This is a genomic window from Geminocystis sp. NIES-3708, assembly GCF_001548095.1.
Taxonomy (GTDB): domain Bacteria; phylum Cyanobacteriota; class Cyanobacteriia; order Cyanobacteriales; family Cyanobacteriaceae; genus Geminocystis.
In genome coordinates this window covers 634,386-865,071 of sequence record NZ_AP014815.1, presented here as the reverse complement: position 1 = coordinate 865,071, position 230,686 = coordinate 634,386, and the positions used below count along the sequence as shown (strand labels likewise).

Genomic DNA, 230,686 nt, shown 5'->3' with positions numbered 1-230,686 from the left:
CGTTGGCAATGGGAAAATCAAAGAGACGAATGTTTTGCAGATATGTATGTGCATCCTCAAGAGGTTGACTATAATATCAATACTTTGTTTAAATTCATCGCTGTTTCTGGTTTAGAATTTATTGGTTTTTCTAACCCTGAGTCATGGCAATTAGAGAGGTTAATTGGCAAAAATCAAGACTTAATTAATCGAGCAAAAAATTTAACAGATCAACAACGTTACCGTTTGATAGAATTACTTGATCCTGATAATACCACTCATTATGAATTTTTCTTGGGAAAACCGCCTTTAGTAAGACAAAATTGGGAAGATAATAATTTATTAAAAAAAGCAAAACCAGAATTAAATCCTTGTATGCTAGGTTGGGAGAGCAAAAGTTTATTTAACTATCAATTTCAACCTATAACTATCGATGATGATGAATTTTCTTTTATGCAATATTGTGCTAAAAATCCTTCAGAAAATTTAACGGTAGGAGATATTTTCTCTCAAACTAATTTTACTTTAGATCAAGTTCGATTACTTATCAAAAAACAATTAATAATGTTAGTTATTAATTAATAATTAATCATTAACAATTAACAACTATAGACAAATTATCTAATTTTTAGTTAGTCATTACTTACGGTTTTAGCGAGGCTAAAATTACGAAATTGAAGTGCTTGTTTTTCAATCTTATCTGCTAAACGATTACAGACAAGATGAGATAACTCAAAAATAAGAGAGTCTTCTACATAATAATAAGCAGAGGTGCCTTCGGCACGACGATTAATAATTCCTGCCTGTAACATTATTTTGAGATGTTTAGAAACATTTGCCTGACTGGTTTTGGTATTTTCCACTAATTCTTGTACACACTTTTCTCCATCTCCTAATAAATTTAAAATTTGCAAACGCATGGGATTGCTTAATATATTAAAATATTCCGCTACTTGTTCGAGAATTTCAGGTGGTACAGATTGAACTACAGTCATAGAACTAGAGATAATTAACATCTATATTTTACTTAGTTCTTGTACTTTTTCCCAATCTCTTTAAGTATGAAGTTAAAATTTGTTCTTCTATTGTAGTTTTGAAAAAAATTTTTCCTCTCATTACTTATTACTTATTAATTTATTAACGTACAACTCCTCTTAATTCTTCTGTTTCAATAGGTTTAATCAAATATAGACATAATAAATTCCAAAAAATCGCAATTTGTAAAGGTAATTTACGGAAAAATTTAACCAATTTATTATTAATATTTTGATCGATATTTGACATTTGTAAATTATAGTCAGAACATTTTTCTAAACGAGGAAAAAATTTAGGGTGATTGGTATCTAAAATGACAGGAAAGGCTTTAGCGGCTGTGTTATTAGTGTTGATAGTAACTTCACGATCATATTGTTGAGTATCTAATCCTACGGAAGTATAAAAATCGGCTCTTTCATGGACTGTTAAGGTATGAGTCGCAAAAACTGATAGCAAGAAAAATCTTGACCATAATTTAGCTTTCCATCCCTTCCACATAGAAGTCTGCGATCGCAATAAAGCATTAAAAATATCCCCATGACGACTTTCATCTTGACACCAATGCTCAAACTTTTTGAAAATAGGATAAAATTGATATTCAGGATTACGCTCTAAATGACGATACATCAATATATAACGCCAGTAACCTATTTTCTCTGATAAATACACCGCATAAATTACCCATTCGGGCTTAAAAAAAGTATAAACCCGATGTTTGGTTAAATAACCTAAATCCAAAGAAATATTAAAATCACTCATCGCTTTATTAATAAAACCTGCATGACGTGCTTCATCCCTTGCCATTAAATGAAAAATCTCCGCCAAAATGGGGTTACTCTCTTTTAAACGACGAGATAATTCTTTAAAAAGGATAAATCCTGAAAATTCAGAAGTACAAGAGCGTTCAAGAAAATCTATAAAAGCCTCACGATTTTTTCCATCAATACCATCCCAGTTTTTTTCAAAATCTTCATCTCTAACAAAGTGGTTACGATTATAATCAGTTTTCATTTCCGCAATCATCGCTTTTAATTCTTCTTCTTGAAGGGATAAATCCATTTTGGCGATGGCATCAAAATCCGTGGTATAAAATCTAGGGGTAAGGAGAGTTTCTTTAACAGAGGTTTTTTTGATACTGGGTTTAATTGCTGTAGCAGTCATTGTTTTATCACTTAATAGCTATATTCCTTTTTATTATTTTATTTACTATAGCGATAGTTAGCAACAATCGTTACATTACTTAACTGAGGTGAGTAGTAATGGCTTTAGCCTTTACAAAAAACCCTTTAGGGTTTACTACAAACTATTAATTAATTCTCGCAAAGAAATAAATCTGTAGCAATTATTTTTTTATTTAGTTTAGATAACAGAATTGGGAGAGGCATTTTTATATTAAATAATTAACTAACTTCTGCAAATAATTTTTGAGCAACTTCTGGTAATTCTAGTACAACAAAATAACTAGCAGGATATAAATAATCTTCCTCCGATTCATCAATTATTCTCAGCATATTTAATTGTTGTGCTTTTTCATCAGGTAAAACTTGATATATTTTTCTAATTTCCAAACTAGCTAAATAATCATCATTTTTTATACAAATTGCGATTTTTTTTTGATTATTATTTAACATATCTTTACTCCAAAATAGTTTTAATTTTAATCTCTTTTTTGCCAATTCCATGAGCTTCATACCAATGTAACTCAGCTTGATAAATATTACCGTTTTTTAAGACTATAGTACCTATTCCTTTTAATTTTCACCATCTTTGTCCTCCATAAAACTTTTTTAATCTCTTTAAATCTCGAATGGAGTTATTAACCGCAATAATTTCTATATTTTTTATCGTACCAATAATCTCAAAATTCACTATATTTTACTCCCATTTTCTCTAACTCCTTATTAATCCATTTTATTGCTGTTTCTTCCTCACTTTCTATGGCTTTTTCAACTCCTTTTTTTGCTATCTCTAATAACTCTTTTGATTGTTGAATAGCTAATCCCATTCCTTCAATTTTCTTTTTAATTTGTATTTGTATTCTTTGAGCAATTAAAGGTAAAATATTAGAATTAAAAGCATTTTTATTTATAGCCGTTAAAATTGTACCTGAGCAACCTTGTTTTAATTGTAACTGCATTAAATTTGAACGAAATAAAACTAATAAAGTCTCACTATTAATTATTGGTGAATCAATAACATAAAAACCAGTTGAACAAATAGATTCATGAAATCTATCACTAACAATAGCACATTTATCTAATGAACCTTCTATAGATGAAATAATTACTTGATTTGCTTTTATTAATCTTCTGGCTCTTGTTGGTAAATTTAAGCCGTAATCAATGGTAGAATCACTAATTTGTCCATTATTATCAATATTTGATAATTCTATATATTTATACTCTTTATCTTCTGTAGGTGTAAAATTTTGATCATATAATTTACAGATTTTTGACAGTAAATCAAAGCCTTGTTTATAGTCTTTAATTTGACTAATAACTTGATCATATTTAGGTTGATAATATTCCGCATCTAAACGCCCTGAATTGACAAAGGATAATGAAAAACTTTTTACTGTGATATTATGTTCCGTTGGTTGCCAATCTTTTAACCCTAATTCTGTTAATAATAACTCCTCTGCTTCTTGATAAAGTTGTTTTGAATTATTCATAATTTTTTGAGATTTAACAACTATTTGCTCAACCAAATCATAAAAAGCATTTGAAAAAATAGGAATAATTAATTTGTCTATTTGCCATAAAAGAATATGTTGTTGAACACTACCAACTAATTGTCTTTGAATTTGATTTAATCCGTATTTTGTGATAAAAAAACTATATAAATAATAAGGATTTACTTGATCAGAACAATCTATTTTTGCTATGTCTTGATTGGAATTAATAGGATAAGTCCATGTTTCTTCAGCTATTGCTACATTACCAGCACTACCAGACATGGTTAATAATACCATTTTAGGTTTTATTTCTGATTTCCATAAAAGCTGATGAGACTCTTGATCAATATATAATACATCAGAAAAATTTACCTGATTATTTTTAACATTTACACAACGCAAAAAAGGTATTCCTTTAGCACAATAATCAATACTATTATATAGTGAATATGCACCGAAACTTTTAACACTTTTTATTATTTTACCTAAAAAATGCCAGTTTCTATTTTTAATCAAAACTTCACTAAATAAATAATCTTTTTTAAAATATTCCGAATCTAATCTCACAACTTGATTATTATTTAAAACCTCACTTAATTTTAATTCAACTGCTTCTAGCCTATCCATTAATTGCTGATATTTAACCGCATCAAAACTGTTAATAGATAGGCTTAAATCAAAAAAACTTAAACCCTCCTTTTTCGCAAATTCCATAAACGCTTCTGCTATTCCATTTTCTGTTAATCCATCATGGTTAAATAAATCATGTTCAACAATTAAGTGATTATGACTATCTAAAATAAATTCACCATTGCTATTTTTACTATAGATTTTTTCTCCCGAATTATCCTTACCAGATTTGCGCATAGTAGCGAAAAAGATATTATAATCCTCCACTTTTGGGCATAAAATATCATCCCATTTTTGCACCAATAAAACGGAAGTTTTCGTGCCAGTATGGGGTTTAAAAGTGTTGCCATGTAAACCAATTACCGCTAAAATTCGACATCTTTGCGCTAAGTAATCACGGATATATTTATCAGAAGAATTATTAAACCTACCTTGAGGTAGTACGATCGCCATTCTTCCCCCCGGTTTAAGGAAGTCTAAATTGCGCTCAATAAAGAGAATATCCCGCCCCATTTTAGTTTGTCTTTTACCGTTATCTTTTACCGATAAATCATACTTTTGGATAAGACGACTTTCCTTAATATCACCAGCAAAAGGAGGGTTAGCCATTAACACATCAAAATTGAATTGTTGATAACTATTTTTCTCTTTTTGCAATTTCTTTAAACGCTTAAAACCTTGATTATAAATATCAATCCAATCCTCTTGTTTTATCCAGTCATCCCACCTATCAAAATCGAGGGTATTAAGATGTAAAACGTTCGTTTCTCCATCCCCTGCAATTAGGTTTAAAGTACGGGCAACTCGCACCGCTTTTTCGTCAAAATCAATAGCGAAAACCTTTTCTTCAACGTATTTTGTGCATCGATAAGGCTTATCTTCTAAAGAGAATAAATGACTCGCAGAAATACCCACATCTTCTAAAATTTGTTTCCACACATGGAAGATACTATGTACAGGAAAACCCGATGAACCTGCGGCGGTGTCAATCATAAATTCGTCTTCTTTTGGGTTAAGCATTTTCACACACATATCGATAACATATCGAGGAGTAAAAAACTGCCCTTTTTCTCCCTTACTACTCTTATTAATTAGATACTCAAAAGCCTCATCAACTACATCTAAATTAGAGTTAAACAACTTGACATTTTCGAGGGAGGAAACACAGACAGATAAGTGAGAAGGAGTAAGGGTAATTTTGCTCTCTTCACTAAATACCCCTTCCCATTTTTTCTTGGCATCATCAAAGAGTTTTTGAATCTTATTTTTGAGGGCGGTTTCGGTTTGCCCAGTGTTTCTAAATTCTAAACAACGGGTATTTTTATTGTTACCTTTTCCTGATAACCATTCATCATAAAGTTTAGTAAAAATGAGTTTAAATACTTCTTCAAATACATCAACACCTGCGTTTGCTAAAACTTCGTCTTCTAATTCTTCAATTAAGTTTTTTAAGGATTTTTTTTCAGTGACTAATTTATCTTTTTTAACTAAATCTTCGAGGGTAAATTTTTCATTTAATATATCCGCTAAGGTTTGATTAACATTAGGAATATCGGTTATATCTTCAAAATAATTAGGATCTTTTCTCTGATAAAATGAAATTTGATCTCCATTTGTCCACACGGCTATCGGCGCACCTGTAGCGTTACAATAGGATTTGAGTTGATCTTTTCCGTCTTTTAATTTCGGTGCTTTTAATTCGATAATTATATAGGGAATGGTGGGCTTATCTTGATCGAATATGACTATATCAGCTTTCTTTTTTTCTCTACCAAAAGAAACGGAATATTCTACTTCCATACGAGAAAAAGGATAACTATAACGCTGATATAAAACCCTTAAATATAACTGTCTAATAACTTCTTCTGGTTTAAGTTGAATGTCTTTTTTTCTGACTAAACAATTAATATAATAATTACTACTTTTTGCCGTTTGTTTAAGAAAAATAGAGCTTTCTAAATCTGCTATTTCATCGGTGGTAAATTGAGATAATTTATAATTAGAATCTTTCAAAATAAAGGAGATAGTCATAAATAAAAGGTAATTATTTTTCTTTTATTTTAAGACAAAATGTCACCAAAAATATCTTTATTGGCTAATAGTAAAAGATTTATCCTTTAGTAAGTATGTAAACAAAATTTTTTGTATATTTTTCTCAAAGCTATGATAACAATCGGTTTAAACCCATTACCTTTATACAATGAAATTTGCATGATTACTTATACAGCTACTTAGAATAACATTTCTTTAAATATATATGAAATATTAAGTTTTAATAAGTTATCTTGGCAATAATTATTTAATCACTATATAGTTATTAATATGTAAAAAAGAACAAAAAAACATCAAAAAACTATGACCAGTGTAATAATTCAACAAAAAGGAGTCGTTAATAATAGTTTGCCTCCTAACAATGCCAGAGAAAAAGCGAGAGAATTTGTTAAAACATTACAGGATAACATTTGTCAAGGTTTAGAAGCAATAGATGGTAAGGCTAAATTTCAAGAAGATAATTGGCAAAGAGAAGAAGGCGGCGGTGGACGCACAAGAGTAATCTGTGACGGTGGCGTATTTGAGCAAGGTGGCGTTAACTTTTCCGAAGTTTGGGGCGATACTTTACCCCCTTCTATTTTAATCCAACGCCCTGAAGCCGCTGGTCATAGTTTTTATGCTACAGGCACTTCTATGGTATTGCACCCTAAAAATCCTTATGTACCAACAGTACACCTCAATTATCGCTATTTTGAAGCTGGTCCTGTCTGGTGGTTTGGCGGTGGTGCTGATTTAACTCCTTACTATGGTTTCGAGGAAGATGCTATTCATTTTCATACTACATTAAAACAAGCGTGTGATCGCCATAATCCCGAATATTATCCTACATTTAAACGCTGGTGTGATGAATATTTTTACTTAAAACATCGTCAGGAAGCCAGAGGCATTGGTGGAATTTTCTTTGACTATCAAGACAATCGTGGTATTCTTTATGGTGGCTCAGATCAAAATGGATTAGCTAATCAATATAGTGAAAAAGTGGGTAAAATGTCTCATAATTGGGAAGATTTGTTCAATTTTGCCCAAAGTTGCGGTAATGCTTTCTTAGCTTCTTATATTCCCATTGTTGAGCGTCGTAATAAGATGGAATATGGGGAAAAAGAACGCAATTTTCAATTATATCGTCGGGGGCGCTATGTAGAGTTTAACTTAGTCTATGATCGAGGAACAATTTTTGGTTTACAAACTAACGGGCGCACAGAATCAATTTTAATGTCATTACCACCTTTAACCCGTTGGGAATATGGCTATAAACCAGAGGCTGGAAGCAAAGAAGCCAGATTAACTGAATATTTTTTACAGCCTCAAGATTGGACAAATTTGAACTTAAAATAACTAAAGTAAAAAAATTTTAGGAGTTGGGTGAATGGTATTCACCCCTACTTAATTTCCCCAAATTTCTTTTAATCGTTGATCTCTGCCACAACGGTAACGATAATATTTGTATAAAAGAGGATTTTTTTTGTAATAATCTTGGTGATAGTCTTCTGCGACATAAAAATTACTCGCAGGTTTTATTTCCGTGAAAATCTTTTTTTTAAGTTGTTTTTCGACTTTTTGCTTAGTTTCTTGAGCTAATTTTTTTTGTGTTTCGTTGTGATAAAAAATGCCACTACGATATTGATTCCCTACATCACAAAATTGTCTATTTTGAACGGTAGGATCTATATTTTTCCAAAAAACCGTCAATAATTGACTATAATTAACCAGTTTACTGTCATATTTTATTTCTACCGCTTCTGTATGACCAGTTTTACCGTTACTCACTTGTTTATAGGTAGGATTTTTGACGTTTCCTCCTGTATAGCCAGATGTTGTAGATAAAACTCCTTTCATTTCGTCAAAAGGTGATTCCATACACCAAAAACAACCTCCTGCAAAAGTTGCTTTTTCAATTTTGTCAGTATTGGCATGAGCAAAGGGTGTTACGATAATAAAAATTATGATGAAGAATACTGTGCTAAATTTACTTAAACTTTGTAAATTAATAGCAATTTTTTTGGATAAATAAATAAAAGAAAACAATGAAAAAAAGATAATAAATAATAAAAACATAATGATTTAATGAATTCTTAAAAAGAATTTAATATTTTTTAGTTAAGTATTTTTAGGAATAAATTTTAAAGCGATCCCATTATTGCAATAACGTTTTCCTGTGGGTTTTGGACCATCATTAAATACATGACCTTGATGACCACCACATCTAGCACAATGATATTCAGTGCGTGGAATTACTAATTTAAAATCTCTTTTGGTTTCAATGGCATCGGTAATCGTATCAAAAAAACTTGGCCAACCAGTGCCACTATTATATTTAGTATTAGAATTAAATAAAGGAAGTTCACAACCAGCACAAACATAGATACCTTGTCTTTTTTCTTCGTTTAAAGCACTAGAAAAAGGTTTTTCCGTGGCTTCTTTTCTTAAAACTTGATATTGTTGAGGAGTTAATTTTTTTTGCCATTGGGTATTAGATAAAGATATTTTTTTGGGTTTATTTTCTGCCGATTTAACTTCTTTTATTCCGAAAAAAAAAGAAATAGTTGAGATAGTTATAGATAAAAAAGTACGTCTTTTCATAAATATTATTGATGATAAAGTTTGAAAATAATTTGAATAATGATTATATTTTAACCAAGTAATTGAACTTAAAAATTAATTTTTCATTAATAATTGCTGATTACCGTATAAGAAAAGTAGATAAAACTTGAAATCAAATTTTAAATGAGATTGTTATAGTTAGAAATATCATCTAATTAGAGGTAAAAAAAATGATTACTGTTCGTCCATCAGCAGAAAGAGGAAATATAAATTTTGGTTGGCTAGATACAAAGCATACTTTTTCTTTTGGTAATTATTATGATCCCAAATATATGGGCTTTGGTAATTTATTAGTGATTAATGAAGATATTATCGCACCGGGTCAGGGTTTTGGTACTCATGGTCATAAAGATATGGAAATTGTTACCTATGTGATAGAAGGAGAATTAGAACATAAAGACAGTATTGGTAATACAGAAACAATTCCTGCGGGAGAAGTGCAAAGAATGACGGCAGGAACAGGTATTCGCCATAGTGAGTATAATCATTCTAATGAGGAATCAGTACATTTATTACAAATTTGGATTACTCCTGATCATAAAAATTTAACTCCCGGTTATGAACAAAAATCATTTTCTCAACAAGATAAAAAAGGTAAACTTTGTTTATTAGCTTCTAATGATGGTAAAGAAAACTCATTAATAATTCATCAAAATATGGATTTATTTGGGTGTATTCTGAATAATGAAGAAATAATTAACTATGAATTAAAATCGAGAGATTATGGTTGGATTCAAATAGTTAAAGGAGAATTAAATATTAACGGAAACAACATAAAAACTGGTGATGGAGTGGCAATCAATGAAGAAGATAAACTGAATTTAATATCACTTGAAAACGACACAGAATTTTTGTTATTTCACTTTAAATCTTAAGCTATAGTAAACCTAAATCATTTGTGAATAATTAAAGATTAAAAAATGATTCTATAGTAGTACTAAATCATTTGTGAGAAATTTAGGTTAGTATTCCCCCTTTTTTTAGGGGGTTTAGGAGAGTCTAATTCTGACAAGTCCCATAGTAGGATTGATATAGTTTGATTTCTTTATTTAATCTTGATAGTATAATCAGGAGTAATATTATCTGCTACTGTGGCAACTTTTTCGATGACATTAGGAGGCAAAGAAATAAAACCAAGAGATGGAGCGATTTTTTGACCTTCGGTTAAAGCATATTGAATCATCGCTTCCATGGCGATCGCCTTATTAGGATCATCATATTTTTGATAAGCTAAAATCCAATTATAAGCAACAATAGGATAAGAGTTTTCTCCTTCAGGATCTGTAATAAAAGTGCGTAAATCTCCGGCTAACGGAGTATTCTCTAATGTTTTAAAACCAGTTTCTTGACTGGGTACAATAAATTTACCAGTTTTATTCTCAATGGCAACCATGGGAAGTTGATCTTTTTGAGCATAACTAAATTCTACATACCCAATAGAACCTTCATTATTTTTAATATTTTCAATAACCCCTTCATTACCTTGAGCGGCTAATAGTTTACCGCCATTAACACCCCATTTAACAATCTTCCCTTCTCCAACTTTCGTTTTCCATTGTTCATTAATAGAAGATAAATGTTTAGTAAAAAATTCAGTAGTACCACTTCCATCAGCACGATGAACAAAAATAATTGGTTTATCAGGCAAAGTTACATTTGGATTGTCAGCTACAATTTTGGGATCATTCCAGTTAGTAATATTTCCTAAAGCAATATCAACATAAGTTTCCCTACTTAATTGTAAACTTTCGACTCCGGGTAAATTATAAGTAAAAACAATTGCCCCAGCCGTTACAGGTAAAAGAAGAACTCCCTTATTTACCCTTGCCATTTCTTCATCAGTCATAGCTACGTAACTAGCACCAAAATCAACACTATCAGCAATAAATTTTTCTACTCCAATAACATTACCAACAGATTCATAATTAACTTCTAATTTCGGCACTTTTTGATTTAAGCCTTGAAACCAGTTTTCATATAAGGGAGCGGTAATCGTTGCACCAGCACCATTTAAAATTACTGTATTTTCAAAAGGTAAAGTAATAGATGTCCCTTCTCCTTGAGTTTGACTTCCCTGTGTAGGTTCAGTGCTATTAGGTGTTTTAGTTTCACCACAAGCAGTTAAGTTTAACATCAAGGCTAAGGCTGATAAAATTTGAATAAATTTAATATTATTGTTTGTCATAAAAATATTTCTAGTTTGTGTTTAAAATTATAGTATTCAGGTTTAAATAATAATATAGTCATGACTTTTTTAGTCAATAACTCTTAAACACAAATCAAATTCAATATTTTAATTTAAAACAGGGCAACAAACTTTTGTGCCACCTAAACCACAATAACCATTAGGATTTTTTCCTAGGTATTGTTGATGATAACCTTCCGCAAAATAAAATTCAGGGGCGGGGATAATTTCCGTAGTAATTTCACCATAACCAGCTTTCTTTAATTCCGATTGAAATAAAATTCTTGATTTTTCCGCTAGAATTTGTTGCTCTTCAGAATAAGTATAAATACCTGAACGATACTGAGTCCCTTTATCATTTCCTTGACGCATACCTTGAGTTGGATCGTGATTTTCCCAGAATACTTTTAAAAGAGTTTCATAGGAGATAATAGTGGGGTCAAAAACTACTAAAACCACTTCATTATGACCTGTTCTACCACTACAAACTTCTTCATAGGTAGGATTTGGGGTAAAACCAGCCCCATAACCTACAGCAGTGATATAAATACCTTTTTCTAGTAACCAAAATTTTTTTTCCGCACCCCAAAAACAACCCATCCCAAACATAGCCATTTCCATTTTTTCAGGATAGGGGGGAGTCATGGGATTACCGTTAATATAATGCTGTTTGGGAATTGGCATTTTATTGCTTCTTCCGGGTAAGGCTTCGGTTGGAGTTGGTAAGGTTAATTTTTTGTCTCCGAGTCCAAATAAAAACATAATAAGTAATTAGTAATAATTTTATACTGTGCTACAAAAATTTTGCTTGTTAATTGTTAATTATTAATTATTTACTCCCATTCAATAGTACCTGGGGGTTTCGAGGTGATGTCATAAACCACACGATTAACCCCTTTCACCTCATTAACCATACGATTAGAAATCGCTTCTAATAAATCATAAGGTGGTTTTGCCCAATCTGCAGTCATACCATCTTCACTAGTAATTAAACGCAAGACTATAGGAAAAGCATAGGTTCGTTGATCACCCATTACACCAACGCTTCTAACGGGTAGTAATACTGCAAATGCTTGCCAAAAATCATGGTACATATCCCATTTTTTGATTTCATCTCTAACAACAAAATCAGCATCTCGAAGAATATTTAATTTTTCAGAAGTAACCTCCCCTAATATACGAATAGCTAAACCAGGTCCAGGAAAGGGATGACGAGATACAATTTCTTCTGGTAAGCCGATTGATCTACCTACTTTACGTACTTCATCTTTAAATAATTTCCGCAAAGGCTCGACTAATTTGAAGCGCAGGTTTTTAGGTAAACCTCCAACGTTGTGATGACTTTTGATTTTGACGGCAACTCTTTCTCCTGTTTTCGGATCAACATTGGTATCAGCAGATTCGATCACATCGGGGTATAATGTACCTTGGGCTAAAAAGTCAAATGGTCCTAAACGATTAGATTCTTCCTCAAATACTTGGATAAATTCGTGTCCAATTAAACGACGTTTTTCTTCAGGATCTGTAATGTTTTTTAATTTTTCTAAGAATCTTTCCCTAGCATTAACATATTCGACATTAATATGAAACTGTTGATCAAAAAGCTCTACAAGTCTTTCTGGTTCACCTTTACGCATGAAACCTTGATCTATGAACATACAAGTAAGTTGATCTCCTATGGCTTCATGGAGTAAAAAGGCAAGGGTAGAAGAATCAACACCACCAGACAATGCTAATAATACTCTTTTATCACCCACTCTAGCACGAATTTCTTTAATGGACTCTTCTACAAAAGTTTTTGTTGTCCACGTAGGTTCGCAAACGCAAATATGATAGACAAAATTTCGGATTAGAGCCGTACCATATTCCGAATGAATTACTTCAGGATGGAACTGCACACCGAAAAGTTTTTGTTTATGTTCTGCGATCGCCGCACAAGAGGTATTATCAGTATGGGCTAGAATTTTGAAACCATCAGGTAACTGCGTACAAGAATCTCCGTGACTCATCCACATAGTTGATCCCTGTTCTACATTGGTAAGTAAATCTGTGGGATCGTCAATGTGTAAAGAAGCCTTACCATATTCACCTCTTTTTGCCCTTTCGACCTTACCACCTAACTGTTTGACCATCAACTGCATTCCATAACAGACTCCTAACACGGGAATGCCTAACTGCCAAATTTCAGGATCACAAACAGGAGCATGATCGTCATAAACTGAACTAGGACCACCTGAAAGAATAATGCCTTTAGGATTAATTTCTCTTAATTTTTCTGCAGTAGTACGATAAGAAATAACCTCAGAATAAACCTCTGTTTCTCGGATGCGACGGGCGATTAATTCGGAATATTGAGAACCGAAATCGAGAATGACGATCATTTGACGTTGAATATGAATGCTAGAATCAATGTCAGTATCTATATCTTGTGCTTTGGTGGGGATAGTATCTGCTATAGTCACGGGTACTTACTTTAATGTATTGATGACGATATTTTAACATCTTCTGACCTACAAAAAATCTTATCAGTTTAAGAAAACTAGGTCTGATTTTATTATATGCTAAATATTGTACTCTTATACAAAGAATAAAGAGTATTGAATCAAATTAACTCTTCTTCATAGGCTAACTTTAAGATGATTTTTTAGTCATAATAAATAACTATGATAAGATGAATATCAGATTTTAAAATATCTCTAATTACTCAAATTGGTTAATAGTAAATGTCACTAAAATTTATTGATTTATTTGCAGGAATAGGAGGGTTTAGATTAGCTTTTCAATCATTAGGTTGTGAATGTATTTTTGCTTCGGAATGGGATAAATTTTCTCAGCAAACTTATTATGATAATTTTGGACACATTCCTGCTGGTGATATACAAAAAATTCTTTCAAAAGATATTCCTGACCATGATATTTTAACAGGTGGTTTTCCTTGTCAACCTTTCAGTATTGCTGGAGTTTCTAAACATAATTCTCTAGGTAATCCCCATGGTTTTAATCATTCAACTCAAGGTACTTTATTTTTTGAAATTGTTAGAATTTTAAGAGATAAATCGCCTCAAGCTTTTTTGTTGGAAAATGTTAAAAATCTTCTCAGTCATGATAAAGGTAAAACTTTTAGGACGATAGAAAAAACTTTAACCCAAGAATTGGGATACTACCTTTATTATCAGGTTATAGATTCTAGTTTACTTCTTCCTCAACATCGTAAAAGAATTTTTTTAGTTGGTTTTAAACAACCAATAAAGTTTACATTTCCTCAAATAAATCCTGTGGAGATAAATATAGAAGACATCTTAGAGTCAAATATTGATAACAAATATACTTTAAGTGATCATCTTTGGCAATATTTACAAAATTATGCACAAAAACATAAAGAAAAGGGTAACGGTTTTGGTTTTGGTTTAGTTGATTTAAAAGGGAAAACACGCACCCTAAGTGCTAGGTATTATAAAGATGGTTCAGAAATTTTAATACCTCAAATAAACAAAAATCCAAGGCGATTAACTCCTAGAGAATGTGCAAGATTACAAGGTTTTCCTGATGATTTTAAAATAAATGTTAGTGACACTAGAGCTTATAAACAATTTGGAAATTCTGTGGCTGTACCTATTGTAAAAGAAATTGCTAAAGAGATGATTAAATCTTTAAATTATCCTGAGTTTATAACTCAAAATTATTCAAAAGTTCAACAATTAGAATTATCCTTTACTTTTTAATATAATGTATCAATTAAATAGCCAAGAAACTAAAGAATTAAAGAAAATTAAAAATACTTATTATATGCAGCCTACTTTATCAAGAATTGATGATTTTATTGTTAATTTTAAAGATAAAAAAGAAGGGTTTAAGTTAGTTTTTAATGAGTTATATACAATCATTACTGAAGCCCATAATGAAGTTGATTTAATGTTAGAAAATAGACTAAAAGAAGGTGTTATAAAAGATAAAAAACAGGCTAGTAAAAGTGTGGTGGGGAATACTTTTCCTTTTGCAGTAATTTATATATTTTTACAGAATAAAATAATAGACAATATTAAGAAAAATATTTTTATTACTAGTCAACTTTCTTTGATTGAAGGATTTAAAGATATTGCTACTATTTATATTGGTGATGAAACCCAAAAACCAGATTGTGATTTAGTTATTTATTCTCTTAATGCTAATAATATACTGGATCAATGTTTAATTTTATCCTTAAAAACTTCCTTAAGAGAAAGAGCCTCACAAACTTATAAATGGAAATTATTAATGGAAATAGCGATGTCTAATGATTGCTCAGTTAAAGATAAATATGATATTTCTTATAATGCCAAAACATTGCCTAAAATATGCTTTGCTACGATTAATTTTTATGATGAAATTAATAACCCTCAACAAAGAGGAATGTTAAAATTTTTTGATAAGTCTTTTATTGCTAAAAATATAACAGAAAAATTACCTTCTTTTATTACTACGATGTCAACTTTAATTGATTTCGTTAATGATATATTTTAGTCAAATTATTATCTAATTAATGATCTAAAATTTATCTGAAATTCTTTTTAAAATTTAATTTTAAAAAAATGTTATTATAAACTTACTCATTATCATAAAATTACTATATAAAAATGCAGATAAATGTCAAAGAAAATGATTGGGGATTACTGTTAAAAATTGCCCCTTATGCTAAACGAAATTCCTCTATTTTATTAATTTCTTTAATTTTATTAATTCCTTTATCTTTAGCAGGTGCAGTTCAACCTCTTCTTGTAGGACAAGCAATCTCACTGTTAAGAAATGAACCTACATGGTCATTTTTAAAATCTTATTCTGTCTCTAATGGATTAAATGTATTAGCTTTTATTTTACTTTTAACTATTATTATTAGAACTATTTTTCAAGCGTGGCAAGGATTTTTAGTACAAAAAGTCGGACAAGAAATAACAGCATTTATTCGAGAAGATTTATTTAATCATGTTACTTCTTTAGGGTCTAATTTTTTTAATAAAACTCCCGTCGGAAAATTGGTAACAAGAATTACTAATGATGTGGAAGCATTAGGAGACGTTTTTGCTACAGGTGCAATTGGTATTCTTAGTGATTTAGTTTCTATTTTAGTTATTATTTTGACAATGTTTTCTCTTCAATGGCAGTTGGCTTCTATGTTGGTATTAATGTTGATTCCTGTCACAGCTTTAATTATCTATTTTCAAAAACAATATCGTATTGCAAATTATGCGGCAAGGGAAGAATTGTCTTTACTTAACTCTATGTTGCAGGAAAATGTTGTGGGTATTAATATCGTGCAATTATTTCGACGAGAAAAATATAATAGTGAAATGTTCCGTAATGTTAATTATAGATACTTAAAAGCCATTGATAAAACCATTTTTCATGACTCCGCAGTATCTGCTACTTTAGAATGGATTTCTTTAGTGGCGATCGCAGGAGTATTATGGGTAGGAGGATTATTTATTTTAGAGGATAAACTAACATTTGGGATATTGTCAGCTTTTATTCTTTATTCTCAAAGATTATTCGATCCTTTGCGTCAATTTGCGGATAAATTTACCATGTTTCAATCGGGATTTACTGCTATTGAAAGAATTACTGAATTGATGAGTATTCCTTTAGAAATTAAAGATCGTGAAGATAATATTAGCTTTAATATCGATCAAGAAAATCAACAAATTGGCGAAATAAAATTTGAAAATGTTTGGTTTGCTTATAAACCTGATGAATATGTCTTAAAAAATCTTGACTTTACCATTAAACCAGGAGAAAAAGTTGCTTTAGTAGGTCCTACAGGTGCGGGAAAAAGTTCTATAATTCGTTTATTATGTCGTTTATATGAACCAACAAAAGGGAGAATTTTAGTTGACGGTATTGACATCAAAGACATTAATCAAAAAGAATTAAGAAGTCATATTGGTGTAATTTTACAAGAAAGTTTTATCTTTGCTGGTGACGTGAAACGTAATATCACTCTAGGAGAAGAATATTCCTTTGAAAAAATAAAACAAGCCGCCGAAATTACCAATATTGATAAATTTATCAATCAATTACCCCAAGGATATGATACTCAATTAAGAGAAAGAGGAGCAAATCTTTCTGGTGGGCAAAAACAACTTTTAGCCTTTGCTAGAGTCGCCATTCGTAATCCTAATATACTTGTGTTGGATGAAGCCACTTCAAGTTTAGATGTTGCTACTGAAGCAGATACTCAACAAGCCTTAGATAAACTTTTAGTTAATAAGACTGCTATTATTATCGCTCATCGTCTTTCAACCATTCGCAATGTGGATAAAATTTTGGTATTAAAACATGGAGAATTAATCGAATCGGGCAGTCATGATCAATTACTTATACAAAATGGATTATACTCTAGTTTATATAAGTTACAAATGTTGGCTACTACGGAAAGCTAATTACAAAAAACTTATTAAGACAGTAATCTAACTATATGAGATTTTTAATGGTCTGTTCAACATCGGCGACCGCTTCTTCTAAGGTATCATTAATAATCTGATAATCAAACTCATGACTAACAGCTAATTCTTCTTTAGCTTTAATCAAACGTTTTGTAACTATTTCATCAACATCTGTACCTCTACCTCTCAATCGTTTTTCTAATTCATTCACAGAAGGAGGTAATATAAAAATTCTGGTGGCGGTAGGAAAACTTTCTTTAACTTGATTTGCCCCAACAACCTCAATTTCTAAAACAACAATTTTACCCTCTGTGATTTGTGTTAGGACAGGTTTTTTTGGTGTGCCATAGTAATTTCCTGCATACTCAGCCCATTCTAATAATTCAGAATTATTTATCATCTCCTCAAATTGAACATGAGACAAAAAATAATAGTCTTTACCATCAACTTCTCCCTGACGAGGAGAGCGAGTTGTCGCCGAAATTGACAAGAAAATTTCTGGATTTTTTGCCAATAATGATTTAACAATCGTACCTTTTCCGACTCCGCTAGGTCCGGTAATTACGACTAATTTACCTTCTTGACTCATGACGGTGATTTTAATAGACCTCTTGCAAAATAAAAAATACAATAAATATAGAAGCAGAAATAATCAATTCTTATTATCATTACCTATTAGCTGTTACCGAACTTCAGTTAGAAGTCTATTTTTCTACATGGGTAACAAATCGATTAGCTACGGTTTCTGGTTGAATAGCAGACAAAACAACATGACTCGAATCGGTTATGATAACTGCTCTAGTTCTTCTGCCATAAGTAGCATCAATTAAAAGACCCTTTTCTCTAGCATCGCTAATAATACGTTTAATGGGGGCTGATTCTGGACTTACAATAGCAATAACTCGGTTAGCTGTAACAATATTACCAAAACCGATGTTAATTAATTTAATATCCATAAATTCCGATGATAGTTAAGATTTTCTACTTATTTATCATCATATCGCTAAATATAGAGATTTACAATGATTTATGGCTATTTTTTGCTAGTAATCTTATTTATTCTGAAATATCACGTACAATAAATACAGATAAAATATTTTATGTTCATAGTCTGCTGAATAAATTTTTAGTTATCAATTTTTCGCATTACAGACAAAAGAGTAATATCATCAAATTGCGGAGCATCACCAATATAAGCTAACAAATTATCCTTGATCGTATTAAGTAAATCTGTAGCAGAATTAAATGGTTGTCCTTGAATTAATTCTATTAATTTTTTCTTCCCAAATAATTTACCTTCGGGATTTTTTCCATCTGTTACACCATCGGTATAACCTAGAAGAATATCCCCCGGTTCAAGAGTGGTTTGTTCAATGGTAAACTTCATATTAGTCATCATTCCTACCGCCGCACCTGTTGAATCAAGCTCTTTTTTTATACCAAACTGATCTAAAATTAAAATCGGCTCATGACCACCATTAATATAAGTCAATACTCCGTTATTAGGATTAAGAATACCGAAAAAGATAGTAGCAAACATATTTGTATTGCCATGATTATCAGCTACATAATTGTTAGTGAATTTAATGGCTTCTAAAGGTGCAATTTGAGCTAAATCAATTTCTTGACCTGCAATAGATATAAAATCAGTTTGTGCAGAATAATCACTTCCAAATTGACGGGTTTGAATTTTACGAGCAAAAATACGCAATAAGCTACGCATTAACGCCATAAACATTGCACTACCGACTCCTTTGTCACAAACATCAGCAATGACTAAGCCAACATAATTACCAATAGGGAAAACATCATAAAAATCTCCAGAAAGTTGTTTAGCGGGATTTAAAAATGCTTCAATTTCCCAATTTTCAGGTTGAACTATTGTTGTTGGTAAGAAATCTCTTTGCATTTCTCGACCTTTTTGTAATTCTTCATCTAAAGTACTAGCATATTGTTGAACTTCGTAGTATAAATAAGCATTTTCAATTACTAATGCCATTTGATCTGCGGTTACTTGCATTAAACTAACGGTTTCACCACTAAAATGATTGACTTCAGGATGTTCGAGAATAATTACCCCTAAAATATAATTACCTCTTTTAATAGGTACACCAATGGCAGATCTTGTGTTGGTATTATCGTTAGCTAATTTTGTCCAACGATTATCATTTTCAATATCAACAATTAAACCAGCTTCTTTATTTCGGATAATCCAACCAGCAAAACCATCTTTAAATACCATGCCGATTAATTTTGCCCTCACATCAGCAGGTAATTCTCGACGAGATAAAATTGCGTCAACTACTTTTTCTCCTCCTCTTTCTAACAAAAACATACTACCTTTTTGTGCATGGGTAATATCTACGGCTAAATCAAGAATTTGACTGATAGTTTGTTTTAGTAAATCTTTTTTAATTGGCGATCGCGCTACTTCCACTAAATTTTCAAGAAGTTTTTTCTGAATTTCCGAAGTTGCTTTTTCAATTTTTATCGCCGCAATTTCAATAATAAAAGTAATAGTTTGAGCAGTTAATTCAATGAGTTGCACCATTTCTGGCTGAAAATAATCTACATCAGAATGATTGAGGGTAATAATCGCAAATAATTGTTCTTCTGCTAGTAGAGGAAGACTTAATACTGAGCGAATGCCAGAAGATTGAGGTGATTTATGATACCAACGAGGGTCATTTTCTATATCTTTGATTAAACATATCTTTCGATTTTTTCTCACCCAATCCAGTAAACCTTCATCTAAATCGATAGTTTCTGGATTTTGAGTTGCTGTCAATTGACAATTACTAGTCATGTTGACACTATAACAAATTTCTTGTTCATGATTGAAGATGAATAAACTACTACTATCAGCTTTGACTGCTTCCGTGGCAATTTTCATTGTCTGATGTAGTGTTAACTGTAAAATTTTTCCATTTTCAGCAGATTCCGCAATAGCAATCCAATTATCTAATAATTTACCCATGGCTGGAAAACCGCTAGTTTGTAAAGAGGGAAGCATTCCCATTAAACTATTGAATAAGTCTTTCTCGGCTTCAAAAACCGTTTGATAATCACGAGCTATTTTTAGTTGAGCTTCTAAATCGTTAACTTTTGTTACTAAGTTTTTTTGATATTGCTCATTATCTATGAACATAAATTTCTGAGGTGATTATTAATTAGAGATTTTTTACCATATCATTTTTTCTAAGTAAAATCACTGAATTTGAGATAAATGTTTATCAACTCCAGTTGATCTTATCTTAACAACTTCTACACTCAAGAATAACTTTTGTTTTGAGCTTTTAAATTATCCACTCAGAAGTACGCTCTCCTAAATCTAAGGAAATACTAACAGCTTTACCTAAACGAGGGCGATTTTTAGCTTCTAAAATACCCTTTTGCACTTGCTCAATAACTCCCCAAATCCTTAGATAGTTAGCAACTTCTTCTAAATGCTCAAGATATTCGGTTTCAGTAAAATGAAAGGAGGCTTGTTCTAAATATTTCCACATTACTTGAAAATAAATCTTATCTTTAATGCGTAATACTTGTGCATCATAAGAGCATCCCCATTTATGGAAAATCAATTCTTGTAACTCTTTTCCCGTCATAATCAATTTGAATTAAACGATACAATAGCTATATGGTTATAAAATGATAAATATTGGTTTTTTGATAAAAGTTCTCCCCACTTTCTTAAATTGATGGAATGATTCTGCAAAAGGTTCATTTTTTGTAATAATTAGATAATGACTTTTATTAACCTTGTTTAGCATAAAGGTTCTTGAGTTTATTGTAAAACCATAACCAAAATATTCAATTACATAATTTAATTTAGTTATGACACAAATTTCTGGAAACGCTGATGTTCCTGATATGGGGCGTCGTCAGTTCATGAACTTACTGACATTTGGTACTATTACGGGAGTTGCCGCTGGAGCGTTATATCCTGTGGTTAGCTACTTTATTCCTAAATCCTCTGGTGGTGCTGGTGGTGGCTTAACCGCTAAAGATAAACTTGGTAATGATATTGTTGCTAGTGAATTTTTAGCTAATCATCAAGCAGGCGATCGCACTTTGGCTCAAGGCTTAAAAGGTGATCCTACTTATATAGTTGTCACCGAAGATAAAAGTATTGCTTCTTATGGTATAAATGCTGTTTGTACTCACTTAGGTTGTGTTGTACCTTGGAATGCCTCCGAAGATAAATTTATTTGTCCTTGTCATGGTTCTCAATATAATAACGAAGGGAAAGTAGTACGTGGTCCTGCACCATTATCTTTAGCATTAGTTCATGCTGATGTTACTGACGATAAAGTAATTTTAACCAACTGGGAAGAAACTGATTTCCGTGACGGTTCAAATCCTTGGTGGGCTTAAATAATGAATAATTGATAATGAACTTTAATCATTAATTGTGTTCCAATTGTACATTATTTTTTATTTTCTATTTCCGTTGTAATTAAAAATTCAATAACTGTAAAAAATATCAATGAGAGATCATTCTTTTTTAACAAATATGGCGCAAAAAATAAATAAAATTATCTTCGTTGCCATTGCTAGTATTTGTTTATTCCTTGCTAGTGACATCGTATTACCTCAAAGTGCTAATGCTTACCCTTTTTGGGCGCAAGAAACCGCACCAGCAACCCCTCGTGAAGCCACTGGACGCATTGTTTGTGCCAACTGTCATTTAGCATCTAAACCCGCTGAAGTAGAAATTCCTCAATCCGTATTACCTGATACCGTTTTTGAAGCAGTTGTCAAAATTCCTTATGATCATAGTGCTCAACAAGTTTTAGGTGACGGCAGTAAAGGTGGTTTAAACGTTGGTGCAGTATTAATGTTACCCGATGGCTTTAAAATTGCTCCTGATGATCGTATTTCCGAAGAATTAAGAGAAAAAGTTAACGGAGCTTATTTCCAAAGTTACAATCAAGAACATGATAATTGGGTGATTGTTGGTCCTTTACCCGGTGATAGTTATGAAGAAATCATTTTCCCCGTATTATCTCCTGATCCTGCTACTAACCCCAATATTCACTATGGAAAATACTCCGTACATCTAGGGGCTAACAGAGGACGTGGACAAATATATCCTACTGGAGTACTAAGCAACAACAATTTATTCAAATCCCCTGTTGCTGGTATTGTTACTGCTGTTACTGAAGTTGAAGGCGGTGCTTATACCGTAACTATTACTGCTGAAGATGGCAATGTTAGTACTGTTGAAATTCCCGCTGGTCCTCAATTAATTGTTACCGAAGGGCAACAACTAGCTAATGGTGAGGCTTTAACCAACGATCCAAATGTGGGTGGTTTTGGACAAAAAGATACTGAAGTAGTTTTACAAAGTCCTGCTCGTATTCAATGGTTATTAGTGTTCATCGCTGGTATTATGTTATCTCAGATTCTCTTAGTACTTAAGAAAAAACAAATCGAAAAAGTACAAGAGGCTGGAATGTATTTCTAACATTCTTTCCTACTTATTTTGGGATTTAGGGGGCTATTTAGCCTCCTTTTTTTTCGAGATATTAAAAAGCTAGAAATCATTTTATTTACAAGAAGAAATACTGTAAATAACTTTGTTTATCTACTTAGTTATAGTTATAACATTCTCAAAGAATGAAAATAATGAAAATAAATCCTCGTACTTTCAAGTTTATAATTTATATAGTTAGCGTTGCTTTATTTATTATCTTTATTCAATTAGGTATTCCTAAATCTACAAATAATTATCAAAAATCAATACCTTTAAAAGAAATTCCATCTCAAGCTCAACAAGTAGAAACGGGAATTTATATTATAAATTTATATGATCTCAATGCTTCTAGTAATACTTACTATGCTGATTTTTACGTTTGGTTTAAATGGAAAGGAAAAATTAATCCCATCGAAAATTTAGAACTTAGTAACGGAGTCGAAGATTGGGGAACAACATTAGTCCCTGTTTATGAACAAATACAGAAATTACCAGATGGCAGTTTTTATCAAGCATTAAGAATAGAAGGTAGATTCACTCAACCGTTATCTTTTGAAAATTATCCCTTAGATCGAGAAAAATTAGATATTTTATTAGAAAATTCAGTTTATACTCTAGAGCAATTAGTTTATGTTGCTGATCAAAAACAATCTGGATATTCTGATAGCCTAAACCTTCCAGGATGGAAAATTGAAGATTTTGAATTATTGAGTTTGGTTCGTCAATATCAAACTAATTTTGGCGATACACGCTTCACCGATTCTACTAAAAATTCTATTTTGCAATATTCATTAAATATATCTCGCCCCGTCAGCTTTTTTCTTTGGAAACTATTCTTACCCCTTGTTATTGTGATTGCCACAGGTTGGGGAGCTTTATTACTAAATCCCGAAAATATAGACTCTCGAATTACTTTACCCGTAACAGCTTTATTAACTGCTGTTTTTCTTCAACAAAGCTATTCTGCTTCTTTGCCTGAGGTTGGTTATCTCGTTCTTCTTGATAAGATTTATGTTATCACTTATATTCTAATTTTTATATCTATCATAGAAGCGATTATAACTGCGGAATGGGTTAAAGAAGACAATCCTGAAAATTATTCCCGAATTACTCAACTTGATCATCTGCTTTTAGGGTTTCAAATTTTTACTTTTGGTTTAACAATATTAGTATTAATCTGGATCAGTTATGTATCTTAATCTTATCTTTATAAAATACAAAATTATTGGTTAAAGTCGCTATTAGCCATCAGCATTAATCCTCACCAAAAGAACTAATTGTTTTATAATTTCGCTGAAAATGCACAATATAAATCTTTTCAATGTATTTTTTGCAAATTTAAGAATTTTTGTGACGAAACATACAAATCGAACCATAGTAAACGTTTTAAATATGTACATCAAACTTAACAAATATTCAAAAACATTAAAAAACCAATTAATCTATGTCCCAATTATCCAGACGTAAATTTATATTCACCGCCGGAGTAACTGCTGTCGGCACTGCAATTTTACATGGTTGTGCTAATGGAGGTAATCAACAAGCCACCACAGAAACTAGCCCTACAACTCCTACAAATACTGCACCTACCTCTGGAGATGCCCCCGAAGTAACAACTGCTAAACTTGGTTTTATCGCCTTAACAGACTCTGCACCTTTAATTATTGCTAAAGAGAAAGGCTTTTTTGATAAATATGGAATGACGGGAGTAGAAGTATTAAAACAAGCATCATGGCCTGTAACTAGAGATAATATTGAATTGGGATCAGCTGGTGGTGGTATTGATGGTGCACACATCCTTTCTCCTATGCCTTATTTGATGACATTAGGTACAATCACAAAAACAAAACAACCTTTACCGATGTATCTCTTGGCACGGTTAAATACTAACGGACAGGCAATTTCTATCAGCAATGCCTATAAAGATGCCAAGGTAGGACTAGATAGTTCAGTTATAAAAGCAAAAGTTAATAAGGAATCCAAATTTGCCATAACTTTTCCCGGTGGTACTCACGATTTATGGATGCGTTACTGGTTAGCCGCAGGAGGAATTAACCCTGATACAGATGTTTCAGTCGTTCCTGTGCCTCCACCTCAAATGGTAGCGAATATGAAAGTAGGTAACATGGAGGCTTTCTGTGTAGGGGAACCTTGGAATGCCCAATTAATTAATCAAGGAATCGGTTATAGTGCCTTAGTTACTGGTGAATTATGGAAAGATCATCCAGAAAAAGCCTTCAGTTTACGCAAAGATTGGGTTGACGCTAATCCAAAAGCGGCGAAAGCATTATTAATGGCAGTGTTAGAAGCTCAACAATGGTGTGATAAGCCTGAGAATATTGAAGAAATGTGTAAAATTGTTTCTCAAGATAAATGGTTTAAAGTACCTTTTGAAGATATTGTAGAACGTTCTAAGGGTAATATTGATTTTGGTAATGGTAGGGTAGAAAATAACTTCCCTCAAGCAATGAAATTCTGGAGAGATAACGCTTCTTATCCTTTCAAAAGTCATGATTTGTGGTTTTTAACTGAAGATATTCGTTGGGGTTATATTCCTGCTGATACTGATACTAAATCACTGGTTGACCAAGTTAATCGTGAAGATTTATGGAAAGAAGCCGCAAAAGCTTTAAAAGTAAGTGATGCTGAAATTCCAACGAGTACTTCTCGTGGAGTTGAAACTTTTTTTGATGGCACAAAATTTGATCCTGAAAATCCTCAAGCCTATTTAGACGGATTAAAAATTAAAAAAACCTAACACAATTAATAATGAACAATTAACAATCAACAATAACAATTCAATTTTGATGCTAAATTAACGAATTTCTCACAAATTATTTTCACTTATCAATTATTAACGATCAACTATTGATTATCAATTAAAACTATGATCTCAAGAACTCAAAAAACATCAACAAGTAGTAATTTTTTTAACTCTATTTTTTATTCTCAAAATACGAGAAAAATAATTGCTCCTCTCATTGCTTTGTTCGTATTATTAGCAATTTGGCAAATTTTATCTTCAGGAGAAAATCCTAACTTACCTTCTCCGACAACTGTAATTAAAGAAACATGGGATCCTTACATCATCAATCCTTTTTTTCATAATGGTGGTACGGATGTTGGTTTATTTTGGCAACTTTTAGCTAGTTTAAAAAGAGTTGCCATTGGATTTTCCTTAGCGACGGTAGTTGGTATTGCATTAGGAATTTTAATTGGTGCAAATCGTGTTATTTATTCTGCTCTAGATCCGATTTTTCAGGTACTAAGAACTATTCCACCTTTAGCATGGTTACCTATTTCTCTAGCGGCTTTAAGACAGGCTGATCCTTCCGCAATTTTCGTTATTTTTATTACAGCTATTTGGCCTATTATCATTAATACCACTGTAGGTGTACAACAAATACCACAAGACTATAATAACGTTTCTAGAGTACTTAAATTATCAAAAATTGAATACTTTTTTAATATCTTATTCCCTTCCACTGTTCCTTATATTTTCACAGGTTTAAAAATAGGTATTGGTTTATCTTGGTTAGCAATTATTGCCGCTGAAATGTTAGTAGGTGGTGTTGGTATTGGTTTCTTTATTTGGGATGCTTATAACAGCTCAGAAATGAGCCAAATTATTATTGCTTTATTCTATGTGGGTATCATCGGTTTATTACTAGATAGAGTAGTTGGTTTTATTGGTACTTTAGTCGTTCCACAAGAGCCAAAATAAGTTCATTGATAGTTGCTAAAGGCGTAGTATCTTACGCCTGTATAGTTTTGATACATAGGCAATATGCCATATTTGTAAAGCTGACAAAGTTATTTATTCCTCATTATTTATTATGCAAAGTTTTATTGAAATTGATCACGTTGATAAGATTTTTCCCCTCCCTAATGGGGGTGAATATATCGCCTTAAGAAATATTAATTTGACTATTGAAAAAGGTGAATTTATTTCCTTAATTGGGCATTCTGGTTGTGGTAAGTCCACACTTCTAAATATGGTTGCTGGTTTATCTAATGCGACTCATGGCGGTGTTATTCTTGAGGGACGAGAAATTACTGAACCTGGGCCTGATCGCATGGTAGTATTTCAAAACTATTCTTTATTACCTTGGTTGACAGTACGACAAAATATAGCGCTTGCCGTTAACCGTGTGATGCGTCATTTTCCTGAAGCAGAAAGAAAGGCTATTGTTGAAGAAAATATTCATATGGTGGGCTTAAAACACGCTGCTCATAAGCGTCCGGGAGAACTTTCTGGAGGCATGAAACAAAGGGTAGCCATCGCTCGTGCTTTATCAACTAAGCCGAAAGTCTTACTATTAGATGAACCTTTTGGAGCGTTGGATGCTCTAACTAGAGGTAATTTACAGGAAAGTTTGATGCGCATTGTTCAAGAAAATAATGTTACTTGTATAATGGTCACTCATGATGTAGATGAAGCTTTACTTTTGTCTGATCGCATCGTCATGTTAACCACAGGTCCAGAGGCTCATATTGGGCAAATATTAGAAGTACCTATCCCCCGCCCAAGACAACGGTTAGAAGTGGTAAATCACCCTAGTTATTATACTCTCCGTAACGAAATGGTTTACTTTCTCAATCAACAGAAGCGATCAAAAAAAGTTGGTGTGGTTATCCCCAACAAAGAAGTTATTGCAGGGAATGGTTTAGAAAAAATCAACCTCGATATTGGTTTTATCCCCTTAACTGATTGTGCGCCCTTAATCGTTGCTAAAGAAAAAGGATTTTTTGCCAATCATGGACTAGAACAGGTAAACTTAATTCGTGAACCTTCATGGCAAGAATTAGCAAGAGGTATTGCTGAAGGACGCTTAGATGCCGCACAAATGGTGGCAGGAATGCCTTTAAGCATGACTTTGGGAGCAGGAGGTAAGCCTTCTATTCCGATGATTACTTCAATGGTTCTTAGTCGTAATGGCAACGCTATTACTTTGGCAAAAGAATTTCAAGAAATGGGGGTTACAAATCTTCAGGAATTAAAAGAAGCGATCGCCCAAACTCCTGATAAAGTTCATACCTTTGGCATTGTACACCCTTCATCAATGCACAATTTATTGTTACGCTACTGGTTAGCATCAGGAGGTATTGATCCTGATCAAGACGTTAGTTTAACCGTAATTCCGCCCCCGCAAATGATAGCCAATCTGAAGGCAAATAATATTGATGGTTACTGTGTCGGTGAACCGTGGAATTCCCGTGCCGTAAAAGAGGATATTGGTTTTGTTATTGCTACAGACTTAGATATTTGGTCTGGACATCCTGAAAAAGTTTTAGGAGTAAGAGAAGACTGGGTAGAAAAACATCCTGAAAGTCATCTTGCACTTGTGAAAGCATTGATTGAGGCTTGTGAATATTGTGATGATCGTCGTAACCGAGAAGAAATAGTAGAATTACTTACTCGTTCAGAATATCTCAATATGCCAGCTGAATATATTCGTCCCGGTTTTGTCGATCCTTATAACTATGGCACAAAAACCGAATCTTTATTGAGGTTTAATCAATTTTATGTAGATCAAGCCAATTCTCCTGGCAGAGTAGAAGGATTATGGATTTTAACTCAATTAGCACGATGGGGTTATACTCCTTTTCCTCGTAATTGGGTGGAAATTTTAGAAAGAGTGCGCCGTCCTGATTTATTCGGTGAAGCTTGTCGGCAGTTAGGTTTTTCTGATGTTGAACCTGATCGTCATAGTTTTCAACTATTTGACAAAATGGTTTTTAATCCTGATGATCCTATTGGTTACTTAGAAAGATTCACTATCCGTCGTGATTATAAAGTATCAGAAATATTAATTGATCATTTAACCACAAAGTAAATAGATTAATACACAACAAAACTCGAAAATTTATCTTTTTCCATTCTCAATTCCTTCGGTGAATATCATTCATCCCTAAAAATTCCTCATTGATTATTATGCAAAGTTTAATGAATACTGAAAATAATATTTCTACCCTCGAAAAAACCGCTTTTTTAACGGTTGATCAAGTCTCTAAAGTCTATGCCACAGCTAATGGTGATTATACTGTTTTAGACGATGTTAATTTAACTGTTAAAGAAGGCGAATTTGTTTGTATTATCGGTCATTCTGGTTGTGGTAAATCTACTCTTTTAAACATGATTTCAGGGTTTAATCAGCCTACCACAGGTACAGTCAAACTTAAAAACAAAATTATCGCAGAACCAGGTCCTGATCGCATGATGGTTTTTCAAAATTACTGTTTATTGCCATGGAAAACTGCTTTTGATAACGTTTATCTTGCTGTTAATGCTGTTTTTCCTCACAAAAATCAACAAGAAAAACTAGCTCTTGTCGAAGAACATTTAGCCATGGTTGGTTTAACAGAAGCCGCCAAAAAGAAACCTAATCAACTTTCTGGGGGTATGAAACAAAGAGTTGCGATCGCTCGTGCTTTAGCCATACGTCCCGAAGTACTAATTTTAGATGAACCTTTTGGAGCTTTAGATGCCATTACAAAAGAAGAATTACAAGAAGAATTATTAGAAATTTGGCGTAATCATAAATTAACAGTAATGATGATCACCCACGATATTGATGAAGCCTTATTTTTAGCAGATCGCCTCGTTATGATGACTAATGGACCTTCAGCAAAAATCGGCGAAATTCTTGATATTCCCTTTTCTCGTCCTCGTAATCGTGCTCAAATCACGGAAGATCCTCGTTACTATGAATTACGCAACCATGCTTTAGATTTCTTATTTCATCGTCACGCTCATTCTGAAGATACTAATGATGAAGAATTTATCCCTAAAACTAATAATAAATTAAAAATAGCTGGTATTGTTAGTAGTTTACTGGTGGTTTCGATCGCAGGATTTGCTTTATTTCAATCTTTGACGGGTAGTAGTAATAACGGAGAATCTACAAATAAAACAGAACAAATAAGCAATTAATAGACTACTTTAGGGATGGAGTTAGGAAGGATTGTAAAAGTTATAAAAACTAGCGTTACCTAAGTTCGAGATAAAAGTATATCATGAATGACTCTCGTTGATAGGAAGACAGAAATATTATAGTTTTTTTGTGAATTAATAAAGTTATTTTAAAAATGCACAAATATTAAAAATTATTCTACGATTCTTCTAGTCTCCTACCCTCAGTAAAAACACTAGATTTTCAGCAACCCCTATTTAAGCAATAAATAATATAAATCCCCTGTCCAATCTACCAAACCAGCCTTCGCTTTAGCAATATCACCCGTCCCAAAAAATATATCAACTCTACCTGCACCTTTAATTGCACTACCTGTATCTTGATCCAACACATAACGACTAACAGTAGAGGTAACAAGTCGTTTTTTATCATCTATTTGAGGAATACGAGTATATATTAAAGCTAAAGCTCCCGGAGGCATAATAGATTTATCCGTAGCAATAGATCTTTCATCAGTAACAGGAACATTTAAACTACCAGTCGCAGGTTTACCACCTGTTTCTTTAAAAAAAATAAAACGCTCATTTCGAGGTAAATATATATCTAATTCATCAGGATTATTTTGTAAATAAGTCATTAAGCGTGGAAGGCTCATCTCGTTGGAAGGAATTTTTTGATCTTTGATTAATTCTTTTCCCAGACTACTATAAGGATAATCAGTTGCTCCATCATAACCAATAGTCATAATTTTACCATCAGTAAGTTTTAATTGGGCTGAACCTTGAACCTGTACTAAATATGCTTGTAACCTATCATTTAACCAGACTAACTCATAACCTTTTAAAATACTATTATTACCTAATCCATCTTGACCTTCTAAATCTGTGCGAGTAGGATGAGGAATTTCCCAAGAATTAAAGTTATTCGGTTTACGATAAAGAGGGTAACGATAAACAGATGTTTTTTGACGACTAGCATTATAAACAGGTTGAAAATAACCTGTAAAAGAAACTGTACCTTGATTATCATGTCCTACAGATTTATAAAACTGAAATTCTCTTTCCACAAAATTTTGTAATTGTTGAGGGCTAGTGGAAATAATTAATAATTGACGAAAACGTTTTAAAGAAGCTATTACCCTTTCACGACTGAACTCAGGTATTTTATAATTGGTATAAACAGTTTTAGCTTTATCGGTATTAAGATAACTTAAACTATAATCAATTGCTTTTATTAATGCTTGTTTATCATGAGTAAATAATTGCTCATCAACTATCTTTGTGGGCATATCCACGGGTTGCAAGGGTATCGATTGAGCAAATGAATAACCATAAGATATAATACTAGAACTAAGACAAAACAAAGATAAACCGATAAATTTATTGAACATTACGAATAGATATATTGAGAAACTTCCTTTTATTATAGTTGACGGACTTAATATAAATTAGTTATAATATTTAGTCATTATAACTTGCGGATGTGGCGGAATTGGTATACGCGCACGCTTGAGGGGCGTGTGGTCTTGACCTTGCGAGTTCGAGTCTCGCCATCCGCACTTAAAAATATAGTTAACAAATCATTACCTAATTTTTTGTCTATCCTATATGTGAAGTATTAAGTTGTTTTTCATTACTAGCAAATTAATACCGAGTTAATAAATATAACTATTTTATATGCTGAAGTTCTGCTCGAATCTCAGTAATATTAGTTTCGTATCGTCAAAAAAACCTTTCTTTAAATACCAGAATTAATTATTAATTGCCTATTGCGTTATTATCCTGCTATCGTATATAATGATTATTTGTGACTATAAGTACAAAAATAGCCTCTCAAAGATACTGAGATAGCTAGACTACCAGTCAATATCTTAAGTCTATTGAGGTAATTGAGGCTCTTGCTAATCTTTAAGTTTAGATTAGTAGTTATCAAAAGTGTCTGTTTATTAAGAAATTAATAATAGTGGAGTTAACGAATTAAGAATAGCTTAAATAACTTAACTTCTAACCATTATTTTACAGACAAATCTCAGTCAGAAAGAGTAATCTTTCCCTGAATCAAATCGTGTTGTTTAGCAATTTAGAGGGACAGATCCCGTGAGCTTAGGCGTACTTGGTACAAAACTAGGCATGACCACTATTTTTGACCCCGAAACAGGTAATGCAATTCCTGTCACTGTGGTTCAAGCAGGTCCATGTTTAGTAACTCAAATCAAAACCAAAGAAACTGACGGTTATTCAGCCGTCCAACTCGGATACAGTGAGCTACCTGATCGTAAACGTACCTTAAACACTAAAGAGCCTAAAGAAGTTAATAAATACTTATCTAGTCCTGAATATGGACACTTAAGTAATAAAGGGCTTCCTGCTTTGCGTCATCTCAAAGAATATCGTCTTGATGATGTTAGTTCCTTTGAAATCGGACAAACTATAGGAGCAGACTTATTTGAAGAAGGTGCATTAGTGGATGTAGGTGGTAAAACCATCGGACGAGGCTTTGCTGGTTATCAAAAACGTCATAACTTCAAAAGAGGTAATATGACTCACGGTTCTAAAAACCATCGCTTACCCGGTTCGACAGGCGCAGGTACAACTCCCGGTCGTGTTTACCCAGGCAAAAGAATGGCAGGACGTTATGGTAACACTAACGTAAAAATCCGTAAATTAACCATCGCTAAAATTGACTCTGAGCGTAATTTATTACTCATCAAAGGGGCAATACCGGGTAAAACAGGTAATTTAGTGAGCATTACTCCCGCTTTAATCGTGGGTCAAAAGTAACATAACTCACCGTTAAGATAAACGAAATTTCATTTTAAAAAATTATGGTTAATTGTGTAGTCAAAAATTGGCAAGGAGAACAAAGTGGTGAAACTACTTTAGAGATGCCCATCGCTAAAGAAGAAAACGCCGAACATATTGTTCATCGAGCCTTAGTTCGTCAACTACATAATCAGCGTCAGGGTACAGCATCCACAAAAACTAGAGCCGAAGTGCGTGGTGGTGGTCGTAAACCTTGGCGGCAGAAAGGTACAGGTAGAGCAAGGGCTGGTTCTATTCGTTCTCCTTTATGGCGTGGCGGTGGTGTCATTTTTGGACCAAAACCCAAAGATTACAACCTCAAAATGAACCGTAAGGAAAGAAGATTAGCTTTAAGAACTGCTTTTATCAGTCGAGTGGAAGATTTGATCGTTGTAGAAAACTTCACAGATCAATTAACTGCTCCTAAAACAAAAGAAGTAGTAGCCGCTCTAAGTCGTTGGGGTGTATCCGCCGATCAAAAAGTATTATTAATTGCTACAGATCTTTCCTCTGACAATTTTTACCTATCTGTTCGTAACTTACCTAATGTCAAACTTCTCAGACATGATTGTTTGAATATTTATGACATTTTGTACGCTGATAAAATTGTAGCTACCTCTGAAGCTATTACTAAAATACAGGAGGTTTATTGTGGCGAATAGTAGATACGGAAAAACAACTAAAGTCAGAAAGAATACCGCAGAATTAGCAGATCTTGTTATTCGCCCCATCGTTACCGAAAAGGCAACTTATATGATGGAAGAAAATAAGTATGTTTTTGAAGTAGTTAAACCTGCGACTAAACCTGAAATTCGTGCGGCGATAGAAAGTTTATTTGAAGTAAAAGTGGTCAAAGTCAATACCATGAATCAACCCCGTAAAAAACGTCGTGTTGGTCAAAGTATTGGTTATAAAGCCCAATACAAAAAAGCGATCGTAACCCTAGCACAAGGAGATTCTCTCCAAAGTACATTTTTCCCAGACTTATAATCTCTCTAGATTAATGGGAAATTACTCACAGAAAACTGATAGTTATAACTAAATTATGGGTGTTCGTACATATAGACCATATACACCAGGTCGAAGACAAGCGGTAAGCTCGGATTTCGCAGAAATCACAAAAAGCACTCCGGAAAAGTCTCTGACAAAATATGTCCACCGTAAAAAGGGACGTAATAACAGAGGTGTAATTACCAGTCGTCACCGTGGTGGTGGACATAAAAAACTTTATCGGATTATTGATTTCAAAAGAGATAAAAGAGATATTAATGCTCAAGTAATTGCTATCGAATACGATCCTAACCGTAACGCTCGTATTGCTCTTGTTCAGTATGAAGACGGCGAAAAAAGATATATTCTTGCCCCAGCAAATATCCAAGTAGGTGCTACTATTATTGCTAGTGCTGATGCTCCTTATGAAATTGGTAATGCTTTACCTTTAGAAAAAATTCCCCTTGGTACTGAGATTCATAATGTTGAACTCACTAGAGGAAAAGGCGGTCAAATAGTTCGTGCCGCAGGTGGTTTTGCACAATTAATGGCAAAAGACGGTGATTATGTCACTCTGAAGTTACCTTCTAAAGAGGTGCGGATGATTCGTAAAGAATGTTATGCCACTATCGGACGAGTAGGAAATATCGAAGCCAGAAACCTCAAACTCGGAAAAGCTGGTAAGACTCGTCATTTAGGTATCAGACCTCATGTTCGTGGTAGTGCCATGAACCCCGTAGATCACCCCCATGGTGGTGGTGAAGGTCGTGCTCCAATTGGTCGTTCTGGACCTGTTTCTCCTTGGGGACAACCAGCTCTAGGTAAGAAAACTCGTAAGAAGAAAAAACTTAGTAGCAAATACATCGTTCGTCGTCGTAACGCCAATAAAGGTAAATAAGACAACTTTCGAGATTTTAACCGCATTAATAAGGAAAATTCATGAGTCGTTCACTAAAAAAAGGACCATTTATAGCGGATAGCCTTCTCACCAAAATTGAGAAATTGAACAATAAAGGTGAGAAACAAGTAGTAAAAACTTGGTCACGTGCTTCCACTATCATCCCCCAAATGATCGGTCACACTATTGCTGTTCATAATGGTCGTCAACACGTTCCTATCTTTGTCACCGAGCAAATGGTAGGTCATAAATTAGGAGAATTTGCTCCTACTCGTACCTTTCGAGGTCATGCTAAAAGTGACAAAAAAGCAAGACGCTAATAGAAGATTAGGAACTAGGAAATTAGGAGACTAGGAGACTAGAAGACTAGGAGACTAGAGAGTAAAAATATTACTAAATGCCTAATACCTAATACCTAATACCTAACTATCAACTAATAATTATGGCTAAAACACAGGAAAAACCAGAGGTTGATACCTCCCAAGAAGTAAAAGCGATCGCTCGTTATATCAGAATGTCACCCTCAAAAGTGAGACGGGTTTTAGATCAAATTCGGGGACGTAGTTACAGAGAAGCATTAATTATTCTGGAATTTATGCCTTACCGAGCTTGTGAACCAATTATTAAGGTTCTTCGTTCTGCTGTAGCTAATGCTGAACACAATCAAGGTTTAGAACCTTCTAACCTCGTGATCAGTACAGCCTTTGCTGACGGTGGACCTACTTTAAAACGTTTCCGTCCTAGAGCGCAAGGTCGTGCTTATCAAATCCGTAAACGTACTTGTCATATTACTGTGGCAGTCGCTCCTACGGTATAGTTAACCATGAAAAAGGAACAAAAAATATAACATGGGACAAAAAGTACATCCAATTGGTTTTCGCCTCGGCTATACTAAGGAACACTCTTCCTGTTGGTATGCCGAACCGAAATTTTATCCTCAACTTCTTCAAGAAGATTACAAAATCCGTCAGTACATTGACAAAAATCTCAGTAATGCTAGTATTGCTGATATAAAAATTGATCGTAAAGCAGATCAAATTGACCTTTCTATTCATACCGCTAGACCCGGTGTTGTTGTGGGTAAAGGTGGTCAGGGCATTGAAAAATTGCGTACTGATTTACAAGCATTGCTCAAAAATCAACGTCAATTCCGAGTCAATGTTATTGAAGTTGCTAATGTTGATGCGAATGCCGCTTTGATGGCTGAATTTATCACTTCTCAATTAGAAAGAAGGGTTTCTTTCCGTCGAGTAGTTAGACAAGCTATTCAAAGAGCTCAAAAAGCAGAAGTATTAGGTATAAAAATCCAAGTCAGTGGTCGTCTAAACGGTGCAGAAATTGCGCGTACTGAGTGGATTCGTGAAGGTCGTGTACCTCTTCATACCCTCAGAGCTGATATTGATTATTCCTATAAAACTGCAAGTACAATCTACGGTATTTTAGGGATTAAAGTTTGGATCTTCAAAGGTGAAATTATCCCCGGTGAAGAAGATTTGAGAGCTAATAACACGAAGACGAAACAAGGACGTAAAAAGCCTCGTCGTCAGAAATTTGAGGATCGCTCTGAGTAGTGAAAAGGGACTAGGGGACTAGAAGATTAGGGACTGGGAGACTAGATGTCAAAAAAGCCTAAAACCTAACACCTAAAGCCTAATACCTAATACCTAATACAACCATTAACTAGAAACTATGTTAAGTCCAAGAAGAACGAAATTCCGTAAACAACATCGGGGCAGAATGACGGGAAATGCTTATCGTGGCAATTCCATTAACTTTGGAGATTTCGCCCTTCAAGCTATTGAACCTTGCTGGATTACTTCTCGTCAAATTGAAGCGGCAAGACGGGCAATCACTCGTTATGTTCGCAGAGGCGGTAAAATCTGGATTCGTATTTTTCCGGATAAACCAGTTACTCAACGTCCTGCTGAGACCCGTATGGGATCTGGTAAAGGTAATCCTGAGTTTTGGGTAGCAGTAGTAAAACCCGGTAGAATCATGTTTGAAATTGCTGGTATCCCCGAAGCTACCGCCAGAGAAGCAATGCGTTTAGCGGCTCAAAAACTTCCTATTAAAACTAAATTTATTACTAGATCGGAGGAATATTAAGTCCCTATGGCACTTCCTAAAGTTGCAGACGCAAGAAAGTTAAATGATGAAGAATTAGCTGCAGAAATCGTAACTGCGAAAAAAAAGCTATTTCAACTTAGATTGCTACAAACTACTGGACGTTTAGAAAAACCCCATGAGTTTAAGCATACCAAACACTGGATTTCTCAATTGTTTACCGTACAAGGTGAACGTGAAAGAGCAGAATCCGTTACCACTACTCAAGCATAAGGAGTAACTATTTCATGGCAGTTAAAGAAAGAGTAGGCGTGGTCGTTAGTAACAAAATGGATAAAACCGCCGTTGTTGCTATTGAAAATCGCTCTCCTCACCCTAAATACGGCAAAATTGTCGTTAAAACCAAAAAATATAAGGCACACGATCCTGAAAACTTATGTAAGGAAGGTGATCGCGTCCGAATCAGAGAAACTCGTCCTTTGAGTAAAACAAAACGCTGGGAATTAGCAGAAATTCTGATTACCAAAGCCGTTGCTATTTAGGATCGATATTCCCATAATCAATCAAATAATTAAGTAGAATGATTCAACAACAAAGTTACCTAAATGTAGCAGATAACAGTGGAGCACGTAAAATTATGTGCTTACGAGTGTTATCTACTGGTAATTGTACTTATGGTGGTATTGGAGACGTAATTATTGCCGTAGTGAAAGACGCAATTCCTAACATGGCAGTTAAAAAATCCGACATCGTAAGGGCAGTAATTGTACGTACAAAACAATCTTTACGTCGTGATAGTGGCATGAGTATTCGTTTTGACGATAACGCTGCCGTAATTATCAACAAAGATAACAATCCCAGAGGTACTCGTGTTTTTGGTCCTGTGGCTCGTGAATTACGGGATAAAAACTTTACTAAAATTATCTCTCTCGCTCCGGAGGTACTCTAAAAAATGAGATCAGCAAACAAGAAAAAACAGGGTCCTGCTAGATATAAAATGCACGTCAAAAAAGGTGACACAGTGCAAATTATTTCAGGCAAAGATAAAGGTAAAGTAGGAGAAATCCTCAAAGCGATTCCTAAAGATAGCCAAGTAATCGTTAAAGGTGTAAACATCAGAACTAAACACATTAAACCTAAACAAGAAGGTGAAAGTGGCCAAATTAGTACCTATGAAGCTCCTATCCATAGCTGTAAAGTAATGCTTTATTCGGAAAAAGAAAAAGTAGCTAGTCGTATTAGCTATGTCTTAACTGAAGAAGGCAAAAAAGTCAGAAAACTGAAAAAAACAGGCGAAATTATTGATTAATTTTCCTTAAAATTTTTCACTCATCAACGGTTAATTTCATATTTATCAGTAAACACCGTAATGTCAAGATTAAAAACTTATTACCAAGAAACGATTACTGCTAAACTCAAAGAGCAATTTGGTTACACAAATATTCATCAAATACCAAAAGTAACTAAAATTGTTATCAATAGAGGTTTAGGAGAAGCATCACAGAATGCTAAAGCACTGGAGTCATCTCTGAGTGAACTAGCTGTGATTACCGGACAAAAACCTGTTGTTACCCGTGCTAAAAAAGCCATCGCTGGTTTCAAAATTCGTCAAGGAATGCCCGTCGGTGCTATGGTGACACTAAGATCAGACAAGATGTATTCCTTCTTGGAGCGTCTTATCAGTCTTGCACTACCTCGTATTCGTGACTTTCGTGGAGTTAGCCCTAAAAGTTTTGACGGCAGAGGAAACTATAGTTTAGGAGTAAAAGAACAATTAATTTTCCCCGAAATTAGCTATGATTCCATAGATCAACTCCGTGGCTTTGATATTTCTATCATCACCACCGCTAACACCGATGAAGAAGGACGCGCATTGTTAAAAGAGATGGGAATGCCCTTCCGTGACAAATAAATTAAGGTAACAGAGGAAAAGAAGAAAGAATGCCAGCACACGACACTATTTCAGATATGCTGACTCGTATTCGCAACGCCTGTGCAGTACGCCATTCCACCGTGAATATTCCTAGCACTCGAATGACTCGCAGTATTGCGGAAGTACTCAAGAGTGAAGGTTTTATCACCAGTTATGAGGAAGTTGGTGAAGGAGTCAAAAAAAATATTGTGGTTTCTCTTAAATATAAAGGAAGAAACCGTCAACCTATTATCCAAAATATCCGCAGGGTAAGCACTCCCGGTTTAAGGGTATATAGCAAGAAAAAAGATTTACCCAGAGTATTAGGCGGTATTGGGGTTGCTATTGTTTCTACTTCCTACGGAATTATGACTGATCGTGAAGCGAGAAAACAAGGCATCGGTGGCGAAGTACTTTGCTATATCTGGTAATACTTCTTGCGATTATCTATTGTCAATTGTTCGTTGTCAATTGTCAATTCTCCTAACCATTAAACAATTGGAAATTATAAATAAATCATGTCTCGTATTGGAAAACGTCCTATAACGATACCTGCCAAGGTAGAAATAAAAATTGATGGACAACAAGTAAATGTTACTGGTCCTAAAGGGAACTTATCCCGAGACTTGCCTTCTTTGATTACCATAGTACAAGAAGGACAAGAACTTCTCGTTACCCGTGATAATGACTCCCGTAAAGCTAGAGAAAGACACGGCTTATGTCGTACTTTAGTGGCTAATATGGTTGATGGTGTTAGTCAAGGTTTCGAGAAAAAATTAGAAATTCAAGGGGTGGGTTATCGTGCCGCCGCTCAAGGTTCAAAACTTACTTTAAATGTGGGTTATAGTAAACCTGTCGAGATGGAAATGCCCCAAGGAATTAACGTTGCAGTTAATACAAACACAGAAGTAGTTATTACTGGTATAGACAAAGAATTAGTAGGTAACGTCGCTGCTAAAATCCGTGCCGTTCGTCCTCCTGAAGTCTATAAAGGAAAAGGTATTCGCTACGCTGGGGAATATGTCAGACGTAAAGTAGGTAAAGCAGGTAAGAAATAATTATGACTATTAATCGTAAAGATCTGGTCCAACGTCGTCATTTACGCATTCGGAAAAAAGTTGCTGGTACTGCTGAGCGTCCTCGGTTAGCAGTATTTCGTTCTAATTTTCATATTTATGCTCAAGTGATTGATGATGTAGCTCAACATACTTTAGTTTCTGCGTCAACGGTAGATAAAGAACTAAAAGAAAAATTAGCTAATACTTCTAATTGTGAAGCTTCCGCCGAAGTTGGCAAATTAGTGGCTCAAAGAGCATTATCTAAAGGCATCGAGCAAGTGGTATTTGATCGTGGTGGTAATCTTTATCATGGACGTGTCAAAGCTCTAGCTGATGCCGCTCGTGAATCTGGTCTTAACTTCTAAGAGGAATTTATTATGGCAAAAGAACGGGAACAAGAACAACGTAAAGGCGGAAAGCAAAGAAAGCAACGTAAAGAGAAAAAAGATAATACTTGGCAAGAAAGAGTTGTCCAAATCCGTCGAGTTAGCAAGGTAGTCAAGGGTGGTAAAAAACTCAGCTTCCGTGCCATCGTTGTTGTGGGAAATGAAAAAGGACAAGTTGGTGTGGGAGTAGGTAAAGCAGGGGATGTTATCAATGCTGTACGTAAAGCCGTCACTGACGGTAAAAAACACCTCATTTCCATCAACATCAATAAAGCTAGTTCCATTACTCATGTAAGTAGCGGTAATGCAGGAGGGGCTCAAGTATTTATGCGTCCAGCAGCTCCCGGTACTGGGGTAATTGCAGGGGGTGCGGTGCGTACCGTCTTGGAATTAGCAGGAATCAAGAATATATTAGCGAAACAACAAGGTTCTAATAATCCTTTAAATAATGCCAGAGCTGCTGTCAATGCTCTTGAGCAAATTCGCAGTTTCTCTCAAGTTGCAAATGAAAGAGATATTCCTTTACAACAGATTTATTCATAAAGCGCTCAAATTAATTCCATAATCATTATGAGACTTCATCAACTATCCCCCAAACCTACATCAAAAAAACGTCGTCGCCGCATCGGTAGAGGTATTTCTGCTGGTCAAGGAGCTAGTGGCGGTTTTGGGATGAGAGGACAAAAATCTCGCTCTGGGACGGGTACTAAGCCCGGTTTTGAAGGTGGACAAATGCCCCTTTACAGACGAGTACCAAAGTTAAAACATTTCAAACTCATCAATCATAAAGAGTTTACTATCATCAACGTTGAAAAACTAGCTACTTTAGCCCCCAACACGGAGGTAACTTTAGAATCCTTAATGGAAGTAGGTATTGTTACAGCTAATGATGGTCCTTTAAAAATTCTTGGAAACGGTGAATTAGGAATTGCCCTTAACATCAAAGCGGCTGGTTGGAGTAAGTCAGCTCAAGCCAAAATTGAAGCTGTAGGCGGTACGATTGTCAGTACTGAACGACAAAATGATCAAGACAATAACGGTTAATTAGTGTCAAGATATTAAGAATGCAGAATTAAGAATGTAGAATTTAAAAACCTTTAATTTTTGGTATTAGTGAACTTTAAACTTTGATTTTATTTATCACTTTACCATTGAGTTAAAGAAACTAAAAAACATATTTCAATTCCTAATTTTTCATTCCTAATCCCTTATTATTTATCCACCATTCATATAAATAAATTAGATCATGGTTGTTAGTAAAGAAAAAACTCCAACCGCTCAAGAAACCTTTTTGCAAATGGCAAGTGCCGCAGGGCTTCGTGGTCGTTTGCTTATAACTTTAGGATTATTAATCTTGATTCGTTTGGGAATTTACATCCCCGTACCCGGAATTGATCGCCAAGCCTTTGAAGCCGCAGTCCAAAATCTTCCCTTTTTAGGATTTTTAAATATTTTTACAGGGGGTGGTTTAGCCACTGTTGGTATTTTTGCTTTAGGAATTTTACCCTACATTAATGCTTCTATTATCATGCAGTTATTAGCTTCGGCTATTCCTGCTTTAGAAGATTTACAGAAAAATGAAGGAGAAATTGGAAGACGGAAAATAGCACAAATCACTCGATATGTTGCTCTCGGCTGGGCAATTATTCAAAGTACTGGTATTACTATAGGCTTACTAAGACCTTATGCTATTGATAATACCCCTTGGTTTGTTATTCAAACTGTATTAGCTATTACAGCAGGATCGATGTTTGTCATGTGGGTTTCGGAATTGATAACCGAAAGAGGTTTAGGTAATGGTGCTTCTTTATTGATTTTTGTGAATATTGTCGCTGTTTTACCCCAAACTTTAGCTAATACTATTGATTATGCCCAAACTGGTGGAAGACAAGCTATTGCTCAAGTGGCAATTTTAGTTATTGTTTTCTTAGTAATGATTGTCGGTATCGTATTTGTTCAAGAAGGTACTCGTCGAATTCCTATTATTTCTGCTCGTCGTCAAGTCGGTAGAAGATTATACAGAGAAAGAACCAGTTACTTACCATTGCGACTTAATCAAGGTGGTGTAATGCCCATCATTTTTGCTTCCGCTGTATTAGTTTTGCCCTCCTCTGTAGCAGGTTTTGCTGAAAAAAGTCCTTTTAATGCGGTATTAAATCAAATTGCTTTAGCATTACGTCCAGGAACAATATGGTACGTAGTAACCTATTCTGTACTGATCATTTTCTTTAGTTATTTCTATGCTTCCTTAGTATCAAATCCCGATGATATAGCTCAAAATTTAAAGAAAATGGGTACAAGCATTCCTGGTATTCGTCCGGGTAAAGCAACTATTGCTTACTTAGAAGGAGTGTTAAATCGTTTAACACTTTTAGGTGCAATTTTCTTAACTATTGTTGCGACTGTGCCAACTTTCGTCGAGAGTGCTACGGGGGTAACAACTTTTCAAGGTTTTGGTGCAACATCCTTATTAATTTTGGTTGGGGTTGCCATTGATACTGCGAAGCAAGTTCAAACCTATGTTATTTCTCAACGTTATGAAGGTATGGTGAAACAATAACCCAGAAGACAGAAGGCAGAAGGCGAAAGACAGAAGTACAAATAATTAATAATTAACTGTCAAATGTTAGATGTCAACTGTCAACTGTTTATCCTCAATAAAAAAATGACCAAACTTATCTTTTTAGGAGCCCCCGGTGCTGGTAAAGGTACTCAAGCTCAAATTCTTTCCCAACATTTGGGAATTCCTCATATTTCCACGGGGGAAATTCTCCGAGAAGCAATCACAACTCAAACTCCTTTAGGGATTAAAGCTAAAGGCTTCGTTGATAACGGTGATTTAGTACCTGATGAGCTAATTTTAGACTTAATCCAAGAAAGATTAGGAGAAAAAGATGCTCAAAAAGGTTGGATTCTCGATGGTTTTCCCCGTAATGTTTCTCAAGCAGATTTTTTAGTAAATCTTCTTCAGGAATTAAATCAAGTCTGTAACGGTGTTATTAATTTTGATGTACCTGATTCCGTGTTATTAGAACGTCTTTTAAGTAGAGGCAGAAAAGATGATAATGAAGCAACGATTAGTAATCGCTTATTTGTTTATCATCAACAAACTGCTCCTTTAATTGAATATTATAAACAACATCAGTTACTAATCAATGTTAATGGTGATCGGGAACTTTCCCAAATCAGTGAAGAATTAGAAACAATAGTTAAATCCTAAAATGATCTACTTTGATTTTGAAGGGAAAATAGATTTGATAAAATCAACAAAGATTACATCAAACCAGTAAAAGGATTATTACTATGTCGAAAAAAGACCTCATTGAAATGGAAGGAACTGTAACTGAATCATTACCAAACGCAATGTTTCGAGTAGATTTAGATAACGGTTTTAATGTATTAGCTCACATCGCTGGAAAAATTAGACGTAACTACATCAAAATTTTACCCGGTGACAGAGTAAAAGTCGAGTTAACTCCCTATGATTTAAGCAAAGGAAGAATTACTTATCGACTCAAAGGCGGTAGTGGTAAAAAATAAAATCAATTGTATTTATTGAAAATTATTAACTATTGCCTAAAGTGAAAATTTGCGTAAATAATCATCAAGAGATAAAAAATCTCTAACAGTGAAAAATTAAACAAAAAATCACTTGACTTATATAACCAACCTATGTTTGACACAGGTATCAAATCCTGTTATAATTAAAAGCTTGCAGTGTAAACTACTACTATGAAAGTAAGAGCATCAGTCAAAAAAATTTGCGACAAATGTCGTGTTATCCGTCGGAAAGGGCGGGTGATGGTGATCTGTTCCAACCCCAAACATAAACAACGTCAGGGATAAATTATTAACAACCAGTGTAACTCATTAACACTGAAAATTGACCAAATTTATTGGAAATAATAGCGAGACTAACAAAGGAAACGAAAACATGGCAAGGATATCTGGTATTGACTTACCTCGTGATAAACGAGTAGAAATAGGACTTACCTACTTGTATGGCATTGGTTTAACTTCTTCTCAAAAAATTCTGGCGGCTACCGGGGTAAACCCAGATACAAGAGTCAGAGATTTAAGTGATGAGGATGTAAGTAAACTAAGACTATACATTCAGGAAAACTTCGAGATTGAAGGTGATTTACGTCGTTTAGAAGCGATGAACATCAAGCGATTAGGAGATATTGGCACTTATAGAGGTCGTCGTCATCGTCAGGGATTACCCTTAAGAGGACAAAGAACTAGAACTAATGCCAGAACTCGCAGAGGACGTAAAGCTACTATCGCTGGGAAGAAAAAAGCTCCTAAAAAATAAATAGAGGGACTGTATTTTAGTACAAGTCATCCTGAATACCGTTCAGTTCGGGTTGCCCAAAACCTAAGATCACCTTTTATATAAAATAGTTCGGTGATAACCCATCACCACTAAAAAAACTAACTAATTCAATTAATCAAAAACTCCATAAACAAAATCAGTTAAAGAGGTAAATTCGGCATGGCAAGACCCACAAAAAGGGGAGGACCAAAAAAACAAAAGAAAAACATTCCCAGTGGAGTAGCTTATATTAAATCTACTTTTAACAACACCATTGTTACTATTACTGATGCTACTGGCAATGTAATCTCATGGGCAACAGCAGGTTCAAGTGGTTTTAAGGGTGCGAAAAAAGGAACTCCTTTTGCGGCTCAAACTGCTGCGGATAGTGCTGCTCGTACAGCAATGGACAATGGAATGAAACAGGTGGACGTGATGGTTAGCGGTCCTGGTGCTGGTAGAGAAACTGCTATCAGAGCTTTACAAGGAGCAGGGTTAGAAATAACATTGATTCGGGATATTACTCCAATTCCTCATAACGGCTGTCGCCCCCCAAAAAGACGCAGAGTCTAAAATTGTTCCATAGTCATCAACTCGACTTATTACTAGAGTTATTGATTATTAAAACCTTTGTATCTAAAACTGACATCATAAATCGAGGAAATAACCACTGTGGCTGTGTTTAAAATAGACTGCTTAGTAAATAAAACTCAAAAAAATCAAGGGCAATATGGAAAGTTTGTACTAGATCCCCTAGAAAGAGGACAAGGTATAACTCTTGGTAATTCCTTGAGAAGAGTTCTTTTATCTAACTTAGAAGGTGCAGCAGTAACTGCCGTCAGAATTGCGGGTGTAAACCACGAGTTTGCGGTTGTGGAAGGGGTGAGAGAAGACGTGTTAGAAATAATGCTCAACATGAAAGGAATTGTTTTTAAAAGCTATACCCATACGGCTCAAATTGGTCGTTTGGTAGCTACAGGTCCTTGTACTGTTACAGCCGCACAGTTTGATCTACCTTCAGAAATAGAAGTAGTCGAACCTAGTCAGTATATTTGTACCTTGGGGAAAGGGGCAAAGTTAGAAATGGAATTTCGAGTCGAGAAGGGTAAAGGTTATCGTGCCATTCAAAAAGGTAAGGATGAAAGTAGTTCTCTCGACTTTTTGCAGATCGATTCTGTGTTTATGCCTGTAAATAAAGTTAACTTCACGGTAGAAGAAATCCGTTTTGAAGGAGATTTAGCTGATCGCCTAATTTTAGAGATTTGGACAAATGGCAGTATTAAACCAGAAGAAGCTCTTTCTGATGCGTCGAAAATTTTAGTGGAGTTATTTTCACCTTTAACCGATGCAACAGGTATCACAGGTAAACCTGAAGAACCCGAAGAGCCTGAAGATCCAGCAAGTCAAATTCCTATTGAAGAACTAAATCTGTCGGTTCGTGCTTATAACTGTCTCAAACGAGCTCAAATTAACACTGTAGCTGATTTGTTAGAGTATTCTCAGGATGATCTCTTAGAAATTAAGAATTTCGGTCAAAAATCGGCAGAAGAGGTAATAGAAGCTCTCCAACAGCGTCTAGGCATCACTTTAGCGGAAGGCAAGATTAAAGAACCACCTTCTGGAGATTTAATCGAAAGTGCTGAACCTGTTGCAACACCTTAGTTTTAACAGACTAGAAGACTAAAAAATTCGTGAATTAATTAATAATTTAAGGAGGAAATTAATGCGTCACCGTTGTAAAGTGCCTTTATTAGGCTTACCAGCAGACCAAAGAAAAGCCCTTCTCCGTGGATTAACAACCCATTTATTACGAGAAGGCGAAATTACTACTACTAAAGCTCGTGCTAAAGCTGTTCGTAGTACTGCAGATAAAATTATTACTTTAGCAAAAGATGGTTCTTTATCTGCTAGACGTAAAGCCTTAGCTTATGTTTATGATAAAGATCTTGTTAATGATGTTTTTGCTAAAGCTCAAGAACGTTATGGCAGTCGTAACGGTGGTTATACCCGTTTAATCCGCACGAAAAGTCGTCGTGGAGATAACTCAGAAATGGCAATCTTACAGTTAATCTAGTTCCTTTTGAGTCTAACCTTCATGGAGAATAGCACCCTAGAAAAAAAAAGAGTTGCAATTGTAATTCAATATTTAGGAGCTAACTATCACGGTTGGCAAAGACAGCCTAACTATAATAGTGTTCAAGAAGAAATAGAAAAAGCGATCGCCTCTGTTGTGGGTAATCCTGTCACCATTCACGGTGCTGGTAGAACTGACAGTGGAGTTCATGCAGCCGCACAAGTAGCTCATTTTGAAGTTAACTTTCCGATACCTGCTGATCGTTGGTCAAAAGTTCTTAATAGTTGTTTACCTGATGATATTGTCATTAGAGCTTCGGCACAGGTAGCTAATGATTGGCACGCTTGTTTTGGCGCTTCTTTTCGACGTTATCGTTATACTATATATACTGGTAAAGTTCCTAACCTATTTTTACAACCTTTTAGTTGGCATTACTATCATCAGCCTTTAGATGAATCATTGATTCAAAAAGCGCTTAATCCCTTACTCGGAGTTCATGATTTGAGTGCTTTTCGTCGGGCGGGTTCTAAACGTTTACACTCTATTTTAGAAGTGCAAGAAGTTATTTGTCAGCGAAAAGAAGACTTGATACATATTGAGATACAGGCTAGTGGTTTTTTATATGGCATGGTAAGGCTATTGGTGGGGATGTTAGTAGAAGTGGGATCAGGAACAAGATCTCTGTCAGAGTTCCAAGACATTTGGGTAAATCGTCGTCGAGATTTAGTGAAATATTCTGCCCCAGCAAAAGGATTATGTTTGTTAAGAGTAGGTTATCCGAATTTTCCGATACCTGAACCAATTTGGTTTAATACTCAACCTATTTTTACTTTTAGTTAAAAAGTCTCAATTAAAATGAATAAAACACCAGTTCCTAAATTAGAAGATTTAGAAAAAAAATGGTTTATTGTTGATGCTCAAGATCAACGTCTCGGAAGATTAGCCACCGAAATTGCTAATGTTTTGAGAGGAAAAAATAAACCAACTTTTACCCCTCACTTAGATACAGGGGATTTTGTCATAGTAGTCAATGCTGAAAAAGTTGTGGTTACAGGCAAAAAAGGTGAACAAAAGCTTTATCGTCGTCACTCAGGGCGCCCCGGTGGGATGAAAATCGAAACCTTTGATAAATTACAAAAACGTATCCCTGAAAGAATTATCGAAACTGCTGTTAAAGGTATGTTACCTAAAAATAGCTTAGGCAGAACTTTGTTCACCAAACTTAAAGTTTATAGTGGTTCTGCTCATCCTCATGAAGCACAACAACCAGCAGTTTTAACCATTAATACCATCCCCGGAGGTAATAAATAATGTCAGACAAAGTAGTTTATCTCGGTACAGGTCGTCGTAAATCTTCTGTTGCCAGAGTTCGCCTTGTACCCGGTACAGGTGCTGTTAAAGTTAATAAAAGAGAAGGTTCTGAGTACTTCCAACAAATTCAAGATTATATTCAAGCCTTAAAAGCACCTTTAGAAACTTTAGGTTTAGAAAATGAATATGATATTATCGTAAATTCTCATGGTGGCGGTTTAACAGGTCAATCCGATGCAGTTAAATTAGGGGTAGCAAGAGCATTATGTCAACTTGATCCTGAAAATCGTCAACCCTTGAAAGCTGAAGGTTATTTAACTCGTGATCCCCGTGCTAAAGAGCGTAAAAAATATGGTTTACATAAAGCTCGTAAAGCTCCTCAGTTCTCTAAACGTTAATTTTAACTTTAGTAACTCCTTTAGGAACGTTGCGTAGTCTGCAACGTCTCTAGTAATCAATAAAAATTCATAACTTGTATTAAAAAAGGAAATTAAAATAATGCCAAAAGAAGGAATACACCCCCAGTGGTATCCCGATGCAAAAGTTATTTGTAACGGTGAAGAAATTATGCGTGTTGGTTCAACTCAACCAGAAATTAATGTAGAAGTTTGGTCTGGTAATCATCCTTTTTATACTGGTACTCAAAAAATTATTGACACTGAAGGTAGGGTTGATCGTTTCTTACGTAAATACGGTATGCTCAGTGGTAAACAAGAAAATTCTGAAGCTGAAACAAAATAAAAATAAATCTTGTTCAAAGAATATCAAAACCCTAGCAGATAAGTTATTTGTTGGGGTTTTTTTGTAGAAAAAAGTTGATTTAATAATTCTTATGAAATTATTTTAATTGAATCATAAAAAAATTTTACCGTTGTTTATATTCTCACAAATCAAATTATTAGATTAATTAGTGCAAGAAATGAAACTGTAAAAAATATTTTTTGTTATTATTTAACTTAAGATAAAGAATTTAAAAACTGGTTATGAATTTATTAGAAAAAATGAAATTATAGTTAGTAAATATACTTTACATGATCAAAGAAAAATATTTAGAAAAGAATGAATTATTACCCTCAGATATTAACTTAATTATTGCCATACCATCTAAAGCAAAAGACAGAAAAAAGTAGCTAAAAAATTAGATTTTAAAAAAGTCATGGGCGATGGTAATATTTATAGAAAAGAAAAATAATTATTCCTATTCATGAGAATGCGGACATTGGAAAATGATTATTTCAAGAAATTCTCAAACAATTAGGCATAACTAAAAATGATTTTAATAGCCTAAAATAAACTTAATTGCCCTTCACCTTTCAAGCGCCAAGAATCTTCTCCTATTCTCTCAGTGATGTCTTCTAAGACTGTTAAAATAGTTTGATTTTCTGGGGTAGTACCATTTTTTAGTAAAGGTAAAATATACAAGACAATCTCATCAAATGTCGTAGTTTTATTTTTTCTTTCCATTCTTGTTAAATAACTGATTAAATAATATTTAATTCTTAGTTTTATATCTATATGAGATTTGAATTTAGTATCTTTTTAAATTAATTAAATAACTCTTTTTTTCTTAATACTTAATAAGTATATTCTTTCTATGGTAATCAAGGTAATCACAGTCTATTTGATACTTTATAGGATATTTTGCTTGTGTATTTTGTACTAAAATTAGTATATCTTGTAATGGCAAACTAAAATATTTATATTCTGGTGTAATTATAACTTGTAAAGAATTAGTAAAACTAATGTATCCTTGATCAAATAAATGATCGTATGTAACAAAAAGGCATAAACCATTAGAAGGATTTAATCTACTATCTATTTTATGTGACCATGGAATAATATGACTTGCTCTAAGCATATTTGATTCAGAAATAGAAGTTATACAGCATTTATTTTGAAAATTATCTAAAACTTTTTTTCTAAAGAAAGATTGTTTTTGCTGAGGGGGCGACAGAACATTCAGAATGCAGATTGGATAAGGGAAATAGCCCTCATACCTTGACGATAATAGGACTGTTTCTGAGGAAATAAAGAGGTTAACTTATCTAATTGTTCTTGAAAAAAGCAGATTTCACTTAGCCATTTTATCCCATTTAAACCAATAGAAAAATCACTATATCTTTTATATCTTCTTCTTTTTTCTGTGGGTCTAACTAGATATTCACTTATTCCTTTTCTTTTAATTTCTTCTCCTATAAATGTTGAATAACTATAGGATAATGTTATCAGTATAATTAAAGAAATTAGTCGTTCATTTTCAAGTTTTGTACTTTCTAAGTTATAACCTCCTAATTTAAAATCTCTAAACATTTCTTCAATACCCATTCTTTTGGAATAAGCAGAGATTGTTTCCGACATACTTTCTAAATTTGTGAGAATAAACCATGGCTGTTTACTCGATTTATGTCTATAGTTTTTCTTCCATTTTGCTGCTAAATTAATTCCTGAGAATCCCTTGGTTTTTGTAACTTTTATTCCTCGATAATATACGGAGAATCCTGGAGATAAACCTAATTCACTCAATCGAAACCATATATCAGTTTCTAACTCCACATATTCACTCTTTTTTAAACGTAGAGATAAATAAACCTGTTTCTCTACTGATAACCATTTTGCTAAATCCACAGAGCAAAATTCTCTATCTCCTAAAACGATTATTTTATATTCAATTAATAAATTAATACTTGCTTCTAATACTTGTTTTTGTTCTGATAAATTACTACTTCCTTTTTTATTTAATCAGATAAAATATACAGGGATAGCTCCTTGATGATGAACTAAACTTACCATCAATATATTAATGTTTTGCCACTGTGTTCTATCAATGACTAAATAAATTACTTTGTTTGATTCCCATTGGTTCATAATCCATGATTTTAAAATCGGAAACCATATGGTTTCAACTTTCCAATTTTTCAGACTTAAAAATCTTTGTAACTTTTTAATTCTACTTCTTAATTTAATCGGATAAGGAAAAAGTTTTGCCATTTCTTCTAACCTAACAGTTTTAAGATTTTGAAGTAAATTAACTAAAAGACAAAGAGTTAAATATTGAGGTAAATTAAACTGTTTTTTAAATACTCCTGATAAAATTGGGGAAGTTGAAACATCTTTTTCTATAGTAATTAATATAAAAACTAAAAACATCTTATTTTTATCCAGATTACCAGCTTCAATCTCTTATGCCATCGTCTGTTTACCTTCATTGTCGCCCCCTCAGTTGTTTTTGTCTTGCATTTATTTCAATTTTTCGATTTTCAATAGAATAATCATTTAATTCTTCTTCTGAAAGAGTATATTCAGTATTTAAAAAATTTTCTTGATTATTTAAAAAACTCGAATTCCCGTAAAATAAACTAATATCTTTAGATAAATTGCAAGTTCTTAAAGAAAATAAATGTCCTTTTATACTTCCCACCCATCTTACTTTTTCTCTTTTATCATTAGACAAATATTCTTGGATAAATATATGTTTTACCAGAAGAAAAGGAATAGCATAAAAATCTCCTTCTTTTTTTTCAGAACCTATAATTATCAAACAAAAATTATCTCCAAATTGATCTTGATATTTATATAATTTACTTGAGAAAAAATCAAACCAATAATTAACATTTGGATCAGCTTTACGAACATAATGTTTTTTTTCTATTAATTGACGGTTTTTTAATAAAAAATTTATCATAAATTGCTATAAAAAGATAAGATATAAATTTTTAAAAATGGAGATATTTTTTATGATTTTTTATATTTTCTGGGCTAGTAGGTTCATTTTTTTGATAAGCAGATTTTACCCTTTCAAATGCTTGATTTAATTCATCGAAATTTACAGGAGAAATGAGGGAATTAACGAGAAAAATAGCGAGGGGATTAATGTCAATACTAATGGCTTTTCTATTATTCATTAACGCCTCAATGGCGGTGACACCACTACCACCAAAAGGATCGAGAATAGTATCATGAGGTTGGCTAAAATTTTTGATATATTCTGCCACCACATTCCAGACTTGTTTAGTGAAATAACCATGCACCCCAAAATGTCTTTTAGCCGCTTGTTTTTTCGGAATAATTTCCGCTAATAAAGGGCGATGAAGATAATCAAATTGACTCAGAGAAAAACCCTTAGCGTCTTCCTTTGCATCTTTGCGCCTTTGCATGAGAAAAACACCCTCATTATAAGAAAACGCCTTCCCAACCTGAAAACTATTTAAAGACAAAAATTGACTTAATTGCTCATAATAAAAATCAAATTCATCCAAAGAAAAATATAAAACAGGAGTATCATAACCAGAAGTTTTAAATAAACTAAATTCAACGCCATTACAGAGGGCAAAATAAAGACTTCTCACTTCAGGATGACTAGCATAACAATAAACTTGCTCAATATGATCACCTTCTTTTATATTCTCATTCGGTGCTTTAGCATCTAATACCCAAGCATAATTATTCTCAATTTTTAAGAGGTAATCAGGTATTAAGTTAATTTTACGTTTCTTACTGCCAATTTTAAGAAAAGGATGTTGTAAGGTTTTACTGCGAATAATATTGTTTTCTGTGTAACCAAGACTTTTCAACAGAGGTAAAATAATAACTTCTCTGACGCTATCTTCTTTAAAATCAGGATTATTTTTAAGACTTTGAAAGTCTAAATCTACAAAAAATTGAATCATGTTTATTTTTTTATTTACATTTTCTCATCTTTATCTGATACATAGACTTTCATTAAATTTTCCTTTAATTAATATTATTTAGCTCCGATGAGAGCCTCTTTTTATTGTTAATTATTATGCAGGATATATACGCAGACGACGATTCGGCTCATCACCAAAGCTATCTGAACGTAATCGGTAATGTTCGATTAGTTCATGTTGCATTTTTCTTACTTTAGAATTTCTTGGTAACAATTCTACTGGTTGCCCTTGAGGTATGACAATTTGCTCAACTGCTAATCTGGCTTCTTCTAAGGCTTCAATTTCGTCATCATTACCAGCTTTGGTAAATAACCTTAAATCTGCGGCTTCGTTAGTTTCGGGGTTATCCATATTCACTAATTGCCTTAAAGTGCGGGTAATTTGTGGAATACTGTTGGATTTGATACTATGGATAGGTACTTGACGATCTTTTGCTAATTGCATTAATTTTGAGTGATTTTTAACTTGCGATCGCAAAGCTAATACCGCATCAGCATCATCTAAATCTTTAGTTAAAACAATAGGCATTTTTAAAACTCCAATAACTTGTTCTAACTGGGATCTACCAATACCATAAGGATAAACATAAATGGGAAAATCCTCACCATTAGGTCCTGGAATACGTACTTTTTCTGTGGCTTCTTCTGCCTGATACCAAGAATTGGCTAACATTTTCTCAAAATCGAGATTCGGTTGTTGATGAGTCAAAGAAATGGGAATCATTTTACCTGAAGCCCTTAAGCCAGTGGGTTTTAGGGGAATTTCTACCACATTTTGCACCGTTGTTAATTCCGTTTGTGGTGCTAAAGAAGGATCTCTAGTTATGGTAACTTGCCCTTCATCATTAACTTGTCTTAGTTGTGGAATCGGCTGTTTACCTCGTAATAAATGATCTACTGTTTGTGCTACTTCTTCATGAACAACCCATTTTTGACGCTCCCACATTTCCACAGCAATTTGAAAGGTAGGAGGTGCTTTTCTTTCTAAAACAGTCTTTTGAGAGCCACGACGACGAGCTTCTTCATCACCGAGAGTAACGGATTGAATACCTCCAATTAAGTCGGAAAGAGTAGGGTTTTTAATTAAGTTTTCTAAATAATTACCATGAGCAGTACCAACTAATTGTACACCTCTTTCGGCAATGGTTCTAGCCGCTTGAGCTTCTAATTCCGTACCAATTTCATCAATGATAATCACTTCAGGCATATGATTTTCTACTGCCTCAATCATTACTTGATGTTGTAATTCGGGATGAGCCACTTGCATTCTTCTTGCTCTACCGATTGCAGGATGAGGCACATCACCATCTCCTGCAATTTCATTGGAAGTATCGATAATGACAACTCTTTTGTCTAACTCATCAGCTAAAACTCTAGCAATTTCCCGTAAGGCGGTGGTTTTTCCTACACCGGGGCGACCTAATAGTAAAATAGATTGACCACTTTCGACTAATTCTCGAATCATCAAAATAGTGCCAAAAACGGCTCTACCAATACGGCAAGTCAAACCAATAATATTTCCTTGACGATTACGAATGGCACTAATGCGATGTAAAGTACATTCAATTCCTGCTCGATTATCAGCACTAAAATGACCAACTCTCGCCACACAATATTCTAAATCTTCTCGACCAACTAAATTATCACTTAAGTAACAACTGTGTCCAGAAAATCTAGCTTCTGGTTTTCTTCCCAAGTCTAAAACGATCTCAATTAAAGAACTTTTCTGAGGATGTTGTTCTACAGATTGTCGAATTGTCAGAGGTAGAATTTGTAATAATTTATCGAGATCGTCAGTAATCTGCATTCTATGTTGGGGCAGTTTTTCTTCCATTCTTTAATTATATAAACTTAAGTTTAAGTATTGTTTAAGTCGAGAGCATTTTTGGAGCAAATTTTAAGTAAAAAATGCCTTTTAATTTATCATACCCGAATTACTTAGAAACTTGAAACAAAACTTAATTTTTTTGCTTTTACAAATAGAAGTTTATCTGACTCCATTATTTATATCAATTGTCAATTCTCAATTGCTATAAAGTGTTAAGATACTTTAAAATTTAAAAAGTTTATTTACTAAGGTCATAATTTCTCTATGTTATCCTTGTCCTCAAAAAATTGGTTAAATCATTCTTTAGGTGTTATTTTGTCCTTGGGAATTTTATCTGTAGCGACTGCTACTTTAGCACAATCAACCACCAATACTGAACCTTTAGAAGAAAATACCGTTACCCCTGTTAATCAAACTGAAAGTCTTTTAAGTCTTCAAGGGGGAGAAAAACTAATGAAAGAAGCGGAAGTCGCAATTAATGCTGGAAATTATGATTTAGCCGCAACAAAATTACAACAAGCAAGACGTATTTTTAATCAACTTTCTAACTTTTATTTACAACTAGGAGAAAGTTTTTCTGGTATTGATAATCGTCTTGCCGAAGGACAACGGGCTGGTGCATTAAAAACTGCTACTTTAAGAGATGAATCTACCTATCAATTAGCTTTAGTTCATCGTGCACAAAATAAACCTGAATTGGCTGTACCTCTTTTAATTCAGATTATTCGCTCTCAAAATCCTACCAGTGAATTGGGTAGAAAATCTTATCAACAATTATATGAAATTGGTTTTGTAGAAACACCTTTTCAAACTTCTAATAATTAGCTTAAATAATTAAAATTATTCATTTTAATTAGTTTAGTAATTATCAATAAAAACTATTTTTATTATCAAATAATTTAGTTCTTAAATATATAGTAAAAAATTATATATTATAATTTAATTATAAAAATCATCATACCTATTAATTGATTATGGTAAGTTTAGAACAAGTAAAAAAAACTATTGAACAAGAAATTTCTGGTGCAGAGGTATTTGTCAAAGATTTGACTGGGGGGGGTGATCATCTTGAGGCAATCGTTATTTCTTCTGAATTTGAAGGAAAAACAATGGTAAAACAACATCAATTAGTTTATAGTGCATTGCAAAGCGAACTAAAATCTGAAGCTATTCACGCTTTAGCCTTAAAAACCTATACTCCTTCTACATGGTTAAGCCAACAAAACTAATCTGAAAATAAAAAAACCTCTATCAAGGTTAAACTAGAAATTGACTTATTCTTTTCCGTAATCTTATTATCATATTTATTAATTACTATGACACCAGAATTAAAGCAACGTCTTGATGACATCGTAAATAACAACCAAGTAGTAGTTTTCATGAAAGGCTCAAAATTAATGCCCCAGTGTGGATTTTCTAATAATGTTGTCCAGATTTTAAATACTCTTGGTGTGCCTTTTGAAACCGTTGATGTATTATCTGATTATGATATTCGTCAAGGTATCAAAGAATATTCTAATTGGCCTACTATTCCTCAAGTTTATGTAAATGGTGAGTTTATTGGCGGTAGTGATATTCTTATCGAATTATATCAAACTGGTGAACTGCAACAAATGATTGAGGTTGCTCTAGCCTCTTAAATAATTAATAATTAACAATTAACAATTAATAATTAATAATTAAAGTTAGTAAATATTTGCCAAAAATCAATTTTAATAATGTTTAAGTGAATTCCCTCTTAGTCGTTTGATTATCTAGTCATCTAGCTTCATCTTGACTGATAATTTTGTATTTAACTCAACTTGAGGCTAATTTCTTTTTCGCTTCTTGCCATAAAGATTCTAATTCTAAGATTGTATATTCTTCTAAAGGAAGATCAGCAAATTTTTCCATCATAGAAATGCGCTTAATAAATCGTTGATTTGTGCCTTGTAAAGCTAAAGTTGGATCTAATTTATACCATCTGGCAAGATTAATTACTGTAAATAATAAATCTCCTAATTCTTCTGTTGCGTGTTGTTTATCTCCTATTTCAATGGCCTCTTGAAACTCAGCTAATTCTTCTTTAAATTTGTCCCAAACTCCATCGGCATTTTCCCACTCAAAGCCAATTTTTGCCGCTTGTTTAGAAATTTTTAAACTTGCCATCATCGTCGGCAAACTACGAGCATAGATTTTAAGTTTATCACTTAAAGTATTAGATTCTTGTTTTTCCTCTTTTTCTTCTCTTTTAATTTTCTCCCAATTATGATGAACTTCAGCTTCATTGGCTACAATTACATCACCGAAAACATGAGGATGACGGCGAATTAATTTAGCAGTAATAATATTTGCTATATCTTCTAAGGAAAAATCATCATTTTCTTGGGCAATTTGTGCCTGTAAAACCACTTGTAATAGTAAATCTCCTAATTCTTCGACAATGGCTTCTTGATTTTTTGATTGCAAAGCATCCGCCACTTCATAGGCTTCCTCAATAATATAGGGTATTAAAGATTGTTGAGTTTGAGCTAAATCCCATGGACAACCATCAGTAGGCGATCGCAATTGAGTCACAATTTGAATTAAATTATCTAAAGCCTTGAGAATTTTTGTGTTAGTTTGTTGAATCATAGGTGAGAAAAAGGGATAATAATTGGTTTAATTCTTGCTTCTCCTTTTATTATTAGTCTTTTTGAGATTTTTATTAACAGTTTTTTGAGGACGAGAAATAAAAGATTTTGACTTATCAAACTTTTTTTTCCTCTTTTTTAATAAACTACTGATATAATCTGCTACGTAATGACTCATTGCTCCTAATTCTAAACCAATAAATAAAAATAATAGTTCTTGCCAATATTTATTTTTGACAATACTATACGTATTAATCATATATTTTTGCCAATGCCATTCCCCAAAAACAAATAAATTTGCGATCGCCAAGAACAGAAAAAAGAAAATCAATAAAATAAAACTAAGATAGCAAATACGAATAATTGTTCCAATAATAAAACCATGAGAAAAAAAAGAACGATGTTTGAGAGTTTTTTGATAGGGAAGCCAAATAAACTTTAAAAATCCCCAACGTTGATATTGTATAGAATAAATATCTAAATCAGGACCAAACATCAATCCACTAAAAAGAAAACCTAAACTAGCTAAAAAAGAAAAATCGAAGCGTTTAGTAAAAACTAAAAAAATCGTCAAAATTAAAGGCAAACAAATCCAAGTAATTCGATCATGATTTTTTCCCGAAGACATCTTGCATTTTTTAAAAGTAGTTGTTATAATGGTAAATGTTGTCGAGGGCGATTAGCTCAGTGGTAGAGCGCCTGCCTTACAAGCAGGACGTCACTGGTTCAAATCCAGTATCGCCCATATTTAAAACATTAATGAATGTTGTTGATAACGATTATCATTGAAAACTTGATATTCAGGTCTGAAATTATTTATACCTAAATTTTGAGCAATTTTTTCATGAGCATTACTAATTCTTTGTGTTAAATTTTTGACTTGTAATAATTGCCACGAAATCAGAGATTTATCCTCTGTGTATTCTAATTGCTGATAACTTTTATCAATTTTTTTTATTCCCTCAGCGAATTGTAAAAAAGGAGATTGAGGAGAATTCTTTTCCAGCCATAGTATAAGTTGATGAGCAAAATCAAAATCGGTACTATTGTTATTTAAAAAAGTTTTACGATAGTTAAGACAATGTAATAATAATTTTTCTACTTTTGAAATATTTTGATTTTCAAAAGTATATTTTATCCCCCCAACACTTCGATAAAGATACCATGCTTTTATATCTTCAATTTCAGCTAATGGGCTTTGGGTAGTGCGATTATCAGGATAATTCCAAAAAATTCCCAAGACATTCTCGACTAATTCACAATTAATATGGGGTAAGACTCTATTTTTAAATTCCGTATCTCCCGCACCTCGAAAAGTTTCATCATAAAAACCGAAACGATAATGCAAGTCACGACGATACAACCCCCCAACGTAGGTTAAATAACAAGTATCAAGATAAACTAAATCTTGACTAAAATTGCGGCGATTATATGTCATCACATCCCGAAGCCAGTTACCCTTATTATCAACTTCCGTTACTAAACTATGACCGACAACCCAATCTAAGTTATTATTTTGATCAAGTTTATCCGCTAATATTTCTAAACCATCCATGGTTATCATTTCGTCAACACCAAGAAAAGTTAGGTAAGAAGATTGAGAAAGCAAAATTCCTCGATTCCATGCACTTTGAATAGTCTCCCTTTTTTTGCTTCTAGCGTAAACAATGGGTAAATCCAAAATTGACACAAGTTGTTGAAAAACTCGATATTCTTCTTGGGTTGAACCGCTATCGATTAAAATGATTTCAGCTTCTTGTTTTTGGAAAATTGTTTGTTGGGCTAAAATTGACAAAAAACGGTTTAGTTTACTTTCTGCATTATATAACGACACGATCACTGAGACTCGATAATTTTTTTTCTCACGATAATCTTTGATAAATTCGTAAGATTTTTCCTGATACTTAAGCAAACTTTGATAATTATTTGACAAATATTCGTAAGCTAATTCATAAGAATTTTTATCGGAAGGATAAAGTAATTTTAATAGAGAAGATTCTTTAAGAAAATTATGATTAATTAAAGTGTGACTAATATTTTGTAATTGATTAAATTTATCTCGATTAAGAAGACGAATAATTCTTATCTCATAAGTAGCTGATAATAAATCGTTGCCTTTTATTTTTTCTAGTCTTGCTATTTCTTGCCAAATTTTAAGACGATTAACATAATAACCATTTTTTAGTTTATTAATTTTTTCACCAAGAGGTAAGTTAAGAGGATGACTTAAATTTTTAAGTTGATTAATTTTAATATCTATTTCTTTTGCCGATGTTTCTTGTAAGTTAAAAACTCTCTCATACTCAGAGGAAAAAAAGATGCTTTTAACTAATTGATTGGTAACAATATTTTTTTTCTTACTAACTTTACTTTTAACATCTTCTAGTTGATTTTTTCCTTGGTTAACTATCGGAGTAACTATTTTTTTAGTTATATTGATAAGGTGTTGTTTTCCCCAATACTGTCTTTTTTGACAATAATAAATTAACTCTTGATACCATTGATCAATTTTTTGCCTTGCTTCTTCCTCATAATTATTTTTTTGATTATAAACATCTATGAGACTAAATTCTTTTTGATTCATTTGAGGAGAAATTGAAGTAATTTTTTCCTGTAAATTAATTCGGTATCCTTCATAATTATTTAAAAGTTTTATAATTTCAGGTAAAGATGAGTACAAGTTATTCACATCTAATTGAATAAAAGGTATTTCAGGAAAATTATCAGCTAAAAAACGACAAATCCCAGCATTTTTGCTAATTATAGTTGGGCAACCAGCAAATAATGATTCTAAAGCTACTAAATTTAAAGTATCAAATCGAGAAGGTAAAATTGTCACAGAATTAGAATTAAATTTTCCTTGTAATGCGTAGCGAGTCACAGATGGTAATATATTTATGGGCGTAAAAGCTAAGGCTAACATTTGTTTTAAATAAAATTCTCCTGTTTTCCTATCTAAGGTTTGAGGATTCGTGCCAATAATATTTCCTTGACTATATAGTTTTTTCGGTAAAAAACTGACTAAATTAACAAAAATATCAACTCCTTTTCCTTTTTCCTTTCTACCAATAAAATTTAAACTTGGTTTTGCTTTTAATGGTTGATAATTGATTTTTGGAGTTAAGTCAAAAAAATGTAAAGGATGATAATAATAGTTAAGAAAATTATCTTTTTTTTGCCACCATTCTAAGTAGTTTTTACTGATGCCGTAACGAATATCAGCAATTTTATACTGTAAGTTTTCGGCAAATTCTAAATTATGAATATAGTCTTTATTTATCACCCAATCATGATGTAAACTTTGAGAAACAATACCGTGTAGAGACAGGATTATTTTCTTGAATTTTACTTGATGGTAACTTAATGCTGATGCTAAAAAAAGTCCATATTGCTCATAATCAGGATAATCGATTACATCAAAATCAAAACCCATTACTGAATAACTAATATTACTAGCTATTAAAAAAGGGCGATAAAGTTTTTCTAATGGTAAAGTAGTAGATAAACCTTTTAAATCTGACTTAATATATTGTTGCTTATAGATTAAACATTGAGCATTTTTAGGGCGAAAACTGCTGATTTTTTCTTCCATAATAAGATAATAAAATTCTATATCAGGATTTGTCTCTATCAAACGGCGATAAAAAGTTTGCCCTCCCCCAATTTTAGAGAATAAGTCAAATTCAGCAATTAAAACTTTCATGATTAATTTATAAAAAACAAGGAATAGTTAAGATGAGTAAAAACTATAAAATTAGACTTTTTTATCAGAAAATAATCAATAATAAATAGTTATTTAGGCAATTATATAAGATAATTTTAAATCATTTATATAAAATATTTTTTAAAAATTATAGATTTTATATAACTCTCATTATTGTTTAAATTTAATTAATTCACAATTACTCAATAAATTGTTATACATTTTTTAAATGTTCATCTTTATTATTAATTATCCATTAATTCATATTACTGTTAATAATTATGGAAAAAAAAGATAATAAATTAATTATTGGTTTAACAGGAGGAATTGCTACGGGAAAATCAACTGTATCAAATTATTTAACTGAAAAATATTTAATTCCTGTATTAGATGCAGATTTAATAGCACGAGAAGCCGTAACAATTAATTCTCCTATTTTTTACAATATTATTAATCGCTATGGAGAAAAAATATTATTAAGTAATGGTAACTTAAATCGAGAAAAATTAGGTAAAATTATATTTAATAATAAACAAGAAAAGACTTGGCTAGAAAACCAAATTCATCCTTTTGTTTTTGATAGCTTACAGTCGCAAATAAAAATCTTATCTAATTCCCTGATTATTTTATCAATCCCTCTACTGTTTGAAGCAAAAATGACTAATTTAGTGAATCAAATTTGGGTTGTTAGTTGTGATTTTTCTACTCAATTAAATCGATTAAAAATTAGAAATAATTTAACAGAAAATGAAGCTATATCTCGAATTAATAGTCAAATGCCTTTAACTCAAAAGCTTGAACTAGCTGACATTATCATTGATAATAATAAAAACTTAGCTGATTTACACAGGCAAATAGATCTGATTATGTCAAGTAAATTTTATAAAAATTAACTAATAATTAGCTACTAAATATTCAAAATATTTGCTCTCTTAATTTTTTTATTCCTAATTATCCTATACCATTTTTCTGGTAAGCTAGATCGAGTTCTAAGAATTTCTATAAAAACTATTTATATGACCGCAACTATTGATAATGAACGTACTATAGTAATAGGATCTCGTAAAAGTCAACTAGCATTAGTGCAAACTTACTGGGTAAAAAAAGAATTAGAAACTAATTTTCCCGATGTAGAATTTGAAGTCGAAAAAATGAGTACTCAAGGAGATAAAATTCTTGATGTGGCTTTAGCAAAAATTGGTGATAAAGGTTTATTTACCAAAGAGTTAGAAGTTGGCATGATCAATAATGAAGTAGATTTTGCGGTACACTCTCTCAAAGATTTACCGACTAATCTTCCTGAAGGTTTAATGTTAGGTTGTGTTACCGAGAGGGTTAACCCTGCTGATGCCTTAGTTGTCAATGAAAAGCATAAAGATAAGCAATTAGATACCCTCCCTGAAGGTGCTGTAATCGGTACATCTTCTCTTCGTCGTCTCGCTCAGTTACGTCATCATTATCCCCATTTGACTTTCAAAGATGTGCGTGGTAATGTTAACACTCGTTTGGGTAAGTTAGACGCTGGAGAATATGACGCTATTATTCTTGCTGTAGCTGGTTTAGAAAGATTAGGAATGAGCGATCGCATACATCAAGTAATACCCGCTGATATTTCTCTCCATGCCGTAGGGCAAGGTGCTTTGGGTATTGAATGCCGTATTGGCGATGATTCTGTACTACAAATAATTAAGGCTATCGAACATCCTGATACTAGAGATTGTACCTTAGCAGAACGATCTTTTTTACGAGTTTTAGAAGGTGGATGTCAAGTGCCTATCGGGGTCAACAGTATTATTGAAGGTGATAATCTTACTTTGACTGGAATGGTAGCAAGTCTCGATGGTAAACAACTTCTTAAAGATAGTGTAACAGGTGATCGTACTAATCCCGAAGAAATTGGTTCACAATTAGCCGAAAAACTTAAACAACAAGGTGCGGGAGAAATTTTAGCGGCTATCTTAGCAGAAATAGAACGATAATTAATAATTAACAATTAACAATTAACAATCTCATCTTTGATTTAGTTATTTCTGACTCTAATTCTTCTTTTCTAATTCCTAATTAATTATGGAATCAATTATATCCGTATCTTTACCCGATAATTCCTACTCAATTTATGTCACCGATGAAGGCTTATCAAGTATCGGTGCAAAAGCCAAAAACCTTAATATTGGCAAAAAAATCTTAGTAGTTTCTAACCCTGAAATTTTTAACTATTACGGTGATATAACTATTAAATCTTTAGAAGATGCTGGTTTTACTGTCAATTATCATCTCATTCCCGCAGGAGAAAATCATAAAACCCTTGAATCTATTTCCCATATTTATGATAGTGCTCTTAAGTATCGCCTCGAACGCAATTCAACCATGATAGCATTGGGGGGTGGAGTTGTTGGTGATATGACGGGATTTGCGGCAGCCACTTGGTTAAGAGGGATTAATTTTATTCAAATTCCTACTTCTTTACTAGCGATGGTTGATGCCTCTGTGGGGGGCAAAACTGGGGTTAATCATCCTCAAGGTAAAAATTTGATTGGTGCTTTTTATCAACCAAAATTAGTTTTAATTGATTCTAATGTTTTAAAAACATTGCCGGAGCGAGAGTTTAGAGCTGGTATGGCAGAGGTAATTAAATATGGAGTAATTTGGGATAAAACTCTTTTTGAACGCCTAGAAGAGGAAAATAGTCTTGATAGCTTGAATAATTTATCAAAGGTGCTATTGAACGACATCTTGACTCGTTCTTGTCAAGCTAAAGCTGATGTTGTCTCTAAAGATGAAAAAGAATCAGGATTAAGAGCTATTCTTAATTATGGTCATACCATCGGTCATGTTATTGAAAGTTTAACTCATTATGAAACTTTTGTGCATGGGGAAGGGGTCGCAATAGGCATGATAGCTGCAGGAAAAATTGCCGTAAAAACTAATCTTTGGAAAGAAGAAGAAGCAATTAGACAGAAAAAATTGATTGAAAAAACAGGTTTACCAACTGAAATTCCTGATTATCTTGATTTAGAGGAAATTATTGCTAATTTACAAACTGATAAAAAGGTTAAGGCTGGAAAAGTTCGTTTTATTTTACCTGAAACCATTGGCAAAGTGATGATTACAGATCAAATTAGTAGTGATTTATTGCGACAAATTTTTTCTTAATGTCTAGTACCATAATAAATTCTTTCTGCTTGTTCTCTGGATAATCTGTTAGATCGAGGTAAGCTATCATTAATATTATTTTCTACTGTATTTTTTTGTACTAAAGGAGGATTCTTTTCTTCATTCATGGGATAAACTTTACAACCAATAGATTTCGATACCGAACAACTAGGATGTAAATTATAAACATATTCAGGATCACTTTTGCGACTTTCCACATCGACAAAATCATGTAATACAGGATCATAAGCTAATATCTCACCTGATTCAATACTGTAAATCCAACCGTGAAGAGAAAGTTTACCTTGATGTAAACGACTACGGATAATAGGATAAGTATTCAAATTTTCTAACTGAGTTAAGACGTTTTCAGCGACAGTAATTTGTAATAAATCTTCTTCTGGCACATGGGAATAATTATCTATCATTAACCTACGAGTTGCTTCGGCTTGTTTTAGCCATTCATAAACTAAAGGCATTTTATCAGCCAACTTGGACATTTTTAATAAACCCTTCATTGCACCACAATGAGAATGTCCGCATACTATAACTTGTTCAATATCTAAAGCTGCTATGGCATATTCAATGGAAGCACCTTCACCACCATTAGTAGCTCCAAAGGGAGGAATAATATTACCAGCGTTACGAATTACAAATAAGTCACCAACTTTCGCTTGAGTGATAAGATTGGGATCAATTCGAGAATCCGAACAAGTTACAAATAAAACACGGGGATGTTGCCCTTGAGATAATTCTTCAAATAAATCTCGATTACTTTCAAAATAACCAGCTTGAAAACGATGTAAACCTTCGATTAGTTTTTTCATAAATTAGAAATTAATTGAGACTCAAATTATTATATCTGAACACCATAGTTAAAAATAAATAAAATCAATTAAATTAGATTATCTACCCTATTCAAAATCTGTATAATAGTGAAGAAAAAATCGGATTTTGACAACATTTATTACTGGTAAAACCATCTCAAAAAATAAAAATGAGAAAATTTAGACAATCTTGGGCTCATTTAATTATTGCTGTTACAAGTAGCTTAACCGTTGTTAGTTGCAATTCTCTTTCATCATCTACCGAGACAAATAATCTTAACACGTCTAATAGTACCAATAATAAAATCTTAAAAATGATTTATTGGCAAGCACCAACAATCTTAAATCCTCATCTCTCTACTGGATTTAAAGACTCGGAAGCTAGTAGAATAACTCTTGAACCTTTAGCTACTTTTGATCCTAAGAGTAAATTAATTGCTGTATTAGCTCAAGAAATACCTAGTGTTGAAAATGGAGGAGTTGCTAAAGACGGTTTGTCAGTAATCTGGAAGTTACGTAAAGATGTCAAATGGTCGGATGGAGAAAAATTCACCGCCGATGATGTGGTTTTTACTTATAAATTTATTAGTAATCCCAAGGTTGGTAGTGTTAACAGTGGTGATTATGCCGTTGTTAACAATGTCCAAGCATTGGATGAATATACTGTAAAAGTAACTTTTAAACAAATTACCCCAGCATGGTATTCCATTTTTGTTGGTGGTGCGGGGATGATTTTACCTGAACATTTATATACTCAATATAACGGCGAAAATGCAAGAGAAGCACCTTTTAATTTAATTCCTGTAGGTACTGGAGCTTATTCTGTAGTACAATTTAAGCCCGGTGATTCGGTAATTTATCAAAAAAATACTCATTATCGGCAACCAGAAACCCAAAATTTTGACAAAATTGAGATAAAAGGAGGAGGAGACGCTACTTCTGCGGCAAGGGCTGTTTTACAAACAGGAGATGCCGATTTTGCTTATAATTTACAAGTAGAATCAAATATTTTAGAGGAATTAAGTAAGGCAAATAAAGGTAAAATAATTACTAACTTTGGCTCTAATAGTGAGCGAATTTTGTTAAATTATACAGATCCGAATAAAGAAACTTCCGAAGGTGAAAGATCTAGTATAAAATTTCCTCATCCTTTTTTTAGTGACGAAAAAGTTAGACAGGCTTTTGCTTTAGCTATCAATAAAGAAATGATCGCCGAACAATTGTATGGTATAACAGGAAAACCAACTTCAAATTTTTTATTAGCACCACCCGAATTAGTTTCCACTAATACCACTTCAGAATTTAACCCTGAAAAAGCCGCAAAATTGTTAGATGAAGCAGGATGGAAAGACACTAATGGTAATGGTATTCGAGATAAAAACGGTGTGGAAATGAAAGTTTTATTTCAAACAACAGTTAACCCTTTACGACAAAAAACTCAAGCTATCATTAAACAAAGTTGGCAATCTTTAGGCATCGAAGTAGAATTAAAAACCATTGACGCTAGTGTCATGTTTTCAAGTGATCCTAGCAATAATGATACAGTAGAGAGATTTCAAGCTGATGCTCAAATGTTCACTACTGGTAATAACAACCCAGATCCTATCCCTTATTTTAAAGTATATACTTGCGATAACATACCCCAAAAAATTAATAATTGGTCAGGAGATAATTATTCTCGTTATTGTAATCCTGAATATGATGCACTTTTACAAACAGTAATTACTGAATTAAATCCTGAAAAAAGAGCTATAATTTTTAAACAATTAAATGATATGTTAATCAATCAGGTAACTGTTATACCTATTATTCATCGTGCCGATGTTGTTGGTATTGCTAATAATTTACAAGGCGTAGAATTAACCCCTTGGGATTCAAGAACATGGAATATTGCAACATGGAAGAAAATAGATTGAAATAATAATAGCACAATTTCTCCATGACCAATTTTTAAAAGAATATATACCAGAATTAATCAGCAAATATGGATTAACAAATGGGTGAGAAACTCTCAATAGTGAAGTGAGAAAAATAGACGTTTTTTTGACACCACAAAAACCCGTATTAACCACTCCTAATACTTTAGGATTATTAAGTAAATTAGCCCAAACTAGCTGTTTATTTGAGTTTTTACGCAACCCAGTCGAAACTTATCAAATTCAAGAATATATCAGTAAATTATTCGGTTTATAAGGATTACAAAGAAAAGAAAAACATAAAAATAAAGAGAAAATATCAGAGGAAAAAATACCTTTTTTATAGATTTTAACTCCAACTTTAGCTAGTAATAAATTAGAAAGTTTTTCTGCTCAATTAAACTTAAATATTTATGGGAATGAAGTTTATTTATTACTATTGTTTTTCCATACAGGAATAGTCGTAATTCATCAATTACCCGTTAATCAAGAAACATTATGGTTAAGAATCTTAGGTAAAGGAAATGTACAACAAAAAGCCATTGAGCAGTTAAAAAAATTGCCGCTACATTATCCCCATAGAGATAATATCATTGACCTTGTGTTAAATTTATTAGCAATGTTAGAATTGAACCAAAAAAAAGGAAATATTTTACAACCAGAGAATAGAGAATTAGTTATGAAATTATCACCTATTTATTAAAAAAAACTAAGGGAAAATGGACAACAGGGAATTGAACAAAGATTACAAAAGTTATAGGCAAGTATTGAAAAAGATTTAATTATTCGTCAATTAACTCGTAAATGGGGAATAATTAATTCTGATTTACAAATGCAAATAAAAGGCTTAAATATTGACTATTTAGAAACATTGGCAGAAGATTTATTTGAGATGAATTCCATCGAGGATTTACAGCAATGGTTAAATAATTTTTAATGTTTAGATTTGAATTATATAGAAAATGCTTTAAAAGTAGCTTGAAATATAGCTACTTTTTTTTTTGGCGATCGCCTATCATCTTAAGTTTAGTTGATTTTTTCTAAATACAAATATGTATCTAACTTCTGAGAAAGTTTATTAACCAAATCATAATGTGATTGCAGATCTTATCAAGATAAGATGATCAAGTAGAGTTAACAATATCCACAATAATCATTAAATTGTTAATTAATTTGAAATAAATATTTTTATGAAAGACCAAACTATTAATCTTAACGAACCTCAGTATTATTTTAATCGAGAATTAAGTTGGTTAGAGTTCAATTATCGAGTTTTACAAGAAGCTTTGAATGAAAAAACATTATTATTAGAAAGACTCAAATTTACCGCTATTTTTAGCTCAAATTTAGATGAATTTTTTATGGTAAGAGTCGCCGCTTTAAAACGTCAGATTGAAGCAGAAGTAACAAAACTAACTCCTGATGGTAGAACTCCCATACAACAAATTCAGGAAATCAATAATCGTTTGCGTCCTCTCATCAAACAACAAGTAGAAAATTTTGAATACAACCTCAAAAAAGAATTAGTTACTCATGGAATACATTTAATTAATTTTTTTGATTTAAACCAGGAGCAAAGAAATTATTTACATGAATATTTTGAAAAGAATATATTTCCTGTACTAACACCTTTAGCAGTTGATCCTAGTCATCCTTTCCCTCATATGTCTAATTTAAGTCTAAATTTGGCAGTATTAGTTAAAAATCCCGACACAGGTGCTGAATTGTTCGCTAGGGTAAAAGTACCGAAAACTCTTCCCCGTTTTGTTACTTTCCCTGCTGAATTACGTCAAGTCAGTGAGCAATCCGAAAATCCTCTATGGGTTGGTGTACCTCTCGAACAAGTCATGGCTCACCACTTATCTTTATTGTTTCCGGGCATGAACGTTCAAGAATGTCATAATTTTCGTTTAACTCGTGATGCTGATTTAGGAGTACAAGAAGACGAAGCTGATGATTTGTTATTGGCAATACAACAAGAATTACGTAAACGCCGTTTTGCTGGTTCTGCCGTGCGTTTAGAAATTCATGCTTCCATGCCAGATAATGTTAAACAAATGTTAATGCAGGGTTTGAATTTAGAGGAAAAAGATATTTATGAAATTGATGGTTTATTGGGCTTAAATGATTTATTTGCTTTAGCTAGTTTGCCCTTACCCTTTTTGAAAGATAAACCATGGAATGGGGTAACGCCTCCACCTTTCAATCAGTTTCAAGTATTGGCAATGGCTAAAGAAAATGAAGATGATAATACCATAAGTGAAGAATTTTTTGCTATGATTCGTAGATCGGATGTTATGTTACATCATCCTTATCACTCTTTTACTGCTACTGTACAACAATTTATCACCCAAGCCGCCCATGATCCTAATGTCATGGCTATTAAAATGACTCTTTATCGAACTTCTGGTGATTCTCCTATTATCAAAGCTTTGATTGAAGCCGCCGAAAATGGAAAGCAAGTTGTGGCTTTAGTCGAATTAAAAGCTCGTTTTGATGAAGAAAATAATATTCTTTGGGCTAGAAAATTAGAAAAAGTTGGAGTTCATGTAGTTTATGGTATTGTTGGTTTAAAAACTCATACTAAAATTATCTTAGTCGTCAGAAAAGATAAAGATAAAATTCGTCGTTATGTTCATATTGGCACGGGAAACTATAACCCTAAAACCGCTAAACTTTATACTGATATTGGTTTAATCAGTTGTCGTGAAGATTTGGGTGCAGATTTAACAGACTTATTCAATTTTCTCACAGGTTACTCTAAACAAAAGGCTTTCCGTAAATTATTAGTCGCCCCTGTCACTATGCGCGATCGCATGATTGAGATGATTGAGAGGGAAGGAGAAAATGCTAAAAATGGAGGCACAGGAAGAATTGTTGCTAAAATGAACTCCGTTGTAGATTTACCTGTTATTCAAGCGTTATATCGTGCATCTCAAGCAGGAGTCAAAATTGATTTAATTGTAAGAGGTACTTGTAGTTTACGTCCTCAAGTTGAAGGAATTAGCAATAATATTAATGTTATCAGCATTATTGGTCGTTTTCTTGAACATTCTCGCATTTTTTACTTCCATAACAATGGAGAGGAAGAAATTTATATCGGTAGTGCTGACTGGATGGGGCGTAATTTGTCTCGTCGAGTAGAAGCGATTACCCCTATAGAAGATCCTAAATTAGTTAAACAACTACAAGAAATTTTAGGAATAATGCTCTCTGATAATCAACAAACATGGGAATTACAAGCCGATGGTACTTATATCCGCCGTACTCGTCAAAAAGGAGAAAAAGAATTAAATGCCCATAAAATTTTAATGAATATGGTAGAGCAGTAATTATATCTTTGGGCGAATATATATTCGCCCCTACCCACACTAATTAATTATTGGGGTTTAATAAACACCAGCATTATAACGCTCGTCACCTTCATTAAACACCTCACTTTGAGGAGTAGCGGTGAAATTATCAAGATTAGCCTGTAATCTTTCTTTTTGAGTGTCACTTAATCCGGGAATAAGTAAAACATCTTCTACTTGCTCATAGGGAGCATTCTGAATAATAATACTAGCTAAGGTCGGATAAAACCCTCTTAAATCACGAAAATCACGAATATCACTGTTATTTACATCAATTTTTTGACCAAATTCAGTAGTTAACAAGTCATCCGCTACATTTCGGCGAGTATTTTCTGTGGCTATTAAACGGGGATTTCCCTGTAAAATAGTATTAAAATCTAATGCTTGGGCTGGTTGGGAAAAAGCCAAAGAACAACAGAATACAATGAAACTAAATACGGTTACAACCCTATGCCATAACTTCATGAAAATTCAACCTCCAAAAATTTAAGATAACTTTTAAGAATTATTTTATTTATATATGCTAATTTTTCTCGAATATCATTTGATAATGTTTTTTATTCCTGAAATAAAGTCTATTAGCCAAGACTATCCTTTTAAACACACAACAATTTTAAAAGTATATTAATTGAAACATACTCAACTATCATCGGGCTAGAGTATTCTAAGCACAAGGTTAGTTGTTATCTGATTTTATCAGTGAAACTGCTTTTTTCCTTAAGCAAAACGTAAAGATTTGTAAAGAAAATTAAATTTATTTCTCTTAAGCTGATTCTTTATTCTTCGCTAGGATATTCTCCACCAACGGCAATACCTGTTTCCATAATCATGGCATTTTGAATATTCATATTATTCATAGAAGCACCTGTAACTTGAGCATCAAAAATAGTTGCATAGCTCATGTCCACACTATTAAGATTAGCATTATTCATGGTCGCATTAGTCAAGAAAGCCCTACTTAAATCTGCACCTTGTAAATTTGCACCGTCTAAATCCGCACCTTCTAAATTCGCACCTTCTAAATTGGCGTTACGTAAATCAGCATTACGTAAATCAGCTCCTATTAAATGTTCTCCTTGTAAATCAACACCATTGAGATCACATCCCATACATTCATTAGTATCTAATAATTGTTGTCGAGAAGTAGGATTTTCAGCCGTAACGGGAATAACCATTGAAAATGTGGTCAAAACAGCGATACTTGTAGCTAATAATTTATTCATAGGTGATTTATCCTCTCACGATCTACTTTTATTTTAACGGATTCTTCGATGATTTTTTCATTTACTTAAGAATGATTTACATAAAATTTTATTAATTTTTTATAAGAACTAAATTTTTATCAAATTCAAAGTAATGAATATCTTTAATAATAAAAAAAATTAATTATAAACAGGGAGGGTAAACCGAAAACAACTACCTTGATTGCCGTTATTGTCAACCCAAATTTGTCCATAATGAGCAGTAACTACTTGGCGACAAAGACTTAAACCAATTCCATAACCATCTTCTTTTTCATCTCTTTTTAAACGAAAATGACCGTCAAAAATACGTTGTTTTTTATTATCAGGAATTCCAGCACCAATATCAATAATACTCACTTCAACTTTTTGGGTTGTTTTATGGATAATGGATAAAATAATAGGAGCGTCATAAGGGCTATATTTAATTGCATTTTCTAGTAAATTAATAATTACTTGACTAATTAATTTTTCATCGGCATAAACAAATGGTAAATCTTGGGGAATTTCTTTAATAATTTTCTGATTTTTTTCCATCAATTTAGGACTTAAATTATTGATAATACTTTCAGATATTTTAGCTAAATTAACTTTAATAGCCACTATATTTAATTGACCATTAATATGTTTAGATGATTGTAATAAATCAGTTATCATCTTATTCATGGTAGAAAATTGAGCTTTAGTATGTTGAAATAATCGATTAAATAATTGTCTATTATTATCATGACCTGGTTTATTTTTAATTAGCTCTAAAGTCTCTACAGCAATCGATGCTGCCGTTAAAGGACTTCTTAAATCATGGGCTAACATTGCTAACATTTGATCTTTAAATTGTATTTGTTGTTTTAAATTTTCTATCTCTTGTTTTAACTGAAAAATATCGTCTCTTAAATGAATTAATTCAGCGGAAGGTAAACAAGTTTGTAATAAAGTCTCATTATCAGAATATTCTCTAAAAATACCTTCATTTTCTTGTAAAGAAGTTTGCCATTTATACCAACATTTTTGTAATTGTGCTGTTAAATTACTCCCTGCTAAAGTTTGTTGTGGCAGAGGATTTACCTTAACTAATGCTGGAGTTGCTACTAATTTAAAATATTCAACCAAATGGGGATGTTTACTAATTTCTAATACTTCTAATTGAAAATGATAATCTTGGGTTAAACTATGTAAATAGGCTTTAATGTCTTCAATATTTTTTTGCGAACTATGACGATTGTCAATAAATAATAACAACTGAAGTGCTTTATTTTTGATGACATTATCTACATGAGATAAAAATTCAGATTCATTTTCTGATGGACACATGATTAACCCTCAAAGTCAGGGAATAATATAGAGTATCTGTTATCTTACATTAATTTTGCACTCTTCACTTGCATTTTTTTATGAAAATTAGTGATAAACGTAATAGATAGGAAATCATAAAAACAATCTATTTTAACACTATAGTAATTAATTTTTCTTATTTAATTTATACAGTTTTGTTAAACACTATGAAATTTACTGTTTATCGGTATTAATAATTAGTCTATCAATTAACTCATTAATATCTTTAACAGGATGAATAATCACTCCTAATTTTTCGGCAACTTCAATCACAGTAATATCATCCAAAAATTTTTGTTCATCATGTTTTAACATAACAGAAGGTAATAGAATTTCTGGAGCTAAATCGTTTTTATCGGATAAATGGTAAAGTAAATCTTCTCCTGTTAATAAGCCTGTTACTGTAATTTCTTGCCCCCAATATTGACTATTTAAAGCGACTAAATTTACCTCTAAATTTTTTACTAAATTAAGTTGATTAACTAAAGGTTTAAAAGCTGTTTTTACTGCATTACCGACAATCCATGTAAATCTTTTTTTTGATGCTATTTCTAAAGGTAATTTATTATCAGCAATGGTGTGAAATTCTTTTATGAATTGACGAATTGAGCCTACACCATTCCCAATTTGAGGATAATCTTCATAGTGTGATTCTGGTGGCAATTCTAATTGTGCTATTAAAAACCACTCATCCGCTAACCATGCAAAAGTTGAACCTGATTTTTCTCTAAATTTTACTTGTAATTCCTGCACTTGGGCAATAACTTCTAAAGCTTTTTCACGGTTAATAGGTATTAATTCATCTTTGTCAGGGCGAAATTTTGTTAATCCGACAGGCACAATAGCCGCACTAATAACTGCGGGAATATCACCTTTATGGAAAGAGAATAAATCTAATAACGTTTTTTCGAGATGTTTCCCATCATTAATATTTGGACAAACCACCACTTGAGCATGAATTTGTAAACGTTTTTCTTCAAACCATGCTAAATGTTTTGTGATTTCTCCAGCACGATGATTTTTGAGCAAATGACTTCTAATTTCTGGCTCAGTAGCATGAACAGATACATATAAAGGAGATAAACGCATTTGTTCAATTCTAGTCCATTCTTTGATTGTTAAATTTGTTAAGGTTAAATAGCTACCATAGAGAAAACTAAGACGATAATCATCATCTTTAAGATAAAGTGTATCTCTTTTACCTTCAGGTTGTTGATCAATAAAACAAAAAGGACATTTATTATTACACTGAATTAAACCATCAAAAAGTGCTGTTTCAAACTCTAAACCTAAGTCTTCATCATATTCTTTTTCTATTTCTAAAAAATATTGTTTTCCCCATTTATCAACGATTTCTAATTCTAAAAATTCATCGGCACATAAAAATTGATAATCAATTAAATCTCTTGGTGGCATTCCATTGATAGTGATGATAGAATCTCCTATCTCAAAACCCATTTCAGCACCGATAGAATCGGGAATAATTCGACTAATTTTGGCAGATTTCATAACTTATTTAATATTTTTAGATGATTTCATTAAAATTGTGATAAATTTTTAAGTCAATATTTTTCTTAAAACAAACAATTATTATTATCATTTGTTAATTATCTTGCTCAATAAATTTAAAATTGAATTAGAGATTTATATTTCTTATGATAATTATTTAGTTGTTTTTGATATTGCCAATAAGGATTAATGAGTATTAATATTAAAGGTAAACCTGCTCCTAACATTAATAATAATAAAAAGTAATTACCATTGGGAAAATTAAAATTAATACCAAAGCTAAAAGCTAAAATAATTGTTAATAAAGCTAATGTTATAGTTATTATTTTAGGAAAATTCTTTTCAAGATAAAATTTAATCATTACTCCTGCCATACAACTTATCACTAAACCAGCGATAAAACCAATAATTAAATCTAAATCTGTGCCTAATCCAATAAAGCTAACAATTATGATAAGTGATGTCATACTCCCTACTGCTTTCACAAACCAATCTATTTTAGAAAAACTAGCACCATATCCACCAATATTACCAATTAAGAAGCCTAAGATAAAAGTTAACCAATTAATTAAATTAGGGGTAAAACCTACAATAATTCCACTTAACCAGCCAGAAATTGATGCTATTATAAATAGAATAATTAAAGAGGTATAGATTAAATTTTTACTATGAATAGAAGCCGTTTCAACTATCAATGGTAAAATATGGTTTTGTGTTGATGAATTAGCTTTTAAAATTAACTTTCTTTTATATATTTTCTTCATCTTTAATTTATTAGTATCGATGATTATTTCGCAATCAATTTTATTACTGTTAAATTCAGACGGATTAAAAGTAATCCAAGGATGATGATCATTTACAGGTAAATCATATTTTGATAACAATACTTCCCACATTCCATGTAAATTAGTATCTATAATAGGATTAGTTATAGTAACATATTGAATAATTTTTTCTCCATAATTATTACTTTTTAACTCGATTACATTCGGATTAAATTGAACATCAGGATAACGAATAATATCAATATTTTCAATTACATTTAAAGCAGTAATAGCATCAGGATAACGATGTTGAGGATTAATTGCCATAATATTTTCTAGCCAGTTAATCCATGTTAAACTCATTTTATTAGAAATTAATCCTAATAAATTAAATCCTCTATCTTTAGCAATTAAATTATTAACTTTATTACTTTTTGTTCCTGTAATTAAACAAAATAAAGTTACACCTAAACTATAAAGATCACTATTTTTAGTTAGTATTTTTCCTCGCTTCTCTTCTGGTGGAATAAAACCTTTACTTCTATTCATTATTGAAAAACAAGGACAATTTATGTTTGGTAATTGAGCAAAACCAAAGTTAATTAAATAAACTTGTAAATTACTATCAATTAATAAATTTTCTGGACGAATTTGGTGATGAAAAATAGGAAAATCTTGTTTTTGCAAATAGACTAAAATATTTAAGATAGAAATTGTAATTTTTTTTATTTCTTCTAATGTATATTCATTGGTTAAGATAAGAGGTTTAGTAATGGGATATTTCTGTACTAAACAAAAGCCATTTTCAGTTTCAAAGCAATCTAAATGATCAGGAATACTATTATTATTGACAGATTGTAATAGTTTTAATATTGTTTGATAGTCATAATTTTTATTGTAAGTTATTAACAAGGGGGGAAAAATTAAATCTGTTAAAATAACTATTGTATTATTGAGATTATTTTTCGCAAGATAGTTAATATATATATCTTCCTCATGTCTGCTTAATTCACGGATAATTTGATACTTTTCCACTTAAACCTCTAGGGGGGGATTGAAACATTTTAAGGTTTATTCGATTATAAGTTAGTTAGTATCGCAAAATTAAAGGTATTTTTATAGTCATCCTTAGTAAGTGAAAGTATTTTTGAATTTTTCTAAAATCCGTTATGAAAATAACAACATATATTAACTTATCATGTCAAGTTTTTTCATATGCCATCTATGACCATTAAAAATCAGGATAGAAATCGATGTTTAAAAAATTATCAGAAGTTAGTTTTGGTTTTATTATTTTTTTCTCTATGACTATTTCTAAGGTGTCAGCTCATGGTAGTGTTATTAATTATCAGAGTAAAGAAGTCATTGAAATTGATGCTAAATTTGATAACGGAAAACCGATGGCAAATGCACAGGTAGTTATTTATTCTCCCACTAATCCAACTCAGTCTTGGTTAACAGGAATAACAGATGATAAAGGAAAATTTATTTTTACTCCCGACTTTTCTCAGGAAGGAGATTGGACTATAAAAATTAGATCAGCAGGACATGGTAATGTAGTTAATATACCGATCAAGTCAACACCTACTCAAAAAACCGATGAGATAAATTCTTCCTCTTCTTCAGTATCTCAAGAAAATCATAAAATCATCCAATCTCAATCACCTAATATAACCTCATCTCCAACGATGATGCAAAAATTAATGATGGCGGCAACTGGAGTATGGGGTTTTGTTGGTACGGCTTTCTTTTTTTCACGTAAAAAGGTTTAATTGAATTAATATATGCACATCCCTGATGGATTATTACCACCTTCTGTGGCTATTTCTAGTTATGCCATCACTGGAGGAATTACTTGGTTTTCTCTACGGCAAATTCGTAAACAAGACAATTATCAACAACAAATTCCTAAAGCCTCTTTATTAACCGCTGCTTTTTTTGTCTCTTCTCTAATTCATATTCCTATTCCTCCTTTTAGTATTCATCTCATTTTAAATGGTGTAATGGGGTTGATTCTAGGTTACTATGCTTTTCCCGCTATTTTGATTGGTTTATTTTTTCAAGCCGTCTTTTTTCAACATGGTGGTTTATCGACTTTAGGTATCAATGCCATTATTATGGGTGTGCCTTCTCTATTAGCTTATAATATTTGGTTGTGTAGAAAATTACCTCTTTTCAATAATTTTTTAGCTAGTAATATTCTCAATTTTTTCATTGGGTTTATAGGAATTTTTCTCTCGGCTTTACTTTTCGTTTTTATAACTATTAATAATATTTCTCCTGACTTAAACATTAATATGGAAAAAAAAGTAATTTTAGCTTCTTTAATTGGTTATGCAATTCAAGGTATAATCGAAGGAACTTTGACAGTAATGTTAGTTAATTTTTTCTATAAAGTCAAACCAGAAATAATAAATAATCAATGATAAATTTAGTGATTGACTATCAGATTTACAAAAGAAGTAAGAAAATATAGTATAGAGAATAGTAATTAAAATTGATAACTTATTAATTTTATTTTTTAATCTTAATTGTTGAATGTAACTAATTGACTATTAAATGAAACTATTATTAGATAAATACGCATACTTAAATTCTTATATTCACCTCTGGCAACCACAACCAAAATTTATTGCCTTAATCAGTTTAATTTTTGCCTTTACTTTTGTTCAAAATATAGTTTTATTACCGTTAATTATTTCACTCACTCTCATTTTATATTTATCATCTAATCTACCTTTAAATTTTTTATTATCTCATCTTCGCTATCCGGGTATTTTTATTATTGCTGTTGTTATTTTATTACCTTTTTTAGTTGGTAAAACTGTTATTTTTTCTTTTTATATTCTTACTATTAAACGTGAAGGTTGTCTTTTAGTTATTTTAATCGCAACTCGTTTTATTTGTGTTTTAACTACAAGTTTGGTGTTATTTGCTACATCTCCCTTTCTAACCACTCTCAACACTCTTAAATCTTTGGGTTTATCTCCTATTATTAGTGATATGATGTTGTTGACTTATCGTTACTTAGAAGAATTTGGCGATCGCTTAATAACAATGGAAAGAGGATTAAGGTTGAAAGGTTTTCATGCCCATAGATTAAATCGACGAAATTTAAAGATAATTGCCAATTTAATGGGAAGTTTGTTGGTGAGAAGTTATGATCAGTCAAAATTAGTATATCAAGCCATGATCTTAAGAGGTTATGGTCATAATAGTCAATTAGTCAAAAAAAAGCCTAAACCAACTACTAATCTTAAACATTGGTTAGCTTGTTTTGTTGTGGTTTTCATAAGTTTAATGATAGTAGTTTTAAACCAATTATAAAAATCTAATTTGATTATTAACTTCCTGCATTTTTAATGAAGAATATACTTTTTGTCTTTAATAAATTATTTAATTGATAATTTGATTTTTTAATAAGTTTTCTGTCATAGTTGCTAATTGTTCTAGTTGTTTTTCTAAAAATTTAGCCTTTTGCTCATATTCTTTTTTTCTTTTTATCGCTTCTTTTGCTAAGTCATCTCTATTATTTTGTATAGCTTTTATTGCTACTTTTTCCCATATATTAATTTCATCTAAATTTTGACGATATTGAGGTTGAATTTGATCCCAAACAGTCCTAATTTGATCTAATGCGGTATTAATAATACCATTCATATTATTATTTTCAACTCCCTGAAAAGCCTGTTTAAGAGGATCTAATAATCTAAAAGTATCTAGCTTATTAATAGCAGGAATAAAATCTTTTATTTGCTGACTTTCACTAACACCTATCTTACACCAAGTAGCAAAATGTTCACAATTATTAAACAATAAATTGTATTTATTTTCTCCTAAACGACTTAAAGCACGTTTCACCGTAACTTCTGGGATAAAAGAAAAACCTGTGGGATATTGACGACAATAAACCTCATTATTCTTACTAAAAGTTTCAAAAGAAGTTTGCTCAATAATTTCGCTAGGTTTACGATAATGAATTACACTGCCATCCCCAATATCAATACCATGATGTTGATAAATACCGTCTAAGTTAGCTAACTCACGCCATACATAAATTTGATCTCCAAATCCCATATTAATAACTAAGAATAAATATTCTAATTTTTTTTATATTTTTAGTAATGATAGCCTAACATAAAATTAGATATGCTATTGATAATTATCAATTCATCAACTAGAATACTAAAAAAAGTAGATTTTTGTTAAAGAAAAATTAAATAAAAAAATCAGGTAATTAATAATTATTAATAATTAATAAAAATTTTCTTTAATTAATTATTTATTAATTGACATAATAGAATTATATGCTTGTTGGGCTGCGGCTTGTTGGGATGCTTTTTTTGTTGCACCTTTTCCTTCACCTAATAATTTATCTTGTAACCAAACTTCAGCAATAAAACGTTCATTGTCATTATCTAAAATGTCATTATATTTAACTTTATAGATGGGTAAAAGTTTATATTTTCCTTGACTCCATTCTTGTAACGCATCTTTATAATTTTCTCTAGCAGGATCAGCGTTAACTTGAGCGGCTTTTTCTATTAAAATGGGATCAAGCCATGGTCGAATCAACGTCATATTCTTCGTACTTTCATATAATGCCCCTAATACAGCCTCAAAAGCATCTGCTAAACGAGATATTTTGCCTAACTTATCATTCCTAACGCTTGGTATCATCAAAAGATATAAATCAAAACCGTATTCTTCTGCTATTTCCCCCAAAAAGCGATCACTAACTATAATAGATCTTATAGCGGCAAAATCTCCCACTGGTAAATCAGAATAATTTTCTAATAATACTTCCGCTGATACTAAACGAATAACTGCATCTCCTACAAATTCTAAATGTTCATAATTATGAGTTAAAGAAATACTGGGATGAGTTAATGCTAAGTCTAATAATGACCAATTTACCGCTGCAAAATTTTTAACACCTAATTTTTCTAATAATTTTAATAATTCTCGTTTTCTTCTTTGATCTTGAATCGCCATATCAAGGATTAAGTAATAAGTAATAATGGGCAATTAATAATTAACAATAAGCAAAGGTGAATTCTTAATGATGAATTTCTAATTGCTTAAGTGCTTGACGAACAATATCAGAACCACCCTGAAATGTGTTACCATTTTCGGAAAGGTATCTTTTCCATTGTTTTGTACCGGGTTGTTTTGCAAAAATTTGCAAAGTATGGCGCATTATAGTATTTAATTTTAGTTTGTTGGATGTCCAAAAGTCAATATAAGGATAAAGAGATTGGATTATTTCTTCTCGACTTAAAATAGGATAATCTTTCTTATAAATTTCTTGGTCAATAGTGGCAAAAAGATAAGGATTATCATAAGCGGCTCTACCAATCATCACTCCATCTATAAACTTAAGATGATGTTTTGTCTGTTCAATAGTCGTTATGCCACCATTAATTTCGATGGCAAGGTGAGGAAAATCTTGCTTAAGTTGATAGACATCTTCATAACGCAAAGGGGGAATATTACGATTTTCTTTAGGACTTAAACCTTGTAACCATGCTTTTCTGGCGTGTATTATAAATCTTTGACAACCACTATCACTGATAATTTTGACAAAGTTTTTCATATCTTCATAACTATCCTGATGATCAATACCAATACGATGTTTAACAGTGACAGGAATTTTGACACTCTTTTGCATTTTTTCTAAACATTGGGTAACTATTGTTGGTTTTGCCATTAAACAAGCTCCAAAATTACCATTTTGCACTCTCGAACTTGGGCAACCTACATTAAAATTAATTTCGTTATACCCCCAATCTTCAACGATTTTGGCGCATTCTGCTAATTCTTGAGGGTTATCTCCTCCTAGTTGTAAACTAACTGGTTTTTCTTCTTCACTAAAATCTAATAATTTATGCCGATCGCCATGTATGATAGCCTGAGTAGTAATCATCTCAGTGTAAAGTAAAGTGTGTTTCGTCATTTTGCGCATCACATAACGAAAATGTCTATCAGTATAATCCATCATTGGTGCAATGCTAATAATAGGCAATTGAGTCATAGGTAATTAGTAATTAGTAATGAAAATAAAAGATGACAAATTTTCAATTGTTCCAGAATCACCTGAGTTCAATATCAAATTATCGGTGATCACTGACTCTCATTGACGGTGCTGACAGGGAGACAGTATTTGTTATGAATGAATAAAATTATCCCAAAAATGTACAAATATTGAGAATTTTTCTTCCATTCTACTTGTCCGCCTGTCTCGTCTTCACCATTTTTCTTCTGTCGAACTGAGGTAGAATCTCATTGAATTTAGAACAAATTAAGAGTTAAAATTGACAATATATGACTTAAATTGTGCCAAAACAGGGAAAAAAAATGTCTAGTATTGAAAAAATTCCAGCCGCCAGTAAAGCCGATACTCTCATGTATAACCCTTACTATGGAAAAGAGTTACATGAAACATTACCCTATGCTTTAAGTTTATATCAACAAGGATACCTTGAAGGAGAAAGAGTGATTGAAGGTCAAACAAATATTCCTTTTGTCGCTACTTGGTATGTCTCTCGATTACCTGACGAAAAAACTCGCTGTCGCATTCAGTTTCAAGGTAGTGCTGATTTAAGTTATGAAATTAATTTAGAAAATTCTGAATTTGTTGAATATCTTATTTTGTTGATTAAAAATTCTAAAAAAACTCGTCAAGTAGATTTTTCTCAAAAATTTTATCGCAAACTGTTACGTCTTGATGAATGACTTAATATCTCAGAATGTGGTCATATCTTGATGAATCATTTACACTGAAGAAAGAAATTAACAAAACTTAACTATTTATTGGGGCTGTAGTTCAATGGATAGAACAAGAACCTCCTAAGTTCTAAATAACGGTTCAACTCCGTTCAGTCCTGCTGTGTATTATTCTGATTACGATGAATTTTATAGCTACCTTATTTATTCTGCAAACTTTATTGATCGATGCTTAAATTTTATGTTTATCAGGAAAAAGGGTGAATAATAATTTATTAATATAAACTTTACCTACTACAGTATTCCCTTGGGGAGAATTTTCTTCTTGTACATTATCATTATTCAAAATTTGTGCTTCGGCTTCTTGGTTTTCTGTTACAGTTGAAGGGGTAGATTTTTTGTTAGTATCGGTATTATTTTTTTCTGGCTCTTCTAGGATTTCTTCAATTTCCGTCTCAGATAAATTTTGATTATCTTTTTCGGCTACAAAAGATTGATCTTGCTCTAAATTATTTCCAAAACCGTTTTTAATGCCGTCAATAATGCTTTGAGTAGGAGAATTGATTGTATCAGGTGTGAAATTAATTACTTCTTTTTTTTGTAAACTCACTTGACGGGAGCGATCGCCAATTATTGAACCCGCCGGAATGACGCTCATCGCCTCAATATTTTCATTATAAACTGTCACTGAAGCTCCTAAAGACACTTGAGAACCAATGGTACAATTACCTAAAATTAAACTACCTGAACCTAGAATTGTATTTTCTTGAATTTCAATATCTCCTTGATAGGCTGTAATAATTGTACCCATTCCGACACAAACTCCTTGACGAATCACAATCTTGTTACCACTAGTAGCACTTAAAATTACGCCACTAGCAATAACAACACTTTGATCAATAGTGACATCGCCTCTTATTTGGGTTGTATCAATAGTACTAGGTTGAAGAATGGGTAGTGACATTTAATTCCATAAACAATGAACAATGAAAAATAAGCGATTAAACAGGCAAAAGGTAATAAGCAAAAGATTTGTTTTGTCCGACTTCTTTTGTTTACCTATCCACCTGTTCAACTGTCTTTGATAAAATATTACGGTCTTTGAATGATGGTTTCTAAAACACGACGTTTAGCTTTGGTATCAATGCCGATTAAACGGACATATTCACCGCTATGATCTTTCACACAAGCCTCTAAAGCCGAAATTACCTGACTTTCGTTGTTAGCCTCGATAGGAGAACAACTTTGCCAAGATTTGCTTTTAAAACGACGTACATCAGCGTGTTCAGTACCAATACGATACCCTTGAGATAAGAGAGAACGCACTTGAGCTAAAGTGTTAGCATCGAGAGAACTACTACCATTTTGAGTCTGGGTATAGGCACTTGCACCATTACCGTTGCTACCTTTACTGGTTACAGGTTGAGCTTGATTAGTTTGCCCTGGACGTTGAATAATCATTTCTAATACTCGACGTTTTGCTTGAGTATCAATACCGATTAAACGAACATATTCTCCAGTATGATCTTGTACACAAGCCTCTAAAGCGGAGATAACTTGACTTTCTGTTGTGCCTTGAATGGGGGAACAACTTTGCCAAGATTTACTTTTGAAACGGCGAATATCAGCGTGTTCAGTACTTATTTGATACCCTTGAGATAATAAAGAACGAACTTGGGCGATGGCTTCAGCACTCAAAGTACTATTACCAAAACTTGCACCGTTACCATTATTTCTAGGAGTTTTATAAGTAGAACTTGCACCGTTACCATTGCTGGATATAGTAGCAGTTTCTCCCGGACGTTGAATAATCACTTGAGATACACGACGTTTGGCTTGAGGATCAACTCCCACAAGTTGGACATAGTTTCCACTCAACTCTGTTAAATAACCTTGAATAATGTTAATAGCTTCGTTAACAGATCTGGTATTAACACTAGGGGCCGTTAACCAAGACTTGGTTTTAAAACGACGAGTATCAGCATATTCCACACCGATATTATAACCACCTTGAATTAATGATTTAATTTCGCTGGCTAAGTCACCATTGCCTTTACTCAGAGGTGCATGACCATTACCATTACTGTTTACTTTAGCCGTGTTACCATTACTAGCTTGTACTGGTGCAGGAACATCTCCTGGACGTTGAATAATGGTTTCAGCAATTCTACGTTTAGCCTGAGGATCAACCCCAATTAAACGTACATATTCCCCTTTATGTTCATTTAGTATATTGCCTAATTCTGCTAAAATTCCGCTTTCATTAGTCGCATTTAAAGAAGCACTTAACCAAGATTTGCTTTTAAAACGACGGGTGTTAGCATGTTCCACTCCAATAGTAGAACCCTGTCTTAACAGAGACTTGACTTGATTGATAATATCTGTATTTAAACTCATATTAGTTACTGGTTGAGAACCATTAGTTTTATTATGGGTTGAGGTTTTGACTTCCCCGTTATTACTTTGTTTAATAGGATTAATACAAGCATGATTATCAGCACAATGATAACCGGCGGCTAATGCTTCATTAATATGGACTACATGGGCAGCAAATTCCTTATCTTCTGGTTGCACATCAGGAAGGCGATCAGCTTGTTGTTGATTAGTAATCACTGAACCAGAAGGCACATATTTCCCCGCAGGTATTTCTACATCCTGAATCAGAACGTGCATCATTACGATACAACCATCCCCAACTCTGGCATTAAATACCGTTGAGCGAAAACCGATAAAACAGTGATTACCCACATAAGCAGGACCATGAATTAAGGCCAAGTGGGTAATACAAGAATCCTCACCAATCCAAACGGAATAGTCTTGACCATCATCACCTTGAACTCTACCTTGCTCTAGTCCATGAATTACAACTCCATCCTGAATATTGCTACCATCACCAATGTGAAAAGGAGTACCTTCATCCGCACGAATGGAAGTACCGGGGGCAATTAACACATTTGCTCCGACTTTCACATCTCCAATCAAATTAGAGAAAGAATGAATATAAGCACTATTATCTACTTTTGGTTCCGCTAAATTTTTTGACCAAGGAGTAGGAGGAGCTGCCATTGTCGGGACGCTCACTATAAACCTCCACAATAATTATCTTATTTAATCTTTTAAGGACATTGATTAGGATGCTAAGAATATCGATTAAAGATAAGACTTTTATCCTAAGTTGTCCTCACAGATTGATTTTCTACTATTTGTTACAGATTAAAATAAAAATACTAAATAGAGTATTTAATACATTCTTTCTGCATCTTTTTTGCTATAAAGCAGATCTGATGTAGTTGTTACTGTATCTATAATGCCCACCACCATTGCGTCCACAGGACGTTCTTCATGACCGGTTTCTTTACGGGCTGCACTGCCACGAGTGACAAGTACCCATTCATTGATACCAGCCCCTACGGTGTCTCCAGCTACTTCATAATTCGGTAACACATTACCATCAGCATCCAAAAACTGCACTAATAATAATTTGACGCCCGTTAAAGTCCGTGATTTATGAGTACTAACTACAGTACCGCAGACTTTGGCAATTTGCATTATTTTAATTCCTGATTAAGATCTGCTCAAAGGACGAGGATTGATACTTTCTCTGAATTGTTCTACTTCTTCGGTATAACGAATGGGCAATACATATTCGAGGTTTTCGTGAGGACGAGCGATGATGTGGTGGGATAAAACTTGACCACCTTTTACTCGTTTAACATTCTCAATACCAGCGGCTACGGATGCTTGTACTTCAGATACGTCTCCACGAACGATGACAGTTACACGACCACTACCGATTTTTTCGTAACCTACAAGAGTTACACGAGCGGCTTTAACCATGGCATCGGCTGCTTCTACTACGGCGGGAAACCCTAATGTTTCTACCATTCCTACTGCAATTGACATATTTTTTTTTGATATTTTATGTTAGAAACTTATAAATCAATAACTGAGAAATTTTGTTCTCTGATTTTGATTGAAGATGGAATCAACTATCAGTTAATTAATTACTAATAGCTACGGAATTGTTCTACTTCTTCGGTGTAACGAATAGGCAATACATATTCAAGGTTTTCGTGAGGACGAGCAATAATGTGAGTTGAAAGAACTTCTCCTCCACTGACTCTGTTAGCTGATTCAATACCAGCAGATATTGACGCTTGTACTTCAGATACATCACCACGAATAATAACGGTTACACGACCGCTACCAATTTTTTCGTAACCTACAAGAGTTACACGAGCGGCTTTAACCATAGCATCGGCTGCTTCTACTACGGCGGGAAACCCTAAGGTTTCAATCATTCCTACTGCAATTGACATTTTGTTTTTTCCTTGATACACTAAACCTACTTAAAATTGAACCTTAAGCCACAATTAAAAAGTTTTTATCTACTCAAAATATAAACAGACCAACGAATATATAAAATTTAGTTGGTTTATAAATAATTAAGTATTTTTACTTGATTTATTTGCTAGTTGACTTTGATTCAAGATATTTTTTAATCTATCTAAAATAAGCATAGACAAGCATGGTACGTTTGACAAGATAAATCATCATGATATTTATTAATCTATTCCTTAACCATTCTTAATAAGTAGATTTAAAGTTGTTTTTTACAAAAGATAAATAGATAAAAATCAATGATTTCTTGATTATCAATTCTAAAATATCAATTGTTAATTTCAATCCATAATTTAATATAATTAGCAAGTTTTATTTACAAAATTTTAAAATATTTGATTATGACTATTTTAGTTACTGGTGGTGCTGGTTATATTGGTTCTCATACTGTTAAACTCTTAAAAAGTAAGGGTTATGATCTCCTTGTTTTTGATAATTTGGTTTATGGTCATCAGTATATTATTGATAAATTGGATGTAAATTTTATTTATGGTGATTTGAGCGATCGCCCATTACTAGATAAGATTTTTCAAGAGTATAAGATTGAAGCTGTGATTCATTTTGCCGCTTATGCTTATGTAGGTGAGTCCATGGAAAATCCAGCTAAATATTACCGAAATAATGTTGTTTCTACTCTCAATTTATTAGAAGCGATGGAATCAGCAGGGGTAAAAAATATTGTCTTTTCTTCCACCTGTGCAACTTATGGCATTCCAGAAGAAATTCCTATCACCGAAAGTCATCCTCAAAATCCCATCAATACCTATGGTTATACTAAATTAGTAGTAGAAAAAATGTTAGCTGATTTTCAACGAGCTTATGATTGGGAATATGTAGCTTTCCGTTATTTTAATGCCGCTGGTGCTTCCGTGGATGGTTTAATTGGAGAAGATCATAATCCTGAACCTCATTTAATTCCTTTAGTATTATATACAGCTTTAGGAAAAAGGGATTCTGTCTCTATTTTAGGGGAAGATTATCCAACCCCTGATGGCACTTGTATTCGTGATTACATCCATGTGGAAGACTTAGCTCAAGCTCATTTATTGGGAGTAGAATATCTTTTAAAAGGTGGTAAGAGTGATGTTTTCAACCTCGGCAATGGGAACGGTTTTTCCGTGAAAGAAGTCATTGAAGCCGCAAAAAAGGTTACTCAAAAAGATTTCACTGTTAAAATTGGCGATCGTAGAGCAGGAGATCCACCAATGTTAGTGGGTAGTGCGGAAAAAGCACGTAAAATTTTGGGTTGGAATCCTCAATATGCAGATATTGAAACAATTATTCGTCATGCTTGGCAGTGGCACAAATTAACCTGAATTCACCTCAGTTTGAAAGAAGAAAAATGATGAAGACAAGGCAGGTGGATAAATACAATGGTGGATAAGTAGAAAAATTATCAATATTTATGTCTGTTTAAAATAAATTTTATTGATTCACAAAAAATGTAATTTTTCTGTCTCCTAGTCCCCTCGTATCATCCTCGCCAACAAATTTATATTAAACTTAGGTGAATTCAGATAAAAATGTACTTAGTTAAATAGTTTTAAATCCGTTACCGCACCTAAACTACTAGAAGAGACTAGCTTAGCATATTTACCTAAAACTCCCCGACGATAACGAGGCTGAGGTTGTTGCCATTGTTGACGGCGTTGAGCTAATTCTTCATCTGAAATATTAATTTGTAAGAGTTTTTCGTGGGCATCGATGGTTATACTGTCGCCTTCTTTGACTAAAGCAATATTTCCTCCTACGGCTGCTTCTGGTGCAACATGACCAACAACTAAGCCATATGTACCACCTGAAAAACGTCCATCGGTGATTAAGCCAACTTTATCCCCTAAACCAGCACCAATAATCGCTGAGGTGGGAGCCAACATTTCACGCATACCCGGACCTCCCACAGGACCTTCATAACGTACAATAACAACATCTCCTCCTTGAATTTTACCTGCTAAAATAGCATCTAAACATTCTTCCTCAGATTCAAAAACCCTTGCAGGACCAGTTATTTTAGGATTTTTAACTCCGCTAATTTTTGCAACTGAGCCTTCAAGGGCTAGGTTACCTTTAAGAATAGCTAAATGTCCTTCCCTATATAAAGGATTATCCCATTGACGAATTACATCTTGATTAACTGGGGGATTTTCAGGTATATTAGCTAATACTTCACCTATAGTTTGTCCAGAAATAGTTAACGCATCACCATGTAATAAGCCGTTAACAAGCAACATTTTCATCACTTGAGGAATCCCCCCTGCTTTATGTAAATCAACCGTTACATAACGTCCAGAAGGCTTTAAATCGCATATGACAGGAACTCTTTGACGGATGTTTTCAAAATCATCTAAAGTTAATTCTACCCCCATAGTGTTGGAGATCGCTAATAAGTGCAATACTGAATTAGTTGAGCCACCGACAGCCATAATAACGGCGATGGCATTTTCAAAGGCTTTGCGAGTAAGAATATGACTAGGTAAAATTTGTTTACGAATAGCCTCTACTAAAACTTCAGCAGATTTTGCAGTACTTTCTGCTTTTTCGGCATCTTCTGCCGCCATTGTTGAAGAGTAAGGCAGACTCATACCCATAGCTTCAAAAGCTGATGACATAGTATTTGCTGTAAACATCCCGCCACATGAACCTGCACCCGGACAGGCTTTTTTTTCGATAGCTGTTAATTCTGCTTCGTCTATTTTCCCCGCACTATACTGTCCTACAGCTTCAAAGGAGCTTACTACTGTTAAATCTTTACCGTTATGATGACCTGGTTTAATTGTACCACCATAAACAAAAATACCGGGTATATTCATTCTAGCAATAGCAATCATCGCACCGGGCATATTTTTGTCACAACCACCAATAGCGATGACACCATCCATACTTTGACCAGTACAAGCGGTCTCTATAGAATCAGCGATGACATCTCTGGAGACTAAAGAGTATTTCATCCCTTCTGTCCCCATAGAAATACCGTCACTTATGGTAATAGTACCAAACATTTGAGGCATTGCTCCAGCTTCTTTGAGGCTAGTTTGTGCTTTTAATGCTAATTCATTTAATCCCATGTTACAAGGGGTTATAGTGCTATAACCATTAGCAACGCCAACTATTGGTTTCGTGAAATCATCATCACCAAAACCGACGGCTCTAAGCATGGCACGGTTAGGTGATCTTTGTACTCCGTAGGTGATAGCTTTACTTTTTAAATTTTCTGTCATGTGATTTACAATACTAAAATTATTTCTATTTTCTCATGATCTGCTATGAACTTATCAACTAACATGAATAAATGTAATAGTTTGATTTTGTAATAAAAATTAGATCTATAATTTTTGATGAAAGTTTATTAACTAATTTTGAAAGAAAAACGTGAAAAAATATAGCTTAATCAATCTAATTATCAGCAGTTTGATTACCAGTCAAATTGTTATCGTCGCTAATGCTGTTAAAGCAGAGCCTATTAATAGCTTAAAACCTATTTTAACGGCTCAGAAAACCCAAGAATTAACTGAAGAATTAATAACGACAGTGATGACATCTATAGAAAATGCTGAAAAAGAAGAAAATTTGGCACAAATTCTTAACTTTTTATGCCCTTATATTATTTCTTCCATTACTGTAGAGTCCGAGGAAACTACAACAACAAAAGTAATTGAAGGAAAACAAAGTCATGAAAATTTTTTAAAAAACAATTTTAATAGAATTAAACAAAGAGAATACATTAATTCTTATCGTACAACTAAAATTGCTGAAGATGGACAAATGGCAACGGTAACTAGAATTAGAGCAACTAATATAATTTCAGAAAATGGGGAAAAATATCTATCTGTTAGCACTGATAAAATTCATTTTGCACTAATAGATAATGAACCAAAAATTATCAATTTAGAAGTTAAAGGTTGGCTAGAAGAACGTCCTTAATTTTAATTGAAAATTTAACATTTTAATTCTTTTATGAAAAACTTAAATAAATCGATGAAATCAACAACTATAACTTTGACTGTTATTGCAACAACTTTAACGACTATAGTTACAACTTCTGTAAAACCTGCTCAAGCCAGTTTCGGTGATTTTATGTTAGGAGTAGGTGCAGGAGTGGGAACAAGTGCTATTATTCGTAATAATCAACGGGCAAGAGAAGAAAGATACCGCCCAGTAAGCCCAGATCAAGAATTTTTCCGAGGTCGTCAAGATGGTATTAATGGTTTAAGATACGATAATCCTCGTAATTCTATTGACTATGATCGTGGATTTCAAGAGGGTTTAAGAATTAGACAAGGTAGATAAAGTTATATTTTTTGTTAATTATATATTAATTTGTTGATTAAAAAAGTAATAAGTAATAAGCAATAATTTATAGGTTGATTTATGTTAGAAAAACTATCAAAAATTCCTCGCTGGTTACGTTTAAGTTTAATTTTTCCTTTACTTTGTTTTAATGGATTTTTATTAACTTTATTAATTAACTATCTCGAACCTTTAATCAGTTTTTTAATTATTGCTAGTATTATCGCTTTTTTATTAGAACTATTAATTGAGTTGTTAACCAAAAAAGGTTTAAAAAGACCTTTAGCAATTACTCTAGTTTTGTTATCAGCGTTAATTATTTTAATTATTACTAGCTTTATTTTAATCCCAATCCTGATTCAACAATTGGATGAACTTCTAATTAATGTACCAAAATGGATTGATCAAGCTAATCAATATATCTCCAGTAATATTTCAATTTTTGATAAATTTTCTATTAATATTGACTCTATTTTTGAACAGATAAATAGTAAAATTTCTACTATTATTAAAACTATTGGTACTCAAACTTTTAGCATTTTATTTACTACTATTAATAGTGTTTTTAATGTTTTATTTATTCTCATCTTAACCATCTTTTTATTAATCGGTGGTGAAAAATTTTGGCAAGGAATTTTTAGCTGGTTTCCTCAGCCTTGGGATGACAAAATACCTAATTATTTAAGTGATACATTTAAAGACTATTTTTTCAGTCGTTTAATTTTAGTTGGATTTGCAAGTATTGCTAGAGGGATTATTTTTGTTATATTAGGAGTACCTTCAGCAATTTTATTCGCTTTCGGCATTGGCATTGCTAGTTTAGTACCTTTTATTGGGGGAATAGTTACTCTTTTAGTTACCTTATTATTAATTTTTAAAAGTGGTCAATTAGCATTGTTATTTTTTATTTTTGCTACTATTATTGATCAAATCACTGATAATGTTGTCGCTCCTCGTTTTATGGGAGAATTAATTGGCTTGAATCCTATTTGGTTAATTATTTCTCTATTTATTGGTGCAAAATTAGGTGGCTTATTAGGGATATTTTTGGCTGTACCTTTAGCCAGTGTTATTAAAAAAATTATTGATGATTTTCGACCACTAATAGACTCTTCTCGTGGTATTATTTCTGAAAATAAAGATTCATAATTATTCATTATTAATTGTAAATATGTTATGTTACCTAGAGAAGAATTATTAAAAAAAGTAGAAAATAAAGAAGAAATTGCTCGCATAATTGATAAAGCACAACAGGCAATTAAAACATGGGAATTAGTCGTGAGTGATTTTCTTTCTCCCCCAGTGTTAACAGAAATTAATCAAATTTTTTCTCAATTAACAGAAGTAAAAATTATTCCATGGGGAGGTTATCCTCAAGCCGAAAGACAACGAGTCGGTATCCATCGAGAAGAAGTCTTTGCCGATGAAAGTCAAATTCCTGTTGCTGCTTTAGATATAGCAGGAAATTTTTTATTCGATACCGCAACTCATCGAGACTTTTTAGGCTCAATTTTAGGCACTGGAATTGTTCGAGAAAAAATTGGTGATATTATTGTCTTAGGAGAAAGAGGAGCACAAGTTATTGTGGTAGAAGAAATGGTAAATTTTCTTGAAACTTCTTTAGTTCAAGTGCGTTCTGTTCCCGTCAAAACTACTCGTATTGAGTTATCTGATTTAAAAATTCGCCCTCCAAAAATAAAAGGAATGACTACTGTAGAAGCTTCTTTACGTTTAGATGCGGTAGCTTCTTTTGGTTTTGGTTTATCTCGTAGTAAAATGGCAGAGGCAATTAGTAACGGGGATGTGAGAATTAATTGGAAGGAAATTACACAACCTAGTTATAATATTAAACAAGGTGATTTAGTTTCTTTCCGAGGTAAAGGTAGATTAGAAATTGGCGAAATTCAAGTTACCAAAAAAGAGCGTTATCGCATTAGTTTAACAAAATTTGTCTGAACAAAAAACTATTAAAATTTTTATGAATTTAATTACTATTTTTTTAACATCCGTGGGTTTAGCAATGGATGCTTTTGCCGTGTCTATTGGCGGTGGAATTAGTATCAAAAAACTTACTTTAAAAGATTATTTTATTATTGCTACTTTTTTTGGTGGATTTCAATTTATAATGCCAATATTAGGATGGGTTGGTGGGTTATTTTTTAGGGAATTTATTATTAGTTTTGATCATTGGATTGCCTTCGGTTTATTATCTCTTATTGGTGGAAAAATGCTAATGGAATCTTTTCAAGAAGAGGAGGAAGAAGAGGGGACAGATTTTCGTAATTTATACGTTTTATTAACTTTAGCAATTGCTACAAGTATTGATGCTTTAGCAGTAGGTTTAACTTTTTCAGTTATCAAAACTCCTATTGTGGAAGCTTCTACTATTATTGGCATTATTACTTTTTTTATCTGTTTTTTCGGCGTATTTATTGGCAATAAATTTGGACATCTTTTTGAAAAACAAGCGGAAATGATGGGAGGAATTATTTTAATAGGAATCGGAGTTAAAATTTTAATTGAACATCTTTAAAGTCTTACTTCAACCTTCAACATAAAATTTTCGATGAAGGTAGAGACAGGAGTCAGAAGATAATAATAACAATTTTCTCCTTTGTACATCGTGTCTCACTAACATCGGCTTGTAAAAAAAACCAATCCATTTAAAGAACTTTCTAGTTATTAAGCAACCCTTAATATTTGTATTACTAATTACTCAAAAAATGCAATAGCATTGTCTAAAATATCAATTGCTTGATCAATTTCTGTAGCAGAAACAATCAAAGGCGGTACAAATCTTAACACTTTTGGTCCAGCTGGTGCTAATAATAAACCTTTTTCCATAGCTTTTTTGACTATATCAAGAGAGGTTAAATCAATGTCAGCTTTAATTTCCATACCATTGATTAAACCCCAACCCCGTACTTCAGTAAATAACTGAGGATACTTTGCCGTAATACTTCTGAGTCTTGCTCGTAATTGTTCTCCTCTAGCTTGAACATTTTGTATGATATTTTCTTTTTCTATAGTTTGCAATACAGCTAAAGAAACTCCACAAGCAAAAGGATTTCCTCCAAAAGTACTAGCATGATTTCCGGGTTCAAACACATCACATTTAGCTTTACACATCATCGCACCAATGGGAATTCCACCTGCTAAACCCTTAGCACTGGTAAAAATATCGGGCTCAATTCCTAGGTTTTCATAACCCCACATTTTACCAGTTCTACCAACTCCTGTTTGTACTTCATCAAACACTAATAAAATACCTGTCTCATCACAAATTTTTCTTAACCGCAAAAAGTAGTCTAAATCCCCTGGGCGCACTCCCCCTTCTCCTTGTAACGGTTCTATCATTATAGCGGCTACACGGCGATCGCCTTCATCAATATTGGTAATAGCCTCTTCAATAGCAATAATATCATTATAAGGAACATACTCGAATCCCGGAACTAAGGGTTGAAAATGTTTTTGGTATTTTGGTTGTCCTGTAGCAGTTACAGTAGCTAGAGTTCGTCCATGAAAGCTAGATTTAGCCGTAAGAATAACGGGTTGCTCTAAAAATTCTAAAACAGTATGAGCATATTTGCGCACTAATTTAATCGCCGCTTCATTTGCTTCTGCACCAGAATTGCAGAAAAAAACTTTGTCAGCACAGGAATGATCAACAATCCATTTTGCTAACTCTCCTTGTTCAGGAATATAATACAAATTAGATATATGATGTAGCTTTTGTATCTGTTTAGTAACGGCTTCAATCATAGCAGGGTGAGCGTGTCCGAGAGTACAAGTAGCAATACCAGCTACAAAATCAAGATATTCTTTTCCATTATTATCCCAAAGTCGGCAACCTGAACCTTTCTCGATGGTGACAGGAAAACGTCCATAGGTATTCATTACATAAGTATTGAAAGTATCTTGATTAAAATCATTATTAGTGTTAGGTTCAAGTGTTGCTATAGTCACAAATTTACTCCTGATTTTAGATCTTAAGGATATGATAAATTCCTTTTGATTGACAATTTTATTTATTATTCTGTCATATTCAATCCTCAGAGATTATTAATATAAGGAAATGAAGACAAATGAGGAGGAAGAGTTATGAGAATTTTCCTTTGATAATTTTGAGGATAAGGTAAAGTTTAAATGGGATGAGTATTATTTACCTCTAATATAATTTTCTGATTTTTAATTATTTCGGGTTTGATCACAAACTAATAAAGTACCCCCTGAAACGCAAATGGGAATGATAATTAAGTTCAGTAAAGGTACGCTAATTAAAATTAAACAGATTAAACCAAAACCAGCAGTAGTAGGAAATCCTTGTCTTACAAAATTTAGTTTTTGTCGAAAGTGTAAACGTTTTCTTTCTAAAATTGCATCAAAAAAATCTAAACAAATAATAGTTATGGTTAATGTTATACCACCTATTAAAGAAATTATATTTCCAATGCTAGGAATAAAGTTAAGTAAAAATAATGGTAAACTTATTATAATAATTAACACTATCTTTTTTAGTTCAAATAAAATTGCTCTGAATATATCGTAAAAAATATTTATTTCTATTATTTCTAACTTTCCTGTATTTAAAATTTCTAATTGTTCTGATAATTTGCCATACCAAGGTGAACCTAAAATTGACCCAAATTGAGTAATAATAAAGCCGATTATAAATAACAATAGAATAAATAAACTTATCTTTAATAATAAGCTAACAAAAACTATTATATAAATTAATAAATTAGACCATTCTGGTAATTTATCAATTACTTTATCTATCCAAATAATAATATCATTTGTCACAGAATCAAATAATTTTAAGCTAGGTTTTAAGAGTAAAATATATGTAGTAATTCCTACGGCGAAATTGATAATAATAGGAATTATTAAATATTTCCATAATTTTTTATTGACCGCTAAAAATTTTACTGCTAAAAAAGGATAACTGATACCTGAAAAAAAACCAAATCCCGTTAGAATCTGTCTAGTCATAAATTGCAATAAGTTTTTAAGAATGAATTAAATACTTTAGTAAAATAAATTCTATTTTTTACGATTAAACTTTTCGATAATGTGGATCAAGTATCAAACAATAAACAAATAACTAATTTTCTCAATTTATTTATTGTGTGGTTATCACTAATCATTAATCAAATTTCATAAAAGTTAGATTATAGTAAAGTCAAATATCTTTTTTCAAGATGGAGTGTATTAATCACAATGGAAAGCAATACTATATTTAATCTCATTCAACAAAGTTTTAGGACTGTTATTGGTGCTACAGCTACGATAGTGGAGACTTTACAAGATAATCAAAAACGTAGTCAGGTATTATCTGATTTGAATGCCCAGTGGCAAGAAAAATCTCAAGAATGGGTGCAAAAAGGTACTATAACAGAACAAGAAGCTAGACAAATTATTGAAGAATTTTTTAAAGGTTATACCAGCAAAAATAGTAATTTTTATGAAGATGTAGAAGTTAAGTCTGTAGATAACCAAAGTAATGGTATCCAAGAACTTACCAGAGAAATTATCGCTTTAAGAGAAGAATTACAAAAACTTAACTTATCGTCATAAACAATTAATTAGTTTGTATGAAATATTAGGGGCAAAGTTTTCCCCTATTTTTCTTGTGCTACAGCTAATCATTATCCCAATTTTCAGCTCCCAATAAATCACCGATGCGATCGCGCAATAAAAAATCTTTTTCTTCCAATTGTTTTTCTACGGATAACCATTCTCTAGGAGGAATGTAATTAGCTAAACTATAAATTGGTTGATGACGGCTAATAGTACCCCTTTCTAAAAGAGCTCTAATTTCGTCACGAATAAAATCAAGGGTATAACCGTAAGAATAAGTGGGCGGTAAAGTGTAAGTAGTCATAAGTAATCAATCATCAATAAAATTGCTTTAAACGAAAAAAATAAATCTTTCAGTTAAATTCTATACCGTTTCTTTAAGAAGTCGCAACAAATTCTTGACAAATACTCTCTAATAGTATCCCTCGACACTGAAGACAGGTTAAATCTTTAAGTAAACATTTAAGATTGTCCTTGGTAAGACTATAACTAGCACCGATAAAATTATCATTGAGATTAGTTTCATTTTTTATTTGTGCATAAAACCCCCATAATTTTTGATTATTAAAAGCACTATTAATTTCCCATCCTTGATGATTAAGTAAGATTAAATATTGTAGATCCTTTTCCTCTATATTTAATTCTTTTTTTAAGATAAATAAAGCATTATTTTCTAAACTTTTGTGAGAATCAACTCTACCTCCAGCAAAGTCTAAACTAACTTTAGATATACCTACACGATAATTTAATTTAGGAAATATTAATTGATTTTTATATTGAGTAATAATAATTAAAGAATCGAGTTTTTCTACTCGCCAATAATCTAAGATTTTACCTTGATTATCTTTAATTTTTTCTCCTATTAAAGTTACCCATGGAGATTTTATTTCTACTATTTTATTAATAACTTGCCATTGATTATTCATCGTTTTATTTTTTATGATCTTTTTTTTTACTCCTTATCATTTAGATTCCTTTCTTTTTCGACAAGGTAAGTTAAAATTTAATATTAGTTAATATTTCTTTACCTAACTCTATGATGATTTCTTCGGCTGAATATCAACAACGTCGTCAAAAATTTATGAATGCTATCGGTAAAGGTGTCGCTATTTTTCGTAGTGCACCTCAAGCAGTAATGCACAATGATGTTGAATATGTTTATCGTCAGGATAGTGATTTTTATTATTTAACAGGGTTTAATGAATCTGAAGCAGTAGCAGTTTTTGCTCCAAATCATAAAGAACATCAATTCATACTTTTTGTAGAGCCAAAAGATTTAGCAAAGGAAATATGGACGGGTTATCGTGTAGGGGTAGAAGGAGCAAAAGAGGCTTATAATGCCGATATAGTTTATCCTATCAATGAATTAGACCAGAAGTTACCCGAATATTTAGTAACAGGTGATCGCATTTACTATCATTTAGGTAGAGATGCTCACTTTAACGAAAAAATTATTTATAATTGGCAAAGATTAGTCGCCAGTTATCCAAAACGAGGTAGTGGTCCTGTAGCTTTAGAAGATTCTAACTTTGTTTTACATCCTTTGCGATTAGTCAAAAGTGAGGCGGAAATTGTGATGTTAAAAAAAGCAGCAGAAATTTCTGTGAAAGCACATCAACGAGCAAGGGAATTTGCACAACCGGGGCGTTATGAATACGAAATACAAGCCGAAATTGAGCATACCTTTAGACTTTTAGGTGGTGATGGCATGGCTTATCCCTCTATCGTGGCATCAGGAGAAAATGCTTGTATTCTGCACTATATTGAGAATAACCGCAAAATGGAGGCTGGAGATTTATTATTAATTGATGCTGGTTGTTGCTATGGCTACTATAACGGTGATATTACTCGCACTTTTCCTGTAGATGGTGAATTTACCTCTCAACAAAAAGACATCTATCAATTAGTATTATCTGCGCAATTACAAGCCATTGATCAAGTCAAACCAGGTAATACCTATAATCAATACCATGATAAGGCTGTAGAAGTATTAGTAGAAGGCTTAAAAGAATTAAAATTATTGAATGGTGATAGTAAAGAGATTATTGACGGTAAAAAATATGAGCCTTTTTATATGCACAGAACAGGACATTGGTTAGGTTTAGATGTTCATGATGCTGGTAATTATAAACAAGATAGCGAAAAATGGACAACTTTTCAAGCAGGTCATGTCGTAACAGTTGAACCCGGAATTTATATTTCACCTTATATTAAACCAGTAGAGGGACAACCAGAAATCCCTGATTATTGGAAAGGAATTGGGGTAAGAATAGAAGATGATGTCTTAGTTACTGAATCAGGTAATGAAGTTTTAACCATTGCTGTCGAAAAATAATTAATAGTTGCGAATGGTATTTACTCAGTTTTTTTCTCAGGTTATCTACAAAAAACATTTATAATAATCTAGTCAATTAGATAACCGTAAAAGATTATGCCGTCACAACTAAGAATTTATGTACCTCCTCATCCTTTAATTAAACATTGGTTGGGAGTGGCAAGGGATAAAAATAATCCTTCTACTCTTTTTAAGACGGCAATGGTAGAATTAGGACGTTGGTTAACTTATGAAGCAATTAGGGAATGGTTGCCGACTATGGATGTTGAAATACAGACACCTTTAACTAATTCTCCTGCTACTTTTATCGATCCTAACACAGCGATCGCTACAATTCCTATTTTAAGGGCAGGTTTAACCTTATGGGAAGGATGTCAAACTTTGTTACCCCTTGCGGCTACTTATCATTTCGGAGTCGTAAGAAACGAAGAAACCCTTGAGGCTAGTTGCTATTTGAATAAATTACCGACTAAGTTTGAAGATAATACCCGTATTTTAATATTAGATCCCATGTTAGCCACTGGTGGATCTATTACATTAGCGATGAATGAAATTGTCAAACGAGGGGGTAATCCTAATTTTATTCGTATCATATCTGTTGTAGCCGCACCTCCAGCTTTACAAAAATTAAGTATTAACTATCCCAGTTTAAATATTTATACTGCTATGATTGATGAGCAAGTGAATGATAATGGTTATATTGTACCCGGATTAGGTGATGCTGGTGATCGTGCTTTTGGTACTAATAATAATTGACAATAAACGGTTAATAGTTCACAATCAATAATAATTTTAATATTTTCTTATAAGTATAGAAAAATAAATAAAATTTTATAAATAATTAAATCAAAATATATGAGTGAAAAAGACAACTTTGGTGGTGGATTTCTTTTAGGCACTATTGTTGGTGGAGTTGTTGGTGGCATCATTGGCACAGTAATAGCTAACAAAAATAATGATAATAAAACTATTTCAGATAATGAGCCATCTATCAAATCTCGTAGATATTCCATGATAGATGATGAGGAAGAAATTGAAAATGAAAGATTAAGTTTAGAAGAAAAAATTAATCAATTAAATCATGCTATTGATGACGTGAGAGTAACTTTACTGAAAAATACTGAAAATGTAGATAATAATTAATAATTGATCATTAATTATTGACTTAGATATTCTATCGCAACCCTAAAATCTTACTATACTGACAAAGCTTACAACTCATATAGTAAGATTATTGTATTTAGTGTCAACATATTTTAATTATCAACAATAAATCTAAAAGTTAAATTAATTCTTGGGGCAACAGGTTTACTGGTTTTTGGAATTTGATGTAACCAATATTCTTGAGTCTCCCCTGCCATAATTAATAAACTACCATGACTTAAAATAATTTCCTCTCGTAGATTATTTTTTTTATCCCTAGGTTTTAATAAAAATCGTCTTTGAGCACCTAAACTTACGGAAGCAATAACAGGTTTTTTCCCTAATTCTTTTTCATTATCACTATGCCATCCCATGCCGTCTTTTCCGTCACGATAGAGATTCAATAGAACACTATTGAATTTTGTATTAATTATTGGTTCAATTTTTTCTTTTACTATTATTAATGGCTTAATCCACCCATGAGGATATAGAGTCATGCCAGAATAAGTATATATTTTACCTTGATCACCGTACCATGCTGTCAAGCGGGGTTGAGGATGATTTTTACCAAATAAAGTTATATAATATTGTTGCCATTTTATCCTACTTTTTAGCTCTTTAAACAAAAAATTAGCTTCATCTAATGACCATAAATTAGGATAATAAATAATTTTACTATTAGGTAAACTAAACTCGAACATTTTACTAACAATTTCAATATTTTAAGACTTAACACTATAGTAGGTTAAGTGCAATTTTTACAAATAAACCTACATAATCTTAAATATTATTTAATTACATCATTTAAACGTTTTAATACAAAGTTTTTGTCTAAATAAGAAAATAAATAACCAGCTTTTGGTCCTTTTTCTTTACCTAAAAATGAATAATAAACGGCAGGAAATGCTATATTCGGGCTAACATTTAACTGTTTTGTCGCAGTAAACAAAGCTGTCTGTAACTCTTCTCCTTCCCAATTTTCAACATTAGTTAATATATCTTTTAATGCGATTAAATATTGTTTTTGTTCATCACTTAATTGTGAAGCAATAGCTGGAATTGTATCAAAATAAATAACAAGTTTTTCTTCTTCATCAGCATAGTCTTCTAACCATTTCTTAGCTACCATAATTCTTTCATTTATTTTTTCCCAATCATACTCGTTTAATTCTCTATCTGCTCTTTTTCTAATTTCGGCTTTTAAGTCTAAATGGGGTACTTGTAATAAAGAAATCAAGGTGCTAATATCAAAGGTATAATAGGTTTTAATTTCTTCTCCTAATTGTGCATAAAATAAAGGTAATAAATTTTTATCTAATTCTACTTCTGAACTATTTTTTTGCAATTTAGTATATTCATTTAATAAATTATCATAATCTCTAAATAAACGAATAATTGTGTCATAATTAGGAGCAAAATTAATCACAGTTTTTGGTTGAGTTCTTAACATTAAAAAACGTAATAATTCTGGTGGTAATAAATCCGCCATATCTTTTGCACTTGAGCCAACACCCTTGGAAGAACTCATTTTTGTACCATTAACGAGGATGAATTCATAAGGAGAATGAAAGGGTGGTTTTTTGTGCAAAACTTTACGACAAATAGCGTTAGCAACATCACGAGAGCCACCTTTTTGGGAATGATCTTTTCCAGCCATTTCCATCGTTACACCAACTAAATCCCATTTAGCTACCCACTCAACTTTCCAAGGTAGTTTACCATTACCATCAAAAGGCGACACCCACCCTTGGTGTCCACAACCTTTAACCCAGTCTGTAGCGTCTTCTTTGCAGGTATAAAAAACTTTTTCGCCATCATAGTCAGTAACATTGGTGGTGGCAATTTTTCCACAATTTTCGCAAACTACTTGAAAAGGATACCAGTTATTAGGACGTTCCGCTTTACTGACATCTTTATATACTTCTCTCACATCTTGAGCATGACGTAAAAATTTATCAATATAAGTGTTTAGTTTGCCGGAGCGATATAAATCTCTCAAATAATAAATCTCAGCTTTAACTCCTAAATACTCAAAAACTTCTAAAAATTCTCCCATAAAATATTTAGCATAATCAGAAGCACTATTATTAGGAGAAGGAACATTACAAAGAGGATAACCTAGATAAGGAGTAAATTTTTCTTGATCTAAATAGTGAGGTACAGTATCTAACGCATCGTAATCATCAACACCATAAGTGAATTTCACAGGTTTTCCAGCTCTTTTTAAGGCACGATACATGACATCATGAATAATTACCCCTCTTACTGAACCAACATGAACTCTACCTGAAGGGGTTTTGGAATCGTTCACTAATTCTGGTTGTTGAGATGTTTCCGCTATTTTATCCGCCCAAAACATAATTTATTTCTCTTGAATGTTATTAAATTGCAAACTTACTATTATATCTTAATCTTTTCTTCTATTTTCATCTGTTTAAATAACTTGGGTTGCTTTAGGGTCAATTATTTAGAACTTGTCAAAAATAACGTTATTATGGGATAATAATAGATTGTGTATAAAATTACTGTTATAGTAACTAAGCTAAAAAAATGGCAAGTAAAAAAGGTGTCCGTATAATTATCACTCTTGAATGCACTGAGTGTCGCACAAATAATGATAAACGCTCTGCTGGTGTTTCTCGTTATACAACCATGAAAAACAGACGCAATACTACTGGCAGAATGGAACTGAAAAAATTCTGTACTCATTGCAATAAACACACCGTTCACAAAGAAATTAAATAGTTTGATTTTCTAGTTTCTTACAAGTAAAAATAATAGTTTAAACATAATTATGGCTTATTTTCGCAAAAGATTATCTCCTATTCCTCCAAGTCAACCTATTGACTATAAAGATATCGAATTACTACATAAATTCGTAACGGAAAGAGGCAAGATGCTTCCTCGTCGTATCACTGGATTAACTGCCCGTCAACAAAGAGATTTAACCCGTGCAGTTAAACAAGCTCGTTTAGTTGCCTTATTACCTTTCTTAAATGCTGAAGGCTAGATACCAATGAGCAATTAACAATCAACAATTTAGAGAAGACAACGAGTAATTATTAATAAGTAATGAGTAATTAATAATTTTCTCTTCGTCTTCTATTTAGCGAAAATCTACTTTTGATCTAAAATTGATTTATTCCCCCCAAAGTATAAAATGTGAGTTGATATAATGCTCAGTAAAATCAAGCACTTAGCGGTAGATTTAGCACCAAGATTAATCGAAATTCGTCGTCATTTTCATCTCCATCCAGAATTAAGTGGACAAGAATATCAAACTGCTACCTATGTTGCTGGAGTTTTATCTTCTTGTGGGCTTCATGTGGAAGAAGGAGTGGGAAAAACAGGTGTCATTGGAGAATTAAAAGGTAACGGTGAAAGTACTCTTCATTTAGCTATTCGTACTGATATGGATGCTTTACCTATTCAAGAAGCAACTCAGTTAGAATTTGCCTCTCGTGTGCCGGGAGTTATGCACGCTTGTGGTCATGATTTACATACGACTGTAGGCTTAGGTACTGCTATGATTCTCTCTCAACTAAAAGATTTTTTACCCGGTAATATTCGATTTATTTTTCAACCAGCCGAAGAAATCGCTCAGGGTGCTCTTTGGATGGTTGAAGACGGTGCCATGAAGGGAATTTCTGCAATTTTTGGGGTTCATGTTTTTCCATCGATTCCTGCTCGTTCTGTGGGCATTCGTTATGGTGCTTTAACTTCTGCTATGGATGATTTAGAGATTATAATTCAAGGTGAAGCTGGTCATGGTGCTCGTCCTCATCAAGCTATAGATGCTATTTGGATCGCGGCACAAGTTATTACTAGCTTACAACAAGCTATCAGCCGAATGCAAAACCCACTAGATCCTTTAGTTTTAACTATCGGACAAATTAATGGCGGAAAAGCGGCTAATATTATCGCTGATCAGGTCAAAATGGTTGGTACTGTGCGATCGCTAAATCCTGAAGTTCGAGAAAAATTACCTATTTGGATTAAAAATATTGTAGAGGGAGTTTGCAATACTTACGGTGCAAAATGTCAGATTAATTATCATCATCGTTTGCCCAGTGTACAAAATGAAATGACATTAACGAAAATTATTGAAAAATCAGCCATTGAGGCATTAGGAGAAGAACACGTTATCAATATTATTGAACCATCCTTAGGGGCAGAAGATTTTGCGGTATATTTAGAGTATGCACCTGGTACCATGTTTCGTTTAGGTATTGGCAAAGAAAACCAACATAATTATCCTTTACATCATCCTCGTTTCGAATTAGACGAATCTTCTTTAACAACAGGAGTAGTAACAATGGCTTATAGTGCCTATAAGTATTTTGACAGAGAAAATTAAATTATCATTTTTCGTCAAAATTCCGATAATAATTTCAGTTTTTTGATTATTTAATTATGTAATCGGGAATGTTGAATGTGAATGTCAAGATGAGGAATGGGAAATGATTTTATTGTTTTTAAAATAGGATGTATTTTCTAAAAATTATTTAAAAAGTCACTAAAACTGAATACGATCACGAGTACTATTACCTATTTCCACATTTTTTTCCAGAAAATCAATAATTTTATCAGCAACATCAATCTGACTAGCTTTTTCAATACCTTCTAATCCGGGAGAAGAATTAACTTCCATTACTACTGGGCCATGATTTGAACGCAGTAAATCCACTCCAGCAATCCTTAATCCCATTGCCTTTGCAGAACGAATAGCCGTACTTCTTTCCTCTGGGGTTAATTTGATTTTCTCTGCTTTACCACCTCGATGAAGATTAGAACGAAAATCTCCTTCGGGACCTTGTCTTTTCATTGCCGCTACAACTTTATTCCCGACGACAAAACAACGAATATCTGCTCCTCCTGCTTCTTTAATAAATTCTTGCACTAAAATATTGGCATTTAATCCTTTAAAAGCCTGAATTACTGACTTTGCCGCTTGATAAGTTTCCGCTAAAACAACACCTATACCCTGAGTTCCTTCTAATAATTTAATCACCAAAGGCGCACCGCCGACAGTTTCAATTAAGCCATCTATATCTTCGGTATCATGGGCAAAACCAGTGACAGGTAAACCAATACCTTCTCGTGCTAAAATTTGCACACAACGCAATTTATCACGAGATCTTGAAATAGCTTGAGATTCATTCGCACTAAAAACTCCCATTACCTCGAATTGTCTTACTACCGCCAAGCCGTAAAACGTCTTTGACGCACCAATACGAGGAATAATAGCATCAAAATTTTCTAGAGTTTTTCCACCATATACCACTGTTGGTTTATGAGAAGTTATATTCATGTAGCATCGAAGATAATTTACCACCTTCATTTGATGCCCTCTTTTTTCTCCTGCTTCTTTTAATCTTTTAGTGGAATAAAGGCTACTATCTTGAGATAAAATAGCTATTTTCATGGGATATTCTGAATATTTTGTAATCGGCTTTTGAATTTATCTCATTGTACAACTGGTGATGTTCTTCTCATGGTTATTGTATTTAACAATACAGTAGTTAGACAGAAAATATGATGAAAACATAACAGATAGATAAGTAGAAAAATGGATAGGAAGAAAATTCCCAATAATTTCACATTTTTAAGAGAATTTTATTCATAAAAAAGATTATCTTCCTGTGTGTGGAGTCTCCTTGTCTTTTAAGTTAGTCATCATCTATACCCTGTATTACGCTTAATCACGTAGTAGGGTTACTATATAATCTTAATAGCCTAAAAATTCTGATTTATCTAATTAAATATAAAAACTATCTTTAAATAAATTCAGAAAATTAACATTATTTAAACAACTTCTCCTGAAAATACCTTCGTGGCAGGACCAGTCATATAAACATGATTGTCTTTTTCTGACCATTCAATTTCCAAGCAACCACCGGGTAACTCTACCGTTGTAGAACGATCACATTTATTATTTAAAACACCAGCTACTACAGTAGCACAAGCACCAGTGCCACAAGCCAAAGTAATACCAGCACCTCTTTCCCATACCTTCATCTTCAAATAATTGGAGGAAATAACCTCTATAAACTCAGTATTTGTTTTTTGAGGAAAGTAGTTATTCTTTTCAAATAAAGGACCAACTTTGATTAAATCAACACTATCAATATCATCAACAAAGACTAAACAATGAGGATTACCCATACTCACACAGGTAACAAAATAATCTTGATCATCAATCACCAACAACTCGTTAACAACTTTTTCGTCTTTTTTCATTAAAGTTGTGGGAATGTTTTGTGCTAATAATTGTGGCTCACCCATATCTACTTTAATTTGTCCATTACCCATAATAGTTGGAGAAATTAACCCCGCTAAAGTATCGATTTTATAAGTTTTTCCAATCCTTTCAATACCTTCTAACTCTGTAATGAATTGAGCAAAACAACGAATACCATTACCACACATTTCTGGTTCAGAGCCATCAGAATTGAAAATCCGCATACTATAATCAGTAGAATTTTTTGTTCGTAAAACAAAAATAACACCATCTGCACCAATACCAAAATGACGATCGCATAATTTCACTGCCTCATCAGGAGAAATTAAAGGCTCAGAGGAAGCCAAATTATCAATTAAAATAAAATCATTACCAAGTCCATGATATTTGGTAAACTTCAAAGTCATAGCAAAAACCTAAATTAGAAACAATAACTAATAATTATGACAGTATTTAACACCGGCTTTCCCAGTATTAGACAAATACAAACCTTTATTAAAAATAAAACCCCTGTAGAAATTGGATTAATAACCAATCAATCAGAACAAGGATTAATATTATGGCAAGATCAAAATTGTTTTTGTCTTCAGAATAGTAAAAAAGAGAAAATATTGATTTGGACACAATCCCTTGCTTATATTAAAAGTAAATAAAAATCAACGACTTCCCTTCACTCCCAAACCTTTAAAAGAAGGAGAAGCATTACCATAATTAACTCGACAACCAATATTCAAGATACTAGTCCCACACTCTAAGGGTATAACTTGATCATCCATCATTGCTGTACAACTAATATATTCATCATCATTAGTATCTTTTACCATACAATCAATTGCTTTAGCGTTAGCATGATTAACCCACATATTCATTCCCATAACCGCAATCAAATGTTGCCAATAAAAAATGAACAACATCAACATCATCAACACCCCAATTACAGCGGCTACCTTAAAGCGCCAACTAGATAAAAAAACTTTGAAATTTTCCAATACATTTTTTTTCTCCACCGTGACAGATTGATTAAGCCCTTCCATTGACTTATCAACCAAATTATTTTCAGACATAAACAAAAACCCTCACAAAACACTTTTATCCTTATTTTAACTAAATCAAATATTATTGATTGTAGCTTCAACCCCATAAAAGTAAATGAAACACAAAAAAAGATTAATCCCTGTAAAGCTTAGTATCAAAAGTATTTATCCCGTTAAAAGCATCCTTGAAAAAAATATTTAAAAAAAGAGTTGCAGATTCTAGAATTATTAGTTATATTAGTAAATGTGTGATTGAGCCAATTGACTCAGTCTAACACACCACGAACCTCGACAATTTAATAGTTTGAAAGCCATTTTCAAATATAACATACACCCTTGTTAAAGAACTTTAAATTAACAAAGCAAGTATTAAATTACTAACAAAAAGAGCAATCAAAAAGCTCGTTGAGAGAACTAAGTAACTTAGGTGAAAAGGAATCTACAATGGAGAGTTTGATCCTGGCTCAGGATGAACGCTGGCGGTATGCTTAACACATGCAAGTCGAACGGTCACTTAGGTGATAGTGGCGGACGGGTGAGGAACACGTGAGAATCTGCCTTGAGGTCGGGGACAACAGTTGGAAACGACTGCTAATACCGGATGAGCTGAGAAGTAAAAGATTTATCGCCTGAAGAGGAGCTCGCGTCTGATTAGCTAGATGGTAGTGTAATGGACTACCATGGCGACGATCAGTAGCTGGTCTGAGAGGATGAGCAGCCACACTGGGACTGAGACACGGCCCAGACTCCTACGGGAGGCAGCAGTGGGGAATTTTCCGCAATGGGCGAAAGCCTGACGGAGCAATACCGCGTGAGGGAGGAAGGCTCTTGGGTTGTAAACCTCAAAACTTAGGGAAGAAGAAAGTGACGGTACCTAATATAAGCATCGGCTAACTCCGTGCCAGCAGCCGCGGTAATACGGAGGATGCAAGCGTTATCCGGAATCATTGGGCGTAAAGCGTCCGTAGGTGGCATTTCAAGTCTGCTGTCAAAGACCGAAGCTCAACTTCGGGTAGGCGGTGGAAACTGAAAAGCTAGAGTATAGTAGGGGTAGAGGGAATTCCTAGTGTAGCGGTGAAATGCGTAGAGATTAGGAAGAACACCAGTGGCGAAGGCGCTCTACTGGGCATATACTGACACTGAGGGACGAAAGCTAGGGTAGCGAAAGGGATTAGATACCCCTGTAGTCCTAGCGGTAAACGATGGATACTAGGTGTTGTCTGTATCGACCCAGACAGTGCCGAAGCAAACGCGTTAAGTATCCCGCCTGGGGAGTACGCACGCAAGTGTGAAACTCAAAGGAATTGACGGGGACCCGCACAAGCGGTGGAGTATGTGGTTTAATTCGATGCAACGCGAAGAACCTTACCAAGGCTTGACATCCTGCGAATCTTTTGGAAACGAAAGAGTGCCTTAGGGAACGCAGAGACAGGTGGTGCATGGCTGTCGTCAGCTCGTGTCGTGAGATGTTGGGTTAAGTCCCGCAACGAGCGCAACCCTCGTCCTTAGTTGCCAGCATTAAGTTGGGGACTCTAGGGAGACCGCCGGGGAGAACTCGGAGGAAGGTGGGGATGACGTCAAGTCAGCATGCCCCTTACGTCTTGGGCTACACACGTACTACAATGGTTGAGACAAAGGGAAGCGAAGCTGCGAAGTGGAGCGAATCCCAGCAAACTCAGCCCCAGTTCAGATTGCAGGCTGAAACTCGCCTGCATGAAGGAGGAATCGCTAGTAATCGCAGGTCAGCATACTGCGGTGAATCCGTTCCCGGGTCTTGTACACACCGCCCGTCACACCATGGAAGTTGGTCACGCCCGAAGTCGTTACTCCAACCTGTAAAGGAGGAGGATGCCGAAGGTGGGACTAGTGACTGGGGTGAAGTCGTAACAAGGTAGCCGTACCGGAAGGTGTGGCTGGATCACCTCCTTAAAGGGAGACTTCGAATAGAAGTCAGCAAGAGTGAGAAAAAGGCATTCAAACTATTAAGAATAGGTTCACGGGCTATTAGCTCAGGTGGTTAGAGCGCACCCCTGATAAGGGTGAGGTCCCTGGTTCAAGTCCAGGATGGCCCACTTCTTTTGGGAGAAGAAGTAAATTTTTCCAAGAGAGAAAAAAGATTGGGGGTATAGCTCAGTTGGTAGAGCGCCTGCTTTGCAAGCAGGATGTCAGCGGTTCGAGTCCGCTTATCTCCAGGGAACAAATTAGCACCAAAAAATGGATGCTGAACCGTTGTTCAGTAAGAACCTTGAAAACTGCATAGAAAAAGTAAGTAGAAAAAGCTGTAAAATGACAGACAGGTCAAGCAATCAAGGGCTGATGGTGGATACCTAGGCACACGAAGGCGAAGAAGGACGTAGCAACCTACGAAAAGTCTCGGGGAGTCGGAAGCAGACTATGAGCCGAGAGTGTCCGAATGGGGCAACCCTAAAAACACACTACTATTAGTAGTGATGAGCGAACCTGGTGAACTGAAACATCTTAGTAGCCAGAGGAAGAGAAAACAAAAGTGATTCCCCTAGTAGCGGCGAGCGAAGCGGGAACAGCCTAAACCAGTGTTTACGAAGACTGGGGTAGTGGGACATCGAGATGGAAAGAAGAGGTTAAACGAACTAGCTGAAAACTAGACCAGAGAAGGTAAAAGTCCTGTAATTGAAAACCAAATTAATCCTAGGTGAATCCCGAGTAGCACGAGATAAGTGGAATCTAGTGTGAATCAGCCACGACCACGTGGTAAGGCTAAATACAAAGTGTGACCGATAGAGAAAAGTACCGCGAGGGAAAGGTGAAAAGAACCCCGGGAGGGGAGTGAAATAGAACATGAAACCATCAGCTTACAAGCAATGGGAGTCCGATTAAACGGATGACCGTGTGCCTGTTGAAGAATGAGCCGGCGACTTACAGGCAGTGGCAGGTTAAATCGAAAAGATGAAGCCAAAGGGAAACCGAGTCCGAAAAGGGCGTTAGTCACTGTTTGTAGACCCGAACCCGGGTGATCTAACCATGGCCAGGATGAAGCTTCGGTAACACGAAGTGGAGGTCCGAACCGACCAATGTTGAAAAATTGGCGGAGGAGCTGTGGTTAGGGGTGAAATGCCAATCGAACCCGGAGCTAGCTGGTTCTCCCCGAAATGTGTTGAGGCGCAGCGGTGTATCAGGAAATGGGGGGTAAAGCACTGTTTCGTTGCGGGCTGCGAGAGCGGTACCAAGATGAGACAAACTCAGAATACCCATAACTATAGCACTAGTGAGACGGTGGGGGATAAGCTTCATCGTCAAGAGGGAAACAGCCCAGACCATCAGCTAAGGTCCCAAAGTATTAACTAAGTGAGAAAGGAGGTGGGAGTGCTTAGACAACCAGGAGGTTTGCCTAGAAGCAGCAATCCTTGAAAGAGTGCGTAATAGCTCACTGGTCAAGCGCTCCTGCGCCGAAAATGAACGGGGCTAAGTTAATCACCGAAGCTATGGACTCAATGGAAACATTAAGTGGTAGGGGAGCGTTCTATATAGGGTGAAGCATTAGCGGCAAGCAGATGTGGACAGTATAGAAGTGAGAATGTCGGCTTAAGTAGCGAAAATTAAGGTGAGAATCCTTAACCCCGAAAGCCCAAGGGTTTCTCCAGAAGGCTCGTCCGTGGAGAGTTAGCCCGGACCTAAGGCGAAGCGAAAAGCGTAGTCGATGGCAAGCAGGTGAATATTCCTGCGTGGCTTTATGGGAGTCATCATCGGGACCCGTGAAAACTAAACACACCCTGAGTGGATTGGGAGCAGTTTACTGCGCGTGTAGAAAGATAGCGGCAAGAAAAGCGATGATGATGTTGAAAATAAAGTCCCGGTACCCGAAACCGACACAGGTGGGCAAGTAGAGAATACTAAGGGGAGCGAGAGAACTCTCTCTAAGGAACTCGGCAAAATGACTCCGTAACTTCGGGAGAAGGAGTGCCAACGGAAACGTTGGTTGCAGTGAAAAGGCCCAGGCGACTGTTTAGCAAAAACATAGGTCTCTGCAAACTCGAAAGAGGAAGTATAGGGGCTGACGCCTGCCCAGTGCCGGAAGGTTAAAGAAGTTGGTCAGGAGTAATCTGAAGCTAGCGACTGAAGCCCCGGTGAACGGCGGCCGTAACTATAACGGTCCTAAGGTAGCGAAATTCCTTGTCGGGTAAGTTCCGACCCGCACGAAAGGCGTAACGATCTGGGCACTGTCTCGGAGAGAGACTCGGCGAAATAGGATTGTCTGTGAAGATACGGACTACCTGCACTTGGACAGAAAGACCCTATGAAGCTTTACTATAGCTTGGAATTGTGTTCGGGCTTGCTGTGCGCAGTATAGGTGGGAGGCGTTGAAGGTATCCTTGTGGGGATACTAGAGCCAACAGTGAGATACCACTCTCAGAAAGCTAGAATTCTAACGGTAAAACCGGAAAGTTTCAGGTGGGTAGTTTGACTGGGGCGGTCGCCTCCAAAAAAGTAACGGAGGCGTACAAAGGTTACCTCAGACTGGTTGGAAATCAGTCGAAGAGTGCAAAAGCAGAAGGTAGCTTGACTGCGAGACTGACAAGTCAAGCAGGGTGGAAACACGGTTTTAGTGATCCGACGGTGCTGTGTGGAAGGGCCGTCGCTCAACGGATAAAAGTTACTCTAGGGATAACAGGCTGATCTCCCCCAAGAGTTCACATCGACGGGGAGGTTTGGCACCTCGATGTCGGCTCATCGCAACCTGGGGCGGAAGTACGTCCCAAGGGTTGGGCTGTTCGCCCATTAAAGCGGTACGTGAGCTGGGTTCAGAACGTCGTGAGACAGTTCGGTCCATATCCGGTGCAGGCGTGAGAATATTGAGAGGAGCCTTCCTTAGTACGAGAGGACCGGGAAGGACGTACCGCTGGTGTACCAGTTATCGTGCCAACGGTAAACGCTGGGTAGCCAAGTACGGAGAGGATAACCGCTGAAAGCATCTAAGTGGGAAGCCCACCTCAAGATGAGTATTCTGGTGTAAGGTCACGGGAAGAACACCCGTTAATAGGCACGAGGTGGAAGTGCAGTAATGTATGGAGCCAAAGTGTACTAACAGACCGTCCGCTTGACCTAATCTTAAAATCTATTTACTATTTCATGCAGTCTTGAGGGTTATTTAACTTTCATAGTCTTAGCTGGTGTGTTTAGCATTGTGGAACCACTACGATCCATCTCGAACTCGTGGGTGAAACGCAATCGCGGCGACGATACTCTGGGGGTAGCCCCACGGGACAATAGTTCCATGCCAGCTTTAATTTTCTCACACTCTAAATAAGATACATATCAGAACTTAAAAGCACTCTATCAATACTTAGGGTGCTTTTTTCATACTTTTTTCTTTAAAACATATTGATGTTATTCTTTACAATAAGAATGTTGACTTTTTTTGAATAATTTTTTCATGAATACCGAAATATCTCTAACTCCAGAAATAGCAATTGCTAATTTAAACCAGAAAAAAGATTTAGGATTAAGATATTATGCTGCTTGGTGGTTGGGTAAATTTCGAGTTAAAACTAGGGATGCTATTGATAGTCTAATTAATGCTCTCGAAGATTTTGAAGATCGAGCACCTGATGGTGGTTTTCCTTTACGTAGAAATTCGGCAAAGGCACTGGGGAAATTAGAAGATTTGAGAGCTGTTGAACCTTTAATTAAGTGTTTTGAGTGTGATGATTATTATGTTCGAGAATCTGCGGCTCAAGCCTTAGAAATGTTAGGTGATTTAAGAGCCGTTGAACCTCTAATCAATCTTTTAAGTAGTTCGGTGAAAGATGGAGAATTAACCAGTTATGCCTTTGAAATAGTAATTGGCAAACCTTATTTGAATCAACCTTATGAAGCTATTATTGAGGCTTTAGGAACTCTTAAAGCAAAACAGGCTGAAAATTTGATTAAGCCTTTTCTTGAACATCCTACAAAAAAAATAGCTTATGCGGCAGCAAGGGCAATGTATCAATTAACTAATGATGATATTTATGGTGAAATTTTAGTATCTGCTTTAGGTGGAGAAGAATTACAATTAAGAAGATCTGCGTTAATGGATTTAGGTGCTATTGGTTATGTGAAGTCAGGAGATGCTATCAGTCAAGCCTATGCGGAAAATAGCTTAAAATTAATTGCGATGAAGGGTTTATTAGAATGTCAGATCAAACAAGATTTTCAGGAAGAATTATCTGATAAGAGTATTAAATTGATGAATATAATGGATGGGCTTTTATGATTATTAAGACTTATATTGTAAGTTATGAATTAAAAGTTAAGGTTTATTCTTCTTTACTGTTTATCATCCTATCATTATGATTGAAGTTGAAAATTTAAGTAAAATTTATGGTGTTACTCAAGCCATTAAAAATGTATCTTTTTCCGTGGCAAAAGGAACTATTTTAGGGTTTTTAGGACCAAATGGTGCTGGTAAAACCACGACTATGCGTATCCTGAGTGGTTACATCCCTGCGACAGAAGGAACAGTTAAAATTGCTGGTTTCGAAGTCCATGAAAATCCAATGGCAATAAGGGAAAAAATAGGTTATTTACCGGAAACCCCTCCTCTTTATACAGATATGACGGTGAGAGATTATCTGGGCTTTGTAACAAAAATTAAAGGTGTTGCCAATGGTGATCGAGAAGAAAAGATCAAAAAAGCTCTACAAAGTTGTCAATTAGAAGATTGTGGAGATACGATTATAAGAAAATTATCGAAAGGTTATCGTCAAAGAGTGGGCATAGCACAAGCAATTGTTCATGAACCTCCTGTTATTATTTTAGATGAACCAACTGTGGGCTTAGATCCTCGACAAATTATCGAAGTAAGGAATTTAATCAAAAGTTTAGCGAGGGAAAGAACGGTAATTTTATCAACTCATATCTTACCAGAAGTTAGTATGACTTGTGATTTTGTGACTATTATTAATAAAGGTACGATTGTAGCAACAGGAAAATCTGATGAACTTTTACAACAGTTACAAAACAATGCAGGTTATGAAATAGAAGTTGAGGGAAATATCAGTAATTTATCATTAAAAATGGAGCAATTTTTGGGAGTTAAAAGTGTACAGATTGAGACAATAAATGAAAGCAAAAATCGTTTTTTAGTTAAAATTTCTCTTGATGATAATTATGATATAGGAGGAGACATTGCTTCTATGATTATTCATGAAGGACTGGCTATTTATGAAATGAAAAGAAGTCATCCTTCCCTTGAAGATGTCTTTTTACAACTTACTACAAATGAGTCGTTATCACAATAATTTTTGGTCATAGACTCAGATATAGAAAGTAAAAGTAAAAAATATTATCGTTTATGGACAATAAAGAGTGTCACGAGTATTTCTTCCTGTAATAGGATTAGTACCTCTTGCCATTTCACATAATAATTCCTCTACATCAGGACGTAATATAACATCTGTAAAATCTGCACCTTCAATATTAGCTTTTTCAAATTTAGTATTAGTAGCAAATGCACCTTCAAGTATAGCATTATGAAGATTTACTCTTGTCATCCTTGCAGAGTCTAATACGGCATTACTTAAATTAGCACCTTCTAAATTGGCAGAATCCATATTAGCTCCAAAAAAGCTAACTCCTTGTAAATTAGCATTACTCAAGTTACTACTACGAAGATTAGTTTTATTAAAAGTTGAACCAACTAAATTTTGTCCAGAAAAATCACTTTCAAATAAATCTCTTTTTGTATAATCTAACGCCTGTACTGGATTAATCATTGTTATAAAACCTAGCATTAATGCTAAAGTCAAACTAATTAATTTTAATAAAATCATGGTGATTACTTTTCAAAATATTTTCTTTTAATAAATAAATAATTTACCTAATATTGGTCAAAAAACCTAGAACTATATTTTTGTTTTCATTTACTTTGTGATCAAATATTTTAAGTGAATTCACTTTGAAAAAAATTTAACTCATATCAAATAAATGTATGGATGAAAAATAAACACAAAAATGAGAAAAAAAGCATAATAAGTGAAGAAATGTAACGAATCCTCAAAAAAGATCCTAAACTATACTAAAAATCAGTCATTTTAAGCCTTGAAGACGATTTTTTACCACACTTTTTTCCAATTAAAAGTAAAGAAATATTACAAAATTCCTCAATTCCGTTTTATTATGCCTATACTGACAATATAGAAACATCATCATTAGTTGTTTTTACTTAAGTTTGTAAAAATTTAATATGATGTGGTTTTTTAAGGCGGTGAAGACACATCGCAACAGCTTCGGAAGAAAAAAAGTAACGCTAAACAAAGTTTTGTTTGTCCGGCGTGGTTTTCTGAAGAAAGAATCACATAATTCTAATATTTGAATTTGTTAATGTGAGTTGTCGAGTTGTTGTCGTTAATATCTTTAGGGAGTATCAAAAGCAATGCAAGTATCTAATCAAAACAGTTGGCGAAATAGTTATCTATTAGCTATGTCGAAAAGTTTTCTTATCTGGACGTTCACTTTAACAGTATGCTTTTTGGTAGTGGGTTTCCCCTTAGTGGTTATTATGATGACAGTAGGGGTGTTAGCCGCAGTAGTTTTACAATCTATTCTCCCAGCCAGTGCTATCTTATTAGTATCTGGTAGCATTTTAGGTATCACTACGGTGGTGATTCTGTTTAGTTCTATCTTATTAACTTTAAAAGGTATCCGACCTGATGAGGTACAATGGTTAGGATGGCTACATGACAATAAAACTATGGAACAAGGTTCTATATATGCTTCTTGTCCTCTAACCTGTGGTATTACCCAAATCTAATTTCAATCCACAGTTTAAAATATATAAAATAAACTAAACACTGAACTGGTAATATTTACCTATGTCAGTGATTTTTTTTGATAATGGAGCTAACCGGACTCGAACCGGTGACACCTGCAATGCCATTGCAGTGCTCTACCAACTGAGCTATAACCCCCGACTTTGATTTTTCTCAGCAAATATAATTATAATTGTTTTTGTCATAAAAATCAATAATTTTATAAACTCAAATTCAAGTCGAGTTGTCAGAAATGGAGAACAAAAAAATAGGTCATAAACAATGGGTAATAGTTTTTAAAGAAAAAACTCGATTTTTCATACCCTTTTTTGTGTTAGTGTAATAAGTCTTAACCCTTGATTATAAAAGACTTCCTACTGCCATAACCAGAATCTCAATAAACTTGGTTTTATCAATATTTGACGTTAGAAGTTACATTATTTATTCCAATCTGAGAAAATAAAGATATAATTTGTAACAAAAGCGTTAAGAAATATTGCAAATGAGTAACCCATTAACAGAAGCATTTATCTTCGGTAAAGCCTTTGCTGAAGTCGTGACGGAAAAAGTAGAACATACTTTGACAAATATCCTTAGCGATGTTGGTAAATTCGATGCGGAAACCAAACAAAAACTAGAAGAATTTGCTAGGGAGGTTAAAGCTAAGGCTGAAGCACAAAAACAACAATCAAGTAACCCAACAACCATAACTGTTACGGTTGATACTTCCGTTGATTTACAAGAATTATTAGACGAACTTAGGGCGGAAATCGCTCGTTTAAAGGCAGAATTAAATAATTATCGTCAAAAACAGTAAAGGATAAAGGATGAACAGCAGAAGATAATATTTTAATAAACACTAATTCCTAATGCTGATTCCTGATTCCTGATTCCTCATAGTCTAAGTAAACCAAATTTATAAAAATATCAGTGTCATCCGCATACTCTAATCCGAAAGAATACTTACCACCGAATCCTAGTCTTGCCCCTTTGGCAGTAAATAATAAACCAGAAACAGGGAAAAAAACCTATCGTTGGAATCGAGACAATTACTCTAGTTTTCGTCGTCGTATCGATATTTGGACTTTTGTTTTAATTCTACTTTTCAAACTTTGGCGTAATAGCAAAAAATGGACTTATAGCAACGGCTATAGTGATGAAAAGCGATCGCAAAGACGGCGGATTCAAGCAGGATGGATTCGGGAAAATTTACTAGAATTAGGACCAACTTTTATTAAGGTAGGTCAATTGTTTTCCACTCGTGCGGATATTTTTCCTGTGGAATATGTAGAAGAATTATCAAAATTACAAGATAGAGTTCCTGCTTTTAGTTTTGAACAAGTTACCGCTATTATTGAAAAAGATTTAGGAAAATCATTAAATAAACTATTTCGTAGCTTTGATCCTACACCTCTTGCGGCGGCTAGTTTAGGACAGGTTCACAAAGCACAGTTATACTCAGGTGAGGAAGTCGTTGTTAAAATTCAACGTCCTGGATTACCACAATTATTTACCATTGATTTAGGTATTCTGAAACAAATTACTCGCTATTTTCAAAATCATCCTCGATGGGGTAAAGGTAGAGATTGGTTAGGTATTTATGAAGAATGTTGTCGCATTTTGTGGGAGGAAACCGATTACTTGTTGGAAGGACAAAATGGTGATACTTTCCGTCGTAATTTTCGAGGGGCTAATTGGGTAAAAGTGCCGAGGGTTTATTGGCGTTATACTTCTCCTAGAGTGCTAACTTTAGAATATATGCCAGGTATTAAAATTAGCCATTATGAAGCCTTAGAAGCTGCTGGATTAGATCGCAAGATATTAGCGAAATTAGGGGCAAAAGCCTACTTACAACAACTCTTAAATGATGGTTTTTTCCATGCTGATCCTCATCCGGGTAATTTAGCTGTAGCTTCTGATGGAGCATTAATTTTTTATGACTTTGGGATGATGGGGCAACTCAAAAGTAACGTCAAAGAAAAGCTCATCGAGATGTTGTTTGGTATCACCGAAAAAAACGCTGATCGAGTAGTTAGTGCTTTAATAGATTTAGAAGCTTTAGCGATAATGGATGATCCAGGTCCTGTTAGAAGATCGGTACAATTTATGTTAGATAATTTTATGGATAAGCCCTTTGAAGAGCAATCTATCAGTAAAATTAGTGAAGATTTATACGAAATTGCCTATGATCAACCTTTCCGTTTTCCAGCAACATTTACCTTTGTTATGCGTGCTTTTTCTACTTTAGAAGGAGTCGGTAAAGGATTAGATCCTGAATTTAACTTTATGGAAGTAGCACAACCTTTCGCTTTACAAATAATGAGTGATTTTAATAATAACGGTGTCGGTAAATCAATTTTTGATGAATTTAGTCGTCAAGCTATGCAAGTTAGTAACAGTGCCTTGAGTTTGCCCAGACGATTAGAGGATACAATAGAAAAATTAGAACGAGGTGATCTCCGTTTACGTGTAAGATCATTAGAGTCGGAAAGATTATTGCGTCGTGTGACGGGGATGCAAATGGCAACTAACTATAGTTTATTTATGAGTGCTTTAATTCTATCTAGTACTATACTGGTTGTTAACGGACTATGGCAATTGGCGATCGCTGTTATCGTCCTCAGTATTTTTCCGGCTTTATCCCTATTCCGTTTACTGAGACAATTAGATAAATTCGATCGCAAAGTATAAATTATTGCAACTGAAAATTAGATTAACTTTATGAAATGTGCATTTGCTGGTTTAACAGATCCCGGATTAGTTAGACCCTATAATCAGGATAGTCATTATATTGACCCCGAAGGTAAGTTTTTTATTTTAGCAGACGGTATGGGCGGTCATGCTGGAGGAGAAGAAGCCAGTCGTATCGCCATAGAAGTAATTAAAGAGTATTTAGAGGAGAATTGGGAAGCCCCCATAGAATCTTATGAGCTCATTGAAAAATCTATCTATCAGGCCAATGAGGGCATTTTAGAGGATCAAATTATTAACCCTGCTAGGGCAGATATGGGTACAACTTTAGTAATGATTCTCTTTAGAAATGGAGAAACTTGGAGAGCCCACGTCGGAGATTCTCGATTATATCGACTACGAAAAGGAAATTTAGAACAAGTCACCTTAGATCATACATGGATCTCTCAAGCAATTCGTGCGGGGGAAATTACTCCTGAAGACGCAAAACATCATCCTTGGAGACACGTTTTATCTCAATGCTTAGGCAGACGAGATCTTTACGAAGGTATTGATATTCAAAAAATAGAAGAAACGGTATCTGGCGATCGCTTTCTGCTGTGTAGTGATGGTTTAACAGAAGAAGTATCTGATGAATTAATAAGTAAATCATTAGGAGAGCCTGAAAATCTCGAAGAAGCGGCGGCTATTTTAGTACAAAATGCCAAAGATGGAGGCGGTTCTGATAATATAACCGTTGTATTAGTTGCCGTAGAGTAATGAGGAATGAGGAATGAGGAATGAGGAATGAAAAGTCAAATATCACTAATTCTAAATTCCTTTCTAACTATTTTCTAATCTAAAAAATAATGTCTAGTCAAATTATAGAAATACTCTCAGCCGATGAAATACGCCGCACTTTAACTAGGTTAGCTTCTCAAATCGTTGAGGAAGCATCAGATTTATCCCAAGTTGTTTTATTGGGCATTTATACTAGAGGTGTTCCTTTAGCGAATATAATTGCCCGTCAAATTGAAGTAATTGAACAAGTTAAAGTACCTGTTGGTGCAATTGATATTACTTTTTATCGAGATGATTTAGATAAAATAAAAACGAGAACACCAGAACGAACAGAAATACCATTTGATCTTACTGGAAAAACTGTGGTGCTTATAGATGATGTGATTTATAGGGGGAGGACAATTAGAGCTGCTTTAAATGCTGTTAGTGAATATGGCAGACCAGAAATGATTAAATTAGTGGTATTAGTAGATAGAGGACATAGACAATTACCAATACACCCCGATTTTATTGGTAAATCTCTCCCTACGGCAAAAGAAGAGCAAGTAAAGGTTTATTTAGAATCTGTTGATGGAAAAGATGCTGTAGAGTTGATTAAATAAGAAATTTGTTTTAGACAATCAAGCAAAAAGTAACGAGCAAAAGAGTAGATTTTGATAAAAACGCTATCATTCTGATAAATTAACAATTATATAATCAACTTTTGTGATTGTCACAACATTTGAAATATATCTCTCACCAGACTTATGATTATAGCATTGTGTTTGTAATTAAAAAGTTATAGAAAAATATCCGCCAAAAAATTTTATTATTGTAATTGTTAATTGTCTATTAGTAAGTAATTAAATCTCAGAAACTTATTCTAAGTCTTTACTTCCGGGGTTACGAGCTGGATCTCCAGAAAGAAAACCGAAGATAAATAATAACAAGAAAAAGGCTACAACAACATTTACAACAATTTTTAAAGTTAACATTTTTTTATATACTCCAATGATTTGATGCTTAATATATCTTATCGCAAAGAGGAGAGTAAATATTCTCATAAAATTTGATTTATTTACAAATCTTTTAGTCTTCCTAATCTGCTAGTCTCCTTAGTCTATTGCCTGTGATAATATAAGGTTCATCTTTATATATTAACTCTCCATATTTTATGTTTGAAGTAGATTCTCCTACGGGAAGAAAAAGTAATCTTATATTTAAACAGTTATTCAATAATATGCCAATTTATTTATGGTATTTATCCGTAATAGTGGTAGCTTTGTTGATTTCTGTACCTATTTTTAGTGTTTTGATGGGTATTTTTGCTGATCATCAAGATATTTGGCAACATTTAATTGATACGGTTTTAAAAGATTATATCCTCAATACTCTTTACTTAATGTTAGGAGTAACGGTTGGAGTTTTAATCATTGGAGTAGGTTGTGCTTGGTTAGTTACCATGTGCGAATTTATTGGTTCTAATATTTTAGAGTGGTTACTGTTAATGCCTTTAGCCGCACCAGCTTATATTCTTGCTTTTAGTTACACGGATATGTTGTCATATTTTGGTCCCGTACAAACTTGGCTCAGAAGTATTTTTGCTTGGGAAAGTATTGATGATTATTGGTTTCCATCTATTCGTAATATGTGGGGAGCGATCGCTATGTTAGTATTAGTACTGTATCCATACGTTTATCTTTTAGCAAGGGTAGCTTTTTTAGAACAATCAGTTTGTACCCTAGAAGCAAGTCGTTCATTGGGTTATAATCCTTGGCAAAGTTTTATAAAAGTAGCTTTACCCGCTTCACGCCCTTCCATTGTAGCTGGTTTGGCACTAGCACTCATGGAAACTCTTAATGATTTTGGCACAGTACAATATTTTGGAGTAAGTACTTTTACTACAGGAATTTATCGTACATGGTTTGGCATGGGAGAAAGAGTCGCGGCGGCACAATTAGCATCTTTTTTAATGGTGTTTATCGTTATTTTAATTGTGGTAGAAAGATTATCTCGATCACAAGCCCGTTATTATCAAACTAACAATAGTAACCAAAAATTACCTCGGTATAGCCTTAATTTTTTTAGAGGAAGTTTAGCTTTTATTTTGTGTTCAATTCCAGTGATTTTAGGATTTATTATTCCCAGTATATACCTATTAAATTTAACTTTAAGTAATCAAGAAGAAACTTTAAATGATAGCTTTTGGGAACTATCAAAAAATAGTTTTATTCTTGCTATTATTAGTGCATTTATTGCTATTATTGTTGGTTTTTTTATGGCTTATGGACAAAGATTAATTCCTCATTTTATCATTAATATTTCTGTGCGAATTGCTTCTATGGGTTATGCAATACCTGGTTCAGTAATTGCAGTGGGTATTTTAATCCCTTTAGGTAATTTTGATAATAGTCTTGACGCTTGGATGATGAATAATTTTAATATTTCCACAGGATTATTATTAAGTGGTACAATTTTCGGTTTAATTTATGCGTATTTAGTTAGATTTTTAGCTGTCTCTTTTAATACCGTTGAATCAAGTTTGAGCAAGATCAAACCGAACCTTGATGATGCTTCTCGTAGTTTAGGATATGGAGCATTTTCGACCTTATTTAAAGTACATTTACCCTTAATGTGGGGAGGAATTTTAACTGCCGTCATGCTAGTATTTGTAGATGTTTTAAAAGAATTACCAGCTACATTAGTAATGCGTCCCTTTAACTTTGATACTCTTGCGGTGAGAGTTTATCAATATGCTTCCGATGAAAGACTGATAGAAGCCTCTGCTCCAGCATTGACAATTATTTTAGTAGGGATTTTACCAGTCATCATCTTAAGTTATCGTATTGCTCGATCTCGTGTAGGGAATAATTTGGTCAAGAATTAAGAATTTGGTCATTGGGGAGTTTTGACTGTTAAAATTCATTAGTAGCTAATTATATTTAGTTCAACTATAAAGCTAAACTAATAGCTATATATTTTTATTTATCATATATTTATTTATCATTTAATTAACACTATAAAGAATGGGTCAAACTCAGACTATCGTCTCAGCACAATGGCTCAGAGAGAATATAGATAATCCTAACGTCAAAATTATTGATTGTCGCTTTCGTCTTTCTGAAAGTGATTGGGGTTATCAACAATATAACCAAAGCCATATTGAAAATGCTTATTATTTAGATTTAAACAAAGATCTGTCAAGTCTAATTCAAACTCATGGCGGAAGGCATCCGTTACCTAATCTTGAGATTTTTGCTGAAAAATTAAAGGCTATTGGTATTATCAAAAATCAGACTAATGTCATAGTCTATGATGATTCTCGTTTTGCTTTTGCTTCTCGTTTGTGGTGGTTACTACAATATTTAGGTCATAATCAAGTGTTTATTCTTGATGGTGGTTGGCAAGAGTGGATTCGACTCAATTATCCTATAAATAGTAGAAAGCCTAGTTTTAGTCAAGGATCATTTTCTGTACAACCGCAATCTAACTGGTTGGTAGATATTGATTATGTAAAAAATCATCAAAACTCTGATTCTACAGTCATTATTGATGCTAGAGCGCGTGAACGCTATCAGGGAAAAGTTGAACCGATTGATCCTGTAGCTGGTAGTATTCCATCTGCTAAAAACGTTTTTTGGCAAGATATGACTACTAATAGCAACCTCAAATCAGTGACAGAATTAGAGGCAATTTGGCATCAATATAAAAATTATCAGGAAATTATTGTGTATTGTGGTTCAGGAGTAACGGCTTGTGTCGATATTTTTGCTTTAAAAACCATTAATATTCATCATTGTAAATTATATGCAGGGGGATGGAGTGATTGGTGTTCTTATCCCGAAAATTTTAATTAATTATTCTATTTTATTATTTATTTATAGTTATATTATCTATTACTAAAAAATTAGATAATTTGAATTTTATAGTAACTTTCTCTATTTATCTATATACTTTTTAGATAAAAATAATACTAAAAACAAATACAAACTAATTAATAATTTAAAAATTAAATATACATTTAGGTACTTATTTAAAAGTATATTTTGTTACCAAATATTTAGAAGAAAAGTATTGTTTGAAAAGTATTTAGAGTCTTTTAAGTTCTAAATTCTATGGCTAAATCTTTAAAAATTAGTATAGAATATAATCATAAATATATATCAAAAAAAACTATTCTATTTTTATTTTTACCTTATTAAATAAGATGTTATTTTTATGCACAACTTTGACCTTAATAATAGCAATTATAGCCTTGAAAAAAAGTATTTAGAATTAAATTCAGAACTAAATTCAACTACAAATTATACCGAAGAAAATAATGGGCATAATGTTTTAAATCCTAAACCGCAATTAATTCCTAGACCTGAATATAATCCAGAATATCAAGTTAATTCAACTACTATTATTAATTCAACTAATACAGAAATAAATCACAATCATCATAATCATCATATTAGTCAGCACAGACTTAGAGATAGAATCTCTATATTTGTTGATGGAAATAATATGTTTTATGCTCAACAAAAAAACGGTTGGTTTTTCGATCCTCGCAAAGTAATTGATTTTTTTTCCGAAGAATCAGGATTTATGTTAATTAATTCTTTTTGGTACACAGGATTAAAAGATTCTCAAGATCAACGAGGTTTTCGAGATGCTTTAATTAGCCTCGGTTATACAGTGCGGACAAAGATACTTAAAGAGTATTACGATGATAGTTCTGGGCGTTTTTCTCAGAAAGCAAACCTTGATATTGAAATTGTGGTTGATATGTTTAACACCGTTGATCAATATGATCGAGTGGTTTTATTTAGCGGTGATGGTGATTTTGAAAGAGCTATCGAACTTTTAAGATCCAAAAATACCCATATTACAGTAGTATCCACTGATGGTATGATTGCTCGTGAACTGCGAAATGCTACTGATAGATACATTGATCTCAACGAAATTAGAAGTTGTATTGAAAAACGAGACTATTAAATCAATGAACAGTTAACAATCAATAATCAAAAATTAATTTTTTCCTTCGTTGCACAAAAAATGAGAGTTATGTTAAGTTTAGTTAAGAAATAGTTGTTACAATTGATATTAAGTAAAAAACAGAGATTAGAACAAGTTAACTACTTATTCAACTCCATCAAATAATAAAATAAGAAAATTATGAAATTATCTTGGCGTACAGTCCTATTATGGACAATACCATTTTTAGTAATCGGCTTTTTCATTTGGCAGGGTAGTTTTGCTACAAATATAAATGATGACAGTAATAATACGGCTAGTACTCGTATGACTTATGGAAGATTCTTAGAATATATAGAAAAAGGCAGAGTCAGCAGTGTTGATTTATATGAAAATGGACGTACAGCAATCGTTGAGGCGATCGATCCTGAATTACGTCAAGTACAAAGGTTAAGAGTTGATTTACCCGGTACATCTCCCGAATTAATCACTAAGTTAAGAGAATCTGGAATTAATTTCGATTCACATCCTTTGCGTAATGAAGGTGCTATCTGGGGTATTTTAGGTAACTTAGTTTTTCCAGTGCTATTGATTGCCTCTTTATTCTTCCTCTTCCGTCGTTCTAGTAATATGCCCGGAGGACCAGGACAAGCCATGAATTTTGGCAAATCCAAAGCTCGTTTTCAAATGGATGCTAAAACAGGAATTCAATTTGATGACGTGGCTGGTATTGAAGAAGCAAAAGAAGAGTTAGAAGAAGTTGTTACTTTCCTTAAGCAACCCGAAAAATTCACCGCCGTTGGTGCAAGAATTCCTAAAGGTGTTTTACTTGTAGGACCTCCTGGTACGGGTAAAACTTTACTAGCTAAAGCCATCGCTGGGGAAGCTGGTGTGCCTTTCTTCAGCATTTCTGGTTCAGAATTTGTAGAAATGTTTGTCGGTGTTGGTGCTTCTCGTGTACGGGATTTATTCAAAAAAGCGAAAGAAAATGCTCCTTGTTTAATCTTTATTGATGAGATTGACGCTGTGGGAAGACAAAGAGGTGCAGGTATCGGCGGTGGCAACGATGAAAGAGAACAAACTTTGAACCAATTATTAACGGAAATGGATGGTTTTGAAGGTAACACTGGAATCATCGTCATTGCCGCTACTAACCGTGCAGATGTCCTTGATTCAGCGTTAATGCGTCCGGGTCGTTTTGACCGTCAAGTAATGGTTGATCCCCCTGATTTTAAAGGCAGAATGGGTATTTTGGATGTTCATGCCCGAAACAAAAAATTAGCTTCTAGTGTCTCTCTTGAGGCGATCGCCCGTCGTACCCCTGGATTCAGTGGTGCAGATTTAGCTAACTTGCTCAACGAAGCAGCTATTTTAACTGCCCGTCGTCGTAAACCCGAAATTACCTTATCAGAAATTGATGCAGCCGTTGATCGTGTCATCGCTGGTATGGAAGGCACTCCATTAGTCGATAGTAAAAGTAAACGCTTAATTGCTTATCATGAAGTTGGTCATGCGATAGTTGGTACTTTAGTTAAAGATCATGATCCTGTACAAAAAGTAACCTTAATTCCTCGCGGACAAGCTCAAGGTTTAACATGGTTTACTCCCAACGAAGAACAAGGATTAACAACCAAAGCTCAGTTAATGGCGAGAATTGCCGGGGCAATGGGTGGAAGAGCCGCAGAAGAAGAAGTTTTTGGGGATGATGAAGTAACTACTGGTGCAGGAGGTGATTTACAGCAGGTAACAGGCATGGCACGTCAGATGGTGACACGTTTCGGGATGAGTGATTTAGGGCCTCTTTCCCTAGAAGGACAAGGAGGAGAAGTCTTCCTCGGTGGCGGTTTTATGAATCGTGCGGAATATTCTGAAGAAAGTGCTGCTCGTATTGATGCTCAAATCAAAATGTTAGCTGAACATGGACATCAAATCGCCCGTCAAATTATTCGTGAAAATCGGGAAGTTATTGATCGTCTAGTTGATTTACTCATTGAAAAAGAAACCATTGACGGCGAAGAGTTTCGTCAAATCGTAGCTGAATATACAACTGTACCTGAAAAAGAACAATTTGTACCCCAAATATAAATTTTTCAGAACAGGTTTTTTTGATCAAAAGGAGTAATTAGTATATAGTGCGATTGGTGCCATAGAAACTAGATTTACATCTTAGTTCTACAGAATAAAAATGATCAAGACAAGACAGATGGATAAATAAAAGATTGGACAGATAAAAAAATTCTTAATATCTGTCCATTTTTTTTAATTTTTTTGTGAATCAATAAAATATCTTTTTAAGCCTATCAACGAGAATCATCTATTTTTATAGTTAATTAAAATAACACTGAGACAGTTAGAAAAAATGTTCAGGATGAATAATGCTCACAAATCAAGGTTTTTGAGAATTTTTAATATTATTAAACTGTTTCATTCTTATTTAAAATGACTATATATCGAATTCAGGTAAATTTATAGAAGAAATTATCAGAGAACAAATAGAAAAAGTAAGTACAAAATTAATATATTTATCACCTTTGAGATGGAATTTGATTATTATTTTGGAATAATTTTTAGTAGATTTATTAATTGTGTTTTTACTGATTCATGAGTATATTCATCATCTGGGTGAGGTGGTTGACCTGGTAGTTGAAAATGAGGACGTTCACCATTCATATTTCCCCATTTTAAATCTACCTGTTTAACAAATTGGTGATATATATGCTCATTACTGATAATTTCTTCAATCATTAATTGTAAAGCTTGAAGAGGTTTTTCTTGATGAGAACTTATTTTTTCGTCTTCTCCATCAACTTTATCATTTAAAACGGCTTGTAATGCACCCGATAAATCTTTTAGATTATTACTAATAAAAAGTTTGATTTCTGTTTTTAATTGAACTATTTTTGGTACTGGAGATTCTCCTTTAAGAAAACTACCTCCTTCTTTGCCTATTAATTCTGCTAGAGAGAATTTTCTATCTTTGAGAATGTCTCTTTCTAATTCAATATCTTTTTCAGGCTTTGTCATTGTCAATTCTTTTGATGATATTTATTAACTAACTTTTCATATAACGATTATTTATTATTCAGAAAATTAATTGTTATAGTCATTTCAAGTAAAAATAGAGTACTAAATCTCACAATAATAATCTTTTTCAATGCCTTGAAATCATGTTTAATCAGATTCAAATCTGGGGGGATTTGGGTAAAAATAGAACTTTATGTCCTGCACTTTTTGTTATTTCCCTTATTATATTATATACAAGATTTTCAGTACTATACATTTTGATTAATTGTCGTACCTGACGATAATAATTTATTCTTTCTTGGTAAAATAACTATTTTTTTCTTTTGATATATATAGTCGTTTCAAATAAGAATGAAACAGTTTAAGAACAGTAATATTTATCTCAAAAACCTAGATAGTAGGCGATGCCAACCCTACAAAATTTTTTCAACGTGTCTCAAACTTAATTGAAATAACCATATTTATTTGAGCTACAGCCCAAGATATTGCTAAAAATCTCAACTTTAAATTCATTGTCTAAATATTTTTTAACTAAAACTTCTGATAAAAACTAATATTTAATATTTTTCAACTCATCAATAATGTTATGTTATTTCAGATTATTTTTAAGCAAAAAATCATTTACTCAAGTTTCCTTTCCCTAGATAATTATCAATTTCTCGGAAAATATTATGAATCAAAAAATCACTGATACACATAAAGTTACTGCTAAAAAATAAGAAAAATGACAGGTTTCTAAAAATAGCTCTATCGCCCCTCCAATGGCTTTAGTTTCCTTATAAGTATAGAAAAGATTTTCAATAACGCTAATCACAAAAACCGCAAAAGTCTAAAGAAAAATTTTATGTAGTATATTGGCAAAGTAAAATTATTCACTATAATTATTTAATATAGGAGTCATGTAATAATTACCACGGCTTTAGCCGCCACTAATGGACTAATAATCGCCTTAGAAAAGGCATAAATATTAATATCATATTGTGATCTAGCGAAAATTTTATAATTAGTAAAATAAACCCAAATTCCACTGGAAAAAAAGTGATGAAGAACAAATTTTTTTGAGTTGATTTTTGAGTTGTTCCATGATTAAAAATACTTGATTATCAGTATTTATTTCCATTCAAGTAGAAATCTTATTTTATGCTCTTAATTTTATTATTATATTTCTTTTTCATTAGTAGAAATACATAAAATTTTACATATATTTAGAGATAGGTTTTTGGAAAAGAGTCTTTAATCATAACAATAAATTTTGTTATCTTCATTTATAAACTTCTATGGTGCATTAGGGTTAGAGCAGAGATATGCAGAAAATAAGATATTTGTGTAAAGAAATGTTAGTCTAAACTAATCAAATTATTAAAAATCTCATCTAAGACCTAGTTTTGATTAAAAGATAAGACTACTTGCATTAAATATTGGAAATGAGTTTCTATTGATTGCGAATTAATAGTATTCTTAAAAAGAAAATCTATCTTACTATAACTTAGATTTTTATCAGAACCATAAAAAACTAAATCCTGCTATGCTAACGTCAATTGTTTCACTTTTTACTATATTTATTCTTTCTTTTTCTTCATTTTATCTGTCTTTTTCTCCACATTTGCCGATTTTCGGGGCTATTTTTCACTTTGAAGGAAAGATACCTAATTTAGGTGTAACCGATGGAAAACTACTTAATTGTCCTCCTTCTCCTAATTGTGTTGTCAGTCAAGATGGTGATGAAAATCATTATATTGATCCTTTACAATATGAAGGTGATCGTACTCAAGCCTTTAATTCTCTAGTGAAAATTTTATCTGTAGTACCAAACACAAAAATTGTTGAACAAAAAGAGAATTATATTCGCACAGAATCTCGAAGTAAAATTATGGGTTTTGTAGATGATGGGGAATTTTATTTTCCCTCAGATAAAAATATGATATATTGGCGTTCTGCTTCTCGTTTAGGAGAGTCAGATTTGGGAGTGAATCGTCGTCGTTTGGAGCAAATTCGCCTAGCATTTGAAGACTTTAATAGTTAACATTAATCAATGATAATTTTTAATTTATATTTCCCAATTTAAAGATTCTATTTCACCCCAAATATGACCATTTTCAGGAATATTTAAAGGAAAATAATTCAATAAATCTTCGACTAAAGCAATCGGTGTTGAATCAGGGTAGTGAGTAGAAGCTAAACTAATAGATTTGATACCATTACTCTTTTTTTTCAATAAAATTGTGTATTGCCAATCATAATATTTAATTCTTGCATTTTGACAATCAAAACCAGCTAAAACTAAATGATAAACTAAATGTAAAGGAGTAAAAATATTTGGGTGTCCAATCATTAAAGGACATAAAGAAGAAGGTACAGTAATTGTTAATATACCATCTTCTCTCAAATCTTGATATATTTTGTCTAAAAAAGTGCCAATATTTCTTTGATGTTCTAATACATGACTGCACCAAATAGCATCAAATTTATGAGGGAAAGAAACGTCTAAATAATCTCCTACATAATCAGCTTCAAAATCTTCTGACATTTCGATAGTTGTTACATTTTTCCCTAAAAAAGAGAATAATCTGGCACTTGTACCATTCCGAGAACCAATATCTAAAACATGATTAAATTCATAGTCTGTAATTAATTTTGCTAATCCTAAATGGCTATATAATAATTTTTCTTCAAAAATATTTTCATTATTTATTACTTTAATAAAAGTATGAGGATAAATATCAAATGGTTTAATTTCTACTTGAAAGTTATCGTTTTTTGAGATAAAGTATCTTGAATCTTTGTTATCGATTTCTGAGCGAAATTTAGTACCTAATTTATCAAGAATATCTTGTTGTTTTTGACGGATATTTTCTAAATCTGTGGAAAGTTTTTCAAGTTCTTTATTACGAGATACTAAAAAAGAAAGATAAGGAATTTTTACTTTTAATAAAAAATTGTCTATTTTATCTTTAAGTAATTGTTTCATTATAGTTAAATGTATCAATAAATCATATATATTATATAATAGTTGGGAATTTATCTATTTTTATTTCAAAAAATTTAGCTCACATTTTATTATTTTATATAAGTAATTTTTGATAAAATGAAAAATGAGATAGAAAGATTAAAAGATACTCTTAAAAAATACTGGGGTTATGATGATTTTCGCAAGCCACAGGCAGAAATTATTGAAGCAATTTTGACGGGAAAAGATTGTTTAATTGTCATGCCAACGGGAGGAGGAAAATCTCTTTGTTTTCAGTTACCAGCGTTATTACAAGAAGGGTTAACTTTGGTTATTTCTCCTTTAGTTGCCTTAATGGAAAATCAAGTACAAGAATTACGAGAAAAAAATTTACCCGCAGGAATTTTACACAGTGAAGTAAGTAAAGTTGAACGTAAAAATACCATTTCAGCGTTAGAATCGCAACAATTAAGATTGCTTTATTTATCCCCAGAAACCTTACTTTCTCCGCCAATCTGGAAAATTATCAGCCACCCAGAAATTAAGATTAATGGTTTAATTGTAGATGAAGCTCACTGTTTAGCACAATGGGGAGAATCTTTTCGCCCAACTTATCGACGTTTAGGCAATATTCGCCCATTATTACTTAATAATAAAACATCCGATACTAAAATAGCGATCGCCTGTTTTACTGCCACTGCGGATATTAATACCCAAAAAACTATTATTCAATCTTTACAATTATTTAATCCTGAAAAATTTTTAATCAGTCCTTACCGTGATAACCTCAAGATACAAATAAAAACTATTTGGACACCAAGAGGAAGAAAACAAGAGTTAATTAAATATATTGAAAGAAATAAAAAGAAAAGTGGCTTAATTTATGTACGCACGAGAAAAGATAGCGAAGAATTAGCAAATTTACTCAAGAAAGAAGGATATGAAAATCAAGCCTATCACGGTGGGTTAAGTGGTAATATTCGCCGAAAAGTTGAATCTGATTGGCTAACGGAGAAAATAAAATTCGTAGTTTGTACTTGTGCCTTTGGTATGGGTATAAATAAAAGTAACTTACGATGGATTTTTCATTACCAAGCACCGTTATTATTATCAGAATATATCCAAGAGATTGGCAGAGGTGGCAGAGACGGAATACTTACGGAAGTTATAACCTTGATGAGTGAAGCTAGTGGTTGGTTGAATCCAGAAGATAAAAATAGAAGAGAGTATTTTTTAAACCAACAAATCAAACTTTATCAACAAGCCGAAAGATTTTTAAAGGAAATACCAACAAGGGGAAATATTGAAGAATTATCAAAAAAAATTAATAACCCTAACTATCAACTATATCTGTCCATTTTAAATAGTAGCCAACAATTGCAGTGGATTGATCCTTATAATTATTGCTTAAATCTCTCAAAAACTCATCAATCAATAGAATTGCTGATAAATCGACAAAAAAAATTGATTAAACAAACCCATGAGTATTTAACCACTAAAATATGTCGTTGGAGTTTTTTATTATCAGCTTTTGGCTTTTCTCCTTCGACAAATTTTCGTTGCGGTAAATGCGATAATTGCCTGAAGTTAATTAGGAATTAGGAATTAATAATAAAAATATCTCCTAGTCTCCTAGTCTTGTCTTCTAGTCTCTTAATTTCCTAATCTCTCAGCCTCCTAGTTTTCCTACTTGAATTAAAGTGGTGCAACTTCGATGATAATTTGTGCAGTTATTTCAGCGTGAAGTTTAATATCAGTAGGATATTTGCCAGTTTTCTTGATTTCAGGTAGAGTAATAGCTTGACGCTCAATTTCTAAACCAGCATTTTGCTTGATAATATCAACAACTTCTTGAGTGGTGACAGTACCAAAGATAGCATCTTGTTCGCCCACTTGCTTACGAATCACAAAATTATTGATAGTTTGTAAAGCAGTTTTACGAGATTTAGCTTCTTCCAAAATCGCTAATAAACGTAATCTTTCCTTTTCTCTTCTTTGGTCAACTTGACGTAAAATACCTTCAGTTACTAATACTCCGAAACCTTGAGGCACGAGATAGTTACGAGCGTAGCCCGGTGCTACATCAACCAAATCGCCTCTTTTGCCTAATTTGTTAACGTCTTTATTTAACAATAGTTGTAATCTTTTTGCCATTTTGTCCTCTATTCAATAGAAAAATTTTTTATAATTAGCATATTTAGCCACAAATTACCATTATACCAGAATAATCAATTATTGATAAGTAATATTTAGTCGTAAAAGAGTTAGTAATTTAATTATTAATTATTAATTATTAATTGCTAAAGATTGTTTGATTTTTTTCGCTAATTCTGTATGAAGTTGATGACTGGCTTTATAAGCTAAATAATGTGCAGTGGGAATTTTACCTAATAAACTTAAGTCACCGATTAAATCTAATAATTTATGTCTGACAGCTTCATTTTCAAATCTTAAAGGTGGATTTAACCAACCGTCTTTATCACAAACTAAGGCATTTTCTAAACTTCCCCCTTTTATTAAACCAGCTTTTTGCAATTGTTCAATTTGATCAGCAAAACCAAAAGTACGAGCAGGTGCAATAGCAGTTACAAAACTTTCTCGTTGAGGATACCAACTAAACCACTGATTTTGTAAGACAGAGTAAGGATAGTCAACACCGTAACTAAATTTTATTTCAGTAGAAGGTAAAACCGCACAAAAAGCATCATCTTTTCTCACCCAAATAGCTTCAGTAATAGTATCTATTACTGACTCAAAAGGTTTATCAGAAATATAATCAAGATTATTTACCCACTCTTGTGCAGAGCCATCTAACAAAGGAACTTCAGAACCATCAATCTCAATTTGTGCATCATCAATACCACAACCAATTAAAGATGCTAATAAATGTTCAACTGTCCTAATTTTAGCACCTTCATTACTCAATTCTGTTGATAAAGTAGTAGTGGCAATATAGTCAATGTTAGCAGGAATAATCGGTTTATTTGGTAAATCTATTCTAACAAAATAACGTCCTTTTCCTTTTGGTGCTGGAGAAATTTTAACTGTGGTTTTTGCTCCTGAATGAAGCCCAATACCTGATAATTGAAATGATTTAAACATTAATTTAATTTGTTTAATAATGTTGTCATAAAAAGTAATTTTATCTTAAATTTTCTTATATTTATAAATTTTTTTTGTAGATTCAGCTTATATATTTAATTTATTTTTAACTATTTTCTTTAAAATTATTTTTGCGGAAACTTTGTGATTAGATAATGAATATTTTGCTAAAAAATACCAATAATTATACAAATCAAACCGATAATAGAACAAGTATATACGCCATAAGTAAAGTTTTTATGGTTACGAACATAGTTAGCCGTTAATGTTTCATCTGTTTTCAGAGAAATCATAAACATTTCTTTTTCATTGACAGGTTGTGTAATCCTTAAATTACCAGTCTCATCACTAACTGTGCCTACGACTAAAACTTCCTCCCCCACAGGCAAAATAAATTCTTGATAACGATAACCCAAAGTGCGAGTTTGAGAATAATCACTTTTCAACAGTAAAGAAAAACTACCATATTTAAGCATTCCCCCTCTTGATTCTTCAGGACGAAACTCGTCTAGTATTTTAATGGTGTCAAATTTTGCACCTTGTGGATTAATTATAATCTCTCCTGTATTATCTGTTATGGTAAAGGAAATCGAACGGTTATTTTCAGCGATAATTTCAGATTTTTTAACGATTCTTTCTTCGGTTTTTCCTTCACTATTTTGCGATCGCACTTTTTCTTCATATTCTCGTTTTACCAACATTTGATAATAAACGCAAGGTTCTTGTTTGATTTCTGATAGAATAGGCTCAGAGACAGAGATTTTTCCCCATATTTTAACATAATCTCTCCAGTTACCTCCTCCAATCTGTTCTTTAATAGCTATTGAAGTTGATTTTAATTCTTCGACGTTAGTACTTCTTGCCAATTGTAAACTTGAATACTCTTGTGCCTGAAAATGACGTATTACTACAAGAATAATTGCGATCGCCATAAAAACAATACCGATAATACTCATAATATTGATAAAACCTCAGAATTTCATTTAATTTTAGAAAAAATCCAATGTCTAAAAATGCAATTTATTGAGAAAATAAAACAATAAGTAATATTTTTTATTAAGAATGTTCTTAATAAGAATGTTAGCTTCTATTGGTTAACATTAATGCGGCTTGTTTCCATTTACCCATTTTACGGAGTAAATTAGCGGCTTTTAATTTATTCCCAGCTAGTTGCCAAGCTTCAACCGCATTATCCCACTTATCTTTACCCTGTTGCTCACAAGTATAGGCAACTTTATCCCATTGCTCTATTTTACGCCAACATTCTTCAGCTAATGACCAGTATAATCCTTGTTCGTAGCAAAGGGCAGCTTTAATAGTTTTATCTTTTTCTTGACTTAATAGCCAAGTTTCCCCTGCTTTTTGCCATTGTTTTTGTTGTTGATAGGCGATCGCCATCATATCATATCGGGCTAAATTTAGCCAACAATCAGCATTTTTCTGCCATAATTGACCATTTTGATAGGCGAAAGCTGCTTTTTCCCAGTCTAATATTAATTGCCATGCTTCTCCTGCCTCTTGCCACTTAGATTGTTTTTCACAGAGAAGAGCGACATTTTCCCAGTTTTCTAGTTGTCGCCAACATTTTTCGGCTTCGGAATAGAGTTCAATTTTCTCATAAATTTCTGCACTTAATTGATAGTTATTATTAAGAAGGTAAGCGAATGCTGCTTTTTCAAATTGGTTTTGTTTTTCACAAGTGAAAGCGACATTTTCCCAGTTTTCTAGTTGTCGCCAAAGGTTTTCGGCTAAATCCCAAAACTCTCCTTGTTGATAACAAACGGCGGCATTGTCTAATTGATAAATTTGTAACCATGCTTGGGCGGCTTTTTGCCATTGTTGTTGAGTTTGCCAAATATCGGCGGCGGTTTCCCACTTAGATTGTTTTTCCGCCATCTCAGCAGCTTTTTCCCAATTACCCATTACTAACCAACAAGATTCGGCTTTTCCCCAGTTTTCAATTACTTCATAACATTTAGCGGCATTTTCTACTGCTTCAATAGCCAACCATGCTTCAGCGGCTTTTTCCCATGCCTTTTGTTTCTCACAAGTTAAGGCGACTTTTTGCCAATTTTGCAGTTTTCGCCAACAATCTTCTGCTTTTTTCCAATTTTCAACTTTTTCGTAACAGTTACCTGCTTTTTCGATTTCTTCTATTTTTAACCATGCTTCGGCGGCTTTTTCCCATGCCTTTTGTTTTTCACAAGTTAAGGCAACTTTTTCCCAGTCTTCTAATTTTCGCCAACAATCTTCTGCTTTTTGCCAATTTTCAACTTTTTCGTAACAGTTACCTGCTTTTTCGATTTCTTCTATTTTTAACCATGCTTCGGCGGCTTTTTCCCATGCCTCTTGTTTTTCACAAGTTAAGGCAACTTTTTCCCAGTCTTCTAATTTTCGCCAACAATCTTCTGCTTTTTGCCAATTTTCAACCTTTTCGTAACAGTTACCTGCTTTTTCGATTTCTTCTATTTTTAACCATGCTTCAGCAGCTTTTTGCCATACTTGTTGTTTTTCCCACAAATGAGAAGCAAATTCCCACTTATTTTGTTTTTGATAAACTTCGGCTAATTTATGCCAATTTTTTAATTTATGCCAACATTCTTCAGTTTTTTGCCAATTTTCTGCATTTTCATAACAAATCGCGGCTGAATCTAGTTGATTAATTTTTTCCCATTGAGTAGCGGCTTTTTGCCATTGACTTAATTGTTGCCACAGCATCGCTGAATCTTGCCATTTTTCTTGTTTTTCACAAAGAATTGCGACTTTTTCCCATTCTTCCAATTTTCGCCAACAGTTTTCGGCTTCTTTCCATGCCTTGACTTTTTCATAACACCAAGCTGCTTTTTCTACGGGTTTAACTTTTTGCCAAGTTTGTGCGGCTTCTAACCATTTTTCTTGTCTTTCACACATGATGGCAACATTAACCCATTGTTGTAATTGTCGCCAACAGTCTTCAGCTTTTTGCCAATTTTTTGCTAATTCATAATCAAGAGAAGCCTGAGATAAATTGCCTAACTGTAACCAAATGTCGCCTGACTTTTGCCAATGATTTTGTTTTTGACAAGTTATAGCGACTTTTTCCCATTCTTCCAATTTTTGCCAACAAAATTCCGCTTCTTTCCATGCCTTAACTTTTTCATAACACCAAGCCGCTTGAGAGTATTCTTCTAATTGTTGCCATGCTTTTCCAGCTTCGGAAAACAGTTGTAATTTTTCCCAAAGATTAGCGGCGGTTTCATAATCTTGCTGTTGATAACAACAAAAAGCGACTTCTTGCCAATTTTCTAATTCTCGCCATAATTTTTCTGCTAAATTCCATAATTTTCCTTGAGAGTAACATTTAGCAGCCGATTTTTTTTCATCAATTTTTAACCATGTTTCCCCTGCTTTTTCCCATTCTCCTATTTTTTGATAAATAAGGGCAAGTCTTCCCCAATTTTTTAAGTTTAGCCAACATTCTTCTGCTTTTGACCAAAGTTTGGCTTTTTCATAACATAAACCAGCTTTTTTTATATCCTTCGTCATTTCCCATGCGTAACCAGCTTTTTGCCAATTTTGTAACTGTTGCCAAATTTGTGCGGCGGATTGCCATTTATGTTGAGATTCACAACAATTAGCGATATTCGGTAAATCATTAAGTTTACGCCAACAAGTTTCTGCTTCTTGCCAATACATTCCTCGCTGATAACTTTCGGCAGCTTGAGGAAGTTGCGGAATTTTTAAATAATTTTGTGCAGCTTTTTGCCACTGCTGTAATTTTTCCCAAATTTTTGCTGATTCTTGCCATTTTTTTTGTGCTTGACAGCATAAAGCAATTTTTTGCCAATTATTTAATTTTCGCCAACAAATTTCGGCTTTTTCCCACTGAGAATTTTTTTGATAACAAATAGCAGCCTTTTCCCATTTATCAATTTTTTCCCATTCTAAAGCGGCTTTTTGCCATTGACTTTCTTCTTCTCTGATTAAGGCAATTTTTTCCCATGCTTCTTGTTTTTCCCACATCAAAGCACAACGAGATAAATTATTATTTTGACGATATTTTTTTTCCGCCATAAGATAACATTTCTCCGCCTCTTCATCATTACCTTGTTTTTTATATTCGTCTCCTGCTTTTTCCCATGCTTGAGAAAGTTTTAAACAACGTAAATAATTGTCACTATCATCTGCTTTTTCATAACAAACAATTGCTAAGTCATAATGGTGGTGTTGTTGAAAATATCTTCCTTTTTCCTGCCATTGTAAAGGAGTTAAATTACCCCATTTTTTTAACCATAAATTTTTATCAATTTCTTGCCAACAGTTAACAGCTTTTTGCCATTTTTCTAAAATATTCCATAAATCTCCTGCTTTTCCCCAATTACCTTGATTTTCGGCGATGTAAGGTTGAATTAGTTTGGCTTGTTTATAGTTTTTTATCTGCCAATAACATTCATAAGCCTGTTGCCATGACCCTTGTTGATGATAAACTTGAGCAATAGTTTTAATATTTTCATCGGCAGAAATAGTAAAAAACTCTTCTAAATTTTCAAGATTACCTTTACTTAAATAATTTTCTAAATCAGGATAGTTTTGAGTAAGATTAAAATTGCTTTCACAGCAGTAAATTTTTTCCTTCACACATCCCAAACAAAGATATAGATATTTTTTCAATAAATCTGTTGTCAGACTATTATATTTAATGTTGTTAAAGTAACTAAAAAAATTCCAGAGGATAATTTCGTTAAATTTTAAACCATCGATTTCATTAACAGTAAGAATGCGACTGTTGAAAATTTCTTGATTAGTGTTAAAAATAGTGAGTAACTTTTCTTTTTCCTGACTATTAACAACGACTATACATTTATCGACACCAAAATTTTTTCCTAAATTTAATAATTTTGATTCTGGGGTAATAATCCATAAACAATGACTATTTTGTGGAAGAATCCGATTATTTTTCAGAATATCTTGACTAGATGTTTTTTTACTTAAATCCAGATTTAATAATCCTTGACTAAAATTAGTTAAATTTTCATTAGCAATCAAATTAAAAGTTAATTTTCCTTGATTAATTGTCAAGGCTTTTTCGGGAGAAATAAATTTTTCAATTTTACGGATAAAAGTTGTCGAATTATAAATAGATTTTTGACTATCATAGGTAAAACAGAAATTAGTAGTCAAATTTTGCTCAGAATCTTTTTTCGTTAAAGAGAGAATTAGTTTTAAAGCTATATCATTAAATTGATGGATATTATCCCAGTAAACTTGTGCATAAATTCCTCTAAAATTGTCAGAAATATTTCTAAAAATATAATTACTTAAATCGGTTTCATCCCAATAGTTATTTTTTGTTAACCATTGTTGATATTTAACGGCTAATTGATAAATTTGTTTAGGGTTAATATCTTGGGGCAAAAAACTAAATGCTTGAATTTGTTGTTGATAATCTTCCAAGGAAATTAAATAATCATTATTTTTTGAGTAATTCTGATTTCCTTTAATTAAATAATAAATTTCTTGCCAAAGATGCCATGATTCTATATCTTCTATTTCTTGGTTAGCTAAAAATTTATCTTTGAATTTGTTATAGTTAACTTGTTTACTTCTCAGAAAAATATTATTTTCTAAAATATGATTATCTTGAGCAAATTTACGAATACAATGAACAAAATCATCAATAATTAAGTTATTTATCTTTTCTCCTTGCAACAATTCTTGAGATAAATATTGAGTATGATACTTATTGCTAAAACTATCACTGAGATAAAGAATTTTTTCTTCGAGATTTTCTTTACTACCTTGAATAGCTTTGATTAAAGATACCGTTGTTTTTCCTGTATTATTAAATCCTTGTAAAAGTAAAGGTAAGGGTTTTTGAATATTATCAATTTCTTCTAAAGATATAAGAAGTTTATTAGTATTAGTTTGGGAAATATTTAAACTTTGTAAACTATGACAAAAAAAGTCATCAAATTTATTTTCAAAGTCTTCCATTTGTATTTTTAAATTTTCTTTGCTTTTAAAGTTATTAATAATTTCTGTATTAATTAAATTATCTTCTCTATTAATATTAATATCAATATCAATAATTTTGGCAGAGAATCCTTCTTTAAAAACAATAATTCGTTTTAGTTTATTTTTATCAAAAATATTTAAAACTTTAACAACATTTTCTTTATCACAAATAATCTGAGTAATAAATATTTCTAGCTTATAGTTATAGTTAAGGCGATAAATTACTTTTTCTTCTTTTCTTTTTTCAAGTTCTGAAGTTAATAAATGATGATAAATAATGCTTTCTAAGTTTGCTAAAATAGTCTGTTGGTATGAAGAATTTAGTAAATTTATTTTCTTTCTTAAACTATTACTAAGACTGAGGGAATATTTATTTTTCATTAGTGCGATAATTAAATTAAAAGAAGTGATAATAAAATTGTATAAATATATGAAAAGATAGGAAGTAAATTAAATTCTATCTTAAAGATAATTATATTATGATTAAGGCAAATTAATTAAAAGTTTTTATTCTTACTTATTCCCTCGAATTTCATTAATAAGTTTTTGAATTTGTTCTAATTTTTGTTGGTTTCCTAATTGTTTATATAAATCCGTTGCTTTTTCTAAATCATCAATAGCATTTTTATTTTGTTCTAAAGTCCAATAAGTTATACCTCTGATATAATAGTAATCTGGCTTATTAGGATCTAATTCAATAGCTTTATTTTGATCCATTAAAGTTTTTTGATATTGATCTAAATATCCATAAGCAATGCCTCTTAGGTGATAAGTAAGAGGATTTTCTGATATTTTTAGGGCAGAAGTATAATCGTTAATGGCTTGTTGATATTTTTCTAAATCAAGATAAGCATCTCCCCTTAATTGATAAGCAAACTGAGATTCAGGGTTAATTTTTAAAGCTAAATTTAAAATATCTACAGCTTTTTGATATTCTTCAATAGTATTAAAAACTTTCCCTAAACTTATATAAGGAAGACTGGTATCGGCTTCTAATTTTATGGCTTGATTAAAGTCAGCAATAGCATTTTGATATTCTCTAAGATAAAAATAACTTTCTCCTCTAAAATAATAGGTTTCTGCATTCTGAGAGTTTAGTTTTATTGCTTGTGTTAAATCTATAACAGCTTTTTCTTCTTGATCTAAAAAATAATAAGATTTGCCTCGATAAAGATAACTAGAAAAATCATTTGAGTTTAATTCAATGGCTTTCGTGAAGTCAATAATAGCTTTTTGATAATCTTCATTTTCATAAAGAGTAAATCCTCTCCGATAATAATCTTCTGCTGTCATAGATTCAACTGATTTATTCTTCAATGCAATTGAAGTTTGAGATAATTGACTAGCATAAATCGGTAAAATAGAAGTATTAATAACTATAGGAATTAATAATAATAGCAATGATTTTTTCATAGTTATTGATTTGAATTAATTATTTTTAATATTATATATGTAAGTTAAAATATTTTTCTACATTGTTTAAATTTTTGATGATTGATGCTTAATATTAAAGAAAAAATGATCATTAATTAAAAACAAATTACATCAAACTCAGGTGATCTCAGTTCATGACATAATAAATTAGTAAACTACTTTTTCAATATCTGTTATGTTAAAATCGATAATCTCGCTTATACTGATTATTTTTACCATTACCTTGACTTCTTGTACTTCTGCACTGAGTGGTTTACAAGGATACGTTGACAATATTGACGGTTATCAATTTCTATATCCTAATGGTTGGATGTCAGTAGATGTGAAAAATGCTAGTGAAGGGTTAGATGTAGTTTATAAAGATTTTCTTGAACCTAGTGAAAATTTAAGTGTAATTGTTAGTAAAATTGACTCTAATAAAAACTTAGCAGATTTAGGGACTCCCACGGATGTTGGTTATAGATTTATGAAAATGGTTAACCAAGATTCCAGTAATCAAAGAGAAGCAGAATTAATCTCTGCAGAAAAAAGAGAACAAAATTTACAAGATTATTACTTATTAGAATATAAAGTGAAATTATCTGATAATCAATACCGTCATAATTTGGCGAGTGTTGCTACCAAAAATGGTAAACTATATACTTTTAATATTTCGACGACAGAATCTCGTTGGCAAAATGTGGAAGACTTATTTAAAACTGTAACTAAATCTTTCAGCCTCTCTTAAAAATATCGAAAATTTTTATCCATTAAAAACTTTTGCTAATTAACTCTACTTTATGACTAAATTTGTTCTTGCGTCTGCTTCTCCTGCTCGTTTAAAACTATTAAAAATGATTGGTATCGAAGCCATTGTTTACCATAGTAATTATGACGAATCCTTAATAAATTTAACTGATGTTGTCGATTTAGTCAATACTTTAGCATCGAAAAAAGCGGAAACTGTAGCCCCTATTTTTCCCTCTACTTTAGTTTTGGGATGTGATTCGGTTTTACAAGTCGATGGTGAAATTTTTGGTAAACCTGAAAATCAAGATATTGCGATCGCACGTTGGCAAAAAATGCGGGGAAAAATGGGGAAACTATATACAGGTCATGCTTTAATTAACACTGACACTCAAGCAAAAGTTATTAATTGTGGCATTACAGAAGTGTATTTTGCGAATATTGATGACTCTCTAATTAAAGCCTATGTAGCCACAGAAGAACCATTGAAGTGTGCTGGTAGTTTTGCTTTGGAAGGAAAAGGAGGGGTTTTTGTGGATAAAATCGTTGGTTGTCACAGTAATGTAATTGGGTTAAGTTTACCATTATTAAGAAAAATGTTAAGAGATTTAAACTTTGAGGTGACGGATTTTTGGTAAGTTGTTAAAGACAATTTGAGTTAAGCTAATTGAAAGAAAAAATTTAAGGTAATCTAAATCATGAGCAAAATTGAAGAAGTAAAAGCCAAAATTAGAAACGGAGAAATAGAAGAAGCAATGGCGATGGCAATGTCAGAGGTAATGAAAATAGAAATAGTGACGACAACTAATGACCAAAATAATTCTTCATCCTCATCTTATCGGACTTTTATTGATTTGTTACAAAATGAAATAGAGCATGATTTAGGAGAGAATCAAGTAGAAAATTTGCATTTTCAAGAAGTAGAAAAAGCTCATGAAAAAATACTCCAAAATGCTCAAAGTTTACAAAAAATGTTTAATATTTTACAAACAAATATATCAGAATTTAATTAGTTATTGTTAATATTTAAAATCAAGAAAAATAAATTTTAGACGAAGGAGTAAAATTAATGAGTAATCATGAAGATGTTAAAGAACTATTACACAAAAAAAAATTAAAGCAAGTTCTTTTGATTGCCTTGAGTAACAGCTTAAAATTAAAACTAACTACGACTTCTACAGCGAAAAATACCACAACGAATATTGAAACTAAAATTAACTTATTAAAGGGATTAACTACTAAAATAAGTGCTGATACTTTAATTTCTAATAATAATCATGGCTTAAATTTTCATCAAAAACAAGTAGAAAATGCTTATGAAACGTGGGAAAAAAATAGGGAAACTTTAGTTAAACTATTACAAATAATTGCGGGTAATAATGTAAAAATAACTTCTTCGATTGAAGAAAAATCTGAAGAATTATTCCCATTAGCCGCACCAGAAAATTATATAGAAGATACAAGTTTTGAAGATGATTTTAGCAATTTTGAATCAGATTCTACCCTAGAAAATTCTTTGAATTATCAAGAAACTCAAGAATACCAAGAGCCAGAGGAAGAAGAAAATTGGATTGATGATCTAGAAAACGAAACAGAAGAATCGAATAAAAATATTGATGAAGCAGAAAGTTTCGATGGTATTTCTTTAGATGTGGAAATGATGGCTGAAGAAGAAATCTCCGTTACTGAAAATAAAGTGGAAGAAGAAGAAAACTGGGACGATTTTATCGATGAAATACCAGAAGAAGAAACAATTATTAAAGAAGAAGTCGTAATCAGTCCTGTAATAAATGAGGATTCTCCTAGTTTAGAAGTAGATGACGATTGGCAAGAATGGTTAGAAGAAGATAATTCATCTAACCACAATGGAGAGCATGATTCTCCAGAGATTGACTGGAATCAAGAAGATTGGCAAGAAGAGGAGGAAATTAGTTAAGAGTTTCAATGGTATCTATTTGTTTTTTATTAAAAATTACTAAATGAAGTTTCGATAAAGTTGTTCTTGGTGTTCAAAAATTGCGATACACTATAATTACGTCTTGAGATGAATAATCAAAATTACCTCACTGGAGAAACGAGAGTGAATGAGCGTTATTTATTGCCTCAACCCCCACTGTGAAGATCCTAAAAATGATACGAAAACCAAAAAATGTCGGAGTTGTCAGTCTAATCTGATACTCCACAGGCGTTATGTGGCTATCAAAAAAATTGGTCGAGGGGGGTTCGGGACAACTTATTTAGCCGTGGATATGGCTCAAAAAAATCGTTATTGTGTGGTAAAACAACTAGAACTTGCCGCCTCTAATCCTGAATCTCATCGTACAGCATTAGATTTATTTGCAAGGGAAGCTAAAACTCTTGCGAAATTGGATCATCCCCAAATTCCGAAATTATTAGATTATTTTGAAGAAAATGAACAGTTTTACCTAATTCAAGATTTTGTCTTGGGTAAAGATTTGGAAAAAGAAATCAAAAAAGGGAGTATTTATCAGGAAAGTTCTGCAAAACAGTTTCTGCGTAATATGTTACCTGTATTGAAGTATATTCATTCTCAAAAGGTAATCCATCGGGATATTAAACCCGGAAACATTTTAAGGGAAAAAGAAACAAATAAATTATTTTTAATTGATTTTGGGGCAGTAAAAGAACAAGCCAACACTCAATTAATGAGTCAAAATCCTCAAAGTGCTTTCACAAAAATCTCCGTAGGCACAATGGGTTTTGCACCTCCAGAACAGTTAGCAATGCGTCCAGTATATTCCAGTGATATTTATGCTCTAGCGGCAACTTGTATTTTTTTATTAACAGGAAAAGCACCAAAAGATTTATGTGATAACACTACAGGGGAATTAGCATGGGAAAAACATACTACTGTCAGTGGTACTTTTGCTAAAGTTTTAAACAAAATGCTAGAGTTAGATGTGCGTAAACGTTATCCTTCGGCAGATGACGTTATTAAAGCCTTAGAATTAGTGCCTTATGAACAAGAATTAGCTGGAAGTATGGTTAATTTAAGTAGTGGAAAAGATTCAGGAGATGAAGAGGAAGAAGTTACCATTGCTAGTTCAACTTCTCAAAACTTAGCTGATGCTATTAGAAAACGAAAGGAGAAGTTAGGGGGTAATATTGGGGGAGCAAGAAATCAACCTAATATTGCATCTTTGAGTCAGCCCAAATTACAGTTAACTCCAGAAATGATTGTTCAAGACTATCGCCAAGGAAATCGTAATTTTAGTCAACAGGTTTTAAATGAATTAGATTTAGAAGGATTAAAATTAGCGGGAGCAAGTTTTTCTCAAAGCAAATTAATTGGAATCAATTTACAAAAAGCTAATCTCTATCGCACTAATTTTTATAATGCTAATTTAGCTCAAGCAAATTTAAAGGAAGCAAATTTACAACGGGCGGAATTATATAAAGCAAATTTAAAAAATGCTGATTTACAGGGAGCAGATTTAATGGGTGCAAATCTCAATAGTGCTATTTTAAAAGATGCGAATTTAGGAGGTGCAAATCTTCGGGGTGCAAAAGTCGATGATGAACAACTCAAAACCGCTAAAACTAACTGGCGTACTGTTTTTCCCGACGGTAAAAGAAGATGGTGGTAAATAATTCATCATTAATTATTTGAAAATTTCTCTTTTCCCTCTTCTTTTCTTCCCTTATCAAAACTACGCTCAATTAAATTTACTTACAAATTCATGGCAAAACGATGATTATTAGTTACTGTGTTAACCCTAACTGTTCTGAACCAAAAAATCACCCAAAATTAAAAAAGTGTAATAATTGTGGCTCTAGTTTAATTTTGAATAATCGTTATCGAGTGATCAAAATGTTAGGAAAAGGTGGTTTTGGAGCAACTTTTGTAGGTGTTGATTTAACTGTAATTGGTGATCCGTTATGTGTTGTGAAACAATTACGCCCGATGGCTGATGATCCTCAAGCCCTAAAAACGGCTATTAGTTTATTTGAAAGAGAAGCAAAAACTTTAGATAAAATAAGCCACCCTCAAATACCAAAACTAATGGACTATTTTGCAGATCAAGGACAATTTTATCTGATTCAAGAATTAATTAATGGTCAAAATTTACAGCGAGAAATTAAAAATCAAGGAGTTTATGGAGAAATTGCCATCAGAAGGTTTTTAGAGGAGATTACTCCTATCCTTAAATATCTTCATTCAGAAAAAGTTATTCATCGAGATATTAAACCTGCTAATATTTTGCGACAAAAAAAAGATGGTAAATTAATACTTATTGATTTTGGGGCAGTTAAAGATCAAGTTAATACTCAATTAGCAAAAACTATGGGGCAAACAGCTTTAACAAAGTTTTCTGTTGGCACAATGGGCTATGCACCTCCAGAACAGTTAGCAATGCGTCCAGTATATTCCAGTGATATTTATGCTCTGGGTGCTACTTGTGTCTATTTGATCACGGGTAAATCCCCCAAGAATTTTAGTATTGATCCGAATACAGGTCAACTACTATGGCAACAAGATGTTAATATTAGCAGTGGTTTGCTAAAAATAATTCAAAAAATGTTAGCTCAAGATACTCGTGAGCGTTATAAAACCGTGGATGAATTGATTGAAGCCCTTAATATTCAACCTTTTCAACAAAGTTTAAGCCAAAATATTGTTAACAATCAAGCATCAAAAGATAGTAGAATCGATTTGAGTCAACTAGGAGTTGGGAATCTAGATGACGGTCACACCCAAGCGACAAAAACTATTTCTGCCACCGAGAAAATCCAAAAAGCAATCCAACAAAGACGCAATAAAACACAAAATAAAAATATTTCTTTAAAGTGGGATGAAGAAAAATTTTTAACGGCTTTTAATAGTGGTAAAAAAGATTTTAGTGATCAAGATTTACAAGGTTTAAATTTACAAGGCAGTAAGCTGAATAAATGTATTTTTCGTTATTCTCAATTACAAGAAATTATGTTAGCAGATACGAATTTATCTCAAGCTAATTTTTATGGTGCTGATTTAAGTAATGCTAATTTAACCAATGCTAATCTAGTTCAAACTTATTTTTCTAAGTCCAATTTAGAAAATGCCGATTTAAAAGGAGCAAATTTAGCTAGTGCTGATTTAACAAATGCGAATTTAACGAATACTAATTTATGTGGTGCAAACTTAAAAAATGCAAAAATTAATCAGCAACAATTAAAAGATGCAAGGATAAATTGGACTACTACTTTTCCTGATGGTAGTCGTCGTTGGTGGAAGGTATTTTAATTAACCTTAACGGATTATAAACTAAACTTACATTAATATATTAATATTTTCCCCCTGTGTTCTATCAATGACTAAATAGATGATTTTTTTGAATTCCCATTCTTTAATAATCCATGATGTTTAAATGGGAAACCAATTACTTTTATTATCTTCATTACCCATTCTTGATGAATAAGCTGACTTGAAATAAATTCACTAAAAGGAATTAAATATTGGGGTAAATTAAACTGATTTTTTAAATAATCCTAAGAAAATTGAGGGAGTTGATAAATCTTTTTCTATAGCAATTAATATAAAAACTGAAAATATCTTATCTTTATCTAAAACTGCATAATGTGTTTAGCTTAATTGTCGCCCTCTTAGGTTCTACTCAGATAGAATTGTTAGGTGTCTTCAGTTAACCTTATATAGTATAAAAGATATTTATATTAATATTTAGTTGTTATATTTTTTATTTATGATTAAACTAATAATAATTAAGCAAAAGTTATCAATAAACAGATTCCACAATGTCAAAAATTAACAGTCTAATTAGAAAAACCTTGTTGTCTTCTCTAGGAGTTATCAAAATAAAACTAGAAAAATTAGAAATTAAAGAAAAAGAAACAGCAAAAAAAATTGTTCGTTTAATTCCTAATCAATGTCCTTTTGCCAGAGAAATTAAGCTCTTTAACTTTTATGTAGGAAAGATTCCACCTCTATGTAAATTGAATCCTTTTTATGAAGATTTAATGATTTTACGTTTCCGTGCTTTATCTTTTTTGTGTGAAATAGGAGAAGATATAACTCCTTATTGTCAATAATTTTTATCCAATCTTGATTAACCTTCAAAGCTAATTAATAAGTAAAAATTATGAAAATATGTTTTAACTGTCAGGGAAAAGGAATAATTTTAATTAAGAGTTGTAACTCTTCTTATAAGCACTTTACAGACTATTATCCTCAAAAATGTTCCTCCTTTGAAGGAAAAGGATATATTTCCGCTAAAATTAACAACGGTATTCATCAAAGGAATTGAGATCATAGTGAAAGTTTTAGTTGTTGGTAGTGGCGGAAGAGAACACGCTTTAGCAAGTCAGTTATTACAATCTGATACAGTCGAAAAAGTTTTTTGTACTCCGGGTAATGGTGGTACTGCTGTATTGAACAATTGTGAAAATGTGGCGATCGCTGTGGATGATTTTGAAAGTCTTTTAAAGTTAATTGAAGAAAAAGGGATTAATTTAGCGGTTATCGGTCCAGAATTACCTTTATCTCTTGGAATTACCGACTATTTACAATCTCATCAAATCAATGTTTTTGGACCAAATAAAGCTGGTGCAACCATCGAAGCTAGTAAATCATGGGCAAAAGATTTAATGATAGCTGGAGGTATTCCTACGGCAAAATCAGCTACTTTTACCGATAAAGAAGGAGCAAAAAATTATATTCTTCAAGAAGGAGCACCCATTGTTGTTAAAGCGGACGGGTTAGCGGCTGGAAAAGGTGTTGTGGTGGCGATGAGTGATGATGAGGCGATCGATGCCATAGAGGAACTTTTTGCCCAAAACTTCAGTAAAGTGGTAATAGAGGAGTTTCTAACAGGTCAAGAAGTATCGGTTTTAGCTCTAACAGATGGCAAAACAATTCGCTCTTTAATTCCTGCTCAAGATCATAAACAAATCGGTGAAGGTGATACAGGGGCTAATACTGGTGGCATGGGTGCTTATGCTCCAACTCCTTTAGTTGATGATCATTTAAGTGACCGCATTACCAAAGAAATTTTAGAACCAACATTAAAAGAATTACAAAAACGAGGTATTGATTATCGAGGAGTTTTATATGCAGGATTGATGATTACTCCCGAAGGCGATCCGAAAACCTTAGAATTTAATTGTCGTTTTGGTGATCCTGAAACTCAAGCGGTGTTACCAATGTTAAAAACTCCCTTAGCAGAAGTATTATTGGCTTGTGCTCAACAAAGGTTAGCTGATTTACCACCCTTAGAATGGCACAAAGGTAGTGCAGTCTGTGTGGTTATCGCCGCAGGTGGTTATCCTGCCAGTTATGAAAAAGGAAAAGTTATTACAGGTATTACTGAAGCTGAAACCCAAGGTGTAACAGTTTTTCATGCTGGGACAAAATTAGTAGGAGCAGAAATTATTACTGATGGTGGTAGAGTTTTAGGGGTTACCAGTAGGGAAGCCGATTTTAAAAGTGCCATCGCTTCTGCTTATCAAGCAGTAGAAAAAATAAAATTTGATGATATGTATTACCGAAGAGATATTGGTCATCGAATTTCTTGATAATCACGTGAGTTCGATATAAAATTAATGCTACTTTATAAAATTAATGCTACTTTACTACACAAAAATATCAGCAAATAACCAATGCTGTATCTGTAAATATAGATTTATCACATCGACAACTGTTTTATTAGTATGTTGAGCGGAAAATCAGAAATTTTTATCAAGAAATAAAGCAATCATCTTTGTTTTGATTCAAAATTATTGGAGATTGATTTTTGAAATCTATCACCAAATCTTGATAAAATTGCTCAAAATCTTAACAAAGATCGTCTTGGTTGGCTTATAAATAGAATGAGTACGATTAAAATTATCCAAGGCGATCGCACAGTGGTAATTTGTGATCGCATTATTGAATTAGTTGTTTTGCGTTTATATTCGCCAGATTTGTCGGTTTTGTTACGTCTTTTTCAGTAACCCTAAATTAAATTAAACAACTTCTTTCCGATTTTTATCAATCACCGCACCTCTATAATGAGTAAGACGACTTGGTTTATAGTTAAGAGTTTTATCTTCATTATTAGTAGTACTATAATTAAAACCTCGATAAATTAATGATTTTTTGGTTTTTTGTTGATCTTCATGAATGATATCTTTAGATGCAATTTCTACTTTTTCGACTTTATTTTTATTTTTTTCTTCCATTAAATTTACGTCAACTTCTGTCAACTTGTTAATAGATTTTTGGGTAAATAACATCCCTCCTAGTAAAATACCTAGAAGAATCGGGGTAGGTGCGGAAACTAAACCTATAATAGAAGTAATTAGTAATGCAAAAGCAGATACTGCTAGAACAAGACAAGTAATTAATTCCATAACATTAACCTCTTATATTTATTTATGGATTGAAAAATTTTTAGTTGTAATAACTGGTTGAGTATAACACGTTCTCAAAAGTTATTCAGTATGAAAAATAACTAATTATTATCTTGATATTTTAGTTATCTATATTTTCCAAATAATTAATCATTTTACTATATTTATTGTCAAGATGTTAGCAAATTATTTTAAATTTAAGTATAGAAAAAATTTTCTCAATTACTATCTATAAAATTCATCAAAAAGCAATCTTAAAATTATGAGTATTTTTACTCAGTCATTCACAATAAAGATAATCAAAAAAATAAAAGAAAAAGTTTTGTAATGAACCTAAGACTGAATAGTAACCTGAATTCGATATAAAATTATGGGTGAAGGTGAGACTCTTAAGACTACTAGATTAGAAGACTAGGAGAAAATTCACTTAAACATTATTAAAATTGATTTTCGATAATTATTTATTGAATTTAATTTAGATATTGGGTCATTTTGAGAACAATCCCCTCTGTCTTGCCCCATCAGTTTTGTTTTCTCCTGTCGAACTCAGGTAATAGTAGTGCCGAGTAGGTTTACAATGAACAATTATTGATTATCGATGAAAGAATTTATGTCGGCAAAAAAAACAAAAATATTATTTATACATCCTAATTTTCCTGCACAATTTCGTCATTTAGCGACAACCTTGGGCAAAGATCCCAATTATGAAATAATCTATGCCACTAAACGAGAAGAAGGGCAAATAGATGGAGTCAAAAAGATAATTTATCAGACATCCAGAGAGGCAAGGATAGAGACTCATCATTATGTTCGTAATTTAGAAAATGCTGTTTTACAAGGTCAAGGATTATATCGTGTGGCAACTCAGTTAAAAGACTTGGGTTTCTATCCTGATATTGTATATGGTCATTCAGGGTGGGGTCCGACTTTATTTATCAAAGATATTTTTCCCCGTGCAAAATTTTTATGTTATTTTGAGTGGTTTTATAATTCACACGGTAGTGATGCCGATTTTGATCCGAGTGATCCTCTTTCGGCGGATGATGAAGCAAGAATTAGGGTGAAAAATGCACCTATTCTAATTGATTTGTATAGTTGCGATCGAGGTTTATCTCCGACTCAGTGGCAAAAACAACAATTTCCTCCAGAATTTCAATCGAAAATCAATGTTTTACATGATGGAGTAGACACAGAATATTTTAAACCGAATACTGAAACGAAGCTAGTTGTACCTCAAATTAATTTAGATTTAAGTAATGCTTCTGAAATTATTACTTATGTGGGTAGAGGGATGGAACCTTATCGGGGTTTTCCGCAGTTGATTGAAACTATTGGTATTCTACAAAAACGTCGTCCTCATACTCATTTTGTGATCGTTGGCAATAACCGAGTTGCCTATGGTAAACAATTACCTGATGGTAAAACCTATAAAGATGTAATGCTAGAAAAAGTACCCCTTGATTTAAGTCGAGTTCATTTTACGGGATTATTAGGCTACGATGATTATCTTAAAGTATTGCAAGTATCTTCCGCACACATTTATTTAACCCGTCCTTTTGTTTTATCATGGTCAATGCTAGAGTCTATGGCTACTGGTTGTGTTCTTGTGGCTTCAAGTACTCAGCCCGTACAAGAAGTAATTAAAGATAATTATAATGGTTTATTAGTACCTTTTTTCTCTCCAGAGGCGATCGCTAACAAGGTAGAATATGCTTTAGATAATCCTGAAATTATGACCAAAATTAGAAGTAAAGCAAGAGAAACTATTGTCAAAAACTATAATCTTCAAGACTTATTAAAACAACATTTAGACTGGATAAAAAGTGGCGAATTAAAGAAAATATCCCCTCGTAAAAGTAAAAAAGGTTTTGGTAATTAGAGGTTGCTGATGTTAAGGTTAATTGGTTTAACCCTCACTGTCAAACTCTCTTAACCTGAGTTAGATATAAATTAGTTGGCGAAGATGAGACTAGAAGACTAGGAGAAAATTGATTTAAAAATTATTAAAATTGATTTTCCACAATTATTTATCACATTTTATTCTTTTCAGTGGGTAAAATTTTGTTTGTCATCAGTCTTAAACTTTTATTTCTGAAGGTTTTCCCACCGGGGGGGAGGAGAGCTTTTTTTCTAATAATTGATTTATTAATCAAAAAAATAGACTAAAAATCTTTTACAATCCGATTTTTAACCCTTACCTTTTTGAAAAAAAGAAAAAGCTCTACTTCTCCTTATGTATTATATTTAATTTTTTTGATGTCAAACTGAAGTTTGTTTTGCCTTTATTAACCAAATTGTTCGGTAATTTCAAGATTAAATAAAGTTTGTAAAGTTTGTAAAGCCTTACGTCTTGCTTCTATATCTTGTTGTGCCCTTAATTGCACCATGGGATCATGTAAAATTTTATTGACGATACCCCTGGTTAATGCTTCGATAACTTCTTGATGTTTTTCAGCAAATTCTGAACCTAATCTCGATAAGGCTTTTTCTAACTCTTGTTCTCTGATTTCTTCAATTTTACTGCGCAAACAGCTAATCGTTGGCACTGTTTCTAAAGACTGCCACCATAATTCAAAAGCCTCAATTTCTTCTTCTAACAATACCTCAGCTTCTCTTGCCATTTCCCGACGACTAGCTTGATTTTGTGCGACTACTGCTTTTAAGTCATCTACGTTATAAGATACAATAAAATCTAACTCAGTAACATCACTAGATACATTGCGAGGAACAGAAATATCTACCAACATAATGGATTGAGATACTTGTAATGAAGATAGGTTATTCTTGTGGAGAATCGGTTGAGTAGCCCCCGTACTGGTAAATACTATATCAGATTGACTTACTATTGTCATCATCTCTTCGAGAGAGTGAAGTTGTAAGGTTACTTGGGGAAATTGTTTCGCTAATTCTTGAGATCGACTGACGGAACGATTTACGATTGCAATATTAGAGACTCCTTTAGAAGCTAAATGTTGTACTAATAAACGAGACATTTTTCCTGCACCAATAATACAAACTTTTTGGCAAGATAAATCATCTATTTTTGTATCTACTAACTCTACCGCCGCCGAACTTATGGATACTGCACCAGTACCGATATTTGTTTCCGTGCGTACTCTTTTTCCCGCACTAATAGCTTGTTTAAATAGTCTATCCAATAATCGACTCATACCCTGATATTTTGTTGCTAATTTATGGGTATTTCTTACTTGAGCTAAAATTTGTCCTTCTCCTAAAACGAGGCTTTCTAATCCTGCAGAAACTCGCATTAGATGACGAATTGCATCTTGATGTAAAAGTATAAATAAATGTCTTCTTAATTGTTGTAAAGGAATATGACCGATTTCTGCTAAAAATTGATTAATTTCCTTAACACCTTGTTCTGTTTCTTTGACTACTGCATAAATTTCTAATCGGTTACAGGTGCTAATAATTCCTACTTCTTCCACATGAGGATAAGTAAGAAGATGATGGATAGAATCTTCTATTTTAGGCTCAGGAATACTTAATTTTTCTCTTACCTCTACGGCGGCGGTTTTATGGGAAAGACCTACTACAATAATATTCATTTCGTGATCTTAAATAATCTGGTTACTATAAAAATGCTTTTTAAACAATTCTAATCATTACTGATGATGATGTGTTTGGCAATTTTTTCTTAACTTTTTGCAATGAAACTTCATGAAGAATAAATAATTAAGAAACTAATTATTTTATTGAAAATCAATTTTAAGAATAGTTAAGTCAAGTCAATTCTCTTCCAAGTCTCCTAGTCTTCTAGTCTCCTACTCTTATCTTAGTCAACTAATTTGTATAGAACTCAGGTTATCATGGACTCCATTGAGGTTTAAATCCAGCAATGGGTAATTCTTGTAAGTTTGGCTGTGTTGATTCTTGAGAGGGTAATGTTAATAACCATAGTCGGCTACTCAATATTAATTCAGCAGAGTCAGTTAGTAAATCATCATCGGGTAAAGCGGTTTTTAAGGAGTTTTGAGGTACATCATTTTCTGTGATTAACTGATCAAATAATATGCCAAATCCATCAGGGGCAATGCTAATTTTCATGTCCTGAAATTTGGGTAAAGCGACTAAAGGAATTACATCTCCCGATTGAATATCTATAGCCACAAAGTACGGTTTTTCTTGAAATTCTGTTTCCGTTTCCGTTAATTCTGTGAGTAAACAAAATAGTTGTTTTCCATTACTATTAAATTTACAATCAATAATTGATCCTTCTATATTCAGTAACTCTTTTTCTACTCCCTGATTATTTACATAAAATAAAGAACGAGTGTAACGCAATTGAGCATTATCTTTATTAAAATTAATCATTGCCGCACTATTACCATCAGCAGAAAATGTTAATACTTGACCATATTTGGGCAAAAAATTGATGTTAGATTGATTTTCTTCAGTTCCCACAGGTATAATCGCTATTCCTTCTCCTTGAGCAATCGCAACGGCTTTTTTATCTGGAGTAACAAGAAAATCTCCTCCTTTAGTATTTAGTCTTTGAGGAATTTTCCCCGGTTCAATTTTCCATAAATCAAAATCAGTGGGATCATCATTTTTAATTCTTTGAACAATAATTATTTCACCATTTTTTCCAGCTAAATCAAATTTATTATTTTGATATTCTTCCCCTTCTAAAATTAAGTTTAATTGACCCGGTATTTTTGTTGTTAAATCATTAGATAATCCTGTAGTAACTTCATACAAATCTATTTTTTTGAAATCGCCGTGAGTTTTATTTTCATTCACCGCAGAAAAGATAATTTTTTCTGTATTAGGAGTAAATTTAAAATCGACTACTGTTAAATGCTCAGGAGTCAGAATAGTTTTATTTTGCTTAGTTGAATTATTAAGTATAAGTTTACCACTTTCTTCTTTTTGACTGCCAATGTATGCGAAAGCCCTATCCCTACTTTGAAATTCAGCGATAAATGGCTCTATTTTTGATCCTAATTTTTCTTTTCCTCTAAATTTTTCTTGGGCATTTTTTAATGATAAACGGTAATTTTTACCATAAGGAATAACTTGATTTAAAGTATAAACTAAACGTTTCCCTGACCAACTAATTTTACCATCTAAAGGTGGCTCTATTTCTAAATTTTCTTCAACACTTTCTGGAGACATTGGGCGATCAAAAATTAAAGAAAAACCTTGATCTTTTTCATTGATCTTTTGATTTTCCCAGCTAAATTGTTCTACATGAGGTTGAGTTTTCAATAAACACCCATTTTCATTACAAATTTTACTTCCACCAACTAAAATAACCATCAAAAAACTGAGAAGAGCAATAACAATAAAACAAATTTTGTCTATTGGTTCTCGAAAAAAAGAGGTCTTTATCATAGTTTTAGAATAATTTAAAATTTTATCTAATTATTAAGCTAATATTTCTCTCTTGATAGCAATCAAAAAAATTAACTTTGTCTAATTTGATGCTTAAATTCAATTTATCTCCAATTTTTATTAAGTCATCAGAAAATAGTTTTACTTGCAAATTTTCTCGATTATTTCCCTCTAAATTAACAGTTAAAATAAATTCGTTTCCTAAGGCTTCTACTAGGTTAACTATCACGGGAATTGTTGATGGTGAAGGTTCGGATAAACTAAAATATTCTGGGCGTATTCCTAGCCAAATTTTTTCGTAATTATATTCTTTAAAAACCTCTTGCCATTCTGCTGATAAAAGTAGTTGAAAATGAGAATGAACAATTAAATCTGGTTTTTGATAATTCACCTCCAAAAAATTCATGGGAGGACTACCAATAAATTGTGCTACAAATTTATTCACAGGTTGACGATATATCTCTAAAGGTGTGGCTAGTTGCTGTATTTCTCCTTGGTTCATTATAGCAATACGATCACCCATCGTCATGGCTTCTGTCTGATCATGAGTTACATAAATAGTTGTTATCTTTAATTGTTTTTGTAGCTTAACTATTTGTCCTCGTGTTTCTGTTCTTAATTTAGCGTCTAAATTTGATAAGGGTTCGTCCATTAAAAATACATGAGGATTACGAGCAATAGCTCTTCCTAAAGCAACTCGTTGTTTTTGTCCCCCTGATAGTTGTTTGGGCAAACGTTCCAATAAGTGTTCTATTTGCAACATTTGTGCAACAATGACGACTTTTTTGTTAATCTCTTTTTCACTGTCGGAAAGATAACGCCATTTGGAAGGAAATTTACTGGTAATGACGGTCAAAATTTTATCTAATGGTGTTGATGATACTTGTTGATTCATTCTTCGTAAGCCAAAGGCGATATTATCATAAACACTTAGATGAGGATAAAGAGCATAATTTTGAAATACCATCGCTATATCTCTTGCTTTTGGTGGTAAATCATTAACTATACGATCGCCAATTAAAATTTTTCCTCCAGTAATCTCTTCTAAACCAGCTATTAAACGCAATAAAGTACTTTTACCACATCCAGAAGGACCAACTAAAACCATAAATTCTCCTTCTTGAATTTCAAGATTAATACCTTTTAAAACATGGGTAGAAGAAGAAGAAAAATTTTGTTCTACATCAGGAGAATTAGCAATCACTCCAACTCCTAAAGAAATAGAAGGAGAAAACTTACTGGCAGACGAAAAATAGGTTTTGTAGAGATTGTCAATAATAACCTGTGCCAAGATGAGAATAATCCTAATGAAACAACATCAAAGTGAAATTATAACAAAAAATTAACAATTAGGAATTTAATTCTACTGGTTTAAGTTGCCTACTTTGATAAATAAATTTTCTCACTCAGTGAAACAATGATAATGACACAGAGGTAATTAACGATAATGGAACGAATCCAAAGTAAGATATAATGATCAATCACGTTTTATCAGTAATAAATTGGTGATGTCTGACAAATTTTCCCACCGTACTAAAATTGTAGCCACTGTTGGCCCAGGTTGTGCAAACCCCGAAACTTTACGTCAAATGATACTTGCTGGCGCTAATACTTTTCGTCTCAACTTTTCTCATGGCACTCATGAAGTGCATCAACGTAGTATTCGTCTGATTCGTCAAGCAGAAAATGAACTTAATATACCCATTGGTATTTTACAAGATTTACAAGGACCTAAAATTCGGTTAGGAAAATTTGAATGTGTTTCTGTAGAACTTAAAGAAGGTGATCACTATATTTTAACCAGTAGGGAAGTAAAGTGTAATCAAGAAATAAGTTGTATTAGCTATGAAAATTTAGCAGAAGAAGTACCTGTGAATGCCAGAATCTTAATCGATGATGGTAGAGTGGAGATGGTAGTTAAAGAGATAGATTTAGAAAATAAAGATTTGCATTGTCAAGTGGTGGTAGGGGGTGTACTTTCTAGCAATAAAGGGGTTAATTTTCCTAACGTTTATCTATCGGTAAAAGCCTTAACTGATAAAGACAAAAAAGACTTGATGTTCGGTTTAGATCAAAGAGTTGATTGGGTAGCCTTAAGTTTCGTTCGTAATCCTCAAGATGTATTAGAAATAAAAGACTTAATCAGTAGTGCTGGAAAATCTACCCCTGTAATTGCAAAAATCGAAAAACACGAAGCCATCGAACAAATGGAAGAAATACTTTCTCTGTGTGATGGAGTCATGGTAGCAAGGGGAGACTTGGGAGTAGAATTACCAGCAGAAGACGTACCAATTTTACAAAAACGATTAATTCGTACAGCCAACCGTCTCGGTATTCCCATCATTACGGCTACCCAGATGTTAGATAGTATGGCAAGTAGCCCTAGCCCAACCCGTGCCGAAGTTTCAGATGTTGCTAACGCAATTCTTGATGGTACCGATGCGGTTATGCTTTCCAATGAAACAGCCGTGGGGAAATATCCTGTTCAAGCAGTGGCTACTATGGCAAAAATTGCCGCTAGAATTGAACAAGAAAGAGATAATATTGTTGCACCCTATAATGACAATTTTGATAATGAAAATATTTCAACAGCTATTGCTGGTGCAGTAAGTCAAATTGCGAAAAAACTTCACGCATCGGCAATTATGACATTAACAAAAACTGGTGCAACGGCTCGTAATGTTTCAAAATTTCGCCCTAAAACTCCTATTTTTGCCATTACTCCCCATGTTAGTGTTTCTCGTCAATTACAATTAGTTTGGGGTATTAAACCTTTACTATTATTAGATTTACCCGGATTGCGTCAAGTATTCCAAGCCGCTATCAACGTAGCCAGAGAAAAAGGCTTACTCTATGACGGTAACTTAGTCGTGATGACTGCTGGTACATTACAAGGTGTAGCCGGTTCAACGGATTTAATCAAAGTAGAAATTGTCAAAGGTTTACTTAGTGAAGGAGTAGGTATTGGGCAAGGAATTATTACAGGTAGAACAAAAGTTATTAAAGATGTTAGTCAATTGAGTAATTTTGCTCAGGGAGATATATTAGTAACGAAATCTACCGATAATCAATATGTTGACGCTATGCGTTTAGCAGGTGCAATCGTCACTGAAGAAACGGGAGTGAGATCTCATGCGGCTCAAATCGGTATGCGTTTAGGTATTCCCGTTATTGTAGGGGTAAAAGAAGCAACCCGTTTAATTCGAGATGCTAGTTTTGTCACCCTCAAAATCGAGCAAGGTTTGGTATATCTTGGCACAGATAACGCTCAAGGAGAAGTTGATAGTTTTAATAATTAATCATTAATAATTAACAATTAACAATTATATAAATAGCCAAAGTCATTAATTTTTAGATTCGTTTTGATTGATAAAGTTTTTTTGGATTTTTTTACTCTTGCCAATCAGGACAATTTTCCCCATCCCAACCATAGGGGTGCATTCCGCATACAAGTAAGTTACCATTATAACTTTGACCATGATAATTAGTACAACCGAGACAAGCAGGATTTATTTCTGCGTTAGGTTTGATTTTTGTGTCTTGTAACCATGAATTAAAATCATCTTCATCAAGAAAATAACTGTAATTGTCAACATCATTGAGATAATTATCATCAAGAAATAATTTTAATACTTCTACGAAAAAATCATCTACTTCTGTAAGCAATTCATTCAATTCTATTGTCAGTGTTTCCTCAACTTCTTCTGTTAACTGATTAAATGTTTTTTCCCATTCAGTGCTATTTTTTTGCCAATGTTGGTTCATTTGTGTATAAAATGACTCCAATTCATTTTGAGCAGTATTTAACCAGTCAATTAAATTATTTTCCCAATTATCCATCATTACCAAAGAATAAAAAAGATCTAAACTCTAATGTAGCTTAATTATTAATGGTTGGTGTATTTGATTAATTATTAATTCTTTATTGATCATTTTCATCATCCGTTACTATTTCAATGGTGCGTGGTTGAGGGGGAGAATCAGGATTATCTTTTTTTGTGTCTTGAGATTGAGATTGTTTCAACATTTCATCAACAAAATTACGAGCCTCTTCTGCACTCATTTTTCCTTTACTTACCATATCATCCGCTATTTTTTGTAATTGTTGAGGGAAATCAGGGGTAAGGGCAATTTTTTCAGCTTGTTGCTTTAATTCTTGAAATTTATCATTAGCTTTTTCCACGGCATAACTAGCAATACCGACACCTAAATAAAATGCTTTTTGTAACAAATTTTCTGAATCTGCCATAAAATTATCTATCAAATTAAACTTTCCTTCATTTTAGTCTAAAAATTAAAATAGAAAATAGAGACGATCAAATGAACGCCTCTAATTACCTAGGTTTGATATAAATTCCTTAGCAAAAATGAGACTGGGGACTAGATGTCTAGGATACTGGGAGAAAATTGATTGAAACATTATTCAAATTGATTTTCGTCAATTATTGATCAACTTTATTTTTTTTAGTGGGTAAAATTTGGTATATCACCAGTTTTAAACCTTTATTTTTGAAAGTTTTTTACATCTAACTGAAGTCTAAGTGACTTTAACTTAAACAAGTCAAACATAAAAGTAAAATCTTCTATGGAAATTTTTATTTATGGCGATTTGTATAAATCATTGGGTAAAATTAGCACAAATACACTTCCTGCCAAAAAATCAAAATCTTGAACGAAAAATCCTCTTTCCCTTGTAACTTTGATGTAATAATTATTGGTTCTGGTGCGGCTGGTTTATACACAGCTTTATGTCTGCCAAATCATTTCCGTATTGCGATCATTACAAAAGATAAACTAAAAAAAGGTGCTAGTGATTGGGCACAAGGGGGCATTGCGGCGGCTATTAATCCTGAAGATTCTCCCCAACTTCATTTAGAAGATACTCTCAAAGCTGGTGCTGGTTTATGCGATGTTAAAGCGGTTAAATTTTTAGTAGAAAATGCCGCCACTTCTATTAACTCATTATTACAAATGGGGGTAGATTTTGACCGCACATCAACACAAGGGGATAATCAAAATAGTTCATTAGCGATGACTTTAGAAGCCGCTCATTCTTTTCCTCGTGTGCTCCATGCCGCTGATACAACAGGAAGAGCAATCGTCTCTATCTTAAGGCAGAAAGTGCTAGAAAGTAAAAATATTCAAGTGTATGAACAGGCTTATGCTCTTAGTTTATGGTTAGATGAAAACAAAAATCAATGCCAAGGGGTGAGTTTGCTTCATGAGAATAAAATTCATTGGTTATCAGCAAAAGGCGTTATTTTAGCCACAGGAGGGGGAGGACAAGTATTTGCTCAAACCACCAATCCGAAAGTTAGTACAGGGGATGGAGTAGCTTTAGCATGGCGTAAAGGAGCTATTTTAAGAGACTTAGAATTTGTCCAATTTCATCCCACTGCGTTAAATATTACTAATGCACCTCATTTTCTGATTAGTGAAGCCGTGAGGGGGGAAGGAGCTCATTTAATTGATGATCAAGGAAAGCGGTTTGCTTTTGATTATCACGAAAAAGGAGAATTAGCACCAAGAGACGTAGTTAGTCGAGCTATTTTCAGTCATTTACATAAAATAAGTCAAGATCCTGCTCATGGTAAAGTTTACTTAGATTTACGCCCTATTCCTCATGATCGTATTGAATATCGTTTCCCCAATATCATTAATAAGTGTCAACAATGGGGAGTAGATTTATTTTCTCAACCAATTCCCGTTTCTCCTGCCGCACATTATTGGATGGGAGGTGTCGCCGTTAATCTTAATAATGAAACTTCAATCAAGAATTTATACGCCATTGGAGAGACGGCTAGTACTGGAGTTCATGGAGCGAATCGTTTAGCTAGTAATTCTCTTTTAGAATGTGTTGTCTTTGCCGAAAGTTTCCGTGATTTATCATTAAATTCTAGTGATGAATTAATGTTACGAACAATAAATTATCAAAAGATTAATGATGATTGGCAAGAAGAAATGGACTTAATTACTAAAATCAGAAATGCTTTACCCATCACAGTATGGGAAGGAGCGGGGATTTGTCGTACTGAAGCAGGATTAGAAAAAGCCATCAAAGAAGTAGAACACTGGCATAATCAATTAAAGTTACTCTCAATTTGCCGATTCATAGGCAATATTACATCAGCTCAATCTTACGAATTAATTTCCCCTGTCGCAGAACAACAATTAAAATTAGCAGCAGAGACTTTAAACTTAGTGGATGTTGGCTATTTAATCCTCAAAAGTGCTATCTATCGAAAGGAAAGTAGAGGAGGACATTATCGTCTTGATTATCCCAATACTGATGATAACTGGAAAACTCATACTTTAATTAAAGGGGAAAAATGGAGTACATCACCTGAGTTCGATATAAAAATAGGTGATGACTGACTTAGAAGATAAACACACAGGGAGATTGTGTTTTTTGTGAATTTAATAAAATATTATTTTAACAATGCACAAATATTGGGATTTTTTCTACTTGTTCACTTGTTTTGTCTTCATCATTTTGTTACTTGTGATTTACTTCTTAAACCATTTTAATTATTGAGGAGCAGGAGGTTCAATTGGGATAGGAATTTGAGGAGATGGTTGGGGAGATAATTGAGAGGGAGATTGAATTGGAGGTTGTGAGGAAGGTTGATTAGTACCATAATTAGGGTAATAAGGATTAAAGCCACCATAAGGATCTACAGTTTGATTAGGTGCTTGAGATTTTCCGGGTAAAGTTGCTAAAGCCACTCTTTCTCCCCCTACTTCTTTAAGCATATCTAATACTTCAATGACTTGACTATAACGCACTTCCTGAGAAGCATGAAGTACCATTAATCCACTGGGATTGAGACTATGATAGTTTTTGATTGCACTATAAAGTTGTACTTGACTAACAGGCTGTTTTTCAAGATATAGTTGTCCCCGATTATCTAAACTTACTACCAACATCTCCCTCATTTCTGCCGTGCCAGTCGCCGCTTTTGGAAGATTCAAACTAATGGCTTGTTGGCGAGAAAAACCTACAGCTGCCAAAATGAAAAACGTTAAAATACAAAAAATAACGTCAATCATTGGTACAATTTCGATTCTGACTTCTTGCTCACTAATATCTTGCCATAATTTAAAAGGTTTGACAGGATGTTTTCCATGATGAATATGATGTCTTTTTTTTTCAGTTACCTTTGATTCTGCGGATAATTGAGTCATAAGAGCTTAATTGTTGAAATGTTTAACGTTTAATCTAATCTTGACGATGGTTTTCTGATTGCCATTTTAGCGCGATCAATTCTTTTATTTTGTTATCGCTATAAAGAAATTGGGGAAAGACTCAATGATAGCAAAAAAAATATTCTAGGAAACCTCGTGAATATATTGACAAGGCTTGAATATTTACGTTACAATTATTATTAATTGTTAATTGTTAATTGTCTATTAAGCTCTCCCCGCAGTACTCTCCGAAGTTACTCCCCCTTTTTGGGGGTTGGGGAGCTTTTAGTATGTAAATTTATCGGCTAAAGGCTTTATTTAAAGATCTCTACGTCCTTCTAATGCTCTTGCCAAAGTGACTTCATCTGCATATTCCAAATCTCCTCCCATGGGTAAACCAAAGGCAATGCGAGTGACTTTTGTAAATGGTTTTAATAGTTGACCGACATATAAAGTAGTGGTTTCACCTTCGATACTAGGACTGATTGCCATGATTACTTCTTCAATCTTTCCCTGTGCCATTCTTTGAATTAAAGGTTGAATATTTAATTGTTCGGGTGTAATTCCATCCATCGGGGAAATAACCCCTCCTAAGACATGATATAAACCTTGATATTCTCTGGTTTTTTCTAAGGCTATGACATCTTTAGAATCTTCTACTACACAAATAAGATTTTGATTTCTACTGGGGTTACGACAAATTTCACAAATAGGATCAGCAGATAAATGAAAACATTTTTGACAAAAACCGACTCTTCTTTTTGCGTCAAGAATAGCTTGGGCTAAAGCTTCAGCATCTTTATCTGCACGTTTAAGGATATGAAAGGCTAATCTTTGTGCACTTTTTGGTCCGATACCGGGTAATTTTTGTAATTGTTCGATTAATCGTGCTAATGGCGGGGTAAAAATGATTTTTAGTCTCCTTTTATGATTATTATTTATTGGTTACTGATAATTAATCTATATCTTTTGCGACTTATTTTCTCTTATAAAGTGAAAAGATTTTTATCATCATATTTACTGTATTAAATAATAAAAAGAGGATTTGTCAAGACCCCAGCTCCATAGAAGAAAAATGGCGAAAACAAATTGACAGGTAGAAAAATGCTAAATCTTTGTGCTTTTTTGAAATAATTTTCTTGATTTACAAAAGGCATCATCTCCCTGCCATAAAAGTTCCGTCTTTTACTATTTTTATAGTTAAATCAGTTACTATAGTTGTTCGTGAAAGGTTCGGTTAATTACATCTAACTGTTGTTCACGGGTTAGTTTAATGAAGTTAACAGCATAACCTGAAACACGAATGGTTAATTGTGGATATTGTTCTGGATGATCCATGGCATCTAATAAGGTATCTCGATTAAAAACGTTAACATTTATATGATGACCCGTATTATGAAAATAACCGTCCAAAATTCCTGCTAAGTTTTTAATGCGCATTTCAGAAGTTTTACCTAAAGCATTTGGTACGATAGAAAAAGTATAGGATATACCATCTTGAGCGTGCTCGTAAGGTAATTTTGCGATGGATTCCATAGAGGCGATCGCACCTTTTATATCACGTCCGTGCATAGGATTTGCACCAGGGGCAAAAGGTTCACCTGCTTTACGTCCGTCGGGAGTACTACCAGTTTTTTTACCATAAACCACATTAGAGGTAATGGTTAAAACTGATTGAGTGGGAGTTGCATGACGATAGGTTTTATTTTTGCGAATTTGGTTCATGAATTTTGTCATTAACCCAATAGCAATACTATCAACTCGATCATCATTATTTCCGAATTTAGGATAATCCCCTTCAACTTCATAATCAACGGCTAAACCTGCTTCATTGCGAATTATTTTAACTCGACTATATTTAATGGCAGATAAAGCATCAGCCACGACTGATAAACCAGCAATACCACAAGCCATTGTACGATAAACATCTCGATCATGTAATGCCATTTCTAAACGTTCATAAGAATACTTATCGTGCATATAATGAATAACATTAAGAGTGTTAACGTATAATTTTGCTAACCATGCCATGAGTAAATCAAATTTTGCGGTGATTTCTTCATATTCTAAATAATCTCCTGTAATGGGTGCGTAAGCGGGAGCAACTTGTACTCCACTATTTTCATCTTTGCCACCGTTGATGGTATAGAGTAAAGCCTTGGCTAAATTGACTCTTGCTCCAAAAAATTGCATTTGTTTACCAATTTTCATCACAGACACACAACAGGCAATACCATAATCATCCCCATAGTCAGGGTGCATCAAATCATCATTTTCGTATTGAATAGAGCTGGTATCGATAGAAACTTTAGCACAATAATGTTTAAAGCAGGTCGGCAATCTTTCTGACCATAATACCGTTAAATTGGGTTCAGGTGCAGGACCTAAGTTATATAATGTGTGTAAGAAACGGAAACTATTTTTAGTTACTAAAGCTCTTCCATCTGCACCCATACCACCAATTACTTCTGTCACCCAAACGGGATCAGCCGCAAAAAGTTGATTATATTCAGGAGCACGCAAAAAACGAACCATACGTAACTTGATCACAAATTGATCAATTAATTCTTGAGCTTGGACTTCAGTGATAATACCATTTTTGAGATCTTTGGTAATATAAATATCTAAGAAAGTCGAAGTACGACCAAGAGACATTGCTGCACCATTTTGTTCTTTTACGGCGGCAAGATAAGCAAAATAAGTCCATTGCACCGCTTCTTGAGCTGTTGTTGCAGGTATGCTGATGTCAAAGCCATAACTCAAAGCCATTTCTTTTAACTCATTTAAGGCTTGAATTTGTTCAGTAGTTTCCTCTCTCAAGCGAATAGTGTCTTCATCCATGATGTCATTTTCGAGAGAAAGTAGCTGTGCTTGTTTATCATTGATCAGAAAATCGACACCATATAAAGCAACTCGACGATAATCACCGATAATACGTCCCCTACCATAAGCATCAGGTAAACCAGTTATAATACCAGATTTGCGAGCTTTTCTCATGTCGGTAGTATAAGCGGAAAAAACACCGTCATTATGAGTTTTACGATATTTTGTGAAAATTTCTTCCGTTTGAGGATCTATGTCATAACCGTAAGATTTCAAAGATGTAGCAACAACTCTGATACCACCATAGGGCATAATTGCTCGTTTAAGGGGTTTATCGGTTTGTAAGCCAACTATTTTTTCTAAGTCTTGATTGATATAACCGGCAGAATAAGCGGTAATACTAGAGGGAATTTTAGTTTCAGCATCTAAAACACCTTTTTCTCTTTCTTCTTTCATTAATAGTTTAACTTCTGTCCATAGACTATTAGTAGTAGAAGTAGCATCTGTTAAAAAAGATTCATCACCAGTATAAGGGGTATAATTTTTTTGAATAAAATCTCTGACGTTAACTTCCTTTGTCCACTGACCGATTTTAAAGCCTTGCCAAGCCTGATTAAACGGAGTTTGTGTAGGGTTATTTGTGGTTTTTTCTGTAAGATTAACCATCAGTTATGATCTAGTATTTTGTTTTGATGTACTAGAGCCTCCTTACTTATTATTATAACTCATTGAATAAAGCTCCAATATAATTTTTATCATTGAGCCTATTGCCTTTTCTTCTTATTTGCACCCGATTACATCAGGATTAACCTTACATTTGAGAGAAATTTGATATTAGCTTAGGACGATTACCATCTCCACTTTTCGGTGGGAGCGTTTCTTGTACTGAGAAAGAATTCTCTCGTTGCAACGACTTCAATCGAGATAATTAAGTGTTTGTCTCATCCAATAAATTCTGCATTATTTTGACATTAAATTCTTGATAACAAGATTAACATAAATAACATTCTTGTTAATCTTGTTACCTTATTAAAATAAGCTAAAACAACTATATAGAAGAGTTTAAGTGTTTTTACTATTAATCAGGATACCAAAACATCCCCTTTATTCCTTCAGGATCTAAAACAAAACCCAATCGCTTATAAAAATCGATAACGTGAGGATCAGCAAATAAAGTTACATTACTAATATCATCACTACGTAACTTTTTGATCATATATTTCATAAATGTTTTACCCAAGCCTTTATTTTGGAAACGAGGGTGTATCACTACATCCCAAATAGTAGCATTGAAAGCATGATCTGATGTCGCACGGGCAAATCCGATCATCGATGTTGTTGCTCCTTTTACTTCCCATGCTGAAGAAACTAGGTAGCTATTTTCCAGGGCTTTTCTCACTTTACGTAAAGGTCTTCTTGCCCATCCTACGGAGTCGCACAATTCTTCTAATTCATATAAATCAATTTCTTGATTACTACTAAAGTATATTTTACTTTGTCCGAATATTTTAGGATCAAGGGTAATCCAATGTCTCTCATAGATTTTGTCAGAGAGATTATTATCGTTATCTGTTTTTGTAAACAATTTCTGTAACCAAACCATGCCTTATATGGCTAACTGATTTACAAGTGGTTTATTTTATAGCTTAAATAAGGTTAGCATAATCGCTTTTTGTCTAAGCATTCAAAGATGATAACACAAAGACGGTTATGAGTAAATTAATTGATCATTACCTAAGGAGGGAAACTAAAGTTAATTTTAAGTGCTTCTAGGTGTGAAGTACCACATCCCTAAACTTCTTTTGCAATTAAGTTAAGATTATCTTGAATCATTGAAAAATTTAATCAATTCAACCAAGATAACTTAATCGAATCAAAAAATTATGACTACTGTTAATGCTTATGCCGCTAGTGAAGTAGATGGAACTTTGAAACCTTTTCAGTATGAATTGGGAGAAATTGGTGCTTATGAAGTTGATATTGCTGTTAAACATTGTGGTATTTGCCATAGTGATTTAAGTATGTTGGAAAATGCTTGGGGTGTGACACAATATCCCTTTGTACCAGGGCACGAAGTAATTGGAACAGTTAGAGCCATCGGCAAAGATGTAACTAATCTAAAGATAGGTGATTATGTTGGTTTAGGATGGCATTCAGGTTACTGTTTAACTTGTCAGCAATGCTTAACTGGCTATCAGAATATGTGTAACAATGCTGTAGGAACAATTGTAGGCAGACATGGAGGTTTTGCTGATATTGTCAGAGCAAAAGTGCCTAGTGTAATCAAATTACCTGATAATATTGATGCCACTACAGCAGGACCATTATTTTGTGGTGGTATTACAGTATTTAATCCCTTAATCCAGTTTAATATTTTACCAACTGCTAGTGTGGGGGTTATTGGTATTGGTGGTTTAGGTCACATGGCTTTACAGTTTTTACGAGCATGGGGTTGTCGAGTTACCGCATTTACTTCCAGTGAATCGAAAAAAGAAGAAGCCTTAAAATTGGGAGCCCATGATACTCTTAATTCCAGAGACCCAGAAATTCTCTCATCAGCTAAAGGACGTTTTGATCTAATTTTGTCCACAGTGAACGTCAAACTTGATTGGAATGGTTATTTAGAAACTTTAAAACCACAAGGTCGTCTTCATCTATTAGGTGCTGTAATTGAACCTGTGAATCTTAATGTTATGTCGATGATTTTTGGACAGAAATCTGTATCGGGTTCTCCTGTAGGAAGTCCTGCAATCATTGCTCAGATGCTAGAATTTTGTCAACTTCATAATATTAAACCTGTAACCGAACATTTTCCTATGAGTCAAGTTAATCAAGCAATGGCACGTCTAAAATCAGGAAAAGCTCGTTATCGTATCATTCTCGATCAAGATTGATCAGTTTTTCTTTCTTCTATAACTACAAACTAACTGATACAATGTTTTCTGGTCATCACCATCTAATTTTTATCAATTGTAAATGAGTCAATCTAATTCTATTCTTATTCAAGTACCCGCCACAACGGCTAATTTAGGCTCTGGCTTTGATTGTATCGGTACTGCGTTAAGTCTTTATAATCAATTTGAATTTAGTTTAAGTAATAACGATAAAACTACTTTTCAAGTTATTGGTGATGGTGCAGATAAAATTAGTTTGAAAGAAGATAACTTGCTTTATCAATCTTTTTTACATTTTTATCAACACATCAATTTAACGCCTCCTGCCATCGATACTAAAATTAGCATAAATGTCCCCTTAGCTAGAGGTTTAGGTAGTTCAGCAACAGCCATTGTGGCGGGTTTATTAGCGGCTAATTATTTTTCCACCCAAAAGCTTTCTCAAGATGATTTGATTAATTTAGCGATCGCCATTGAAGGTCATCCAGATAATGTTGTCCCTGCATTTTTAGGTAATTGTATTTTATCTGTAGGCGAAGATAGTAAATGGCATTTTGTTCCCATTACTTCTAATCCTGATATTAAGTTTATTGTGGCAATACCTAATTTTGAATTATCAACAGAAGCGGCTAGAGCAGTATTACCAAAACAATTAAGTTATTCGGATGCTATTTTTAATATCGCGCATTTGGGGTTATTAATTAAAGGTTTAGAAACAGGTAATCCAGATTGGTTAACGGAAGCCTTGAAAGATAAATTACATCAACCATATCGTAAAAGTTTAATCACTGGTTATGATGATATTTATGAGGCAGTGATTAAAGCAAAAGGTTACGGAATGGTAATTAGTGGTGCAGGTCCAAGTTTATTAGCTTTAAGTTCTAGTCTATACGCTGATGATGTTATTAATGCAATGAAAAATACATGGCAAAATATAGGAATAAAAGCTGATGTTAAGAGTTTAAATTTAGATACTCAAGGGGCAACTATAGAATAAGTTAAGATCAATTGTTAATCGTTAATTGTTAATTGTTAACGATTTTACTCACCAAAATAAGCAGCTAAGGCTTCCGAAACAATTTGATTCATACCTTTTTTCTGTTCACTGGAAGTAGTTTTTAACTTTTGATACCATTCCTCATTAACACTGATACGATGTTCATTACGTTTTTTACGAGGTTGTTTTTCACCTTTTTTAACTATTTTTTTGTTAGTAGGTTGATATGTATCAGCAAATGTGCGTAAAGCATCAAAACCAAGACGATTACAAAAATCCCCAAAAGTCTCTTTTTTTTGTTTACTGTCACGGAAAAAAACAAATAATGGTTCTAAAAATTTTTCTAGGTTAGCTATATTTAATTTATCTACATAAACTCTAGCTAAACGAGTTTGATTCGGACAACCACCTAGCCACATTTGATAAACATTGGGTGAATCTCCTACAAAGCCTAATTCTGCCATATAAGGGCGAGCACAACCATTCGGACATCCTGTCATGCGAATAACGATGTTTTCTTCTGGGATACCTAATTGAGCTAATAAGACATCAATTCTTTCTAAAATACTTGGTAAAATTCGCTCTGATTCTGTGGTAGCTAATCCGCAAGTGGGTAATGCTGGACAAGCCATGGAATAACGGGTAAGATGATTAACATTTTCAGGGTTAATTTCTATGCCGTGAGTTATAAAAATTTGGCTTATATCTTCTTGCCATTGAGGATCAATTTCGTAAAGAATAATGTTATGGTTAGCTGTCAAACGAGTTGGTAATTCATATTTTTCAATGACTTTTTTTAAGGCTTCTTTTAATTGCAATTTCCCTTCATTTTTTACTCGTCCATTTTCAACAGAAATACCAATAAATAGTTTTCCGTCTCCTTGCTCATGCCATCCTAAATAGTCCTCATATTGCCATTCTGGTAATGGTTTAAAACTCTCTAATTTTTTACCGAAAAACTCTTCTAATTTAGTGGTAAATTTTTCTACCCCCCAATCATTAATTAAGTATTTCATCCGAGCGTGTCTTCTATCTGTACGATCCCCATAATCTCGTTGAGTGGCTACTACGGCTTTAACTAAATCAAAAACATCCTCTTTTTTTACATATCCAATTTTATCAGCACTACGGGCAAAGGTTTCATTTTTACGATGGGTGCGCCCTAAGCCTCCTCCTGCAAGAATATTAAAACCTTCTAATTCTCCTTTTTTATTGGTAATAACCACTAAACTAAGATCATGGGTATAAATATCAATAGAGTTATCTCCTGGAACGGTAACTGAACATTTGAACTTACGAGGCATATAATGAGTGCCATAAATAGGCTCTTCAGAATCGGTGAAGTTACTACCATTAAGATCTTTTTGACGATAAGCTTTAATTTCTGGGGATTCTTCTGCGGTAATAGCTTTTTCGCCATCTAACCAAATTTCATAATACGCACCAGTTTGAGGGGTGAGTAAATCAGCGATTTTTTCCGCATATTCCCACGCATACTGATAATCAGGGCGATTTTTATAGGGTGCTGGAGGTGCCATCACGTTACGATTTAAGTCACCACAAGCTCCTAAAGTTGAGCCCATATTTTTAACAATACGACTAATTACTGCCTTGAGATTTTTTTTAAGAATTCCGTGAATTTGATAACCTTGTCTGGTTGTAACTCTCAGTGTCTGATTACCATATTCTTCGGATAAGTTTTCGAGGGCGAGATATAGTTGCGGAGGAATAAAACCACCGGGATTACGGGTGCGTAACATGAATTGATAATCTTTTTCTTGACCTTTTACTCTATTATCTCGATTATCTTGTTGATATGAACCGTGAAATTTCAGAATTTGAATACCGTCTTCACTAAAATGGGTTGTATTTTGTTGTAACTCTGTAGCTATTGGCTCTCTTAAAAAATTACTACGGTCTTTAATACCTTCTACTTTAGAGCTTTTTTTCTGAATAGTGGAACTTTCTGTCATTACTTTTTTCAGTTTTAGTTTAATTCTTCTTTATATTCTACTGCGATCGCCGACACCGTGCCACTGAATAAAGTTGACAAAATCATAAAAATTATTTATCGGGCCAATAGTAGCATTACTTGAACACTAATAATCAGTTTTAGACAACAATTTGCCATTGATGTAATTCATACTCAACACAATTATTTTTAACAAGAGGATCATTTCTGATAATTGATTCCGCTTCATCCCTTGAATTGGCTTTAAAAATCATCATTCCTCCTCCTAATTCTGCCCAATAACCGGTTTTTGCCTCGTGACCATTAGTAATTAGTTGTTTAACATAGGCAATATGATCATCAACGTATTGATCAAAATTTTCTTTAGAAACAATCCCTTTTTCAATTTTGACAAACCAAAGCATTTATTGATTAAGTAGATAATTAATTATTAATTGTTAATTGTTAATTATTAATTATTAATATGCGTCTTGGAGTTCGTAAAAATCGGGAGAAATATAATCTTTCCGTAAAGGCCAACCTATCCAATCTTCAGGCATTAACAAACGCTTGAGATTAGGATGCCCTTCGTAGATAATGCCATACATTTCGTAGCTTTCTCTTTCTTGCCAATCGGCGGCTTTCCAAATCCAATATAGAGAAGGTACTTTAGGATCTTCCCGATTAAGATATACTTTTATACGTATTTCTTCGGGGCTTGTAACATTATCACTAACTTTAATAAGATGATAAAAACTTACTAACTCTTTTCCCGCTCCTAAATCATAAGCACCTTGACATTGGAGATAATTAAAGCCGTAGGCATATAAAGCAGTAGCAATGGGAATTAAATATTCAGCTTCAACTTTGATTAATTCTATGCCTGAGTGATCTTTTTCGAGGGATTGATGATCAAAACCATTTTCTGTTAGCCACTGAGAAGCTACACCTGCTTGAACTAAAGGTGCATTTTCGGTATTTTCAGGAGTATTATTAACTTCGGTCATTATTCTACCTCTTGTTTTGCTGTCGTAGTTTCTAAAGCGGGAGAGACCGGTAATCCCATCGCCGCAGCTAATTCAGCTGGTGGATTATGTCTAGTTTTGCTGCGCATATATTCTCCTGTCAAGATTGGTTCAACAACTTTCAAATTATGGGTTGTGGAATAATATCTATGAGTTTGACTTTGAACAGTGCCTCGTTCTTGTATAGATTCATTAGCAACTTTTTTTCTGAGTTTGATAATAGCATCAAAAATAGCTTCAGGACGAGGAGGACAACCCGGAATATAAACATCAACGGGGATTAATTTATCTACACCCCTAACTGCCGTAGTCGAGTCACTGCTAAACATTCCACCTGTAATAGTACAAGCACCCATGGCAATAACATATTTAGGTTCGGGCATTTGTTCATATAAACGCACTAAAGCAGGTGCCATCTTCATCGTAACTGTTCCCGCAGTGATGAGTAAATCTGCTTGACGGGGACTTGAACGGGGAACTAACCCAAATCGATCAAAATCGAATCGAGAGCCAATTAAAGCCGCAAATTCGATAAAGCAACAAGCTGTACCATAAAGTAAAGGCCATAAACTAGAAAGCCTAGCCCAGTTATGTAAATCATCAACGGTGGTAAGAATTACATTTTCCGATAAATCCTGTGTTACCTGACTTCTAGCAATGGGGTTAAGGATTTTTTCTGTAGCTTGTTTTTGTAGTGTAGCTAAATCTGGTGTGGAATTACTCATAATTTATTTAAAGAAAATAGCATTATCTATATTTTAAGGTAACTTAATCATTAAGACCCGAAAACAGATTCGTTGTCAATTGTTAATTGTTAAATTGATTATGACCATTCTAAAGCACCTTTACGCCAGGCATAAACTAAAGCAAGAACGAGAATAGAAATAAAAATTAGGGCTTCGATGAAAGCTAATAAACCTAAAGTATTGAAGGCAACAGCCCAAGGATATAGAAAGACTGTTTCCACATCAAAAACCACAAATACAAGAGCAAACATATAGTAGCGAATATTAAATTGAATCCATGCACCGCCAAAAGGTTCCATTCCAGACTCATAGGTAATGTGCCTTTCAGGACCACCTGTTTTTGGTCGTAGTAATTTAGATGCGGTTAAAGCTAAAATAGGAACAGAACTGCTAATAATTAAAAAACCTAAAAAATATTCGTAACCACTAAGAACAAACATCGTTTAATTATACTCCTAATAATTTAATCAAATAACTTTGATGGATAAGGAAAATTTTTGCTAGTTGATTTTGAGTTTTATTACTTAAATCTTGATTTATTATATGAGCTTTATGCTAGGATCAAGCGCAGTTATTTTTTAACTCAATTGTATTAGTATAATTTTAAACTAATATGTAATCGTTGAATTTTTAATTAAAATTTTATTTATTTACTCCTTAAACACTGTGTCATCAACCACCATTAAACGAAAAACTAAGGATCAAAAACCTTCTACTCCCTCCAATTTTGTCAAAGGGGTAGCAAAAGTAGCTGGAGGAACATTTCTCGGCTTAACTTTATTAACTACATCAGCAATAGCAGGAGGAATCGTTGGTTTAGCTATTAGTTTTCGCAATTTGCCTGATGTAAGAGTATTAAATAATTATGTTCCTTCTCAAACAAGCTACATTTATGATGTGAAAGGTTTGTTATTAACCACTTTTCATGGAGAAGAACATAGGACTAATGTACCACTAGAAGAAATATCGCCACAACTAAAAAGAGCAGTGATGGCGATCGAAGATAGTAATTTTTATACCCATAAAGGAATTAGTCCTAATGGTATTGCTAGGGCAGTAGTTGTTAACTTTCAAAGTGGTTCAGTGGTAGAAGGTGCTTCTACCTTAACCATGCAATTAGTTAAAAATGTTTTTCTTTCTCATCAACGAACTTTTTCTCGAAAATTAGCAGAAGCGGTTTTAGCATTACGAGTAGAACAAGTGTTTGGTAAGGATGATATTTTAGAAATGTATCTGAATAATATTTATTGGGGTCATAATAATTATGGTGCAGAAACCGCAGCACAAAGTTATTTTAATAAATCCGCAAAGGATTTGACTTTAGCAGAAGGAGCGATGATGGCAGGAATAATTCAAGCTCCAGAAGTCTATAGTCCATTTGCTGATTATCCCTTAGCTAAAGAAAGACAAGCTATAGTACTTAATCGGATGGTTGACATCGGTTGGATTAGTAAAGAAGAAGCAGATAAAGCGAAAAATGCACCCGTACTCATAGGCAAAAGAAGGGCATGGCAAACAAGTAAGTTACCCTATGTTACGGATGCGGTGAAAGAAGAATTAATTCAGCGTTTTGGGATGGATACTGTCACTAAAGGAGGCATTAATGTTCAAACAACGATTGACTATAAATTACAAACCGAAGCAGAAGAAATTGTTAAAAGAGCCCATCGTAATCTAAGAGGTTCAGGAGTTAGAGCCGATCAGGTGGCATTAGTAGCAATCGATCCTCGCACTCATTTCGTTAAAGCAGTAGTAGGAGGAATTGATTATGAAAAAAGTCAATTTAACAGAGTATTACAATCTCGTCGGCAACCCGGTTCAGCCTTTAAACCTTTTGTTTATTATACAGCATTTGCTTCAGGTAAATATACACCTTATTCTAGTGTTCCTAATTATACCAGAGGTTTTCGAGAAGGAGGTGGTTATTATCGTCCGCAAAACTATGGCGGTGGGCAAGGTGGAGGAAGCGTTAGTATTACCCATGCCTTAGCTACATCCCTTAATATTCCAGCAGTAGTTTTAGGGCAGAGAGTCGGTTTAGATAAAGTCATCGAAGTTTGTCGTACTCTAGGTATTGAGAGTCCTTTACAACCTGTCGTATCTTTACCTTTAGGTCCTATTGGGGTAACACCCATGGAAATGGCGAAAGCTTATGCTACTTTTGCAAGTAATGGTTGGCAATCAGATACAACTATGATCATGCAAGTTACAGATAGTTTAGGAAATCTCATGTTAGATAATACCCCAAAACCTCAATTAGTATTAAATGAGTGGGCAACAGCCTCTTTAACCAGTACTTTACAGAATGTTATTAATGGTGGTACTGCTAGTAGTGCCAATATTGGCAGACCAGCGGCTGGTAAAACAGGTACTACATCAGGAGAAAGAGATGTTTGGTTTGTGGGTTATGTACCTCAACTTTCAACAGCAGTATGGATTGGCAATGATGATTACAATCGTAGTTTGGGTAGGGGGGTAACAGGGGGAGGATATGCCGCACCAATTTGGCGACAGTTTATGAGTAAGGCTTTACAAAATGAGCCTGTTAAATATTTTCCTGCGGCTTCTCAATTTACTAAGCCTAAACCATAAAGTTTTGTTTTTAGTCTATGGCGACAGTGTCTATTACAAACCTTAGTTTGATGCAAGAATATTTAATTGTTTATTGTCATACGTTTAACTACTTGTGCTAATAACATTAATCCCGCATTACCAACCGTTAAAATAATTACTCCGACAATGCCAATCATCCAATCATCTCGCAAAACAGAAATAAATAAAATCATGATGGCACTTTTTGAAGAAAGACTAGCAAAGGCTAACATTTTTTGCCATATATTTTCGTCTTTCCAAGACTGATAAATGGGTATTAATAAAGTTACAATCATGATTGTTAAAATAATATTCATGAGTTTTTCTTTCTTAAAATTCTATGAATTTGAAATAATCCTTGTTTGTAATATTTTAAAACAATAGTTTTAGGTGTAAAGGTAATTAAAAATATGTCTAAAAAAATTAAATTTCTAGAACGTTTTGGTTTGACTCTTTCTAAAGTTAAGCCTTCATAGGGATGAGGGAAAATCATTATTTCTATAGCTTCATAATAGGCTTGAGGGATAGCAATTAATAATTTTCCTAAGACTTTTATCCATTCTTTGATTGATTCTTTTTCTACTTGACTACGGGGTAATAAAACAGCAATAGCTATACCAATAATAATATTCAAAATACTTAAATCAGAAGTGAGAAGAAACCAAATAGTTAGTCTTAAGATTAGAGAAAAAATCATAATAAATCATTACTAATGAATAATTATTGAAGGCTTTTAAATGGCAATTTTTTGAAAAACTTAGGTCATTGTAACATACTAATGTTTTTTATTAACTTTATTGAGTTGTTATTTTTAAGGTGAAAGGATTTTGATTTCCTTGAATATCGCCAACATAGATGAGGTATTTTCCCGCCGCCCAAACACCGCCCATTTTAGGGTATTTACCCGGACTTGCTTCTCCTAAAATACAAAAACGATCATTATTTCCTGGACCTACTACTAAAAGGGTTGGTTTACCTTGATTTGTTTCAACTACTATATTTAATGAATATACTTGTTGGCTTAAGTTAATAATATGACTAGGTTGATTGCCAATATAACCACAGTCACCACTATTATTATTTCCTCCTGTTGTACCTTTTATTTCCTGATTTTTAGGAATTTGAGCGATGGAATTTGACGGTATTAGGTTAAATAAAAATATAATTGTTATTATGCCACCAAAAGAAAGAGATTTGAAAGGAAAAATTGAATTAAAAGCCATGTTAATCAACTTTAAGATCTAGTTATTAATTACAATAGACGAGAAGCACTTACAAAATGTTCTGATAATTATTATTAACTTTATGGTATCCAATTCTTTCACAAGACCTGAAAACCTTGATAAAATAGTTGAAAAATTTAAGCGTCGTGATAATCCGAAACAAAAATATGAGCAGTTACTCTGGTATGGGAAAAAACTAGCACCGATGTCAGAAGAAGGAAAAACGGAAGAGAATAAAGTGTTAGGATGTGTTTCTCAGGTTTACATAACTTCTAAATTAGAAGAAGATAAAATATTTTATCAAGGAGATTCTGATGCACAATTAGTTAAAGGATTAGTTGCATTTTTGATTGAAGGTTTAAACGGATTAACTCCTACACAAATTCTTACTTTAACCCCTGACTTTATTGAGGAAACTGGATTACAAGTTAGTCTCACCCCTTCTCGTGCTAATGGCTTTCTTAATATTTTTAAAAAAATGCAACAACAAGCCTTACTTTTAAGTAGCACTCATTAAAACCAATATTTATTGGCTCGTTATTATCTCTTAATTTCCTAGCTTCATCAAAATATAACAACTTAGATAAGATTGCTTATACTTAATCTTATCTTAAAGTCAAATGTAACTACAAAGAAATTCATCTATGAACGCATCTGAACAAGCAAAAGGATTAGAAATTACTAGCAAAATAGCTTCTATTGTCAATTTGTTTAAACAATATTTTCCTGATGCTAAAGGAGATTTGCAACCATGGCATAATGATCCTGATACAATTAATTTAGTTGATCCTGACTCTATTGATATTGGCTTTCATTTTCCCGGATGGAGTCGCAAAATTCAAAGTAGGAGTATTTTAATACAAATTAGATTTCATCAAGATGTAGAGGAAAATAAACTAGGTTTAATCGGAATCGAAACTGCTGGATTTAACTATACAGGAGAAGTATGGCGATTTTCTACCGTTGATAATTGGCAGTTGGAAGGTAGATGTTTACCAACACAAGAAGTTAGAGATAAACTTAAAGAATTTTGTCGAGAAGTATGGGAATTATTTTAAATGTTAAGATTTATGATTTTTTTGAAAAGTTTGTTCCATTTTGCCCTTATATACAAAGTTTAAATAAAGAAAACATCGGTCTTATAATTTAGATTTTCATGTCTAAAAAATTAGTCGTTTTTGTGATAGACTGTAGGCAATAAATAAGTGCTAATGTCACGTTAAACTAATCATATAAATAATACTCGTTAATAAAATGAGCATAGTTAGTCAAGTTATTCTCAAAGCAGATGATGAATTACGCTACCCCAGCAGTGGCGAATTACAAGGAATTAAGTCTTTTTTAGACTCAGGTTTACAAAGATTAAAAATTGTTGAAACTTTAACAGAAAACGAAAAAAAAATCGTTGAAAAAGCTAGTCGAGAGTTATTTAGAAAACGCCCTGATTTTCGTGCATCGGGTGGTAATGCCTCTGGACAAAAACAGTATAATCAGTGTTTAAGAGATTTTGGCTGGTATTTACGTTTAGCCACTTATGGTATTTTATCAGGAGATAAAGAACCTATTGAAAGCATCGGTTTAATAGGAGCTAAAGAAATGTATAATTCCTTGGGAGTGCCTTTAGATGGAATGGTGGAGTCTATTCGTTGTCTTAAAGAAGCGTCTTTAGGTTTACTGAGTAAAGAAGAAGCGGAAGAAGCAGCACCTTATTTCGATTATATGGCTCAATTTATGTCTTAAATTTAACTTGTTTTTTAAGAAAAATTTTTGTGATTGTTGATGGCTAATGATGGGATAGTTTTTAAAGATTTTATAGTTATTAATTGCTAATTTTTGTGTAATAATTGCTCATTACTATGCCAAGTAAACACTCCTTTAATAATCTCGAAAAAGAATCTTCTTGGCTAGATAAAAATCTTTTCCTATCCTTCAGTATTTTTTTATGTACTTATACAGTTTTGGGATGGTTAATTGCTGATGATTTAGAGCATTGGGCTATGGTAATAAGAGAACAAAGTCTCTCTTTTCATTTAGTAATTGAAGAAGATATTGGTTTATGGATAACTAGAATATTTGCATTTTCAATGCTAATTTTAATTTCCTTGCTTTTAAGTACTCCCATTGCTTTAATTACTTTTGTTTTTGAAGAGACGATAAACTCTGATGTTAAAGCGTTTATTGCTATTTTATTTTGGTCTATTGCGTTAATTTTTATTTTTTGTTATTTTGATCATTTTGCAGATTTATTAGTGATCACTTCCGCTACTATATTATTTCGTTTAGATTTGCAAAAATTAAGTTTTAAAAATTGGCAAATATTTAGTTTTATTTTTGTGTTAGCATCCATAGGTTTTAGTGCAGGAATGTTTCTCTTTTATTTTTTATCTCCTCGTTAACACGGAAAGTCTTGATATTTTACTTAACTTTAATTTTTATGTTAATATATTAGATTGACAATTAATCATAAATAATTTATTGATTTTGGCAGAAAAAGCACTTTTATAAAAGTTAAATGAAAATTAAATATTTATTAAAGCCAAAAAACTTTTTTCAGCATATAAATAAAATTAATCTGTTTTTTTCTAGTATAGCATTATCTTTTTTTATCATTTTAAGTCATTTAGTATTAACGGGAAAACTAAAGACGTTTGATAATAACTTATTAACCACAATTCATAGAATTTTACCTAGTTGGTTTATTTATATTGCTAAGGCTTCTTACTTTATTGGTGAAGCGGAAGTTGCGGTATTTATTGTCTTATTTAGTTTAGGCTTTTTACTGTGGAAAAAATATTGGGAAGAAGCACAAGTTATTGCTTTATCGACTTTATCTATTTTAATTTTAATCGACAAAATTCTTAAGCCTTTTTTTGATATTCCTCGCCCTGATAATCGTTTAGTAGAAAATGCTTTCGGTAATAGTTTTCCCAGTGGTCATGCTTCTGGTAATTTATTATTATACTTTTTATTAGCTTATATTTTCTCTCAATCTTTTCCTAAATTTAAAAATTATTTCTATTTTATTGCTACTTTTTTAATTATTTTAATGGGTATTAGTAGTGCTTATTTAAGAGTGCATTGGGTGACAGATATTTTAGCTTCTTATACTATAGGATACATCATGTTTAGTTTGTCAATTACTTTGCTAAAAAGTAGTAAAAGTAATTAATAATTAACCATACATAAATAATTAACAATTAATCGGATATATATTCAGTTAGTGAAGGAGAAAATTTGTGCAATTTAATGAAGAATTATTACGAAAACAGCCAAAAAAATTATGGATTATTTCCATTCTTGGTTTATTGTTAATTAGTTGGATTGCTTTTTTAGCTAATCTTGGTAATATTGGCTTGATTGATAAAACTGAGGCTTTATATGTAGAAGTAGCTCGGCAGATGGTTTTAACTAATAATTGGATTAGTCCTCATTGGAATAATAATTATTTTTATTCTTATCCTGCGGGGGGTTATTGGTTTTTAGCATTAAGTTTTAAAATATTTGGTGTTACAGAATGGGCGGCAAGATTTCCTGTGGCTTTAAGTGCCATTGTCGTTGTCTTTTTAGTATTTTATATTCTTCGTTACTTTGGTTTTACTCACCACAAACCTGATAATAATTCTTGGCAATTATGGTTAACGGCATGGATTGGTAGCGGTATGATGGCATTAAATCCTGCCTGGATTGCATGGGGAAGAGTAGCTGTATCAGATATGTTATTATCTTCTGCTATTGCTTGTGCTATGTTAGTGTTTTTTTTAGGTTATGCTCAACCTGAAAAACCAAAATTCCAACAGTTATGCTATTGTCTTTTTCCTATATTAATGGCGATCGCTGTATTAGTCAAAGGACCAATTGGAGTTATTTTACCGATACTAGGAATTGGTAGTTTTTTGTTATATGTGGGCAAATTTTGGGAAATTTTTGGGGAAATCAACCCCATTCGCACAACTATTATATTTTTTGTAGTTGCATTACCGTGGTATATTGCCGCTATTATTCTTGATGGGGAAATATTTGTTAACGAATTTTTAGCTGTTAGTAACTTTAAACGCTTTACTAATGTGGTTTTTAATCATCCAGGACCTTGGTATTATTATATTATCTGGGGTACTATTTTAATGTTACCATGGTCAGTATATTTTCCTCTGGGTATTAAAAATTTATCTTGTTGGCAATGGAGGAAAGTAAAACAATCTCCTCGTAACTCTCAATTAGGCTTATATTGTTTTACATGGTTTATTACTATTTTTATATTTTTTTCCGCCGCCGCTACGAAACTTCAAGGTTATATTCTCCCAGTTACTCCTGCCGTTGTTATCATTATTGCTTTATTTTGGGGGGATAAATTCAATCAAAAAAAACCAGAAAGACAAAATAATTGGCTATTTCTTATAACTGCTATTGTTAATATTCTTATTCTCACAATTTTAGCTATAGCATCGGCTATTAGTGGTAAATTAGTAGGTAATGATCCTTCTGCACCCACATTAGCAGATAATTTAATAGCATCAGGAATACCCATCATTTCTGCAATTTCTTGGGGATTAGGAGTATTAATTGCAGTTATTATATTATTTAAAAAATCTTTATGGCGTTGGTTATGGAGTGCAAATTTAATCGCCTTTTTTTCCTTTACCACTTTTGTTTTTCCTCCTTTAATTCCTCTGTTAGATACTGAAAGACAAAAATCTTTTCGAGAATTATCTATTGAAATTAAACAAGAAATTCAGCCAGAAGAAGAAATATTTTTAATAGGATTTACTCGATATAGTATAGTTTATTATGGTGAAAATCCAGTTAATTTTGTAGATAATACAGAGGCTTTAAAAACTTACTTAGAAACTAATAAAATAAAAAATAATAGTATATTAATTGTTGCTGAATCAAACTATTTAAAAAATAGTGATTTACGAAATACTGATTATCAATTAGTCTCAGAAAAAGGTGCATATAAATTAATTAGACTAAAAAGATAAAATTACGGAAAAAAGATATGAAATAGTTACATTAAAATATTTTCAAAATCAGGGTTAATTTTTTTAAGCCCTTAACCCTTAACCTGAGTTAGATATAAAAATAAGTGATGACTGATATGAAAGACAAATTAACAAAGAAATAGGAAGATTATGTTTTTAGCATCGCCTTTAAAGCAAAACTAAAACCTCCTAATTATCTCTTTGCACTGCTTTCAGTATTGTTATGATGCCCAATTTATGTATTACAAAGGTATTATTCCACTGGGGTTAAGAGGAAATAAGTTACCATAATAATCTTTTTTGATAACTGTTAAATCATAAGTATTTTTTATTTGTGATAAGTTATTAATATTATCCAAATATCTACTCAAGTTTTTATAATCTTTAATCATTTTTAAGCTACATTTAAACAAACTATAATAAACTGTATCAAAACGAATTAGAGTAGTAAATAAGCGAATATCCGCTAAAGTAAGGCGATCACCACATAGATAATGATTATGACTTAAATATGTCTCAATTTCATCTAAAAGGGTAAATAATTCTTTACAAGCCTCCTCATAAACTGATTGAGTTTGAGCAAAACCGCAACGATAAACACCATTATTTATATTATGATAAATCTTCTCATTCCATGATTCAATTTTTATCTTTAAGTCATCGGGATATAAGTTTAAATTAGCATTTTTAGCAAAATTATTAAACTCACTATTTAGTAAAATTATGATCTCACTACTTTCATTATTGACAATAGTTTTTGTTTTTTTATCCCATAAAACTGGCACGGTACAACGTCCTTTATAATTAGGTTGAGATAATTGATAAAGTTGTCGCAAAGTTTGACAATTTTCAGAAGTTTTTTCCATTACCCAACCGCCTTCATTTACAGCAGGAATAAGAATATTAACCTCGATAACATCCTCTAAGCCTTTTAATGTCCTTACAATTAAAGTACGATGAGCCCAAGGACAACTTATGCCTATGTATAAACTATAACGCCCTTTTTCTGGTGTATAAATACTGTTTTTTTCTTGATTGATTTGGTGACGAAATTGACTTGATGGACGATTATAACTACCTTTATTATTACTAGGTGCTAAATTCGACATCATCAATAACCATAATTTTTTCCAGACAAATTTACCAGTGATAATAAGAAACGATGTTGGTAAAGATTGATTTTTTTTGGTCATGATAAATTATGCTCTAAAAGAGAAAAAACCCTTAGGAGTCTTGCCATGTTTCGACCCTAAAGGCTTCTCTATTTAATTCACTCACACCAGAAGCGGATGTTTAATCCTCTATGTTTGTTAGTATAGCTCTTTTTTTTAAAACTGTCAATGAAGATCTTAAATTTTAGGTAAATTTTGAGAATAAATTTCAAATACTAAAAGCTAAACCCTATACAGAAAAATGTTTATCAGCATTTCTTAAAAAATAAAAAATATTAAAAAATAAAAAATGTTCATGGTTTATTCTTCATTGTCTATAATTTAATGTCCATTGAAAATGATGATATAATAGTGATTCTCTTAACTTATGATTAAATTTTTATGGAAGTTATACCCGCCATTGATTTATTAGCAGGGCGTTGCGTTAGATTATATCAAGGTGATTATGAACAATCTCAAATTTTTAACGAAAATCCTTTAGAAGTTGCTTTACAGTGGCAAAATCAAGGAGCTACACGCTTACATTTAGTGGATTTAGATGGGGCAAAAGAAGGAACAACAGTTAATTTAGATATTATTAAAACTATTGTTGAAACTTTAACTATTCCTGTGCAAGTAGGTGGTGGTTTACGAGATCGTATTTCCGTGGAACGTCTTTTCAATTTAGGGGTAGAAAGAGCTATAGTTGGTACTGTGGCGGTAGAAAATCCTGATTTAGTTACAGAATTATGTGAGGTTTTTCCCAATAAAATCGCCGTTGGCATCGATGCTCGTGATGGTAAGGTTGCCACGAAAGGATGGTTAGAAACTTCGACGGTAGAAGCCACAGATTTAGCTCAAAAAATTTCTAACAAAGCCGCCGCCATTATTTATACTGATATTAGTCGAGATGGTACTTTAATTGGTCCTAATTTAGAGGCTTTAAAAGAATTAGCTAAAGTCACTGATATTCCTGTTATTGCTTCTGGTGGTATTAGTTCCTTAACGGATTTACTCAGTTTATTATCTTTAGAGTACCTAGGGGTAAATGGCGTTATTGTCGGTAAAGCTTTATATACGGGTAAAGTTGATTTAAAAGAGGCGATCGCCGCCATTGGAAATGGTAGAATTCAAGATATTCCTCTCAATTTTGACGATTCTGCTATGGCTTAATTTTTTAAGTTTATTAATCTCCTATTCTCCCAATTCCTTTTTATTATGAGTGTTGAAGTAAAATTTTTACCTGATAATGTCACTGTAACGGCAGAAGTAGGTGAACCAATTTTAGAAGTAGCGAAACGAGGTGGTGTTTTTATTCCTACGGGTTGTGTGATGGGTTCTTGTCACGCTTGTGAAGTTGAACTTGAGGATGGTACGCCTATTTGTGCTTGTATTAGCTCTATTCCTGCGAATACTGCTAAATTTATTGTTAATCTCTATTCAGATCCAGTTTGGTAATAAATTAATTAACAAATGACATTGGAATTAGGTATTAGGAATTAGGAATGACCGAATTACCAATGATAAAAAATATTGATATAATGAAGTTATGACTCTTTAAACAATACAGATGAGGGATCTGCTATGAACAAAAAATTATTAGTTTATAGCCTTGTTAGTATCTTTACAGGTAGTGTTGGAACAGCTTTAGTCATGGTGGCTGTATCGAAAATTAATCCTCAAGCAACTCTTTTGATACCATCGGTTCAAGCTCAGACTTCTTCTCCACCCAAGACTGTTTATCCGATGATGCCAAGAATGATGAATGAACAGCATTTTATTGTCATGATGATTCCCCATCATGAAGGTGCGATCTCCATGGCAGATTTAGCCTTAAATCGAGCAACACATCCCGAAATTAAAGAACTAGCTAAAGCAATTAAAAGCACTCAATCTCAAGAAATTAAACAGATGCAAAGCTGGTATCAAGAGTGGTATAGTGCTGATGTGCCACAGTGGAATCCTGGCATGGGAATGTACGGTTGGAATGGAAATAGATCTCCATCACAACAGGGTAACTGGACTGCTGGTATGGGAATGCACAATCGATGGGGTAATGGACAATCAACAGCTCAATCCGGTTGGCAATCGGGTATGGGTTGTCTAGGAATGAGAACTATGTTAGGCAATACAACTGCGTTGCAAAATGCTCCTGATTTTGACCGTGCTTTTATCGAAGAAATGATCCCTCATCATCAGATGGGTGTAATGATGGCACAAATGGTGTTAGCCTCTAGCAATCGTCCAGAAATTAAGAAATTAGCAAAAACGATTATTGATACTCAAACGGCAGAAATCAACGAAATGCAGCAATGGTATCAGCAATGGTATCAGTAGATATTCAAAAAGGAGATTTATATATAAGAAAGGATATTTTTACTAAATGTTATATAGGGTTTGCTGAGAAAGTGATGTCGTGAAGATAGGCAATAGATAATGGTTTTAGAGTCTTGAAATTCTAATGTAGTATTAAAAATCAAGATTTCAAACTTGGTTTTTAAAGAAAAAACTCTCTTTATGCGCATTTTTTGTTAAGGTAGTATTCCTAAATCCTTGATCAAAAAAAGTTTTTGATTTACCTTAGCAGACTCTATGTAAACTTTTGTCTGTGATAAGCTGAATTACTAATTGCTTAATTATAACCATGGCGAAAATTGTTTTAGTTCATCCTCAAATTCCTCCGAATACTGGTAATATTGCTCGAACTTGTGCGGCTACGCAAACAGAGTTACATCTTGTCGGACCTTTAGGCTTTGAAATTAGTGATCGCTATTTAAAAAGAGCTGGTTTAGATTATTGGCCCCACGTTACATTAACTTATCATCAAAGTTCTGAAGATTTTATCAAAAGTGCGAAGGAAAAAGGAGGAAGATTAATTGGTTTAAGCGTTAGAGGTGCAAACAATTATCTTGAATGTGAATTTAAAGAAGATGATTGGCTTTTATTTGGTAGCGAAACTGATGGTTTACCCCCTGAGGTTTTACAACAGTGTGATATGACTTGTTTTATTAAGATGACGAGTCTTCATGTACGTAGCTTAAATTTATCTGTTAGTGTCTCCGTCGTTTTATTTGAATCTTTACGACAATTGTCCATTACTAATTCCTAGTTTTTTATTAAAATATGCGATCGCCCATAGAAAGAATTAAACTCTCAAAAAAAGCCAAAGATCAACTAATCAAACTAAAAAGAATTACAAAAATAGAACATTGGAATATTTTATGTCGTTGGGCATTTTGTCGTTCATTAGCTGAAGCAAATCCTCCAGCACCTTATCCTGTGCCATCTGATAGTAATGTGGAAATGACGTGGCAAGTTTTTGGGGGTGATATGGGGGATATTTTGCTGATGGCTTTAAAATATAGATGTCATAAAGATGGATTCGATACGGATACTGAAACTTTAAATCATCAATTTCGTTTACATCTCCATCGTGGTATTAGTTATTTAGCTACAGATCCCAATTTACAAAAAATGGAACATTTATTTCAATTAAGTATCAAAAATCAGGAAGATAAAATTAATTAACGTTTGCTAAATCAATATAAAACTTTTGATTTTTGATTATTTAAGCTAATGGCTAACGGCTGACAGCTATCTTTACCAAAAAAACTTTTTCGACAACCCCTAATTATTACCTCAGTTTATGATTTTCTAACTGTACTGCTGAAATTAACGATCTCACTTCTTTGACTCCTTCCGAAGGCTGAAAATGAAAAGGGAATTTCCCAGAGGACAATAAACGCAATCCCAAAGGAGCAATACTTAATAAACCTCGAACATCACGAAAATAATTGCCTACCACCATAACTCCAAATTTACGCTCATCAATCCACCCATCATTTTTTACTAAGTCAATTAAAACTTTTCGATGACGAATTGGGCGACTAGAATTAAGATCTTTTGTCTCTAAAATTGCATTTTTAATTTTACTAATTTGATCTAGTGGTGCAACATCCATCGGACAAACTTCATTGCATAAATAACAACGAGTACAACCCCAAACACCACTGTCTTGATTATCATATTTTTCTAATCTATTTTCTGTGTCATTATCACGAGAATCTGTTACTAAACGATAACTTTTTGCTAAAGCATGAGGACCAACAAAATTAGAATTTACTTCTTTTGCATTGCATTCAGAATAACAAGCACCACACATAATGCAATTACCAGTTTGTTCTAATAATTTTCGTTGTTCAGGAGTTTGTAAAAACTCTTTTTCAGGAATATTTCTGCTGTTGGTACTTATATAAGGTTCAATGGTTTCTAAATCTTGCCAAAATTTAGTCATATCTACTACTAAATCTTTAATAACAGGTAAATTATTAAGAGGAGAAATAATCATTTCGGGGAAGTTTTCTCCTTGAGGGGGATCAATATTTTTTAGCTCTCCTGCAATATTTTCTTTACAAGCTAAAGCAGAACGACCATTAATTTTCATGGTGCAACTTCCACAGATAGTATTGCGACAATTTTTACGGAAGGTCAAACTTCCATCTAATTCCCATTTAATCTGATTTAAACATTCTAAAATTGTATTAGTAGGACTAACATCTAAAGTGTAGTTTTGAAATTTTGGACTAAAATTTGGTTTTTGACGGAGAATTTTAAAAGTAACTTTCATCTTAACTATATAAATTATTTATCTGATTATTTCTATTGTCTGGTGTTAATTTATAACTGACAAGGGCATTTTGCTTAAGTTTTGTAAAATCAGTTAAATTAACTATTTATTTTATTTTTATACTATTGTTTAACTATTCGTCCTTAAAAATAACAATGGTTAACTATTTTTTTTCTTGAGCTATGCAGATAAAATCTGAACTTACGAGAGTAAATTAATAATAATCATTAAAAAAAATTTTTCTAAATGATGATTTAATGATCATTTTTTGTTATGATAAATTATTGTAAGAAATAAAATTAAGAAACAGGAAATAAATTGATATGAGCGAAACATCACCTATTCCTTTAGAGGGAAAAGCTCTATTACAAAAAGTAAAAGAGTTATCCGATATTCCTCGTCGTCAACGTGCTAAAGCTTGTGGTTATTATACTTTAGGAAAAAACGATAAAGAACGAGTAAATTTAACTGCTTTTTATGATGCAGTTTTAGCGGCAAAAGGTGTTCCTCTAGATCCTGAAAGAACAAAAGATGGTCGTGGAAGAGAAGCAACTTTTCGAGTTAGTGTCCATAAAAATGGTCAAATTGTGATTGGTTCTAGCTATACTCAAAAAATGGGATTACAACCTGGTGATGAATTTGAAATTAAATTAGGTTATAAGCATATTCATCTAAAACAAGTTGGTGCAGATGATATTGAATTTGATGAAGATTAATTATCAATATTCATATTTATCAATATAGAGAATTTTACCTTTTTTCTGTATAACTAATCAAAAAATAACCTTTTCTCAAAATAATTAACTTTGTAGATAAAAATGCTAAATTTTGAGGATTATTCAGTAGTTGCTCTATTTAATCAATCTAATTCAATTATAAAAATTATTTTATTTTTGATAATATGGGCGGTTATCTGGTTTCCCATCGCAATTCCTATCGCAAGGTTAGTCAAATGGCAAATAGCCGCACCAATTTCCAATACACAAAAACTAACTTTTATAATTTCTCTCTATTCTCTTGTACCCATTTTAACTTGGGCAGTGATAGTAGTAGAAAACACTTCGTTAGAAACAATAGGATTGATTTTTCAAGTTAGTCTTCTTAAGTCTATCCTATTTGGCTATGGTTTGGGCATTATAACCACCTTTGTCATTGATGCCATAGAATTAATGACGGGTTGGTTAATGTTCAATAATCAAGAGGATTCTGCCCCTAATATATGGGTTAATTTACCCTTACTTTTGTTGGTAAGTTTTTTTATCGCTTCCATTGAAGAGTTAATTTTTAGAGGTATATTCGTCAATTTCTTACTAGAAGATTTTAATCTTTGGCTTAGTGCCATTATTTCGAGTTTTATTTTTGCTTTATTACATCTAATTTGGGAACAAAAAAACACACTTCCTCAGTTACCCGGATTATTTTTAATGGGAATAGTTCTTTTTTATGCCCGTATCATCGATGGTGGTAGTTTAGGATTAGCCATCGGTTTACATGGTGGTTGGGTATTTGTTTTAGCTTGTGTTGATACATTTAATCTTTATCGTTATAATCCTTCAGGAAAAAGTTGGTTAATTGGTAAAAAAGATCAACCTCTCGGTAGTATTGCTGGTTTAAGTGTTTTATTGTTGACAATTTTGTTTTTAGGTTTAAAAAACTTCATTTAAGTAAGATTGAGATTTAAGAAAAAGCTATTATTTTTGAGTCAAACTAGAGTTATAATTAGTTCTGACTATCTAAAATACTTTTATATAAAACCTGATTAGAAAACGTGATTTATTCTTCTTCAGATTCCTATAAGCGAGAGACTGAGCCTTTAAGACGTTATTCGGCGGAAGATATTGCAAAATACTATCGTTATCGCCCTTGGTTAGGATTATTTCGGAGTGTGAAAATTTTTTTATATTTTGCTGTTTTTATTATTCAATTAACTTTAGATAAATGGTTTAAAAAAGAAGAAAATAATAAACAAAAAAGAGCAGAGCAATTAAGAAAAATCCTGACAAAGTTAGGTCCTACATTTATTAAAGTTGGTCAAGCACTTTCCACTCGTCCTGATTTAATTCGCAAAGATTTTCTAGAAGAATTAATAAAGTTACAAGATCAACTTCCTCCTTTTGATAGTAGAATTGCTTTTGAGATTATTGAAAGTGAATTAGATTTAGAAGTAGAAGAAGCCTATAAAGAAATTTCAGCTACTCCCGTCGCAGCGGCAAGTTTAGGGCAAGTATATAAAGCAGTTTTACACACAGGGGAAGAAGTTGCTGTTAAAGTTCAACGTCCTAATTTATTACCTGTTATTCGCTTAGATTTATATTTAATGCGTTTAGCTTCTCGATGGGTTGCTCCTTTTTTACCTCTTAATTTAGGTCATGATTTAGGTTTAATTGTTGATGAATTTGGAACTAAATTATTTGAAGAAATTGACTATATAAATGAGGGAAGAAATGCTGAGAAATTTGCTAGTAATTTTTTAGGAGATCCTGAAGTCAAAGTTCCCTGTATTTACTGGCGTTATAGTAGTCATAATGTTTTAACTTTAGAATGGATTAATGGTTATAAATTAAATGATTTAGATACCATTCGTGAGGCAGGTTTAGATCCTAGTGATATTATCCGCATTGGTGTTACATCAGGATTGAGACAATTGTTAGAACATGGTTTCTTTCATGCAGATCCACACCCAGGAAATTTATTCGCTATGCCCGATGGTAAAATGGCTTATATTGATTTTGGTATGATGGATCAATTAACAGAGGATACCAAAGAAACGATCGCTTCTTCTGTCGTGCAATTGATAAATCGTGATTATCAGGCTTTGGCTAAAGATTTTGTTAATTTAGGCTTCTTAACTCCAGAAACGGATATAAAGCCCATAATTCCCGCCTTAGAAAAGGTTTTAGGCAATGCCGTTGGACAAAGTGTAGGAAATTTTAACTTTAAAACTATTACTGATGATTTTTCAGAATTGATGTATGAGTATCCTTTTAGAGTACCTGCGAAATTTGCTTTAATCATTCGTTCATTAGTCACTCAAGAGGGTTTAGCTTTAAGTCTTAATCCTGATTTTCGCATTGTGGAAGTGTCTTTTCCTTATATTTCTCGTCGTTTATTGACGGAAGAATCTCCTGCTATGCGTAAACGCCTAATTGAGGTATTGTTTAAAGATGGTAGGTTTCAATGGGAAAGATTAGAGAATATGATTGCCATCGCTCAATCTGATCGTCAATTTGATTTATTGCCTACTGCTAGTTTAGGATTACAATTTTTAGTGTCAGAGGAGGGAGATTATTTACGACGCCAATTAATTACGGCTTTAATCGAAGACGATAGATTACATACGGAAGAAGTACACAGATTATGGACGTTAATTCAACCAGAATTAAAACCACAAAAACTTTTTGATGTGGCATTACAAGCTATTAAACAATTCTCTCAAGAATTAGTGGCAAATTAAATCGTAGGGGTGAATGGTATTCACCCAGATAAATGGTAAGCTCAAACCCATCTAAGTTGACTGGTAATAGTAGGTAAGGCAAAAGGCAACAAAAAGCAAGTTTCAGTCATGTTCAAAAATAAATAAAAAATGTAAGTTAAATGCGTCTACGCTTATTCACCCAAATAAGTGGTATTCACCTGGCTAAATGATATTCACTTGAGATTAATGCAAATTTTAGATAATCCTCATCATTCACAACACAAATCTCAGCCTTTGCGTATTATTGCCATTGGTGATAGTTTGGTTTATGGTTATGGAGATAAAGAAGGTGGCGGCTGGGTAGAAAGATTACGTCGTCATTGGATGAATAGTGATCATGATCATGTTTTATATAATTTAGGTATTCGTGGCGATCGCACAAATCAAGTAAATAGTCGTTTATCTCAAGAATTTACTTATCGAGGAGAATTAAGAAATAGATATCCAGATTTGATTATTGTATCAGTAGGAGTAAATGATACGGCTCGTTTAGGACATATTCAGGGAAGAAATCTCACTAACCATGAGCAATTTGCTAAAGATATAAATAATTTACTAGATCAAGCACAAAAATTATCGTCAGTTATGTTTGTGGGTATGACTCCTGTAGATGAGGAAAAAATGCCTTTTTTAGATTGTTTTTATTATAATCTCAGAGATCAATATCATTATAAAGAAATTACGAAACAAGCCTGTGAAAGTAGAAAAATTCCCTATCTGGATATTTTTGATATATGGATGAGTAGAGGAGAACATTGGCGAAAAGGACAAATGTCAGAAGATGGACTTCATCCTAATGTCAAAGGTTATGAATATCTTTTTCATGAGGTAATTAACTGGCAGTTGCTACAAGCAAAAGTTAATTTCTAACTCCTAATTCCTAATTATTCAACCAATTTTGTTTAACTATGATACTATCTGAGTTAAATAAGTAAAAATATCTAAAAATATTCAATTATTTGTGTTGGGGAGTATTAATAAAAATGAAAAATCAACGATTATCCGCAGGTAATTTGCAGATGCAAAGAAATTATAATCATCCTTTAAAAATAGGAGTTATCGGGGTTGGTAATATGGGGCAACATCACACCCGTGTATTAAGTTTACTAAAAGATGTGGAATTAGTGGGCATCGCAGATGTTAATGTAGAGCGAGGTTTAGATGTTGCTAGTAAATACCGAGTTCATTTTTTTGAAAATTATTTAGAAATGTTGCCTAATGTGGATGCTGTTTGTATTGCCGCTCCCACAAGATTACATCATCAAGTAGGTTTAGAATGCTTAAATGCAGGAGTACACGTTTTAATTGAAAAACCAATTGCTGCTAGTATCACAGAAGCTGAATCTTTAGTAAATGCCGCCGCCGCTACGAATTGTATTTTGCAAGTAGGGCATATCGAGCGATTTAATCCTGCCTTTCAAGAATTAAGCAAAGTCTTAAAAACAGAGAATTTATTAGCTTTAGAAGCCCATCGCATGAGTCCATATTCTGATCGTGCTAATGATGTATCCGTAGTGTTAGATTTGATGATCCATGACTTAGATTTATTGTTAGAATTAGCTGAATCTCCCGTCGTAAAATTAAGTGCAACTGGTAGTCGAGCCTCAGAATCGCAATATTTAGACTATGTAACTGCTACCTTGAATTTCGCTAATGGTATTGTGGCTACTGTCACGGCTAGTAAAGTAACTCATCGTAAAATTCGTCGTATTGTTGCCCATTGTAAAAATAGCCTTACAGAAGCGGATTTTCTCAATAATGAAATTCTAATTCATCGTCAAACTACCGCTAATTATACAACTGATTACGGTCAAATTTTATATCGTCAAGATGGTTTAATTGAAAAAGTATATACCAGTAATATTGAGCCTTTACACGCAGAATTAGAACATTTTGTTAGTTGTGTCAGAGGTGGAAATAAACCTTCTGTAGGGGGAGAACAAGCTTTAAAAGCCTTACGATTAGCTAGTTACATTGAACAGTTAGCTTTAGATGGAAAAGTATGGCAAGAATCACCCTTAGATTTAAAACAACTCAATGGAGAGTTTATCAATCTTTAAAAAATCAATTATTAATAATCGACAATTGACAATTAATTAGATGGTAATAAAAAAATCTAATAAATCAATATAAATCAATTTTTACTTTCTAATTTGTTAACGAATGGGAATTGAATAAATAATAAAATATGCGCATTTTTGTTACTGGTAGTAGTGGCTGTATTGGTCATTATATAGCTGATTTATTAATTAAAAATACAAATCATGAATTATTTTTATTAGTTAGAAATCCTAATAAATTAAAGTTTGATTATAACTATCGTGAAGGTATTAATATTATTCAAGGAGATTTATCACAAATTCTTGAATATAAAGACTTATTAAGTACCATTAATATAGCTATTTTGGCGGCTACTTGTTGGGGAGGAGAAAAAGAATCTTATCAAATAAATGTAGAAGCAAATATCAATTTAATTAACAGTTTAAATAAAGATAATTGTCAACAGATAATTTATTTTTCAACGGCTAGTATTTTAGGTCAAAATAATCAACTTTTAACTGAAGCAGGAGAAATTGGGACTGATTATATTAGAACGAAATATCAATGTTTCACTCAGTTATCAGCATTAGAATTATATCCAAAAATTATCACTGTTTATCCTACTTTAGTTTTTGGTGGTGATGAAAATAAACCTTATTCTCATCTTTCAGGTGGTTTAAAAGATTTACCTAAATTGATGAATTTAATTCGTTGGTTTCAAGCCGATGGTAGTTTTCATTTTCTCCATGCTTATGATATTGCAACGGTGATTGTTTATTTAGTGGAAAATGGTAATAATTTAGATGATAGTTTTGATAAAAAATTAGTTTTAGGGAATCAACCTTTAACAGTTAATCAAGTGATAAAAGAGATTTGTAATTATCTTGATAAAAAGATTTATTTTCAGATTCCGTTACCAATTTGGTTAGCAAATATTTTTATAAAAGTTTTTAATATTCAAATGGCTGAATGGGATTATTTTTGTTTTAATTATCGTCATTTTATTTATAGTAAATTTGTTAATCCTAGTACCTTTAACTTAGAATCTTATGCTCCAAATTTAACTAAATTATTAGAAGTTTCACAAGTTCCTAAATAGATAGTTTATTTTTTATGATCAAAATAGTTATAATGGGTAACTCTAGCTCTGGAAAATCAAGTTTAGCGAAAAGACTAACTCAAGAATTTAACTTACCACATCTGGATCTCGATACCCTTGCTTGGAAACCAGAAAAAACTCCTATTCGTCATGATTTATCTGTTAGCTTAAAAGAAATAATGACTTTTATCAATCACTCTAAAAATTGGGTAATTGAAGGTTGTTATGGTGACTTAATAGAAAACATTTTACCTTACACTGAGTTATTAATTTATCTTAATTTAGAACTTAATGTTTGTTTAGAAAATAATAAAAAACGTCCTTGGGAAGCTCATAAATATCAGACACCAGAAGCTCAACAAGCAAATTTAAGTATGTTAGAATCATGGATTCAAGATTATTTTGTCAGAAATGATGAGTTTTCTTTTAGTTATCATCAGCAATTATTTAATTCATTTCAAGGAAATAAAATTGAGTATAACAATAATTGGAATGAAGATATAATTAAACTAATTGATAGTAAAAATAGATAAAGTTATGACGGATGTTGAAACAAGATTAAAGTTATTAGAAAATCAAGTAAAAACATTAAATGAAAGTATCAGAATCAAAGAATTAGAAGCAAAAATTCTAGAATTAACTACTGTTATTGATAATCTTCAAGAACAATTTATTCTTTTACCTGATATTGCTAGATATGGTAAATTAAAAAACTATTTACAAAAAGGTGACTTTCGTAATGCTGACGAAGAAACTAGCAGAATTATGTTAGAAGTAACAGGAGAAGAACGAGAAACTTTAACTCCTAATGATGTTAGTAAATATCCTTGTAACTCTTTATTTGTGATTGATGAAATTTGGCAAAAATATAGTGATAAAAAGTTTGGTTTTAGTGTTCAGTTAAAAGCTTATTTCCAAGTCGGTGGTAATATTGACACGATTAGAGCACAAGATATTAATATTTTAAGAAAATTTGCAGATCAAGTCGGATGGCTTAATGATAAGAAAGAAGCCAAATTTGAAGATTATGATAATTGGGATTTTAGTTTATCCGCTCCTGATGGTTGTTTTCCTGCACATTGGTGGAAATCCCCTTATGGACTCAAAATGGTTACATTTTTCTTCGCTCGTTTAATTTCTTGTAATTTGATTTAATAAAAATGTGGAAAAGAATTCTTCTTTCTTCTTGAGGCAAGATGTTTATAAGGTCGGGGTTAATTTGTTTAGCCCTCACCTCAACCCTTTTCCCACAGGGCGAGGGGAGCTTTTTTGTTATAAAGAAAACATTACATAGAAATTTTTTATTAACTATTAATCTATTTCCAACCAGCACGATCCATTATTTTTAAAGCATTGGCTAAATTAGGTCCTACTTTGCTTAAGGAGACATTAGAAGATCTGAAATTACCAAAATTCTTTAAAACAGGATCAATTTGTGCCCCTTTAACTACTGGATATTCAAAATTACCTTTCGCAAAATAGTTTTGTGCAGAGGGAGTTGTTAAATATTCTAAAAATTTAATTGCACCAGCTCTATTAGGAGCATTTTTTAGTACTCCACCACCACTAATATTAGAAAAAGCACCACTTTGTCCTTTTCCTTGATTAGGGAAAAATACCCCTATACGTTCAAAAATCTCTTTCTTTTTTGGATCGTTTGCATAAGCACCTAAATAATAAGTATTAGCAACAGTTAAATCAGCAATACCTGCCGCAACGGCTTCAAATTGATCTCGATCTCCTCCTTGAGGTTGACGAGCAAAATTCGCAACAACACCTTTAGCCCATTGTTCTGTTTTTGCCTGTCCATTAATCCCTAAAAGCCAAGCTGTTAAAGATTGATTATAGATATTAGTGGAAGTACGCATAATTAATTTTCCACGCCATTTTGGATTCGCTAAATCTTCATAAGTAGATAATTGATTAGGATTAATTTTTCCTTTTCTATACATAATAACTCGAACTCTTGTACTAAATCCAAACCATTCATTTTTAGCAGTATCTCGTAAAGATGCTGGAATCTTTTGATTTAAGGTAGAAGAATTAACGGGTGAAAAAATCCCTGCTTGTTGTGCTTGCCAAATATTTCCTACGTCTGCTGTCAAAAAAATGTCTGCGGGAGAATTACGCCCTTCACTTTTAATTCTTTGCAATAATTCCTCTCCTTTTCCTTCAACTAAATTGACTTTTATTCCTGTTTGTTTTTCAAAATCTTTATATAGTTTCATATCCGTGTTGTAGTGACGAGATGAATATAAATTGATTTCTTGTTTTTTTTGGGCAAAAGAACTTCTTACTCCCGTGAATTCAGCTAAAGCTACCGCCCCTAAAGCTCCAGTTGCACCAAGGAATAATCTTCTACTAACTTTATTCATTAATTTTTTTGATTGTACAGAGTATTTTAATTTCATTAGCTATTTTATCAGTATTGAGAATAAATTGCACTAATTTTGAGATATAATATCAAAAAGTTGAGTCATCAATTATTGATATTTGAAAGTATCCCTTAATTTCAGAAAAATCCATTGATGTTAAGCAATCCCTTATTAAAATTATTTTTTTGTTACAATACTTAATAAAATAGGTTATTGAGATGGTAAAGATTTTGTTAAACTGAGATTTAAGCTGAATTTTTACGAGCAAAAAGCAATAAATAGAGTTTTTTAAAAAAATATTATGGTAACAACAGTACAAAAACCCGAATACGAAGAAATACGTCCGGGTGTAAAAGCACCAGCCAAAGAAACAATATTGACTCCTCGTTTTTATACAACGGACTTTGATGCCATGGCAAAAATGGACATCACCGTTAACGAGGAAGAATTACAAGCAATTTTAGATGAATTTAAAGTTGATTATAATCGTCATCATTTTGTCCGTAACTCTGATTTTGATCAATCATGGGATCACATTGATGGAGAAACTCGTCAATTATTCATCGAATTTCTTGAACGCTCTTGTACTGCAGAATTTTCAGGATTTCTATTATATAAAGAATTAGGCAGACGTTTAAAAAATAAAAACCCTTTATTAGCTGACTGTTTTAATCTCATGTCTCGGGATGAAGCCCGTCATGCAGGTTTTTTAAATAAAGCAATGTCTGACTTCAATTTATCCTTAGATTTAGGATTTTTAACCAAAAGTCGTGACTATACATTTTTTCAACCTAAATTTATTTTTTATGCCACTTATCTTTCTGAAAAAATTGGTTATTGGCGTTACATCACAATTTACCGTCATTTAGAACAAAATCCTGAAAGCCGTATTTATCCTATCTTCAAATTTTTTGAAAATTGGTGTCAAGATGAAAATCGTCATGGAGACTTTTTCGATGCTATTCTTAAAGCTAAACCTGAATACTTAAATGATTGGAAAGCAAGACTATGGTGTCGTTTTTTCCTATTATCAGTATTTGCGACTATGTATCTCAACGATTTACAACGTTCTGATTTTTATGCTTCTATTGGCTTAGATGCAAGAAGCTATGATAAACACGTTATTGAGAAGACTAATAATACCGCAGGAAGAGTTTTTCCGATCATTATCGATGTCAATAATCCCGCTTTTTATGACAGTTTAGAAATTTGTGTTAGTAATTGCGAAAAATTACGTGCTATTGATGCAAGTAATGCCATCGCACCAGTAAAATTCCTTCGCAAATTACCTTTATTTTTATCTAACGCTAGTCAATTTATTCGCTTGTATTTCATTAAGCCCATTGACGCAGAAAATTTACAAGGTACTGTCCTTTAAATAATTGGTAATTAACAATTAACAATGAAACTAAACTTTATCCTTTTCTCTCTCCTTATTATAAAAGCGAGAGATTTTTTTATGTATAAATGCTTATAAATAAGTAATTAAATTAAATTTCATCTAAGTTTTGTGAAATTCTAGTAAAGATTAAGTATTTTTAAGGAATTTAATAAATATGATATAATTGAAGGTGAAATAATATTTTCAAGATATTTTCTGTTTAATAACAATTAGTACTTGTCATTTCATTATCCTTTATTCAAAATTCAATTATCAATAATCAGGAGTTAATAACGTGATTTCTATTGAACTACCAGTTAATGTTAGTAATTGGAAAACAGTTAGTTTTGCTTCTACTTTATATCTTTGTCCGATACTTGATTTATTATTAGAGAAAATACCTAAGCAACTACACCCAGAAATTAGATTAGGTCTTCAGGAAGCTTTAGTAAATGCAGCAAAACATGGCAATAAACTTGATCCTAGCAAAAGAGTAATAGTGAAATTTTCTTATTATAAAGGAGAATATTCTTGGTTAGTATGTGATCAAGGCAACGGATTTATCCAAGAATGTAATTGTCCCTTAGATAAACCAGATTTGCCCCCAGAAGAGTCTGAAAATGGTAGAGGATTATGTATGTTGCATCAGATTTTTGATCAGGTGTTATGGAATCACCAAGGCACTCAAGTAAAACTTTCTAAACAATTTCATAAATTTTCAAAATCCTCTCTACTCATTTCTTAATGAGTTTTTTTATGACCATGAGTAGGGCAAGGTAGAGGTTTAATACTACGATTTAACCAACCTTGAGCCTGATTAATTCTCAATAATGCTTCCTCAGGCTGGTCATTGAGTAAATATACTAGACTCGACGTTAACTGTTGTAATGCCTGTGCTTGACGATCATTTTTTAGTTTATGCCAATCATAAGAACTAATAGTCGTTTTTTCTGCTAATAATTGTGCTAATTCTAAGTTACTCATCTGTGTCGCTACAGATTTTGATTCTACATTTAAACTCATGTTGTTATAATTCTCCTTAGTATATTGTTTTTATTGTAGAATGTCTGACCACGAAACTAACTCCGATTCCACTGAATTTAATATTGCAGATGCGATCGCCAATGTAGAAGCATCATTAGAGAAAATAAAACAACGCCATCAACAAATCAGAGAAGATCAAATTAGAAAAAACGAACTAGAAAATCGTCAACAAGAAATCAAAGAATTAAAAAAAGAAAATAATCATCAAGATTCTATTAAAAGTGAGTTACATTATATCGAAGAAGAATTAACTCAAATAGAGATGCGTTTAGAGAGTGAGCTATTTAAATGGAGTAGTTTAATTGAACCCTTTTGGCTGATGGTACGCTTCGGAGGTATTGGAGTAATTATCGGTTGGATACTTAAAACAATTAACAGTTAACAGTTAACAATGTTGGAAGGTGCAAGAAAAATCTAAACTTGCATTTTTTAACATTAGTAAAAAATTGAACAAATTCTTAACCATTGCCTATATTATGTAAATCCTAGCTTACTTAACTGTGAATTCTTGGTTCAGGATAAAGATGACTGAGTATATTGCTTTCTAATTGTGCTAATTCTTCTAATCTTTCATCTACGATCTGTCGCTCAAAATACTGTGTTGCTAAAACCCAATAAATACCGTAATGTCTAGCTTCGGAAGCCATTAAACCTTGATAAAATTTAGCTAAATTAACATCAGGGCAATGATTAGCTAATAAGCCTAATCTTTCATGAGATCTTGCTTCAATTAAAGCCGATACTAATAAAGAGTCTAAAAGTCTATGAGGTTCATGTCTTCTGATAGCATCTTTTAAAGTTGCACCATAAGGAGAAGGTTTTAAAGGTGCGAGGGGAATGCCTTTTTTTTCTAACCATTGATTAACCTGTTCAAAATGCTCTAATTCTTCTTTAGCAATAGCTGTAAGTTGATGAATTAAAGACTCATGGGAAGGATAACGGAATAACATATTTACCGCTACTCCTGCGGCTTTACGTTCACAGTGAGAATGATCTAATAAAATCACATCAAGGTTATTAAGGGCTTGTTTCAACCATGATTCATGGGTAGGTTGACAAAGTAATTTAATTTTAGTATGGGTTAACACAATCTTAAGAGGTACTTATCAATAAAATTTTGTCAAAATCTAAGTTATTTATCTGTGGGTATCATAATTTTTTCCGTAGATGCAGATAAATAAGTGAAATAAAGTTGAAAACAATTATTGTTAGGATCAACAGTAATAACTTTACCATAAATATCATCACAATAAGGATAGTCAATTAAATTTATTTTTAAGTTATCTAAAGCTTGAGGCAAGAAAAATTGTTCTGAAATTAAACTTATTTGCGCTCCTTTTTCGATGTCTTTGATAATAATTTTATTGATGATTCCGACATAATTAATTTGGGTAACATCTTTCTCACTCAACAAACAATATTTGATCTGTAATGGTTTATCTAAAGTAATAAATGATTCCTTTGGTTCGGGTAAAAATAAAGAAGTATTTCCTTCTATTCCTATAATTTTATAAATATTAATTGGTTCTTTCACCCCTTTCGGAGAAACTCTTTTTGTTTCTGCTATTTCGACTTTACATTGTAAAATATTTAAGGTTTTTTCTGATATTAAAATCTCTCTACCTTTTGTATAAGATTCAATACGATAAGTCAAGTTAACTTCACTGCCAACGATACCATATTTAGTTCTTTTTTCTGAGCCAATATTACCTACAACCACTTCTCCTGTATTTATGCCGATACCCATTTTTAAGGGCGAATATCCCCATAATGTCATTTGTTTGTTAATTTCTTCCATGGCTAATTGCATGGCTAAACCACAGGCAATTGCTCTGTCTGCGTCGTCTTTTCGCATCACTGGTGCACCAAATAAAACTAAAATACCATCTCCCATAAATTCATCTATAGTACCTTGATATTCAGTAATAATGTTCGCCATAAATCCTAAATAATAGTTAAGAATTTTTACCACTTCTTCAGGAGGTAATGATTCACTAACAGCAGTAAAACCTCGTAAATCGCAGGTAAGAATGGTAATAGTGCGTCTTTCTCCGCCCAATTTTACTCCTTCTGGTGTTTCTAGTAAAATATTTACAATTTCCGCACTTAAATAGCGTCCAAAAGTATGACGAATTTTTGAGGCATTTCTTGCTGTATAAATTGTAATACTTCCCGCCGCACTAATTAAACCCATTAGAGGAGGAATTAAAGGTATCCACCAGTTAGATAAAAAACTAACATAAACGATAATTATCAAAAATATTTCGGCAATTATAAAAATAATAAATCCCTTAGAAAAATTATTAGCTTTCCTAAATTTCCAAATAATAGTTGCCCCGATTATTGTCCATATTATAATCCAAATATTTTCTTGATTTTTTGACCATATTTTAAATAATGGTCGATCATCTAATACACTGCTAATAACTTGACTAATTATATTAGCATGAATTTCTACTCCAGACATTCGTTGATCAGGTCTGCTAGTATAAGGAGTAGGGTGAACATCTTGGAAACTTTCGCCAACAAAACCGATTAAAATAATTTTATCTTTTCCCCAATTTGATGGTAATTTATTATCTAAAACATCAAATAAATTTACTGTCTCAAAGTGATTAACACTACCTCTATAATTAAGCAGAATTTGATAGCCACCACTATCTGCATTACTATAACCACCATCGTTACTTTCTAAGGGAATAAAAACTGTATTTTTCAAACGCCAAAAATCATTTTTTTCATTGGTTTCTAAGGTAATATTTTTTCTTTCTAAATATAATAATGCCAAATACATTCCTAAACTAAAAGCTTTTTCACTAGGTAAAGCTAATAAAGCACGACGAATTTTATTATCTTTGTCAGCAATTATATCATTAAAACCTATTTGATTTTTAGCTTTAAGAATCGGTGAAGGTTTGACTCGATATTGTCTTGTTTTTCCCACCATTTTCTCAATGCCAATGATATTGTTGTTATTTTCAAATATTTTTTTTAGTTCATCAGTACCAGGTGGAATGGGTACATCTCGATAAACATCTAAACCAATGGCGACGGGTTGATAATCCAGTAGTTTTTTGAGTAACTTTGCATAAATTTCATCGGAAATTAAAGCCGTACCGATTTTTTCTACATCTTCTTCTCCTATGCCCACAATGACAACTCTATCATCTTGAGGTTGAGGCGATCGCATTTTAAGAAAAAGATCAAAAGCAAATAATTCTAAGGGTTGAAATAAGCCAAAATAACGAGCAAGAATAATCAGCAAAGAAACCAAAGGTGCTGTAATCCAAACACCTCGCCACTGCCACCAAAAAGATTTTATATCTAATTTATCTTTCATTTTATCATAGAAATTTTATCAGTAGTTTATCCTTAACAATCTCAATTCTATAAAAAGTTTATTATATACTCTTTAAATAATAAATCTAACGAAAAATAACTAATCCCATTTTTTTGTTTTTCTTGAACTAAATAACGCCTATCTAAAGAGAGTATGCCATTAATAATTTCTGAGGAAGAAAAGGGTAAAGAATTTTGTATTTGTTTGAAAGTAAAAAAATTATTTTCTTTACTCATCAACATAATTATTTGTATTTCTAAAGCTGATAGTCGAGTTAATAAATTATCAAAAACTAATACTATTTCTTGAGGTAAAAATAATAAATTTTCTGCCAAAAAAGATTTCACAGAGCAAGAAAAAATTTTATCGATAACTAAATTTATTGAATTTAAAAATAAGCAATTTCCTTAACTAGTAAAGATGCGGGTAGTTTTAGCCTCAATGGATTTCAGTTATTTTATACTGGTGTAAGTCCAGACTTTGAAGCTAAAAATCAATATCAGGTAAGAATCAATGTCGATGATACTACCGTTGGGGCGACTCCTGATACTTTTAGCAATGTTAGTTTGAGTATTACTAATGTTCCTGATACATCTGATGAACTTCTTACCACTCCTTTTACTCGTTTTCAAAATAAAGATCGAACTGGTACATATTTATTTGCAGGACCTCAAGAAACTCAAAGTATTCTTCAAAACTTCCCTAATTTTCGGCTAGAAGGTACGGCTTTTAAAGCGGCTGTTCAACCCAATGATGATTTAATTCGCTTTAATCGTTTCCAAAATACAAGTGTACCCGGTACTTATTTTTTTGCGGGAGAAACAGAAAGTCAAAGCATTCGTCAAAACTTCCCCAATTTTAAAGAAGAAGGTATTGCTTTTTATGCTTATGATGGTAACGCAAGTAAAGGAGTTGATTTCTACCGTTTCCAAAATACCGAACAACCCGGTACTTATCTATTTGTAGGACAACAAGAAAGAGATAGTATTCTAGCTAATTTCCCTCAATTCCGATTAGAAGGAGTTGCTTTTGAAGCGGCAGTTTAATAACCTTTTTGTTTATATCTAAGTTTTATCAAAATTTTGAGTTTAAAATTTTAGTTCCCCTTATGATTCAAACTAGGGGAGTTTTTTTGTTACCATAATAACCTGAAGTTAAAATAACTTTGTAGCTTTTTTTACTAATAACAAATTAAAGATGAAAAATCAAAGAATTTCTCGTTTCATAATCTCTTTTTGTTTATTTTCCTTATTATTTTTATCATCCTGTGCTACCGAGCCACCTTCTCGTTTTGATCAAGCACAACAAGAAAGTACTGCCCAAGGTAATAAAAATATTGCTGTTGATAAAAAAGCAATAAAAGGAGCTAGTTTTAATCAATTTTTCCCTCCCGATAGCGGTGAATATGAAAGAGTATTTACCCAAGAAAAAGCAGGATTTGTTCAAGCTAAATTAAAGAAAAATGGTGAAGATTTAGCAACTTTAGCTATTTTTGATACTATCAGTAATCCTTCTGCAAAAGAAGATTTTAAAAATTCTACTGATAATATTAATGGTTTTCCTGCCCTACAAAAAGGCTCTAATAATACAGCAGTGTTGGTAGGAGATCGTTATCAAGTAAGTGTCAGATCTAGTAATAATAATTTTACGATTGAAGATAGAAAAGAATGGTTAAGTAAATTTGATCTTAACGGTCTTTCTAAACTAAAATAACCGGTAAAATTGTTCATTAAATCACAAAACAAATTATTAAAAATAAGAATAAGAAAATGAGTAAATCAATATTTGAATTAGTCGATAATTTACCTCAAAATAACGTTACTACGATGGTATTAAATGCCCTTGATTTTGCTATACCCGGAAAATGGCATAATGTAACTAACTTTGAGCAAATGATTCGAGAAGTCACTGGAGAAACTGATGAAGAATTCATCCAAAAAATTGGCGATCGTGCGGTATGGTTATTTAACGATAAAACTCAAGGCTATCAAAATGCTTTATGGTTATATCAAACCGTTGATAAAGCTGACTACGCTTTAGGGGCTGCGGCATTAGCCAATAAAGTTGGCTCGAAAATAGCCTTGTTAGGTTTTCTTAATCGTTTAACTCCCAATAATGAAAAAGCCCAAGCCTTAGATTTAGCCATAAAATTAGTAGTAGAAATAGTCGCATTCTGTCAAATCAACGGCTTACCCGGAGATAGCATCGGCGATTTTGTGGCGGCATTAAAAGAATATGAATCTGACGCATTAATGCGCATGGCTGCCTTAATTTGTATTGATGGTTTAGTGCCTTTTGGAGCTGATTTTATCATCAAAGTAGAGTCAACTTTAAACAATCTTTCTGCTCAAGAATTAAATAATAATGCAGGATTTTCTAGTGTTAGTAAATTAATTCCGGGTAGTAATTCTGAGGGAAAATTAATATTTATTAATAATAGTTTTGAAGCCGTAAAAACTTGGATGATTGGTTTTGTTAGTAGTCATAATATAACCCAAAATGAAGTTATGAAAAATCTGAGTAAATTTGTAGAATTTTCCGAAGATAAATTAGATTATGTTGCCGCTTTTCTTGATATGTCAACTAATTATTTTGAACATACAGGTACACAATCGATCGCCAGAAGTCTTATTTCTCGTGCGATGATGGAAGTTTAATAACCGATAGTAAATTCTGCTTGTTTAAAAATACTCAGATTTTTTATTTTCATAAATTAAATAACTATTTATAAATGTAGAGATAGGAACTACTTTGAGTATTGTGAGTTTTAAAAGTTCCCCAATTAGGGGAATTATATATTTAACTATCCAAACTTTTATTAAATACTAATCGATCATTCTCAAAAGTCACCATCACTTTATCTCCTTCAGTGAAAGTATTTTCAAGAATTTTCGTAGCCAATGGGTTTTCTAATTCCCTTTGTATTGCCCGTTTTAATGGACGAGCCCCGTAAGTAGGATCATAGCCTACATCAACAATATAATCCTGTGCTTCTGGGGTTAATTCAATGGTAATATTTTGTTCTGCTAGTAGTTTTTGTAACCTCACAAGCTGTAAGCTAACAATATTCCGCAATTCTTCTTTTTTCAATCCATGAAATATAATTAGGTCATCGATGCGATTCAGAAATTCAGGTCGAAAATGCTTGTTTAAGGCAAGTAACACTTTATCTTTCATCACCTCATAATTTTTATCATCCCCCGCCAACTTCAAAATATACTCACTACCGATATTAGAAGTCATGACAATAATAGTATTACGAAAATCCACCACACGCCCTTGACTATCGGTAATTCGGCCATCGTCTAACACTTGTAAAAGGATATTAAACACGTCACGATGAGCTTTCTCTACTTCGTCTAAAAGTACCACAGAATAGGGGCGACGGCGTATGGCTTCCGATAATTGCCCTCCTTCCTCATAACCAACATAACCCGGAGGCGCTCCAATTAACCTTGAAACTGCGTGTTTCTCCATGTATTCAGACATATCTATGCGTACCATTGCCTCTTCAGAGTCGAACAAAAAGGCCGCTAAAGCTCTTGCCAATTCTGTTTTTCCCACACCTGTAGGCCCCATAAACAGGAATGAACCGATGGGACGACTGGGATCTTTCATTCCAGCTCTAGCACGGCGTATAGCGGCAGAAACGATGGCTACGGCTTCATTTTGACCAATAACTCGATCGTGCAAATGAGATTCTAATTCGAGGAGTTTTTGACGCTCGGTTTCCAAGAGACGATTAACGGGGATTCCTGTCCATCCTGCCACAATTTCGGCAATATCAGACTCCGTGACATCTTCCCTGAGCATGGCATTATCTTGAGACTGAATTTCGAGCAATTTCGCTTCTTTACTCTCAATATCTTGCTGTAATGTCTCTAGTTTGCCATATTTTAACTGTGCCGCCGTGTTTAAATCATAGGCTCTTTCAGCTTGTTCAACTTGCAATCTTAGCTCTTTTTCTTCCTCTTTTAAAGCATGAATTTCGTCTAATAATTCTTTTTCGATGAGCCACTGAGAAGATAATTCCCGTTGTTTAATTTGTAAATCATCAATTTCTGTGGTGATGCGCTCTAAATTATCCTGTGCCGATTTATCATTTTTTTCCTCTCCTTGTAATGATAACTGCTCCATCTGCAACTGCATCAAACGTCGATCAAGTACTTCTAATTCAACGGGTTTAGAGGTTATTTCCATCTTCAATTTAGCGGCGGCTTCATCCACTAAATCAATGGCTTTATCAGGCAAAAATCGTCCAGTTATATAACGATGAGAAAGAGTTGCGGCGGCAATCAAAGCAGAATCGGTAATTTTTACGCCGTGATGGACTTCGTAACGCTCTTTTAAACCCCGTAAAATGGAGATGGTATCTTCTACGCTCGGTTGCTTGATATACACCTGTTGAAAACGTCTTTCAAGGGCAGGATCTTTTTCAATATGTTTACGGTATTCATCAAGAGTACTCGCCCCGATACAACGCAATTCACCCCTAGCAAGTAAAGGTTTTAACAGATTACTAGCATCCATTGCACCGCCTTCCCTCGAACCTGCACCAACTACGGTATGTAACTCGTCAATAAATAAAATTATCTGTCCATCGGAGTTGATAACCTCTTTTAATACCGAGCGCAATCTCTCCTCAAACTGTCCTCGATATTTCGCCCCTGCGATTAAACTACCCATATCAAGGGAAATTAATTGACGATTTTTTAAAGATTCTGGTACATCCCCGTTAACAATTCTCTGGGCTAAACCTTCGGCGATCGCAGTTTTACCTACTCCCGGTTCTCCAATTAGTACAGGATTATTCTTAGATCTTCTTGAAAGTACTTGAATAACACGTCTAACTTCATCGTCTCTGCCGATAACAGGATCAAGTTTTCCAGCTTTGGCTTCTTCCGTCAAATCTCGTCCAAATTTAGTTAAAGAAGGCTCTTTTTCTGTTGTTTCTTCAGGCTCTGTGGTTTGAGCTTCTTCTTTCTCAATTTTGAGCTTAAAATCTTTGACTTTGATTTCAAAATCTTGAGGATCGAGATTGAAACTTTTAAGAGTTTTTTTACCAATACGTTGATCTTCTGCAAAAGCAACTAATAAATGAGAAATACCTATAAATTCATCTTGCCAACTTTCTCGACAATTTTCTGCCCTATCAAGCATCAAATCTAAACTACGACCTAAGTACAATTGCTCTACACTAAAAATTCTCGGTTGACGAGTGGCAAACATTTGTAGTTGTTTATCTAATCGATTTAAATCGATGTTGACTTGAGTAAAAATTTTTGTGGCGATGGTGTTTTCTTCTAATAGAGCTAATATTAAATGTTCTACTTCTAAATTTTGATTTTTTAAATTACGACAAATTTCCTGTGATTTGACAATGGCATCCCATGCAATTTCAGTAAATTTATTTGGGTCAGTTGGCTGCATCTTACATCATTTATTAGTTATCTGTGATCAATTATTAATCTTTTTTAACAAAATGTCATTAAACAATGAACAATTTAGAATGGGTAATGAAAAATTTTTAAGATTGATATTCATGACACCTTAGCAATCTTCAATGTTTTCTTTACAAAAAAATCATGGTTGTGAAAATTGATTTAAGTAAGTGAGTAAATCTGCCATCTCTTCTGTAGAAGGTTGAAATTTAGGCATCGGTGGAGTTTTACCGCTAATGACTTGATTAATAATTTGTACTTCAGATTTATGTTTGGAAACATTTATTAAACTAGGTCCAACATTTCCGTTACCATTAATACCATGACAACCAGCACAATTTACTTGAAAAATAGCATTTCCTCGTTCAATGTTACCCTTAAATGAAAATACCTCTTGTATGTAAGGATCTTTTGTTGGTATTAACCACCATACTATTATGCTCAAGATCAAGATTATGATCACCGTTAGAAGGCTTATCGTCGTCTTTTTTGTTTCGGTATAATTTAGATCTTTTTCTAATAACTGGTTATTCACTGACTCATTATTAACTTTTGGTTTACTTAATTAACATTTTGCAACATTTTTTCCCATAAATGCTATTATTACATTAAGAATTTAAAAACTATATTAGCTATAAACTATCAAGTATAGTAGAACCCATAGATTTATTAAGGCTACAAAATATCAAACTTATCTGAGTAAGTTTCTGATAGCCTTTTTTTGATAGCATAGGAAATGGAAAAATTTTAAAATAAATTAATAAATTTACACACTGGAGAAAATAAATGATTGAACCTTTGTTACTTGGAATCGTTTTAGGCTTAATTCCTGTCACTCTCATTGGCTTATTTGTCGCGGCTTATCGTCAATATAAACGCAGTAGCGAAATTGGCTTAGAATAATTAACAATCAACAATTAACAATTAACAATTCATAAATCACTGATTATGCAATATCCTGAATGTTAATCAAATGAGATTTAAAGTCATTGCTCGTGTTAAGAATACTTATTGTACGACAACTGCCTAACAAGAATAAAGTTTAGATTTTAACAGCCGTAACTCACTTTAAAAAAAGATTTTAGACTCAGTAATCGTAGATCATCCATATCTTAGATACTGTATTATTCGATTATTAACTGTTCATTATTCATTGCTAATGGCTTCTTTACAACAATCATTAAAGCAATATTTCGGTTATGATAGTTTTCGTGATGGACAAGAAGAAATTATAAACCAAGCCCTTCTTAATCGTGATTTATTGATTATAATGCCCACGGGTGGAGGAAAATCCCTTTGTTTTCAACTTCCAGCATTGCTTAAAAAAGGTATTGCCATCGTTGTTTCTCCTCTTATTTCCTTAATGCAAGATCAAGTTACCGCTTTGCAAGATAATGGTATTGGGGCGACTTTTCTTAATAGTACTCTGGATTTTCAGGAGGTGCGTCGCCGAGAGCAAAATATTTTATCGGGGAAAATCAAATTACTTTACCTCGCCCCTGAAAGGTTAGTTAGTGAAAGATTCCAAGATTTTTTGAATAGTATCGTTTCTACTATTGGTATTTCCTTTTTTGCTATGGACGAAGCTCATTGTATCTCTGAATGGGGACATGATTTTCGTCAAGAATATCGTCAATTGCGACAGCTACGTTTTCGCTTCCCTAATATTCCCCTCATGGCTTTAACGGCAACGGCAACAACAAGAGTACAAAAGGACATCATCTCTCAGCTTAATCTCAAAAATCCTGCTATTCATCGTTTTAGCTTTAATCGTAGCAACCTTTATTATGAAGTGCAACCACGGCAAAAACGCACTTATCAACAAGTTTTAAACCTCATTCAGCATTTAGAAGGTTCAGGAATTATTTATTGTTTTGCTCGTAAGACAACTGAGGATTTAGCATCTCGTCTTCGGGAAGATAGTATTTCTGCTTTACCCTATCATGGAGGCTTAAATGATGAAATGCGATCGCAATATCAGAATAGTTTTATTCGGGATGATGTGAGAATCATGGTGGCAACGGTTGCTTTTGGCATGGGCATTAATAAACCAGACGTGCGTTTTGTCATTCATCATGATTTACCTCGTAATATTGAGAGTTACTATCAAGAATCAGGAAGGGCGGGGAGAGATAGTGAACCATCTAAATGTATATTATTATATAACCCTAATGATAAGTATAAAATTGATTATTTCATCAAACAAAAAAGTAATTTACAAGAGCAAAAAATAGCTTATCAACAATTAACAAAAGTAATCGAATATGCAGAAACAAATTATTGTCGTCGAATCGTACAATTAGGTTATTTTGGCGAAAAATTTAAAGGTGATTGTGATGGTTGTGATAATTGCTTAAATCCAAAAGAAATTGAAGATTGGACAATTGAAGCTCAAAAATTTTTATCTTGTATTGCTCGTGTGGAAGAGAAATTTGGTATTAAACATATAATAGAGATTCTAAGGGGCTCAAGGGCAGAAAAAATTTATAAATATGGACATCATTTATTATCAACCTATGGCATCGGTAAAGATAAAACTTCTACACAATGGGAATATTTAGGAAAATCTCTTATATATCAAGGTTTATTGAATCAGACTAATGATAGTTATCGAATTTTAAAATTAAATAAAGAAAGTTGGGAAATATTACGACTAAAAAAACAGGTAAAAATTGCTGTTGAAAATAATAGTATTGAAAAAAGACTAACTGAATTTAACCCTAAAGCCTTAGAAATTGAGTTATTATTGCAAAGACTTAAAAAATTAAGAAAAACATTAGCAGATAAAGAAAATATTGCACCTTACGTTATTTTCGGTGATTCAACTCTAAAAATTATGGCACAAATACAACCAAAAACTTTAGAAACTTTAAGTAAATTATCGGGGGTAACTGAGTATAAATTACAAAAATATGGGGATAAATTTTTAAGGGAAATATTAGCTTTTTGTCATCAAGAAATTTTGCCTACTAACTTACCTAATCATACTCAGATGAAAACTTTACAATTATATCAACAAAATTTAACCGTAACAGAAATTGCTAAAGAAAGAGGATTAACAATAAGCACTATTATGAGTCATTTCGCTGAATTAATCGAACTTAAACAACCCATAAATTTAGACAAATTCGTTAATATTGAAAAGCAGAAAAAAATCTTAAATATAATTCATCAATTAGGGAATCAACCCTTAAAAGTAATTAAAGATAAATTAGGGGATAATTATACTTATGACGAAATTAGATTAGTCAAAGCATGGCAGAAAAAAATTAATAATTAATTATTGATTTGTAATTGTTTTGTTGCTTCTAAATAGATATATTCTAAGTTAATATTTTTTTTCGTAATAGACGTTATATTAATTCCTTCAAAAAGATTAATAATTTCACTTAATTGAAAAGATTTATCCATAAAAAAAACTAATTCTCCTTGATAATAACGATGACTAAAACCTAGTTTTTCTCCTTTTAAAATTACTTTTTCCTCCTCTTCACTTTCAATTAAGATAAGCTCTTTTGCAGGAATTATTTTTTTTAATTGATTTAAACTACCCTCAACGATAATTTTCCCCTCTTTCATTATACCAATGCGATCGCATAACTTTTCAGCCTCATCCAGTAAATGAGTTGTTAATAAAATAGTAATTCCTTCTTGTTTTAAACTAAGAATTAACTGCCAAATTTCGTAACGAGATTCGATATCTAAACCCGTGGTAGGCTCATCTAAAATCAGTAATAAAGGATGATGTACTAAAGCGAGGGCAATATTCAATCTTCGTTGCATTCCACCGCTTAAATTGGCGACAGTTTCGTTTTTTTTATCTAATAAATTAACTGCTTTTAAACTCTCATAAATAGCAGATTTTAATTGAGTGCCTTTTAAGCCATAAATCTTGCCAAAAAAAGCTAAATTTTTTTCACAACTAAGCTGACTATAAAGTAAATTTTCTTGAGGTGCAACTCCTAATATATACTTAGATTTTTGAGTTAATTTATTATTATTAATAAGTATCTCTCCTGAATCATGAGTTAATAAACCACAAATAAGATTAATAGTAGTGGTTTTTCCAGCCCCATTTACCCCTAATAAACCATAAATTTCTCCAGCATTAATCTGTAAATTAAAATCATTTAAAACCTTTTTTTTGCCGTAAAATTTAGTTAGATTTTGAATACTTAACATAATCAACAATGAAACTTATGCCATCAACAAATTAAGCCGCTATTTCCACAAATCCTACTTGAGTTTGAGGTTGAGGGATTGTTTCTCCTCTTTCTACCAAAACTTCTAAGTAAACAGAGATGGCTTCTTTGATATTTTCTTGAACTTGTTCAAAAGTATCCCCAATACTCACACAACCGGGTAAGTCGGGTACAATCGCTCCCCAATTTGTCTCTCCTTTTTCATAGATTACTACATATTGTTTCATATTTCGTCTTCTAATTGTGCTTGTTTCCAAATAACGTTTAATGTTCCAATCGGTATATCATTACTTAGTTTACCCGGAACTACTACAATACCTTTTTTTTGAAGATGAGCTAAAAATCGATGACTCCCACGCATTCTCACTTGATACCATCCATCTTTTTTTAATCGTTTTAGCACGTCTTTAACTTTCATTATGACATTTTTTCTTCCTTTAATTTATCAAATTGTTCATATCACTCTACTTTATCATTTTTTATTGAAATACCAGCTAAATAACCAGTAGTCCAAGCATTTTGAAAATTGAATCCTCCTGTTACTCCGTCAATGTCTAAAATCTCTCCAGCAAAATATAAATTAGGACAAACTCTACTCATCATTGTCTTAAAATCAACCTCTTTTAACGTAATTCCTCCACAAGTCACAAATTCATCTTTAAACATTCCTTTACCTTGAATAATAAATTCTCCTTTAGTCAATTCTATGGCTAATTTTTCCATTTCTTTTTTAGTTATTTCAGCCCAAATTTTATCAACATTAGTTAAACTATAATTAACAAAGCTTTGCCATAATCTTTTCGGAATATTAAATTGATTATAATTAATAACTTTTTGTTTTAATATTGATTCTTTTATGTTCAATAATTCTTGTTTGATAGACTCTAAGTTATATTCAGGCAGCCAATTAATAATTAAAGGTAAATTATATTTATTTTCGTATAAAACTCTAGCACCCCATGCTGATAATTTTAATATCGCAGGACCACTTAATCCCCAATGAGTTATTAATAATGATCCCTTTTGCTCTAGTTTTTTTCCTTGTTTAACACTCAGTTGTAAATGAACATTATTAACGCTAATTCCTGCTAAATTATCTAAGCGAATATCTTTAATTTTAAAAGTAAATAAAGAAGGTGTTGGAGATTGTATAGAATGCCCTAATTTTTTTGCCCATTCATAACCTAAAGCATTACTTCCCGTGGCAATTAAAATAGATTTACTGGTTAAAATTTTACCTGATTTAAGAGTTAAATTAAAACCAAATTCTGTTTTATTAATTTCTTTAACAGGAGTTTGAGTTAAGATTTTTATCCCCAATTCTTGGGCAGTTTTTACTAAACAATCAATAATCGTTTGAGAATCATCGGTAACAGGAAAAATTCTACCATCGGCTTCGGTTTTTAATTTCACTCCCCGACTTTCAAACCATTTAATCGTATCTTGAGGTTGAAATCGAGAAAAAGCACCTCTTAATTCTTTGCCCCCACGAGGATAATTATTCACCAACTCACTGGGGTTAAAACAATGATGAGTAACATTACATCTGCCACCCCCAGAAATTTTTACTTTTGCTAATAATTGATTTGTCGCTTCTAAAATTGTCACCGTAAGACTAGGATTATGTATAGCACAATTAATCGCCCCGAAAAAACCAGCTGCACCGCCGCCGACAATGATAACATCAAAATAATCTGTCATTGATTGATAATTGATAGATAATAATTAATAATTGATAATTGATAATAAATATTTAAAAATAAATGATAAATTTTTTTGCTTTTCAATTTCAATCCCCAGGTCCTATTTTATTTGAAATGGGCTTCATTAGTTTAAGATGGTATGGATTTTTAATTGCTTCAGCAGTAGTAATAGGTGTTATTATTGCTCAAAAATTAGGAGAATATCGTAATATTAACCCTGATTTAATTAGTGATTTAGTTATCTGGTTAGTTATCGGTGCTATTCCCGCCGCTAGAATTTATTATGTCTTATTTGAGTGGGAAAATTATGCTCAACATCCTCAAGATATAATTGCAATTTGGCAGGGAGGAATTGCTATTCATGGTGCTATTATTGGTGGTGTTATTGCCGCTTTAATTTTTAGTAAGATAAACCATCAATCTTTTTGGGAATTAACTGATGTTATTGCTCCGTCTTTAATTTTAGGACAAGCTATTGGTAGATGGGGTAATTTTTTTAATTCCGAAGCCTTTGGTATTCCCACAAATGTTCCTTGGAAATTATATATTCCACCACAAAATCGTCCTTTTGAATATATAGATTTTAACTATTTTCATCCTACTTTTTTATATGAATCTTTGTGGAATATAGGAGTTTTTATTTTATTAATTAGTATTTTTTTCTGGAATATTAAACATAATAATAATCTCAAAAATGGTACTATTTCTTTAGTATATTTAATTGCTTATAGTCTTGGTAGAGTTTGGATTGAAGGTTTTAGAACTGATAGTTTAATGGTTGGATTTTTACGTATAGCTCAAATTGTAAGCTTAAGTGCTATTACTTTTGGAATATTTGGCTTAATCTGGTTATATATTTTCAAAAAATCTTTACCTGATACTAAAGTTTAACTAAAAGTTTCATAAAAGGTATTTTTATAGTATTCGTTATCTTAAATCACCAAAAATTAAATTTTTAGCTGAGTATCATTTAAGCAAATCCTAATTATTAATTCTTTTTTTGAGCATTCACTACAGAAGAACTGACTAATTTTTCAAAATTCTTAGGATTATCTACCTTGATAATTTTTCCTCCAATTTGTTCTAATTCTTCATTGGGAGAAAATCGCCACACTGGCTCTATATTAACAATAAGATCTGAGTTGATAATTTCTTCCTCTTTTTGATAATTTAAAAAAATTTTAAAAGGTGATTGAAAAGGAAAATTTTTATCTATAATTACTTGTATTCCAGAAAGACTTAGATCAAAACTAAAACCAAGAAATTTACCTTCACAATCAAAAATTTTACACACTATAGGAGTGCGATTTAAAATTCTTTGCTCATTAATTTTCGTCATCATCAAATTACCGTTTAATTGAACTGGTTTATATCTTTATACTTTAAGGAGATGAATTGGTTAAAAAAAATTGTTTACATAAAAAATATTTAAAACTCCATTATTAAAATTATTAATTAATGAACAAAATATTGTGTTATTGTAACTTAGATTCTCCAGTTTGTGGTTCTGAAATCTCAGTTTTTGTTGGTGAAGGTTTAACTTCTAATTCAGCTTCAAGTTTGATATTATTAGCTGGGGTTTCTAATTTATTTTCTACTGGTAATTTTAGATCTGAAGTTTGAGAACTTTCTTGTATTGTCACGGGCTTTGTTTCAGGAGAAGACTGACGTATTTGTGGTGATTTAGGAGTAGAAACTGTATTAATTTTATTTTCCCGTGTTTCTTTTTCAGGATTTGCAGAAGGAGTTTTTATCTGCTGTATATTATTATTATTCACAGGAGGAATATTTACATCAGTTGTTGTCGAAGGATTTGCAGGAGAAGTTTCACCCACATTAGAAATAGATAAAGAAGGACAAATTTGCGAATTATAATTAAAATTCACATAAACGTGATAAGGTTGATTAGCACCACTATCATTAGCAAAGTTACGAGATCTAATCTGTTTTAGGGCTTGATCATTGAGTAAAGGATAACCCGAACTCTTAATAAGTTGACTGTTAATAACTCCTCCACTAGGGCTAACGCTTACCCCATAGGTAGCAGTACCTTCTAACTTTCCAACACAAGCTTCTTTCGGATATATTCCTAATAACGTTAATTGTTGTGGAGTGACAGTTTCAACGGATTTAGCCCAAGCTACATAATTTTTTCGAGCATCTTCATCGCTAGTATTTTCTTGCTGTTTTTGTAACTTAATTGATACATTGCCAAAATTTGGACGAACTTCTGAGGGAGGAAGAATGGTGACATTACCATTTTCATCTATTTGACTATAAGTTGGAGGAATCCTTCCATTGATAATATCTCTGGGATTAGCCGTTATTTGTATCTCGGAATTAGAAAATAATTTTTGTCTAATTTGTGCTTGTTGATCTTGATCTGGATCTGCATTTATGTCTATTACTTTACCAGTGGTGGGAGTCTCAAAGTTGGCACGAGGAATATCATAGTTAACGGCAGAAGGTAATGTAGCTATGGCATTCTCATTCAGAGATGGTGGCGGTGGTAAATCCGTTGGATTGGGAAGATTAACACTATAAGATTCGTTAATGGGAGAAAAATTCGTTGATGGCGGCAAAGAAGGAGGTGAGGGTAAATTTGCCATTGCACCACTGTCAAAACTGGGTAAGAAAAATTCAGCGTTGCTAGACGATGGTGGAGTAGGGATATTAATAGCTGAAAGAGGAGGTAATGAATTATCTGTAGGAGGAATTGTGCTAATACTATCCCAGTTAAAAGAATTGCGAGGGTTTAAATCCGGTAAGCGAGTTTGTTCTATTGTGTTCAGTTCGACGACTGGAGTGTTTCCTGAGTCACCAATTTTCCCGTTAGAATTAATTTCAGGATTCCATTGAGGAAAAATCAGGGTAAAAAATAAACCATGAATACTGATAGATGTTAATAAAGGCCAGTTTATTTCTTTAATAATCTTCTCAGTCTGTAATGATAGTGTTTTAGAACTCGTTGTTGTTACCATAATCGATCTTAATTCTTTTTCTTCCGTATTGTATCAACTTTCTATAGAATCTGAGTAGTACTAATTACTGATTATTTTATTTGCCAATGATCAAAAATATCTTTGATTAAAATTTCTTTAATTAAAATTTGGGAAATAATTATTAATGGCAAGGCCAAAAATAGTCCTAATAATCCTAAAAAGTTAGCAAAAATAACCTCTCCGATGATAACATTTGCAGGAATTAAAACTACTCTATTTTGTCTTAGTTTGGGAATGATTATTTTATCTGTCACTTGATAAATCGTGATATAAAAAATCAAAATTAGCCAAGGTATCCATGGAGAGTAAAGAAAGGCGATCGCCATAGGAGAAATAACGCTAATAGTTGGACCAATATAAGGAATAAAAGCTAAAATTCCTGCTAATAATGCTTGAGCTGATACGAGGGGAACTTGAAGAATTAATAAACATAAAAAAGTTAAAATAATTACGCTAGTTATTTTGATAAATGTATCTGCTAACCATTCTTCTAATTGTATTTTAGTTTGATGTAAAATAACATTAATACGAGTTCTATAAAAACTAGGAAATAAGCGAATAAAGCCTTGTTTATAAGGTAATGGATCAACAAGAATCATTAAAGTTAAAGCTAGTAATAATAGGCTACTTAATAAAACACCAAAAAAACCAAAAATAAAATTAAACCCTTTTTTGTATAAATTACTAAATATAGGCTGTAATTGTACTAAAATTTCTTGAAGATCTGGTAAAGAATCGCTAAAATCAGGGGAAATATAATATTTAAAATTATCTAATTCTAAAATCAATTTGTTAATTCCTTTAGGGACAAGAGTAAATAATTCTTGAAACTGAGAAATAAGAGAAGGAACTAATATTAAGAAAAATAAAATGATTATGGCAAATAAAGTTAAAATAGATAGTAAAATTCCGTAAATTCTTTTTAAACCTAAATCTATCAATTTTTTTACTAAAATATTTAATGTTAAAGCTAAAACAAGGGCTGTTAAAGCTAATAATAACATCTGTTTTATTTGCCAGAGAATATATATACAAATTATAACAAAACTAAAACTAATCCATTTAGCAAAGTTCATCATTGATAGTCGATAATTTATTATGCTTTTTTATTTTGTCTTATTACTAATATCATAAATATAATAATTACAGGAGCAAAAATAATTATTGGTGCTAAATATGTTGCCTCTTGAATTAATAAATTATCTAATCCGTATTTAATCAAAATAGAGATAAGAGTAGAAAAAAATAAAACTTTAAATAGAAAAAAAAACTGATTAATAATTAACATAAATATTTAAAAACTCAAGAAAATTATCGCTACCCAAAATCAACTATAAACTCTTAATTATGTTCTATGATAGTTATTTATCGGTTAATAGTTAAGATAAAAATCGATAAAAGGCAAAGCATGATAAACTTTAGAACTTTGATAAATTATAAATTTTCAAATTGCCAATTCTCTAATTTTTCATTTAAAAAAGTCGAACGAATTTACTGTAATTTTTTCTTGATAAATGATACTAACTGATTAACTTGTTTTTTCATCTGTGCCATTTCTGATTCTAAAGTCGCAACTCTAGCTTGTAACTGCTCAATTTCTGCATTACTCATCGTGCCACCTTGAGTAATTTTTGCTGATGTTGCACTACTATCAGTTAAGTGAGCTAATTTCTTAGATTTTTCCATGGAATCACGGATACCTTGAATCAACTGTTTTTGATCAAAGGGTTTTTCTAAGAAAGAGAAAAATTCAAAAGGTTCGGGTATTTTGTCTGTTACTTCATCCTTTCTTCCAGACATTAAGAGTAATGGAATTGCTCTTAAGCCCGGATTTTTTTGTATTTCTTGATAAACTTCCCATCCACTCATTTTCGGTAGAAAGAAATCCAACATAATTAAGTTGGGATTACTACTATGTATTAATTCCATGCCTTGAAGTCCGTCTTTTGCTTCCACCACATCAAATTTACCCGGCGGCAACATATCCTTTACAGTTCTTCTAATGACCATACTGTCATCAATAACTAAAATTTTGTGATTTGCCACAATCAAACTCCTTGCAAAAAATAAAAACCTTAATCTTATTAAGTATATTAAAATATGATCAAAAATATTTATTTTCTGATGTTTTTATCCTCTTTACCATGACTCAAACTATTTCTTCTGAATCTTCATTGATTAATCTTCCTTCGTGGTTAAGATCACCCATTGGTAAAGCCTCAGAAATTTCTAAAGTGCAAAAAATTGTCAAACAGCGTCAAATTCATACTATTTGTGAAGAAGGGCGTTGCCCAAATCGAGGAGAATGCTATAGTCAAGGTACTGCAACTTTTCTACTAATGGGTCCGACTTGCACTCGCAGTTGTGCATTTTGTCAAGTGGATAAAGGACATTCTCCGATGGCTTTAGATGAAGATGAACCGAAAAAAATCGCCGAAGCCGTTAATTTATTACAATTAAAATATGTAGTTTTAACCTCCGTAGCAAGGGATGACTTAACCGATGGTGGTGCAAGTTGGTTTGTGAAGGTTATGAATGCTATTCGTTTGATAAATCCTCAGACACAAATTGAGGTATTAACTCCTGATTTCGGTACTGGAAAAGATGCCCTCAATCAACAAAGAGAAAGTGTTAAAACCATAGTTGAGGCTAAACCTGCCTGTTATAATCACAACTTAGAAACCGTTGCCAGATTACAAAATTCTGTAAGACGAGGGGCAAAATATGATCGCTCATTGCGAGTTTTAGCTATCGTTAAAGAATTAAATTCTACTATTTCCACCAAATCAGGGTTAATGTTAGGCTTAGGAGAAACTAAAGCAGAAATTATTAATACCCTTGAAGACTTAAGAAATATTAATTGCGATCGCCTAACTTTAGGTCAATATATGCGTCCATCATTGGCACATTTACCCGTTGAAAAATATTGGACTCCTGCGGAATTTGACGAGTTGGGAAAAATAGCTTATTCATTAGGATTTAGTCATGTACGTAGTAGCCCTTTAGTACGTAGTTCCTATCATGCTGGGATTGAATAGTGAAACTTTGATTGGAAATGAAAAAATATTCATTCTTCATTGTCCAGTGTATAGTTATTCTTAATTATTAATTATTGATTATTTATTGTATGGATACTAAAACTTTTAAACGTAATCTGCAACAGTCAGACAATTATCACCGCAAAGGATTTGGACATCAAGAAGAAGTCACGGCAACCCTAAATCAAGAATATCAAAGTAGTCTAATTCAAACTATTCGTCAAAATAACTATCAAATTACTAAAGGTGATGTGACTATTCGTCTCGCTGAAGCCTTCGGTTTTTGTTGGGGTGTAGAAAGGGCGGTAGCGATGGCTTATGAAACTCGTACTCATTTTCCTACAGAAAAAATCTGGATTACCAATGAAATTATCCACAACCCTTCTGTCAATCAACGGTTAAAAGAGATGAATGTGGATTTTATTCCCGTCAATGGTGAGTTAAAAGATTTTTCTGTGGTTAACAGTAATGAAGTCGTTATTTTACCAGCTTTTGGTGCTAGTGTTGATGAAATGCAGTTACTTAACGATAAAAAATGCACTATTGTTGATACTACTTGTCCTTGGGTATCTAAAGTTTGGAATTCCGTTGAAAAGCACAAAAAACGCAATTACACTTCTATTATTCACGGTAAGTATAAACATGAAGAAACCGTTGCTACAAGCTCTTTTGCTGGTACTTATTTAGTAGTTTTAAACATGACTGAAGCTGAATATGTCGCTGATTATATCTTAAATGGAGGCGATCGCACAGAGTTTTTAACTAAATTTAAAAATGCTTATTCAGAAGGATTTAACCCAGATACCGATTTAGAAAAAGTCGGAGTTGCGAATCAAACTACCATGTTAAAAAGTGAAACCGAAGCCATTGGGAAATTATTTGAGCAAACAATGCTGAAAAAGTATCCCCCAACAGAATTAAACGAACATTTTATGAGTTTTAATACCATCTGTGATGCTACCCAAGAAAGACAAGATGCAATGTTAGATTTAGTCAAAGAAAAACTAGATTTAATAGTCGTCATCGGCGGTTTTAACTCCTCTAACACTACCCATTTACAAGAAATCTCTGTAGAATATAACATTCCTTCTTATCATATTGATAGTGATAAAAGAATTTATTTAGATAACAAAATTGAACATAAACCCCTCGAAACTGATTTAGAAATTAAAGAGAATTGGCTACCTGAAGGAAAAATTACCGTTGGGGTAACTTCTGGTGCATCAACTCCTGATAAAGTAGTAGAGAATGTTATTGAGAAAATTTTTGCCCTTAAATCTTAACAAAAGCGTTTATTGTTAACTAAGCATCTTTCTCACCAAATTATGCTCGTCTTCAAAAACGTACATGAAAATGGCGATATATCGGGAGTAATCCAGTTGTAAAATTGCCCTATTGTTCATTTTTTATAACCACATTCCTCATGTTCTCTTATAAAAGAATAATACCTCAATGACTTTTACATAACTATAGAGAATACATATACTGATAGTTTTTGGCGATCTTATTATCAATATCTTCACAGTATTACCTTATATAGTGTAAATTGACGTGCGGAATGTAGTTATAAGGTAATTTCAGTAATAGTCGTGATTTTTAAACCTAAATAAGGGTTGCTGAAAAAGTTTTTTGATGAGGGTAGGGAGTAGGGAGCAGTTTTAAGGTTTTTTAGGGTTTGAGTCTGTAAATATATACTACTTACTTATTTTTTGACTTAAAATGGCAAAAACTGTGCACTTTTTTGTTAATGTCTTATTTATAAACCCTTTATTTTTATAGCTTTCTGATTTATTCAGCAAACCCTAAATAATTAGGATTTACGATTAAATGTTGATAAATTAATCTCTTTTCCAAAGAAATTTACGCTCTGATTCTATAATCAAAACATCATTAATACTAGCGTAACGAAACTTCATTAAGCCATTTTCAGCAAATTCCCACATTTCATTACCATAAGAGCGAAACCATTGATTAGACTGATCATGCCATTCATACTCAAATCTGACGGCGATGCGATTATCCGTAAAACACCATAACTCTTTTTTTAAGCGATAATCAAGCTCTTGTTGCCATTTACGAGTTAAAAATGCTTTAATTTCATCCCTACCATTGACAAACTCGGAGCGATTACGCCATTGAGAATCTATCGTATAAGCTAAAGCGACTTTTTCAGGATCTTTTGTATTCCAAGCATTTTCAGCCATTTGCACTTTTTGTAAGGCGGTTTCTAAGGTAAAAGGGGGAAAAGGTGGTTTCGATTCCATAGTTAATTTTTCCTGAATTTTTAATTTTTATAGATGATAATGATAAAAGTTGTTAATATATTCTTGAGTTCTATTAAATTTCATGATTTATGAATTGTGATAATTGTTTTTCTAATTCAGCAATACGGGCTTTTAAGGGTTCTGTTATCTCATCTATTTCTGATTGTGAGTAACGGATAGGGATATGTTGAGGACAATTTTCGCTATAAGCTTCTAATTCAAACAGAATAACCCGTTCAATTTCAGCAGGATAATCAGGAATGCGAAAACGCTCAATTAATGCCTCATCTCCCTCAATATATTTAGCTTTGCCCCAAATTTTGACCCGTTTACGGTGACGATAATCCATTAAAAAGATAAAAGCCTTATCTTCAGCAGACAAATTACCAACGGTGATATATTGCAAATTGCCTGAATAATCGGCAAAACCTAAAGTTTTCTCGTCTAAGACTTGTAAAAAACCCTTAGCACTTCCCCGAAACTGAATGTAAGGATAACCGTTAGATTGAACTGTACCTAAATAAAAACCTTCTATTTCAGCAATAAATTCTCTTAACTTAGGGCTAATAGTATCGTTGGCTGATCCATTATTGATATAACGATCATACATTTCCCTTGAGCCTCTATCACTTTGAGCGACTTGAACTTCGGGAGTAAAAGCTATTTCTCCAAATTTTCTCGGCATTTTTGATTTTCCCTAATCGTTAGGATAATTAATTATTCAATTATTCATTGTCAATTGTTAATAGTTAATTATTAATCCCAATCATACCGACAAAATTAGGAAGAGTTTTAACTCGATTAATCCAACTTAAAACATTAGGATAGGGAGTAAGGTCAATTTTACCATCGGTGGCAAGACCAACATAAGGAAAAACTGCTACATCAGCAATGGTAGGATGATTGAACTCTAACCATTCTCGGTTACTAAGATGATCATTCAGTTGAGTCAAGATATATTCTGCTTTTTGATTAGCTCGATCTAAATTAATATTGGTAGCTTTGAATAAATGATAGAGTCTTGTCGATTCCATTCCTTGACGAATTTCTCCTGCAGTGGTGGAAAGCCAACGAATTACTTTTGCTAAAGGCAGAGCCGCTAAAGGCAACCATTGTTCATTACCATATTGTCTTGCTAAATAAACTAAAATTGCTTGGGCATCTCCTAAGACTATCTCTCCATCAACTAATAAAGGTACTTGCCCAAAAGGATTTAAAGCTAAAAATTCAGGTTGTTTATGTTCCCCTCTCATTAAATCAATCTTAATCCATTCATAATCTAAATTCAGTAAAGCTAACATTAACTTTACCTTGTAGCTATTTCCTGAAAGTTCATGCCCATAAAGTTTAATCATTATCTAATTCCCTTTATTTAATCATTTCTGTCATTTTTGTTCATTATACCGAACGCTCGGTACATTTATTTATTGTACCGAACATTTGGTATAATGTCAAAAGGAAAGTAAATTAATCAAGAAAAATGGCAAAAGAAACTTATATTCCTTGTTTATTGGAATTATTTAGAAAGTATGGTTATGACGGAGCGACTCTTTCTAAAATCTCTAAGGCTACTGGTTTAGGAAAAGCTAGTCTTTACCACCACTTTCCGGGAGGAAAAGATGAGATGATGAAATCTGTCTTAGATTTTCTTGAGCAGTGGTTAGAACAATATATTTTACCTTGTTTGCGTCAACAAGGAGATTCCCTCTCTAAGTTAAAGTTGATGGGTGATCGTTTATGGGAACTATATGAAGGAGGAGAACAACCATGTTTATTTGCTATTTTATTATCTGGTACTGCTCGTGATTTATTTCACGATCAAGTAAAAAAATTATTTTTAGTTTGGATTGAAACAATGAGTCAGGTATTTATAGAAGAAGGAATAGATGAATTATTGGCAAGGGAAAAAGCAGAAGATGTAGCAATCTCCATTCAAGGTTCACTAATTTTATCTCAAGCCTTCAATAGTTCTTTACCTTTTCAAAGAATTATCAAACAACTTTCAATCTAATTAGATAAAATGCAATCACTCTCTGGCAACTGCTTTGCAGATCCCACAGTGCCACTTTTTGATCGCCTAAGGAAATGACCTTCAGCCAGTAAAATTAAGCTAGGACGTATCTGAACTGCATATTATTTAGTTACTAATAAATCAACAAATATTCTTTGTCTACTAGTCTCTCCAGACTAAGGTTTGCCAATTAAAATAGACATATTTTAGTTTAATCATTAAGCGGGTCAAAATATTATTAATTATTCATTCTTCATTGCTATAATTATCAGTTAAAACGTTACAAATTTTAAGTTTAACTATGATTAACAACTCTAAATTAGCCCAAGCATTCGCTACAAAAAAAGCCCTTAAAGTTATTAGTGGTTTAAATAATTTCGATGTTGATAATGTTGTAGCTGTATGTAAAGCGGCTGAATTAGGTGGTGCAACTTTCGTGGATATTGCCGCCGATGTCAATTTAATCAAAACCGTGCGTCAATTAATTAACCTTCCCATTTGTGTATCCGCTGTTAAACCTGAATTATTAGCAAATGCGGTAGAAGCTGGTGCAGATTTAGTGGAAATTGGTAACTTTGACAGTTTTTATGCTCAAGGCATCACTTTCACAGCCGAAGATGTTTTACGCTTAACCCGTGAAACCCGTGCTTTATTACCTAATATTACTCTTTCCGTAACTGTACCTCATACTTTACCCTTAGATGAGCAAGTAGAATTAGCACAGGCTTTAGTTACCCAAGGTGCAGACATCATTCAAACCGAAGGTGGTACAAGTTCTAATCCTAACCATAGCGGTGTTTTAGGTTTAATTGAAAAAGCATCTCCTACCCTTGCCACCGCCCATGCCATTTCTCGTGCTGTTGAAGTCCCCGTTATGTGTGCTTCAGGATTATCGGACGTTACTGCTCCTATGGCGATCTCTGCTGGTGCTGATGGTATTGGTGTTGGCTCTGCTGTCAATAAATTAAATGACCAAATAGCGATGATTGCCGTAGTACGTAGTTTGGTCGAATCTTTAAATTCCGCTTCTGTAAATGTACCTGTATAAATAATTAACAATTAACAATTAACAATTAACAAATGTTACTCAAATCCCTTATCTTCACTTTTTCCATCGTGATATAAAGCTAATTGGTGATATTTAAGGGCGTGTTGAATTAAATTTTCTACCTCTTCTTCACTAATATCTCTGATTTTTCGAGCTGGAATACCAATCATTAATGAGCGTGGTTCAACATTTTTTGTGACAACACAACCAGCACCAATAATTGAACCTTCTCCCACAGTAACACCATCTAAAATGATCGCCCCAATACCGATTAAACAACCTTTTTTTATGTGTGCTGAATGAATAACCCCCCGATGCCCAACGGTAACATAATCTTCTAAAATTGTTACTTTCTGGGGATCTCCATGTAATACTGCACCGTCTTGAATATTACTATAATTACCAATAATTATTTTTTCTACATCTCCTCTTACCACAGCACCATACCAAATACTTGAGCCTTCTCCGATAATTACATCACCCATCACCGAAGCATTTTTAGCGATAAAAACATTTTCAGGAAAATCAGAATTAGTTAATAATTTCATCTTCATGTTAAGTTGAATTTAATATTAGAAATAGCAGGAATTAATCAATTCAATATTTCTGTATAATTTAGTTAGGTTTGCTAAAGGTTGTTTTGAAGGCAGGATAATTTATTTAGCCCTCACCCCAACTTTTTTTTCAAAGGGCGAGGGAAGCTTTTTTTATATAGCTTTCAAAAAAAGAAATTTTAAATCAATTATTGTTTAGAAATCATCAATTATTATCAACATTGTTTATTATCTAACTTCTGAAGGAATTCTAATAAAAGATTTTCATAAAGAGATCCTAAGTATGATTTAAAATTACACCAATACAGATAATTGTTCTAAAACCTCTTGCCTTGCCCATTGATCGGCGTATAAAATATCATCTAAACTAGGGTTAGATTTATTCTGACTAGAAAAGCGATCGCACACAGACTCAATTAAACGAGGAATATCGAGGAAAGTAATTTTTTCTTGTAAAAATAAAGCTACAGCCTGTTCATTCGCTGCATTTAACACCGCAGGAAGACAACCTCCAGTCCGTCCTGCATGATAAGCTAATTGCATACAAGGATATTTATGATGATCAGGTTCACGGAAAGTTAAACTACCTACTTTCACTAAGTCTAAAGTTTCCCAATTCGTGGGAATGCGATCGGGATATGATAAAGCATAGAGTAACGGTAAACGCATATCTGCCCATCCTAATTGAGCTAAAACAGAGGTATCTTGTAGCTCTATCATGGAATGGATAATGCTTTGAGGATGAATCACAATATCTATATCATCATAATCTAAACCGAATAAATAATGAGCTTCAATCACTTCTAAGCCTTTATTCATCAAAGTAGCTGAGTCAATAGTTATTTTTTGCCCCATAGACCAATTAGGATGTTTTAAGGCATCTTTAACCGTAACAGTGGCTAATTTTTCTACAGGTAAATCACGGAATGAACCACCAGAAGCCGTTAAAATAATTTTCCGTAATCCTTTTTCGGGAACACCTTGTAAACATTGAAAAATTGCTGAATGCTCAGAATCGGCGGGTAATAATTTAACACCATACTCTTTAATTAAGGGTAACACTACAGGTCCCCCTGCAATTAAGGTTTCTTTGTTAGCTAAAGCAATATCTTTTCCTGCTTTAATCGCCGCAATAGTGGGTAATAATCCTGCACATCCGACAATTCCAGTAACTACGCTTTGGGCTTCTCCGTATCTAGCAACTTCGCAAATAGCTTCTTTTCCTGCTAATAAAATTGGTTTATTAGGTAAATTAGCGATCGCTTCATGTAACTGGGCTAATTTTGCTTCATTTTGAATAGCAACAATTTCAGGCTTAAATTCTCTAATTTGTTCAGCTAAAAGGGTGATATTATTTCCTGCGGCTAATCCTACTACTTGAAAGCGATTAGGGTGATCTCTTACTATATCTAAAGTTTGAGTACCGATCGAACCTGTTGAACCTAGTATAGAAATTAGTTTCATAAATTAATATATAATTTTTATTAGAAATATCTTACCTGAAAAGGAGAAGACTGAGGGAAGAGGAGACTAGAAGACTAGAAGACTAGGAGATAAGGAATGAAGATTAAATAAAATAGAAAATTTTTGTGTTGGAGATTGCTTCGTGCCTCGCAATGACTATCGACTTAATTAAGTTATTTAATTCCCATTCCTAACTAATTGTTAATTATTAATTGATTTAAACTCCTGCTTTAAAAGCAATACCTTCTTCAATAAAGTTGGGGAAATTTTCTTTGATATTTAATCTTTCTCCACCGCCTACAAATAAATATGTACCTGGGAGATCGCTATTTTGAAAACGATAAAAACTTTGCCCTTCATTTGATTGTGAGCCAAAAACATAAAAAGCCAAACCTTCTTCTACAAAGTTAGGATTATTTTGTTTAATACTTTGTCTTTCTTGTTCTCCTGTATATAAATATGTACCAGCAATAGAAGTATTTTGAAAACGATAAATAGGAATTAAATCATCTCCAGGTTGCACTGCTACACTAAAAGCAAAACCTTCTTCTACGAAATTAGGATTATTTTGTTTAATACTTTGTCTTTCACCTTCCCCCGCAAATAAATAAGTACCGGGTAAAGACGTATTCTGAAAACGATAAATAGGAGTATTTAATAAAGAACTATTTTGATAAAACTCATAGCTACCAATGTCCACCGTACCATTGACAATACGATCATAGCCTCTTTGATCTGTGGTTAAAGGGTTTAAATTTAACTGTTCACCATTAGCGATCGCGTTACTACCAGCATTAATAGCAGGGCTATTTTCTAATAAAGCATGAGTAGGAGTTAAACCACCATTAAATTGAAGAGGACCAATATTGGGATCTAAGGGATTTGTAATAGTACCAACTTTATTATTTTCAATGCCGTCAAATAAAATACCATTAGCGTTACCAATTAGATTATAAGAACTATTTAGCTCAAAAAAACCTTCAATATCACTACTAAAAGTATTGCCTGATGTGATATTTTGATTTAAAGCGACTATACTATTTTGTAAGATTGCTGGAGTTGCTTCTCCATCTTCAGGTTTACTAATCAAAATACCAGCACCCACAGGGGCATTATTATTGACAATCGTAGAATTAATAATTACAGCAGGACCACCATCTGATAAGATACCACCACCACCAGCACCATTAGGAAAAGTCTGAGTCTCGTTACCTGAAAGAATTGTTTTATTCCCTGAAATGGTGCTATTAGTAACAATTAATGTTCCACCATTAGTATTGAGGATTCCTCCCCCTCCTTCTATTTTATCTACATAAAAAATGAAGACATTTGCCGAATTATTGGCGACACTACTGTTAGTAATTTGTAGATTTCCTGAATTATAAATACCTCCAGCATTAACCTCAGAACTATTATCAATAATGGTTGTGTTATTAATGGTTAGTAATCCTTCATTAGAGATACCACCACCATTAATATTGGCTTCTTGAGTTACACGATCCCAACGAGTCTGATTACCTTTTATTATACTGTTATTTATTTCTCCTGCACCATTTATATCTATTCTGATACCACCTCCAGCAAAGGAATCGGGATCTAATGGTTCAATACTATCTTCAGCAAAAGTGCCTAAAGTTATACCATTTTGAATAGTTATATTTTGTAAACTTAAAAATCCATTCTCTCTAACATCAAAAATGCGATCGCCTAATGTACTAGCGTCAATAATGGTATTGTTAGGATTAGACCCAATAATAGTAATTCTAGTTTCAATATCCAAGTCTCCACTACGAGCAACAATATTATCAAATTGCCCTAAATTGGTTTCTGATTGTTCTTGAAAAAGGAAATCTTGATTACCTTCAATAGTTAAATTATATGTGCCTTCAGGTAAATTAATTACATACTCTCTACGAGGATCTCTTTGTGCTATTAATACGGCATCTCTTAGAGATAAACCATTGGAAGCATTACCATCATTTTGATCATCAAAAGTTGTTACTGTTAAGAACACTTTTTGTACACCACTACCTCCATTAATTTCCTCTAAAATAACTGAATTTTCGTTAATAAAGTCTTCGGGAATAAAATCATCTTGTGTTGTGCCAAAATTTTTGACAATTTCATCAAATTTTGCCTGTATTGCTTCTATATCAATAGTATTCATATTTTGGGTAGTTATGATGGTGAGATTTAAAAGTTAAGAAAAAAAATAATTCTACGTTATTGTAACAATGGATAATCAACAATGAACAATGAACAATAAATTTTAATATTGCTTTTATTTATAAGTTGATAATTTCTCGATTTTTATAAGATTGTAGGGTAGCGTTAGCCACTTTTAAACTATAAGCACTAGCGGTATTCTCAATATATAATGATTTTCCTGTGGTTAAATGTTCTAAAACTATTTGTGTATCTTGGGCAAATAATCCTCGACGACTATCTACTTCTATCTCTATTTCTTCTTTGCCTCTGATAATTTTGCCTTTTTCTCCTTCAAATAAAATTGTACCTTCATCACCATAAATTTCTAAGGTGCGATCGCTAGTTTTAAATTTTTCTCCTTTACCATAAGTGATTGTTACCATCATTTTGTTTTTAAATGATAACTGTGCTTGACACCAACAAGAAGAAAAATAACCATTTTCGGGGGCATCCCAAAAACGAGCATTACAGTTAACAGTTTCTACTTCACCGAATAAATCTGTAAAGCGGTTAATTCGAGAGACTGCTGCGATAAATGGAAAGCCATAGTAATCGTAGCTATAAGTCCAATGAGGGGCAACTTTCTGTTTTGATAAAATAGTACTATAACGAGCTAAAAAAGGTGTGCCAATGTCTGATAAATGTTTTTTGAGGGCTTGATGTACTCCGCCTAAAATTTCAATATGTTCTACATGAAGTAATTTTTGTTTTTGTCTTGCTAAATTAATTAAACTGTCTGCTTCTTCGGGGTTAACAGTTAAAGGATACTCGACGATAACGTGTTTGTCGGCTAATAATGCACCTCGAACAATTGAACCGTGATCTCGATTAACGTTACAGATACAGATTAAATCAAGACTAGAATCATTAACTAATTCTTGCCAACTGCTCATGGAATTAATATTATAAGTATTACAGAAACTTTGGGTATTTTCGACACTATTGCCGACTACTGAGATTAATTCACTGGAAGAAGAATTCTGAAAAGCCTCTGCTCTTCGTTGGGCAGCGTATCCTGTACCGACTAATCCTACTTTTAAGGTTTTTCCTTCTAAATCGCAATTTATCATTAATTCTCGTAATTTTTCACTAATTTAGTTTTAATCATATGATACCTTAAATATAAGTAAATTTAATCACTATAATTAGTCATTTTTCGATCAAAATCCTAGTTAATAAAAGCGAAACCCTTTGAAAATTAAAAGGCATAAAAAATATAAATATTTCTTACACAGTGATTTGAACCTTTCTTATAATATAAGCTCAGATTATTGTAGTAAAGGAAAACAATTTCATTTCTAATGTGTAGAGCATAATTGCCATTTATACTTTAATATTCATATTAGACTTACTTAAACAGTAAGCAATATTTTTTTTTGTAAATTATCAATCAAAGGAAAACAAAACATGGCAACCTATAACGTAACTTTAGTAACTGAAGACGGCGAACAAACTATCGAAGTACCTGATGATGAGTATATTCTTGACGTTGCTGAAGAACAAGGTATTGACTTACCTTACTCCTGTCGTGCTGGTGCTTGTTCTACCTGTGCAGGTAAAATCGTGTCTGGTACTGTAGATCAGTCTGATCAATCTTTCTTAGATGATGATCAAATTGAAGCTGGATATGTATTAACTTGTGTAGCTTATCCTACTTCTGATTGTAAAATCGAAACCCACAAAGAAGAAGAGTTATATTAATTAACTTTTTTCTTTAATATCGAATGTTGTGGTGTGAGATTGTTAAATGACAGTCTTGCACCATTTACTTTACCTAAATTTTGCACTTTTTCCATCAACTTTTGATCAAAGTAATAGACTTTTATTAATTGTTAATTCTTACTTGTTTGTGTTACCATCGGCAATAAATCCCTGAGAGTAAAACGTTTATGAGTAAGGTTTTAGTTTTAAATGCTTCCTATGAACCCCTCAATATTACTAGCTGGAAAAGAGCGGTTATTTTATTAATTAAAGGTAAAGCAGAACAATTAGAACATCACAACGCATTCATTTGTCAAACCTTTGTTTTTCCGTCGGTAATTAGACTACGACATTACGTTAAAGTACCTTATAAAGATATTCCTCTTACTCGCAGAAACGTTCTTGAAAGAGACAAAAATACTTGTCAATATTGTAACCATAAAGGAGATCAGTTAACTTTAGATCACATCATACCTAAATCTCGTGGTGGTGCTGATAGCTGGGAAAATTTGGTGGCGGCTTGTGTTCGTTGCAATATAAAAAAAGGTAACA

General features: G+C 32.8%; 233 protein-coding genes, 6 tRNA genes, 3 rRNA genes and 1 pseudogene (2 of these 243 only partly in view). 142 read left to right on the top strand and 101 right to left on the bottom strand.

The window, feature by feature from the left end:
- Positions 1-561: the end of a bifunctional 2-polyprenyl-6-hydroxyphenol methylase/3-demethylubiquinol 3-O-methyltransferase UbiG gene (locus GM3708_RS03800; protein WP_066344256.1), read on the top strand. Its footprint begins 642 nt before the window's first position; 561 of the gene's 1,203 nt are visible here — the last part of the coding sequence; its start codon lies beyond the left edge, outside the window; its stop codon occupies positions 559-561.
- Positions 562-611: 50 nt separating this feature from the next.
- Here the strand turns inward: GM3708_RS03800 and GM3708_RS03795 are convergent, their stop codons facing one another.
- From GM3708_RS03795 to GM3708_RS03775, 5 genes and pseudogenes are all read right to left on the bottom strand, one after another.
- Positions 612-974 (bottom strand): helix-turn-helix transcriptional regulator, encoded by a 363-nt coding sequence (locus tag GM3708_RS03795; protein WP_173644990.1) that lies wholly within the window; start codon positions 972-974, stop codon positions 612-614.
- 142 nt (positions 975-1,116) lie between these two features.
- Positions 1,117-2,175 (bottom strand): magnesium-protoporphyrin IX monomethyl ester (oxidative) cyclase, encoded by a 1,059-nt coding sequence (gene acsF, locus GM3708_RS03790; protein ID WP_066344253.1) that lies wholly within the window; start codon positions 2,173-2,175, stop codon positions 1,117-1,119.
- A gap of 239 nt (positions 2,176-2,414) precedes the next feature.
- A complete protein-coding gene (locus GM3708_RS03785; RefSeq protein WP_066344252.1) occupies positions 2,415-2,645 on the bottom strand; it encodes a hypothetical protein in 231 nt (76 codons plus the stop codon).
- Between the two features lie 4 nt (positions 2,646-2,649).
- Positions 2,650-2,883: pseudogene (locus GM3708_RS03780) on the bottom strand (hypothetical protein).
- A complete protein-coding gene (locus GM3708_RS03775) occupies positions 2,873-6,349 on the bottom strand; it encodes an N-6 DNA methylase (RefSeq protein ID WP_066344251.1) in 3,477 nt (1,158 codons plus the stop codon). Before GM3708_RS03775 ends, GM3708_RS03780 begins: the two are co-directional and overlap by 11 nt.
- Before the next feature lie 324 nt (positions 6,350-6,673).
- Between GM3708_RS03775 and hemF the strand changes: the two genes are divergently transcribed.
- Positions 6,674-7,705, top strand: coding sequence for an oxygen-dependent coproporphyrinogen oxidase (hemF, locus tag GM3708_RS03770; protein WP_066344250.1), 1,032 nt, complete (start codon positions 6,674-6,676; stop codon positions 7,703-7,705).
- 48 nt (positions 7,706-7,753) lie between these two features.
- Here hemF and msrA (GM3708_RS03765) read toward each other — a convergent pair whose 3' ends face one another.
- Positions 7,754-8,425 carry a peptide-methionine (S)-S-oxide reductase MsrA gene (gene msrA, locus GM3708_RS03765; RefSeq protein WP_066344247.1) on the bottom strand — a complete coding sequence of 224 codons (672 nt, stop codon included), beginning with the start codon at positions 8,423-8,425 and terminating at the stop codon, positions 7,754-7,756.
- A 42-nt stretch (positions 8,426-8,467) separates the two neighbouring features.
- Entirely contained in the window at positions 8,468-8,950 is a 483-nt protein-coding gene (msrB, locus tag GM3708_RS03760) for a peptide-methionine (R)-S-oxide reductase MsrB (protein WP_066344245.1), read from the bottom strand.
- 191 nt (positions 8,951-9,141) lie between these two features.
- Between msrB and GM3708_RS03755 the strand changes: the two genes are divergently transcribed.
- A complete protein-coding gene (locus GM3708_RS03755; RefSeq protein WP_066344244.1) occupies positions 9,142-9,846 on the top strand; it encodes a pirin family protein in 705 nt (234 codons plus the stop codon).
- Positions 9,847-10,016: 170 nt separating this feature from the next.
- Here GM3708_RS03755 and pstS read toward each other — a convergent pair whose 3' ends face one another.
- The 3 genes from pstS to guaA form a co-directional block, all read right to left on the bottom strand.
- Positions 10,017-11,156 carry a phosphate ABC transporter substrate-binding protein PstS gene (gene pstS, locus GM3708_RS03750; protein ID WP_066344243.1) on the bottom strand — a complete coding sequence of 380 codons (1,140 nt, stop codon included), beginning with the start codon at positions 11,154-11,156 and terminating at the stop codon, positions 10,017-10,019.
- A gap of 108 nt (positions 11,157-11,264) precedes the next feature.
- A complete protein-coding gene (gene msrA / locus GM3708_RS03745) occupies positions 11,265-11,918 on the bottom strand; it encodes a peptide-methionine (S)-S-oxide reductase MsrA (RefSeq protein ID WP_066344242.1) in 654 nt (217 codons plus the stop codon).
- 71 nt (positions 11,919-11,989) lie between these two features.
- Complete coding sequence (gene guaA, locus GM3708_RS03740; protein WP_173645033.1) at positions 11,990-13,537, bottom strand: glutamine-hydrolyzing GMP synthase; 1,548 nt, start codon at positions 13,535-13,537, stop codon at positions 11,990-11,992.
- Positions 13,538-13,879: 342 nt separating this feature from the next.
- Here guaA and dcm point away from each other — a divergent pair, with 342 nt between their 5' ends.
- The 3 genes from dcm (at position 13,880) to GM3708_RS03725 (ending at position 17,569) form a co-directional block, all read left to right on the top strand.
- Positions 13,880-14,878: a DNA (cytosine-5-)-methyltransferase gene (dcm, locus tag GM3708_RS03735; protein WP_066344239.1), complete on the top strand. Its 999-nt coding sequence runs from the start codon at positions 13,880-13,882 to the stop codon at positions 14,876-14,878.
- Positions 14,879-14,882: 4 nt separating this feature from the next.
- A complete protein-coding gene (locus tag GM3708_RS03730) occupies positions 14,883-15,656 on the top strand; it encodes a BsaWI family type II restriction enzyme (RefSeq protein WP_066344236.1) in 774 nt (257 codons plus the stop codon).
- A gap of 113 nt (positions 15,657-15,769) precedes the next feature.
- Positions 15,770-17,569, top strand: coding sequence for an ABC transporter ATP-binding protein (locus GM3708_RS03725; RefSeq protein ID WP_066344235.1), 1,800 nt, complete (start codon positions 15,770-15,772; stop codon positions 17,567-17,569).
- 31 nt (positions 17,570-17,600) lie between these two features.
- Here the strand turns inward: GM3708_RS03725 and gmk are convergent, their stop codons facing one another.
- The 4 genes from gmk to GM3708_RS03705 form a co-directional block, all read right to left on the bottom strand.
- The gene (gmk, locus tag GM3708_RS03720) at positions 17,601-18,161 is read right to left on the bottom strand and encodes a guanylate kinase (RefSeq protein WP_066344234.1); all 561 of its coding nucleotides are present in this window, start codon (positions 18,159-18,161) and stop codon (positions 17,601-17,603) included.
- Between the two features lie 115 nt (positions 18,162-18,276).
- Positions 18,277-18,528 (bottom strand): extracellular matrix/biofilm regulator RemA, encoded by a 252-nt coding sequence (remA, locus tag GM3708_RS03715; protein WP_066344232.1) that lies wholly within the window; start codon positions 18,526-18,528, stop codon positions 18,277-18,279.
- A 170-nt stretch (positions 18,529-18,698) separates the two neighbouring features.
- A complete protein-coding gene (locus GM3708_RS03710) occupies positions 18,699-20,720 on the bottom strand; it encodes a GAF domain-containing SpoIIE family protein phosphatase (protein WP_066344230.1) in 2,022 nt (673 codons plus the stop codon).
- 148 nt (positions 20,721-20,868) lie between these two features.
- Positions 20,869-21,177, bottom strand: a complete 309-nt coding sequence (locus tag GM3708_RS03705) for a DUF3067 family protein (RefSeq protein WP_066344229.1) — start codon at positions 21,175-21,177, stop codon at positions 20,869-20,871.
- Between the two features lie 229 nt (positions 21,178-21,406).
- Between GM3708_RS03705 and petC the strand changes: the two genes are divergently transcribed.
- From petC to GM3708_RS03670, 7 genes are all read left to right on the top strand, one after another.
- Positions 21,407-21,946, top strand: coding sequence for a cytochrome b6-f complex iron-sulfur subunit (gene petC, locus GM3708_RS03700; RefSeq protein ID WP_066344228.1), 540 nt, complete (start codon positions 21,407-21,409; stop codon positions 21,944-21,946).
- A gap of 112 nt (positions 21,947-22,058) precedes the next feature.
- Entirely contained in the window at positions 22,059-23,039 is a 981-nt protein-coding gene (gene petA / locus GM3708_RS03695) for a cytochrome f (protein ID WP_066344227.1), read from the top strand.
- A gap of 161 nt (positions 23,040-23,200) precedes the next feature.
- On the top strand, positions 23,201-24,247 hold the full coding sequence (locus GM3708_RS03690) for a hypothetical protein (RefSeq protein ID WP_066344224.1): 1,047 nt from the start codon (positions 23,201-23,203) through the stop codon (positions 24,245-24,247).
- Positions 24,248-24,492: 245 nt separating this feature from the next.
- Positions 24,493-25,806: a CmpA/NrtA family ABC transporter substrate-binding protein gene (locus GM3708_RS03685; protein WP_066344223.1), complete on the top strand. Its 1,314-nt coding sequence runs from the start codon at positions 24,493-24,495 to the stop codon at positions 25,804-25,806.
- 129 nt (positions 25,807-25,935) lie between these two features.
- Positions 25,936-26,772, top strand: a complete 837-nt coding sequence (gene ntrB, locus GM3708_RS03680) for a nitrate ABC transporter permease (protein ID WP_066344222.1) — start codon at positions 25,936-25,938, stop codon at positions 26,770-26,772.
- Between the two features lie 112 nt (positions 26,773-26,884).
- Positions 26,885-28,885, top strand: a complete 2,001-nt coding sequence (locus GM3708_RS03675; protein ID WP_066344220.1) for a nitrate ABC transporter ATP-binding protein — start codon at positions 26,885-26,887, stop codon at positions 28,883-28,885.
- Positions 28,886-28,983: 98 nt separating this feature from the next.
- Positions 28,984-29,982 carry a nitrate ABC transporter ATP-binding protein gene (locus tag GM3708_RS03670; RefSeq protein WP_066344218.1) on the top strand — a complete coding sequence of 333 codons (999 nt, stop codon included), beginning with the start codon at positions 28,984-28,986 and terminating at the stop codon, positions 29,980-29,982.
- Positions 29,983-30,215: 233 nt separating this feature from the next.
- Here GM3708_RS03670 and GM3708_RS03665 read toward each other — a convergent pair whose 3' ends face one another.
- Entirely contained in the window at positions 30,216-31,352 is a 1,137-nt protein-coding gene (locus GM3708_RS03665) for a murein transglycosylase A (RefSeq protein WP_066344217.1), read from the bottom strand.
- A gap of 86 nt (positions 31,353-31,438) precedes the next feature.
- On the opposite strand from GM3708_RS03665, the gene GM3708_RS03660 reads away from it, so the two are divergent.
- The 31 genes from GM3708_RS03660 (at position 31,439) to rpmE (ending at position 48,512) form a co-directional block, all read left to right on the top strand.
- Positions 31,439-31,520: transfer RNA gene (locus GM3708_RS03660), tRNA-Leu, on the top strand.
- A gap of 538 nt (positions 31,521-32,058) precedes the next feature.
- Positions 32,059-32,742, top strand: coding sequence for a 50S ribosomal protein L3 (gene rplC / locus GM3708_RS03655; RefSeq protein WP_066344216.1), 684 nt, complete (start codon positions 32,059-32,061; stop codon positions 32,740-32,742).
- Positions 32,743-32,786: 44 nt separating this feature from the next.
- Entirely contained in the window at positions 32,787-33,425 is a 639-nt protein-coding gene (rplD, locus tag GM3708_RS03650) for a 50S ribosomal protein L4 (protein ID WP_066344214.1), read from the top strand.
- Positions 33,415-33,753, top strand: a complete 339-nt coding sequence (locus GM3708_RS03645) for a 50S ribosomal protein L23 (RefSeq protein WP_066344211.1) — start codon at positions 33,415-33,417, stop codon at positions 33,751-33,753. Before rplD ends, GM3708_RS03645 begins: the two co-directional genes overlap by 11 nt.
- Before the next feature lie 55 nt (positions 33,754-33,808).
- The gene (gene rplB, locus GM3708_RS03640; protein ID WP_066344210.1) at positions 33,809-34,651 is read left to right on the top strand and encodes a 50S ribosomal protein L2; all 843 of its coding nucleotides are present in this window, start codon (positions 33,809-33,811) and stop codon (positions 34,649-34,651) included.
- Between the two features lie 41 nt (positions 34,652-34,692).
- Positions 34,693-34,971, top strand: coding sequence for a 30S ribosomal protein S19 (gene rpsS, locus GM3708_RS03635; RefSeq protein ID WP_066344209.1), 279 nt, complete (start codon positions 34,693-34,695; stop codon positions 34,969-34,971).
- A gap of 122 nt (positions 34,972-35,093) precedes the next feature.
- A complete protein-coding gene (gene rplV, locus GM3708_RS03630) occupies positions 35,094-35,468 on the top strand; it encodes a 50S ribosomal protein L22 (protein WP_066344208.1) in 375 nt (124 codons plus the stop codon).
- A 31-nt stretch (positions 35,469-35,499) separates the two neighbouring features.
- Positions 35,500-36,222, top strand: coding sequence for a 30S ribosomal protein S3 (gene rpsC, locus GM3708_RS03625; RefSeq protein ID WP_066344207.1), 723 nt, complete (start codon positions 35,500-35,502; stop codon positions 36,220-36,222).
- A 118-nt stretch (positions 36,223-36,340) separates the two neighbouring features.
- Positions 36,341-36,757: a 50S ribosomal protein L16 gene (gene rplP, locus GM3708_RS03620; RefSeq protein ID WP_066344206.1), complete on the top strand. Its 417-nt coding sequence runs from the start codon at positions 36,341-36,343 to the stop codon at positions 36,755-36,757.
- A gap of 6 nt (positions 36,758-36,763) precedes the next feature.
- Positions 36,764-36,988 (top strand): 50S ribosomal protein L29, encoded by a 225-nt coding sequence (gene rpmC / locus GM3708_RS03615; protein WP_066344204.1) that lies wholly within the window; start codon positions 36,764-36,766, stop codon positions 36,986-36,988.
- A gap of 14 nt (positions 36,989-37,002) precedes the next feature.
- Positions 37,003-37,257, top strand: a complete 255-nt coding sequence (gene rpsQ, locus GM3708_RS03610) for a 30S ribosomal protein S17 (RefSeq protein ID WP_066344203.1) — start codon at positions 37,003-37,005, stop codon at positions 37,255-37,257.
- 38 nt (positions 37,258-37,295) lie between these two features.
- Positions 37,296-37,664 (top strand): 50S ribosomal protein L14, encoded by a 369-nt coding sequence (gene rplN / locus GM3708_RS03605; protein ID WP_066119697.1) that lies wholly within the window; start codon positions 37,296-37,298, stop codon positions 37,662-37,664.
- A 3-nt stretch (positions 37,665-37,667) separates the two neighbouring features.
- Positions 37,668-38,024 carry a 50S ribosomal protein L24 gene (gene rplX / locus GM3708_RS03600; RefSeq protein ID WP_066344201.1) on the top strand — a complete coding sequence of 119 codons (357 nt, stop codon included), beginning with the start codon at positions 37,668-37,670 and terminating at the stop codon, positions 38,022-38,024.
- A 60-nt stretch (positions 38,025-38,084) separates the two neighbouring features.
- A complete protein-coding gene (rplE, locus tag GM3708_RS03595; protein WP_066344200.1) occupies positions 38,085-38,627 on the top strand; it encodes a 50S ribosomal protein L5 in 543 nt (180 codons plus the stop codon).
- A gap of 29 nt (positions 38,628-38,656) precedes the next feature.
- A complete protein-coding gene (gene rpsH, locus GM3708_RS03590; protein ID WP_066344199.1) occupies positions 38,657-39,058 on the top strand; it encodes a 30S ribosomal protein S8 in 402 nt (133 codons plus the stop codon).
- An 87-nt stretch (positions 39,059-39,145) separates the two neighbouring features.
- Complete coding sequence (gene rplF, locus GM3708_RS03585; RefSeq protein ID WP_066344198.1) at positions 39,146-39,685, top strand: 50S ribosomal protein L6; 540 nt, start codon at positions 39,146-39,148, stop codon at positions 39,683-39,685.
- 2 nt (positions 39,686-39,687) lie between these two features.
- Positions 39,688-40,050, top strand: a complete 363-nt coding sequence (rplR, locus tag GM3708_RS03580; RefSeq protein WP_066344196.1) for a 50S ribosomal protein L18 — start codon at positions 39,688-39,690, stop codon at positions 40,048-40,050.
- A gap of 12 nt (positions 40,051-40,062) precedes the next feature.
- A complete protein-coding gene (rpsE, locus tag GM3708_RS03575; RefSeq protein ID WP_066344194.1) occupies positions 40,063-40,614 on the top strand; it encodes a 30S ribosomal protein S5 in 552 nt (183 codons plus the stop codon).
- 27 nt (positions 40,615-40,641) lie between these two features.
- A complete protein-coding gene (gene rplO / locus GM3708_RS03570; RefSeq protein WP_066344192.1) occupies positions 40,642-41,115 on the top strand; it encodes a 50S ribosomal protein L15 in 474 nt (157 codons plus the stop codon).
- A 202-nt stretch (positions 41,116-41,317) separates the two neighbouring features.
- On the top strand, positions 41,318-42,631 hold the full coding sequence (gene secY, locus GM3708_RS03565) for a preprotein translocase subunit SecY (RefSeq protein WP_066344191.1): 1,314 nt from the start codon (positions 41,318-41,320) through the stop codon (positions 42,629-42,631).
- A gap of 105 nt (positions 42,632-42,736) precedes the next feature.
- On the top strand, positions 42,737-43,291 hold the full coding sequence (locus tag GM3708_RS03560; protein WP_066344189.1) for an adenylate kinase: 555 nt from the start codon (positions 42,737-42,739) through the stop codon (positions 43,289-43,291).
- An 83-nt stretch (positions 43,292-43,374) separates the two neighbouring features.
- Entirely contained in the window at positions 43,375-43,611 is a 237-nt protein-coding gene (gene infA / locus GM3708_RS03555; protein ID WP_066344188.1) for a translation initiation factor IF-1, read from the top strand.
- A gap of 192 nt (positions 43,612-43,803) precedes the next feature.
- Positions 43,804-43,917, top strand: a complete 114-nt coding sequence (gene rpmJ, locus GM3708_RS17785; protein WP_071590996.1) for a 50S ribosomal protein L36 — start codon at positions 43,804-43,806, stop codon at positions 43,915-43,917.
- Between the two features lie 88 nt (positions 43,918-44,005).
- Positions 44,006-44,386, top strand: a complete 381-nt coding sequence (gene rpsM, locus GM3708_RS03550; RefSeq protein ID WP_066344187.1) for a 30S ribosomal protein S13 — start codon at positions 44,006-44,008, stop codon at positions 44,384-44,386.
- Positions 44,387-44,566: 180 nt separating this feature from the next.
- Positions 44,567-44,959 carry a 30S ribosomal protein S11 gene (gene rpsK, locus GM3708_RS03545; RefSeq protein WP_066344186.1) on the top strand — a complete coding sequence of 131 codons (393 nt, stop codon included), beginning with the start codon at positions 44,567-44,569 and terminating at the stop codon, positions 44,957-44,959.
- Between the two features lie 99 nt (positions 44,960-45,058).
- Positions 45,059-46,048, top strand: a complete 990-nt coding sequence (locus GM3708_RS03540; protein ID WP_066344184.1) for a DNA-directed RNA polymerase subunit alpha — start codon at positions 45,059-45,061, stop codon at positions 46,046-46,048.
- A 61-nt stretch (positions 46,049-46,109) separates the two neighbouring features.
- Positions 46,110-46,460, top strand: coding sequence for a 50S ribosomal protein L17 (gene rplQ, locus GM3708_RS03535; RefSeq protein WP_066344182.1), 351 nt, complete (start codon positions 46,110-46,112; stop codon positions 46,458-46,460).
- Between the two features lie 21 nt (positions 46,461-46,481).
- On the top strand, positions 46,482-47,300 hold the full coding sequence (gene truA / locus GM3708_RS03530) for a tRNA pseudouridine(38-40) synthase TruA (RefSeq protein ID WP_066344181.1): 819 nt from the start codon (positions 46,482-46,484) through the stop codon (positions 47,298-47,300).
- A 15-nt stretch (positions 47,301-47,315) separates the two neighbouring features.
- Positions 47,316-47,771, top strand: a complete 456-nt coding sequence (gene rplM / locus GM3708_RS03525) for a 50S ribosomal protein L13 (RefSeq protein WP_066344180.1) — start codon at positions 47,316-47,318, stop codon at positions 47,769-47,771.
- Positions 47,771-48,169: a 30S ribosomal protein S9 gene (gene rpsI, locus GM3708_RS03520; RefSeq protein ID WP_066344177.1), complete on the top strand. Its 399-nt coding sequence runs from the start codon at positions 47,771-47,773 to the stop codon at positions 48,167-48,169. The genes rplM and rpsI overlap by 1 nt, the downstream gene beginning before the upstream one ends.
- A gap of 100 nt (positions 48,170-48,269) precedes the next feature.
- Positions 48,270-48,512 carry a 50S ribosomal protein L31 gene (rpmE, locus tag GM3708_RS03515; RefSeq protein WP_066344172.1) on the top strand — a complete coding sequence of 81 codons (243 nt, stop codon included), beginning with the start codon at positions 48,270-48,272 and terminating at the stop codon, positions 48,510-48,512.
- Positions 48,513-49,055: 543 nt separating this feature from the next.
- Here rpmE and GM3708_RS03510 read toward each other — a convergent pair.
- The 7 genes from GM3708_RS03510 to GM3708_RS03485 all read right to left on the bottom strand — a co-directional run bounded on the left by GM3708_RS03510 (position 49,056) and on the right by GM3708_RS03485 (position 54,292).
- On the bottom strand, positions 49,056-49,235 hold the full coding sequence (locus GM3708_RS03510) for a hypothetical protein (RefSeq protein ID WP_066344171.1): 180 nt from the start codon (positions 49,233-49,235) through the stop codon (positions 49,056-49,058).
- Positions 49,236-49,338: 103 nt separating this feature from the next.
- Positions 49,339-49,653 (bottom strand): HNH endonuclease, encoded by a 315-nt coding sequence (locus tag GM3708_RS19750; protein WP_396229663.1) that lies wholly within the window; start codon positions 49,651-49,653, stop codon positions 49,339-49,341.
- Positions 49,654-49,730: 77 nt separating this feature from the next.
- Complete coding sequence (locus tag GM3708_RS19225) at positions 49,731-50,453, bottom strand: transposase (RefSeq protein ID WP_231933142.1); 723 nt, start codon at positions 50,451-50,453, stop codon at positions 49,731-49,733.
- Positions 50,454-50,510: 57 nt separating this feature from the next.
- Positions 50,511-50,918, bottom strand: a complete 408-nt coding sequence (locus tag GM3708_RS19220; protein ID WP_231933059.1) for a hypothetical protein — start codon at positions 50,916-50,918, stop codon at positions 50,511-50,513.
- A gap of 55 nt (positions 50,919-50,973) precedes the next feature.
- Positions 50,974-51,453, bottom strand: a complete 480-nt coding sequence (locus GM3708_RS03495) for a hypothetical protein (protein ID WP_066344166.1) — start codon at positions 51,451-51,453, stop codon at positions 50,974-50,976.
- Positions 51,454-51,484: 31 nt separating this feature from the next.
- Positions 51,485-52,438 carry a DNA methyltransferase gene (locus tag GM3708_RS03490; RefSeq protein WP_231933057.1) on the bottom strand — a complete coding sequence of 318 codons (954 nt, stop codon included), beginning with the start codon at positions 52,436-52,438 and terminating at the stop codon, positions 51,485-51,487.
- Positions 52,439-52,552: 114 nt separating this feature from the next.
- Positions 52,553-54,292, bottom strand: a complete 1,740-nt coding sequence (locus GM3708_RS03485) for a R3H domain-containing nucleic acid-binding protein (protein ID WP_066344164.1) — start codon at positions 54,290-54,292, stop codon at positions 52,553-52,555.
- A 258-nt stretch (positions 54,293-54,550) separates the two neighbouring features.
- Between GM3708_RS03485 and GM3708_RS03480 the strand changes: the two genes are divergently transcribed.
- From GM3708_RS03480 to grxD, 3 genes are all read left to right on the top strand, one after another.
- Positions 54,551-55,111 carry a hypothetical protein gene (locus GM3708_RS03480; protein WP_066344162.1) on the top strand — a complete coding sequence of 187 codons (561 nt, stop codon included), beginning with the start codon at positions 54,551-54,553 and terminating at the stop codon, positions 55,109-55,111.
- Between the two features lie 149 nt (positions 55,112-55,260).
- Positions 55,261-55,515, top strand: a complete 255-nt coding sequence (locus GM3708_RS03475; RefSeq protein WP_066344161.1) for a BolA family protein — start codon at positions 55,261-55,263, stop codon at positions 55,513-55,515.
- An 87-nt stretch (positions 55,516-55,602) separates the two neighbouring features.
- Complete coding sequence (gene grxD / locus GM3708_RS03470) at positions 55,603-55,926, top strand: Grx4 family monothiol glutaredoxin (RefSeq protein WP_066344159.1); 324 nt, start codon at positions 55,603-55,605, stop codon at positions 55,924-55,926.
- A 157-nt stretch (positions 55,927-56,083) separates the two neighbouring features.
- Here the strand turns inward: grxD and mazG are convergent, their stop codons facing one another.
- Both mazG and GM3708_RS03460 read right to left on the bottom strand, forming a co-directional pair.
- Positions 56,084-56,899 carry a nucleoside triphosphate pyrophosphohydrolase gene (gene mazG, locus GM3708_RS03465; protein WP_066344157.1) on the bottom strand — a complete coding sequence of 272 codons (816 nt, stop codon included), beginning with the start codon at positions 56,897-56,899 and terminating at the stop codon, positions 56,084-56,086.
- A 27-nt stretch (positions 56,900-56,926) separates the two neighbouring features.
- Positions 56,927-57,526 (bottom strand): metal-binding protein, encoded by a 600-nt coding sequence (locus GM3708_RS03460; protein WP_066344155.1) that lies wholly within the window; start codon positions 57,524-57,526, stop codon positions 56,927-56,929.
- Positions 57,527-57,571: 45 nt separating this feature from the next.
- Between GM3708_RS03460 and GM3708_RS03455 the strand changes: the two genes are divergently transcribed.
- Positions 57,572-57,643 (top strand) — tRNA-Val (locus GM3708_RS03455).
- A gap of 3 nt (positions 57,644-57,646) precedes the next feature.
- On the opposite strand, the gene GM3708_RS03450 is transcribed toward GM3708_RS03455, so the two are convergent.
- Complete coding sequence (locus GM3708_RS03450) at positions 57,647-60,601, bottom strand: glycosyltransferase (RefSeq protein ID WP_066344148.1); 2,955 nt, start codon at positions 60,599-60,601, stop codon at positions 57,647-57,649.
- 281 nt (positions 60,602-60,882) lie between these two features.
- Here GM3708_RS03450 and coaE point away from each other — a divergent pair, with 281 nt between their 5' ends.
- The 3 genes from coaE (at position 60,883) to aroB (ending at position 63,754) form a co-directional block, all read left to right on the top strand.
- On the top strand, positions 60,883-61,494 hold the full coding sequence (gene coaE / locus GM3708_RS03445; protein ID WP_066344147.1) for a dephospho-CoA kinase: 612 nt from the start codon (positions 60,883-60,885) through the stop codon (positions 61,492-61,494).
- 123 nt (positions 61,495-61,617) lie between these two features.
- Positions 61,618-62,580 carry a hydroxymethylbilane synthase gene (gene hemC, locus GM3708_RS03440; RefSeq protein ID WP_066344145.1) on the top strand — a complete coding sequence of 321 codons (963 nt, stop codon included), beginning with the start codon at positions 61,618-61,620 and terminating at the stop codon, positions 62,578-62,580.
- 88 nt (positions 62,581-62,668) lie between these two features.
- Positions 62,669-63,754 (top strand): 3-dehydroquinate synthase, encoded by a 1,086-nt coding sequence (gene aroB, locus GM3708_RS03435; protein ID WP_066344141.1) that lies wholly within the window; start codon positions 62,669-62,671, stop codon positions 63,752-63,754.
- On the opposite strand, the gene GM3708_RS03430 is transcribed toward aroB, so the two are convergent.
- On the bottom strand, positions 63,751-64,581 hold the full coding sequence (locus tag GM3708_RS03430) for a carbonic anhydrase (protein ID WP_066344140.1): 831 nt from the start codon (positions 64,579-64,581) through the stop codon (positions 63,751-63,753). The genes aroB and GM3708_RS03430 overlap by 4 nt on opposite strands.
- Positions 64,582-64,751: 170 nt before the next feature.
- Between GM3708_RS03430 and GM3708_RS03425 the strand changes: the two genes are divergently transcribed.
- From GM3708_RS03425 to ppk1, 5 genes are all read left to right on the top strand, one after another.
- Positions 64,752-66,497 (top strand): peptide ABC transporter substrate-binding protein, encoded by a 1,746-nt coding sequence (locus GM3708_RS03425; RefSeq protein WP_066344137.1) that lies wholly within the window; start codon positions 64,752-64,754, stop codon positions 66,495-66,497.
- 106 nt (positions 66,498-66,603) lie between these two features.
- Entirely contained in the window at positions 66,604-66,774 is a 171-nt protein-coding gene (locus tag GM3708_RS18645; protein WP_158505846.1) for a hypothetical protein, read from the top strand.
- Between the two features lie 162 nt (positions 66,775-66,936).
- Entirely contained in the window at positions 66,937-67,200 is a 264-nt protein-coding gene (locus GM3708_RS03420) for a hypothetical protein (RefSeq protein WP_066344135.1), read from the top strand.
- Between the two features lie 63 nt (positions 67,201-67,263).
- A complete protein-coding gene (locus GM3708_RS19215; protein WP_082713987.1) occupies positions 67,264-67,434 on the top strand; it encodes a DUF4351 domain-containing protein in 171 nt (56 codons plus the stop codon).
- 253 nt (positions 67,435-67,687) lie between these two features.
- Positions 67,688-69,829 (top strand): polyphosphate kinase 1, encoded by a 2,142-nt coding sequence (gene ppk1, locus GM3708_RS03415; protein WP_066344133.1) that lies wholly within the window; start codon positions 67,688-67,690, stop codon positions 69,827-69,829.
- Positions 69,830-69,886: 57 nt separating this feature from the next.
- On the opposite strand, the gene psbU is transcribed toward ppk1, so the two are convergent.
- The 5 genes from psbU to GM3708_RS03390 all read right to left on the bottom strand — a co-directional run bounded on the left by psbU (position 69,887) and on the right by GM3708_RS03390 (position 75,731).
- On the bottom strand, positions 69,887-70,315 hold the full coding sequence (gene psbU, locus GM3708_RS03410; protein WP_066344130.1) for a photosystem II complex extrinsic protein PsbU: 429 nt from the start codon (positions 70,313-70,315) through the stop codon (positions 69,887-69,889).
- A gap of 311 nt (positions 70,316-70,626) precedes the next feature.
- Positions 70,627-71,073 (bottom strand): pentapeptide repeat-containing protein, encoded by a 447-nt coding sequence (locus GM3708_RS03405; RefSeq protein WP_066344128.1) that lies wholly within the window; start codon positions 71,071-71,073, stop codon positions 70,627-70,629.
- Positions 71,074-71,232: 159 nt separating this feature from the next.
- Entirely contained in the window at positions 71,233-72,402 is a 1,170-nt protein-coding gene (locus GM3708_RS03400) for a histidine kinase (RefSeq protein WP_144439272.1), read from the bottom strand.
- 195 nt (positions 72,403-72,597) lie between these two features.
- Positions 72,598-73,932: a TIGR03279 family radical SAM protein gene (locus GM3708_RS03395; RefSeq protein WP_066344126.1), complete on the bottom strand. Its 1,335-nt coding sequence runs from the start codon at positions 73,930-73,932 to the stop codon at positions 72,598-72,600.
- A gap of 116 nt (positions 73,933-74,048) precedes the next feature.
- Complete coding sequence (locus GM3708_RS03390; protein WP_066344124.1) at positions 74,049-75,731, bottom strand: protein kinase domain-containing protein; 1,683 nt, start codon at positions 75,729-75,731, stop codon at positions 74,049-74,051.
- A 218-nt stretch (positions 75,732-75,949) separates the two neighbouring features.
- On the opposite strand from GM3708_RS03390, the gene GM3708_RS03385 reads away from it, so the two are divergent.
- The 3 genes from GM3708_RS03385 (at position 75,950) to cbiQ (ending at position 78,023) form a co-directional block, all read left to right on the top strand.
- Positions 75,950-76,468 (top strand): carboxypeptidase-like regulatory domain-containing protein, encoded by a 519-nt coding sequence (locus tag GM3708_RS03385; protein WP_071827572.1) that lies wholly within the window; start codon positions 75,950-75,952, stop codon positions 76,466-76,468.
- Positions 76,469-76,480: 12 nt separating this feature from the next.
- On the top strand, positions 76,481-77,122 hold the full coding sequence (gene cbiM / locus GM3708_RS03380) for a cobalt transporter CbiM (protein ID WP_066344122.1): 642 nt from the start codon (positions 76,481-76,483) through the stop codon (positions 77,120-77,122).
- Between the two features lie 133 nt (positions 77,123-77,255).
- Positions 77,256-78,023: a cobalt ECF transporter T component CbiQ gene (cbiQ, locus tag GM3708_RS03375; protein ID WP_066344119.1), complete on the top strand. Its 768-nt coding sequence runs from the start codon at positions 77,256-77,258 to the stop codon at positions 78,021-78,023.
- 69 nt (positions 78,024-78,092) lie between these two features.
- Here cbiQ and GM3708_RS03370 read toward each other — a convergent pair whose 3' ends face one another.
- The 3 genes from GM3708_RS03370 to dusA form a co-directional block, all read right to left on the bottom strand.
- The gene (locus GM3708_RS03370) at positions 78,093-78,773 is read right to left on the bottom strand and encodes a lecithin retinol acyltransferase family protein (protein ID WP_066344117.1); all 681 of its coding nucleotides are present in this window, start codon (positions 78,771-78,773) and stop codon (positions 78,093-78,095) included.
- Between the two features lie 201 nt (positions 78,774-78,974).
- Positions 78,975-79,691 (bottom strand): ribonuclease III, encoded by a 717-nt coding sequence (gene rnc / locus GM3708_RS03365; RefSeq protein ID WP_066344115.1) that lies wholly within the window; start codon positions 79,689-79,691, stop codon positions 78,975-78,977.
- Positions 79,692-79,755: 64 nt separating this feature from the next.
- Entirely contained in the window at positions 79,756-80,730 is a 975-nt protein-coding gene (gene dusA / locus GM3708_RS03360) for a tRNA dihydrouridine(20/20a) synthase DusA (RefSeq protein ID WP_066344114.1), read from the bottom strand.
- A gap of 323 nt (positions 80,731-81,053) precedes the next feature.
- Here dusA and ebsA point away from each other — a divergent pair, with 323 nt between their 5' ends.
- Both ebsA and GM3708_RS03350 read left to right on the top strand, forming a co-directional pair.
- The gene (ebsA, locus tag GM3708_RS03355) at positions 81,054-81,431 is read left to right on the top strand and encodes a type IV pilus biogenesis protein EbsA (RefSeq protein WP_066344112.1); all 378 of its coding nucleotides are present in this window, start codon (positions 81,054-81,056) and stop codon (positions 81,429-81,431) included.
- A gap of 80 nt (positions 81,432-81,511) precedes the next feature.
- Positions 81,512-81,583: transfer RNA gene (locus tag GM3708_RS03350), tRNA-Arg, on the top strand.
- Between the two features lie 71 nt (positions 81,584-81,654).
- Here the strand turns inward: GM3708_RS03350 and GM3708_RS03345 are convergent.
- From GM3708_RS03345 to GM3708_RS03325, 5 genes are all read right to left on the bottom strand, one after another.
- Complete coding sequence (locus GM3708_RS03345) at positions 81,655-82,386, bottom strand: hypothetical protein (protein WP_066344110.1); 732 nt, start codon at positions 82,384-82,386, stop codon at positions 81,655-81,657.
- A gap of 128 nt (positions 82,387-82,514) precedes the next feature.
- Positions 82,515-84,488: a ribulose bisphosphate carboxylase small subunit gene (locus tag GM3708_RS03340; protein ID WP_066344109.1), complete on the bottom strand. Its 1,974-nt coding sequence runs from the start codon at positions 84,486-84,488 to the stop codon at positions 82,515-82,517.
- Positions 84,489-84,662: 174 nt separating this feature from the next.
- Positions 84,663-84,971 carry a EutN/CcmL family microcompartment protein gene (locus tag GM3708_RS03335; RefSeq protein ID WP_066121412.1) on the bottom strand — a complete coding sequence of 103 codons (309 nt, stop codon included), beginning with the start codon at positions 84,969-84,971 and terminating at the stop codon, positions 84,663-84,665.
- A gap of 15 nt (positions 84,972-84,986) precedes the next feature.
- Positions 84,987-85,325, bottom strand: a complete 339-nt coding sequence (locus tag GM3708_RS03330) for a carbon dioxide-concentrating mechanism protein CcmK (RefSeq protein WP_066344108.1) — start codon at positions 85,323-85,325, stop codon at positions 84,987-84,989.
- Positions 85,326-85,429: 104 nt separating this feature from the next.
- On the bottom strand, positions 85,430-85,741 hold the full coding sequence (locus GM3708_RS03325) for a carbon dioxide-concentrating mechanism protein CcmK (protein WP_017292630.1): 312 nt from the start codon (positions 85,739-85,741) through the stop codon (positions 85,430-85,432).
- A gap of 423 nt (positions 85,742-86,164) precedes the next feature.
- On the opposite strand from GM3708_RS03325, the gene galE reads away from it, so the two are divergent.
- Positions 86,165-87,139 carry a UDP-glucose 4-epimerase GalE gene (gene galE, locus GM3708_RS03320; RefSeq protein ID WP_066344107.1) on the top strand — a complete coding sequence of 325 codons (975 nt, stop codon included), beginning with the start codon at positions 86,165-86,167 and terminating at the stop codon, positions 87,137-87,139.
- A 213-nt stretch (positions 87,140-87,352) separates the two neighbouring features.
- Here the strand turns inward: galE and ilvD are convergent, their stop codons facing one another.
- A complete protein-coding gene (ilvD, locus tag GM3708_RS03315) occupies positions 87,353-89,041 on the bottom strand; it encodes a dihydroxy-acid dehydratase (RefSeq protein WP_066344106.1) in 1,689 nt (562 codons plus the stop codon).
- Positions 89,042-89,192: 151 nt separating this feature from the next.
- Here ilvD and GM3708_RS03310 point away from each other — a divergent pair, with 151 nt between their 5' ends.
- From GM3708_RS03310 to GM3708_RS03290, 5 genes are all read left to right on the top strand, one after another.
- Complete coding sequence (locus GM3708_RS03310) at positions 89,193-89,744, top strand: hypothetical protein (protein WP_066344105.1); 552 nt, start codon at positions 89,193-89,195, stop codon at positions 89,742-89,744.
- A gap of 54 nt (positions 89,745-89,798) precedes the next feature.
- On the top strand, positions 89,799-90,110 hold the full coding sequence (locus tag GM3708_RS03305) for a hypothetical protein (protein ID WP_071827644.1): 312 nt from the start codon (positions 89,799-89,801) through the stop codon (positions 90,108-90,110).
- A gap of 81 nt (positions 90,111-90,191) precedes the next feature.
- Positions 90,192-91,259 (top strand): AI-2E family transporter, encoded by a 1,068-nt coding sequence (locus tag GM3708_RS03300; protein ID WP_066344100.1) that lies wholly within the window; start codon positions 90,192-90,194, stop codon positions 91,257-91,259.
- A gap of 27 nt (positions 91,260-91,286) precedes the next feature.
- Positions 91,287-92,066: a photosystem II S4 domain protein gene (locus GM3708_RS03295; RefSeq protein ID WP_066344099.1), complete on the top strand. Its 780-nt coding sequence runs from the start codon at positions 91,287-91,289 to the stop codon at positions 92,064-92,066.
- A gap of 22 nt (positions 92,067-92,088) precedes the next feature.
- Positions 92,089-92,643 (top strand): manganese efflux pump MntP family protein, encoded by a 555-nt coding sequence (locus GM3708_RS03290; protein ID WP_066349324.1) that lies wholly within the window; start codon positions 92,089-92,091, stop codon positions 92,641-92,643.
- A gap of 179 nt (positions 92,644-92,822) precedes the next feature.
- Here the strand turns inward: GM3708_RS03290 and GM3708_RS03285 are convergent, their stop codons facing one another.
- Together GM3708_RS03285 and GM3708_RS03280 are read right to left on the bottom strand one after the other, a co-directional pair.
- Positions 92,823-94,076 carry an aspartate aminotransferase family protein gene (locus GM3708_RS03285; protein WP_231933048.1) on the bottom strand — a complete coding sequence of 418 codons (1,254 nt, stop codon included), beginning with the start codon at positions 94,074-94,076 and terminating at the stop codon, positions 92,823-92,825.
- A 222-nt stretch (positions 94,077-94,298) separates the two neighbouring features.
- On the bottom strand, positions 94,299-95,102 hold the full coding sequence (locus tag GM3708_RS03280; RefSeq protein WP_066344095.1) for an EI24 domain-containing protein: 804 nt from the start codon (positions 95,100-95,102) through the stop codon (positions 94,299-94,301).
- Between the two features lie 228 nt (positions 95,103-95,330).
- Here GM3708_RS03280 and GM3708_RS03275 point away from each other — a divergent pair, with 228 nt between their 5' ends.
- Positions 95,331-95,687 (top strand): hypothetical protein, encoded by a 357-nt coding sequence (locus GM3708_RS03275; protein ID WP_066344094.1) that lies wholly within the window; start codon positions 95,331-95,333, stop codon positions 95,685-95,687.
- 64 nt (positions 95,688-95,751) lie between these two features.
- Here GM3708_RS03275 and GM3708_RS03270 read toward each other — a convergent pair whose 3' ends face one another.
- Positions 95,752-95,994, bottom strand: a complete 243-nt coding sequence (locus GM3708_RS03270) for a DUF4327 family protein (protein ID WP_066344092.1) — start codon at positions 95,992-95,994, stop codon at positions 95,752-95,754.
- Positions 95,995-96,067: 73 nt separating this feature from the next.
- A complete protein-coding gene (locus GM3708_RS03265) occupies positions 96,068-96,616 on the bottom strand; it encodes a hypothetical protein (protein WP_066344090.1) in 549 nt (182 codons plus the stop codon).
- A 110-nt stretch (positions 96,617-96,726) separates the two neighbouring features.
- On the opposite strand from GM3708_RS03265, the gene GM3708_RS03260 reads away from it, so the two are divergent.
- The 3 genes from GM3708_RS03260 to GM3708_RS03250 all read left to right on the top strand — a co-directional run bounded on the left by GM3708_RS03260 (position 96,727) and on the right by GM3708_RS03250 (position 99,168).
- Complete coding sequence (locus GM3708_RS03260; RefSeq protein ID WP_066344088.1) at positions 96,727-98,025, top strand: aminopeptidase P N-terminal domain-containing protein; 1,299 nt, start codon at positions 96,727-96,729, stop codon at positions 98,023-98,025.
- Between the two features lie 96 nt (positions 98,026-98,121).
- Positions 98,122-98,781 carry a uracil phosphoribosyltransferase gene (gene upp / locus GM3708_RS03255; protein ID WP_066344085.1) on the top strand — a complete coding sequence of 220 codons (660 nt, stop codon included), beginning with the start codon at positions 98,122-98,124 and terminating at the stop codon, positions 98,779-98,781.
- Between the two features lie 99 nt (positions 98,782-98,880).
- Positions 98,881-99,168 carry a hypothetical protein gene (locus GM3708_RS03250; RefSeq protein ID WP_066344083.1) on the top strand — a complete coding sequence of 96 codons (288 nt, stop codon included), beginning with the start codon at positions 98,881-98,883 and terminating at the stop codon, positions 99,166-99,168.
- Between the two features lie 113 nt (positions 99,169-99,281).
- Here the strand turns inward: GM3708_RS03250 and GM3708_RS03245 are convergent, their stop codons facing one another.
- On the bottom strand, positions 99,282-99,869 hold the full coding sequence (locus tag GM3708_RS03245; RefSeq protein WP_066344081.1) for an alpha-ketoglutarate-dependent dioxygenase AlkB: 588 nt from the start codon (positions 99,867-99,869) through the stop codon (positions 99,282-99,284).
- A gap of 86 nt (positions 99,870-99,955) precedes the next feature.
- Positions 99,956-101,527, bottom strand: a complete 1,572-nt coding sequence (lysS, locus tag GM3708_RS03240) for a lysine--tRNA ligase (protein WP_066344080.1) — start codon at positions 101,525-101,527, stop codon at positions 99,956-99,958.
- Between the two features lie 191 nt (positions 101,528-101,718).
- On the opposite strand from lysS, the gene rpmG reads away from it, so the two are divergent.
- From rpmG to GM3708_RS03230, 3 genes are all read left to right on the top strand, one after another.
- Positions 101,719-101,913: a 50S ribosomal protein L33 gene (gene rpmG, locus GM3708_RS17775; RefSeq protein ID WP_071827570.1), complete on the top strand. Its 195-nt coding sequence runs from the start codon at positions 101,719-101,721 to the stop codon at positions 101,911-101,913.
- A gap of 49 nt (positions 101,914-101,962) precedes the next feature.
- Entirely contained in the window at positions 101,963-102,178 is a 216-nt protein-coding gene (gene rpsR / locus GM3708_RS03235) for a 30S ribosomal protein S18 (protein WP_066344078.1), read from the top strand.
- A gap of 165 nt (positions 102,179-102,343) precedes the next feature.
- The gene (locus tag GM3708_RS03230; protein ID WP_066344077.1) at positions 102,344-103,525 is read left to right on the top strand and encodes a M20 family metallopeptidase; all 1,182 of its coding nucleotides are present in this window, start codon (positions 102,344-102,346) and stop codon (positions 103,523-103,525) included.
- Positions 103,526-103,684: 159 nt separating this feature from the next.
- On the opposite strand, the gene rimK is transcribed toward GM3708_RS03230, so the two are convergent.
- Complete coding sequence (gene rimK / locus GM3708_RS03225) at positions 103,685-104,593, bottom strand: 30S ribosomal protein S6--L-glutamate ligase (protein ID WP_066344075.1); 909 nt, start codon at positions 104,591-104,593, stop codon at positions 103,685-103,687.
- Between the two features lie 380 nt (positions 104,594-104,973).
- On the bottom strand, positions 104,974-105,816 hold the full coding sequence (gene dapF, locus GM3708_RS03220) for a diaminopimelate epimerase (RefSeq protein WP_066344072.1): 843 nt from the start codon (positions 105,814-105,816) through the stop codon (positions 104,974-104,976).
- A 36-nt stretch (positions 105,817-105,852) separates the two neighbouring features.
- Here dapF and GM3708_RS03215 point away from each other — a divergent pair, with 36 nt between their 5' ends.
- Positions 105,853-106,062 carry an Hfq-related RNA-binding protein gene (locus GM3708_RS03215; RefSeq protein ID WP_066344071.1) on the top strand — a complete coding sequence of 70 codons (210 nt, stop codon included), beginning with the start codon at positions 105,853-105,855 and terminating at the stop codon, positions 106,060-106,062.
- Between the two features lie 3 nt (positions 106,063-106,065).
- Here the strand turns inward: GM3708_RS03215 and GM3708_RS03210 are convergent, their stop codons facing one another.
- Complete coding sequence (locus GM3708_RS03210; RefSeq protein WP_066344069.1) at positions 106,066-106,473, bottom strand: hypothetical protein; 408 nt, start codon at positions 106,471-106,473, stop codon at positions 106,066-106,068.
- A 411-nt stretch (positions 106,474-106,884) separates the two neighbouring features.
- Between GM3708_RS03210 and GM3708_RS03205 the strand changes: the two genes are divergently transcribed.
- The 7 genes from GM3708_RS03205 (at position 106,885) to GM3708_RS03175 (ending at position 113,702) form a co-directional block, all read left to right on the top strand.
- A 16S ribosomal RNA gene (locus tag GM3708_RS03205) occupies positions 106,885-108,372 on the top strand.
- A gap of 69 nt (positions 108,373-108,441) precedes the next feature.
- A tRNA-Ile gene (locus tag GM3708_RS03200) sits at positions 108,442-108,515 on the top strand.
- A gap of 47 nt (positions 108,516-108,562) precedes the next feature.
- Positions 108,563-108,635 (top strand) — tRNA-Ala (locus GM3708_RS03195).
- 104 nt (positions 108,636-108,739) lie between these two features.
- Positions 108,740-111,525: ribosomal RNA gene (locus GM3708_RS03190) — 23S ribosomal RNA — on the top strand.
- Positions 111,526-111,586: 61 nt separating this feature from the next.
- Positions 111,587-111,703: ribosomal RNA gene (gene rrf, locus GM3708_RS03185) — 5S ribosomal RNA — on the top strand.
- The 16S, 23S and 5S rRNA genes sit together here with 2 tRNA genes alongside, the layout of an rRNA operon.
- 150 nt (positions 111,704-111,853) lie before the next feature.
- Positions 111,854-112,675 carry a HEAT repeat domain-containing protein gene (locus GM3708_RS03180; protein WP_066344067.1) on the top strand — a complete coding sequence of 274 codons (822 nt, stop codon included), beginning with the start codon at positions 111,854-111,856 and terminating at the stop codon, positions 112,673-112,675.
- A gap of 76 nt (positions 112,676-112,751) precedes the next feature.
- Positions 112,752-113,702, top strand: a complete 951-nt coding sequence (locus GM3708_RS03175) for an ABC transporter ATP-binding protein (protein ID WP_066344066.1) — start codon at positions 112,752-112,754, stop codon at positions 113,700-113,702.
- A gap of 51 nt (positions 113,703-113,753) precedes the next feature.
- Here the strand turns inward: GM3708_RS03175 and GM3708_RS03170 are convergent, their stop codons facing one another.
- Positions 113,754-114,233, bottom strand: a complete 480-nt coding sequence (locus GM3708_RS03170; protein WP_066344065.1) for a pentapeptide repeat-containing protein — start codon at positions 114,231-114,233, stop codon at positions 113,754-113,756.
- Between the two features lie 602 nt (positions 114,234-114,835).
- On the opposite strand from GM3708_RS03170, the gene GM3708_RS03165 reads away from it, so the two are divergent.
- Positions 114,836-115,213, top strand: coding sequence for a hypothetical protein (locus GM3708_RS03165; protein WP_066344064.1), 378 nt, complete (start codon positions 114,836-114,838; stop codon positions 115,211-115,213).
- 84 nt (positions 115,214-115,297) lie between these two features.
- On the opposite strand, the gene GM3708_RS03160 is transcribed toward GM3708_RS03165, so the two are convergent.
- Positions 115,298-115,370 (bottom strand) — tRNA-Ala (locus tag GM3708_RS03160).
- Positions 115,371-115,713: 343 nt separating this feature from the next.
- On the opposite strand from GM3708_RS03160, the gene GM3708_RS03155 reads away from it, so the two are divergent.
- The 4 genes from GM3708_RS03155 to pyrR all read left to right on the top strand — a co-directional run bounded on the left by GM3708_RS03155 (position 115,714) and on the right by pyrR (position 119,284).
- Positions 115,714-116,028 (top strand): DUF6825 family protein, encoded by a 315-nt coding sequence (locus GM3708_RS03155; RefSeq protein WP_066344059.1) that lies wholly within the window; start codon positions 115,714-115,716, stop codon positions 116,026-116,028.
- 173 nt (positions 116,029-116,201) lie between these two features.
- Complete coding sequence (locus tag GM3708_RS03150; protein ID WP_066349323.1) at positions 116,202-117,902, top strand: AarF/ABC1/UbiB kinase family protein; 1,701 nt, start codon at positions 116,202-116,204, stop codon at positions 117,900-117,902.
- 30 nt (positions 117,903-117,932) lie between these two features.
- Positions 117,933-118,661 (top strand): PP2C family serine/threonine-protein phosphatase, encoded by a 729-nt coding sequence (locus GM3708_RS03145; protein ID WP_066344058.1) that lies wholly within the window; start codon positions 117,933-117,935, stop codon positions 118,659-118,661.
- 89 nt (positions 118,662-118,750) lie between these two features.
- Complete coding sequence (pyrR, locus tag GM3708_RS03140) at positions 118,751-119,284, top strand: bifunctional pyr operon transcriptional regulator/uracil phosphoribosyltransferase PyrR (protein ID WP_066344057.1); 534 nt, start codon at positions 118,751-118,753, stop codon at positions 119,282-119,284.
- A gap of 255 nt (positions 119,285-119,539) precedes the next feature.
- Here pyrR and GM3708_RS03135 read toward each other — a convergent pair whose 3' ends face one another.
- Positions 119,540-119,656 carry a photosystem II reaction center protein I gene (locus GM3708_RS03135; protein ID WP_017293109.1) on the bottom strand — a complete coding sequence of 39 codons (117 nt, stop codon included), beginning with the start codon at positions 119,654-119,656 and terminating at the stop codon, positions 119,540-119,542.
- A 245-nt stretch (positions 119,657-119,901) separates the two neighbouring features.
- On the opposite strand from GM3708_RS03135, the gene GM3708_RS03130 reads away from it, so the two are divergent.
- The 4 genes from GM3708_RS03130 (at position 119,902) to ftsH2 (ending at position 125,705) form a co-directional block, all read left to right on the top strand.
- On the top strand, positions 119,902-121,548 hold the full coding sequence (locus GM3708_RS03130; protein ID WP_066349322.1) for an iron ABC transporter permease: 1,647 nt from the start codon (positions 119,902-119,904) through the stop codon (positions 121,546-121,548).
- Positions 121,549-121,687: 139 nt separating this feature from the next.
- The gene (locus GM3708_RS03125; RefSeq protein ID WP_066344053.1) at positions 121,688-122,518 is read left to right on the top strand and encodes a sulfurtransferase; all 831 of its coding nucleotides are present in this window, start codon (positions 121,688-121,690) and stop codon (positions 122,516-122,518) included.
- Between the two features lie 598 nt (positions 122,519-123,116).
- Positions 123,117-123,641, top strand: a complete 525-nt coding sequence (locus tag GM3708_RS19210; protein WP_255358438.1) for an NYN domain-containing protein — start codon at positions 123,117-123,119, stop codon at positions 123,639-123,641.
- Between the two features lie 180 nt (positions 123,642-123,821).
- Positions 123,822-125,705, top strand: a complete 1,884-nt coding sequence (ftsH2, locus tag GM3708_RS03115) for an ATP-dependent zinc metalloprotease FtsH2 (RefSeq protein ID WP_066344052.1) — start codon at positions 123,822-123,824, stop codon at positions 125,703-125,705.
- A 465-nt stretch (positions 125,706-126,170) separates the two neighbouring features.
- Here the strand turns inward: ftsH2 and GM3708_RS03110 are convergent, their stop codons facing one another.
- Positions 126,171-126,644: a hypothetical protein gene (locus GM3708_RS03110; protein WP_066344051.1), complete on the bottom strand. Its 474-nt coding sequence runs from the start codon at positions 126,642-126,644 to the stop codon at positions 126,171-126,173.
- A gap of 1,525 nt (positions 126,645-128,169) precedes the next feature.
- On the opposite strand from GM3708_RS03110, the gene GM3708_RS03105 reads away from it, so the two are divergent.
- On the top strand, positions 128,170-128,667 hold the full coding sequence (locus tag GM3708_RS03105; protein WP_066344050.1) for a DUF1499 domain-containing protein: 498 nt from the start codon (positions 128,170-128,172) through the stop codon (positions 128,665-128,667).
- A 24-nt stretch (positions 128,668-128,691) separates the two neighbouring features.
- Here the strand turns inward: GM3708_RS03105 and GM3708_RS03100 are convergent, their stop codons facing one another.
- Positions 128,692-129,612: a bifunctional 2-polyprenyl-6-hydroxyphenol methylase/3-demethylubiquinol 3-O-methyltransferase UbiG gene (locus GM3708_RS03100; RefSeq protein WP_066344048.1), complete on the bottom strand. Its 921-nt coding sequence runs from the start codon at positions 129,610-129,612 to the stop codon at positions 128,692-128,694.
- A 117-nt stretch (positions 129,613-129,729) separates the two neighbouring features.
- Here GM3708_RS03100 and GM3708_RS03095 point away from each other — a divergent pair, with 117 nt between their 5' ends.
- Positions 129,730-131,193, top strand: coding sequence for an ATP-dependent DNA helicase RecQ (locus GM3708_RS03095; protein ID WP_066344047.1), 1,464 nt, complete (start codon positions 129,730-129,732; stop codon positions 131,191-131,193).
- A gap of 93 nt (positions 131,194-131,286) precedes the next feature.
- On the opposite strand, the gene rplI is transcribed toward GM3708_RS03095, so the two are convergent.
- From rplI to GM3708_RS03070, 5 genes are all read right to left on the bottom strand, one after another.
- A complete protein-coding gene (gene rplI, locus GM3708_RS03090) occupies positions 131,287-131,745 on the bottom strand; it encodes a 50S ribosomal protein L9 (RefSeq protein WP_066344046.1) in 459 nt (152 codons plus the stop codon).
- 132 nt (positions 131,746-131,877) lie between these two features.
- Complete coding sequence (lpxC, locus tag GM3708_RS03085) at positions 131,878-132,693, bottom strand: UDP-3-O-acyl-N-acetylglucosamine deacetylase (protein ID WP_066344044.1); 816 nt, start codon at positions 132,691-132,693, stop codon at positions 131,878-131,880.
- A 167-nt stretch (positions 132,694-132,860) separates the two neighbouring features.
- On the bottom strand, positions 132,861-133,649 hold the full coding sequence (locus tag GM3708_RS03080; RefSeq protein WP_066344042.1) for an E3 ubiquitin ligase family protein: 789 nt from the start codon (positions 133,647-133,649) through the stop codon (positions 132,861-132,863).
- A 124-nt stretch (positions 133,650-133,773) separates the two neighbouring features.
- On the bottom strand, positions 133,774-139,068 hold the full coding sequence (locus GM3708_RS03075) for a hypothetical protein (protein WP_066344041.1): 5,295 nt from the start codon (positions 139,066-139,068) through the stop codon (positions 133,774-133,776).
- Between the two features lie 132 nt (positions 139,069-139,200).
- Positions 139,201-140,100, bottom strand: a complete 900-nt coding sequence (locus GM3708_RS03070; protein ID WP_066344039.1) for a tetratricopeptide repeat protein — start codon at positions 140,098-140,100, stop codon at positions 139,201-139,203.
- A gap of 196 nt (positions 140,101-140,296) precedes the next feature.
- Between GM3708_RS03070 and psbP the strand changes: the two genes are divergently transcribed.
- The 9 genes from psbP (at position 140,297) to GM3708_RS19595 (ending at position 148,794) form a co-directional block, all read left to right on the top strand.
- Complete coding sequence (psbP, locus tag GM3708_RS03065) at positions 140,297-140,848, top strand: photosystem II reaction center PsbP (protein ID WP_066344038.1); 552 nt, start codon at positions 140,297-140,299, stop codon at positions 140,846-140,848.
- A 52-nt stretch (positions 140,849-140,900) separates the two neighbouring features.
- Positions 140,901-141,485 carry a nucleoside triphosphate pyrophosphatase gene (locus tag GM3708_RS03060; RefSeq protein WP_066344037.1) on the top strand — a complete coding sequence of 195 codons (585 nt, stop codon included), beginning with the start codon at positions 140,901-140,903 and terminating at the stop codon, positions 141,483-141,485.
- A 60-nt stretch (positions 141,486-141,545) separates the two neighbouring features.
- Positions 141,546-141,860 carry a hypothetical protein gene (locus tag GM3708_RS03055; RefSeq protein ID WP_066344035.1) on the top strand — a complete coding sequence of 105 codons (315 nt, stop codon included), beginning with the start codon at positions 141,546-141,548 and terminating at the stop codon, positions 141,858-141,860.
- A 56-nt stretch (positions 141,861-141,916) separates the two neighbouring features.
- The gene (locus tag GM3708_RS03050) at positions 141,917-142,783 is read left to right on the top strand and encodes a hypothetical protein (RefSeq protein ID WP_066344034.1); all 867 of its coding nucleotides are present in this window, start codon (positions 141,917-141,919) and stop codon (positions 142,781-142,783) included.
- 148 nt (positions 142,784-142,931) lie between these two features.
- Entirely contained in the window at positions 142,932-144,455 is a 1,524-nt protein-coding gene (locus tag GM3708_RS03045) for a serine/threonine-protein kinase (RefSeq protein WP_066344033.1), read from the top strand.
- A 104-nt stretch (positions 144,456-144,559) separates the two neighbouring features.
- Positions 144,560-146,092 (top strand): serine/threonine-protein kinase, encoded by a 1,533-nt coding sequence (locus GM3708_RS03040; RefSeq protein WP_066344032.1) that lies wholly within the window; start codon positions 144,560-144,562, stop codon positions 146,090-146,092.
- A 509-nt stretch (positions 146,093-146,601) separates the two neighbouring features.
- The gene (locus tag GM3708_RS03035; protein WP_066344029.1) at positions 146,602-146,895 is read left to right on the top strand and encodes a Mo-dependent nitrogenase C-terminal domain-containing protein; all 294 of its coding nucleotides are present in this window, start codon (positions 146,602-146,604) and stop codon (positions 146,893-146,895) included.
- A 222-nt stretch (positions 146,896-147,117) separates the two neighbouring features.
- Positions 147,118-148,377, top strand: coding sequence for a phosphoribosylamine--glycine ligase (gene purD, locus GM3708_RS03030; protein ID WP_066344027.1), 1,260 nt, complete (start codon positions 147,118-147,120; stop codon positions 148,375-148,377).
- Between the two features lie 294 nt (positions 148,378-148,671).
- Positions 148,672-148,794, top strand: a complete 123-nt coding sequence (locus GM3708_RS19595) for a hypothetical protein (RefSeq protein WP_255358419.1) — start codon at positions 148,672-148,674, stop codon at positions 148,792-148,794.
- 12 nt (positions 148,795-148,806) lie between these two features.
- Here the strand turns inward: GM3708_RS19595 and GM3708_RS03025 are convergent, their stop codons facing one another.
- Complete coding sequence (locus GM3708_RS03025) at positions 148,807-149,193, bottom strand: hypothetical protein (protein ID WP_066344025.1); 387 nt, start codon at positions 149,191-149,193, stop codon at positions 148,807-148,809.
- A 598-nt stretch (positions 149,194-149,791) separates the two neighbouring features.
- On the opposite strand from GM3708_RS03025, the gene GM3708_RS03020 reads away from it, so the two are divergent.
- Positions 149,792-151,072, top strand: coding sequence for a glycosyltransferase family 4 protein (locus GM3708_RS03020; RefSeq protein ID WP_231933039.1), 1,281 nt, complete (start codon positions 149,792-149,794; stop codon positions 151,070-151,072).
- 406 nt (positions 151,073-151,478) lie between these two features.
- On the opposite strand, the gene GM3708_RS03015 is transcribed toward GM3708_RS03020, so the two are convergent.
- The 3 genes from GM3708_RS03015 to GM3708_RS03005 form a co-directional block, all read right to left on the bottom strand.
- The gene (locus GM3708_RS03015; RefSeq protein ID WP_066344024.1) at positions 151,479-152,762 is read right to left on the bottom strand and encodes a glutamyl-tRNA reductase; all 1,284 of its coding nucleotides are present in this window, start codon (positions 152,760-152,762) and stop codon (positions 151,479-151,481) included.
- A 259-nt stretch (positions 152,763-153,021) separates the two neighbouring features.
- A complete protein-coding gene (locus GM3708_RS03010; protein ID WP_066344022.1) occupies positions 153,022-154,551 on the bottom strand; it encodes a hypothetical protein in 1,530 nt (509 codons plus the stop codon).
- Positions 154,552-154,573: 22 nt separating this feature from the next.
- Entirely contained in the window at positions 154,574-155,842 is a 1,269-nt protein-coding gene (locus GM3708_RS03005) for an ABC transporter ATP-binding protein (RefSeq protein ID WP_066344020.1), read from the bottom strand.
- A 217-nt stretch (positions 155,843-156,059) separates the two neighbouring features.
- Between GM3708_RS03005 and pyk the strand changes: the two genes are divergently transcribed.
- Positions 156,060-157,850 carry a pyruvate kinase gene (gene pyk, locus GM3708_RS03000; RefSeq protein ID WP_066344018.1) on the top strand — a complete coding sequence of 597 codons (1,791 nt, stop codon included), beginning with the start codon at positions 156,060-156,062 and terminating at the stop codon, positions 157,848-157,850.
- Between the two features lie 91 nt (positions 157,851-157,941).
- Here the strand turns inward: pyk and GM3708_RS02995 are convergent, their stop codons facing one another.
- Together GM3708_RS02995 and GM3708_RS02990 are read right to left on the bottom strand one after the other, a co-directional pair.
- Positions 157,942-158,394: a hypothetical protein gene (locus GM3708_RS02995; protein WP_144439269.1), complete on the bottom strand. Its 453-nt coding sequence runs from the start codon at positions 158,392-158,394 to the stop codon at positions 157,942-157,944.
- 79 nt (positions 158,395-158,473) lie between these two features.
- Positions 158,474-158,800, bottom strand: coding sequence for a phasin family protein (locus tag GM3708_RS02990; protein WP_066344015.1), 327 nt, complete (start codon positions 158,798-158,800; stop codon positions 158,474-158,476).
- 419 nt (positions 158,801-159,219) lie between these two features.
- Between GM3708_RS02990 and nadB the strand changes: the two genes are divergently transcribed.
- Entirely contained in the window at positions 159,220-160,926 is a 1,707-nt protein-coding gene (nadB, locus tag GM3708_RS02985) for an L-aspartate oxidase (protein WP_066344012.1), read from the top strand.
- A 153-nt stretch (positions 160,927-161,079) separates the two neighbouring features.
- Here nadB and GM3708_RS02980 read toward each other — a convergent pair whose 3' ends face one another.
- The 4 genes from GM3708_RS02980 to GM3708_RS02965 form a co-directional block, all read right to left on the bottom strand.
- The gene (locus tag GM3708_RS02980; protein ID WP_066344010.1) at positions 161,080-161,736 is read right to left on the bottom strand and encodes a biopolymer transporter ExbD; all 657 of its coding nucleotides are present in this window, start codon (positions 161,734-161,736) and stop codon (positions 161,080-161,082) included.
- Between the two features lie 318 nt (positions 161,737-162,054).
- Complete coding sequence (recR, locus tag GM3708_RS02975) at positions 162,055-162,645, bottom strand: recombination mediator RecR (RefSeq protein ID WP_066344008.1); 591 nt, start codon at positions 162,643-162,645, stop codon at positions 162,055-162,057.
- Positions 162,646-162,948: 303 nt separating this feature from the next.
- Positions 162,949-165,225 (bottom strand): formate C-acetyltransferase, encoded by a 2,277-nt coding sequence (gene pflB, locus GM3708_RS02970; protein ID WP_066344007.1) that lies wholly within the window; start codon positions 165,223-165,225, stop codon positions 162,949-162,951.
- 412 nt (positions 165,226-165,637) lie between these two features.
- Positions 165,638-166,162 (bottom strand): GNAT family N-acetyltransferase, encoded by a 525-nt coding sequence (locus GM3708_RS02965; protein WP_066344002.1) that lies wholly within the window; start codon positions 166,160-166,162, stop codon positions 165,638-165,640.
- Positions 166,163-166,442: 280 nt separating this feature from the next.
- On the opposite strand from GM3708_RS02965, the gene GM3708_RS02960 reads away from it, so the two are divergent.
- Together GM3708_RS02960 and thrB are read left to right on the top strand one after the other, a co-directional pair.
- Entirely contained in the window at positions 166,443-167,453 is a 1,011-nt protein-coding gene (locus tag GM3708_RS02960) for an NAD(P)-dependent alcohol dehydrogenase (RefSeq protein WP_066344001.1), read from the top strand.
- An 82-nt stretch (positions 167,454-167,535) separates the two neighbouring features.
- The gene (thrB, locus tag GM3708_RS02955) at positions 167,536-168,450 is read left to right on the top strand and encodes a homoserine kinase (RefSeq protein ID WP_066343999.1); all 915 of its coding nucleotides are present in this window, start codon (positions 167,536-167,538) and stop codon (positions 168,448-168,450) included.
- A 44-nt stretch (positions 168,451-168,494) separates the two neighbouring features.
- Here thrB and sir read toward each other — a convergent pair whose 3' ends face one another.
- The 5 genes from sir to ndhC all read right to left on the bottom strand — a co-directional run bounded on the left by sir (position 168,495) and on the right by ndhC (position 172,612).
- The gene (sir, locus tag GM3708_RS02950; RefSeq protein ID WP_066343998.1) at positions 168,495-170,423 is read right to left on the bottom strand and encodes a sulfite reductase, ferredoxin dependent; all 1,929 of its coding nucleotides are present in this window, start codon (positions 170,421-170,423) and stop codon (positions 168,495-168,497) included.
- Between the two features lie 139 nt (positions 170,424-170,562).
- Positions 170,563-170,826, bottom strand: a complete 264-nt coding sequence (locus GM3708_RS02945; RefSeq protein ID WP_066343997.1) for a YciI family protein — start codon at positions 170,824-170,826, stop codon at positions 170,563-170,565.
- Between the two features lie 54 nt (positions 170,827-170,880).
- Positions 170,881-171,408, bottom strand: coding sequence for an NAD(P)H-quinone oxidoreductase subunit J (locus GM3708_RS02940; protein WP_066343996.1), 528 nt, complete (start codon positions 171,406-171,408; stop codon positions 170,881-170,883).
- A complete protein-coding gene (gene ndhK / locus GM3708_RS02935; protein WP_066343992.1) occupies positions 171,408-172,151 on the bottom strand; it encodes a photosynthetic/respiratory NAD(P)H-quinone oxidoreductase subunit K in 744 nt (247 codons plus the stop codon). The genes GM3708_RS02940 and ndhK overlap by 1 nt, the downstream gene beginning before the upstream one ends.
- Positions 172,152-172,249: 98 nt before the next feature.
- Entirely contained in the window at positions 172,250-172,612 is a 363-nt protein-coding gene (gene ndhC, locus GM3708_RS02930) for a photosynthetic/respiratory NAD(P)H-quinone oxidoreductase subunit C (RefSeq protein ID WP_066343990.1), read from the bottom strand.
- A 226-nt stretch (positions 172,613-172,838) separates the two neighbouring features.
- Between ndhC and GM3708_RS02925 the strand changes: the two genes are divergently transcribed.
- Positions 172,839-174,764 (top strand): transglycosylase domain-containing protein, encoded by a 1,926-nt coding sequence (locus GM3708_RS02925; protein ID WP_066343988.1) that lies wholly within the window; start codon positions 172,839-172,841, stop codon positions 174,762-174,764.
- A 62-nt stretch (positions 174,765-174,826) separates the two neighbouring features.
- Here the strand turns inward: GM3708_RS02925 and GM3708_RS02920 are convergent, their stop codons facing one another.
- From GM3708_RS02920 to GM3708_RS02910, 3 genes are all read right to left on the bottom strand, one after another.
- Positions 174,827-175,081: a hypothetical protein gene (locus GM3708_RS02920; protein ID WP_066343987.1), complete on the bottom strand. Its 255-nt coding sequence runs from the start codon at positions 175,079-175,081 to the stop codon at positions 174,827-174,829.
- Entirely contained in the window at positions 175,078-175,461 is a 384-nt protein-coding gene (locus GM3708_RS02915) for a cation:proton antiporter (protein WP_066343986.1), read from the bottom strand. The genes GM3708_RS02920 and GM3708_RS02915 overlap by 4 nt, the downstream gene beginning before the upstream one ends.
- Before the next feature lie 97 nt (positions 175,462-175,558).
- Positions 175,559-175,987, bottom strand: coding sequence for a hypothetical protein (locus tag GM3708_RS02910; RefSeq protein WP_066343985.1), 429 nt, complete (start codon positions 175,985-175,987; stop codon positions 175,559-175,561).
- 82 nt (positions 175,988-176,069) lie between these two features.
- Here GM3708_RS02910 and GM3708_RS02905 point away from each other — a divergent pair, with 82 nt between their 5' ends.
- The 6 genes from GM3708_RS02905 to GM3708_RS02880 all read left to right on the top strand — a co-directional run bounded on the left by GM3708_RS02905 (position 176,070) and on the right by GM3708_RS02880 (position 180,966).
- The gene (locus tag GM3708_RS02905) at positions 176,070-176,504 is read left to right on the top strand and encodes a SufE family protein (RefSeq protein ID WP_066343984.1); all 435 of its coding nucleotides are present in this window, start codon (positions 176,070-176,072) and stop codon (positions 176,502-176,504) included.
- Between the two features lie 127 nt (positions 176,505-176,631).
- On the top strand, positions 176,632-177,045 hold the full coding sequence (locus GM3708_RS02900) for a hypothetical protein (RefSeq protein WP_066343979.1): 414 nt from the start codon (positions 176,632-176,634) through the stop codon (positions 177,043-177,045).
- A 196-nt stretch (positions 177,046-177,241) separates the two neighbouring features.
- Positions 177,242-177,727, top strand: coding sequence for an allophycocyanin subunit alpha-B (locus GM3708_RS02895; RefSeq protein WP_066343975.1), 486 nt, complete (start codon positions 177,242-177,244; stop codon positions 177,725-177,727).
- 116 nt (positions 177,728-177,843) lie between these two features.
- Complete coding sequence (locus GM3708_RS02890; protein ID WP_066343973.1) at positions 177,844-178,383, top strand: hypothetical protein; 540 nt, start codon at positions 177,844-177,846, stop codon at positions 178,381-178,383.
- Between the two features lie 116 nt (positions 178,384-178,499).
- Complete coding sequence (locus GM3708_RS02885) at positions 178,500-179,156, top strand: phosphatase PAP2 family protein (protein ID WP_066343971.1); 657 nt, start codon at positions 178,500-178,502, stop codon at positions 179,154-179,156.
- Between the two features lie 67 nt (positions 179,157-179,223).
- Positions 179,224-180,966, top strand: coding sequence for a glycosyltransferase family 39 protein (locus tag GM3708_RS02880; RefSeq protein ID WP_066343969.1), 1,743 nt, complete (start codon positions 179,224-179,226; stop codon positions 180,964-180,966).
- 242 nt (positions 180,967-181,208) lie between these two features.
- On the opposite strand, the gene GM3708_RS02875 is transcribed toward GM3708_RS02880, so the two are convergent.
- On the bottom strand, positions 181,209-182,159 hold the full coding sequence (locus tag GM3708_RS02875; protein WP_066343967.1) for a glutathione S-transferase family protein: 951 nt from the start codon (positions 182,157-182,159) through the stop codon (positions 181,209-181,211).
- A gap of 360 nt (positions 182,160-182,519) precedes the next feature.
- Here GM3708_RS02875 and hisA point away from each other — a divergent pair, with 360 nt between their 5' ends.
- The 5 genes from hisA (at position 182,520) to dndE (ending at position 185,645) form a co-directional block, all read left to right on the top strand.
- The gene (hisA, locus tag GM3708_RS02870; RefSeq protein ID WP_066343965.1) at positions 182,520-183,290 is read left to right on the top strand and encodes a 1-(5-phosphoribosyl)-5-[(5-phosphoribosylamino)methylideneamino]imidazole-4-carboxamide isomerase; all 771 of its coding nucleotides are present in this window, start codon (positions 182,520-182,522) and stop codon (positions 183,288-183,290) included.
- Between the two features lie 45 nt (positions 183,291-183,335).
- Positions 183,336-183,575, top strand: coding sequence for a 2Fe-2S iron-sulfur cluster binding domain-containing protein (locus GM3708_RS02865; RefSeq protein WP_066343964.1), 240 nt, complete (start codon positions 183,336-183,338; stop codon positions 183,573-183,575).
- Positions 183,576-183,701: 126 nt separating this feature from the next.
- Entirely contained in the window at positions 183,702-184,454 is a 753-nt protein-coding gene (locus GM3708_RS02860) for a DUF305 domain-containing protein (protein WP_066343963.1), read from the top strand.
- A 307-nt stretch (positions 184,455-184,761) separates the two neighbouring features.
- Entirely contained in the window at positions 184,762-185,226 is a 465-nt protein-coding gene (locus tag GM3708_RS02855) for a tRNA (cytidine(34)-2'-O)-methyltransferase (protein WP_066343961.1), read from the top strand.
- A 14-nt stretch (positions 185,227-185,240) separates the two neighbouring features.
- Positions 185,241-185,645, top strand: coding sequence for a DNA sulfur modification protein DndE (gene dndE / locus GM3708_RS02850; protein ID WP_066343960.1), 405 nt, complete (start codon positions 185,241-185,243; stop codon positions 185,643-185,645).
- Between the two features lie 106 nt (positions 185,646-185,751).
- Here the strand turns inward: dndE and GM3708_RS02845 are convergent, their stop codons facing one another.
- Positions 185,752-186,744 carry a succinate dehydrogenase/fumarate reductase iron-sulfur subunit gene (locus GM3708_RS02845; RefSeq protein ID WP_066343958.1) on the bottom strand — a complete coding sequence of 331 codons (993 nt, stop codon included), beginning with the start codon at positions 186,742-186,744 and terminating at the stop codon, positions 185,752-185,754.
- 323 nt (positions 186,745-187,067) lie between these two features.
- Between GM3708_RS02845 and GM3708_RS02840 the strand changes: the two genes are divergently transcribed.
- The 8 genes from GM3708_RS02840 (at position 187,068) to GM3708_RS02805 (ending at position 194,513) form a co-directional block, all read left to right on the top strand.
- Entirely contained in the window at positions 187,068-187,460 is a 393-nt protein-coding gene (locus tag GM3708_RS02840; RefSeq protein ID WP_066343957.1) for an AbrB family transcriptional regulator, read from the top strand.
- A 102-nt stretch (positions 187,461-187,562) separates the two neighbouring features.
- Positions 187,563-188,408 (top strand): CPBP family intramembrane glutamic endopeptidase, encoded by an 846-nt coding sequence (locus GM3708_RS02835; protein WP_066343956.1) that lies wholly within the window; start codon positions 187,563-187,565, stop codon positions 188,406-188,408.
- Positions 188,409-188,512: 104 nt separating this feature from the next.
- Positions 188,513-190,198: an AarF/ABC1/UbiB kinase family protein gene (locus GM3708_RS02830; protein WP_066343955.1), complete on the top strand. Its 1,686-nt coding sequence runs from the start codon at positions 188,513-188,515 to the stop codon at positions 190,196-190,198.
- Between the two features lie 207 nt (positions 190,199-190,405).
- Positions 190,406-191,089 carry a GDSL-type esterase/lipase family protein gene (locus GM3708_RS02825; RefSeq protein ID WP_066343953.1) on the top strand — a complete coding sequence of 228 codons (684 nt, stop codon included), beginning with the start codon at positions 190,406-190,408 and terminating at the stop codon, positions 191,087-191,089.
- Positions 191,090-191,202: 113 nt separating this feature from the next.
- Positions 191,203-192,279, top strand: a complete 1,077-nt coding sequence (locus GM3708_RS02820) for a Gfo/Idh/MocA family protein (RefSeq protein ID WP_066343952.1) — start codon at positions 191,203-191,205, stop codon at positions 192,277-192,279.
- A gap of 128 nt (positions 192,280-192,407) precedes the next feature.
- Positions 192,408-193,358 (top strand): NAD(P)-dependent oxidoreductase, encoded by a 951-nt coding sequence (locus tag GM3708_RS02815; protein WP_066343950.1) that lies wholly within the window; start codon positions 192,408-192,410, stop codon positions 193,356-193,358.
- A 32-nt stretch (positions 193,359-193,390) separates the two neighbouring features.
- Entirely contained in the window at positions 193,391-193,891 is a 501-nt protein-coding gene (locus GM3708_RS02810; RefSeq protein WP_197671683.1) for a shikimate kinase, read from the top strand.
- A gap of 4 nt (positions 193,892-193,895) precedes the next feature.
- Positions 193,896-194,513 (top strand): GUN4 domain-containing protein, encoded by a 618-nt coding sequence (locus tag GM3708_RS02805; protein WP_071827641.1) that lies wholly within the window; start codon positions 193,896-193,898, stop codon positions 194,511-194,513.
- Between the two features lie 161 nt (positions 194,514-194,674).
- On the opposite strand, the gene GM3708_RS02800 is transcribed toward GM3708_RS02805, so the two are convergent.
- The gene (locus GM3708_RS02800; RefSeq protein WP_066343947.1) at positions 194,675-195,733 is read right to left on the bottom strand and encodes a Fe(3+) ABC transporter substrate-binding protein; all 1,059 of its coding nucleotides are present in this window, start codon (positions 195,731-195,733) and stop codon (positions 194,675-194,677) included.
- A 301-nt stretch (positions 195,734-196,034) separates the two neighbouring features.
- Here GM3708_RS02800 and acsF (GM3708_RS02795) point away from each other — a divergent pair, with 301 nt between their 5' ends.
- The gene (acsF, locus tag GM3708_RS02795; RefSeq protein ID WP_066343946.1) at positions 196,035-197,111 is read left to right on the top strand and encodes a magnesium-protoporphyrin IX monomethyl ester (oxidative) cyclase; all 1,077 of its coding nucleotides are present in this window, start codon (positions 196,035-196,037) and stop codon (positions 197,109-197,111) included.
- Between the two features lie 298 nt (positions 197,112-197,409).
- On the top strand, positions 197,410-197,859 hold the full coding sequence (locus tag GM3708_RS02790) for an anti-sigma regulatory factor (protein ID WP_066343944.1): 450 nt from the start codon (positions 197,410-197,412) through the stop codon (positions 197,857-197,859).
- On the opposite strand, the gene GM3708_RS02785 is transcribed toward GM3708_RS02790, so the two are convergent.
- Positions 197,856-198,137 carry a DUF6439 family protein gene (locus tag GM3708_RS02785; RefSeq protein WP_066343943.1) on the bottom strand — a complete coding sequence of 94 codons (282 nt, stop codon included), beginning with the start codon at positions 198,135-198,137 and terminating at the stop codon, positions 197,856-197,858. The genes GM3708_RS02790 and GM3708_RS02785 overlap by 4 nt on opposite strands.
- Positions 198,138-198,177: 40 nt before the next feature.
- Here GM3708_RS02785 and GM3708_RS02780 point away from each other — a divergent pair, with 40 nt between their 5' ends.
- Positions 198,178-198,540 (top strand): hypothetical protein, encoded by a 363-nt coding sequence (locus GM3708_RS02780; protein WP_066343941.1) that lies wholly within the window; start codon positions 198,178-198,180, stop codon positions 198,538-198,540.
- A gap of 112 nt (positions 198,541-198,652) precedes the next feature.
- Here the strand turns inward: GM3708_RS02780 and GM3708_RS02775 are convergent, their stop codons facing one another.
- From GM3708_RS02775 to GM3708_RS02765, 3 genes are read right to left on the bottom strand one after another with little or no spacing between them, the layout of a single operon-like run.
- Positions 198,653-199,246 (bottom strand): tRNA-(ms[2]io[6]A)-hydroxylase, encoded by a 594-nt coding sequence (locus GM3708_RS02775; protein WP_066343939.1) that lies wholly within the window; start codon positions 199,244-199,246, stop codon positions 198,653-198,655.
- Between the two features lie 44 nt (positions 199,247-199,290).
- A complete protein-coding gene (locus tag GM3708_RS02770; protein WP_066343937.1) occupies positions 199,291-201,498 on the bottom strand; it encodes a CHASE2 domain-containing protein in 2,208 nt (735 codons plus the stop codon).
- A gap of 47 nt (positions 201,499-201,545) precedes the next feature.
- The gene (locus GM3708_RS02765; protein ID WP_066343936.1) at positions 201,546-201,845 is read right to left on the bottom strand and encodes a hypothetical protein; all 300 of its coding nucleotides are present in this window, start codon (positions 201,843-201,845) and stop codon (positions 201,546-201,548) included.
- A gap of 219 nt (positions 201,846-202,064) precedes the next feature.
- On the opposite strand from GM3708_RS02765, the gene GM3708_RS02760 reads away from it, so the two are divergent.
- The 3 genes from GM3708_RS02760 (at position 202,065) to GM3708_RS02750 (ending at position 204,155) form a co-directional block, all read left to right on the top strand.
- Entirely contained in the window at positions 202,065-202,544 is a 480-nt protein-coding gene (locus tag GM3708_RS02760) for a hypothetical protein (RefSeq protein ID WP_066343934.1), read from the top strand.
- A gap of 151 nt (positions 202,545-202,695) precedes the next feature.
- Positions 202,696-203,211: a hypothetical protein gene (locus GM3708_RS02755; RefSeq protein WP_066343932.1), complete on the top strand. Its 516-nt coding sequence runs from the start codon at positions 202,696-202,698 to the stop codon at positions 203,209-203,211.
- A gap of 56 nt (positions 203,212-203,267) precedes the next feature.
- The gene (locus GM3708_RS02750) at positions 203,268-204,155 is read left to right on the top strand and encodes a hypothetical protein (protein ID WP_066343927.1); all 888 of its coding nucleotides are present in this window, start codon (positions 203,268-203,270) and stop codon (positions 204,153-204,155) included.
- Between the two features lie 142 nt (positions 204,156-204,297).
- Here GM3708_RS02750 and clpB read toward each other — a convergent pair whose 3' ends face one another.
- Complete coding sequence (gene clpB, locus GM3708_RS02745; protein WP_066343923.1) at positions 204,298-206,928, bottom strand: ATP-dependent chaperone ClpB; 2,631 nt, start codon at positions 206,926-206,928, stop codon at positions 204,298-204,300.
- Between the two features lie 153 nt (positions 206,929-207,081).
- Positions 207,082-207,384, bottom strand: a complete 303-nt coding sequence (locus tag GM3708_RS02740) for a cytochrome c (RefSeq protein ID WP_315862619.1) — start codon at positions 207,382-207,384, stop codon at positions 207,082-207,084.
- A gap of 341 nt (positions 207,385-207,725) precedes the next feature.
- On the opposite strand from GM3708_RS02740, the gene petG reads away from it, so the two are divergent.
- Both petG and recQ read left to right on the top strand, forming a co-directional pair.
- Positions 207,726-207,842, top strand: a complete 117-nt coding sequence (gene petG / locus GM3708_RS02735; protein ID WP_066343921.1) for a cytochrome b6-f complex subunit V — start codon at positions 207,726-207,728, stop codon at positions 207,840-207,842.
- 256 nt (positions 207,843-208,098) lie between these two features.
- Positions 208,099-210,219 (top strand): DNA helicase RecQ, encoded by a 2,121-nt coding sequence (gene recQ, locus GM3708_RS02730; RefSeq protein WP_066343920.1) that lies wholly within the window; start codon positions 208,099-208,101, stop codon positions 210,217-210,219.
- On the opposite strand, the gene GM3708_RS02725 is transcribed toward recQ, so the two are convergent.
- The 4 genes from GM3708_RS02725 to GM3708_RS02710 are packed head-to-tail and all read right to left on the bottom strand — an operon-like array spanning position 210,216 to position 212,842.
- Positions 210,216-211,121: an ABC transporter ATP-binding protein gene (locus GM3708_RS02725; RefSeq protein ID WP_066343918.1), complete on the bottom strand. Its 906-nt coding sequence runs from the start codon at positions 211,119-211,121 to the stop codon at positions 210,216-210,218. The two genes, recQ and GM3708_RS02725, sit on opposite strands and share 4 nt — an antisense overlap.
- Positions 211,122-211,152: 31 nt before the next feature.
- Complete coding sequence (locus tag GM3708_RS02720) at positions 211,153-211,368, bottom strand: type II toxin-antitoxin system HicB family antitoxin (RefSeq protein ID WP_066343916.1); 216 nt, start codon at positions 211,366-211,368, stop codon at positions 211,153-211,155.
- Entirely contained in the window at positions 211,365-211,559 is a 195-nt protein-coding gene (locus GM3708_RS02715; protein WP_066343914.1) for a type II toxin-antitoxin system HicA family toxin, read from the bottom strand. The genes GM3708_RS02720 and GM3708_RS02715 overlap by 4 nt, the downstream gene beginning before the upstream one ends.
- Before the next feature lie 41 nt (positions 211,560-211,600).
- Positions 211,601-212,842, bottom strand: a complete 1,242-nt coding sequence (locus GM3708_RS02710; RefSeq protein ID WP_066343913.1) for an NAD(P)/FAD-dependent oxidoreductase — start codon at positions 212,840-212,842, stop codon at positions 211,601-211,603.
- Between the two features lie 62 nt (positions 212,843-212,904).
- Between GM3708_RS02710 and lgt the strand changes: the two genes are divergently transcribed.
- The gene (gene lgt / locus GM3708_RS02705; RefSeq protein ID WP_066343912.1) at positions 212,905-213,735 is read left to right on the top strand and encodes a prolipoprotein diacylglyceryl transferase; all 831 of its coding nucleotides are present in this window, start codon (positions 212,905-212,907) and stop codon (positions 213,733-213,735) included.
- A 97-nt stretch (positions 213,736-213,832) separates the two neighbouring features.
- On the opposite strand, the gene GM3708_RS02700 is transcribed toward lgt, so the two are convergent.
- The 4 genes from GM3708_RS02700 to GM3708_RS02680 all read right to left on the bottom strand — a co-directional run bounded on the left by GM3708_RS02700 (position 213,833) and on the right by GM3708_RS02680 (position 217,892).
- Positions 213,833-214,186 carry a PilZ domain-containing protein gene (locus GM3708_RS02700; protein WP_144439268.1) on the bottom strand — a complete coding sequence of 118 codons (354 nt, stop codon included), beginning with the start codon at positions 214,184-214,186 and terminating at the stop codon, positions 213,833-213,835.
- A 133-nt stretch (positions 214,187-214,319) separates the two neighbouring features.
- The gene (locus GM3708_RS02695) at positions 214,320-215,825 is read right to left on the bottom strand and encodes a TonB family protein (RefSeq protein ID WP_066343910.1); all 1,506 of its coding nucleotides are present in this window, start codon (positions 215,823-215,825) and stop codon (positions 214,320-214,322) included.
- Between the two features lie 71 nt (positions 215,826-215,896).
- On the bottom strand, positions 215,897-216,925 hold the full coding sequence (locus GM3708_RS02690; protein WP_231933037.1) for an AI-2E family transporter: 1,029 nt from the start codon (positions 216,923-216,925) through the stop codon (positions 215,897-215,899).
- A 412-nt stretch (positions 216,926-217,337) separates the two neighbouring features.
- Entirely contained in the window at positions 217,338-217,892 is a 555-nt protein-coding gene (locus GM3708_RS02680; protein ID WP_066343908.1) for a response regulator, read from the bottom strand.
- A 98-nt stretch (positions 217,893-217,990) separates the two neighbouring features.
- On the opposite strand from GM3708_RS02680, the gene lipA reads away from it, so the two are divergent.
- Both lipA and GM3708_RS02670 read left to right on the top strand, forming a co-directional pair.
- A complete protein-coding gene (gene lipA, locus GM3708_RS02675) occupies positions 217,991-218,884 on the top strand; it encodes a lipoyl synthase (RefSeq protein ID WP_066349315.1) in 894 nt (297 codons plus the stop codon).
- Between the two features lie 89 nt (positions 218,885-218,973).
- Positions 218,974-220,167, top strand: coding sequence for a 4-hydroxy-3-methylbut-2-enyl diphosphate reductase (locus tag GM3708_RS02670; RefSeq protein ID WP_066343904.1), 1,194 nt, complete (start codon positions 218,974-218,976; stop codon positions 220,165-220,167).
- 555 nt (positions 220,168-220,722) lie between these two features.
- Here the strand turns inward: GM3708_RS02670 and GM3708_RS02665 are convergent.
- From GM3708_RS02665 to GM3708_RS02655, 3 genes are all read right to left on the bottom strand, one after another.
- Positions 220,723-221,148 carry a nuclear transport factor 2 family protein gene (locus GM3708_RS02665; RefSeq protein WP_066343902.1) on the bottom strand — a complete coding sequence of 142 codons (426 nt, stop codon included), beginning with the start codon at positions 221,146-221,148 and terminating at the stop codon, positions 220,723-220,725.
- 73 nt (positions 221,149-221,221) lie between these two features.
- Complete coding sequence (locus tag GM3708_RS02660; protein WP_066343900.1) at positions 221,222-221,833, bottom strand: pyridoxamine 5'-phosphate oxidase family protein; 612 nt, start codon at positions 221,831-221,833, stop codon at positions 221,222-221,224.
- Between the two features lie 64 nt (positions 221,834-221,897).
- Positions 221,898-222,503, bottom strand: coding sequence for a glutathione S-transferase family protein (locus tag GM3708_RS02655; RefSeq protein ID WP_066343899.1), 606 nt, complete (start codon positions 222,501-222,503; stop codon positions 221,898-221,900).
- Positions 222,504-222,628: 125 nt separating this feature from the next.
- Between GM3708_RS02655 and GM3708_RS02650 the strand changes: the two genes are divergently transcribed.
- Together GM3708_RS02650 and GM3708_RS02645 are read left to right on the top strand one after the other, a co-directional pair.
- Positions 222,629-223,159, top strand: coding sequence for a TetR/AcrR family transcriptional regulator (locus GM3708_RS02650; RefSeq protein WP_066343897.1), 531 nt, complete (start codon positions 222,629-222,631; stop codon positions 223,157-223,159).
- Between the two features lie 301 nt (positions 223,160-223,460).
- Positions 223,461-224,207 (top strand): DUF561 domain-containing protein, encoded by a 747-nt coding sequence (locus GM3708_RS02645; protein WP_066343896.1) that lies wholly within the window; start codon positions 223,461-223,463, stop codon positions 224,205-224,207.
- Positions 224,208-224,242: 35 nt separating this feature from the next.
- Here GM3708_RS02645 and GM3708_RS02640 read toward each other — a convergent pair whose 3' ends face one another.
- The 4 genes from GM3708_RS02640 to GM3708_RS02625 form a co-directional block, all read right to left on the bottom strand.
- Complete coding sequence (locus GM3708_RS02640; RefSeq protein WP_066343895.1) at positions 224,243-224,755, bottom strand: gamma carbonic anhydrase family protein; 513 nt, start codon at positions 224,753-224,755, stop codon at positions 224,243-224,245.
- 300 nt (positions 224,756-225,055) lie between these two features.
- The gene (dxr, locus tag GM3708_RS02635) at positions 225,056-226,225 is read right to left on the bottom strand and encodes a 1-deoxy-D-xylulose-5-phosphate reductoisomerase (RefSeq protein ID WP_066343894.1); all 1,170 of its coding nucleotides are present in this window, start codon (positions 226,223-226,225) and stop codon (positions 225,056-225,058) included.
- Positions 226,226-226,442: 217 nt separating this feature from the next.
- Positions 226,443-228,392, bottom strand: a complete 1,950-nt coding sequence (locus tag GM3708_RS02630) for a choice-of-anchor Q domain-containing protein (RefSeq protein WP_066343893.1) — start codon at positions 228,390-228,392, stop codon at positions 226,443-226,445.
- 118 nt (positions 228,393-228,510) lie between these two features.
- The gene (locus GM3708_RS02625) at positions 228,511-229,503 is read right to left on the bottom strand and encodes a Gfo/Idh/MocA family protein (protein ID WP_066343891.1); all 993 of its coding nucleotides are present in this window, start codon (positions 229,501-229,503) and stop codon (positions 228,511-228,513) included.
- Between the two features lie 337 nt (positions 229,504-229,840).
- Here GM3708_RS02625 and GM3708_RS02620 point away from each other — a divergent pair, with 337 nt between their 5' ends.
- Positions 229,841-230,134, top strand: a complete 294-nt coding sequence (locus GM3708_RS02620) for a ferredoxin (protein ID WP_017293978.1) — start codon at positions 229,841-229,843, stop codon at positions 230,132-230,134.
- 188 nt (positions 230,135-230,322) lie between these two features.
- Positions 230,323-230,686 carry the 5' portion of an HNH endonuclease gene (locus tag GM3708_RS02615; protein ID WP_066343890.1) on the top strand. 134 nt of this gene lie beyond the right edge of the window, so the window shows 364 of its 498 coding nt (coding positions 1-364); the start codon lies at positions 230,323-230,325; its stop codon lies beyond the right edge, outside the window.

Coding starts and splice junctions, on each gene's coding strand:
- GM3708_RS03110 (WP_066344051.1), bottom strand. CDS start 126,644: ATGACAAAGCCTGAAAAAGATATTGAATTAGAAAGAGACATTCTCAAA.
- GM3708_RS02715 (WP_066343914.1), bottom strand. CDS start 211,559: ATGAAAGTTAAAGACGTGCTAAAACGATTAAAAAAAGATGGATGGTAT.
- rplQ (WP_066344182.1), top strand. CDS start 46,110: ATGCGTCACCGTTGTAAAGTGCCTTTATTAGGCTTACCAGCAGACCAA.
- rplO (WP_066344192.1), top strand. CDS start 40,642: ATGAGACTTCATCAACTATCCCCCAAACCTACATCAAAAAAACGTCGT.
- petA (WP_066344227.1), top strand. CDS start 22,059: ATGAGAGATCATTCTTTTTTAACAAATATGGCGCAAAAAATAAATAAA.
- GM3708_RS03690 (WP_066344224.1), top strand. CDS start 23,201: ATGAAAATAAATCCTCGTACTTTCAAGTTTATAATTTATATAGTTAGC.
- GM3708_RS03020 (WP_231933039.1), top strand. CDS start 149,792: ATGAAAGAATTTATGTCGGCAAAAAAAACAAAAATATTATTTATACAT.
- GM3708_RS03145 (WP_066344058.1), top strand. CDS start 117,933: ATGAAATGTGCATTTGCTGGTTTAACAGATCCCGGATTAGTTAGACCC.
- petG (WP_066343921.1), top strand. CDS start 207,726: ATGATTGAACCTTTGTTACTTGGAATCGTTTTAGGCTTAATTCCTGTC.
- GM3708_RS03210 (WP_066344069.1), bottom strand. CDS start 106,473: ATGTCTGAAAATAATTTGGTTGATAAGTCAATGGAAGGGCTTAATCAA.
- GM3708_RS02835 (WP_066343956.1), top strand. CDS start 187,563: ATGCTAAATTTTGAGGATTATTCAGTAGTTGCTCTATTTAATCAATCT.
- GM3708_RS03170 (WP_066344065.1), bottom strand. CDS start 114,233: ATGATTTTATTAAAATTAATTAGTTTGACTTTAGCATTAATGCTAGGT.
- GM3708_RS02945 (WP_066343997.1), bottom strand. CDS start 170,826: ATGCTTTGGTTTGTCAAAATTGAAAAAGGGATTGTTTCTAAAGAAAAT.
- rnc (WP_066344115.1), bottom strand. CDS start 79,691: ATGGCGATTCAAGATCAAAGAAGAAAACGAGAATTATTAAAATTATTA.
- GM3708_RS02690 (WP_231933037.1), bottom strand. CDS start 216,925: ATGATGAACTTTGCTAAATGGATTAGTTTTAGTTTTGTTATAATTTGT.
- GM3708_RS02860 (WP_066343963.1), top strand. CDS start 183,702: ATGAACAAAAAATTATTAGTTTATAGCCTTGTTAGTATCTTTACAGGT.
- sir (WP_066343998.1), bottom strand. CDS start 170,423: ATGACAGAAAGTTCCACTATTCAGAAAAAAAGCTCTAAAGTAGAAGGT.
- GM3708_RS02660 (WP_066343900.1), bottom strand. CDS start 221,833: ATGCCGAGAAAATTTGGAGAAATAGCTTTTACTCCCGAAGTTCAAGTC.
- GM3708_RS02885 (WP_066343971.1), top strand. CDS start 178,500: ATGAAAATTAAATATTTATTAAAGCCAAAAAACTTTTTTCAGCATATA.
- GM3708_RS02990 (WP_066344015.1), bottom strand. CDS start 158,800: ATGGCAGATTCAGAAAATTTGTTACAAAAAGCATTTTATTTAGGTGTC.
- upp (WP_066344085.1), top strand. CDS start 98,122: ATGCCGTCACAACTAAGAATTTATGTACCTCCTCATCCTTTAATTAAA.
- rplE (WP_066344200.1), top strand. CDS start 38,085: ATGTCAAGATTAAAAACTTATTACCAAGAAACGATTACTGCTAAACTC.
- rpsR (WP_066344078.1), top strand. CDS start 101,963: ATGGCTTATTTTCGCAAAAGATTATCTCCTATTCCTCCAAGTCAACCT.
- petC (WP_066344228.1), top strand. CDS start 21,407: ATGACACAAATTTCTGGAAACGCTGATGTTCCTGATATGGGGCGTCGT.
- GM3708_RS03260 (WP_066344088.1), top strand. CDS start 96,727: ATGATGATTTCTTCGGCTGAATATCAACAACGTCGTCAAAAATTTATG.
- recQ (WP_066343920.1), top strand. CDS start 208,099: ATGGCTTCTTTACAACAATCATTAAAGCAATATTTCGGTTATGATAGT.
- cbiM (WP_066344122.1), top strand. CDS start 76,481: ATGCACATCCCTGATGGATTATTACCACCTTCTGTGGCTATTTCTAGT.
- GM3708_RS03050 (WP_066344034.1), top strand. CDS start 141,917: ATGAGTAATCATGAAGATGTTAAAGAACTATTACACAAAAAAAAATTA.
- rpmJ (WP_071590996.1), top strand. CDS start 43,804: ATGAAAGTAAGAGCATCAGTCAAAAAAATTTGCGACAAATGTCGTGTT.
- acsF (WP_066343946.1), top strand. CDS start 196,035: ATGGTAACAACAGTACAAAAACCCGAATACGAAGAAATACGTCCGGGT.
- ftsH2 (WP_066344052.1), top strand. CDS start 123,822: ATGAAATTATCTTGGCGTACAGTCCTATTATGGACAATACCATTTTTA.
- GM3708_RS03675 (WP_066344220.1), top strand. CDS start 26,885: ATGCAAAGTTTTATTGAAATTGATCACGTTGATAAGATTTTTCCCCTC.
- GM3708_RS03775 (WP_066344251.1), bottom strand. CDS start 6,349: ATGACTATCTCCTTTATTTTGAAAGATTCTAATTATAAATTATCTCAA.
- GM3708_RS03270 (WP_066344092.1), bottom strand. CDS start 95,994: ATGACTACTTACACTTTACCGCCCACTTATTCTTACGGTTATACCCTT.
- GM3708_RS03665 (WP_066344217.1), bottom strand. CDS start 31,352: ATGTTCAATAAATTTATCGGTTTATCTTTGTTTTGTCTTAGTTCTAGT.
- GM3708_RS02965 (WP_066344002.1), bottom strand. CDS start 166,162: ATGGTTTGGTTACAGAAATTGTTTACAAAAACAGATAACGATAATAAT.
- ndhC (WP_066343990.1), bottom strand. CDS start 172,612: ATGTTTGTTCTTAGTGGTTACGAATATTTTTTAGGTTTTTTAATTATT.
- GM3708_RS02820 (WP_066343952.1), top strand. CDS start 191,203: ATGAAAAATCAACGATTATCCGCAGGTAATTTGCAGATGCAAAGAAAT.
- rplR (WP_066344196.1), top strand. CDS start 39,688: ATGACTATTAATCGTAAAGATCTGGTCCAACGTCGTCATTTACGCATT.
- ilvD (WP_066344106.1), bottom strand. CDS start 89,041: ATGACAGAAAATTTAAAAAGTAAAGCTATCACCTACGGAGTACAAAGA.
- GM3708_RS02655 (WP_066343899.1), bottom strand. CDS start 222,503: ATGATTAAACTTTATGGGCATGAACTTTCAGGAAATAGCTACAAGGTA.
- hemC (WP_066344145.1), top strand. CDS start 61,618: ATGACCGCAACTATTGATAATGAACGTACTATAGTAATAGGATCTCGT.
- GM3708_RS03305 (WP_071827644.1), top strand. CDS start 89,799: ATGAAATCAACAACTATAACTTTGACTGTTATTGCAACAACTTTAACG.
- pflB (WP_066344007.1), bottom strand. CDS start 165,225: ATGGTTAATCTTACAGAAAAAACCACAAATAACCCTACACAAACTCCG.
- GM3708_RS02840 (WP_066343957.1), top strand. CDS start 187,068: ATGAGCGAAACATCACCTATTCCTTTAGAGGGAAAAGCTCTATTACAA.
- rimK (WP_066344075.1), bottom strand. CDS start 104,593: ATGAAAATAGCTATTTTATCTCAAGATAGTAGCCTTTATTCCACTAAA.
- GM3708_RS03485 (WP_066344164.1), bottom strand. CDS start 54,292: ATGGAAGAAAAACTGCCCCAACATAGAATGCAGATTACTGACGATCTC.
- GM3708_RS03425 (WP_066344137.1), top strand. CDS start 64,752: ATGAGAAAATTTAGACAATCTTGGGCTCATTTAATTATTGCTGTTACA.
- GM3708_RS03480 (WP_066344162.1), top strand. CDS start 54,551: ATGTTATCCTTGTCCTCAAAAAATTGGTTAAATCATTCTTTAGGTGTT.
- ppk1 (WP_066344133.1), top strand. CDS start 67,688: ATGAAAGACCAAACTATTAATCTTAACGAACCTCAGTATTATTTTAAT.
- lgt (WP_066343912.1), top strand. CDS start 212,905: ATGATAAATTTTTTTGCTTTTCAATTTCAATCCCCAGGTCCTATTTTA.
- gmk (WP_066344234.1), bottom strand. CDS start 18,161: ATGAGTCAAGAAGGTAAATTAGTCGTAATTACCGGACCTAGCGGAGTC.
- rpmE (WP_066344172.1), top strand. CDS start 48,270: ATGCCAAAAGAAGGAATACACCCCCAGTGGTATCCCGATGCAAAAGTT.
- GM3708_RS03330 (WP_066344108.1), bottom strand. CDS start 85,325: ATGTCAATTGCAGTAGGAATGGTAGAAACATTAGGGTTTCCCGCCGTA.
- GM3708_RS02650 (WP_066343897.1), top strand. CDS start 222,629: ATGGCAAAAGAAACTTATATTCCTTGTTTATTGGAATTATTTAGAAAG.
- GM3708_RS03105 (WP_066344050.1), top strand. CDS start 128,170: ATGCTAACGTCAATTGTTTCACTTTTTACTATATTTATTCTTTCTTTT.
- rplB (WP_066344210.1), top strand. CDS start 33,809: ATGGGTGTTCGTACATATAGACCATATACACCAGGTCGAAGACAAGCG.
- msrB (WP_066344245.1), bottom strand. CDS start 8,950: ATGAAAAGACGTACTTTTTTATCTATAACTATCTCAACTATTTCTTTT.
- GM3708_RS03560 (WP_066344189.1), top strand. CDS start 42,737: ATGACCAAACTTATCTTTTTAGGAGCCCCCGGTGCTGGTAAAGGTACT.
- rplP (WP_066344206.1), top strand. CDS start 36,341: ATGTTAAGTCCAAGAAGAACGAAATTCCGTAAACAACATCGGGGCAGA.
- lpxC (WP_066344044.1), bottom strand. CDS start 132,693: ATGTTTAAATCATTTCAATTATCAGGTATTGGGCTTCATTCAGGAGCA.
- GM3708_RS03130 (WP_066349322.1), top strand. CDS start 119,902: ATGCCAATTTATTTATGGTATTTATCCGTAATAGTGGTAGCTTTGTTG.
- rplV (WP_066344208.1), top strand. CDS start 35,094: ATGGCTAAAACACAGGAAAAACCAGAGGTTGATACCTCCCAAGAAGTA.
- rpmC (WP_066344204.1), top strand. CDS start 36,764: ATGGCACTTCCTAAAGTTGCAGACGCAAGAAAGTTAAATGATGAAGAA.
- ntrB (WP_066344222.1), top strand. CDS start 25,936: ATGATCTCAAGAACTCAAAAAACATCAACAAGTAGTAATTTTTTTAAC.
- rpsQ (WP_066344203.1), top strand. CDS start 37,003: ATGGCAGTTAAAGAAAGAGTAGGCGTGGTCGTTAGTAACAAAATGGAT.
- guaA (WP_173645033.1), bottom strand. CDS start 13,537: ATGATCGTCATTCTCGATTTCGGTTCTCAATATTCCGAATTAATCGCC.
- GM3708_RS03490 (WP_231933057.1), bottom strand. CDS start 52,438: ATGATTCAATTTTTTGTAGATTTAGACTTTCAAAGTCTTAAAAATAAT.
- GM3708_RS19595 (WP_255358419.1), top strand. CDS start 148,672: ATGAGTACGATTAAAATTATCCAAGGCGATCGCACAGTGGTAATTTGT.
- GM3708_RS02640 (WP_066343895.1), bottom strand. CDS start 224,755: ATGAAATTATTAACTAATTCTGATTTTCCTGAAAATGTTTTTATCGCT.
- GM3708_RS02915 (WP_066343986.1), bottom strand. CDS start 175,461: ATGATTTTTTCTCTAATCTTAAGACTAACTATTTGGTTTCTTCTCACT.
- GM3708_RS03370 (WP_066344117.1), bottom strand. CDS start 78,773: ATGGGATTTGGAGATCAAATTTATGTATGGCGTGAGTTAGCTAACTTA.
- GM3708_RS02665 (WP_066343902.1), bottom strand. CDS start 221,148: ATGGAATCGAAACCACCTTTTCCCCCTTTTACCTTAGAAACCGCCTTA.
- cbiQ (WP_066344119.1), top strand. CDS start 77,256: ATGAAACTATTATTAGATAAATACGCATACTTAAATTCTTATATTCAC.
- rpsI (WP_066344177.1), top strand. CDS start 47,771: ATGTCAGACAAAGTAGTTTATCTCGGTACAGGTCGTCGTAAATCTTCT.
- coaE (WP_066344147.1), top strand. CDS start 60,883: ATGGAAAAAAAAGATAATAAATTAATTATTGGTTTAACAGGAGGAATT.
- GM3708_RS03230 (WP_066344077.1), top strand. CDS start 102,344: ATGCTCAGTAAAATCAAGCACTTAGCGGTAGATTTAGCACCAAGATTA.
- GM3708_RS02995 (WP_144439269.1), bottom strand. CDS start 158,394: ATGATGGATAATTGGGAAAATAATTTAATTGACTGGTTAAATACTGCT.
- GM3708_RS03265 (WP_066344090.1), bottom strand. CDS start 96,616: ATGAATAATCAATGGCAAGTTATTAATAAAATAGTAGAAATAAAATCT.
- GM3708_RS03300 (WP_066344100.1), top strand. CDS start 90,192: ATGTTAGAAAAACTATCAAAAATTCCTCGCTGGTTACGTTTAAGTTTA.
- rplI (WP_066344046.1), bottom strand. CDS start 131,745: ATGGCAAAAAGATTACAACTATTGTTAAATAAAGACGTTAACAAATTA.
- GM3708_RS03705 (WP_066344229.1), bottom strand. CDS start 21,177: ATGACGGGAAAAGAGTTACAAGAATTGATTTTCCATAAATGGGGATGC.
- GM3708_RS02865 (WP_066343964.1), top strand. CDS start 183,336: ATGAGTGTTGAAGTAAAATTTTTACCTGATAATGTCACTGTAACGGCA.
- dcm (WP_066344239.1), top strand. CDS start 13,880: ATGTCACTAAAATTTATTGATTTATTTGCAGGAATAGGAGGGTTTAGA.
- ndhK (WP_066343992.1), bottom strand. CDS start 172,151: ATGAGTAATTCCACACCAGATTTAGCTACACTACAAAAACAAGCTACA.
- GM3708_RS02695 (WP_066343910.1), bottom strand. CDS start 215,825: ATGGTAACAACAACGAGTTCTAAAACACTATCATTACAGACTGAGAAG.
- pyk (WP_066344018.1), top strand. CDS start 156,060: ATGTCTGACAAATTTTCCCACCGTACTAAAATTGTAGCCACTGTTGGC.
- rpmG (WP_071827570.1), top strand. CDS start 101,719: ATGGCAAGTAAAAAAGGTGTCCGTATAATTATCACTCTTGAATGCACT.
- GM3708_RS03175 (WP_066344066.1), top strand. CDS start 112,752: ATGATTGAAGTTGAAAATTTAAGTAAAATTTATGGTGTTACTCAAGCC.
- rplX (WP_066344201.1), top strand. CDS start 37,668: ATGAGATCAGCAAACAAGAAAAAACAGGGTCCTGCTAGATATAAAATG.
- GM3708_RS02920 (WP_066343987.1), bottom strand. CDS start 175,081: ATGAATATTATTTTAACAATCATGATTGTAACTTTATTAATACCCATT.
- GM3708_RS02750 (WP_066343927.1), top strand. CDS start 203,268: ATGAGTAAATCAATATTTGAATTAGTCGATAATTTACCTCAAAATAAC.
- aroB (WP_066344141.1), top strand. CDS start 62,669: ATGGAATCAATTATATCCGTATCTTTACCCGATAATTCCTACTCAATT.
- GM3708_RS02630 (WP_066343893.1), bottom strand. CDS start 228,392: ATGAATACTATTGATATAGAAGCAATACAGGCAAAATTTGATGAAATT.
- GM3708_RS03325 (WP_017292630.1), bottom strand. CDS start 85,741: ATGTCAATTGCAGTAGGAATGATTGAAACCTTAGGGTTTCCCGCCGTA.
- GM3708_RS03275 (WP_066344094.1), top strand. CDS start 95,331: ATGGAAAGCAATACTATATTTAATCTCATTCAACAAAGTTTTAGGACT.
- dapF (WP_066344072.1), bottom strand. CDS start 105,816: ATGACTTTGAAGTTTACCAAATATCATGGACTTGGTAATGATTTTATT.
- GM3708_RS03345 (WP_066344110.1), bottom strand. CDS start 82,386: ATGTCACTACCCATTCTTCAACCTAGTACTATTGATACAACCCAAATA.
- dusA (WP_066344114.1), bottom strand. CDS start 80,730: ATGACTCAATTGCCTATTATTAGCATTGCACCAATGATGGATTATACT.
- GM3708_RS03075 (WP_066344041.1), bottom strand. CDS start 139,068: ATGAAAAATAAATATTCCCTCAGTCTTAGTAATAGTTTAAGAAAGAAA.
- GM3708_RS02725 (WP_066343918.1), bottom strand. CDS start 211,121: ATGTTAAGTATTCAAAATCTAACTAAATTTTACGGCAAAAAAAAGGTT.
- acsF (WP_066344253.1), bottom strand. CDS start 2,175: ATGACTGCTACAGCAATTAAACCCAGTATCAAAAAAACCTCTGTTAAA.
- rpsE (WP_066344194.1), top strand. CDS start 40,063: ATGGCAAAAGAACGGGAACAAGAACAACGTAAAGGCGGAAAGCAAAGA.
- GM3708_RS03335 (WP_066121412.1), bottom strand. CDS start 84,971: ATGCAAATTGCCAAAGTCTGCGGTACTGTAGTTAGTACTCATAAATCA.
- GM3708_RS02720 (WP_066343916.1), bottom strand. CDS start 211,368: ATGAAACAATATGTAGTAATCTATGAAAAAGGAGAGACAAATTGGGGA.
- GM3708_RS03510 (WP_066344171.1), bottom strand. CDS start 49,235: ATGGAAAGAAAAAATAAAACTACGACATTTGATGAGATTGTCTTGTAT.
- GM3708_RS03755 (WP_066344244.1), top strand. CDS start 9,142: ATGATTACTGTTCGTCCATCAGCAGAAAGAGGAAATATAAATTTTGGT.
- infA (WP_066344188.1), top strand. CDS start 43,375: ATGTCGAAAAAAGACCTCATTGAAATGGAAGGAACTGTAACTGAATCA.
- GM3708_RS03340 (WP_066344109.1), bottom strand. CDS start 84,488: ATGGCAGCTCCTCCTACTCCTTGGTCAAAAAATTTAGCGGAACCAAAA.
- lipA (WP_066349315.1), top strand. CDS start 217,991: ATGACTCAAACTATTTCTTCTGAATCTTCATTGATTAATCTTCCTTCG.
- GM3708_RS03795 (WP_173644990.1), bottom strand. CDS start 974: ATGACTGTAGTTCAATCTGTACCACCTGAAATTCTCGAACAAGTAGCG.
- hemF (WP_066344250.1), top strand. CDS start 6,674: ATGACCAGTGTAATAATTCAACAAAAAGGAGTCGTTAATAATAGTTTG.
- GM3708_RS03670 (WP_066344218.1), top strand. CDS start 28,984: ATGCAAAGTTTAATGAATACTGAAAATAATATTTCTACCCTCGAAAAA.
- GM3708_RS03095 (WP_066344047.1), top strand. CDS start 129,730: ATGAAAAATGAGATAGAAAGATTAAAAGATACTCTTAAAAAATACTGG.
- rpsS (WP_066344209.1), top strand. CDS start 34,693: ATGAGTCGTTCACTAAAAAAAGGACCATTTATAGCGGATAGCCTTCTC.
- GM3708_RS02800 (WP_066343947.1), bottom strand. CDS start 195,733: ATGAATAAAGTTAGTAGAAGATTATTCCTTGGTGCAACTGGAGCTTTA.
- GM3708_RS02815 (WP_066343950.1), top strand. CDS start 192,408: ATGCGCATTTTTGTTACTGGTAGTAGTGGCTGTATTGGTCATTATATA.
- GM3708_RS02805 (WP_071827641.1), top strand. CDS start 193,896: ATGACGGATGTTGAAACAAGATTAAAGTTATTAGAAAATCAAGTAAAA.
- truA (WP_066344181.1), top strand. CDS start 46,482: ATGGAGAATAGCACCCTAGAAAAAAAAAGAGTTGCAATTGTAATTCAA.
- GM3708_RS03685 (WP_066344223.1), top strand. CDS start 24,493: ATGTCCCAATTATCCAGACGTAAATTTATATTCACCGCCGGAGTAACT.
- GM3708_RS03460 (WP_066344155.1), bottom strand. CDS start 57,526: ATGTCTTCGGGAAAAAATCATGATCGAATTACTTGGATTTGTTTGCCT.
- GM3708_RS03125 (WP_066344053.1), top strand. CDS start 121,688: ATGGGTCAAACTCAGACTATCGTCTCAGCACAATGGCTCAGAGAGAAT.
- ebsA (WP_066344112.1), top strand. CDS start 81,054: ATGTCTAGTATTGAAAAAATTCCAGCCGCCAGTAAAGCCGATACTCTC.
- galE (WP_066344107.1), top strand. CDS start 86,165: ATGACTATTTTAGTTACTGGTGGTGCTGGTTATATTGGTTCTCATACT.
- msrA (WP_066344247.1), bottom strand. CDS start 8,425: ATGTTTTTATTATTTATTATCTTTTTTTCATTGTTTTCTTTTATTTAT.
- GM3708_RS02670 (WP_066343904.1), top strand. CDS start 218,974: ATGGATACTAAAACTTTTAAACGTAATCTGCAACAGTCAGACAATTAT.
- GM3708_RS02755 (WP_066343932.1), top strand. CDS start 202,696: ATGAAAAATCAAAGAATTTCTCGTTTCATAATCTCTTTTTGTTTATTT.
- rplN (WP_066119697.1), top strand. CDS start 37,296: ATGATTCAACAACAAAGTTACCTAAATGTAGCAGATAACAGTGGAGCA.
- GM3708_RS03280 (WP_066344095.1), bottom strand. CDS start 95,102: ATGACTAGACAGATTCTAACGGGATTTGGTTTTTTTTCAGGTATCAGT.
- psbU (WP_066344130.1), bottom strand. CDS start 70,315: ATGAAGTTATGGCATAGGGTTGTAACCGTATTTAGTTTCATTGTATTC.
- GM3708_RS03710 (WP_066344230.1), bottom strand. CDS start 20,720: ATGTTCATAGATAATGAGCAATATCAAAAAAACTTAGTAACAAAAGTT.
- GM3708_RS03135 (WP_017293109.1), bottom strand. CDS start 119,656: ATGTTAACTTTAAAAATTGTTGTAAATGTTGTTGTAGCCTTTTTCTTG.
- hisA (WP_066343965.1), top strand. CDS start 182,520: ATGGAAGTTATACCCGCCATTGATTTATTAGCAGGGCGTTGCGTTAGA.
- pstS (WP_066344243.1), bottom strand. CDS start 11,156: ATGACAAACAATAATATTAAATTTATTCAAATTTTATCAGCCTTAGCC.
- GM3708_RS03045 (WP_066344033.1), top strand. CDS start 142,932: ATGAGCGTTATTTATTGCCTCAACCCCCACTGTGAAGATCCTAAAAAT.
- GM3708_RS02900 (WP_066343979.1), top strand. CDS start 176,632: ATGAACGCATCTGAACAAGCAAAAGGATTAGAAATTACTAGCAAAATA.
- GM3708_RS02625 (WP_066343891.1), bottom strand. CDS start 229,503: ATGATAAATTGCGATTTAGAAGGAAAAACCTTAAAAGTAGGATTAGTC.
- GM3708_RS02940 (WP_066343996.1), bottom strand. CDS start 171,408: ATGACCGAAGTTAATAATACTCCTGAAAATACCGAAAATGCACCTTTA.
- rpsM (WP_066344187.1), top strand. CDS start 44,006: ATGGCAAGGATATCTGGTATTGACTTACCTCGTGATAAACGAGTAGAA.
- GM3708_RS03245 (WP_066344081.1), bottom strand. CDS start 99,869: ATGTTCGAGTTTAGTTTACCTAATAGTAAAATTATTTATTATCCTAAT.
- GM3708_RS02780 (WP_066343941.1), top strand. CDS start 198,178: ATGTCTGACCACGAAACTAACTCCGATTCCACTGAATTTAATATTGCA.
- rpsH (WP_066344199.1), top strand. CDS start 38,657: ATGCCAGCACACGACACTATTTCAGATATGCTGACTCGTATTCGCAAC.
- GM3708_RS03475 (WP_066344161.1), top strand. CDS start 55,261: ATGGTAAGTTTAGAACAAGTAAAAAAAACTATTGAACAAGAAATTTCT.
- pyrR (WP_066344057.1), top strand. CDS start 118,751: ATGTCTAGTCAAATTATAGAAATACTCTCAGCCGATGAAATACGCCGC.
- GM3708_RS03035 (WP_066344029.1), top strand. CDS start 146,602: ATGTCAAAAATTAACAGTCTAATTAGAAAAACCTTGTTGTCTTCTCTA.
- GM3708_RS03080 (WP_066344042.1), bottom strand. CDS start 133,649: ATGAGTATTATCGGTATTGTTTTTATGGCGATCGCAATTATTCTTGTA.
- GM3708_RS03060 (WP_066344037.1), top strand. CDS start 140,901: ATGACTAAATTTGTTCTTGCGTCTGCTTCTCCTGCTCGTTTAAAACTA.
- GM3708_RS03250 (WP_066344083.1), top strand. CDS start 98,881: ATGAGTGAAAAAGACAACTTTGGTGGTGGATTTCTTTTAGGCACTATT.
- GM3708_RS03180 (WP_066344067.1), top strand. CDS start 111,854: ATGAATACCGAAATATCTCTAACTCCAGAAATAGCAATTGCTAATTTA.
- GM3708_RS02620 (WP_017293978.1), top strand. CDS start 229,841: ATGGCAACCTATAACGTAACTTTAGTAACTGAAGACGGCGAACAAACT.
- GM3708_RS03730 (WP_066344236.1), top strand. CDS start 14,883: ATGTATCAATTAAATAGCCAAGAAACTAAAGAATTAAAGAAAATTAAA.
- remA (WP_066344232.1), bottom strand. CDS start 18,528: ATGGATATTAAATTAATTAACATCGGTTTTGGTAATATTGTTACAGCT.
- GM3708_RS03400 (WP_144439272.1), bottom strand. CDS start 72,402: ATGTGTCCATCAGAAAATGAATCTGAATTTTTATCTCATGTAGATAAT.
- GM3708_RS02825 (WP_066343953.1), top strand. CDS start 190,406: ATGCAAATTTTAGATAATCCTCATCATTCACAACACAAATCTCAGCCT.
- GM3708_RS03785 (WP_066344252.1), bottom strand. CDS start 2,645: ATGTTAAATAATAATCAAAAAAAAATCGCAATTTGTATAAAAAATGAT.
- psbP (WP_066344038.1), top strand. CDS start 140,297: ATGTTAAAATCGATAATCTCGCTTATACTGATTATTTTTACCATTACC.
- rpsK (WP_066344186.1), top strand. CDS start 44,567: ATGGCAAGACCCACAAAAAGGGGAGGACCAAAAAAACAAAAGAAAAAC.
- GM3708_RS03395 (WP_066344126.1), bottom strand. CDS start 73,932: ATGAAATCTGCCAAAATTAGTCGAATTATTCCCGATTCTATCGGTGCT.
- dndE (WP_066343960.1), top strand. CDS start 185,241: ATGCGATCGCCCATAGAAAGAATTAAACTCTCAAAAAAAGCCAAAGAT.
- GM3708_RS03405 (WP_066344128.1), bottom strand. CDS start 71,073: ATGAATAAATTATTAGCTACAAGTATCGCTGTTTTGACCACATTTTCA.
- rplF (WP_066344198.1), top strand. CDS start 39,146: ATGTCTCGTATTGGAAAACGTCCTATAACGATACCTGCCAAGGTAGAA.
- rpsC (WP_066344207.1), top strand. CDS start 35,500: ATGGGACAAAAAGTACATCCAATTGGTTTTCGCCTCGGCTATACTAAG.
- GM3708_RS03100 (WP_066344048.1), bottom strand. CDS start 129,612: ATGAAACAATTACTTAAAGATAAAATAGACAATTTTTTATTAAAAGTA.
- GM3708_RS02845 (WP_066343958.1), bottom strand. CDS start 186,744: ATGAAAGTTACTTTTAAAATTCTCCGTCAAAAACCAAATTTTAGTCCA.
- GM3708_RS03725 (WP_066344235.1), top strand. CDS start 15,770: ATGCAGATAAATGTCAAAGAAAATGATTGGGGATTACTGTTAAAAATT.
- GM3708_RS02810 (WP_197671683.1), top strand. CDS start 193,391: ATGGGTAACTCTAGCTCTGGAAAATCAAGTTTAGCGAAAAGACTAACT.
- secY (WP_066344191.1), top strand. CDS start 41,318: ATGGTTGTTAGTAAAGAAAAAACTCCAACCGCTCAAGAAACCTTTTTG.
- GM3708_RS02855 (WP_066343961.1), top strand. CDS start 184,762: ATGGCGAAAATTGTTTTAGTTCATCCTCAAATTCCTCCGAATACTGGT.
- GM3708_RS03155 (WP_066344059.1), top strand. CDS start 115,714: ATGAGTAACCCATTAACAGAAGCATTTATCTTCGGTAAAGCCTTTGCT.
- GM3708_RS02910 (WP_066343985.1), bottom strand. CDS start 175,987: ATGGCTTTTAATTCAATTTTTCCTTTCAAATCTCTTTCTTTTGGTGGC.
- GM3708_RS02770 (WP_066343937.1), bottom strand. CDS start 201,498: ATGAAAGATAAATTAGATATAAAATCTTTTTGGTGGCAGTGGCGAGGT.
- dxr (WP_066343894.1), bottom strand. CDS start 226,225: ATGAAACTAATTTCTATACTAGGTTCAACAGGTTCGATCGGTACTCAA.
- grxD (WP_066344159.1), top strand. CDS start 55,603: ATGACACCAGAATTAAAGCAACGTCTTGATGACATCGTAAATAACAAC.
- GM3708_RS03010 (WP_066344022.1), bottom strand. CDS start 154,551: ATGATAAAGACCTCTTTTTTTCGAGAACCAATAGACAAAATTTGTTTT.
- GM3708_RS03070 (WP_066344039.1), bottom strand. CDS start 140,100: ATGAAAAAATCATTGCTATTATTATTAATTCCTATAGTTATTAATACT.
- thrB (WP_066343999.1), top strand. CDS start 167,536: ATGAGTCAATCTAATTCTATTCTTATTCAAGTACCCGCCACAACGGCT.
- GM3708_RS03385 (WP_071827572.1), top strand. CDS start 75,950: ATGTTTAAAAAATTATCAGAAGTTAGTTTTGGTTTTATTATTTTTTTC.
- GM3708_RS02875 (WP_066343967.1), bottom strand. CDS start 182,159: ATGACCAAAAAAAATCAATCTTTACCAACATCGTTTCTTATTATCACT.
- msrA (WP_066344242.1), bottom strand. CDS start 11,918: ATGTTTTTATTTGGACTCGGAGACAAAAAATTAACCTTACCAACTCCA.
- GM3708_RS03450 (WP_066344148.1), bottom strand. CDS start 60,601: ATGAAAGTTTTAATTGCTGAATTTGACTTATTCTCTAAAATTGGGGGA.
- clpB (WP_066343923.1), bottom strand. CDS start 206,928: ATGCAGCCAACTGACCCAAATAAATTTACTGAAATTGCATGGGATGCC.
- GM3708_RS02905 (WP_066343984.1), top strand. CDS start 176,070: ATGGTATCCAATTCTTTCACAAGACCTGAAAACCTTGATAAAATAGTT.
- GM3708_RS02960 (WP_066344001.1), top strand. CDS start 166,443: ATGACTACTGTTAATGCTTATGCCGCTAGTGAAGTAGATGGAACTTTG.
- rplM (WP_066344180.1), top strand. CDS start 47,316: ATGAATAAAACACCAGTTCCTAAATTAGAAGATTTAGAAAAAAAATGG.
- GM3708_RS03040 (WP_066344032.1), top strand. CDS start 144,560: ATGATTATTAGTTACTGTGTTAACCCTAACTGTTCTGAACCAAAAAAT.
- GM3708_RS03015 (WP_066344024.1), bottom strand. CDS start 152,762: ATGAATATTATTGTAGTAGGTCTTTCCCATAAAACCGCCGCCGTAGAG.
- lysS (WP_066344080.1), bottom strand. CDS start 101,527: ATGTTTTGGGCGGATAAAATAGCGGAAACATCTCAACAACCAGAATTA.
- GM3708_RS03295 (WP_066344099.1), top strand. CDS start 91,287: ATGTTACCTAGAGAAGAATTATTAAAAAAAGTAGAAAATAAAGAAGAA.
- GM3708_RS02895 (WP_066343975.1), top strand. CDS start 177,242: ATGAGCATAGTTAGTCAAGTTATTCTCAAAGCAGATGATGAATTACGC.
- GM3708_RS02710 (WP_066343913.1), bottom strand. CDS start 212,842: ATGACAGATTATTTTGATGTTATCATTGTCGGCGGCGGTGCAGCTGGT.
- GM3708_RS03290 (WP_066349324.1), top strand. CDS start 92,089: ATGAATTTAATTACTATTTTTTTAACATCCGTGGGTTTAGCAATGGAT.
- GM3708_RS02890 (WP_066343973.1), top strand. CDS start 177,844: ATGCCAAGTAAACACTCCTTTAATAATCTCGAAAAAGAATCTTCTTGG.
- GM3708_RS03055 (WP_066344035.1), top strand. CDS start 141,546: ATGAGCAAAATTGAAGAAGTAAAAGCCAAAATTAGAAACGGAGAAATA.
- GM3708_RS02700 (WP_144439268.1), bottom strand. CDS start 214,186: ATGATGACGAAAATTAATGAGCAAAGAATTTTAAATCGCACTCCTATA.
- GM3708_RS02785 (WP_066343943.1), bottom strand. CDS start 198,137: ATGAGTTTAAATGTAGAATCAAAATCTGTAGCGACACAGATGAGTAAC.
- rplD (WP_066344214.1), top strand. CDS start 32,787: ATGGTTAATTGTGTAGTCAAAAATTGGCAAGGAGAACAAAGTGGTGAA.
- GM3708_RS02980 (WP_066344010.1), bottom strand. CDS start 161,736: ATGACTCAATTATCCGCAGAATCAAAGGTAACTGAAAAAAAAAGACAT.
- GM3708_RS19220 (WP_231933059.1), bottom strand. CDS start 50,918: ATGTTTTTAGTTTTTATATTAATTACTATAGAAAAAGATGTTTCAACT.
- GM3708_RS03495 (WP_066344166.1), bottom strand. CDS start 51,453: ATGATAAATTTTTTATTAAAAAACCGTCAATTAATAGAAAAAAAACAT.
- GM3708_RS03215 (WP_066344071.1), top strand. CDS start 105,853: ATGACAGTATTTAACACCGGCTTTCCCAGTATTAGACAAATACAAACC.
- GM3708_RS03025 (WP_066344025.1), bottom strand. CDS start 149,193: ATGGAATTAATTACTTGTCTTGTTCTAGCAGTATCTGCTTTTGCATTA.
- GM3708_RS03430 (WP_066344140.1), bottom strand. CDS start 64,581: ATGAAAAAACTAATCGAAGGTTTACATCGTTTTCAAGCTGGTTATTTT.
- GM3708_RS02645 (WP_066343896.1), top strand. CDS start 223,461: ATGATTAACAACTCTAAATTAGCCCAAGCATTCGCTACAAAAAAAGCC.
- GM3708_RS03165 (WP_066344064.1), top strand. CDS start 114,836: ATGCAAGTATCTAATCAAAACAGTTGGCGAAATAGTTATCTATTAGCT.
- mazG (WP_066344157.1), bottom strand. CDS start 56,899: ATGATTCAACAAACTAACACAAAAATTCTCAAGGCTTTAGATAATTTA.